The 222,312-nt window shown below is 64.5% G+C and carries 224 protein-coding genes, 6 tRNA genes and 1 other RNA gene (2 of these 231 only partly in view); 145 read left to right on the forward strand and 86 right to left on the reverse strand.

Features of this window, described 5'->3' with window-relative positions; all coding sequences use genetic code 11:
• The 3 genes from SPYCW_RS05600 to SPYCW_RS18790 form a co-directional block, all read right to left on the reverse strand.
• Positions 1-799: the 5' portion of an acetyl-CoA C-acyltransferase gene (locus tag SPYCW_RS05600; RefSeq protein WP_120215962.1), read on the reverse strand. Its footprint begins 389 nt before the window's first position; only the first 799 of its 1,188 coding nucleotides appear in the window; it begins with the start codon at positions 797-799; the stop codon falls past the left edge of the window.
• A gap of 298 nt (positions 800-1,097) precedes the next feature.
• Positions 1,098-1,928, reverse strand: a complete 831-nt coding sequence (locus SPYCW_RS05605; protein ID WP_120215963.1) for a 23S rRNA (adenine(2030)-N(6))-methyltransferase RlmJ — start codon at positions 1,926-1,928, stop codon at positions 1,098-1,100.
• Positions 1,929-1,956: 28 nt separating this feature from the next.
• Positions 1,957-2,181, reverse strand: a complete 225-nt coding sequence (locus tag SPYCW_RS18790) for a hypothetical protein (RefSeq protein ID WP_145985946.1) — start codon at positions 2,179-2,181, stop codon at positions 1,957-1,959.
• Between SPYCW_RS18790 and SPYCW_RS05610 the strand changes: the two genes are divergently transcribed.
• Positions 2,180-3,634: a coniferyl aldehyde dehydrogenase gene (locus SPYCW_RS05610; protein ID WP_120215964.1), complete on the forward strand. Its 1,455-nt coding sequence runs from the start codon at positions 2,180-2,182 to the stop codon at positions 3,632-3,634. The genes SPYCW_RS18790 and SPYCW_RS05610 overlap by 2 nt on opposite strands.
• 109 nt (positions 3,635-3,743) lie before the next feature.
• On the opposite strand, the gene SPYCW_RS05615 is transcribed toward SPYCW_RS05610, so the two are convergent.
• The gene (locus tag SPYCW_RS05615) at positions 3,744-4,862 is read right to left on the reverse strand and encodes an AI-2E family transporter (protein ID WP_120215965.1); all 1,119 of its coding nucleotides are present in this window, start codon (positions 4,860-4,862) and stop codon (positions 3,744-3,746) included.
• A gap of 119 nt (positions 4,863-4,981) precedes the next feature.
• On the opposite strand from SPYCW_RS05615, the gene SPYCW_RS05620 reads away from it, so the two are divergent.
• Positions 4,982-5,066 (forward strand) — tRNA-Leu (locus SPYCW_RS05620).
• A 110-nt stretch (positions 5,067-5,176) separates the two neighbouring features.
• Here the strand turns inward: SPYCW_RS05620 and SPYCW_RS05625 are convergent.
• Together SPYCW_RS05625 and SPYCW_RS05630 are read right to left on the reverse strand one after the other, a co-directional pair.
• A complete protein-coding gene (locus SPYCW_RS05625) occupies positions 5,177-6,025 on the reverse strand; it encodes a hypothetical protein (protein ID WP_120215966.1) in 849 nt (282 codons plus the stop codon).
• 93 nt (positions 6,026-6,118) lie between these two features.
• Positions 6,119-7,384 carry a S8 family serine peptidase gene (locus tag SPYCW_RS05630; protein ID WP_232014843.1) on the reverse strand — a complete coding sequence of 422 codons (1,266 nt, stop codon included), beginning with the start codon at positions 7,382-7,384 and terminating at the stop codon, positions 6,119-6,121.
• Positions 7,385-7,507: 123 nt separating this feature from the next.
• Between SPYCW_RS05630 and SPYCW_RS05635 the strand changes: the two genes are divergently transcribed.
• The 3 genes from SPYCW_RS05635 (at position 7,508) to SPYCW_RS05645 (ending at position 9,595) form a co-directional block, all read left to right on the forward strand.
• Positions 7,508-7,996 carry an RNA polymerase sigma factor gene (locus SPYCW_RS05635; RefSeq protein WP_120215968.1) on the forward strand — a complete coding sequence of 163 codons (489 nt, stop codon included), beginning with the start codon at positions 7,508-7,510 and terminating at the stop codon, positions 7,994-7,996.
• Complete coding sequence (locus SPYCW_RS05640; protein WP_120215969.1) at positions 7,993-8,703, forward strand: anti-sigma factor; 711 nt, start codon at positions 7,993-7,995, stop codon at positions 8,701-8,703. Before SPYCW_RS05635 ends, SPYCW_RS05640 begins: the two co-directional genes overlap by 4 nt.
• A 271-nt stretch (positions 8,704-8,974) precedes the next feature.
• On the forward strand, positions 8,975-9,595 hold the full coding sequence (locus tag SPYCW_RS05645; RefSeq protein WP_120215970.1) for a PilZ domain-containing protein: 621 nt from the start codon (positions 8,975-8,977) through the stop codon (positions 9,593-9,595).
• 15 nt (positions 9,596-9,610) lie between these two features.
• Here SPYCW_RS05645 and aguB read toward each other — a convergent pair whose 3' ends face one another.
• From aguB to SPYCW_RS05660, 3 genes are all read right to left on the reverse strand, one after another.
• Complete coding sequence (gene aguB, locus SPYCW_RS05650) at positions 9,611-10,462, reverse strand: N-carbamoylputrescine amidase (protein ID WP_120215971.1); 852 nt, start codon at positions 10,460-10,462, stop codon at positions 9,611-9,613.
• Between the two features lie 7 nt (positions 10,463-10,469).
• Complete coding sequence (locus SPYCW_RS05655; RefSeq protein ID WP_120215972.1) at positions 10,470-11,453, reverse strand: agmatine deiminase family protein; 984 nt, start codon at positions 11,451-11,453, stop codon at positions 10,470-10,472.
• A 132-nt stretch (positions 11,454-11,585) separates the two neighbouring features.
• Positions 11,586-13,271 carry a M28 family metallopeptidase gene (locus SPYCW_RS05660; protein ID WP_120215973.1) on the reverse strand — a complete coding sequence of 562 codons (1,686 nt, stop codon included), beginning with the start codon at positions 13,269-13,271 and terminating at the stop codon, positions 11,586-11,588.
• 137 nt (positions 13,272-13,408) lie between these two features.
• Between SPYCW_RS05660 and SPYCW_RS05665 the strand changes: the two genes are divergently transcribed.
• Positions 13,409-15,355: an alpha/beta hydrolase family protein gene (locus tag SPYCW_RS05665; RefSeq protein ID WP_120215974.1), complete on the forward strand. Its 1,947-nt coding sequence runs from the start codon at positions 13,409-13,411 to the stop codon at positions 15,353-15,355.
• A 64-nt stretch (positions 15,356-15,419) separates the two neighbouring features.
• On the opposite strand, the gene rpsD is transcribed toward SPYCW_RS05665, so the two are convergent.
• Positions 15,420-16,031 (reverse strand): 30S ribosomal protein S4, encoded by a 612-nt coding sequence (gene rpsD, locus SPYCW_RS05670; protein ID WP_120215975.1) that lies wholly within the window; start codon positions 16,029-16,031, stop codon positions 15,420-15,422.
• Between the two features lie 213 nt (positions 16,032-16,244).
• Between rpsD and SPYCW_RS05675 the strand changes: the two genes are divergently transcribed.
• Positions 16,245-16,559, forward strand: coding sequence for a chorismate mutase (locus SPYCW_RS05675; protein ID WP_120215976.1), 315 nt, complete (start codon positions 16,245-16,247; stop codon positions 16,557-16,559).
• Between the two features lie 6 nt (positions 16,560-16,565).
• Here SPYCW_RS05675 and SPYCW_RS05680 read toward each other — a convergent pair whose 3' ends face one another.
• The 7 genes from SPYCW_RS05680 to SPYCW_RS05710 form a co-directional block, all read right to left on the reverse strand.
• Positions 16,566-16,814 carry a hypothetical protein gene (locus tag SPYCW_RS05680; protein ID WP_120215977.1) on the reverse strand — a complete coding sequence of 83 codons (249 nt, stop codon included), beginning with the start codon at positions 16,812-16,814 and terminating at the stop codon, positions 16,566-16,568.
• A 133-nt stretch (positions 16,815-16,947) separates the two neighbouring features.
• Complete coding sequence (locus SPYCW_RS05685) at positions 16,948-17,175, reverse strand: hypothetical protein (RefSeq protein WP_120215978.1); 228 nt, start codon at positions 17,173-17,175, stop codon at positions 16,948-16,950.
• 33 nt (positions 17,176-17,208) lie between these two features.
• Positions 17,209-17,958 carry an RNA methyltransferase gene (locus SPYCW_RS05690; RefSeq protein WP_120215979.1) on the reverse strand — a complete coding sequence of 250 codons (750 nt, stop codon included), beginning with the start codon at positions 17,956-17,958 and terminating at the stop codon, positions 17,209-17,211.
• Positions 17,959-17,960: 2 nt separating this feature from the next.
• A complete protein-coding gene (gene nrdR, locus SPYCW_RS05695) occupies positions 17,961-18,425 on the reverse strand; it encodes a transcriptional regulator NrdR (protein ID WP_120215980.1) in 465 nt (154 codons plus the stop codon).
• A gap of 3 nt (positions 18,426-18,428) precedes the next feature.
• Positions 18,429-18,647: a hypothetical protein gene (locus SPYCW_RS05700; RefSeq protein ID WP_120215981.1), complete on the reverse strand. Its 219-nt coding sequence runs from the start codon at positions 18,645-18,647 to the stop codon at positions 18,429-18,431.
• Between the two features lie 5 nt (positions 18,648-18,652).
• On the reverse strand, positions 18,653-19,960 hold the full coding sequence (gene glyA / locus SPYCW_RS05705; RefSeq protein ID WP_120215982.1) for a serine hydroxymethyltransferase: 1,308 nt from the start codon (positions 19,958-19,960) through the stop codon (positions 18,653-18,655).
• A complete protein-coding gene (locus tag SPYCW_RS05710) occupies positions 19,957-20,409 on the reverse strand; it encodes an RpiB/LacA/LacB family sugar-phosphate isomerase (RefSeq protein ID WP_120215983.1) in 453 nt (150 codons plus the stop codon). The genes glyA and SPYCW_RS05710 overlap by 4 nt, the downstream gene beginning before the upstream one ends.
• Before the next feature lie 113 nt (positions 20,410-20,522).
• Here SPYCW_RS05710 and SPYCW_RS18940 point away from each other — a divergent pair, with 113 nt between their 5' ends.
• A complete protein-coding gene (locus tag SPYCW_RS18940) occupies positions 20,523-20,687 on the forward strand; it encodes a hypothetical protein (RefSeq protein ID WP_172595431.1) in 165 nt (54 codons plus the stop codon).
• 89 nt (positions 20,688-20,776) lie between these two features.
• Here the strand turns inward: SPYCW_RS18940 and SPYCW_RS05715 are convergent, their stop codons facing one another.
• Positions 20,777-21,433 carry an alpha/beta hydrolase gene (locus SPYCW_RS05715; RefSeq protein ID WP_088441609.1) on the reverse strand — a complete coding sequence of 219 codons (657 nt, stop codon included), beginning with the start codon at positions 21,431-21,433 and terminating at the stop codon, positions 20,777-20,779.
• 251 nt (positions 21,434-21,684) lie between these two features.
• On the opposite strand from SPYCW_RS05715, the gene SPYCW_RS05720 reads away from it, so the two are divergent.
• From SPYCW_RS05720 to SPYCW_RS05775, 12 genes are all read left to right on the forward strand, one after another.
• A complete protein-coding gene (locus SPYCW_RS05720) occupies positions 21,685-22,788 on the forward strand; it encodes a cysteine desulfurase family protein (RefSeq protein WP_120218132.1) in 1,104 nt (367 codons plus the stop codon).
• Positions 22,785-23,123 carry a 2Fe-2S iron-sulfur cluster-binding protein gene (locus SPYCW_RS05725; RefSeq protein WP_120215984.1) on the forward strand — a complete coding sequence of 113 codons (339 nt, stop codon included), beginning with the start codon at positions 22,785-22,787 and terminating at the stop codon, positions 23,121-23,123. The genes SPYCW_RS05720 and SPYCW_RS05725 overlap by 4 nt, the downstream gene beginning before the upstream one ends.
• Before the next feature lie 302 nt (positions 23,124-23,425).
• Positions 23,426-23,523: signal recognition particle sRNA small type (gene ffs, locus SPYCW_RS05730), an RNA gene on the forward strand.
• Positions 23,524-23,567: 44 nt separating this feature from the next.
• Complete coding sequence (locus SPYCW_RS05735; RefSeq protein ID WP_120215985.1) at positions 23,568-25,277, forward strand: DNA polymerase III subunit gamma/tau; 1,710 nt, start codon at positions 23,568-23,570, stop codon at positions 25,275-25,277.
• Positions 25,274-25,609 (forward strand): YbaB/EbfC family nucleoid-associated protein, encoded by a 336-nt coding sequence (locus SPYCW_RS05740; protein WP_120215986.1) that lies wholly within the window; start codon positions 25,274-25,276, stop codon positions 25,607-25,609. The genes SPYCW_RS05735 and SPYCW_RS05740 overlap by 4 nt, the downstream gene beginning before the upstream one ends.
• A gap of 260 nt (positions 25,610-25,869) precedes the next feature.
• Positions 25,870-28,266 (forward strand): endopeptidase La, encoded by a 2,397-nt coding sequence (lon, locus tag SPYCW_RS05745; RefSeq protein WP_120215987.1) that lies wholly within the window; start codon positions 25,870-25,872, stop codon positions 28,264-28,266.
• 167 nt (positions 28,267-28,433) lie between these two features.
• Positions 28,434-28,706 carry an HU family DNA-binding protein gene (locus tag SPYCW_RS05750; protein WP_088441614.1) on the forward strand — a complete coding sequence of 91 codons (273 nt, stop codon included), beginning with the start codon at positions 28,434-28,436 and terminating at the stop codon, positions 28,704-28,706.
• 160 nt (positions 28,707-28,866) lie between these two features.
• Positions 28,867-28,941: transfer RNA gene (locus SPYCW_RS05755), tRNA-Val, on the forward strand.
• Between the two features lie 88 nt (positions 28,942-29,029).
• A complete protein-coding gene (locus SPYCW_RS05760; RefSeq protein ID WP_120215988.1) occupies positions 29,030-29,338 on the forward strand; it encodes a hypothetical protein in 309 nt (102 codons plus the stop codon).
• 115 nt (positions 29,339-29,453) lie between these two features.
• Positions 29,454-30,119 carry a response regulator transcription factor gene (locus SPYCW_RS05765; protein WP_120215989.1) on the forward strand — a complete coding sequence of 222 codons (666 nt, stop codon included), beginning with the start codon at positions 29,454-29,456 and terminating at the stop codon, positions 30,117-30,119.
• 113 nt (positions 30,120-30,232) lie between these two features.
• Positions 30,233-31,537: a sensor histidine kinase gene (locus tag SPYCW_RS05770; RefSeq protein WP_120218133.1), complete on the forward strand. Its 1,305-nt coding sequence runs from the start codon at positions 30,233-30,235 to the stop codon at positions 31,535-31,537.
• A 161-nt stretch (positions 31,538-31,698) separates the two neighbouring features.
• On the forward strand, positions 31,699-32,580 hold the full coding sequence (locus tag SPYCW_RS05775; RefSeq protein WP_120215990.1) for an OmpA family protein: 882 nt from the start codon (positions 31,699-31,701) through the stop codon (positions 32,578-32,580).
• Between the two features lie 52 nt (positions 32,581-32,632).
• Here the strand turns inward: SPYCW_RS05775 and SPYCW_RS05780 are convergent, their stop codons facing one another.
• Together SPYCW_RS05780 and SPYCW_RS05785 are read right to left on the reverse strand one after the other, a co-directional pair.
• Positions 32,633-33,322 (reverse strand): glutathione S-transferase N-terminal domain-containing protein, encoded by a 690-nt coding sequence (locus SPYCW_RS05780; protein WP_197715659.1) that lies wholly within the window; start codon positions 33,320-33,322, stop codon positions 32,633-32,635.
• Positions 33,323-33,324: 2 nt separating this feature from the next.
• Positions 33,325-33,612: a chorismate mutase gene (locus SPYCW_RS05785; protein ID WP_120215991.1), complete on the reverse strand. Its 288-nt coding sequence runs from the start codon at positions 33,610-33,612 to the stop codon at positions 33,325-33,327.
• Positions 33,613-33,716: 104 nt separating this feature from the next.
• Between SPYCW_RS05785 and SPYCW_RS05790 the strand changes: the two genes are divergently transcribed.
• From SPYCW_RS05790 to SPYCW_RS05805, 4 genes are all read left to right on the forward strand, one after another.
• Positions 33,717-34,730: a polyprenyl synthetase family protein gene (locus SPYCW_RS05790; protein ID WP_120218135.1), complete on the forward strand. Its 1,014-nt coding sequence runs from the start codon at positions 33,717-33,719 to the stop codon at positions 34,728-34,730.
• A gap of 162 nt (positions 34,731-34,892) precedes the next feature.
• Entirely contained in the window at positions 34,893-35,273 is a 381-nt protein-coding gene (locus SPYCW_RS05795) for a DUF1801 domain-containing protein (protein WP_232014844.1), read from the forward strand.
• Positions 35,273-37,735, forward strand: coding sequence for an ATP-dependent helicase HrpB (gene hrpB, locus SPYCW_RS05800; protein WP_120215992.1), 2,463 nt, complete (start codon positions 35,273-35,275; stop codon positions 37,733-37,735). The genes SPYCW_RS05795 and hrpB overlap by 1 nt, the downstream gene beginning before the upstream one ends.
• A gap of 70 nt (positions 37,736-37,805) precedes the next feature.
• Positions 37,806-38,084: an ETC complex I subunit gene (locus SPYCW_RS05805; protein ID WP_120215993.1), complete on the forward strand. Its 279-nt coding sequence runs from the start codon at positions 37,806-37,808 to the stop codon at positions 38,082-38,084.
• A gap of 128 nt (positions 38,085-38,212) precedes the next feature.
• On the opposite strand, the gene SPYCW_RS05810 is transcribed toward SPYCW_RS05805, so the two are convergent.
• The 5 genes from SPYCW_RS05810 to SPYCW_RS05830 all read right to left on the reverse strand — a co-directional run bounded on the left by SPYCW_RS05810 (position 38,213) and on the right by SPYCW_RS05830 (position 40,270).
• Positions 38,213-38,428 (reverse strand): DUF4170 domain-containing protein, encoded by a 216-nt coding sequence (locus SPYCW_RS05810; protein WP_120215994.1) that lies wholly within the window; start codon positions 38,426-38,428, stop codon positions 38,213-38,215.
• An 81-nt stretch (positions 38,429-38,509) separates the two neighbouring features.
• On the reverse strand, positions 38,510-38,875 hold the full coding sequence (locus SPYCW_RS05815; protein WP_120215995.1) for a hypothetical protein: 366 nt from the start codon (positions 38,873-38,875) through the stop codon (positions 38,510-38,512).
• A complete protein-coding gene (locus SPYCW_RS05820; RefSeq protein WP_232014845.1) occupies positions 38,859-39,269 on the reverse strand; it encodes a hypothetical protein in 411 nt (136 codons plus the stop codon). The genes SPYCW_RS05815 and SPYCW_RS05820 overlap by 17 nt, the downstream gene beginning before the upstream one ends.
• Positions 39,253-39,717, reverse strand: a complete 465-nt coding sequence (locus SPYCW_RS05825; RefSeq protein WP_120215996.1) for a phage holin family protein — start codon at positions 39,715-39,717, stop codon at positions 39,253-39,255. The genes SPYCW_RS05820 and SPYCW_RS05825 overlap by 17 nt, the downstream gene beginning before the upstream one ends.
• Before the next feature lie 7 nt (positions 39,718-39,724).
• Entirely contained in the window at positions 39,725-40,270 is a 546-nt protein-coding gene (locus tag SPYCW_RS05830; protein WP_120215997.1) for a hypothetical protein, read from the reverse strand.
• A gap of 206 nt (positions 40,271-40,476) precedes the next feature.
• Between SPYCW_RS05830 and eno the strand changes: the two genes are divergently transcribed.
• The 7 genes from eno to SPYCW_RS05865 all read left to right on the forward strand — a co-directional run bounded on the left by eno (position 40,477) and on the right by SPYCW_RS05865 (position 46,662).
• On the forward strand, positions 40,477-41,751 hold the full coding sequence (gene eno, locus SPYCW_RS05835) for a phosphopyruvate hydratase (protein ID WP_120215998.1): 1,275 nt from the start codon (positions 40,477-40,479) through the stop codon (positions 41,749-41,751).
• 70 nt (positions 41,752-41,821) lie between these two features.
• On the forward strand, positions 41,822-42,145 hold the full coding sequence (locus SPYCW_RS05840; protein WP_120215999.1) for an FtsB family cell division protein: 324 nt from the start codon (positions 41,822-41,824) through the stop codon (positions 42,143-42,145).
• A gap of 155 nt (positions 42,146-42,300) precedes the next feature.
• Positions 42,301-43,371 carry a pyruvate dehydrogenase (acetyl-transferring) E1 component subunit alpha gene (gene pdhA, locus SPYCW_RS05845; protein WP_120216000.1) on the forward strand — a complete coding sequence of 357 codons (1,071 nt, stop codon included), beginning with the start codon at positions 42,301-42,303 and terminating at the stop codon, positions 43,369-43,371.
• Between the two features lies 1 nt (position 43,372).
• A complete protein-coding gene (locus tag SPYCW_RS05850) occupies positions 43,373-44,767 on the forward strand; it encodes a pyruvate dehydrogenase complex E1 component subunit beta (protein WP_120216001.1) in 1,395 nt (464 codons plus the stop codon).
• Between the two features lie 115 nt (positions 44,768-44,882).
• On the forward strand, positions 44,883-45,521 hold the full coding sequence (locus SPYCW_RS05855; protein ID WP_120216002.1) for a hypothetical protein: 639 nt from the start codon (positions 44,883-44,885) through the stop codon (positions 45,519-45,521).
• Positions 45,522-45,604: 83 nt separating this feature from the next.
• Entirely contained in the window at positions 45,605-46,315 is a 711-nt protein-coding gene (epsC, locus tag SPYCW_RS05860; protein ID WP_120216003.1) for a serine O-acetyltransferase EpsC, read from the forward strand.
• Positions 46,315-46,662 (forward strand): DUF2794 domain-containing protein, encoded by a 348-nt coding sequence (locus tag SPYCW_RS05865; protein WP_120216004.1) that lies wholly within the window; start codon positions 46,315-46,317, stop codon positions 46,660-46,662. The genes epsC and SPYCW_RS05865 overlap by 1 nt, the downstream gene beginning before the upstream one ends.
• Here SPYCW_RS05865 and SPYCW_RS05870 read toward each other — a convergent pair.
• Together SPYCW_RS05870 and SPYCW_RS05875 are read right to left on the reverse strand one after the other, a co-directional pair.
• The gene (locus SPYCW_RS05870; protein ID WP_120216005.1) at positions 46,640-47,713 is read right to left on the reverse strand and encodes a hypothetical protein; all 1,074 of its coding nucleotides are present in this window, start codon (positions 47,711-47,713) and stop codon (positions 46,640-46,642) included. The genes SPYCW_RS05865 and SPYCW_RS05870 overlap by 23 nt on opposite strands.
• Before the next feature lie 238 nt (positions 47,714-47,951).
• Positions 47,952-48,854, reverse strand: coding sequence for an SDR family NAD(P)-dependent oxidoreductase (locus tag SPYCW_RS05875; RefSeq protein WP_120216006.1), 903 nt, complete (start codon positions 48,852-48,854; stop codon positions 47,952-47,954).
• A 199-nt stretch (positions 48,855-49,053) separates the two neighbouring features.
• On the opposite strand from SPYCW_RS05875, the gene SPYCW_RS05880 reads away from it, so the two are divergent.
• Together SPYCW_RS05880 and SPYCW_RS05885 are read left to right on the forward strand one after the other, a co-directional pair.
• Positions 49,054-50,409, forward strand: a complete 1,356-nt coding sequence (locus tag SPYCW_RS05880) for an OprO/OprP family phosphate-selective porin (protein WP_120216007.1) — start codon at positions 49,054-49,056, stop codon at positions 50,407-50,409.
• A gap of 561 nt (positions 50,410-50,970) precedes the next feature.
• Complete coding sequence (locus SPYCW_RS05885) at positions 50,971-51,909, forward strand: alpha/beta hydrolase (RefSeq protein ID WP_197715660.1); 939 nt, start codon at positions 50,971-50,973, stop codon at positions 51,907-51,909.
• Between the two features lie 12 nt (positions 51,910-51,921).
• Here SPYCW_RS05885 and phoB read toward each other — a convergent pair whose 3' ends face one another.
• From phoB to SPYCW_RS05915, 6 genes are all read right to left on the reverse strand, one after another.
• The gene (gene phoB / locus SPYCW_RS05890) at positions 51,922-52,620 is read right to left on the reverse strand and encodes a phosphate regulon transcriptional regulator PhoB (protein ID WP_120216009.1); all 699 of its coding nucleotides are present in this window, start codon (positions 52,618-52,620) and stop codon (positions 51,922-51,924) included.
• The gene (gene phoU, locus SPYCW_RS05895) at positions 52,620-53,339 is read right to left on the reverse strand and encodes a phosphate signaling complex protein PhoU (protein WP_120216010.1); all 720 of its coding nucleotides are present in this window, start codon (positions 53,337-53,339) and stop codon (positions 52,620-52,622) included. Before phoU ends, phoB begins: the two co-directional genes overlap by 1 nt.
• Before the next feature lie 25 nt (positions 53,340-53,364).
• Positions 53,365-54,147 (reverse strand): phosphate ABC transporter ATP-binding protein PstB, encoded by a 783-nt coding sequence (pstB, locus tag SPYCW_RS05900; RefSeq protein ID WP_120216011.1) that lies wholly within the window; start codon positions 54,145-54,147, stop codon positions 53,365-53,367.
• Positions 54,148-54,152: 5 nt separating this feature from the next.
• Entirely contained in the window at positions 54,153-55,409 is a 1,257-nt protein-coding gene (pstA, locus tag SPYCW_RS05905; RefSeq protein WP_120216012.1) for a phosphate ABC transporter permease PstA, read from the reverse strand.
• Complete coding sequence (pstC, locus tag SPYCW_RS05910) at positions 55,402-56,778, reverse strand: phosphate ABC transporter permease subunit PstC (protein ID WP_120216013.1); 1,377 nt, start codon at positions 56,776-56,778, stop codon at positions 55,402-55,404. The genes pstA and pstC overlap by 8 nt, the downstream gene beginning before the upstream one ends.
• Positions 56,779-57,006: 228 nt before the next feature.
• Positions 57,007-58,068 (reverse strand): substrate-binding domain-containing protein, encoded by a 1,062-nt coding sequence (locus tag SPYCW_RS05915; RefSeq protein WP_120216014.1) that lies wholly within the window; start codon positions 58,066-58,068, stop codon positions 57,007-57,009.
• A 320-nt stretch (positions 58,069-58,388) separates the two neighbouring features.
• Here SPYCW_RS05915 and SPYCW_RS05920 point away from each other — a divergent pair, with 320 nt between their 5' ends.
• The 3 genes from SPYCW_RS05920 (at position 58,389) to SPYCW_RS05930 (ending at position 61,170) form a co-directional block, all read left to right on the forward strand.
• On the forward strand, positions 58,389-59,966 hold the full coding sequence (locus SPYCW_RS05920; protein WP_120216015.1) for a reverse transcriptase domain-containing protein: 1,578 nt from the start codon (positions 58,389-58,391) through the stop codon (positions 59,964-59,966).
• A 17-nt stretch (positions 59,967-59,983) separates the two neighbouring features.
• Entirely contained in the window at positions 59,984-60,292 is a 309-nt protein-coding gene (locus tag SPYCW_RS05925; protein ID WP_120216016.1) for a putative quinol monooxygenase, read from the forward strand.
• A gap of 329 nt (positions 60,293-60,621) precedes the next feature.
• On the forward strand, positions 60,622-61,170 hold the full coding sequence (locus SPYCW_RS05930) for a hypothetical protein (protein WP_120218137.1): 549 nt from the start codon (positions 60,622-60,624) through the stop codon (positions 61,168-61,170).
• Positions 61,171-61,452: 282 nt separating this feature from the next.
• On the opposite strand, the gene uvrA is transcribed toward SPYCW_RS05930, so the two are convergent.
• Positions 61,453-64,353: an excinuclease ABC subunit UvrA gene (gene uvrA / locus SPYCW_RS05935; protein ID WP_120216017.1), complete on the reverse strand. Its 2,901-nt coding sequence runs from the start codon at positions 64,351-64,353 to the stop codon at positions 61,453-61,455.
• Positions 64,354-64,587: 234 nt separating this feature from the next.
• Here uvrA and SPYCW_RS05940 point away from each other — a divergent pair, with 234 nt between their 5' ends.
• Positions 64,588-66,663: a M13 family metallopeptidase gene (locus SPYCW_RS05940; RefSeq protein WP_120216018.1), complete on the forward strand. Its 2,076-nt coding sequence runs from the start codon at positions 64,588-64,590 to the stop codon at positions 66,661-66,663.
• Positions 66,664-66,679: 16 nt separating this feature from the next.
• Here SPYCW_RS05940 and SPYCW_RS05945 read toward each other — a convergent pair whose 3' ends face one another.
• A complete protein-coding gene (locus SPYCW_RS05945) occupies positions 66,680-68,212 on the reverse strand; it encodes a BCCT family transporter (protein ID WP_232014846.1) in 1,533 nt (510 codons plus the stop codon).
• A gap of 145 nt (positions 68,213-68,357) precedes the next feature.
• On the opposite strand from SPYCW_RS05945, the gene SPYCW_RS05950 reads away from it, so the two are divergent.
• Entirely contained in the window at positions 68,358-68,771 is a 414-nt protein-coding gene (locus tag SPYCW_RS05950; RefSeq protein ID WP_120216020.1) for a hypothetical protein, read from the forward strand.
• A gap of 4 nt (positions 68,772-68,775) precedes the next feature.
• Here the strand turns inward: SPYCW_RS05950 and SPYCW_RS05955 are convergent, their stop codons facing one another.
• Positions 68,776-69,267: a hypothetical protein gene (locus SPYCW_RS05955; protein ID WP_120216021.1), complete on the reverse strand. Its 492-nt coding sequence runs from the start codon at positions 69,265-69,267 to the stop codon at positions 68,776-68,778.
• Positions 69,268-69,513: 246 nt separating this feature from the next.
• On the opposite strand from SPYCW_RS05955, the gene SPYCW_RS05960 reads away from it, so the two are divergent.
• Positions 69,514-69,870 carry a UrcA family protein gene (locus SPYCW_RS05960; RefSeq protein WP_120216022.1) on the forward strand — a complete coding sequence of 119 codons (357 nt, stop codon included), beginning with the start codon at positions 69,514-69,516 and terminating at the stop codon, positions 69,868-69,870.
• Positions 69,871-69,933: 63 nt separating this feature from the next.
• On the opposite strand, the gene SPYCW_RS05965 is transcribed toward SPYCW_RS05960, so the two are convergent.
• From SPYCW_RS05965 to ypfJ, 6 genes are all read right to left on the reverse strand, one after another.
• Positions 69,934-70,665: a LytR/AlgR family response regulator transcription factor gene (locus tag SPYCW_RS05965; protein ID WP_120216023.1), complete on the reverse strand. Its 732-nt coding sequence runs from the start codon at positions 70,663-70,665 to the stop codon at positions 69,934-69,936.
• Positions 70,665-71,831 (reverse strand): sensor histidine kinase, encoded by a 1,167-nt coding sequence (locus SPYCW_RS05970; protein WP_232014847.1) that lies wholly within the window; start codon positions 71,829-71,831, stop codon positions 70,665-70,667. Before SPYCW_RS05970 ends, SPYCW_RS05965 begins: the two co-directional genes overlap by 1 nt.
• 105 nt (positions 71,832-71,936) lie before the next feature.
• Entirely contained in the window at positions 71,937-74,642 is a 2,706-nt protein-coding gene (locus tag SPYCW_RS05975) for a valine--tRNA ligase (protein WP_172595432.1), read from the reverse strand.
• Positions 74,643-74,816: 174 nt separating this feature from the next.
• Positions 74,817-76,883 carry a S9 family peptidase gene (locus SPYCW_RS05980; protein ID WP_120216025.1) on the reverse strand — a complete coding sequence of 689 codons (2,067 nt, stop codon included), beginning with the start codon at positions 76,881-76,883 and terminating at the stop codon, positions 74,817-74,819.
• A 305-nt stretch (positions 76,884-77,188) separates the two neighbouring features.
• Positions 77,189-78,472 (reverse strand): metal-dependent hydrolase family protein, encoded by a 1,284-nt coding sequence (locus SPYCW_RS05985; RefSeq protein ID WP_120216026.1) that lies wholly within the window; start codon positions 78,470-78,472, stop codon positions 77,189-77,191.
• Complete coding sequence (ypfJ, locus tag SPYCW_RS05990; protein WP_120216027.1) at positions 78,445-79,350, reverse strand: KPN_02809 family neutral zinc metallopeptidase; 906 nt, start codon at positions 79,348-79,350, stop codon at positions 78,445-78,447. The genes SPYCW_RS05985 and ypfJ overlap by 28 nt, the downstream gene beginning before the upstream one ends.
• Positions 79,351-79,503: 153 nt before the next feature.
• Between ypfJ and SPYCW_RS05995 the strand changes: the two genes are divergently transcribed.
• The 5 genes from SPYCW_RS05995 to SPYCW_RS06015 all read left to right on the forward strand — a co-directional run bounded on the left by SPYCW_RS05995 (position 79,504) and on the right by SPYCW_RS06015 (position 84,599).
• Positions 79,504-80,661, forward strand: a complete 1,158-nt coding sequence (locus tag SPYCW_RS05995; protein WP_120216028.1) for a patatin-like phospholipase family protein — start codon at positions 79,504-79,506, stop codon at positions 80,659-80,661.
• A gap of 28 nt (positions 80,662-80,689) precedes the next feature.
• Positions 80,690-81,475 carry a 3-hydroxybutyrate dehydrogenase gene (locus tag SPYCW_RS06000; protein ID WP_120216029.1) on the forward strand — a complete coding sequence of 262 codons (786 nt, stop codon included), beginning with the start codon at positions 80,690-80,692 and terminating at the stop codon, positions 81,473-81,475.
• Between the two features lie 63 nt (positions 81,476-81,538).
• A complete protein-coding gene (locus tag SPYCW_RS06005) occupies positions 81,539-82,183 on the forward strand; it encodes a DUF4893 domain-containing protein (RefSeq protein ID WP_120216030.1) in 645 nt (214 codons plus the stop codon).
• A 149-nt stretch (positions 82,184-82,332) separates the two neighbouring features.
• The gene (locus SPYCW_RS06010; RefSeq protein ID WP_120218139.1) at positions 82,333-83,658 is read left to right on the forward strand and encodes an amidohydrolase; all 1,326 of its coding nucleotides are present in this window, start codon (positions 82,333-82,335) and stop codon (positions 83,656-83,658) included.
• Between the two features lie 116 nt (positions 83,659-83,774).
• Positions 83,775-84,599, forward strand: coding sequence for a helix-turn-helix domain-containing protein (locus tag SPYCW_RS06015; RefSeq protein WP_120216031.1), 825 nt, complete (start codon positions 83,775-83,777; stop codon positions 84,597-84,599).
• Positions 84,600-84,756: 157 nt separating this feature from the next.
• Here SPYCW_RS06015 and SPYCW_RS06020 read toward each other — a convergent pair whose 3' ends face one another.
• Positions 84,757-85,524 (reverse strand): crotonase/enoyl-CoA hydratase family protein, encoded by a 768-nt coding sequence (locus SPYCW_RS06020; protein ID WP_120216032.1) that lies wholly within the window; start codon positions 85,522-85,524, stop codon positions 84,757-84,759.
• Positions 85,525-85,786: 262 nt separating this feature from the next.
• Here SPYCW_RS06020 and SPYCW_RS06025 point away from each other — a divergent pair, with 262 nt between their 5' ends.
• Both SPYCW_RS06025 and SPYCW_RS06030 read left to right on the forward strand, forming a co-directional pair.
• Positions 85,787-85,969: a hypothetical protein gene (locus SPYCW_RS06025; protein WP_120216033.1), complete on the forward strand. Its 183-nt coding sequence runs from the start codon at positions 85,787-85,789 to the stop codon at positions 85,967-85,969.
• A 73-nt stretch (positions 85,970-86,042) separates the two neighbouring features.
• A complete protein-coding gene (locus SPYCW_RS06030) occupies positions 86,043-87,029 on the forward strand; it encodes a TerC family protein (RefSeq protein ID WP_120216034.1) in 987 nt (328 codons plus the stop codon).
• A gap of 146 nt (positions 87,030-87,175) precedes the next feature.
• Here SPYCW_RS06030 and SPYCW_RS06035 read toward each other — a convergent pair whose 3' ends face one another.
• Positions 87,176-88,768, reverse strand: a complete 1,593-nt coding sequence (locus SPYCW_RS06035; protein WP_120218140.1) for an isocitrate lyase — start codon at positions 88,766-88,768, stop codon at positions 87,176-87,178.
• Between the two features lie 139 nt (positions 88,769-88,907).
• On the opposite strand from SPYCW_RS06035, the gene SPYCW_RS06040 reads away from it, so the two are divergent.
• Positions 88,908-90,296, forward strand: a complete 1,389-nt coding sequence (locus SPYCW_RS06040) for a helix-turn-helix domain-containing protein (protein WP_120216035.1) — start codon at positions 88,908-88,910, stop codon at positions 90,294-90,296.
• 68 nt (positions 90,297-90,364) lie between these two features.
• On the opposite strand, the gene SPYCW_RS06045 is transcribed toward SPYCW_RS06040, so the two are convergent.
• Positions 90,365-91,618, reverse strand: a complete 1,254-nt coding sequence (locus tag SPYCW_RS06045) for a lipase family protein (RefSeq protein WP_145985947.1) — start codon at positions 91,616-91,618, stop codon at positions 90,365-90,367.
• 207 nt (positions 91,619-91,825) lie between these two features.
• Here SPYCW_RS06045 and SPYCW_RS06050 point away from each other — a divergent pair, with 207 nt between their 5' ends.
• Complete coding sequence (locus SPYCW_RS06050; protein WP_172595433.1) at positions 91,826-93,115, forward strand: HD-GYP domain-containing protein; 1,290 nt, start codon at positions 91,826-91,828, stop codon at positions 93,113-93,115.
• A gap of 15 nt (positions 93,116-93,130) precedes the next feature.
• Here SPYCW_RS06050 and SPYCW_RS06055 read toward each other — a convergent pair whose 3' ends face one another.
• Positions 93,131-94,165 carry a mannose-1-phosphate guanylyltransferase gene (locus SPYCW_RS06055; RefSeq protein ID WP_120216038.1) on the reverse strand — a complete coding sequence of 345 codons (1,035 nt, stop codon included), beginning with the start codon at positions 94,163-94,165 and terminating at the stop codon, positions 93,131-93,133.
• 127 nt (positions 94,166-94,292) lie between these two features.
• On the opposite strand from SPYCW_RS06055, the gene SPYCW_RS06060 reads away from it, so the two are divergent.
• From SPYCW_RS06060 to SPYCW_RS06075, 4 genes are all read left to right on the forward strand, one after another.
• Positions 94,293-95,681, forward strand: a complete 1,389-nt coding sequence (locus tag SPYCW_RS06060) for a TIGR03013 family XrtA/PEP-CTERM system glycosyltransferase (protein ID WP_120216039.1) — start codon at positions 94,293-94,295, stop codon at positions 95,679-95,681.
• 2 nt (positions 95,682-95,683) lie between these two features.
• Positions 95,684-97,816 carry an XrtA/PEP-CTERM system histidine kinase PrsK gene (gene prsK, locus SPYCW_RS06065; RefSeq protein WP_232014849.1) on the forward strand — a complete coding sequence of 711 codons (2,133 nt, stop codon included), beginning with the start codon at positions 95,684-95,686 and terminating at the stop codon, positions 97,814-97,816.
• Positions 97,813-99,192, forward strand: a complete 1,380-nt coding sequence (gene prsR / locus SPYCW_RS06070) for a PEP-CTERM-box response regulator transcription factor (RefSeq protein WP_120216040.1) — start codon at positions 97,813-97,815, stop codon at positions 99,190-99,192. Before prsK ends, prsR begins: the two co-directional genes overlap by 4 nt.
• A gap of 134 nt (positions 99,193-99,326) precedes the next feature.
• Positions 99,327-101,162: a tetratricopeptide repeat protein gene (locus tag SPYCW_RS06075; protein WP_120216041.1), complete on the forward strand. Its 1,836-nt coding sequence runs from the start codon at positions 99,327-99,329 to the stop codon at positions 101,160-101,162.
• Positions 101,163-101,342: 180 nt separating this feature from the next.
• Here the strand turns inward: SPYCW_RS06075 and SPYCW_RS06080 are convergent, their stop codons facing one another.
• Complete coding sequence (locus tag SPYCW_RS06080; RefSeq protein WP_120216042.1) at positions 101,343-101,690, reverse strand: GntR family transcriptional regulator; 348 nt, start codon at positions 101,688-101,690, stop codon at positions 101,343-101,345.
• A gap of 71 nt (positions 101,691-101,761) precedes the next feature.
• Positions 101,762-102,343, reverse strand: a complete 582-nt coding sequence (locus tag SPYCW_RS06085) for a nitroreductase family protein (RefSeq protein WP_120216043.1) — start codon at positions 102,341-102,343, stop codon at positions 101,762-101,764.
• 201 nt (positions 102,344-102,544) lie between these two features.
• On the opposite strand from SPYCW_RS06085, the gene SPYCW_RS06090 reads away from it, so the two are divergent.
• From SPYCW_RS06090 to SPYCW_RS06110, 5 genes are all read left to right on the forward strand, one after another.
• Entirely contained in the window at positions 102,545-104,128 is a 1,584-nt protein-coding gene (locus tag SPYCW_RS06090; protein ID WP_120216044.1) for a peptide MFS transporter, read from the forward strand.
• Positions 104,129-104,131: 3 nt separating this feature from the next.
• Positions 104,132-105,541, forward strand: coding sequence for an amidohydrolase (locus SPYCW_RS06095; protein ID WP_120216045.1), 1,410 nt, complete (start codon positions 104,132-104,134; stop codon positions 105,539-105,541).
• Positions 105,542-105,645: 104 nt separating this feature from the next.
• Positions 105,646-106,941: an amidohydrolase family protein gene (locus SPYCW_RS06100; protein ID WP_232014850.1), complete on the forward strand. Its 1,296-nt coding sequence runs from the start codon at positions 105,646-105,648 to the stop codon at positions 106,939-106,941.
• Positions 106,942-107,079: 138 nt separating this feature from the next.
• Complete coding sequence (locus SPYCW_RS06105; RefSeq protein ID WP_120216047.1) at positions 107,080-107,781, forward strand: NnrU family protein; 702 nt, start codon at positions 107,080-107,082, stop codon at positions 107,779-107,781.
• A gap of 7 nt (positions 107,782-107,788) precedes the next feature.
• Positions 107,789-108,304, forward strand: coding sequence for a DUF1003 domain-containing protein (locus tag SPYCW_RS06110; protein WP_120216048.1), 516 nt, complete (start codon positions 107,789-107,791; stop codon positions 108,302-108,304).
• A 503-nt stretch (positions 108,305-108,807) separates the two neighbouring features.
• On the opposite strand, the gene SPYCW_RS06115 is transcribed toward SPYCW_RS06110, so the two are convergent.
• Together SPYCW_RS06115 and SPYCW_RS06120 are read right to left on the reverse strand one after the other, a co-directional pair.
• The gene (locus SPYCW_RS06115; RefSeq protein ID WP_120216049.1) at positions 108,808-109,803 is read right to left on the reverse strand and encodes an aldo/keto reductase; all 996 of its coding nucleotides are present in this window, start codon (positions 109,801-109,803) and stop codon (positions 108,808-108,810) included.
• A complete protein-coding gene (locus tag SPYCW_RS06120) occupies positions 109,800-111,050 on the reverse strand; it encodes a dicarboxylate/amino acid:cation symporter (protein WP_120216050.1) in 1,251 nt (416 codons plus the stop codon). The genes SPYCW_RS06115 and SPYCW_RS06120 overlap by 4 nt, the downstream gene beginning before the upstream one ends.
• Positions 111,051-111,170: 120 nt before the next feature.
• On the opposite strand from SPYCW_RS06120, the gene glmM reads away from it, so the two are divergent.
• The 8 genes from glmM (at position 111,171) to SPYCW_RS06160 (ending at position 118,716) form a co-directional block, all read left to right on the forward strand.
• Complete coding sequence (gene glmM, locus SPYCW_RS06125; RefSeq protein ID WP_120216051.1) at positions 111,171-112,508, forward strand: phosphoglucosamine mutase; 1,338 nt, start codon at positions 111,171-111,173, stop codon at positions 112,506-112,508.
• 33 nt (positions 112,509-112,541) lie between these two features.
• Positions 112,542-112,766, forward strand: a complete 225-nt coding sequence (locus SPYCW_RS06130; protein ID WP_037510600.1) for a DUF1272 domain-containing protein — start codon at positions 112,542-112,544, stop codon at positions 112,764-112,766.
• Positions 112,763-113,917, forward strand: coding sequence for a bifunctional hydroxymethylpyrimidine kinase/phosphomethylpyrimidine kinase (gene thiD / locus SPYCW_RS06135; RefSeq protein ID WP_120216052.1), 1,155 nt, complete (start codon positions 112,763-112,765; stop codon positions 113,915-113,917). The genes SPYCW_RS06130 and thiD overlap by 4 nt, the downstream gene beginning before the upstream one ends.
• A 130-nt stretch (positions 113,918-114,047) precedes the next feature.
• Positions 114,048-114,602 carry a ribonuclease HII gene (locus tag SPYCW_RS06140; RefSeq protein ID WP_120216053.1) on the forward strand — a complete coding sequence of 185 codons (555 nt, stop codon included), beginning with the start codon at positions 114,048-114,050 and terminating at the stop codon, positions 114,600-114,602.
• Positions 114,603-114,638: 36 nt separating this feature from the next.
• Positions 114,639-115,535 carry an oxidoreductase gene (locus SPYCW_RS06145; RefSeq protein ID WP_120216054.1) on the forward strand — a complete coding sequence of 299 codons (897 nt, stop codon included), beginning with the start codon at positions 114,639-114,641 and terminating at the stop codon, positions 115,533-115,535.
• Positions 115,536-115,879: 344 nt separating this feature from the next.
• Positions 115,880-117,019, forward strand: coding sequence for a site-specific DNA-methyltransferase (locus tag SPYCW_RS06150; RefSeq protein WP_120216055.1), 1,140 nt, complete (start codon positions 115,880-115,882; stop codon positions 117,017-117,019).
• A 99-nt stretch (positions 117,020-117,118) separates the two neighbouring features.
• Positions 117,119-118,249, forward strand: coding sequence for a dihydropteroate synthase (gene folP / locus SPYCW_RS06155; protein WP_120216056.1), 1,131 nt, complete (start codon positions 117,119-117,121; stop codon positions 118,247-118,249).
• Positions 118,250-118,335: 86 nt separating this feature from the next.
• Positions 118,336-118,716, forward strand: a complete 381-nt coding sequence (locus tag SPYCW_RS06160; protein ID WP_120216057.1) for a baeRF12 domain-containing protein — start codon at positions 118,336-118,338, stop codon at positions 118,714-118,716.
• Positions 118,717-118,772: 56 nt separating this feature from the next.
• Here the strand turns inward: SPYCW_RS06160 and SPYCW_RS06165 are convergent, their stop codons facing one another.
• Together SPYCW_RS06165 and SPYCW_RS06170 are read right to left on the reverse strand one after the other, a co-directional pair.
• Positions 118,773-119,489, reverse strand: a complete 717-nt coding sequence (locus SPYCW_RS06165; RefSeq protein ID WP_120216058.1) for an SDR family NAD(P)-dependent oxidoreductase — start codon at positions 119,487-119,489, stop codon at positions 118,773-118,775.
• Positions 119,490-119,507: 18 nt separating this feature from the next.
• Positions 119,508-120,941 (reverse strand): sigma-54-dependent transcriptional regulator, encoded by a 1,434-nt coding sequence (locus SPYCW_RS06170; RefSeq protein WP_120216059.1) that lies wholly within the window; start codon positions 120,939-120,941, stop codon positions 119,508-119,510.
• 237 nt (positions 120,942-121,178) lie between these two features.
• Between SPYCW_RS06170 and SPYCW_RS06175 the strand changes: the two genes are divergently transcribed.
• From SPYCW_RS06175 to SPYCW_RS06205, 7 genes are all read left to right on the forward strand, one after another.
• A complete protein-coding gene (locus SPYCW_RS06175; RefSeq protein ID WP_120216060.1) occupies positions 121,179-121,298 on the forward strand; it encodes an aa3-type cytochrome c oxidase subunit IV in 120 nt (39 codons plus the stop codon).
• Positions 121,299-121,308: 10 nt separating this feature from the next.
• The gene (locus SPYCW_RS06180) at positions 121,309-122,430 is read left to right on the forward strand and encodes an NAD(P) transhydrogenase subunit alpha (protein ID WP_120216061.1); all 1,122 of its coding nucleotides are present in this window, start codon (positions 121,309-121,311) and stop codon (positions 122,428-122,430) included.
• A gap of 106 nt (positions 122,431-122,536) precedes the next feature.
• Positions 122,537-123,205: a fasciclin domain-containing protein gene (locus tag SPYCW_RS06185; protein WP_120216062.1), complete on the forward strand. Its 669-nt coding sequence runs from the start codon at positions 122,537-122,539 to the stop codon at positions 123,203-123,205.
• A 23-nt stretch (positions 123,206-123,228) separates the two neighbouring features.
• A complete protein-coding gene (locus SPYCW_RS06190) occupies positions 123,229-123,849 on the forward strand; it encodes a fasciclin domain-containing protein (RefSeq protein WP_120216063.1) in 621 nt (206 codons plus the stop codon).
• A 338-nt stretch (positions 123,850-124,187) separates the two neighbouring features.
• Positions 124,188-124,469 (forward strand): proton-translocating transhydrogenase family protein, encoded by a 282-nt coding sequence (locus SPYCW_RS06195; protein WP_088441687.1) that lies wholly within the window; start codon positions 124,188-124,190, stop codon positions 124,467-124,469.
• Position 124,470: 1 nt separating this feature from the next.
• Positions 124,471-125,970, forward strand: coding sequence for an NAD(P)(+) transhydrogenase (Re/Si-specific) subunit beta (locus SPYCW_RS06200; RefSeq protein ID WP_120216064.1), 1,500 nt, complete (start codon positions 124,471-124,473; stop codon positions 125,968-125,970).
• 109 nt (positions 125,971-126,079) lie between these two features.
• Positions 126,080-126,778, forward strand: coding sequence for an aspartate/glutamate racemase family protein (locus SPYCW_RS06205; protein ID WP_120216065.1), 699 nt, complete (start codon positions 126,080-126,082; stop codon positions 126,776-126,778).
• Between the two features lie 149 nt (positions 126,779-126,927).
• On the opposite strand, the gene SPYCW_RS06210 is transcribed toward SPYCW_RS06205, so the two are convergent.
• On the reverse strand, positions 126,928-127,323 hold the full coding sequence (locus SPYCW_RS06210; protein WP_120216066.1) for a DUF2147 domain-containing protein: 396 nt from the start codon (positions 127,321-127,323) through the stop codon (positions 126,928-126,930).
• A 118-nt stretch (positions 127,324-127,441) separates the two neighbouring features.
• On the opposite strand from SPYCW_RS06210, the gene SPYCW_RS06215 reads away from it, so the two are divergent.
• The 8 genes from SPYCW_RS06215 (at position 127,442) to SPYCW_RS06250 (ending at position 135,364) form a co-directional block, all read left to right on the forward strand.
• Positions 127,442-128,653 (forward strand): parallel beta-helix domain-containing protein, encoded by a 1,212-nt coding sequence (locus SPYCW_RS06215; protein ID WP_120216067.1) that lies wholly within the window; start codon positions 127,442-127,444, stop codon positions 128,651-128,653.
• The gene (locus tag SPYCW_RS06220; RefSeq protein WP_120216068.1) at positions 128,650-129,687 is read left to right on the forward strand and encodes an SO2930 family diheme c-type cytochrome; all 1,038 of its coding nucleotides are present in this window, start codon (positions 128,650-128,652) and stop codon (positions 129,685-129,687) included. Before SPYCW_RS06215 ends, SPYCW_RS06220 begins: the two co-directional genes overlap by 4 nt.
• A gap of 140 nt (positions 129,688-129,827) precedes the next feature.
• Entirely contained in the window at positions 129,828-130,460 is a 633-nt protein-coding gene (gene maiA, locus SPYCW_RS06225; protein WP_120216069.1) for a maleylacetoacetate isomerase, read from the forward strand.
• Entirely contained in the window at positions 130,457-132,523 is a 2,067-nt protein-coding gene (locus SPYCW_RS06230) for a TonB-dependent receptor (protein ID WP_120216070.1), read from the forward strand. Before maiA ends, SPYCW_RS06230 begins: the two co-directional genes overlap by 4 nt.
• A gap of 247 nt (positions 132,524-132,770) precedes the next feature.
• Positions 132,771-133,217, forward strand: a complete 447-nt coding sequence (locus SPYCW_RS06235; protein ID WP_120216071.1) for a MarR family winged helix-turn-helix transcriptional regulator — start codon at positions 132,771-132,773, stop codon at positions 133,215-133,217.
• Positions 133,210-133,491, forward strand: a complete 282-nt coding sequence (locus SPYCW_RS06240; RefSeq protein WP_120216072.1) for an HPr-rel-A system PqqD family peptide chaperone — start codon at positions 133,210-133,212, stop codon at positions 133,489-133,491. Before SPYCW_RS06235 ends, SPYCW_RS06240 begins: the two co-directional genes overlap by 8 nt.
• Complete coding sequence (locus SPYCW_RS06245; RefSeq protein ID WP_120216073.1) at positions 133,488-134,354, forward strand: HprK-related kinase A; 867 nt, start codon at positions 133,488-133,490, stop codon at positions 134,352-134,354. The genes SPYCW_RS06240 and SPYCW_RS06245 overlap by 4 nt, the downstream gene beginning before the upstream one ends.
• The gene (locus SPYCW_RS06250) at positions 134,333-135,364 is read left to right on the forward strand and encodes a nucleotidyltransferase domain-containing protein (protein WP_232014851.1); all 1,032 of its coding nucleotides are present in this window, start codon (positions 134,333-134,335) and stop codon (positions 135,362-135,364) included. The genes SPYCW_RS06245 and SPYCW_RS06250 overlap by 22 nt, the downstream gene beginning before the upstream one ends.
• Here SPYCW_RS06250 and SPYCW_RS06255 read toward each other — a convergent pair.
• Positions 135,361-136,029, reverse strand: coding sequence for an HAD-IA family hydrolase (locus SPYCW_RS06255; protein WP_120216074.1), 669 nt, complete (start codon positions 136,027-136,029; stop codon positions 135,361-135,363). The genes SPYCW_RS06250 and SPYCW_RS06255 overlap by 4 nt on opposite strands.
• 59 nt (positions 136,030-136,088) lie before the next feature.
• Between SPYCW_RS06255 and glmU the strand changes: the two genes are divergently transcribed.
• Genes glmU through SPYCW_RS06290 form a run of 7 tightly spaced genes read left to right on the forward strand, consistent with a single transcriptional unit; the run spans position 136,089 to position 141,334 of the window.
• Positions 136,089-137,441, forward strand: a complete 1,353-nt coding sequence (glmU, locus tag SPYCW_RS06260; RefSeq protein ID WP_232014852.1) for a bifunctional UDP-N-acetylglucosamine diphosphorylase/glucosamine-1-phosphate N-acetyltransferase GlmU — start codon at positions 136,089-136,091, stop codon at positions 137,439-137,441.
• 4 nt (positions 137,442-137,445) lie between these two features.
• A complete protein-coding gene (locus SPYCW_RS06265; protein WP_120216076.1) occupies positions 137,446-137,988 on the forward strand; it encodes a GNAT family N-acetyltransferase in 543 nt (180 codons plus the stop codon).
• Positions 137,985-138,299, forward strand: coding sequence for a hypothetical protein (locus SPYCW_RS06270; RefSeq protein ID WP_120218143.1), 315 nt, complete (start codon positions 137,985-137,987; stop codon positions 138,297-138,299). Before SPYCW_RS06265 ends, SPYCW_RS06270 begins: the two co-directional genes overlap by 4 nt.
• A 31-nt stretch (positions 138,300-138,330) precedes the next feature.
• Entirely contained in the window at positions 138,331-138,705 is a 375-nt protein-coding gene (locus SPYCW_RS06275; RefSeq protein WP_120216077.1) for a CopG family transcriptional regulator, read from the forward strand.
• Positions 138,702-139,082: a type II toxin-antitoxin system VapC family toxin gene (locus SPYCW_RS06280; protein WP_120216078.1), complete on the forward strand. Its 381-nt coding sequence runs from the start codon at positions 138,702-138,704 to the stop codon at positions 139,080-139,082. The genes SPYCW_RS06275 and SPYCW_RS06280 overlap by 4 nt, the downstream gene beginning before the upstream one ends.
• Positions 139,083-139,100: 18 nt before the next feature.
• Complete coding sequence (gene glmS, locus SPYCW_RS06285; protein WP_120216079.1) at positions 139,101-140,924, forward strand: glutamine--fructose-6-phosphate transaminase (isomerizing); 1,824 nt, start codon at positions 139,101-139,103, stop codon at positions 140,922-140,924.
• Entirely contained in the window at positions 140,921-141,334 is a 414-nt protein-coding gene (locus SPYCW_RS06290; RefSeq protein ID WP_197715661.1) for a GFA family protein, read from the forward strand. The genes glmS and SPYCW_RS06290 overlap by 4 nt, the downstream gene beginning before the upstream one ends.
• A gap of 8 nt (positions 141,335-141,342) precedes the next feature.
• On the opposite strand, the gene SPYCW_RS06295 is transcribed toward SPYCW_RS06290, so the two are convergent.
• Positions 141,343-141,531: a hypothetical protein gene (locus tag SPYCW_RS06295; protein WP_120216080.1), complete on the reverse strand. Its 189-nt coding sequence runs from the start codon at positions 141,529-141,531 to the stop codon at positions 141,343-141,345.
• Positions 141,532-141,590: 59 nt separating this feature from the next.
• Between SPYCW_RS06295 and SPYCW_RS06300 the strand changes: the two genes are divergently transcribed.
• A complete protein-coding gene (locus SPYCW_RS06300) occupies positions 141,591-142,256 on the forward strand; it encodes an HAD family hydrolase (protein WP_120216081.1) in 666 nt (221 codons plus the stop codon).
• Positions 142,257-142,402: 146 nt separating this feature from the next.
• Positions 142,403-143,275, forward strand: coding sequence for a dienelactone hydrolase family protein (locus SPYCW_RS06305; RefSeq protein WP_120216082.1), 873 nt, complete (start codon positions 142,403-142,405; stop codon positions 143,273-143,275).
• Positions 143,276-143,317: 42 nt separating this feature from the next.
• On the opposite strand, the gene SPYCW_RS06310 is transcribed toward SPYCW_RS06305, so the two are convergent.
• The 3 genes from SPYCW_RS06310 to SPYCW_RS06320 all read right to left on the reverse strand — a co-directional run bounded on the left by SPYCW_RS06310 (position 143,318) and on the right by SPYCW_RS06320 (position 145,520).
• Complete coding sequence (locus SPYCW_RS06310) at positions 143,318-143,785, reverse strand: DUF411 domain-containing protein (protein WP_120218144.1); 468 nt, start codon at positions 143,783-143,785, stop codon at positions 143,318-143,320.
• Between the two features lie 60 nt (positions 143,786-143,845).
• Positions 143,846-144,862 carry an aldo/keto reductase gene (locus tag SPYCW_RS06315; RefSeq protein ID WP_120216083.1) on the reverse strand — a complete coding sequence of 339 codons (1,017 nt, stop codon included), beginning with the start codon at positions 144,860-144,862 and terminating at the stop codon, positions 143,846-143,848.
• A 67-nt stretch (positions 144,863-144,929) separates the two neighbouring features.
• On the reverse strand, positions 144,930-145,520 hold the full coding sequence (locus SPYCW_RS06320; RefSeq protein ID WP_120216084.1) for a LysE family translocator: 591 nt from the start codon (positions 145,518-145,520) through the stop codon (positions 144,930-144,932).
• Between the two features lie 73 nt (positions 145,521-145,593).
• On the opposite strand from SPYCW_RS06320, the gene SPYCW_RS06325 reads away from it, so the two are divergent.
• Both SPYCW_RS06325 and SPYCW_RS06330 read left to right on the forward strand, forming a co-directional pair.
• Complete coding sequence (locus SPYCW_RS06325; protein ID WP_120216085.1) at positions 145,594-146,046, forward strand: Lrp/AsnC family transcriptional regulator; 453 nt, start codon at positions 145,594-145,596, stop codon at positions 146,044-146,046.
• A 162-nt stretch (positions 146,047-146,208) separates the two neighbouring features.
• Entirely contained in the window at positions 146,209-147,195 is a 987-nt protein-coding gene (locus SPYCW_RS06330) for an LLM class flavin-dependent oxidoreductase (RefSeq protein ID WP_172595434.1), read from the forward strand.
• A 112-nt stretch (positions 147,196-147,307) separates the two neighbouring features.
• Here SPYCW_RS06330 and SPYCW_RS06335 read toward each other — a convergent pair whose 3' ends face one another.
• Positions 147,308-148,234: a cation diffusion facilitator family transporter gene (locus tag SPYCW_RS06335; RefSeq protein WP_120216087.1), complete on the reverse strand. Its 927-nt coding sequence runs from the start codon at positions 148,232-148,234 to the stop codon at positions 147,308-147,310.
• Positions 148,231-148,671 (reverse strand): hypothetical protein, encoded by a 441-nt coding sequence (locus tag SPYCW_RS06340; RefSeq protein WP_120216088.1) that lies wholly within the window; start codon positions 148,669-148,671, stop codon positions 148,231-148,233. Before SPYCW_RS06340 ends, SPYCW_RS06335 begins: the two co-directional genes overlap by 4 nt.
• A gap of 144 nt (positions 148,672-148,815) precedes the next feature.
• Between SPYCW_RS06340 and SPYCW_RS06345 the strand changes: the two genes are divergently transcribed.
• From SPYCW_RS06345 to queE, 6 genes are all read left to right on the forward strand, one after another.
• On the forward strand, positions 148,816-150,003 hold the full coding sequence (locus tag SPYCW_RS06345) for an aspartate aminotransferase family protein (protein ID WP_120216089.1): 1,188 nt from the start codon (positions 148,816-148,818) through the stop codon (positions 150,001-150,003).
• Positions 150,003-150,926 carry an ornithine carbamoyltransferase gene (argF, locus tag SPYCW_RS06350; RefSeq protein ID WP_120216090.1) on the forward strand — a complete coding sequence of 308 codons (924 nt, stop codon included), beginning with the start codon at positions 150,003-150,005 and terminating at the stop codon, positions 150,924-150,926. The genes SPYCW_RS06345 and argF overlap by 1 nt, the downstream gene beginning before the upstream one ends.
• A gap of 10 nt (positions 150,927-150,936) precedes the next feature.
• Positions 150,937-151,851 (forward strand): Hsp33 family molecular chaperone HslO, encoded by a 915-nt coding sequence (hslO, locus tag SPYCW_RS06355; protein ID WP_232014853.1) that lies wholly within the window; start codon positions 150,937-150,939, stop codon positions 151,849-151,851.
• Between the two features lie 116 nt (positions 151,852-151,967).
• The gene (locus tag SPYCW_RS06360) at positions 151,968-152,372 is read left to right on the forward strand and encodes a DUF3617 domain-containing protein (protein ID WP_120216092.1); all 405 of its coding nucleotides are present in this window, start codon (positions 151,968-151,970) and stop codon (positions 152,370-152,372) included.
• Between the two features lie 196 nt (positions 152,373-152,568).
• Positions 152,569-153,252, forward strand: a complete 684-nt coding sequence (queC, locus tag SPYCW_RS06365; RefSeq protein WP_120216093.1) for a 7-cyano-7-deazaguanine synthase QueC — start codon at positions 152,569-152,571, stop codon at positions 153,250-153,252.
• A gap of 4 nt (positions 153,253-153,256) precedes the next feature.
• On the forward strand, positions 153,257-153,889 hold the full coding sequence (queE, locus tag SPYCW_RS06370) for a 7-carboxy-7-deazaguanine synthase (protein WP_120216094.1): 633 nt from the start codon (positions 153,257-153,259) through the stop codon (positions 153,887-153,889).
• Between the two features lie 3 nt (positions 153,890-153,892).
• Here queE and SPYCW_RS06375 read toward each other — a convergent pair whose 3' ends face one another.
• Together SPYCW_RS06375 and lipB are read right to left on the reverse strand one after the other, a co-directional pair.
• Positions 153,893-154,234, reverse strand: coding sequence for a hypothetical protein (locus SPYCW_RS06375; protein WP_120216095.1), 342 nt, complete (start codon positions 154,232-154,234; stop codon positions 153,893-153,895).
• Between the two features lie 9 nt (positions 154,235-154,243).
• Positions 154,244-154,897: a lipoyl(octanoyl) transferase LipB gene (lipB, locus tag SPYCW_RS06380; protein WP_120216096.1), complete on the reverse strand. Its 654-nt coding sequence runs from the start codon at positions 154,895-154,897 to the stop codon at positions 154,244-154,246.
• Between the two features lie 132 nt (positions 154,898-155,029).
• Here lipB and SPYCW_RS06385 point away from each other — a divergent pair, with 132 nt between their 5' ends.
• Complete coding sequence (locus SPYCW_RS06385; protein WP_120216097.1) at positions 155,030-155,776, forward strand: glycerophosphoryl diester phosphodiesterase membrane domain-containing protein; 747 nt, start codon at positions 155,030-155,032, stop codon at positions 155,774-155,776.
• An 80-nt stretch (positions 155,777-155,856) separates the two neighbouring features.
• A complete protein-coding gene (locus SPYCW_RS06390; RefSeq protein WP_145985949.1) occupies positions 155,857-156,720 on the forward strand; it encodes a hypothetical protein in 864 nt (287 codons plus the stop codon).
• A gap of 58 nt (positions 156,721-156,778) precedes the next feature.
• Here the strand turns inward: SPYCW_RS06390 and hemF are convergent, their stop codons facing one another.
• Both hemF and SPYCW_RS06400 read right to left on the reverse strand, forming a co-directional pair.
• Positions 156,779-157,639 (reverse strand): oxygen-dependent coproporphyrinogen oxidase, encoded by an 861-nt coding sequence (hemF, locus tag SPYCW_RS06395; RefSeq protein WP_120216099.1) that lies wholly within the window; start codon positions 157,637-157,639, stop codon positions 156,779-156,781.
• On the reverse strand, positions 157,636-158,094 hold the full coding sequence (locus tag SPYCW_RS06400) for a tRNA (cytidine(34)-2'-O)-methyltransferase (protein WP_120216100.1): 459 nt from the start codon (positions 158,092-158,094) through the stop codon (positions 157,636-157,638). The genes hemF and SPYCW_RS06400 overlap by 4 nt, the downstream gene beginning before the upstream one ends.
• A gap of 222 nt (positions 158,095-158,316) precedes the next feature.
• Between SPYCW_RS06400 and petA the strand changes: the two genes are divergently transcribed.
• Genes petA through SPYCW_RS06420 form a run of 4 tightly spaced genes read left to right on the forward strand, consistent with a single transcriptional unit; the run spans position 158,317 to position 161,598 of the window.
• Positions 158,317-158,874: a ubiquinol-cytochrome c reductase iron-sulfur subunit gene (gene petA, locus SPYCW_RS06405; RefSeq protein ID WP_120216101.1), complete on the forward strand. Its 558-nt coding sequence runs from the start codon at positions 158,317-158,319 to the stop codon at positions 158,872-158,874.
• A gap of 13 nt (positions 158,875-158,887) precedes the next feature.
• Positions 158,888-160,174: a cytochrome b gene (locus SPYCW_RS06410; RefSeq protein WP_120216102.1), complete on the forward strand. Its 1,287-nt coding sequence runs from the start codon at positions 158,888-158,890 to the stop codon at positions 160,172-160,174.
• Between the two features lie 31 nt (positions 160,175-160,205).
• Positions 160,206-161,015: a cytochrome c1 gene (locus tag SPYCW_RS06415; RefSeq protein ID WP_120216103.1), complete on the forward strand. Its 810-nt coding sequence runs from the start codon at positions 160,206-160,208 to the stop codon at positions 161,013-161,015.
• 28 nt (positions 161,016-161,043) lie between these two features.
• Positions 161,044-161,598, forward strand: a complete 555-nt coding sequence (locus tag SPYCW_RS06420; RefSeq protein WP_120216104.1) for an adenine phosphoribosyltransferase — start codon at positions 161,044-161,046, stop codon at positions 161,596-161,598.
• A 448-nt stretch (positions 161,599-162,046) separates the two neighbouring features.
• On the opposite strand, the gene SPYCW_RS06425 is transcribed toward SPYCW_RS06420, so the two are convergent.
• Positions 162,047-162,820 (reverse strand): DUF1134 domain-containing protein, encoded by a 774-nt coding sequence (locus SPYCW_RS06425; RefSeq protein WP_120218145.1) that lies wholly within the window; start codon positions 162,818-162,820, stop codon positions 162,047-162,049.
• A 244-nt stretch (positions 162,821-163,064) separates the two neighbouring features.
• Between SPYCW_RS06425 and SPYCW_RS06430 the strand changes: the two genes are divergently transcribed.
• From SPYCW_RS06430 to SPYCW_RS06450, 5 genes are all read left to right on the forward strand, one after another.
• A tRNA-Ser gene (locus SPYCW_RS06430) sits at positions 163,065-163,157 on the forward strand.
• A 162-nt stretch (positions 163,158-163,319) separates the two neighbouring features.
• Positions 163,320-163,964, forward strand: coding sequence for a PepSY-associated TM helix domain-containing protein (locus SPYCW_RS06435; RefSeq protein WP_120216105.1), 645 nt, complete (start codon positions 163,320-163,322; stop codon positions 163,962-163,964).
• Positions 163,965-163,975: 11 nt separating this feature from the next.
• Positions 163,976-164,506, forward strand: coding sequence for a DUF2271 domain-containing protein (locus SPYCW_RS06440; protein WP_120216106.1), 531 nt, complete (start codon positions 163,976-163,978; stop codon positions 164,504-164,506).
• Between the two features lie 14 nt (positions 164,507-164,520).
• Entirely contained in the window at positions 164,521-165,360 is an 840-nt protein-coding gene (locus tag SPYCW_RS06445) for a DUF4198 domain-containing protein (protein ID WP_172595435.1), read from the forward strand.
• 92 nt (positions 165,361-165,452) lie between these two features.
• Entirely contained in the window at positions 165,453-166,316 is an 864-nt protein-coding gene (locus tag SPYCW_RS06450; protein ID WP_197715662.1) for an FAD:protein FMN transferase, read from the forward strand.
• Here the strand turns inward: SPYCW_RS06450 and SPYCW_RS06455 are convergent.
• The 4 genes from SPYCW_RS06455 to SPYCW_RS06470 form a co-directional block, all read right to left on the reverse strand.
• Positions 166,313-166,996: a Fe2+-dependent dioxygenase gene (locus SPYCW_RS06455; RefSeq protein WP_120216107.1), complete on the reverse strand. Its 684-nt coding sequence runs from the start codon at positions 166,994-166,996 to the stop codon at positions 166,313-166,315. The genes SPYCW_RS06450 and SPYCW_RS06455 overlap by 4 nt on opposite strands.
• Before the next feature lie 97 nt (positions 166,997-167,093).
• A complete protein-coding gene (locus SPYCW_RS06460; RefSeq protein WP_120218148.1) occupies positions 167,094-169,367 on the reverse strand; it encodes a TonB-dependent siderophore receptor in 2,274 nt (757 codons plus the stop codon).
• Between the two features lie 164 nt (positions 169,368-169,531).
• Positions 169,532-170,278: an energy transducer TonB gene (locus SPYCW_RS06465; protein WP_232014854.1), complete on the reverse strand. Its 747-nt coding sequence runs from the start codon at positions 170,276-170,278 to the stop codon at positions 169,532-169,534.
• Between the two features lie 20 nt (positions 170,279-170,298).
• The gene (locus tag SPYCW_RS06470) at positions 170,299-171,168 is read right to left on the reverse strand and encodes an alpha/beta fold hydrolase (RefSeq protein WP_120218150.1); all 870 of its coding nucleotides are present in this window, start codon (positions 171,166-171,168) and stop codon (positions 170,299-170,301) included.
• A gap of 95 nt (positions 171,169-171,263) precedes the next feature.
• Here SPYCW_RS06470 and SPYCW_RS06475 point away from each other — a divergent pair, with 95 nt between their 5' ends.
• Positions 171,264-172,055, forward strand: coding sequence for an SDR family oxidoreductase (locus SPYCW_RS06475; RefSeq protein ID WP_120216108.1), 792 nt, complete (start codon positions 171,264-171,266; stop codon positions 172,053-172,055).
• 150 nt (positions 172,056-172,205) lie between these two features.
• On the opposite strand, the gene SPYCW_RS06480 is transcribed toward SPYCW_RS06475, so the two are convergent.
• A tRNA-Val gene (locus SPYCW_RS06480) sits at positions 172,206-172,280 on the reverse strand.
• A gap of 70 nt (positions 172,281-172,350) precedes the next feature.
• Positions 172,351-172,728, reverse strand: coding sequence for a cell cycle two-component system response regulator CpdR (gene cpdR / locus SPYCW_RS06485; protein ID WP_088442230.1), 378 nt, complete (start codon positions 172,726-172,728; stop codon positions 172,351-172,353).
• Between the two features lie 143 nt (positions 172,729-172,871).
• On the opposite strand from cpdR, the gene SPYCW_RS06490 reads away from it, so the two are divergent.
• Complete coding sequence (locus SPYCW_RS06490; RefSeq protein WP_232014855.1) at positions 172,872-173,747, forward strand: N-formylglutamate amidohydrolase; 876 nt, start codon at positions 172,872-172,874, stop codon at positions 173,745-173,747.
• Positions 173,748-173,929: 182 nt separating this feature from the next.
• Here the strand turns inward: SPYCW_RS06490 and SPYCW_RS06495 are convergent.
• A tRNA-Pro gene (locus SPYCW_RS06495) sits at positions 173,930-174,006 on the reverse strand.
• A gap of 107 nt (positions 174,007-174,113) precedes the next feature.
• Positions 174,114-174,542 carry a JAB domain-containing protein gene (locus SPYCW_RS06500; protein WP_172595436.1) on the reverse strand — a complete coding sequence of 143 codons (429 nt, stop codon included), beginning with the start codon at positions 174,540-174,542 and terminating at the stop codon, positions 174,114-174,116.
• A 141-nt stretch (positions 174,543-174,683) separates the two neighbouring features.
• Between SPYCW_RS06500 and thyA the strand changes: the two genes are divergently transcribed.
• From thyA to SPYCW_RS06520, 4 genes are all read left to right on the forward strand, one after another.
• Positions 174,684-175,619: a thymidylate synthase gene (gene thyA / locus SPYCW_RS06505; RefSeq protein ID WP_269461341.1), complete on the forward strand. Its 936-nt coding sequence runs from the start codon at positions 174,684-174,686 to the stop codon at positions 175,617-175,619.
• A gap of 93 nt (positions 175,620-175,712) precedes the next feature.
• The gene (locus tag SPYCW_RS06510) at positions 175,713-177,008 is read left to right on the forward strand and encodes a thiamine pyrophosphate-dependent enzyme (protein ID WP_120216111.1); all 1,296 of its coding nucleotides are present in this window, start codon (positions 175,713-175,715) and stop codon (positions 177,006-177,008) included.
• A 32-nt stretch (positions 177,009-177,040) separates the two neighbouring features.
• Positions 177,041-178,045 carry an alpha-ketoacid dehydrogenase subunit beta gene (locus SPYCW_RS06515; protein ID WP_120218152.1) on the forward strand — a complete coding sequence of 335 codons (1,005 nt, stop codon included), beginning with the start codon at positions 177,041-177,043 and terminating at the stop codon, positions 178,043-178,045.
• A gap of 5 nt (positions 178,046-178,050) precedes the next feature.
• On the forward strand, positions 178,051-179,349 hold the full coding sequence (locus tag SPYCW_RS06520) for a dihydrolipoamide acetyltransferase family protein (RefSeq protein ID WP_120216112.1): 1,299 nt from the start codon (positions 178,051-178,053) through the stop codon (positions 179,347-179,349).
• Between the two features lie 108 nt (positions 179,350-179,457).
• On the opposite strand, the gene SPYCW_RS06525 is transcribed toward SPYCW_RS06520, so the two are convergent.
• The 6 genes from SPYCW_RS06525 to SPYCW_RS06550 all read right to left on the reverse strand — a co-directional run bounded on the left by SPYCW_RS06525 (position 179,458) and on the right by SPYCW_RS06550 (position 188,613).
• On the reverse strand, positions 179,458-181,947 hold the full coding sequence (locus SPYCW_RS06525) for a hypothetical protein (RefSeq protein WP_232014856.1): 2,490 nt from the start codon (positions 181,945-181,947) through the stop codon (positions 179,458-179,460).
• 249 nt (positions 181,948-182,196) lie between these two features.
• Positions 182,197-183,255 carry an IS5 family transposase gene (locus SPYCW_RS06530; RefSeq protein ID WP_120216113.1) on the reverse strand — a complete coding sequence of 353 codons (1,059 nt, stop codon included), beginning with the start codon at positions 183,253-183,255 and terminating at the stop codon, positions 182,197-182,199.
• Between the two features lie 53 nt (positions 183,256-183,308).
• Positions 183,309-185,918 carry a DUF11 domain-containing protein gene (locus SPYCW_RS06535; protein ID WP_232014857.1) on the reverse strand — a complete coding sequence of 870 codons (2,610 nt, stop codon included), beginning with the start codon at positions 185,916-185,918 and terminating at the stop codon, positions 183,309-183,311.
• Between the two features lie 67 nt (positions 185,919-185,985).
• Positions 185,986-187,062, reverse strand: a complete 1,077-nt coding sequence (locus SPYCW_RS06540) for a DUF11 domain-containing protein (RefSeq protein WP_120216114.1) — start codon at positions 187,060-187,062, stop codon at positions 185,986-185,988.
• 73 nt (positions 187,063-187,135) lie between these two features.
• Entirely contained in the window at positions 187,136-187,600 is a 465-nt protein-coding gene (locus tag SPYCW_RS06545; RefSeq protein WP_232014858.1) for a hypothetical protein, read from the reverse strand.
• An 11-nt stretch (positions 187,601-187,611) separates the two neighbouring features.
• Entirely contained in the window at positions 187,612-188,613 is a 1,002-nt protein-coding gene (locus tag SPYCW_RS06550) for a DUF11 domain-containing protein (RefSeq protein ID WP_120216116.1), read from the reverse strand.
• Between the two features lie 198 nt (positions 188,614-188,811).
• Between SPYCW_RS06550 and SPYCW_RS06555 the strand changes: the two genes are divergently transcribed.
• Both SPYCW_RS06555 and SPYCW_RS06560 read left to right on the forward strand, forming a co-directional pair.
• On the forward strand, positions 188,812-190,008 hold the full coding sequence (locus tag SPYCW_RS06555; protein WP_120216117.1) for an AI-2E family transporter: 1,197 nt from the start codon (positions 188,812-188,814) through the stop codon (positions 190,006-190,008).
• A 43-nt stretch (positions 190,009-190,051) separates the two neighbouring features.
• Positions 190,052-190,128, forward strand: a tRNA-Asp gene (locus tag SPYCW_RS06560).
• 77 nt (positions 190,129-190,205) lie between these two features.
• On the opposite strand, the gene SPYCW_RS06565 is transcribed toward SPYCW_RS06560, so the two are convergent.
• The 4 genes from SPYCW_RS06565 to SPYCW_RS06580 all read right to left on the reverse strand — a co-directional run bounded on the left by SPYCW_RS06565 (position 190,206) and on the right by SPYCW_RS06580 (position 191,885).
• Positions 190,206-190,436 (reverse strand): DUF2842 domain-containing protein, encoded by a 231-nt coding sequence (locus SPYCW_RS06565; RefSeq protein ID WP_120216118.1) that lies wholly within the window; start codon positions 190,434-190,436, stop codon positions 190,206-190,208.
• Positions 190,433-191,026, reverse strand: a complete 594-nt coding sequence (locus SPYCW_RS06570) for a 5-formyltetrahydrofolate cyclo-ligase (RefSeq protein ID WP_120216119.1) — start codon at positions 191,024-191,026, stop codon at positions 190,433-190,435. Before SPYCW_RS06570 ends, SPYCW_RS06565 begins: the two co-directional genes overlap by 4 nt.
• A gap of 219 nt (positions 191,027-191,245) precedes the next feature.
• A complete protein-coding gene (locus SPYCW_RS06575) occupies positions 191,246-191,686 on the reverse strand; it encodes a cell division protein ZapA (protein ID WP_120216120.1) in 441 nt (146 codons plus the stop codon).
• Entirely contained in the window at positions 191,679-191,885 is a 207-nt protein-coding gene (locus tag SPYCW_RS06580; protein WP_120216121.1) for a hypothetical protein, read from the reverse strand. The genes SPYCW_RS06575 and SPYCW_RS06580 overlap by 8 nt, the downstream gene beginning before the upstream one ends.
• 168 nt (positions 191,886-192,053) lie before the next feature.
• Here SPYCW_RS06580 and tkt point away from each other — a divergent pair, with 168 nt between their 5' ends.
• The 5 genes from tkt to SPYCW_RS06605 all read left to right on the forward strand — a co-directional run bounded on the left by tkt (position 192,054) and on the right by SPYCW_RS06605 (position 197,910).
• Positions 192,054-194,021 (forward strand): transketolase, encoded by a 1,968-nt coding sequence (gene tkt, locus SPYCW_RS06585; protein ID WP_120216122.1) that lies wholly within the window; start codon positions 192,054-192,056, stop codon positions 194,019-194,021.
• 37 nt (positions 194,022-194,058) lie between these two features.
• Entirely contained in the window at positions 194,059-195,066 is a 1,008-nt protein-coding gene (gene gap / locus SPYCW_RS06590; protein WP_120216123.1) for a type I glyceraldehyde-3-phosphate dehydrogenase, read from the forward strand.
• A 17-nt stretch (positions 195,067-195,083) separates the two neighbouring features.
• Entirely contained in the window at positions 195,084-196,280 is a 1,197-nt protein-coding gene (locus tag SPYCW_RS06595) for a phosphoglycerate kinase (RefSeq protein WP_120216124.1), read from the forward strand.
• Between the two features lie 78 nt (positions 196,281-196,358).
• The gene (locus SPYCW_RS06600) at positions 196,359-197,249 is read left to right on the forward strand and encodes a fructose bisphosphate aldolase (RefSeq protein ID WP_120216125.1); all 891 of its coding nucleotides are present in this window, start codon (positions 196,359-196,361) and stop codon (positions 197,247-197,249) included.
• Positions 197,218-197,910, forward strand: a complete 693-nt coding sequence (locus SPYCW_RS06605) for an O-methyltransferase (protein WP_232014859.1) — start codon at positions 197,218-197,220, stop codon at positions 197,908-197,910. Before SPYCW_RS06600 ends, SPYCW_RS06605 begins: the two co-directional genes overlap by 32 nt.
• On the opposite strand, the gene SPYCW_RS06610 is transcribed toward SPYCW_RS06605, so the two are convergent.
• Positions 197,907-198,308 carry a hypothetical protein gene (locus SPYCW_RS06610; RefSeq protein ID WP_232014860.1) on the reverse strand — a complete coding sequence of 134 codons (402 nt, stop codon included), beginning with the start codon at positions 198,306-198,308 and terminating at the stop codon, positions 197,907-197,909. The genes SPYCW_RS06605 and SPYCW_RS06610 overlap by 4 nt on opposite strands.
• A 35-nt stretch (positions 198,309-198,343) precedes the next feature.
• On the opposite strand from SPYCW_RS06610, the gene thiE reads away from it, so the two are divergent.
• The 4 genes from thiE (at position 198,344) to SPYCW_RS06630 (ending at position 202,836) form a co-directional block, all read left to right on the forward strand.
• The gene (gene thiE, locus SPYCW_RS06615) at positions 198,344-198,991 is read left to right on the forward strand and encodes a thiamine phosphate synthase (RefSeq protein WP_120216127.1); all 648 of its coding nucleotides are present in this window, start codon (positions 198,344-198,346) and stop codon (positions 198,989-198,991) included.
• Between the two features lie 298 nt (positions 198,992-199,289).
• On the forward strand, positions 199,290-201,248 hold the full coding sequence (locus SPYCW_RS06620; protein ID WP_120216128.1) for an OPT family oligopeptide transporter: 1,959 nt from the start codon (positions 199,290-199,292) through the stop codon (positions 201,246-201,248).
• 107 nt (positions 201,249-201,355) lie between these two features.
• A complete protein-coding gene (gene efp, locus SPYCW_RS06625) occupies positions 201,356-201,919 on the forward strand; it encodes an elongation factor P (RefSeq protein ID WP_120216129.1) in 564 nt (187 codons plus the stop codon).
• A 98-nt stretch (positions 201,920-202,017) separates the two neighbouring features.
• Positions 202,018-202,836, forward strand: coding sequence for an inositol monophosphatase family protein (locus SPYCW_RS06630; protein WP_120216130.1), 819 nt, complete (start codon positions 202,018-202,020; stop codon positions 202,834-202,836).
• Positions 202,837-202,860: 24 nt separating this feature from the next.
• Here SPYCW_RS06630 and SPYCW_RS06635 read toward each other — a convergent pair whose 3' ends face one another.
• Positions 202,861-203,172, reverse strand: coding sequence for a hypothetical protein (locus SPYCW_RS06635; RefSeq protein WP_120216131.1), 312 nt, complete (start codon positions 203,170-203,172; stop codon positions 202,861-202,863).
• The gene (locus SPYCW_RS06640) at positions 203,169-203,651 is read right to left on the reverse strand and encodes a YbjN domain-containing protein (RefSeq protein WP_120216132.1); all 483 of its coding nucleotides are present in this window, start codon (positions 203,649-203,651) and stop codon (positions 203,169-203,171) included. Before SPYCW_RS06640 ends, SPYCW_RS06635 begins: the two co-directional genes overlap by 4 nt.
• A gap of 228 nt (positions 203,652-203,879) precedes the next feature.
• On the opposite strand from SPYCW_RS06640, the gene SPYCW_RS06645 reads away from it, so the two are divergent.
• The 20 genes in view from SPYCW_RS06645 to SPYCW_RS06735 are tightly spaced (at most 35 nt apart) and all read left to right on the forward strand, a layout consistent with a single transcriptional unit that may run on beyond the window.
• On the forward strand, positions 203,880-204,254 hold the full coding sequence (locus tag SPYCW_RS06645; protein WP_120216133.1) for an NADH-quinone oxidoreductase subunit A: 375 nt from the start codon (positions 203,880-203,882) through the stop codon (positions 204,252-204,254).
• Positions 204,251-204,805 (forward strand): NuoB/complex I 20 kDa subunit family protein, encoded by a 555-nt coding sequence (locus SPYCW_RS06650; protein WP_120216134.1) that lies wholly within the window; start codon positions 204,251-204,253, stop codon positions 204,803-204,805. The genes SPYCW_RS06645 and SPYCW_RS06650 overlap by 4 nt, the downstream gene beginning before the upstream one ends.
• Positions 204,805-205,719, forward strand: a complete 915-nt coding sequence (locus SPYCW_RS06655) for an NADH-quinone oxidoreductase subunit C (protein WP_120216135.1) — start codon at positions 204,805-204,807, stop codon at positions 205,717-205,719. Before SPYCW_RS06650 ends, SPYCW_RS06655 begins: the two co-directional genes overlap by 1 nt.
• A gap of 35 nt (positions 205,720-205,754) precedes the next feature.
• Positions 205,755-206,972, forward strand: coding sequence for an NADH-quinone oxidoreductase subunit D (locus SPYCW_RS06660; protein WP_172595569.1), 1,218 nt, complete (start codon positions 205,755-205,757; stop codon positions 206,970-206,972).
• Entirely contained in the window at positions 206,972-207,151 is a 180-nt protein-coding gene (locus tag SPYCW_RS06665; RefSeq protein WP_120216137.1) for a hypothetical protein, read from the forward strand. The genes SPYCW_RS06660 and SPYCW_RS06665 overlap by 1 nt, the downstream gene beginning before the upstream one ends.
• The gene (locus SPYCW_RS06670; RefSeq protein ID WP_120218154.1) at positions 207,144-207,812 is read left to right on the forward strand and encodes a complex I 24 kDa subunit family protein; all 669 of its coding nucleotides are present in this window, start codon (positions 207,144-207,146) and stop codon (positions 207,810-207,812) included. The genes SPYCW_RS06665 and SPYCW_RS06670 overlap by 8 nt, the downstream gene beginning before the upstream one ends.
• 3 nt (positions 207,813-207,815) lie before the next feature.
• Positions 207,816-209,105: an NADH-quinone oxidoreductase subunit NuoF gene (gene nuoF / locus SPYCW_RS06675; RefSeq protein ID WP_120216138.1), complete on the forward strand. Its 1,290-nt coding sequence runs from the start codon at positions 207,816-207,818 to the stop codon at positions 209,103-209,105.
• Positions 209,015-209,833, forward strand: a complete 819-nt coding sequence (locus SPYCW_RS06680) for a hypothetical protein (RefSeq protein ID WP_145985950.1) — start codon at positions 209,015-209,017, stop codon at positions 209,831-209,833. The genes nuoF and SPYCW_RS06680 overlap by 91 nt, the downstream gene beginning before the upstream one ends.
• Positions 209,826-211,838 (forward strand): NADH-quinone oxidoreductase subunit NuoG, encoded by a 2,013-nt coding sequence (gene nuoG, locus SPYCW_RS06685; protein WP_120216140.1) that lies wholly within the window; start codon positions 209,826-209,828, stop codon positions 211,836-211,838. Before SPYCW_RS06680 ends, nuoG begins: the two co-directional genes overlap by 8 nt.
• The gene (locus SPYCW_RS18945) at positions 211,835-211,975 is read left to right on the forward strand and encodes a hypothetical protein (RefSeq protein WP_172595437.1); all 141 of its coding nucleotides are present in this window, start codon (positions 211,835-211,837) and stop codon (positions 211,973-211,975) included. The genes nuoG and SPYCW_RS18945 overlap by 4 nt, the downstream gene beginning before the upstream one ends.
• Positions 211,972-213,015: an NADH-quinone oxidoreductase subunit NuoH gene (nuoH, locus tag SPYCW_RS06690; RefSeq protein WP_120216141.1), complete on the forward strand. Its 1,044-nt coding sequence runs from the start codon at positions 211,972-211,974 to the stop codon at positions 213,013-213,015. The genes SPYCW_RS18945 and nuoH overlap by 4 nt, the downstream gene beginning before the upstream one ends.
• Positions 213,012-213,500 (forward strand): NADH-quinone oxidoreductase subunit NuoI, encoded by a 489-nt coding sequence (gene nuoI / locus SPYCW_RS06695; RefSeq protein WP_120216142.1) that lies wholly within the window; start codon positions 213,012-213,014, stop codon positions 213,498-213,500. Before nuoH ends, nuoI begins: the two co-directional genes overlap by 4 nt.
• 12 nt (positions 213,501-213,512) lie before the next feature.
• On the forward strand, positions 213,513-214,124 hold the full coding sequence (locus SPYCW_RS06700; protein WP_120216143.1) for an NADH-quinone oxidoreductase subunit J: 612 nt from the start codon (positions 213,513-213,515) through the stop codon (positions 214,122-214,124).
• Positions 214,121-214,426: an NADH-quinone oxidoreductase subunit NuoK gene (gene nuoK / locus SPYCW_RS06705; protein ID WP_058456728.1), complete on the forward strand. Its 306-nt coding sequence runs from the start codon at positions 214,121-214,123 to the stop codon at positions 214,424-214,426. The genes SPYCW_RS06700 and nuoK overlap by 4 nt, the downstream gene beginning before the upstream one ends.
• 4 nt (positions 214,427-214,430) lie before the next feature.
• Positions 214,431-216,494, forward strand: coding sequence for an NADH-quinone oxidoreductase subunit L (gene nuoL / locus SPYCW_RS06710; RefSeq protein ID WP_120216144.1), 2,064 nt, complete (start codon positions 214,431-214,433; stop codon positions 216,492-216,494).
• Complete coding sequence (locus tag SPYCW_RS06715) at positions 216,491-218,044, forward strand: NADH-quinone oxidoreductase subunit M (protein WP_120216145.1); 1,554 nt, start codon at positions 216,491-216,493, stop codon at positions 218,042-218,044. The genes nuoL and SPYCW_RS06715 overlap by 4 nt, the downstream gene beginning before the upstream one ends.
• On the forward strand, positions 218,041-219,474 hold the full coding sequence (nuoN, locus tag SPYCW_RS06720; RefSeq protein ID WP_120216146.1) for an NADH-quinone oxidoreductase subunit NuoN: 1,434 nt from the start codon (positions 218,041-218,043) through the stop codon (positions 219,472-219,474). Before SPYCW_RS06715 ends, nuoN begins: the two co-directional genes overlap by 4 nt.
• A complete protein-coding gene (locus tag SPYCW_RS06725) occupies positions 219,396-220,199 on the forward strand; it encodes a biotin--[acetyl-CoA-carboxylase] ligase (RefSeq protein WP_120216147.1) in 804 nt (267 codons plus the stop codon). The genes nuoN and SPYCW_RS06725 overlap by 79 nt, the downstream gene beginning before the upstream one ends.
• Positions 220,200-220,985 carry a type III pantothenate kinase gene (locus tag SPYCW_RS06730; RefSeq protein WP_120216148.1) on the forward strand — a complete coding sequence of 262 codons (786 nt, stop codon included), beginning with the start codon at positions 220,200-220,202 and terminating at the stop codon, positions 220,983-220,985.
• On the forward strand, positions 220,982-222,312 hold the 5' portion of the coding sequence (locus tag SPYCW_RS06735; RefSeq protein WP_120216149.1) for a ribonuclease J. Its footprint extends 304 nt past the window's final position; 1,331 of the gene's 1,635 nt are visible here — the first part of the coding sequence; its start codon is at positions 220,982-220,984; its stop codon lies off the right edge, out of view. The genes SPYCW_RS06730 and SPYCW_RS06735 overlap by 4 nt, the downstream gene beginning before the upstream one ends.

Below are 222,312 nucleotides of genomic sequence, written 5' to 3' on the forward strand. Positions count from 1 at the left end.
CGACCGACTGGCGCGTCAGCACCACCGCAGCGGCGCCATCCGAAATCGAGCTGCTGGTCGCCGCGGTGATCGTGCCATCCTTGGCAAAGGCGGGCTTCAGGGTCGGGATCTTGTCGGGCATCGCCTTGCCGGGGGCTTCGTCGGTATCGACGATGGTGTCGCCCTTGCGGCCCGCGATCGTCACCGGCGCGATTTCGGCGGCGAAAGCGCCGTCGGTGATCGCGGCCTTGGCGCGGCTCAGCGATGCGAGCGTATAGTCATCCTGCGCCTGGCGGCTCAGCTGGTAGGCGTCGGCGGTGTCCTGCGCGAAAGTCCCCATCGCGCGGCCCGCTTCATAGGCATCTTCCAGCCCGTCGAGGAACATATGGTCATAGGCGGTGTCATGACCGATGCGCGCGCCGCCGCGGTGCTTCTTGAGCAGATAGGGCGCGTTGGTCATCGATTCCATGCCGCCCGCAACAATCAAATCGACGCTGCCCGCGGCAAGCGCTTCGGCGCCCATGATCACCGTCTGCATGCCCGACCCGCAGACCTTGTTGACGGTCGTCGCCTGCACCGATTTGGGCAGGCCCGCCTTGATCGCGGCCTGGCGCGCGGGTGCCTGCCCAAGGCCAGCGGGCAGGACACAGCCCATATAGATGCGCTCGATGTCGTCACCCGCGACGCCCGCGCGCTCGACCGCCGCCTTGACCGCGGTCGCGCCCAGGTCGGTTGCGCTTGCGTCCGACAGGCTGCCCTGCATGCTCCCCATCGGAGTGCGGGCATAGGACAGGAAGACGACGGGATCGGTGGCGGCCATGGGACAAGACTCCGTAAGGGAAAACAGGATCGGCGGCCCGATTAGCGGAAATGCTGCAACTGCGAAAGGGGGTGATATAGCGCACGGCTTTTGTCGGGAGGGGGCGACCCACCCGCGCGGCGCGGGTTCAAAGTTCCGTAAAGTTCAGCCCAACGACGAGCCCTGCGGCCTTGCTGTCCGCGGCGGGATCGCGTGCCTGAGCCGGCGTGACGTCATTCCTCTGCCCTGTTGAAGCATGGCGAAATATAATAGGAAAGCGGTTTCTGTGCCGCCGGGCGTCAAAGGCAAGGACGGTATCTCAACCGTCCAGCCACTCGCAAATAATCTCTCCCCTATGCCCCTCCGGCGCGAGCGCGCCCCGCATGGCTTCCAGCAGCGGCGGCAACGCCTGCGTGAAGGCATAGGGCGGGTTGACGATGAAAAGGCCCGCGCCGTTATAGATGTCGGGCTGATCGCGATCGTACAGCCAATGCTCGACCACCAGAAACTTCGGGATCCCGAGATTTCGCAACTGTTGCTTCCACCGCCAATGCGTTTCGCGGTGCTTCAGCGGAAACCAGATCACCGTGACGCCATGCGCCCATTTGCGATGCGCGGCGGCAAGGGTCGATGTGATGCGCCCGCGTTCGTCGGTCTGCTCGTAGGGCGGATCGACCACCACCACGCCGCGCGGGGTGCGTGTCGGCAGCAGCGCCAGCCAAAGCTCGTAGGCGTCGCGCTGATGCACGGCGGCGGATGTGCCGCGCATCGCACCGCGCAGGGTGTAAGCATCATTGGGATGCTTTTCGTTGAGGATCAGAAAATCCTGCGGCCGCAGAAGCTGCGCCAGAACCTGCGGCGAGCCGGGGTAGAGACGCGGCTCCGCCCCGGCATTCACCGCCCGCACGGCGGCGCGATAGTCGTCCAATAAGGGATTGTCGTCGGCAAAGGCGCGCAGCACGCCCTGGGTGGCTTCGCCGGTGCGCTGGGCCTCCTCGCCGCCCAGGTCATACAGGCCGCAACCGGCATGGGTGTCGATCAGGGTCAACGGCCCTTCTTTGAGTTGCAAGGCCCGCACGAGCGCGATCAGCAGGCCGTGCTTTACGACATCGGCGCTATTGCCAGCATGAAAGGAATGACGATAATTCATGGCGATTCAAAATCCCGGCGATTTGCCTTCATGCCGACGGCCGGGCGCAGCAGCCGAGCGCGAGGCGGTGAAAGCAATCAATCCGGTGCCCGTATAGCGTCGGGCGGAAAGCTTCAAAGCTTTCTGCGCAACGCTTGGCCCCACGATGACAATCGTCGCCAGAGGCGGAGATGTCGCGAACGCGGGTTTCAACTTGCAACGCACCGCGCGTCATGGTGAAGTCGTGCAAATCGAAACAGGGGAGACGGGTCATGGCCACCGCCATCAAGCAGGATATCACCGGCGAAACCGCACGGATGCACAAGATACTCGAGGCGCAGAAGGCGAGCTTTACCGCAGCGATGCCCGAAAGCCTGAGCGTCCGCACCGATCGTATCGACCGCGCGATCGCCTTGCTCGTCGACAATGCCGAGGATTTCGCCAAGGCGGTCAGCGAGGATTTCGGGCATCGCAGCCGCGAACAGACGCTGATGACCGACATCATGCCCTCGGTCAGCGCGCTCAAGCATGCGAAGAAGCATATTGCCGCCTGGTCGAAGGGCGAGAAACGGAAGCCCACCTTCCCGCTCGGCCTGCTCGGCGCGAAGGCGGAGGTCGTTTATCAGCCCAAGGGCGTCGTCGGCGTTGTCGCGCCATGGAATTTCCCGGTCGGGATGGTCTTCGTCCCGATGGCGGGCATCCTGGCCGCGGGCAACCGCGCGATGATCAAGCCGAGCGAGTTCACCGAGAATGTCTCGGCGCTGATCGCGCGGCTGGTGCCCGAATATTTCGATGAGACCGAAATGACCGTGTTTACGGGCGATGCCGATGTCGGGGTCGCTTTTTCGAAGCTCGCGTTCGACCATCTGATCTTTACCGGCGCGACGAGCGTCGGGCGCCACATCATGCGCGCCGCGGCGGACAATCTGGTGCCGGTGACGCTCGAACTCGGCGGCAAGTCGCCGACCTTTATCGGGCGCAGCGCCAACAAGGATCTGGTCGGGCAGCGCGTGGCGCTTGGCAAGATGATGAACGCAGGGCAAATCTGTCTCGCTCCCGATTATCTGTTGGTGGCGGAGGATCAGGAGGGCGAAGTCATCGACAGCGTCACCAAGGGCGCGACCGCGCTTTATCCGACGCTCCTCGCCAATGACGACTATACGTCGGTGGTGAACGGCCGCAATTACGACCGGCTGCAATCCTATCTGGCCGATGCGCGCGAAAAGGGCGCCGAGGTGATCGAGGTCAATCCGGCGGGCGAGGATTTCGCGAGTGCCAATGGCCACAAGATGCCGCTCCACATCGTCCGCAATCCGACCGACGACATGAAGGTGATGCAGGAGGAAATCTTTGGCCCGATCCTGCCGGTCAAGACGTACAAGAATATCGACGAGGCGATCGACTATGTGAACGCGAACGATCGCCCGCTCGGCCTCTATTATTTCGGGCAGGACAAGAGCGAGGAGGATCGCGTGCTGACGCGGACGATCTCGGGCGGGGTGACGGTCAACGACGTGCTGTTCCACAATGCGATGGAGGATCTGCCGTTCGGCGGGGTCGGTCCGTCGGGGATGGGCAATTATCACGGCGTCGACGGCTTCCGCACCTTCAGCCATGCGCGCGCCGTGTATCGTCAGCCGAAGCTGGATGTAGCGGGCTTAGCGGGCTTCAAGCCGCCCTATGGCAAGGCGACGGCGAAGACGTTGGCCAAGGAATTGAAGAAATAGGTAAACCACAGCGACAAAATCACCGTAGCCCTGAGCCTGTCGAAGGGTGCCTCTCGGATAGGCGCCCTTCGACAGGCTCAGGGCTACGGTCTTTGTCTCAGCGGCGGCCTCAATCCGCCCCGGCGATCTTGATATCCTTGCCCAGCAACGTCTTCACATAAACCCGCTGCACCAGCACATAGACCACGACCGTCAGCGGCGCCGCGAGCAGCACGCCGAGGAAGCCGAACAAGACCCCCGCCGCGACCACCGCGAACAGCAGCACCGCGGGCGGCACGTCGACCGCCTGTTTCTGGATCATCGGTTGCAGGAAATTGCCCTGCAATTGCTGAATGACGAGGAACAGGACGAGCGTCCACAGCGCGGTCGCGGGCGATACGGTGAAGGCGAGCAGCACCGCGGGGATCCCCGCGATGATCGGCCCGATCATCGGGATGACGTCGAGCAGGCCGGCGATCAGGCCGAGCCCGCCTGCGGCCGGAACGCCAAGCAGCGCCAGCCCTGCCCAGGTCAGCGCCGCGACGACCAGCGACGACACCGCTTGTCCGACCATCCAGCCCTTCAGCCCGCGCCCTGCATCGTCGAGCGCCAGCGCGGCGGTTGCTTCGGCCTTGGCGGGCATCAGCAGCAAGAGGCCGCGGCGGTAGGTGGCGGGATCGCTGGCGAGGAAGATCGCCGCGACCAGCACCAGCACGAAATCGGCGATGCCGCTGCCTGCGGCCAGCGCATAGCCGCCCGCTTGCGACACGAGCTGCGAGATGTCGTTGCCGCCGACTTCGGCGAGTTCGCGCACCCGCTCGCCCAGGCCATAGCGATCCAGGAACGCTTCGACCCCCTGCAGCGCGCGCGGAACCTGTTGGCGGATCGTGTCGACTTCATTCGCGAGCTGCGATCCGAACAGCACGAAGGCGCCGGCAAAGACGGCGATGATCCCGGCCACCGATCCGGCCAGCGCGAAACCGCGCTTCATGCCGGTCCGGCGCACCAGCCAGCTGGCGATGGCGTCGAAGATCGCGCCCAGCACGATCGCGGCGAACACCAGCATGAAAAAGCGGGTGAGGGTAATCGCCAGCCACGCGACCCCGATGATCGCAATGACGATCAGCGCCGTCATCGCGATCTTGCCGGGGCCGAAAGGCGCGACCGTGGCTGGCTGCGCGCGGGCGGGCTTGGCGGGGGCGGGGCGCGAAGGCGATGCAGCGGGGGCTGGCTTGCTCTTGTCGGTCATGCCAACGTCTTATGCACGATGCCGCTTATCCACTAGACTAAAACCACCTTTCTGTGGCAACGGCACCTCCGCATCGGTCGCCCGGCGGGAATCAGTCCCGGCGCGGGCGCCGTCCACGGGCCCCTGTGGTGAAATTGGTAGACGCGCCGCACTCAAAATGCGGTTCCGCAAGGAGTGCTGGTTCGAGTCCGGCCAGGGGCACCATCATCTTTTCAGCCGCCTTTGCGAACAGAAAAAATGGCGGACCGCATGGCGGCCCGCCAAGGTTTCGACCGGCGTGCTTGGGGTCATCGCCGGTCGCCCCGTTCGATGGGTTATTCGGCCGGTTGCTGCTGTTCCGCGGTCTTTTTCAGCTGGCCCTTGGTCATTCCCGTGACCAGCACGTCGCCCGATCCGGCAAAGCTTGCGGCGGGCAGCGTCGCAACGCGGTTGCCGACTTCGACAGTCACCGCTTCGACCACGCCGCGACTCGTCTGGCGCAGCTCCTGGACATGGCCGATCACCTTGCCGCGCGCGTCGGTCACGGGCATTCCCGGTTCCACCGCGAACATGCCGTTGCCGCTCGCCGCGCCGCTGCCCGCGGCGGCAAGCTGCCCCAGACTGCCCTGGAAGCTGCCCGCAGCCGATCCGGCGCCGCTGGCGCTGCCTGAGACGTTCGACAGCGCGCCGCCGGTTCGATCGCGGACAGTCCCGACCGCACCCTGCGCGGTGCCGGTTACGGTCGAAGCCGTGCCCCGGGCGGTGCCGACGGCGCCGCGCGCGGTCTGCCCCACAAAATCGGTTCCCACGGCCTGCGCATCGACGCTGCCGCTACCCGCGGCGCTGCCCGACCCATTGGCATTGCCGCCGATGCTGTTGCCCAGCAGGTCGCCATTGCCGCCCGCCGAACCCCGGCCGTTCGCGTCCGCGCTGCCCTTGCCCTGTACGCGGCCCGAACGGCGATCGACCTGCGCATCGCCGCGGCCCGAACCGGAGAGCTCGCCCGCCGAGCCCAGCGTGCCGCCGATCGGGCCCGTCGGATTGCCAAGCGTTCCGCCCAGCGTGCCGCCCAAGCCGCCGGTCAGCCCGCCGCCGCCGCCAAGCAGCTGCGCCGACGCCGGTACCGAAAGGGTCATGGCCGACGCAGCGATTGCGAGGGCCGAGACGAAGATCTGTTTTGCCATTGCTCTTCTCCTGAATTTGCGGCCCGAAGGGGATGGGCCTGACAAGAGAACGATGGCGCTTGCGAATTTCTTCCGAAAAATTTCGGGTCGGGGTCAGCGGCCGCCGCAGCTGCCGCAGATCAGGCCGTGGCCATAGATTTTGTCGCGGCCCTTCTTGCCCAGATCGCGCGCTTCCAGCACCAGCGCGGTGACCGCGGCGGCGATCCGGTCCGTCGCGGGCGCGGCATAATGCTGCGCCAGTCGCCCGGCGACCAGCGGTGCGGCGAAGGATGTTCCGCGCAGCCGATCGCTGGTGGCGGCACCGGTGGCGGCGTGGACATCGACGCCGGGGGCGGCGAAATCGACGTGCAGCGCGCGGCCTGCCTCGGGCAGCGCGCGGTAGCGGGCGTCGACGCCGGTCACCGCGAAGACGCCCTTGTACGAGGCCGGATAGGCGGGCGGCGCGGCGGGGCCGTCGTTGCCCACCGCCGCCACGATCAGCATCCCGCGCTGCTGCGCGCGCGATACCGCGATCGCGAGCAGCTTGTTGTCCGGACCGACAAGGCTGATCGTCGTGACACCGACACCGCGCTCGGCAAGCCAGCCCAGCGCGCGGGCGATGGCGCTGGCATTGCCGCCTGCCGCGTCGCCGCCATAGACATCGGCCGCCGCGAGGCGCCGCCCCGGCGCGGCGCCGCGCACCGTGCCGGTCCCGATGAGCAGCGAGGCGACCGCGGTGCCGTGGCGGCTTGGTACGGGCGCGCCGCGCGCGAACCCGCGCTGCTCGACGCGGCCGGCGACCGACGGGTGCGCGGCGACGCCGCCGTCGATCAGCCCGAGCGGGGCGCCCGATGACGAAGCGCTGGCGGTCGCCAGCGCGGCGACGGGCAGCGCGCCGCCCGGGCCGCTCGTGAAATAGAGATGGTCGACGTCGATCGCCGCACCAGGAAGGTGCTTGGCAAGCCGCTTTTGTGCGCGCGCCAGGCTTTGGCCTTCGGGGACCGCAAAGCGCGCGATGTCGAGATCGAGCCCGGCAATCTGCTCGCGGTCGATGAGAGCAAAGCCGCCGTGGCGGGCGCGGGCGACCATGGCGTCGTCGATGCCCGTGGCGATCAGCACCCCGCGCACTGCGGGTTGGCCATTGCGATCGGGCTCGATCCGGTCGCGGCGATCACGCAGCAGGTCGGCAATCCGTTCGATGCGCGCCTGCGCCAGCGTATCCCTGACCGCAATCAGTGGCTCGGTGCCAATTCCCGGCAGCGACGGCAATGTCCGCGCCGCGTCGGGGATTTGTACCGACGGCACCGCGATCTGCGCGCGGGCGTGCGGACCGCTCATCGCCAACATCAGGCTCAGGATCAGGGCTGTCGAATGTCGCACGGTGCTTCCTTGTTCATCCCGCGCGCGAAGACGGGCGCGGGGTGGCTTCGAAAAATTTAGCATGTCGCGGAAGAAACGATAGGGTGGCGTCGTTTCTTCCCCAGTAATCACGAAAAGGCGATTATGCGCTTCGAAGAGGAACTGGTGGCATTATTACCCCGCTTGCGCCGATTTGCGCGCGGTCTCGCGCGTCATCCGGCCGATGCCGATGATCTGTGCCAAGCCGCCATCGAACGCGCGCTGAAATCGCGCGATCAGTGGCACGAGGGAACGAGACTGGATAGCTGGATGTACCGCATCACCCGAAATCTGTGGATCGACGAGCGCCGCGCTGCCGGTCGCCGGGGCGTTCATGGCGCGATCGACGATGCCGCGACCCAGGTGGCTGGCGATGGCGCGGCCGAGGTCGAGGCGGGCGCGCTGCGCGGCGACGTTGACGGCGCAATGGCGCGGCTACCCGACGAGCAGCGCGAGGTCGTGATGCTCGTTCTCGTCGAAGGCTATGCCTATCGCGAGGCGGCCGACATTTTGGACGTGCCGATCGGCACCGTCACGTCGCGGCTGGCGCGCGGGCGCGAGACGCTGATGCACTATCTGGGAGAGGCGGCATGAGCGTGGATCGGGACATTGTTGCGGCCTTTGTCGACGGCGAACTCGACGATCTGACCGCGCGGCGCATCGAACGCGAAGCGGCGGGGGATCCCGCGCTGGCGGCGGAAATCGCGCGCCACCGCGCGCTGAAGGCGCAGCTGACCGCGCATTATGCGCCGATCGTCGAGGAAGCCGTACCCGAACGGCTGCGCGCTTTGCTCGTCGGGGCGGGCAACGCGGATGGGGTCGATACCAGTTTGGCGGATCGCCGCGCGGCGAATCGGGCGCGCTTTGAACCCTTGCATTGGGGGGCGCTCGCCGCGTCGCTGGTGCTCGGGCTGACAATCGGATTGCGGCCCTGGCTGCCTGCCGCCGATGTCGCGAGCGACAAGGGCGTGCTCGTGGCATCGGGTTCGCTGGCCGACGCGCTCGATACCCGGCTGGCGTCGAACCAGCCCGCCGACGCTGCGGTCCGGATCGGGCTCAGCTTTCGCGACGGTGAGGGGCGTTACTGCCGCAGTTTCGAAAGCGCCACGGTCGACGGGATCGGTTGCCGCGAGGGTGGCCGCTGGCAACTGGAACGGACACAGCGCGGACGGGCGCCCACCGACTATCGTCAGGCGGGCTCGGGCGAACTCGCCGCGATGGTGGCGACGATGATGGCAGGCGATCCGCTCGACGCGGACGCCGAGCGTGTCGCGCGCGATGCCGGGTGGCGAGCGCGATAACATCGTTGCCGCGCCAATGCTGCCATTTTGGCGCTTAATGCCGCCGCTATGGCACCGTTAAAGCATGAAAATAACGAAATTTATTCATCGTTAGCAATCAAACATGGCTAAGGATTTTGTGGCGTTAACCTAATTCATGTCAACTTCGTCTGCATGGACATTGAAAAATAATGAAAAATACGATATTCGAGCTGGATCATATTTGCGAATTTTGCAGCTTTTATCGCCGTTTGCCGACCCGATCTGACTTTGTGCCGACAAGGTGGACGCCATGAACCAACCTCGCCCCAACGCCGAGCAGGAATTTGCCGCCGCCGCTGCCGCCAGCGATCGCCGAGGGGCGGATCGTTACCGCACCGTGTGGCGCATCGCGAAAATCATTCGCAACGGCGACGCGGGACTATGGCGCGTACGCAATATATCCGACCGGGGCATGATGCTTGCCGCCGATGTGCCGATCAGCGTCGGCGAACAGCTTGAAATCGCCCTGTCCGATACGGTGCAGCTGCGCGGCAAGGTGGTGTGGTCCGAGGGTGGGCGCTGCGGCGTTGCGTTCGACCAGGAGGTCGACGTCGCCGATGTGCTCAAACAATTGGCCGCCGAACAGCGCGCCACCGGCTACCGCCAGCCGCGCCTGCCGGTGCATAGCCGTGCGCAGGCGGTCACCGATGAAGGGACGGGCAATATCGAACTCGTCGATCTGTCGCAGCATGGCGCGGGGTTTCTGCACGACGGGCATTTCGAGGTGGGCAAGGAGCTTGACCTGATCCTCCCTGGCGGGGTCAAGCGCCGCGCGATCGTGCGTTGGTCGCGCGCCGGGCGCGGCGGGTTGTGGCTGACCCAACCGCTCGATCGGGCTGACCTCGAAAGCATCCGCCGATTTGAAAGCTGACGGCGCTTTGCGGTGTCAGATATCCTCGACCAGCCGCCCGTAAAGCTGCGGGCGGCGGTCACGAAAAAAGCCCATCCCTGCGCGGTGCTTCGCGGCGCGGTCCAAGTCGATCGTTTCGATCAGCACGCCGGTCTCGCTGGCACCGAATTCCTGCGTCAAATCGCCCCATTCGTCGCTGATGAAGCTGTGACCATAGAAATTGGCGTCGCCCTCGGTCCCGATACGGTTGGCGGCGATGACCGGCATGCAGTTCGACACCGCATGCCCCTGCATCGCGCGGCGCCACATGCGGCTGGTGTCGAGATCGGCATCATAAGGCTCGCTGCCGATCGCGGTGGGATAGAACAGCAGTTCGGCGCCCATCAGCGCCATCGCGCGCGCGCATTCGGGATACCATTGGTCCCAGCACACCCCGATGCCGATCCGCGCCCCGAACACATCCCAGATCTTGAAGCCGGTATTGCCGGGGCGGAAATAATATTTCTCTTCATATCCGGGCCCGTCGGGAATGTGGCTTTTGCGGTACGTGCCCATGATCGCGCCATCGGGGCCGATCATCGCCAGCGTATTATAATAATGATGCCGGTCGCGCTCGAAAAAGCTGGTCGGGATCGAGACCTTCAGCTTGGCAGCGAGCGCCTGCATCGCGACGACGCTGGGATGCTCGGCGGTCGGACGCGCCGACGCGAACAGCGCTTCATCCTCGACCTGACAGAAATATGGTCCCTCGAACAATTCGGGCGGCAGGATGACCTGCGCGCCCTTCGCCGCCGCTTCCTCGACCAGCGCGGTCACGGCATCGATATTGGGCTGAACAGGGCCGGGCAGGGGAAGCTGCAATGCAGCGACGGTGATGGTGCGGGTCATGGGTGCGCTATGCCGGAAGCTGCTGGCTCGAGCAATGGAAGCTGCCGCCGCCAGCGATGATGCCGCGCGCGGGGACGCCTACCGCGCGGCGGTCGGGAAACAGCACCGCGAGGGCATCGACCGCTGCCTGATCGTTTCGGGCGCCATAGGTCGGCACGACGATGGTGCTGTTGCCGATATAGAAGTTCATATAGCTCGCCGCCGCGATCTCGCCGTCGATTTCCACGCGGCCGGGCGAAGGGAGGTCGACGATCTCGATGCCGCCAAACGCCGCGATGCGTGCGCGGGCGTCGGCGTAGATGTGGACGTTGGGATCGTCATTTCCATCCGCAACGGGTAGCGCCAGCCGTCCTTCGCCGACGAACCGCGCCAGATTGTCGACATGGCCGTCGGTGTGGTCGCCAACGAGACCGTTACCCAGCCACAGCAATCGGTCGATGCCGAGCGACTGGTGCAGCCGTACCGCTATATCCTCGCGCGTCAGCGTCGGGTTGCGGTTGGGGTTGAGCAGGCACTCCTCGGTGGTGACGCACAGGCCGGTGCCGTCGACGTCGATGCCGCCGCCTTCGAGTACCCAATCAAGGTGCTGCGTCTCCAGGTCCGCGTGCGCGGCGAGGATCGCGCCGATCTCCCGGTCGCCGGGCATCACGAACTTGTTGCCCCACCAGTTGAAGTCGAAATTGCGCGCCTCGCGCCGAGCGCCGGTGCCGACGATGATCGGCCCTGTATCGCGCAGCCAGATATCGCCGAAGGGAGCGACGAAAAGCTGCACGCCCTCATCGACGAGCGTCTCGGCAATGTCGGCATTGTCATGATCGCGAACGAGAAGATGGACCGTCTCGCCGCGCCCGCCGTCGTGGACGGCGTTGGCAAAGGCGGCGACATCGCGCCGCGCGGCGTCGATCTGGCCCGACCATTCCTCGGCCATATGCGGAAAGCCGATCCAGACGGCTTCGTGCGGCGCCCATTCGGCGGGCATGCGTAGGGTCATGCGTCTTCTCGTTCTGAAACTAGCTCCCTGGTCCGTTCGCCCTGAGCCTGCCGAAGGGCCGTTCTTATCTTCAGCGTCGAAAGGAAGAGCGGTGCTTCGACAAGCTCAGCACGAACGGAAAAGGGCGGCGTGCTACTTTGCTCCGGCGCGCGACTTGTCGCGGGCGGCGCGGAATTCGTCGCCCTCGACCCAGTTCGGCCACGCCTCGGTCATCGCCAGCATGCGGCCCGCGGCATAGTAGAGGCGCAGGTCGGCCATCATGCCGCCCCAATTGGTGATCGCCTCATATTCGTCGCCAGGCGCGTGATAGCGGTTCTTTTCATAATCTTCGGACGCCTTCTGGCCCGCTTCGACGCCGCCCTCGACCAGATCGTCGCCGCTGCCGAAGTTGAACATCGGCACGCCGAGCTTGGCAAAGCTGAAGTGATCCGACCGGTAGTAGAAACCCTTTTCGGGGGTCGGTTCGGCCTTGACCGTGCGGCCCTCCATCTGGGCGAGCTTTTCGACATAGGCGTCGAGTTCGGACTTACCGCCGCCAACGACCACGATGTCCTTGGCCGGGCCGACCGAGTTGAGCGCGTCCATATTGACCCCGCCGACGGTCTGCGACAGCGGAAACACCGGGTTTTCGGCATAATATTTCGATCCGAGCAGCCCCGATTCCTCGGCGGTCACCGCCAGGAATACGATGCTGCGGTCGGGCGCGCCAGCCTTGTTGAACGCCTCCGCCAGCGTCACCAGGCCCGCGATGCCGGTGGCATTGTCGACCGCGCCGTTGCAGATGTCGTCGCCCGCGACCGGCGTGCAGCGGCCCAGATGGTCCCAGTGGCCGGTGTAGAGCACATATTCTTGCGGACGCTTGGCGCCCGGCAAGATGCCGATGACGTTGCGCGACATTTTCTTGGCGATGTCATTGTCAAAGCTGAAGTTGGCCTTCACGCCGGTCAGCGCGACGGGCTTGAAGCCCTTCTTCTTCGCCGCGTCGCGCAGCGCGTCGAAATCCTGTCCGGCGCTGGCGAACAATTCCTTCGCCTTGGGCAGCTGGATCCAGCCGTTGGCGACGGTCTGGCTGGCGCCACCGTCCTTGCTTTCGGCCAGATATTGCGTGCCGGTGTTGCTCGATTCGACGACATTCCAGCCATAGGCGGCGGGTTCGGTGTCGTGGACGATCAGCACCGCGGCGGCGCCCTGCCGCGCCGCTTCCTCATATTTATACGACCAGCGGCCATAATAGGTCATCGCGCGGCCGTTGAATTCGCCCTTGGTTTCGGCGGTCTGCCAGTCGGGATCGTTGACGAGGACGACGACGGTCTTCCCCTTCACGTCGAGCCCGGCATAATCGTTCCAGCCCTTTTCGGGGGCGACAATGCCATAGCCGACAAACACGACGTCGCTGTCCTTGACCGCGGTCGTCGGCTGGACGCGATAGCTGAACGCGACATAGTCCTTCGCATATTGTGCGGTGACCGGCGTCTTGCCGCCGGTAAACGTCAGCGGGGTCGCATTTTTCGCAGTGATTTCGACCAGCGGCACATCCTGCGTCCAGCTGCCGTTGTTGCCTGGCTTCAGCCCCGCTTCCTGATATTTCTTGATCAGATAGGCGACGGTCTTTTCCTCGCCGGGCGTGCCGGGGGCGCGGCCTTCATAGGCGTCGAGCGACAATTCCTTCGTCACTTCCTGCAACGTCGCCAGCGACAGCTCGGGGATTTCGACATCGGGAATAGCGGTGGCGGTGGTCGCCGCCTTGTCGGACGCGTTGCACGCGGCGACGGTCAAGAGAACCGCGAAAGCCGCGGCAGATCGGGGGAAACGAAGCATGGGAATGTCCTTGGAAGGTTTCGTTTGCGGTCGGACGGGCTTGTGCCAGCCCGTCGGCGCGGGTGCAAGCGGTTGGGCTTGCGCATAAGGTCAAATCGCGGAAAGAACGTGGAAATGATCGCGCGGGGCGTGACAGTATGAGTGGAGGGGAGCAGATTTTAATGGCTCGATTTGAGGGTTTGCGTTCGACATCTTCGGCTTTTGCGGCGGCCTTACTCCTATTTTCAGCCGGATTGGGGCAAGCGCAAACGACCGTCTCTGATTCGGCGGCCCTGTTCGGCTCGGTAGGCTCGGTCGATGATATCAGTCTCTCGCCTGATGGTACTGCGATCGCCTTTATCTCGCCGTCGCCGACTGGCGGAAATGATCTGTTTGTTGTTGGTACCGCCGAAGGCGCCGTCCCCCAACGGATCATGCGCGCGAGCGGTGATCCCGAGTTTTTCTCGTGGTGCGGGTGGGAAAATGCAAAGCGCTTGCTTTGCGAAATCGCTGGTCGCGAAAAAGGAAAGGGACGCGACGTCAATTCTTTCCGGCGATTGATGGCGCTCGACCCCGACGGTAAGAACCTGAACGTCGTCGGCCCTGAAGGAAAATATGCGTTTGCAGGCAGCCATTTGATCGACTGGCTGCCCGCCGAAGACGATCGGATCATGCTTTGGCATCCCAGCAACCGCGTTGTTACGATTTCGACGCGCAACGAGGATGAAAAGACCGTCGAAGCGCCGCGCACATATGCAGTCAATTATTTGTCCGACGAAACCGGAAAACTGCGCGTTTTGGTCAGCAATGCATCCAGCGAGAGCGGGATGATCGATGGGAAGAACCGCTATTTTTCGAGGCCTGCTTCTGGCGGAAGCTGGCGAAATCTATCAGTATATGACATCTCAGCGCGCGACGGTTTTCGCCCGGTGGCGATCGAACACGGCGCCGACCGCGTGTTCGGTTTTGGCCGAGTGAATGGTCGCGTCGCATTGCAGCGGATGGAACTGCAAGGGGCAGTTGATGCCGAGACGATCTTTTCGCATCCTGAGGTCGACGTGTCGGGCACTCTGCGGATCGGGCAATCGGGGCGGGTAGTTGGGGTCGCCTATTCGACCGATCGACCACATGCCCATTATTTCGACCCGCGTATCAAAGCGCTGGCCGCACAACTTGAAAAAGCCTTGGGTGCCCGCACGGTGCGGCTTATCGACGCAACGCGCGACGAGAAGACATTTCTTGTTTGGGCGGGTTCGGACACCGATCCCGGGCATTATTACCTGTTCGACACCGCACTCAAAAGCTTGCGGCCGTTGCTGGCGGACCGGCCGATGCTTGAAGGCGCGAAGCTGTCCGAGGTACGCCCGATTAAATATCCCGCGGCGGACGGCACTGAAATTCCTGCATATCTCACGCTTCCGCCCGGCAAAGTCAGTGCCGCCGGCCTGCCAGCAGTGGTTATGCCGCACGGCGGGCCATCTGCTCGCGATGAATGGGGCTTCGATTGGCTGGCGCAATTCATCGCTCAGCGCGGTTTCGCGGTACTCCAGCCGAATTTCAGAGGTTCGACCGGCTACGGGGACGAATGGTACCAGCGCAACGGTTTTCAATCGTGGCGGACATCGGTTGGAGACGTGAGCGATGCTGGGCGTTGGCTGCTCAGCCAAGGTGTGCCAGCGGCCAAGCTCTCGATCGTCGGCTGGTCGTACGGTGGTTATGCGGCCTTGCAGTCCGGCGTAATTGCTCCTGACCTGTTCAGGTCGATTGTGGCGATCGCGCCAGTCACTGACCTTGCCCAGCTGCGACAAGAGGAAAGTCGGTACACGACGGCGCGGATCCAGCGCGACTTTATCGGGACCGGTCCGCATCTGCGCGAAGGTTCGCCTGCGCAAAACGCCGCGCAATTCAAGGCGCCCGTATTGCTATTCCACGGGACGATTGATCAGAATGTCGAGCCGACGCAGTCAAAGACCATGGTCCGCGAACTGCAAAAAGCAGGACGCGCCGTAGAACTGGTCGAATATCCCGGTTTGGCCCATGACCTCGGATCGTCGTCGGCGCGCATCGACATGCTCAAACGGATCGAGGCTTTTTTACCGAAGTGAAAAGGCAACAAAAAAAGGGCGGTCCTTGCGGGCCGCCCTTTTGAATTCTTCCGGTGGTAACCGATCAGCGCGAATAGAATTCGACGACCAGATTGGGTTCCATCTTCACCGGATAGGGCACTTCGTCGAGCGTCGGCACTCGGACATAGGTCGTCTTGGTGCCGTCGACCGCCAGATATTCGGGCAGGTCGCGCTCGGGCAGGCTCTGCGCTTCGGCGACCAGCGCCATTTCCTGCGCCTTCTTGCCGAGGGTGATTTCGTCACCCGGCTTCACCAGGCGGCTGGCGACGTTGCACTTCACGCCGTTCACATAGACGTGGCCGTGGCTGACGAGCTGGCGCGCCGAGAAGATCGTCGGGGTGAATTTCGACCGATAGACGACGGCGTCGAGGCGGCGTTCGAGCAGGCCGATCAGGTTCTGGCCGGTGTCGCCCTTCATACGGCTGGCTTCGAAATAGTTCTTCTTGAACTGCTTTTCGGTGATGTCGCCGTAATAGCCCTTCAGCTTCTGCTTCGCGCGGAGCTGGATGCCGAAGTCCGACACCTTGCCCTTGCGGCGCTGGCCGTGCTGGCCGGGGCCATATTCGCGGCGGTTGACCGGGCTCTTCGGGCGACCCCAGATGTTCTCGCCCATGCGGCGGTCGAGTTTATACTTGGCGCTCTGGCGCTTCGACATTGTCGTCTCCAATATGCTGTGTGCCGAAGGATTTCGGCGGGTTCCCGGGTCGCACCATAGGAGCTGGGTCCTATGCGACCGCCGCTTCACCGGGGTGCGGGGTCCATTGCGAAGGCGCGCGGTTAGCCGGGGGGCGGGGCAAAGTCAAGCGTGCGGCGCTGTGTCCGTACTGGTGCCTCGACAGCCGGATAAATTCCGCTAAACGCTCGGCACATGACTGACATCAAACTTCCCGAACAGTGCGAGACGATGATCGACGTGCGCGCCGGCGTCGATCAGATGGACCGCGAACTTGTCGCGCTGCTGGCGCGGCGCTTTGGCTATATGGACGCCGCGGCGCGGATCAAGACCGATCATGGCGCCGTGCGCAACGAAGCACGCAAGGCGCAGGTGCTGGACAATGTGGCGCGCGAGGCCGAGCTGGCCGGGCTGCCACCCGAGCATTTCCGCGCGATATGGGACGTGCTCGTCGAGCAATCGATCGCCTATGAAGCCACCGAGTGGCGCCGCATTCGCGCCGATCACTGATCCTGGTTAGCGGCGCCCCCCGGTAGGCGCCGCTGTTTCGGCGCGCGTCGCGTCGGGGGCAGGCTGCGCCGGTTCGGCGATGATGCGGCAGACGCGCTTTGGTACCGTTCTGCCGGTCGTTTCGACCTTTTGGCAAATCTTCTTGGGCTTAGCGGGCTTTGTCGAACCTGCTGCGTCGGGGGTCGCAGGCGGGGCTGCCGTTGCCGCATCGGGCGCGGCGGACGACAGGGCGAGGGAGAGGAAAAGCGTCAGCATCGAATCAAACTCCTTGATCGGATCAAGGCCTAAATTCGCTTCGCTAAACGGCCAAGGTACCGGTGCACCGTGGCTTGATAGTGATGGGCAAGGGATGATGGGGGGCGGGCGCCGGGTCAGGCACCCGCCGCCATCACTTGGCGCCCTTCAGCTGCTGGCTGGTCGTGTCGGCCTGACGATCCCAGCTTTCCTGCGTACGGCATTCGCGCTCGGGCAGGCGGCTGCCGGTGTTGGCGATCCGGCGGCAGATCAGCTTCGGCTTGACCTTCTCGGGCTTGGCCGCCGTCTCGGTCGTCGGCGATGCGGGCGGGGTTTCGGTGGTCGCAGCTGCAAGCGCCAGCGACATCATCAAGGTCAACATGAACGATCGAACTCCAGAGAGGGGAGGCGTCTGTTATCGCGCGCGGGGCGTCCTGCCAAGACTGGTTATGACCCCGTGCATCATCCTGATATCATTGTGCGACCAGCCGGTCTTGGTCAGCGCGGTACGCAGCGTGCGCAGCGTCGCCTCGGTTCGTTCGGGCGGATTGAAATAGCCGCTGGCGTCGAGGTCGCGGACCAGGTGCTGGATCAATTCCTCCAGCTCGCCATGCGGCGCGACGGGATCGAGCGCCACGGTCGGCGGGCTGGCGAGCGCGACGCCGCCTTCGGCTTCGCTCGGCGCATGCTTCGACCATTCATAGGCGAGCAGGATCACCGCCTGCGCCAGGTTCAGCGATGCGAAGGCGGGGTTGATCGGAACGGTCACGATCGCGTGGGCGAGGGCGACGTCGTCGGTTTCGAGCCCCGAACGCTCGGCGCCGAAAACATAGGCCGAACGTCCAGCCTCGGCATGCACGGCGCGCGCCGCGGCTTCCGGGGTCAGCACCGGCTTCATCACCCCCCGCTTGCGCACGGTCGTGGCATAGATGGTGGTGCAATCGGCGACGGCGTCGGCCAGGCTATCAAACACCCGCGCCTCGGCCAGTACGACGTCGGCCCCCGCCGCCGCCGGACCTGCGTCGGGGTTGGGCCAACCGTCGCGCGGCGCGACGAGTCGCAACTCGGTCAGCCCGAAATTGAGCATCGCCCGCGCCGCCTTGCCGATATTTTCGCCAAGCTGCGGACGGACAAGGATGATGACGGGCGGTGGTGCTACGGCCAAGGTCAATTTTTATGCGCCGCCTCGGTCACCGACGAGGCGAATTCCTCGAAATCCTTGGCCTCGGTGAACTCGCGATAGACGCTGGCGAAGCGGATATAGGCGACGCTGTCGAAACCTTTCAGCGCTTCCATCACCATCGCGCCGATTTGCGCGGCCTGCACTTCATTCTCACCCGATGTTTCGAGCTGGCGCTGGATACCCGACACTAGCCGTTCGATGCGCGCGCCGTCGATCGGGCGTTTGCGGCACGCGATCTGGATGCTGCGCATCAGCTTTTCGCGGTCGAAGGGCTCGCGACCGCCGCCGGCCTTGAGCACCGATACTTCGCGCAGCTGGATGCGCTCGAATGTCGTAAAGCGCGCGCCGCAATCCTCGCACTGGCGGCGCCGACGAATGGCCGCGCCGTCCTCGGTCGGACGGCTGTCCTTCACCTGGCTGTCTTCATGGCCGCAATAGGGACAGCGCATGGTCTAGCGTTTCACCCGCGAATAAAGCGCGATCGCGGCGCCCGCGAACAGCCCGACGGGCCAGCTCACCACCGGCAGGACCGCGCCTGCGACCGCTCCAATTACGCCGCCGGTGAGGACTGGCTTGGTTGACGGATGCGCCAGCCCCTGCTTGCCCATCGCCTTGACCTCTTCGATCGTCAGCTCGGCCAGTGTCGGCTCTTCAGGATGTTGGCGCGCCAACGGTTTCAGCCCTGATAGATGGGAAAGCGTTCGCACAGGGCGCGAACGCGGCCGCGCACATTGGCTTCGACATCGGCATCGCCATGCTCGCCCTTGTCGCGCAGTGCTTCGAGCACGTCGGCGACCATGTCGCCGATTTCCTCGAACTCGGCGATGCCGAAGCCGCGCGTCGTGCCCGCGGGCGATCCGACGCGGATGCCGCTGGTCTTGATCGGCGGCAGCGGGTCAAAGGGAATGCCGTTCTTGTTGCAGGTGATCGCGCTGCGTTCGAGCGCCTCGTCGGCGTCGCGGCCGGTGACGCCGAGCGGACGCAGGTCGATCAGCGCGAGATGCGTGTCGGTGCCGCCCGCTACGATATCGGCGCCGCGCGCCTTGAGTCGACCGGCGAGTGCCTGCGCATTGGCGACGGTGGCCTTCGCATAATCCTTGAAATCGGGGCGCAGCGCTTCGCCGAACGCCACCGCCTTGGCAGCGATGACATGCATCAGCGGGCCGCCCTGCAGGCCGGGGAACACCGCCGAATTGATCCGCTTGGCGATCGCTTCGTCATTGGTCAGGATCATACCACCGCGCGGGCCGCGCAGCGTCTTGTGTGTCGTCGTGGTGACGACATGCGCGTGCGGCAGCGGTGAAGGATGAACGCCGCCCGCTACGAGTCCGGCGAAATGCGCCATATCGACCATCAGCAACGCGCCGACGTCATCGGCGATCTTGCGGAAGCGGGCAAAGTCGAGAGTGCGGGGATAGGCCGAGCCACCTGCGATGATCAGCGCCGGACGATGTTCTTTCGCCAGCGCTTCGACCTGATCGAAATCAACGAGATGGTCGTCGGCGCGCACGCCATATTGCACGGCGTTGAACCATTTTCCCGACATCGCGGGCGGTGCGCCGTGGGTCAGGTGACCGCCGGCGTCGAGGCTCATGCCGAGGATCGTCGCGCCGGGCTTGGTCAGCGCCAGCATCACCGCGCCGTTCGCCTGCGCCCCCGAATGCGGCTGGACATTGACATAACCGCAATCGAACAGCTGCTTGGCGCGGTCGATGGCGAGCGTTTCGACCTCGTCCGACGGCGCGCAGCCCTGATAATAGCGACGGCCGGGATAACCCTCGGCATATTTGTTGGTGAAGACCGATCCCTGCGCCTCGAGCACCGCTTTCGACACGATGTTTTCGCTAGCGATCAGTTCGATCTGATATTGTTCGCGTTCCAGTTCATGCTTCATCGCCGCGGCGACGGCGGGATCGACGGTGCCGACGCCGTCGGTGAAATAGCCGGCCGATTTGATGGGCTTGTCGAGCGTGTTGGTCGTCATCGGCTGGTCTCCAGTTGCGGCGGGTTTGAAAGTTTGTCGACGCGGCGCGCATGGCGATCGCCGGCAAAGTCGGTGGTGAGGAAGGCGGTGAGGCAAGCCTTGGCCATGTCAATGCCGGTCAGCCGCGCGCCCATCGCGATGACATTGGCGTCATTATGTTCGCGCGACAGTTTCGCCGACAGCGGTTCGGACACCAAAGCACAGCGCGCGGCGGGGTTGCGATTGACCGAGATCGAAATGCCGATCCCCGATCCGCACAGCGCGACACCGCGGTCGGCGCGGCCCGCTGCCATAGCATCGCCCAGCGCATATCCAAAATCGGGGTAATCGACGCTATCGGGGCCGTTTGTGCCCAAATCCTCGACATCATGGCCTTCGGTGCACAGCCAGTCGGCGAGCAGCGCTTTCAGCTCGTAGGCGGCATGGTCAGAGGCAATGGCGATGCGCATCGGCGCGGCTCCCGCTGGGGTCAAGGGAATCGATGTCGGCCCTTTAGGCGACGCCGTCCGATTTGGCCATAAGTGAGGTGGCAAATTTGTGACGCGGCCGATAAAGCTCCGCCATGTCCGATACCGTCATATCCGTGCTGATGCTCACCGGGGTCGTGCTGACCGGCGGGGCGGCCTATGTTTTCCGCCAGGGCGACAAGCGCCGCGCACTGCTGATGCTGGTCGCGGCGCTGGTGATGTTCGCCAATGTCGCGGTGTGGCTGGTGCCGGTGAAATAGTGCGCGTCGCCCCCGCGCAGGCGGGGGCCGCTGGAAAGATAGCGCGAGGCCGATAGCGGCCCCCGCCTGCGCGGGGGCGACGGCGATTATCAGCGAATCGGCGAATCCGGCGCGAGCCGCATATCCAGATAATTATCGAGCGACTTCATCAGCTGGTCGAGCTCATGTTCGAAGAAATGGTTCGCACGCGGGATCTCGTCGTGATGGATCGTGATGCCCTTCTGCGTGCGCAACTTGTCGACCAGCTTCTGCACCGCGGACGGCGGCACGATCTCGTCCTGCCCGCCCGCGACGATGATGCCCGAAGAGGGGCAGGGCGCGAGGAAGCTGAAGTCATACATGTTCGCCGGCGGTGCGACCGACAGGAAGCCGCGGATTTCGGGACGGCGCATGAGCAGCTGCATGCCGATCCAAGCGCCGAAGCTGAAGCCCGCGATCCACGTCGTCTGCGCTTCGGGATGGATCGATTGGACCCAATCGAGCGCCGACGCCGCATCGCTGAGTTCGCCGATGCCGTTGTCGAACGTGCCCTGGCTGCGGCCGACGCCGCGGAAGTTGAAGCGCAAGACTGCGAAACCGCGCGCGACGAAGCTCTTGTACATCGCCTGCGTGATGCGGTCGTTCATCGTCCCGCCACCCTGCGGATGCGGGTGCAGGATCATCGCAACCGGCGCACGCGGGCGCGGCGGGGGCGAAAAACGGCCTTCGATACGGCCCTCGGGGCCGGGGAAAATCACGTCGGGCATGGGAGCACCTCTTATCTTTTGCGGCTGACCGCCGAATCGCCGGAGTGGCAGGGTGGCGGAGCGAAGATGGCGCCTATATAGAAACAGCGTTGCAACTTGCAACTTTTGCGAATCGCTCGCAATAAGACGCGTTCAAACGACCGCCTTTTTTCCGTTCGTGTCGAGCAAAGTCGAGACACGTTGCGTAGCGCACGCGTTCGCGTGTCTCGACTTCGCTCGACACGAACGGGATTTAGAGGCAGATGCCGCGCATGATTTACCTCGATTATCAAGCCACGACGCCGCTCGCCCCCGAGGCGCGCGCGGCGATGCTGCGCTGGCTGGAAGGGCCGGGCGAGGGCGCCAATGACCTTGGGGGCTTCGCCAACCCGTCGAGCACCCATAAGGCTGGCCGCGCCGCGGCGGCCGCGGTCGAAGTGGCGCGCGATCAGGTCGCAGCGTTGCTCCCCAAGGGCGGCCGCGTCTTCTTTACCTCGGGCGCGACCGAGGCGCTCAACTGGGCGCTGCTGCGCGGCGCCGAGATCATGCCCGGCGGCGTCGCGGGGTTCAGCATCGAGCATGCCGCATCGCTGCAATGTCTCGAGCGTTTGAATGCGACGATCCTGCCGGTCGATGGCGACGGGGTGGCGTTGCCTCCCGACCCCGCGCTGATCCCCGAAAATGGCATCGTAGCGGCGATGCTGGTGAACAATGAGGTCGGCACGATCCAGCCGGTCGCCGAATATGCCGCCGCCGCGCATGCGACGAACAGCCTGCTGCTGTGCGACGCGGTGCAGGGCTATGGCCGCGTCGCGATTCCCGAGGGCGCCGACCTGATCGCCATCTCGGCGCACAAAATTCACGGGCCGAAGGGTATCGGCGCGCTGTGGATCCGCGATGGCATCGACCTGCCGCCGCTGATGTTCGGCGGCGCGCAGGAACAGGGGATGCGATCGGGCACGGTCTCGCCCGCGCTGTGCGCCGGGTTCGGCGCCGCCGCGGCACTCGCCGCCGAACGGGCGGACGCGGATGCCGCGCATGTCGAACGGCTGTGGTCGCTGGCGCGCGAAATGTTGCCCGAATGGAGCGTCAATGGCGCGGTCGATGCGCGCTACCACGGCAATCTCAACATCCGGCGCGAGGGCGTCAACGGCCTGCGCCTGATGTCCGACGCGCGCAATGTCGCCTTCTCGCTCGGTAGTGCGTGCGGCAGCGGTTCGGGCAAGGTCAGCCATGTGCTGCGTGCGATGGGGGTCAGCGAAGCCGACGCCCGCGCATCGATCCGCCTCGGCTGGGGGCGCTATACCAGCGAGCAGGAATTGCGCGACGGGCTGACCGCGATCAAGGACGCCGCGCGATTGCAGAGGGTCAATTGATGCGCGTCACCTTCATCCACGCCGATGGCAAGGAGCGCACCGAGGCCGAAGCAGAACCGGGCAGCATCCTGCTCGACGTCGCGCAGGCGCATATGATGCCGCTGGAGGGGACGTGCGAGGGGCAGATGGCCTGTTCGACCTGCCATGTCATCGTGGCGAAAGAGGATTTCGAGCGCCTGCCTCCAGCGAGCGAAATGGAAGAGGATATGCTCGACCTCGCCGCCGGGGTGCGGCGAACGAGCCGTCTTGCGTGCCAGATCGTGCTGACCGAGACGATGGACGGGCTGACGGTGCATATTCCAAGCGAAAGCCGGAATATGCAGGGACCGCGCTGAGTGGTGAAGACCGGAAGCGGCCATTTATAAATATCGTCGTCCCGGACTTGATCCGGGATCCATAGCTGCGCCGTCGTCATGGATCCCGGATCAAGTCCGGGATGACGAAGGTCGGGAAACGACCGAAACTAGCCGTCGCCCCCGCGAAGGCGCGGGCCGCAACCGGTTTGCGCGGCCCCGCAGGAATAGGCGGCTAGCGGCCCCCGCCTTCGCGGGGGCGACGGTTTAGGTCCGTCCGACCCCACCCCAAAGCCGACCTAATGGCCGACCTTGCATTTCCCCTCGACCCCCGCCATATGCGCCGCGGGAGTCGGGCGGACGCAGTCTTCGCCAACCCGGTCAGGTCCGGAAGGAAGCAGCCGCAACGAATTCGCTGCGGGTCGTTCCGGCTCCCACCCCATTTCCCCCTTCGACAAGATCGCGCGTCGTCCCTAAGACGATGCCATGAGCGATTCCGCCGACGACGAACCCGCGATGCTGGGAATGGACCTGCCCGAGGTGAAGCCGCAGGCCTCATCCGGCCCGTACCGCGTCCTTGCCCGTAAATACCGCCCGCAAACCTTTGCCGAGCTGATCGGGCAGGATGCGATGGTGCGCACGCTGGGCAATGCGATCGCGCGCGACCGGCTCGCGCATGCGTTTCTGATGACCGGCGTGCGCGGGGTCGGCAAGACGTCGACCGCGCGCCTGATCGCCAAGGCGCTGAACTGTATCGGCGTCGACGGCCAGGGCGGGCCGACGATCGATCCGTGCGGCGTGTGCGAACCGTGCCGTGCGATCACCGAGGGCCGCCATATCGACGTGATCGAAATGGACGCCGCGTCGAACACCGGCGTCGATGATGTGCGCGAGATCATCGAGGCGGTGCGCTATGCTGCGGTGTCGGCGCGCTACAAGATTTATATCATCGACGAAGTGCACATGTTGTCGCGTAACGCGTTCAACGCATTGCTGAAAACGCTCGAAGAGCCGCCGCCGCACGTCAAATTCCTGTTCGCGACGACCGAAGTGAACAAGGTGCCGGTGACGGTGCTGTCGCGCTGTCAGCGCTTCGACCTCCGCCGCATCACCCCCGATATGCTGTTCGCGCATTTCAGCGCGATCTTGCAGAAGGAAGGCGTCGAGGCCGAGGCGCCGGCGATCTGGCTGATCGCCAATGCCGCCGAGGGATCGGTGCGCGACGGTCTGTCGATTCTGGATCAGGCGATTGCCCATGCCGACCTCGATGGCGGCGGGATGATCGGCGCGGCGCAGGTGCGCGTGATGCTCGGGCTGTCGGATCGTTCGTCGATTGCCAATCTGATGGCGTCGATCCTGGACGGCGACAGCGGCGGTGCGATCGATCTGGCGCGCGCGCAATATGCGCTGGGGATCGAGCCGGTGGCGATGGTGCGCGGGTTGATGGACCTGACCCATGCGGTGACGCTGGCCAAGGTGTCGCGCCATGACGATCCCGCGCTGGCCGAGGCCGACCGCGAACGCATCGGCGACTGGGCGCAAAAACTGGGGTTCGCGCCGCTCAACCGGTTGTGGCAGTTGCTGCTCAAGGGCCATGACGAGGTGCTGCGCGCGAACAACCCACTCGAGCATCTGGAAATGCTCTTGTTGCGGGTGATTTATGCGGCGTCGATGCCCGATCCGGGCGAACTGGCGAAGTTGCTGGAATCGGGGCGGCTACCGACGATGCCGCTCGCGGCGCCCGCCGCTGCGCCCGGGGGCGAGACGGCTACCCTCGCAGCGCCGGTCGCCGAGGCGGCTCCCGTCACCGAAAGTCCGGCCACGTCGCTGACGATCGCGCAGATTCATCAATTGCTTGAAAGCAGCGGCAATCATCGGCTGGCGGTGCAGGTGCATGATCATGTGCGGGTCATCGACCTTGCGCCGGGCGAGCTGGTCTTTGCCGCCGACCCGGCGCTGTCCGCCGCTTTTCCGCGCGATCTGGGCGACGCGCTGTTCGCGGCGACGGGCAGCCGCTGGCATGTCAGGGCGGGGGAGGGTGATGCGCGGCCCAGCCTGGGCGAAGTGCGCGCCGCGACCGCCGCCGACAATGATGCGCGGATCCGCGAACTGCCGGTGGTGAAGGCCGCATTGGCGGCTTTTCCCGACGCCAGCCTTGAAGACCCCGCCGACAATCGCCATAAGTCCAACCCATGAAATCGATCGAAGAAATGATGAAGGCGGCGCAGGAAGCTGCCGCCACCGTGCAGGCGCAGATGCAGGAGGCGCAGGCGAAGCTCGACAGCGTCGAGGTCGAAGGCGTCTCGGGCGGCGGGCTGGTGCGGATTTTGGCGAGCGCCAAGGGCCGGATCAAGTCGATCAGCATCGACGACAGCCTGATCGTTCCTTCGGACAAACAGATGCTCGAGGATCTGCTCGCCGCCGCATTCAACGACGCGCGCGAAAAGGCCGACCGGGCGAGCAACGAAGAAATGGGCAAGATGACGAGCGGCCTGCCGCTGCCGCCGGGTTTCAAGCTGCCGTTTTGAGCGAAAATGGTCCTCCCTGTCGCGAAGCGATGGGGAGGGGGACCGCCGCCGCAGGCGGTGGTGGAGGGGCTGCAACGTCACGTCATCGCCCCTCCGTCAGCGCTCCGCGCTGCCACCTCCCCATCGCTATGCGACAGGGAGGATTGATCAACCCATTCAGCACTCCGACATTGAATGCGTGCGAAGTTACGCCATATTAGCGATGAACACCCTATAAGAGGGGCGGTGCGTCCGGTCGTGGCGCCCGTCCGGGAGCCGTAATGACGCAATCTTTTCCCCTGCTGCCGCTGCGTGACATCGTCGTTTTCCCGCACATGATCGTGCCGCTGTTCGTCGGGCGCGACCGTTCGGTCGCCGCGCTCGAGACCGCGATGGAAAGCGACAAGGAAATCTTCCTCGTCGCCCAGCTCGATCCGGGCGAGGACGATCCGCAGCGCGAAGACCTGTACGACGTCGGCGTCATCGCCACCGTGCTGCAGCTGCTCAAGCTGCCCGACGGCACCGTTCGCGTGCTGGTCGAAGGCAAGGAGCGCGCCAAGCTGGTCGCGCTGACGAATGACGACAAGACAGTGATGGCGAGCGTGAAGCCGATCGCCGACACCGTCGACGACAGCGTCGATACCGCCGCACTGATGCGTTCGGTGGTCGACCAGTTCGAAAATTACGCCAAGCTCAACAAGAAGATGCCCGCCGAAACCGCGGTTCAGCTGTCGCAGATCGACGACGCTTCGCGCCTCGCGGACTCGGTGGCCGGCAACCTCAATATCAAGGTGTCCGACAAGCAGGCGTTGCTGGTCGAAGATACGCCGTCGAAGCGGCTCGAAATGGTGTTTGCCTTCATGGAAGGCGAACTCGGCGTGCTGCAGGTCGAAAAGAAGATCCGCGGCCGCGTGAAGCGCCAGATGGAAAAGAGCCAGCGCGAATATTACCTCAACGAGCAGCTGAAGGCGATCCAGCGCGAGCTGGGCAACGACAATGGCGAGGGCGGCGACGACCTCGCTGAATTGCAGCAGAAAATCGACGGCATGAAAATGTCGAAGGAGGCGAAGGCCAAGGCGAACGCCGAGCTGAAAAAGCTGCGCGCGATGGCGCCGATGTCGGCCGAGGCGACGGTGGTGCGCAACTATCTCGACACGCTGATCGGCTTGCCGTGGGGCAAGAAGTCGAAGCTGAAAAAGGACATCGCCGCGGCGCAGGCCGTGCTCGACGACGACCATTATGCGCTGGAAAAGGTCAAGGACCGGATCGTCGAATATCTGGCCGTGCAGGCGCGCACCAACAAGCTGAAGGGGCCGATCCTGTGCCTCGTCGGCCCGCCGGGCGTCGGCAAGACCAGCCTTGGCAAGAGCATCGCCAAGGCGACCGGGCGCGAATTCATCCGCCAGTCGCTGGGCGGCGTGCGCGACGAGGCCGAAATCCGCGGCCATCGCCGGACGTACATCGGTTCGCTGCCGGGCAAGATCGTCACCAACCTGAAAAAGGCGGGGACGATGAACCCGCTGTTCCTGCTCGACGAAATCGACAAGCTGGGTCAGGATTTTCGCGGCGATCCGGCATCGGCGCTGCTCGAAGTGCTCGACCCCGAACAGAATACGAAGTTCCAGGACCATTATCTGGAAATCGACGTCGACCTCAGCGACGTGATGTTCGTGACCACCGCGAACTCGCTGAACCTGCCGCAGCCGCTCCTCGACCGCATGGAGATCATCCGGCTCGAAGGTTATACCGAGGACGAGAAGGTCGAGATCGCCAAGCGTCACCTGATCGCCAAGCAGATCGAGGCGCACGGGCTGAAGAACGGCGAATTCGAGCTGACCGAGGAAGGCCTGCGCGACCTGATCCGCTATTACACGCGCGAAGCGGGGGTTCGCACCTTGGAGCGCGAGATCGCCAAGCTTGCGCGCAAGGCGCTCCGCCGCATTCTCGAAGGCAAGGCGGAAAGCGTCACGATTACGCCTGACAATCTTTCGGACTTCTCGGGCGTGCGCAAATATCGCCACGGCATGGGCGATCTGGAGGATCAGATCGGTGCCGTCACCGGCCTGGCCTGGACCGAGGTCGGCGGCGAATTGCTGACGATCGAGGCGGTGACCGCGTCGGGCAAGGGCCAGGTGCGGACCACCGGCAAGCTCGGCGAAGTGATGACCGAATCCGTCCAGGCGGCGCTGTCGTTCGTCAAGGCGCGCGCGCCGAGTTACGGGATCAAGCCGAGCCTGTTCGCGCGCAAGGACATCCATATCCACTTGCCCGAAGGCGCCGTGCCAAAAGATGGGCCGTCGGCGGGCGTCGGCATGGTCACCGCGATGATTTCGACGCTGACCGGCATTGCGGTGCGCCGCGATGTCGCGATGACCGGCGAAGTCACGCTGCGTGGCCGCGTGCTGGCGATTGGCGGCCTCAAGGAAAAGCTGCTCGCGGCGCTCCGCGGCGGGATCAAGACCGTGTTGATCCCCGAAGAAAATGAAAAGGATCTGGTCGAAATCCCGGCGAATATCACCAGCGGGTTGAAGATCATTCCGGTCAGCCATGTCGATCAGGTGCTGGCGGAAGCGCTGGTCAGTCCGGTCGTGCCGATCGAATGGACCGAGGCGGATGAACTCGCCGCTTCGCCGCCGCTGGCGCCGGGAACGGACCCCGAGACGACGATTCGCCACTGACGGCGGTGGATCGAACTCTCGCAGCCCTGCTTTTCGTCGCAAAATCGTCGTTTAACCGCCGTTTTCGCCCTTTTTTGCTTTGACAAGGCGGGGCGAAACGGCGTTAGTGGCGCCCCATGGCATGACCATGACTCATTCAATCAACCATAAGCAGGGGTTCCTTAGGCATGAACAAACAAGACCTGATCGCCGCCGTCGCTGACTCGAGCGGCCTGACCAAGGGTGACGCGAGCAAGGCGGTCGAAGCCGTTTTCGAAGCGATCACGGGTTCGCTGAAAAAGGGTGGCGAAGTTCGTCTCGTTGGTTTCGGCACGTTCGCAGTCAGCAAGCGCAAGGCATCGACCGGTCGCAATCCGCGCACCGGCGAAACGATGACCATTGCGGCATCGAACCAGCCCAAGTTCAAGGCCGGCAAGGCGCTCAAGGACGCGGTCAACTGATTGGCCAGCCCTTTCGGTGAGAATATTTCAGGCCGCGGCGCAAGCTGCGGCCTGATTTGCATCGGGACGGCCGTTTCGGCGAAATCGCCGTTGCAATCATCGGCGCAGCGGCTATGGACGTCCGGCTTTCGGGCGTCGAACATTCGGTCGATCCCCGGACGGGCGCGTAGCTCAGTGGTAGAGCACACCCTTCACACGGGTGGGGTCGCAGGTTCAATCCCTGCCGCGCCCACCATGGCCCGGTCGACCCGACGCGCAAGCGAAACGCCAGCTGACCGGACCATTCATCGCCTATTCAATGCCTTTGCATTAGAGAGACGGCCATGACCCGTACCCTGATCTTCTCGCTCATCTCGGCCCTGCTGCTGTCCGCAGGCGCACCCGCGGCCGCGCGCGGCAATCGCGATCAGGACCATCTGCGCGATGCGGCGGCGCAGGGGCAGGTCATTCCGCTCAACCGGCTGATCGCCGAAGTCCGTTCGCGCGCGCCCTATAGCGAGATGACCTATCTCGGCGGGCCGCAGTTCGATGCTGGCCGGATGATCTATGCGCTGAAGTTCATGGACGGCAGCCAGGTCGTCGTCGTCTATGTCGATGCCCGCACCGGCCGGATCGTCGGCCGCAAACCCTGAAGCTTCCGAAATCGCCGACGCGCTTCGCAACGACATTTTGCGATGATCGTTCGGACTTGATACACAGTCGAAACATGCGGCCGGGGTCACCGGTCCGCCAAGGAAAGGCGTCCGAATGCGGATCTTGATTGTCGAAGACGAACCCACCCTCGGCCCGCAGTTAAAGGCGACGCTGGAAGCGACCGGTTATGCCGTCGATCTGGCGACCGATGGCGAGGATGGCCATTTCCTCGGCTCGACCGAAAATTACGATGCCGCGATCCTCGATCTGGGGCTGCCCGAAATCGACGGGCTGACGGTGCTCGACCGCTGGCGCCGCGAAAAGCGCAATTTCCCGGTGCTGGTGCTGACCGCGCGCGACAGCTGGTCGGACAAGGTCGCGGGGCTGGATGCCGGCGCCGACGATTATCTGGCCAAGCCGTTCCAGACCGAAGAACTGATCGCCCGTCTGCGCGCGCTCATTCGCCGCGCCGCCGGCAACGCGTCGAGCGAACTGACCGCGGGCGACGTGCGGCTCGACACCCGTTCGGGCCGCGTCACGCTGGCGGGCGAAGCGGTCAAGCTCACCGCGCAGGAATATAAGCTGCTGTCCTATCTGCTCCACCACAAGGGCAAGGTGGTGTCGCGCACCGAGCTGATCGAGCATATTTACGATCAGGACTTCGACCGCGATTCGAACACGATTGAAGTGTTCGTGACGCGTATCCGCAAAAAGCTGGGCGCCGACATCATCACGACGATCCGCGGTCTGGGTTACCAGCTCGACGATCCGCAGGGCTGAACCGTTCGGCCATGGCCGATATGGACTCCAGTGCGACAGGCGTCACGGCGCGCGAACCGGTGGAAAAACCTGTCGCGCTGACCAGCCGCATGACCGGATCGCTGGCGCGGCGCATGATCGCGATCGCGGCGCTGTGGATTTCGGTGCTGCTGATCGGCGGTGGTTTCGCGCTCGATCGCGTGCTGACCGGCGCGATCACGCGCAATTTCGATTCCAGCCTCGAATATGTGCTGATCGCGATGATCCGTTCGTCCGAAATCGGCCCCGATGGCGAGGTGCGGCTGGTCGAGCCGCTCGGCGACCAGCGATTCCTGGAACCGTACAGCGGCCTTTACTGGCAGATCAGCGGGGGCAATCAGGAACCCTATCGCTCGCGATCCTTGTGGGAACGGTCGCTGAAGGCGTCGACACCGCATATCGACGACCAGATCCACACCTATGACAGTACCCAGTTCCCTGACGAGGAGCTGCGCGTGCTCGAACGCAACGTCATCCTGCCGGGCAGCAAGGTCAGCTGGCGATACCAGATCGCGCAGTCGCGCGAGGCGCTGGACGCCCAGGTCGGCGCGGTGCGCCAGACGCTGATCCCCAGCCTGGCGCTGCTCGGGCTCGGGCTCATCATCCTTGCCGCGCTTCAGACCTTTTACGGCCTCTGGCCGCTGCGGCATATCCGGCGCGCGATCGCCGCGATGCGCGGCGGGCAGAATCGCCGCGTCGATGCGCCGCTGCCGCTGGAAGTGCAGCCGATGGTCGACGAGCTCAACGCACTGCTCGCGCATAACGAGAAACAGGCCGAGGAGGCGCGTCTCCACGCGGGCAATCTGGCGCACGCGCTCAAGACCCCGCTCACCGTCCTGCTCAACAGCGCGACCAGCCAGACCTCGCCGCTCGCCGACACGGTGCGGCGCGAGGCCGCGACGATGCAGCGACAGGTCGAACATCATCTGGCGCGGGCGCGCGCGGTCGGGCGTCGGGGTGCGGCGCAGGCGCGCGCCAATGTCCGCGAAAGCGTCGACAGCGTGACGCGCGCGGTGGCGCTGCTCTATCCCAAGGTCCGGCTCGACGCGGCGGGCGACAAGCAGCTGGTGGCGCGCGTCGAACGCCAGGACCTTGATGAACTGGTCGGCAACCTGCTCGAAAATGCCGCGAAATATGGCGGCGGCAGCGTGTTCGTCACCATCCAGCGCGACGGGTCGATGGCGGAGATACTGGTCGAGGACGACGGCCCGGGGATCTCGCCCGCCGACCGCACGCGCATTTTCGATCGCGGCGTCCGCCTCGACAGCGGCAAGCCCGGTACCGGGCTCGGCCTCGCGATCGTGCGCGACGTCGCCGAAATCTATGGCGGCAGCATTGCGCTCGAAGAGAGCGACGATCTGGGCGGGCTGCTGGTGCGGCTGCGGCTGCCGGCGGGCTAAACGCCCCCAAAATTCCCGCGATGCGGGGCGCTTTGCATCGGTTCACCGCACAATCCGCCCATATTGTCTGCGCAATCGAACGTCCCGTCTTGCCGGGCGAACCGAGTTGCAAGAAGGGGCGACGGGAATTCGCGGGGGCGGCTCACTGAAGGAGTAGGGTCATGCTTACCGTTTCCAAAAGACCAAAGACTTTGTTGTTCATCACCGCGCTGGCCGCTGCGACGCCGGTCGGCCTTGCCGCGCAATCGCAAGAAGCGCCCGCCGACGGCGACGTCATGGCGACCGTTTATGGCACCCTGCCGACCCCCGACCAGATGACCAAGGGGCCGCAGGTCGAAGGCATCATCTCGGCGCGCAGCGATGGCCGGATGCGTATTCGCACCGCCGATGGCAATGACACGACGATCGCGATCGCCGACTATACCAAGATCAAGGCCAAGGGCGGCTTCCTGGGGCTCAGCACCAACAAGCTGGCGGCGGACTCGCTGCTCAACGGTCTTCCGGTGACCGTCGATACCCTGCAATGGGACGGCGGCCTGGTCGCGAGCGAGGTCGATCTCAAGAGCAAGGATCTGCGCACCGCGTCGATGATCCGTACCGGCACCGACCAGCGCTTTGCCGAGCAGACCGCCGCAACCGAAGCGCTGCGCAGCCGCGTCGGCGACATCGATCAATATAATGTCAAAAGCACGATCAACGTGAATTTCGACACCGGCAAGGCGATCCTGTCGCCGCAGGCCAAGGCCGACCTCTGCTCGACCGCCACCCAGGCCGAAGCGATGGACAATGCACTGCTGCTCGTCGTCGGTTACACCGATTCCACCGGCAGCGAGGAATTGAACCAGGCGCTGAGCGAAAAGCGCGCGGGCCGCGTCGTCAACCACCTGCAACAGGCGTGCGGCTGGAAGCCCTATCGCATGCTGACCCCGACCGGCATGTCCGAAGCCGATCCCGCGGCGGACAACAGCACCCCCGAAGGCAAGGCGATGAATCGCCGCGTCGCGGTGAATGTTCTCGTCAGCAAGGGTCTGGACGGGATGTAAGCGAACGCGCCGGGGGCGGGTAGAACCCGTCCCCGGCCGTGCTTCGAAAAGTTCACGCTGCGGTGACGACCAGTCCGCGCTGCACCGCCGGCCGCGCAAGGCCCGCATCCAGCCAGCGCTGAACCTGCACGAAACGGTCGAAACCGACGATCTCGGCGGCTTCGTAAAAGCCGATCAGGTTGCGCACCCAGCCGAGCAGCGAAATGTCGGCGATGCTGTAATCATCGCCCATCACCCACGACCGATCGGCCAGCCGCGCGTCGAGGACGCCGAGCAATCGCGCCGATTCCGCCGCATAACGGTCGCGCGGGCGCTTGTCCTCATATTCGCGCCCCGCGAATTTATGGAAAAAGCCGAGCTGGCCGAACATCGGCCCGACCCCGCCCATCTGCCACATCAACCACTGGATCGTTTCGTAGCGCGCGGCGGGATCGGCGGGCAGCAATTGCCCGCTCTTGTCGGCCAGGTAGATCAGGATCGCGCCCGATTCCCACAATGCCAGCGGCTTGCCGTCGGGGCCGTCCGGGTCATAGATCGCCGGGATCTTGCCATTCGGGTTGAGCGCCAGAAAGGCCGGGTCATGGCTTTCGTTCGCCATGATATCGATGCGGTGCGGCTCGTAAGGGAGGCCGGTTTCTTCGAGCATGATGCCGACCTTGACCCCGTTCGGCGTCGGCGCCGAGAAAAGCTGGAGCCGGTCCGGATATTGCGCGGGCCATTTGGCAAAGATCGGATGGTCCATCGTCAGACGTCCTGCTCGCGCTTCGCCTGCTGGTGATGGCGGATCACTTCTTCGATGATGAAGCGCAGGAATTTTTCGGTGAAATCGGGATCGAGGTCGGCGTCGCGCGCCAGGCTGCGGAGCCGCTCGATCTGCCGCTCTTCGCGGCCCGGATCGGCGGGCGGCATGCCCTCGCGCGCCTTCAGCTCGCCGACCGCCTTGGTGACCTTGAACCGTTCGGCCAGCATATAGACCAGCGCCGCGTCGATATTGTCGATGCTCTGGCGGTAACGGCTCAGTTGGTCGGTCATGCGCGGCTCCTCTCGTGCCCGGCCCGCTTGGCACCGGCGAGGGGGCGCTGGCAAGCCGAAAGTCGTTGCAAAATCGTGGCCGCGCCGCCAAGGCTCGCCGCATCATGACTGCCGAAATCCACCAGCTCCACGGCGACCGGCCCCCCTCGCTCGACCCTATGATGGCGCTTGTCGCCGCCGATATGAACGAGGTGAATTCGGTCATTCTCGACCGCATGCAGTCCGAAGTGCCGCTGATCCCCGAACTCGCGGGGCATCTGATCGCAGGCGGCGGCAAAAGGATGCGGCCGATGCTGACGCTCGCCTGCGGCAAGCTGCTCGATTATCCCGGACGGCGCCATTGCAAGCTCGCCGCCGCGGTCGAGTTCATCCACACCGCGACGCTGCTCCACGACGATGTCGTCGACAAATCGGACCTTCGCCGCGGCCGCAAAACCGCAAACATCATCTGGGGCAACAGCGCGTCGGTGCTGGTCGGCGATTTCCTGTTCAGCCGCGCTTTCGAGGTGATGGTCGAGGACGGGTCGCTGAAGGTGCTCAAGATCCTGTCGCGCGCGTCGGCGGTGATCGCCGAGGGCGAGGTCAACCAGCTCTCCGCCCAGCGCCGCATCGAAACCAGCGAGGACCAATATCTCGCGATCATCAACGCCAAGACCGCCGAACTGTTCGCCGCGGCGTGCAAGATCGCCGCGGTCGTCGCCGAACGCGACGAAGCGACCGAGGCCGCGCTCGACGCCTATGGCCGCAACCTCGGCATCGCGTTCCAGCTCGTCGATGACGCGATCGATTATGTCTCGGACGCCGAAACGATGGGCAAGGGGGTCGGCGACGACTTTCGCGACGGCAAGGTCACGCTGCCGGTCATCCTCGCCTATGCGCGCGGCAGCGCCGAGGAACGCGAATTCTGGAAACTGGCGATCACCGGCCACCGCACGTCGGACGAAGACCTTGCCCACGCGACCCGGCTGCTGCGCCAGCATGGTACGATCGACGATACGCTCGCGCGGGCGCGCCATTATGGCCAACGCGCGGTCGACGCGATCGGCGGCTTCCGCGCCAGCCACGCCAAGGCCGCGCTGACCGAGGCGGTCGCCTTTGCGGTCGCGCGGGCCTATTAGATTCTTGGTAATCCCTCCCCTTCAGGGGAGGGCAGCGAGACTTGCCAGCTTGCTGGCTTAGTCGCAGCGGGTGGGGTCCAGCGGCCTTGCGCAAGGCCGACGGCCCCCACCCCAACCCCTCCCCTGAAGGGGAGGGGCTTTGCGGGGGAACGGACGATGCCGATGATGGGCCCAGCAGCGGAAACCCCCGATGCCTATATCGCCGCCCTCTCGGGCTGGCAGCGCGAACGCTGCGAAATGATGCGCGCCGCGATCCTCTCCGCCGCGCCCTTTTCCGAAACGATCAAATGGACCAACCCGGTGTTCATGGCGAACGGCCCGTGCATCCTGATCCGCGCCGAGGAGCACCGCGTCCTGCTCGGTTTCTGGCGCGGCAAGCGGCTGCGCGACATCGAGCCGCGGATCAAGGCGAGCGGCAAATATGAGCTCGGCAATCTGGTGCTGACCGAAGCGACCGGGGTGACGGCGGACCAGGTGGCGACGCTCGCCGCCGCAGCCCATCGGCTCAATATCGAACTCGGCAACCCGGCGGCGCGGACCTGATGCAGCCGCTGCCGATCGACCAGGTGCTGCCCGACATTCTCGCGGCGCTGATCCTGAAACCCAATGCCGTCGTTGTGGCACCGCCGGGCGCGGGCAAGACGACCCGCGTCGCTCCCGCGCTGCTCGATCAACCCTGGTGCAAGGGGGCGGTCTGGCTTTTGTCGCCGCGCCGCCTCGCCGCGCGCGCCGCCGCCGAACGGATCGCCGAGGAGATGGGCGAAGCGGTTGGCGGCAAGGTCGGCTATGCCACACGGCTCGACAGCAAGCAGTCGGCGGCGACGCGGCTGCTGGTGATGACCCCGGGCCTGTTCCGCAACCGCATCCTCGCCGACCCCGAATTGGCGGGCGTATCGGCGGTGCTGTTCGACGAAGTCCACGAACGCAGCCTCGACGGCGATTTTGCGCTCGCGCTCGCGATCGACGCGCAGCAGGGGCTGCGCGACGATTTGCGGCTGGTCGCGATGTCGGCGACGCTCGACGGCGCGCGGTTCGGCGCGCTGCTCGGCAATGCGCCGGTGGTGAAGAGCGAGGGCAAGATTTTCCCGCTCGAGCTGCGCCACATCGGCCGCCGCGCCGAGGACCGATTGGAGGCGAGCGTGCTGGTCGCGGTGCGGCAGGCGATGACCGACGAAGCGCAGGGCGATATGCTCGCCTTCCTGCCTGGCGCCGCCGACATCGAACGCGCCGCGGTGGCGGTCGAGGCGGCGGGTCTGCCGCTGGTCGTTCACCGCCTGCACGGCCAGATCGACCCGGCGCTCCAACGGAAAGCGCTCGTCCGCGATCCCGATGGCGGGCGCAAACTGATCCTCGCGACGAGCATCGCCGAAACCAGCCTGACCATCGACGGTGTGCGGATCGTCATCGACGCGGGCCTGTCGCGGCGCCCGCGCTTCGACAAGGCTGCCGGAATCGCGCGGCTGGTCACCGAACGCGCCAGCCAGGCGTCGGCAACCCAGCGCGCCGGGCGCGCGGCACGGCAGGGGCCGGGGGTCGCCTACCGCCTGTGGGAAGCCGCGGCGACGGCCGGCATGCCGCCGTTCGATCCGCCCGAAATCCATGAAAATGACCTGATGCCGGTGGTACTCGATTGTGCCAGTTGGGGCATCATCGATCCGCGCCAACTCGGCTGGCTCGACCCGCCGTCACCCGCAGCGATTGCCGAGGCCAAGACGCGGCTGCAGGCGATCGGGGCGCTGGGCGACGACGACCGCATCACCGCGCATGGCAAGGCGTTGGCGGCGATCCCGCTGCCGGTGCCGCTGGCCCATATGTTGCTCGACGCGGCGCGCGCGGGCGAGGGCGAGCTGGCGGGCCGCTTGGCGGTGCTGCTCACCGAGCCGGGGCTGGGCGGGCGCGGCGTGGATGTCGAGGCGCGGCTCGGGCGCTGGCGCGGCCAGCGCGGCGACCGCAGCGAGGGCGCGGTGCGGCTGGCGCGGCGGCTGGCAGGTATCGGCGAGAAGTTGGCGGCGGGGACCGACCCGGTGCCATCGCGCTCGATCGGCGGCTGGATCGCGACGGCTTGGCCTGACCGCGTCGCGCGGCAACGCGCCGGGCAGCGCGGCGAATATCTCAGCGTCGGCGGCCGCGCCTATCGCATCGATCCGGTCGAACCGCTGGCGGGCAGCGAGTGGCTCGCGATCGCCGATGCGCAGGGTCATGCCGCCGGGGTCCGCATCCTCGCCGCAGCGCCGATCGACCAGGCGGAGGTTGAGGCGATCTTTTCCGATCGCGTCGTTGCGCATGCGGCGAGCAGCTACGACGCCGCCAGCGACCGCGTCGATCATCGCCGCGAACGGCGGCTCGGTGCGATCGCGCTGACCAGCGGGCAGGCGGGGCGCAGCGACAATGTCGATCATGACATTGCGCTGCGGCTGTCGGCGGTGCGCGACAAGGGACTCGGGCTGATCGGCTGGGGACCGCTGGCGCAGGCGCTGCGCCAGCGTGCCTCGTTCGCGGGCATCGATACGCTATCGACCGGCGCGCTCGCCGACAGCCTCGACATCTGGTTGCCGCCGCTGCTTGCCGAGTGCCGCGGGCTGCGCGACATCGGCGACCGCAAGCTGGCCGACGCGCTGATGGGACTGCTCGACTGGTCGGCGCGGCAGCTGCTCGAAAAACATGCGCCCGCCGATTACGTTACCCCGGTCGGCAGTCGTCATTCGATTGATTATGGCGCCGACGGTGGGCCAACGGTCGCGGTGCGGGTGCAGGAATTGTTCGGGCTGGCGCGGCACCCGACGATCGGCGATCCGCCGGTGCCGCTCGTCCTCGCCCTGACCTCGCCCGCGCACCGCCCGATCCAGACGACGCGTGATCTGGTCAGTTTCTGGGACGGCAGCTGGCACGATGTCGCGCGCGAGATGCGTGGGCGCTATCCCAAGCACAGCTGGCCCGAAGATCCCGCGAACGCGCGTCCGACCCTGCTGACCAAGGCGGCGCAGGCGCGGCGCGGCGGCGCATAAGGTTGGCTCTTTTCGTCGGCCCGCCAAGCCGCTAAGGCACGGGCAACCCAACCAACGCAGGACTGTCCCGATGAAAGCGCGCATCTTCCAGAAACCGAAAAATGCGATGCAGTCGGGGCGTGCCGGGACGGAGCGCTGGATGCTGGAATTTGCGCCCGCCGAAGCGCGCAAGCCCGATCCGCTGATGGGCTGGGCCGGGAGCGGCGATACGCAGCGCCAGATCCGGCTGACCTTTGCGAGCCGCGAAGAGGCGGTCGCCTATGCGGACCGCAATGGCATCGACGCGGAGGTTGTTGCGCCGCCGGTGCGGACGCTCAAGATCCAGGCTTACGCGGATAATTTTCGGTAAGCCGACGTGGGAAACAAACCCCGTTCGTGCTGAGCTTGTCGAAGCACCGTTCTTATTTTGACGTTGCAACGAAAGAACGGCCCTTCGACAAGCTCAGGGCGAACGGGGTTTAATTGGTGCCTTAACGCTTACTCGCTGTCCGGCTGCAGCAACTTGTGCAGATGCACCACCACATATTTCATTTCGGCATCGTCGACCGTGCGCTGCGCCGCGGCGCGCCACGCCTTTTCAGCGGTCTTGTAGTCGGGGAACAGCCCCACGACGTCGAGATTGTGGAGGTCGACAAAGTCGGTGCCCTGCGGATCGCTGACGCGTCCACCGAACACGAGGTGCAATTTGCTCATGGCTGCTTTCCTTGCGGGCTGGCGCTGGGGAAGGGGAGAAGGCGCGGCCCCTAACAGCGCGGCGCCGCTACGGCAAGCCGGTCAATCGTCCTTGCGATCCGCCGAACCTGACTTGGGGAGCAGCGAGCCGAGCAGCGCGCCGATCGCCACCGCGCCCGCGACCAGTGCCAGCGGCTGCTTTTCGGCGACGTCTTTGAGCTTGCTGTTCGCGCGCTTGGCCTGCGCCTTGCCGCGTTCATAGGCTTCGCCCGCAGCCTCGCGCGCGACGCCAGCCTGCTCGCTCGCCTTGGCGGCGAAATCGCCGGTCGCGGCGCGCGCGCGGCCATAGCCGTCCTGGATCCGCGCCTTTGCCGCTTCGGCGGTCAGCCGGGCATTTTCGGCGGTTTTCTCAGCAAGTTCACTCGCTTTTGCGCGGGCGTCGCTGGCGGTTTCACTGAACGGCTTCATCGTCATTCTCCACTGGTGCGTCATGGTCGCCGTCGTCGGCGCTGGCCTGATCGGCGGGGGTTTCATCGGCGGGGCGCAGTCGATCGGCGACCGCATTCGCCATATCCTGAATCTTCTGGGTCAGCCGCGGCGCATGTTCCTTGATCGGTTCGCGCAGCAGCCACGCCATGCCTGCCACCGCGGCGAGCGCGATCGGCAGGCGGTTGTTGCGAAACTCCTGCCGCACCGCGTGCGCGGCGTCGTCGATCTTCGCATTCACCCGATATTTGCCGCGATCGACCAAGGCGCCCGGCTTGAACGCCGCCTTGGCGACGTCGAGCCGGCGATATAGTTCGGCGCGTTGCAGCATCGAGCGGCGCGCGGCAGAGATCAGGCGGTTACGCGTCCGCGGCATCGTCTAATCCTTCGCCGGTCAGGTCGCGCCGCAGCGCGGTGCGGATGTCGCCATAGCCGATGTGCGCGCGCCACGCCGCGCCGCCCGCGATGATCAGTAGTACGCTCACCACGATCAGCGTTGCCAGCAGCGGGCCGACGCGCGGCGCCAACACCAATATCGCGCCGAACGCGAGCGCCAGCAGCGCCACGCCCGCCGCGGTTGCGGCCACACCGCCCCAGATCGCCGCGCGGCTGGCGCCGTAAAGCGCCAGCTCGCTCCGCGCCTCGATCAGCGCCAGTTCGGCTTTCGCCGTCGCCGACAGGTTATCGACGACGTCGCCGACGATCTGTTCGAGCGGCACCGGAGGCGGCGCAACCGGCGCGCCGTTGGGCGCGTAGCCGTGGCTTATGCCGTCAAAGCTGGGCGCGTCGGGCGTCGATGGGGTGTGCGGGTCAGGGGATGGCAACGGCCGATCAATCGTTCGAGCCGCCCTTGAGCATCCGGGCCAGCACGAAGCCGATCACGGTGGCCGCACCGACTGCAATCGCCGGGTTCTTCTTGACCATGTCGCGGGTGGACGCGGCCAGCTCGTCAAGATCCTTCTTGTCGAGCGAGGTGGCAAGACCGGCAACGGTCGAAGCCGCCGAGCGCGCATAATCGCCATATTGCTTGCCGAACTTGCTGTCGACCGTGCCGGCGCTGTCTTCGAGCAGCTTGGCGAGGCTGCCAACGGCTTCGGCGGCCTTGTCCTTGCCCTTGGTCGCGGCGTCGCGCGCCTTGGCCGACGCCTGATTCTTCAGCGTCGTCGCTTCGTCCTTCAACGAGGCGGCCTTTTTCGAGGCTTCGGATTTGATCGTGTCGCGCGTCGCGGCGAGCTGGTCGCGGATCGGGTGGTCTTTTGCGGCCTTCGCGGCAGCGGGCTTGCGCGCCGGCGCAGCCTTGGTCGCGGCAGCCTTGGCAGGCGCTTTGGGACGCGGAGCGGCAACTTTCTTGGTCGCGGGAGTAGCGGCTTTGGCCATGGCGTTGTCCTCTTCTTCTTCTTATGTCGGGCGCCGCAACGGCGAACATCCCTTTGGTCCTGTCTGAATATATAGCAAGGCACGCCGAATGGTTCCATAGGCGCGCAAAATTCCTATGCATTATTGCGATTTCCGCGCCGCGCCGATAACAGGCGGGCGCCTTTCCCTACCGCCCTGCCGCCAGGGCTTTCAGCAGGACAATATCCATGACCGCCATCATCGACATCCACGGCCGCGAAATCCTCGACAGCCGCGGCAATCCCACCGTCGAAGTTGATGTGCTGCTGGAGGATGGCAGCTTCGGCCGCGCCGCGGTCCCCTCGGGCGCTTCCACGGGCGCACACGAAGCCGTCGAGCTGCGCGATGGCGACAAGGCGCGCTACCTTGGCAAGGGCGTGATCAAGGCGGTCGCGGCTGTGAACGGCGACATCGCCGACGCCCTGATCGGCCTCGATGCCGAGGATCAGCGCGAACTCGACCAGGCGATGATCGACCTCGACGGCACCGCGAACAAGAGCCGCCTCGGCGCCAACGCGATCCTCGGCGTCAGCCTTGCCGCCGCCAAGGCTGCGGCCGATGCCCGCGGGCTGCCGCTTTATCGCTATGTTGGCGGCGTGTCGGCGCGCACGCTTCCCGTTCCGATGATGAACATCATCAACGGCGGCGAACATGCCGACAACCCGATCGACGTGCAGGAATTCATGATCATGCCCGTCGGCGCCGGCAGCATCGCCGAAGCGGTGCGCTGGGGAGCTGAGATTTTCCATACGCTGAAGAAGGGCCTGTCGGCAAAGGGTCTCGCGACCGCGGTCGGCGACGAGGGCGGCTTCGCCCCGAACCTCGCCTCGACCCGCGCCGCGCTCGACTTCATCGCCGCGTCGGTCGATCAGGCGGGCTTCAAGCTCGGCAGCGATGTCGTGCTCGCACTCGATTGCGCCGCAACCGAATTCTTCAAGAACGGCAAATATGAAATCAGCGGCGAAGGGCTTTCGCTGAGCCCCGAGCAGATGGCCGAATATCTCGCCGCGCTCGTGAACGACTATCCGATCAAGTCGATTGAGGATGGCATGAGCGAAGATGATTTTACGGGCTGGAAAGCGCTCACCGACCTCGTCGGCGACAAGTGCCAGCTCGTCGGCGACGACCTGTTCGTCACCAACCCGCTGCGCCTCGAACAAGGGATCAAGGACGGCCTCGCCAACTCGCTGCTTGTCAAGGTCAACCAGATCGGCACGCTGTCGGAGACGCTCGACGCGGTCGATATGGCGCACCGTGCGCGCTACACCGCGGTGATGTCGCACCGTTCGGGCGAGACCGAGGATTCGACGATCGCCGACCTCGCGGTCGCGACCAACTGCGGCCAGATCAAGACGGGCAGCCTCGCGCGTTCGGACCGGCTGGCGAAATACAACCAGCTGATCCGCATCGAGGAAGAACTGGGCGACATGGCGCGCTATCCGGGGGCGGCGATTTTCGGGTGATCGCATAATCGCGGAAAAGCTGCGCACGACGCCTTGACGCCATGAATCAACTCTGATTCAAGGGACGGCGATGACGCAGCGCCACAAACTCCGCAAATCGATGAACCGGGCCGTCGGTCCCGCGGTCGCGGTGATCGCGGTGCTGGCGATGATCGGCTACATCATTTTCGGGCCGACCGGGCTTTACGCCTGGGGCGACTACAGCCAGTCGGTCGAAAAGAAGCGCGTCGTGCTGAGCGAGCTCGCGAAGAAGGAAAGCGAGCTTCAGAACCGGGTCAATCTTCTCGACCGGCGCAGCGTCGATCCTGATCTGGCCGAGGAATATGTGCGCGAAAAGCTGGGCGCCTATCATCAGGATGAATATATCATTCCGATGGAGCCTGCAGCCAAGTAAGCCGCCTCCCGTCATTGCTTCGCTGCGCGCGCAATGACGGGATAATGCTGCATTCGTAATCGCACCGTCTTTGCCGCCAACCGGGCGTTGCCAAACCCACTTTGCCGCTCCTATAGGGAGCCTTGCCGTAACGGCTAACTGCAAAGGAACCCGCCTTGGCCAAAGCTCCCGCGCGCGCATCCGCCGCGTCGAAAAAGACTGCCTCGACCCCGTCGCCCGCGACCAATCGCGAAGGGCCGCGTGATCCCGTTCCCTATGACGCCACCCCGGCGGAACTGGAGAAATTCTATCGCGAGATGCTGCTGATCCGGCGCTTCGAGGAAAAGGCGGGGCAGCTGTACGGGCTCGGGCTGATCGGCGGTTTCTGTCATCTGTATATCGGTCAGGAAGCCGTTGCCGTGGGCCTGCAGTCGGCGCTCGACGGCGACAAGGACAGCGTGATCACCGGGTACCGCGACCATGGCCATATGCTCGCCTACGGCATCGATCCGAAGGTCATCATGGCCGAACTGACCGGCCGCGCCGCGGGCATTTCGCGCGGCAAGGGCGGGTCGATGCATATGTTCAGCGTCGAGCATAAATTTTATGGCGGCCACGGCATCGTCGGCGCGCAGGTGTCGCTCGGCACCGGCCTTGCCTTTGCGCACAAGTACCGCGACGACGGCGGGGTCGCGATGTCCTATTTCGGCGACGGCGCGTCGAACCAGGGGCAGGTGTACGAAAGCTTCAACATGGCCGAGCTGTGGAAGCTGCCGATCATCTTCGTGATCGAGAATAACCAATATGCGATGGGTACATCGGTCAATCGCTCGTCGGCCGAGGACCAGCTCTATCGCCGCGGCGAAAGCTTCCGCATCCCCGGCATGCAGGTCGACGGCATGGACGTGCTCGCGGTGCGCGGCGCCGCCGAAGCCGCGCTCGAATGGGTGCGCGCGGGCAAGGGGCCGGTGCTGATGGAGCTCAAAACCTATCGCTACCGTGGCCATTCGATGTCCGACCCCGCCAAATATCGCAGCCGCGAGGAAGTACAGGCGGTGCGCGACAAGTCCGACGCGCTCGAACATCTGAAGAAAGTCATGCTCGACGCGGGCATCACCGAAGAGAAGTTCAAGGATATCGACAAGGAAATCCGGGCGATCGTGGCGGAATCGGCCGACTTTGCCGAAAGCGCGCCCGAACCCGAACTTCCCGACCTGTATACCGACGTGCTGGTGGAGCAATATTGAGATGGCCATCGAATTGAAGATGCCGGCGCTGTCGCCGACGATGGAAGAAGGCACGCTCGCCAAATGGCTCGTCAAGGAAGGCGACACGGTCAAATCGGGCGACATCCTGGCCGAGATCGAAACCGACAAGGCGACGATGGAATTTGAAGCGATCGACGAAGGCACGATCGGTCAGATCCTGGTCGCCGAGGGCACCGACAATGTGAAGGTCGGCACTGTGATCGCGACGATTACGGGTGAGGGTGAGGAAGCGGCGACACCGGCGCCCGCGCCTGCGCCCGCTGCCGAAGCGCCGAAGGCCGATGCGCCCGAAGAAAAGGAGGCGCCCAAGAAAGCCGAAAGCGGCACCGAACAACTCGCCGTGAAGGCGAAAGCCGCGGTCGCTGACCCCGCCATTCCCGAAGGCACCGCGATGGTCCGCCTGACCGTCCGCGAAGCGTTGCGCGATGCGATGGCCGAGGAAATGCGCGCCGACGACCGCGTGTTCGTGATGGGCGAGGAAGTCGCCGAATATCAGGGTGCGTACAAAGTCACCCAGGGGCTGCTCGATGAGTTCGGCGCGCGCCGCGTCATCGACACCCCGATCACCGAATATGGCTTTGCCGGGCTCGGCGCCGGTGCCGCGATGGGCGGGCTGAAGCCGGTCATCGAATTCATGACCTTCAACTTCGCGATGCAGGCGATCGACCACATCATCAATTCGGCGGCGAAGACCAACTATATGTCGGGCGGCCAGATGCGCTGTCCGATCGTATTCCGCGGCCCCAACGGCGCCGCGTCGCGTGTCGGCGCGCAGCACAGCCAGAATTTCGCGCCCTGGTACGCCAGCGTCCCCGGGCTGATCGTGATCTCGCCCTATGACGCCGCCGACGCCAAGGGGTTGATGAAGGCGGCGATCCGCAGCGAAGACCCTGTCGTGTTCCTCGAAAACGAGCTGCTCTACGGCCGCAGCTTTGACGTTCCCGATCTTCCCGACCACGTCCTGCGGATCGGCAAGGCGCGGATCATGCGCGAAGGCAGCGATGTCACCATCGTCAGCTATTCGATCGGCGTCGGGCTCGCGCTCGAGGCGGCTGACCAGCTGGTGGGCGAGGGCATCGACGCCGAGGTCATCGACCTGCGCACCTTGCGCCCGCTCGACACCGCGACCGTGCTCGCCAGCCTGAAAAAGACCAACCATCTGGTGGTCGTCGAAGAAGGCTGGCCGATTTGCTCGATCGCCAGCGAACTGGCGATGGTCGCGATGGAGCAGGGCTTTGACGATCTCGACGCGCCGGTCGTGCGCGTGTGTAACGAGGACGTACCGCTGCCCTATGCCGCGAACTTGGAGAAGGCGGCGCTGGTTGATGTGCCGCGGGTGGTGAAAGCCGTGAAGGCGGTTCGCAATCGCGCTTGATCTCCCCCGTCATTGCGAGGAGCGAAGTGACGAAGCGATCCAGAGTAGCGTAAACCCGCTCTGGATTGCGTCGCTTCGCTCGCAATGACGACGCTCCGGTGATAGCGCGCCGACGATGGATGACGCCGAACCAGAAATGCCATTGTACCCCGACATCCGCGACCCGCGCGTCATGGTCGCGGTGCCGCGCGAAAGGCGTGCGGCGATGGCGGCGCTTTGGGACTTCGCGGAGCGCCTGACCAATCTGCTTATCGGCGCGCGCGAACCACTGATCGGCCAGATCAAGCTCGCTTGGTGGCGCGACATGGCGGCGATGCTGGCGCGCGATCCCGACAGCTTGCCCAAGGGCGAACCGTTGCTCGCGGCGCTCACCGCGACATGGGCCAGGCAGGGCGGGCTCGATACGCTCGTCGATGCGGCCGAGGCGATGCTGCTCGCCGAGGATGTCGCCGACCGTCACACCGCCGCCACCGAATTCGGCGCACGTCTTTTTGCGCTGTCGGGCGGCGATGCCGATGGCGGTCGGCGGTGGGGACTGCTGTGGGGCGCCAGCGTTCAGGCGGGGGCGGAGGAAGCACGCGAGTTGCTCGCCGCCGCGCGCGATTGTGCGCCGCCGCCGCGTAGCATTTTTGCAGCAAACCGCGCGCTGCTGATGCTCGACCGCTGGGCCGGCGCCATCGCCGGAAACGACGGCGAACGGCGCTGGCGAAGCGAGGGATTGCTGCTGCTGCGGCTTGGCCTGATCGGCCGCTGACGATAAAAATGCGCCGGGGGTGGAAATGCGCCGCCCGAACATCTATCTTGCCCGGTACAAAATAGGGTCGCAGGGGACAGTTTATGTTCAACGGGCTGATCGCCTATCTCGATTCGATCAAGGCGCGCGACCCTGCGCCGCGGTCGCGTTGGGAAATTCTACTCTACCCTGGGCTCGTCGCGGTGGGCATGCACCGCATCGCGCACTGGCTGTTCGAGGCGCGGCTGTTTTTCCTCGCGCGCTTCGTCAATCACCTGTCGCGCTGGATGACCGCGATCGACATTCATCCGGGCGCCAAGATTGGCCGCCACCTGTTCATCGACCATGGCTTTACCGTCATCGGGGAAACCGCTGAGATCGGCGACAATGTCACTATCTATCAGTGCGTGACGCTGGGCGGCACCGATCCCGCCAATGGCATCGCGGGCAAGCGGCATCCGACCTTGGCTGACGATGTCATCGTCGGATCGGGGGCGCAGATTTTGGGGCCGATCACCGTCAATCCGCGCGCGCGTATCGGCGCCAATGCGGTGGTGACCAAGGACGTACCCGAGGGTGCGGTGATGGTCGGCATACCGGCACGCTCGACCCTGGTCGACGCCGCCGAATATGCCCGCGAGTTCGTGCCTTACGGCACCTGCAACGAGACGTTCGATCCCGCGACGCAAAAGGTCGAGTTGCTGCAATGCCAGCTGGAGCAGATGCAGAAACAGCTCGCGGCGCTGATCGCCGAACGCGACGCGGTGGCCGAAGAAGAGGCGCCGCGGCGCAAGGGGAGCCGGAATAGCGCCTGATGGGAACCGTCACGCCGCTGCCGTTCGCGAACAGGGCAACGCCGCTCCAGACGGGTTTCGACCGCGCTGAACTCACCCGGATCCTGGACCTTTACGGCCGCATGGTCGCGGCGGGGCATTGGCGCGACTATGCGATGGATTTCCACCGCGACGCCGCGATCTTCTCGGCCTTTCGCCGCGCCGCCGAGCGTCCCGAATATCGTATCGAAAAACGCCCCGCCTTGCGGAGCAGGCAAGGCATGTGGGCCTTGGTCTCCGAAGCCGGGGCGATCTTGAAGCGCGGGGACGAGCTCGCCAATGTGCTCGCCCCCGTCGAACGCAAGCTTATGAAGCTGGTAGGGGACTGACCACCCGCGTCGTCGCCGGCAGCTGGTTCGCCAGATTGTCGGGCAACATCCCGACCACGACCGCCCGGGCATTTTGCCAGAAGGCCGAGAGCAGCAGCAGTGCCGAACCAATCACGAAGGCGGTGAGCGCCACGTTCAGCTCGACCGCGCCAAATTCGCGGAACAGCTGGGTCAGCGCGAACAGCACATAGGCGAGGGCAGACACCAGCAAGGCGCGGCGGTCGATCGCCAGCGCGATCAGCCCGAACAGCACATAGATGGCGACGACCATCACCGCGGCGCCGCTGCCGATATTATTACCCTCGGTCACGCCGAGCAGGTGGAAGATCGGATGCGCGATCATCGGTGCGGCGAGCAGGTGGAGCCAGAAGGCGACGTCGCTGCGCCGCGTCTGGCGCACCCGGTCGCTGCGGTCCCACCACATGGCGAGCGCGAACACGCCGATCCCGGCGGTCAGCACCAGCGACATCACCAGCGCGTCAGGCCGTTCGGGCATGCCGGTGATCGACAGCACCAGCGCCACCGCGGTACCCGCCAGCGCGGCAGTGCCGGCCGCAACCGTGATCGGCACCATGAAGCGCTTCCAATGCGCCCAGGTCGCCGCCGCGGTCACCAGCGCCATCGATCCGAACAGGATCGCGCCCATGGTGTCGCCCAGATGGTTGCCGAAAATCGCTTCGCCATGTTCGATCAGAAAGCCGACCATGGTCGCGAACACGCCGCCGGAGAATGCGAGCACCAGCACGATGCTGGGCAGCGCCATGCGGCGTTTGCGGGTGAAATATTCGGCGAGGAACCATGCCGACAGCGCGACAAAGGCGCCGCCGAGCGCGGTGTGGATCGACTGGCCGATCCACGCGACCGCGACGAGCAGGATCACCGCCGCGATGCTGACGAAAATATCGTTGAAACCGGTGATGAGGCGGAAGGATTCTTCATCCGCCGCGGGGGCCGAACGCGCCGACGCGATATGCGCCCGGAACGCCGCAGCGGCCTCCGGCGTCAAAACTTTCGCATCGACCGCAGCTTGCAGGTCGCTTTCACTATACATCGGGGTCGTCCTTGTTAGACCGATCCCCTTGCCCCGCTGGTTTTATGGCAGCGGCGTGTTGCTGTGTCAATACAGTGTGGCGCTGCGATAATCCTCCCTGTGGCGAAGCCATGGGGAAGGGGACCGTTCGCGAAGCGAATGGTGGGGGGGCCGCGACGGTCGTGTCATTGCCCCTTCGTCAGCGCTTCGCGCTGCCACCTCCCGATGGCCTTCGGCCAAAGGGAGGATCGATCGAGCCTCACCCCAGCGCCATCAACGCCTTCATCACATTCATCGACTGTTCGCTACCCGACTGCGGCACGATCTCGCCGCTGCGGTCGATGATCTTCTCCCACGCCGCGGCGACACCTTCGGGGGTGCGCTCGCCTTCGGGGAGCGCGACGCCGGGGGTCATGGTGACATAGGCGGCGTGGAACGCGCCCGCGCCTGCGCCGACGATCATGTTGGTCGGCGCGTCCTCGCTGACCAGGTAGAGCGCGGCAGGCACAACATTCTCCGGCGTGAACTTCTCGAACAGTTCGGCGGGGAAGATGTCTTCGGTCATGCGCGTCCCCGCGACCGGCGCGATCGTGTTGCAGCGGATATTATATTTCGCGCCTTCGAGATGGAGCGTCTTGGTGAGCCCCGCGAGCCCCAATTTCGCCGCGCCGTAGTTGGCTTGGCCGAAATTGCCATAGAGTCCGGTCGACGACGCGGTCATCAGGATGCGGCCATAGGCCTGCTCGCGCATCAGGTCCCAGCACGCCTTGGTGACATTGGCGCTGCCCGACACATGCACCTTCAGCACCAGGTCGAAATCGGCGGGCTCCATCTTGGCGAAGCTCTTGTCGCGCAGGATGCCGGCGTTGTTGATCAGGACGTGGACGCCGCCCCATTCTTCCTTCGCCTTGGCGACCATTTCGACCATCTGCTCATATTCGGTGACGCTGCCGCCATTCGACATGGCGGTGCCGCCGAACGCTTTGATTTCCTCGACCACCTGCAGCGCGGCGTCCGAATGGCCGGTGCCGTCGCGCGCACCGCCCAGATCGTTGACCACGACCTTGGCGCCGCGCCGTGCGAGTTCGAGCGCATAAGCGCGGCCCAGGCCGCCGCCTGCGCCGGTAACAATGGCAACGCGTCCGTCAAATTTGATCGTCATGATGGTCTCCCGGATGGGGCCGCCGCAAAAGGTTGCCCGAAAAAACTGACACGTCCTTAGCCGTTCGCGTGTCGCTGGCAAGAGGTGAGCGAAAAGCGTCCGATGAAACAAAAATGTCACGATATTGACGTGCAGCTGTCATCTACTCGTCATAACAGCGCCACCAGATTGTCACCTTGTCCAACGGAGCAACTCCCTCATGCGCCACGCCCTGACCGCCGCCCTCCTGGCGACGTCGATGTTCTGCCTGCCGACGGCCGCGCGCGCGCAGGCGATGACCGCTGAGGAAGCGGCGCAGCTGCGCGCCGAGCTGGCGGCGCTCAAGGCGCAGGTGCAGACGCTCGAAACGCGGCTCGATGCCGCCACAGCGCAGTCGGCGCCTGCTCCAACGCCAACGCCGGTGCCGCCCTCGGTGGCCGCAAAACCCGCGACGGAAATCAGCTGGAAGGGCGCTCCCGAAATCAAGACTGCCGACGGCTGGAGCTTCAAGCCCCGCGGGCGCGTCCAGCTCGACCTCGCCGGCGTCGATACCCCCGCCGGGGTCACCGGGGTGCGCGGCGGCACCGCGACCGAATTTCGCCGCGTCTATCTGGGCGTCGACGGCAAGATCCCGGGCGGTTTTGCCTATCGCGTCGAAGCCGACATCGCGAATGGCGAGGTCGAACTCACCGACGTCTATCTAAGCTATGGCAAGGGGCCGCTGACGGTCACCGCAGGGCAGGTCAAACCGTTCAACGGGCTCGACGACATGACGAGCGACCTGTTCACCAGCTTCATGGAACGCGCCGCGTTTGTTCAGGCGTTCGGCTTCGAACGCCGCGTCGGGCTGTCCGCACAATATAAGGGCAAGGCGCTGCTGCTGCAGGGCGGGGTGTTCGGTGACAATGCCGCCGACCTCACCGACAGCAACCACAGCTTCGGCGTCGACGGGCGCGCGGTGTTCATGCCGAAACTCGGCGACACCCAGCTGCATCTCGCCGCGTCGGGCCACTGGCGCGACCCGAACGACCCCGCCGCGACCGTCCGCTATCGCGCGCGGCCGTTCGTCCACACCACCGACGTCCGCCTGGTCGACACCGGCCTGCTCGACGTCGCCAGCGAGCGCGGGCTCGGGCTGGAGGGCGCGGTGATTGCGGGGCCGTTCCACGCCGCGGGCGAGGCCTTTTGGCAGACGCTGAAGCGCCGCGGCGCCGCCGACCCGACCTTCTTTGGCGGCTATGCCGAAGTCGGCATGGTGCTGACCCCCGGCGACGCGCGCGGATACAAGGACGGCGCATTCGACCGGTTGAAACCGTCGAAGCCGATCACCGCGGGCGGCATCGGTGCAATCGAAATCAACGCGCGCTACGACCATCTCGATCTCAATGACGGCGCGATTGTCGGCGGGCGGCAACAGGCGGCGCTGATCGGGCTGGTGTGGGCGCCGATCGAATATATCCGCATCACCGCCAACTACGGCAAGCTGTGGATCGACAATGCGCGCGTCGCTACCGCGGCTGGTGAGCGCAGCTATACGGCCGATACGTTTGGCCTCAGGACGCAGGTCGATTTTTGATCGGGAAGGCGGCTTTGCGGTGGGGCGGGGACGGTAAATTTTTATCGTCACCCCGGCGAAGGCCGGGGTCTCACCCTCTCGGTTTACCGCCCCGGCGAGATCGTGTTTCAGAGTCACGTGCCTCTGAACACCCTTCGCCGGGATGACGATGCTATAGATACTCCTTGTGGCGAAGCCATGGGGGAGTCGCAGACGGCGCGCAGCGCCAGCGGGACCGCTTGCGAAGCAAGGGGTGGAGGGGCCGCAACGGTAGCGCCAAAGCCCCTCCGTCAGCGCTCCGCGCTGCCACCTCCGCATCGCTGCGCGACAGGGAGGATCGCCGCCCACAACCGGTCGTTGCCACACCTTCGTCATCCGGGATCAAGCCTGTCCTGAGCCTGTCGAAGGGTCCAGTGATGGACGACCACATCCAGCCAGCTTCCGCTCTCCGCCTCCGTCGCACCCGAACCGGTACAGAAATTTCCTTCCGCCGCGCTTTCGGCAGCTTATGAGCATGACGATAAGCGCGTTCGTTGGCCTGCCCTGTCAACGCGCGTCCGACCATTCCGATGGAGCCTGAGATTGATCAGAGGTCTTTTGTGCGTCGCCCTTGCGGGCACGGTTCTGGCAAGCTGTTCCGACGTTGCGGGTGGGCAAGCTTCGGCTTCCGCGGCGCCCTCGGTCGCCGCCCAGCGCGGCGACGGACTGCCTTATGAAATTCCGGATACCGAGGTCTGGGATGTCCCCGACCCGGTTTCGGGCCGCGACTATCAGTTGTTTGTCGCGCTGCCTCAATCCTATGGCACGCAGCCCCAGCGGCGCTACCCCGTCCTTTACGTAACCGACGCCGACTATGCCTTTCCCGTAATCAGGCAGATCGCACGGCGCCTGAATATCGAACGCGCCACGCTCGACGAGTTCATCCTTGTCGGCCTGTCCTATGCGAAGGGGGAGGGCGGTGCGCAAAGTCGGCGGCGCGATTACACTCCGACGCCGAACGGACCCAGCACCGCGCCGAGGGACGCGGTGCATGGCAAGTCGGTCGCCTACACCGCCTATGTCCGCGATCAGGTGCTGCCTTTTGTGGCGGCACGCTACCGGACCGATGAAAGCCGCCGCCTGTTCCTTGGCCACTCATATGGCGCGCTGTTGGGGTCGGAAATATTGTTCAGCGAGCCGCGTCTGTTTAGCGGCTATATCCTGGGCAGCCCGTCCTTCTGGTACGATCGCCACCATATGGCGGGGCGCGAAAAGGCCTATGCCGCGACGCACGACGACCTTCCGGCCCGCGTCTATATGTATATCGGCGAATATGAAGAGATGCGACCGGGCGATCCGCGCTATGCCAAGGACGTCAATATGGTGACCGACACCCGCAACATGGATCAGGCGCTACGGTCGCGCAAATATCCGTCGCTCCGCATGGAGGTCGAGGTCCTGAACGACGAAGATCATTTCACCATCGCGCCGCGCGGATTCACCCGCGGGTTGAAATATCTGCTCCCCGCCAAGGCAAAGTGAAGCTCGACCGGATCAGCTGATTTTCCCCGCATCCAGCGCATAACCCGCTGATCGCACCGTCCGGATGATGTCGCTGGTACCCGGCAGGTTGATCGCCTTGCGCAGCCGCCGGATGTGGACGTCGACGGTGCGCAGTTCGATGTCGCTGTCCTGGCCCCACACGCTGTCGAGCAATTGCCCGCGCGAAAAGACGCGGCCCGGATGCTCCATGAAATGGCGGAGCAGGCGGAATTCGGTCGGCCCCATATTCACCGTCTGACCATTGCGGATCACCTTGTGCGCGACCGAATCGAGCTCGATGTCGGCATAGGTCAGCAATTCGCCGGCGAGCGCCGGGCGCAGGCGGCGGAGCACCGCCGACACGCGCGCGACCAGTTCGCGCGGGCTGAACGGCTTGGTCACATAATCGTCGGCGCCGGTTTCGAGGCCGCGGATGCGATCCTCTTCCTCGCCGCGCGCGGTCAGCATGATGATCGGCACATTCGCCGATTTCGGGTTGCGGCGGAGGCGGCGGCACACTTCGATACCGGGCAGGCTTTCGATCATCCAGTCGAGCAGGACGATGTCGGGGACGCGCTCCTCGACCAGCACCAGCGCCTGTTCGCCGTCGGGCGTCTGCCGGACCGAAAAGCCCTCGCGCGCGAAATGCCAGACGATGAGCTCGGCGATTGCCTCGTCATCCTCGATCAGCAGCAGGTCGGGCTGCGGCATCAGCCTTGCTCCTGCTCCGCGGCGCCATCTTCGGGTTGCTCACCGCGCTCGCGCTCCTCCATATGTTCGCCGGTCACGACATAATAGACCATCTCGGCGATGTTGGTCGCATGGTCGCCCATCCGCTCCAGGTTCTTGGCGACGAACAGCAGGTGCGCGCTTTCTGAAATATATTTCGGATTTTCCATCATGAAGGTGACGAGGGTGCGAAAGATGCTGTTGTAGAAATCGTCGACATTCTTGTCGCGCACCGTCACTCGCACCGCCAGTTCGGCGTCGCGCGCGGCGAAACTGTCGAGCGCGTCGTGCACCAGGTCGGCGACGTTGGACGACATCGACATCAGCAGCGGGATCGCCTCGATCGAGCGCGTCTGATCCATCAGCGCGACGCGCTTGGCGATATTCTTCGCATAATCGCCGATGCGTTCGACGACCGACACGATCTTCAGCGCCGCGATCATTTCGCGCAAATCGTCGGCCATCGGTGCCCTGAGAGCAATCGTCTGGACCGCCAGCTGTTCGACTTCAGCCTCCAGCGCGTCGATCTTCTTGTCGTCGCGCACCACTTGTGCGGCGAGGTCGAGGTCGCCCTGTTTCAGCGCGGTCATCGCCTGGAGCAGCGCCTGTTCGGCGCGGCCGCCCATCTCGCTGATCAGCCCACGCAGGCGGTTGAGGTCTTCATCGAAGGCCTTGACCGTATGATCGTTCGTTAATGCCATCACTGTCGTCCTGTTGCGCTACGGATCAGCCGTAGCGGCCGGTGATATAGTCCTTGGTGCGTTCCTGCTTCGGGTTGGTGAAGATGTCGGTGGTCTTGCCATATTCGACCAGCGTCCCGAGGTGGAAAAAGGCGGTGCGCTGCGACACGCGGGCCGCCTGCTGCATATTGTGCGTGACGATCACGATAGCATATTTGCCGCGCAGTTCGTGGATCAGCTCCTCGATCTTGGCGGTCGCGATCGGGTCGAGCGCCGAGCAGGGCTCGTCCATCAAAATGACTTCGGGGTCGACCGCGATGGCGCGCGCGATGCACAGGCGCTGCTGCTGGCCGCCCGACAGCGCTGTGCCGCTTTCCAGCAGGCGGTCCTTGACCTCGTCCCACAGCCCGGCGCGGACCAGCGCGCGCTCGACGATCACGTCGAGGTCGGCCTTCGACGGCGCCAGCCCGTGGATCCGCGGGCCGTAGCCGACATTGTCGTAAATCGATTTGGGGAAGGGGTTCGGTTTCTGGAACACCATGCCGACGCGCGCGCGCAGCTGCACGACGTCCATCGACGGCGCGTAGATGTCTTCACCGTCCAGCTCGATCCGGCCCGTCACCTTCGCGCTGGCGACGGTGTCGTTCATCCGGTTGAGCGAGCGCAGGAAGGTCGACTTGCCGCAGCCCGACGGGCCGATGAAGGCGGTGACCAGGTCGGTGCCGACGTCGATCGACACGTCGTTGATCGCCTGCTTGTCGCCATAAAAGACGTTGACGCCCTGCGCCCGCATCTTGGGGTCGGCGATGATGAGATCGTCTTGGGTCATTCAGGTCACCAGCGTTTTTCGAATTTGTTGCGAAGATAGATCGCAAAGGCGTTCATCGACAGCAGGACAATCAGCAGCACGATGATCGCGGCGGAGGTTTTCTCGACAAAGCCCCGGTCGACTTCGTCCGACCAGAGGAAAATCTGCATCGGCAGCACCGTCGACGGCGAGCAGATGCCGCCCGGCACGTCGCCGATAAAGGCGCGCATGCCGACGAGGAGCAGCGGCGCGGTTTCGCCCAGCGCGCGCGCCATGCCGATGATCGTGCCGGTCAAAATGCCGGGGAGGGCGAGCGGCAGGACGTGGTGGAACACCACCTGCACCGGGCTTGCGCCCACGCCCAGCGCCGCATCGCGGATCGACGGCGGCACCGATTTGATCGCGTTGCGGCTGGCGATCACGATCACCGGCATCGTCATCAACGCCAGCGTCAGCCCGCCAACGAGCGGGCTCGCCTGACACAGCCCGAACCAGTTGATGAACACCGCGAGCGCGAGCAGGCCAAAGATGATCGACGGCACCGCGGCGAGGTTGTTGATCGACACTTCGATCAGGTCGGTCCAGCGGTTCTTCGCCGCATATTCTTCCAGATACAGCGCCGCGAGCACCCCGGTCGGGAAAGCGATCAGAAAGGCGATGAAGATTGTCAGCACCGATCCCTTGAGCGCGCCCCAGATGCCCGCGACCGCGGGATCGGTGGCGTCGGCGTTGCGGAAGAAGGGCCAGTGGATGCCCGTCGACAGCTTCCCCTCGCGTTCCAGCGCATCGACCTTGGCGCCGAGCTCGCCGCGCGCGCCTTCCTTCGCCATGATATCGACCGCACTCGCCGCGGGCAGTTCGAACACCGTCTCGCCGTCCAGCAGCGCCGGGTCGTCCTTGATCGCGGTGCGCACCTCTTTCCAGGCGTTCTCCGAAATCAGCTCAGACCCACCGTCGCCCAGCGCCTCGTCGGCGGCAAAGGCGACGATGTCGGCCAGTCCGGCATTCGCGATCACCTGATCGGCGTCGGCATCGTCAAGCCGCGCCTTGTCGACGGTCAGCGGCATCGCCTTGAAATCGATCGGCACCGCGACATTGGTATAGGTAAAGCCGCGCGCGCCGTTGCCGACCATCACGAACAGCAGGAACGCCAGGAATGCGCCCGACAGCAGCACCGCGCCCAGGCCGATCAGCTTGAACCGGCGTTCGGCTGCATAGCGCCCCGCGATGCGCTTCTGCATCGCCGCGGCCTTCCAGTCGGTCGGTGTGGTGTCCCTATTCATAAGCTTCGCGATACTTCTTCACGATCCGCAGCGCGGCAATGTTGAGCAGCAGGGTGACGATGAACAGCACCAGCCCCAGCGCAAAGGCGGCCAGCGTCTTGGCGCTGTCGAATTCCTGGTCGCCGGTCAGCAATTTCACGATCTGCGCGGTCACCGTGGTGACGCTGGCAAAGGGGTTGGCGGTCAGGTTCGCCGAAAGGCCGGCGGCCATCACCACGATCATCGTCTCGCCGATCGCGCGGCTGACCGCCAGCAAGATGCCACCCATCACGCCGGGCAGCGCGGCGGGGATCAGCACCTGGCGGATCGTCTCGTTCGGGGTCGCGCCCAGCGCCAGCGACCCGTCGCGCATCGCCTGCGGCACCGCATTGATGCTGTCGTCGGCCATCGAGGAGACGAACGGGATGATCATCACCCCCATCACGATGCCCGCGGCCAGCGCGCTTTCGGTCGAGGCGTTGGGAATGCCCAGCATCACCGCAAATTCGCGCAAGGCAGGCGCGACGGTCAGCGCGGCGAAATAGCCGTAGACGACGGTCGGCACCCCGGCCAAAATCTCCAGGATCGGCTTGACCCAGCGGCGCACGACCGGCGCGGCATATTGGGTGAGGTACACCGCGGTCATCATCCCGATCGGGATCGCGACGATCATCGCGATGATCGCACCGATCAGGACGGTGCCCCAGAACAAGGGAATGCCGCCGAACGTATCGTCGACCGGCGCCCCGCTCTGCGGCGCCCAGTTGGTCCCGAACAACAGCTCCATCGGTGATACCAGCTGGAAAAAGCGGATCGATTCGAACAGCAGCGACAGCACGATGCCGAAGGTGGTCAAAATCGCGACGAGCGACGCGAGCAGCAGCACCGCCATCACGATCCGCTCAACCCGCGTCCGCGCCCGGAAATCGGGTTTGATGCGCGTGAATGCATACAGCCCGCCCGCCAGCGCCAGCGCCAGCATCGCCGCGATGCCGATCCACGCATATTTATGCGCCGCATCGGCATAGGGCTGGACCAGCGGCGCCGCGGCGGGCAGCCGTACCGCGTCCTGCTTGCCCTGCGCGACGCTGCGCGCATCTGACAGGATCGCCCCGCGCTCGAAACCAAAGGCGGGCAGGCTCTCGGCCGCCTCGCTCGCCAGCACCTCGTTGGTGATCAGTCCCGGCGACACCGACGACCACACCGCCAGGAACAGCGCCGCGGGCGCGAACAGCCACAGCGCGACATACCAGCCATGATATTGCGGCCGCGAATGCAGCTTCGCCCCCGCACGCCCCGCAAGCAGGTTCGACCGCTGCCGACCGGCAATCCAGCCGATCAGGGCGAGGCTCGCGATCAGGAGTAACAGGGCGGCGGCGTTAAAGGTCACTTGGTCCTCATCTTGCGGTGCGCCGCGGGTGCGCCAAAAAACCGTAGCCCTGAGCCTGTCGAAGGGCGCCTGCCGATCAGGCGCTTTCCTGCGAGGCGCCCTTCGACAAGCTCAGGGCTACGGTGAATTTGCAACAGCCTTTGCTCAGCGAGCATGGCAATTTGGTGACGTCCAAAAAAAAGCGGTGGCCGGACCGGGCAAGCCCCATCCGGCCACCGGGGGGGAAACCTACTTCAGCTCGGCACCGTTGAGCGCGGTCATGTTCGTGCCGTTCGCCGCCGCGGCGTCCGCGATCGGCTTCGGCGACACGATCAGCCCCTTGGCGTTCAGATAGCCGCCGTCGCTCGCGCCCTTCAGGAACTCGGCGACAAATTCGGCCAGCCCCGGGACGACGCCGACATGCGCCTTCTTGATGTAGATGAACAGCGGGCGCGAACCCGGATAGCTGCCGTCGGCGATCGCCGCGTAGGTCGGCGCGACGCCCTGCACCGGCACCGCCTTGATCTTGTCCTTGTTCGCATCGAGATACGAAAAGCCGAAAATGCCCAGGCTGGTCGGGTTCTTGTCGAGCTTCGAGATGATGAGGTTATCGTTCTCGCCCTGCTCGACATAATAGGGCGCGCCGCGCAGCGCGGTGCACACCGCCTCATGCTTGTCCTTGTCGCTGTCCTTCAGCGCCTTCATCTCGGGGTTCGCATCGCAACCGCGGCCCAGGATCAGCTCCTTGAACGCGTCATAGGTACCGCTGGTCGACGGCGGGCCGAACACCGAAATGGCGACCGCGGGCAGCGCCGGGTTGACGTCTTTCCACGTCTTGGCGGCGTTGGGCTTGCCATAGGGGTTGGCGGCCAGCGCCTTGTACACATCTTCTTCGGTCAGCTTGAAGCCGGGGCCGCGCGTCGCTTCGCCCAGCGCGATGCCGTCGATGCCGATCTGGACTTCGACGATGTCCTTGACGCCATTGGCGACGCAGGTGTCGAACTCCTTCTTCTTGATCCGGCGCGAAGCGTTGGCGATGTCGGGGGTGTCGCCGCCGACGCCCGAACAGAAGCGTTCAAAACCGCCGCCGGTGCCGGTGCTGTCGATCTTCGGCGTCTTGTTGCCCGTTGCTTCGGCGAACTTCTCACCGACCGCGGTGGCAAAGGGATAGACCGTCGACGATCCGACCGCACTGATATAATCGCGCGCGCCGCCACCCGACGAAGCCTGATCCTGACAGGCGGAAAGCGCCAGCGCGCACACGGCGGCGCCCACGACGCCAAGGGTGCGGGGCGCGAATTTCTGAGCCATGGAAAATCCTGTTGATGGGGGTCGTTACCGAACCAAGCCACCACCCCCGCGGCGACTCGCTGAGCGCCATTTGGGGGTTTTGTGTGACGTGTTTGTGACAGGGAGTGTCATGGAAGTGTAATGGGACAGGGGGGTGGTTCCGCCTAATGTGGCCAGAATGAATGGAGTGCCGCTTGACGAACCCCAAATAGTTATTCATCAGAATAAAATGCACGTGTGTGCTAGCCGGGGTTCGGAAATTACAATGCAGTTATGACGCGGATTTGTAACGCCCTTCGCAACAGACCCCCTGACTATCGGGCCTCGGCGACCCTTCTAAAATGGAAGAGGTAATCCGGAAGGAAATTGAGCGTAAAGCTCGGAGGATTCTCGACAAGCAGCGCCATACGGAGCACGCGTCGATAAAGCATGCGAAGCGGTTTACGAAAAGAACGGGCAAACCTTCAACCGCCGCAACTCTGAAAGATCCTTCCTACTGGGAATATGACACCCAGTTTGATCCAGCCTATTGCATTAGGCACTCCAAATTTCTGGCCAGAGTGATCTGGCGTAAAATTCAGAATGGCTCATATGCGCCGAAGCCAGCGATTTTATTCAAAATCCCGAAACCTGACGGCGGCGTGCGAGAGATAATGCAATTTGCCATTCCGGATTCGGCAATAGCAAATATTTTCCATAGGAAACTAACGTCAAGAAATAAGGGGCTGTTTTCATCTTACTCCTTTGCATACCGTCCGGATAAATCGATATTTGAGGCGATAATTCATCTTCAGAGAATGATGCAGCCGTCTAAGACGTTTATACTTCAATACGATTACAGAAAGTATTTTGACACTATAAATCATAAATACTTAGAAAAGCTAGTATATGATGGGCCGTTTGTAGTTTCGTCGGCAGAACGAAATGCAATTAGTGCGTTTTTGAAGCATGACTATGACGAGTATGCGTCTTGGCAGACTATGAAGTACCAAAAGCGGTCGGTTGGAGTGCCGCAAGGTAGCTCCTTGTCTTTGTTTCTATCGAACATTGCCGCTCACGAACTTGACATGGAATTAGAGAAACTTAATGGTTCGTTCGTTAGATTCGCAGACGATGTGATCGCTGTCGCCCATTCGTATTCTGATGCTCGGCAAATTGAGCTCAAATTCCGGGAGCACTGCGAAAAGACCGGTGTCTCGATCAATTTCGAAAAATCCCACGGTATTCAACTGTTATCGGGGCGAGATTCTGACGATAAACGATGGTTTTTCGTTTACGGAGATGACGGGGGCCAACTCAACAAAGCGGAGTTCGTCGATTTCTTAGGCCATCGTGTCTCCTCCGAATCTATAAATCTGACCGCTAAAGCAGTGAAGAGAATTAAGAAGAGAATTAGCCGAATAATAAATATTCATCTTATTCTATACGCCAGAAAATCGCCGCCTTCGCCCATTAACCCAGATAGGCTAGGAAGCGAGGCGAAGGATTGGGACCTCGTGACGTGTCTAAATGAAATAAGAAGATATATCTACGGAGGGCTTCGAGAATCCGATTTGATGAATTTTATCGAAAAGGATAAAAAACTCCGATTTGTTCGAGGATTATTGGCTTTTTATCCTCTAGTGACTGATCCCAAAACATTGATAGAACTAGATGGTTGGCTGAAAAGTGTTATAAAGCGTGCAATTCGAGAGAGAAATCGACTTATCGCTGGACAAGGGCTTGATCCTTCAAAGCTTTATGCTGTGACGGAAAATGAACTCTTAGATGGCTCTTGGTACAAAGCGGACGTACCGAATGAATCAATTTTACCAAGTTTTGTTCGCGGATGGCGCGCCGCAAGGAAATTCTATAAACGCTATGGCTTGAGCGAAATTCAGAGCCCGAGCTACTACACAGCGATTTCTCGATATACATGAGCCGAGATCGGCGACCAATGATCCTCATCACCGGCCACGTCATCCTGACCCCCGAGCATCGCGAGCGCATGATCGCGCTCGGCGCCGAGCATAGCGCGCGGTCGCGCTCCGAACCGGGGTGCCTGGCGCATAACTGCCATGTCGATGTCGAAAACCCCGACCGCCTTGTCTTTGTCGAGGAGTGGGCGGATCTGGCCGCGGTGCGCGCCCATTTCGCGGTCCCCGCGTCGGGCGCCTTCGTCGCCGAAATGCGCGCCCTCTCGCCGCAGCCGTCGGTGATCCGCATCTATGCCGCCGAGGATGTCACCGCGAAGCTGATGGGGTGACCTGATCCGCCGCTCCCTTCGGGGTTGGGTTGGGGGAGGGCATGGGGCCAGGGGCTGTGGGTTGGTTTACCGGCCCTCCCCAAATCCCTTCCGCAAGCGGCGGGGCGAAAAACCGCTGTCCTACAATATTTTGCCGTGGCACCATCGCTTTGGCCTTTCCTTTGGGCGATCCGCGCGCCACCGCGATCCGTGTTGGCGGGCGGCGCCGGCGAAGCGGCTTAGGGTCAGGACCCTAAAGCCACAAAGGACACATTCCGGCGCCGCGCATGCGGGGCTTTTGTGGCTTTAAGCGGGGCAGGGCGTCGTTTCGGGGAATGGCCGGGGGGCATATGAGCGGGTTTGAATTCATCTTTTCGCTGTTCGGGCTGATCCTCGGCCTCGCGCTGGCCGAAGGGTTGGGCGGGCTGGCGCGCGCGCTGAAGGCGTCGCACCGCGTCCGCATCGGCTGGCCGACCGCGCTGCTCGGGCTGTTCGTGTCGTGCGACGTCGTCACCTTCTGGATGTACGGCTGGGCGGTGCGCGACCTGCTGCCCCTCAGCTGGCCGGTGCTGTTCGGCGGCTTTGTCGTCACCGCGCTCTATTTCGTCGCCGCCTCGCTGGTGTTCCCCGACGATCCCGAAGGCTGGGACGACCTCAACGCCCATTTCGACAAACACCGGCGCCAGGTGATCGGCGGGGTGTTCCTGTGCAACGTCGCATTGCTGGGCACCGTCGCCTGGCTCGATGGCGCACCGCCCTTCGACCTGCGTCGGATCATCCTCACCTGGTCTTTCTTCCCCGCCGCGCTGCTCGCGATCGCGACCAAGGACCGCCGCGTCGTGCTCGCCTGCCTGATCTGGCTGATCGCGCTCTACCCGCTGTCAGCGGTGTGGCGTTGAACCGACGGGCCACCCCAAACCCGTTCGTGGCGAGCGAAGTCGAGACACGTGAAGTCGAGCGCGAACGCGACGTGTCTCGACTTCCGGCATAGACGGAAGTTTATCCTGAGCGCCTGCCAAGGCCGTCGAAGGGCTCAACACGAACGGGAACTACAGGTCGTCATGCTGAACTTGTTTCAGCATCCATGGCCGGGCGCCGCCGGAGACGCAGCGTCGATTGCGAGTGCCGACCATGAACCCTGAAACAAGTTCAGGGTGACGAGATGAAAAAGCGAAGGCCGCCTATTTCCCCGCCGCCAGCAACGGCTTCAGATACTGCCCGGTAAAGCTCCGCGGCTCCTTCACCACCTGCTCCGGCGTCCCCGCCGCGACGATCTCGCCGCCCTTCACCCCGCCTTCCGGACCAAGATCGAGGATGTAGTCGGCGGTCTTGATGACGTCCAGATTATGCTCGATCACGATCACGCTGTTGCCCTGGTCGACCAGCTGCTGGAGCACTTCGAGCAGCTTGCGGACATCCTCGAAATGCAGCCCGGTGGTCGGTTCGTCGAGGATGTAGAGCGTCTGCCCGGTCGATCGTCGCGACAATTCCTTGGCCAGCTTCACCCGCTGCGCCTCGCCGCCCGACAGCGTCGTCGCCTGCTGCCCGACCTTGATATAGCCGAGCCCGACGCGCACCAGCATCGCCATCTTGTCGCGGATCGCGGGCACCGCCTTGAAAAACTCCGCCGCATCCTCGACCGTCATGTCGAGCACGTCGGCGATGCTCATGCCCTTGAACTTCACCTCCAGCGTTTCGCGGTTGTAGCGTTTGCCGTGGCACGTCTCGCACGTGACATAGACGTCGGGCAGGAAGTGCATCTCGATCTTGATCAGCCCGTCGCCGGTGCACGTCTCGCACCGTCCGCCCTTGACGTTGAAGCTGAAGCGTCCCGGTTTGTACCCGCGCGCCTGCGCCTCGGGCAGCCCGGCGAACCAGTCGCGGATCACCGTGAAAGCGCCCGTATAAGTCGCGGGGTTCGAGCGCGGGGTGCGGCCGATCGGCGACTGGTCGATGTCGATCACCTTGTCGCAATGTTCAAGCCCTTTCAGGCTGTCGTGCGGCCCCGCGACCATGCGCGCGCCGTTCAGCACGCGCGCCGCGCTGGCATAGAGCGTGTCGATGATCAGGCTCGACTTGCCGCTGCCACTGAGGCCGGTGACGCAGGTGAAGGTGCCGAGCGGGATTTTCGCGGTGACATTGTTGAGGTTGTTGGCGCGCGCGCCCTTCAGCACGAGGTCGAAGCCGTTGCCGGGGCGGCGGTGCTTCGGCACCTCGATCTTCTTCGCGCCCGTCAGATACGCCGCGGTCAGGCTCTTCTTGTTCGCCAGCACCTGCTTCAGCGTCCCCTCGGCGACGATCTCGCCGCCGTGGACGCCCGCGCCCGGACCCATGTCGACGACATAGTCGGCGTGGCGGATCGCATCCTCGTCATGCTCGACGACGATCACGGTGTTGCCGAGGTCGCGGAGTCGTTTGAGTGTTGCGAGCAGCCGGTCGTTGTCGCGCTGGTGCAGGCCGATGCTCGGCTCGTCGAGGACGTAGAGTACGCCCGACAGCCCGCTGCCGATCTGCGAGGCGAGGCGGATGCGCTGGCTTTCACCGCCCGAGAGCGTCCCCGACGTGCGGTTGAGGTTGAGGTAATCGAGCCCGACATTGTTGAGGAAGCCGAGCCGCTCGTTGATCTCTTTCAGGATCGCCTTGGCGATCTGCTTCTGCGTGTCGTTCAGCTTCTCGTCGAGCGCGCTGAACCAATGGAGCGCGTCCGCGACCGACCGCTGCGCCGACATGCTGATGTCCTCGCCCGCAATCTTCACCGCCAGCGGTTCGGGGCGCAGCCGCGCGCCATGGCACGTCTCGCACGGCTGCGGGGTCTGATATTTGCTCAGCTCCTTGCGCATCCACGCGCTCTCGGTCTGGAGCAGGCGGCGGTTGAGATTTCCGATGACGCCCTCGAACGCCTTATGCGTCGTATAGCTGCGGCGTCCGTCCTTGAAGGTCAGCTCGACCGGCTTGCCGCCGCTGCCATAGAGGATGATCAGCTGCACCTCGCCGGGCAGGTCCTGCCACGGCGTCGTCAGGTCGAAGCCATAGGCTTTGCCCAGGCTTTCGAGCACCTGCATATAATAAGGCGAGGGCGGGTTCGATTTCGCCCACGGCACGATCGCACCCTTTTTCAGGCTCAGCGCATGGTTGGGGACGACGAGATCGGGGTCGAACTCCTGCCGCTCGCCGAGGCCATCGCACGCGGGGCAGGCGCCTTGCGGCGCGTTGAAGCTGAACAGCCGCGGTTCGATCTCGGCGATCGTGAAGCCGCTGACCGGGCAGGCGAATTTCTCACTGAAGATCAGCCGGTTCGCCGGAATGCCCGCGCCCTTCATCGCGCCGCCGGTGTCTTCCTCCTCGCGCCCCGGCACCGGCCCGTCGGCGAGGTCGACATAGGCGAGCCCCTCGGCGAGCTTCAGCGCGGTCTCGAAACTGTCGGCAAGGCGTGTGCCCAGCCCTTCGCGCACCGCGATGCGATCGACGACGACCTCGATGTCATGCTTGTACTTCTTGTCGAGCGCGGGGGCGTCGCCGATCTCGTAAAATTCGCCGTCGATGCGGACGCGCGTGAAGCCGTCCTTCTGCCACTGCGCGAGCTCCTTCTTATACTCGCCCTTGCGGCCGCGGACGACGGGGGCGAGCAGATAGGCGCGCGTGCCCTCGGGCAATTCCATCACGCGGTCGACCATCTGGCTGACCGTCTGCGCGCTGATCGGCTCGCCGGTTTCGGGCGAATAGGGGATGCCGACGCGCGCCCAGAGCAGGCGCATATAGTCGTAGATTTCGGTGACCGTTGCGACGGTCGAGCGCGGGTTGCGGCTCGTCGTCTTCTGTTCGATGCTGATCGCGGGCGACAAGCCGTCGATATGCTCGACATCGGGCTTCTGCATCATCTCCAGAAACTGGCGCGCATAGGCCGACAGGCTCTCGACATAGCGCCGCTGCCCCTCGGCATAGATGGTGTCGAACGCCAGCGACGATTTGCCGCTGCCCGACAGGCCGGTGATGACGATCAACGCATCACGCGGCAGGTCGACGTCGACGCCCTTCAGATTATGCTCGCGCGCACCGCGCACTTTGATGTGGGTGAGACTCATGGGAGGAGTATGTTCCAGATTTGTTCTTATGGCGCAAGGGCGCGTTTCGACCCGGCTCTCCCCGGTAGATAGGATGCGTGGACACCGCCCGCAATGCGGGGAATTTCCACCAACATCACAAAGGCTTCGACCAGCGTCATGCCGCTCGCTTGACCCTGTGGCGGCGCAGGCGGACAGTCGGACCATGGCCGTCGTCCGGTTTCGGGCGGCGCGGGGACACAGGGAGACTGGGGAATGATCAAATTTTTGGGCGGGGCAGCGGGCCTTGCGATCGCAATCGCGCTATCGACGGCACCGGCAACCGCGAGGGAAGCGGGGCCGGGCGCATCATTGCATGCGGGTGGCGCGGACGAAGGTGCGGGTGACGCGGAATCGCTGAAGGCACTGACCTTTGGCACCTGGGGGGTCGATCTCGGCGCGCGCGACCCGAATGTGAAGCCCGGCGACGATTTCGACAAATATGCCAACGGCGGCTGGTTCGCGCGGACCGAGATTCCGTCGGATCAGGCGTCGGCGGGCGTCGATTACGACGTTTACAACCTGACCCAGCGCCAGCTGCGCGCGGTGGTCGCCGGGGCGCCGGCAACGAGCCAGGTCGGCGGGCTTTATCAGAGCTTCATGGACGAAACGCGGGTCGAGGCGCTGGGCGCCAAGCCCCTGCTGGCCGACATCGGCGCGGTCAGCGCGATCAACGATAAATCGGCCATGGCGCGCTTCATGGGCGGGACGCAGGGCGGCTTCGGTGCGACGATCGTCAGCGGCGGTCCCTATGCCGACACCGCAGACCCGACGGTCAATGTGCTATGGCTGGGGCAGGCGGGGCTTGGCCTGCCCGAGCGCGATTATTATCTGAGCGACGGTTTCAAGCCGCAGCGCGACGCCTATCGCGCCTATATCGCGCGGACGATGAAGATGGTGGGGAACGCCGATCCCGAAAAGGCCGCCGATGCGGTGATGGCGTTCGAGACCGAGATCGCGAACGTCAGCTGGGCGATCGCCGATCGCCGCGACATCGGCAAGATCAACAATCCGATGTCGTCCGACGAACTCGCCGCCTATGCGCCGGGGCTCGACTGGACTGCGTGGTTTGCGGGGGCGGGTATCGCACCGCAAAAGCGCATCATCGTCAACGAAAAGACCGCGGTGCGCGATATTGCGGCGCTCTACGCCCGCACGCCGCTCGACACGATCAAGCTGTGGCAGCAGTTCCATGTCGCGAACAGCGCCGCGCCCTATCTGTCGAAGGCGTTCGTCGACAGCCGGTTCGAATTTACCAAGGCGCTGAGCGGGGTTGGCGAACTGCGCCCGCGCTGGAAACGCGGGCTGACGCTGGTCGATGGCAGCCTGGGTGAGCTGGTCGGCGAAACCTATTCGACGCAATATTTCCCCGCGAGCGCGAAAGCGAAGATGGAGGTGCTGGTCGCCAATCTGAAGCTGGCGATGGGCGACCGCATCCGCGCCAACAGCTGGATGGCACCCGCGACGAAGGACGCGGCGCTGGCCAAGCTTGCCAAGATGGACGTCATGGTCGGCTATCCCGACAAATGGCGCGACTATGCGGCGCTCCGGATCGATCCCACCGACCTGTATGGCAATGTGAAGCGCAGTTCGGCATTCGAATATGCCTATGCGCTGGGCGACCTCAACAAGCCGGTCGACCGCAAGAAGTGGGCGATGAACCCGCAGGAAGTGAACGCCTATAATGGCGGGCTGGAGAACAAGATCGTTTTCCCGGCGGGCATCTTGCAGGCGCCCTATTTCAGCGAGAGCGTCGATGATGCGGTCAATTATGGCGCGATCGGCGCGGTGATCGGGCACGAAATCATCCATGGCTTCGATGATCAGGGCCGCAAGATCGACGCCGACGGCGCGGTGCGCGACTGGTGGACCGCCGAGGACGCGGCGAAGTTCGACGCCGCGGCCAAGGCGTTCGGGGCGCAATATGCGACCTATGAAGCCGCGCCGGGATCGTTCATCAACCCTGACTTGACGATGGGCGAGAATATCGCCGATCTCGCGGGACTCGAGGTCGCGTATGACGCCTATCAACGCTCGCTCGGCGGCAAACCCGCGCCGGTGATTGACGGCCTGACCGGCGACCAGCGCTTTTTCCTGGCCTTTGCGCAGGCGTGGCGCACCAAGCAGCGCGAGGATGCGATCAAGCAGCAGGTGGCGAGCGATCCGCACAGCCCCGCGCGGTGGCGTATCATCGGGCCGGTGCGCAATGTCGATGCCTGGTACAAGGCGTTCGGCGTCCAGGCGGGCGCCAAATATTATCTGAAGCCAGAAGAACGCACCCGGATCTGGTAGTCCTGAGACCCCTTTCTCAGGATTGGGCGGGGGCGGCGTCATGCCGTCCCCGTACCGCCATCGCGATCAGCGACAGCGCCGCTCCGATAATCACGAACAGCGCAGGAAAGCCGCCCAGTACCGACATCATGCGGATGCCGTCGATGCCGCCGCTCGCGACGAGCACCAGCGCGACCAGCCCGACGGTGATGCCCCAGACGGCTTGCACCCACAGCGGCGCTTCCGGCGTTTCGGGCGAGATACCTTGCGTCGACAGCGCGCTCATCGCAGAGACATTGGCGTCGGCCCCTGCGACATAGGACAGGAAGATCGCGAACAGCACGACCGCCGCGACGCCGGGGCCGCCGCCGAGCGCGCTGAACAGGCGGAACAGCACCGGGTCGGGACCCTGCGCGGTCAGGATCGCGTAGAGGCTGGCGCCGCTTTGCTGGTCAAGCGCGATCGTTGCGCCTGCGATCGCGGTCATCCACACCGCGCCGAACAACGACGGCAGGAGCAGATTGTAGAGGATGAAGGCGCGGACGCTATAGCCGACGGCGAGACGGCCGAGAAGCAGCGCGGTCACCGGCGCCCAGGCGAACCAGTTGGCCCAATTGAAGATCGTCCATTGCCGGTGCCAGCCCGTATCGACGTCGAGGCCAAGGTTGCGGGGGATGAAGGTCTGGAAATAGTCGAAGGTACCGCGTAGCGCGAGGTCGAACATCCGCGCGGTCGGGCCCGCGAGCAGCACAAAGGCGATGATGGCGAAGAATATCCACGTGTTGAGTACCGAGAGCCCGGCTATCCCCTTTTGCAGGCCCGTCGCGGCGGAGATCAGGAAGCTGCCGACGATCGCCGCGGCGATCGCCCAGCGGAGCGCGTTGCCGCCTGAAAATCCGCCAATCCCCTCGATCCCGCCTGCCAGCGCGAGCAGTCCGGCGCCGAGCGAAGCGGCCATGCCCGCGACGAGGGCGTAGAGGCAGAGAATGTCGATCCCGGTGCCGACGGGGCCGTGCGCGCGCGGCCCGAGGAGGGGGACGAACAGCGACGACAGGCTGAACGGTTCGCGGTGATTGTAATAGACGAGCGCGAAGGCGAGCCCGGCGACGGTGTAGATGGCATAGGGCGTCAGCGTCCAGTGGAGGAACATCGTCGACATCGCAAAGGTTGCGGCGGCGTCGCTGCCGGGGGTCAGCCCGAGCATCGCGGGCGGATCGTTGAGGTGGAACAGCGGCTCGGCGGCACCCCAGAACAGGATGCCGGTCGCGATCGTGGTACAGAGCGTCACCGCGAACCAGCGCCAACGGCCAAGGATCGGCTTCGCATGCGGACCGCCGATGATGCGCCCGCCAAGTGGAGAAAGTGCGATACCGGCGAGCAGCGCGAGAAAGGCGAGGCCGGACCAGGCGAACAGCGGCGAAAAATGGCGCAAGATCCAGTCATTGATCGCGACCTCGGCGGCGAGCACGGCGGCGCCCTGCCACAGGCTGAGGCCCACCGCCGCCAGCAGCACCGCGAGCGGGGCGAAAAAGACGGCGCGGTTGAGCGGGTGCTTTGGCAATGCTGGCAAATCGGCGTCCGATCGGACAAAGTGCGGCGGGGCAGCATGGCCCCTGGCCTTGCGAAGGTCAATCAACGGGCAGTGATCCGGGCTGGAACGCCCGATGCAGCCATGCGTTGGACCGCCAAAGCGATGGATTGAAGGAGAGACTTCGATGAAAAAGATCATTCTGGCGGCAGCTACCGCGATGGCACTGGTCGGCACCGGACAGGTTGCAGCGTTTCAGGCGCCGGTCGCGACGCCCACCGAAGCGCCCGCAGCGCAAACCAAGCTGCCCGACGGCACGACGGCCGAGGAACGGTCGAACACCGCACGGCTCAATGCCGAACAGGCGGCGCGCGCCAAGGCCGAAATCACTACTTATGAGCAGGAAGTTTCGGCAGTGGCGCAGCAGGTCGCGCATGACCAGGCCGAGTTCGCCGAAGAAACCGCTGCTTACGAAGCCGAAAAGGCGCGTGTCGCGGCCATGTCGGCCGAAGAACGGATGAAATGGGAGGCCGATGTCGCCGCGTGTAAAGCGGGCGACACGACGCGCTGCGCCAAACCGGTCGCGCCGCAGCCGCGCTGATCAGTCAATATTGCGGCGGCAGCGCCGACGTTTCCGCGGCGACCGGTTCGTCGTCCGCCACGCTGGCGGGCACAATCGCGGGAGCCGTCACGACGCGACGTGCCTCGCGCGGCGGCGGGTCCGGAAAGCGGCCGCCATAGCGATAGCCGTCATCGGGTTCGTCCGGTGGCGGCGGATCGAGGTCGACCGCGCCCAGCTCGCGAAACTCATGACTCATCCGGTCTTCGCGATCGGCGCGGAGGCGCGCGGCGACGCCGTAGCTGTCGCGGCAATCGGGACAGGGCGCCGCACCGCCGACGGGCGCCGCCGCGGCTTCGGGGTTGGCGCTGAGGTGCGAATAGGTCGCGGGTTCGCCCATTCCGCCGATCGATCGCGTTCCAACCGCCATCTCGCCGAGCAGCATCCCGGCAACGACCCCGGCCAGCGCCGCCGCGGACCAGCGGAACAGCCGGACACCGCGATGACGACTCGCGACGAAAGATAATTTCTTTGGCACGGTGCGATTTGGTCATGTGCGGGCGCCGGATGCAAGCGTGACGCCATCAAATTGCCCGCCTCTCGTCCGTTCGTCGACGGATGAACGGCTTTCGTCCGGTAATCGACCGGCCTTTCGCTCCGATCGATCCAAACGCGATTCTGATGACGTCTAGGGAGTATCACGGTTGTGCGGGATGCGGAGGTGCTGGTCTCCCCGGTCCAGAAACTCCGTGTCCCGCATCATCCCCCAAGAGAGGACTCCCCCATGGCGAAACTTTCCCTGATCCTGCTGACCGCGCCGATCGCGTGCGTTGGCCTGAGCGTCCCGGCCTTCGCGGCTGACGACGAAGACACACAGCGTAGCGTCGTCGTGCGCTATGACGACCTGAACCTGACGAGCGTGGAAGGGCGCGACCGGCTGAACGCGCGGGTCAAGTCGGCCGTTCGCAAGGTTTGCGACAGCCGCCCCAACTACCGCCAGACCTTGCACGAGCGGGCATTGTCGCTGGAATGCGAAACCGCCACGCTGGCCGACGCCGACGTGAAGCTCGCCAGCCTGCTGAATGGCGACGGCACTCGGTTGGCCGATCGCGGCAAGACGATCACGGTCGCCGCGCCCTGACGGTGCGGAACGCGCCAACCAAAAAGGCGGTCATGCTGGAACAGCATGGCCGCCTTTTTCGGTTCAGGCGTGCATGATGGACTTGACGTCGTGGAGATAGGTGCGGCCGACGCGGTGGATGCCGCCATCGCCCAGATCGACGCTCCAAGCCCCGTCGCCATGATGTTTCAGCCCGACGATCCCGTCGCGGCGAACCATTTTCGAGCGGTGAATGCGCATGAACTGATCGGGGTTCATCCGCGCTTCCAGTGATTTGATGGTCTGATGAATGAGCCAGCTGCGCGCGCCGACATGCAGCCGCATATAATCGCGCTCGGCCTCGATCAGATCGACCTGGCCCGCGTCGATACGCAGCATTTCGCCGCGGTTCTGAACCCAGAATTCGTTGATCCATTTGCTCTTTTGTGTCGGCGCGCGCTCCGCCGCGCGCCATTCGCGCACCCGCGCAAGCGCGCGGGCTAGGCGGTCGGGCGACACGGGTTTGAGCAGATAGTCGACCGCCGCGACGTCGAAGGCGGCGACCGCATATTGGTCGAACGCGGTGACAAAAATCACCGCCGGCGGATTGTCGAGCCGGTCGATCGCGGCGGCGACCTCCAGCCCGTTGAGATCGGGCATCGCGATGTCGCAGAGGACGAGGTCGGGGGCGAGCGCGTCGACCATGCGGAGCGCCGAGGCGCCGTCGCTGGCGGTGCCGACCAGCGATACGCCGTCCTGCTGGCCGGTCAGGATCTGCAGGCGTTCGATCGCCAGCGGTTCGTCATCGACGATCAGGGTACGCAGCGTCTGGATCATCAGCGAGCCTCTCGTGATAATGGCAGCCAGAGCGACACGACGAAGCCGCCATCGTCTGACGGTCCCCACTCGCACCCTGCGGTCGGACCATAGCGCGTGAGCAGTCGTTCGCGAACATTGCCGAGTCCGAGCCCGGTTCCCGACGCCGGGGTCGGCGCCTTGGGATCGATGTCGTTGTCGATGCGCAGCACCAGCAGCCCATATTCGGCGCTGGCGTGCAACCGGATCGCGATTTTGCCCTTGGTCGGCGCGACGCCATATTTGATCGCATTTTCGATGATCGGTTGCAGGATCAGCACCGGGACACAGGCGTTTTTCAGCTCGTCGGGCATCGTCACCTCGACCTGCAAACGATCGGGAAAACGCGTTTGCTCGATTTCGAGATACAGGCGTTGCAGCGCGATTTCTTCGTCAAGGCTGACAAGCTGTTCGGGGTCGATCGCCAGGCTGGAACGCAGGAAGGACGACAGGTTCATGATCATCGTCTCCGCCTCGCTCTTCGATCCTTTCAGGACGAGCGTCGACAGTGAGTTGAGCGTGTTGAACAGGAAATGCGGGTTCACCTGATAATGTAGCGCGCGCAGCTGGGCATTTTTGGCTTCCAGCCGGAAATGATTGGCGCGCCGTTCGACCGCGCGCATTTCGTTCGCATAGCCGAAAGCGACATAGAGCGCCGCCCAAACGGCAAAGAAGAAATACCAGCGGATCGAGCTGTCGAGAATCAGGATCGTTTCCCACGCGCCGGGGAACTTCGCCTGCATTTCCTCGATGATCCGCGTCGCTTCGGGAACCGGGAACCAGTAATAGAAGACGAGCAGGTTGACCGATGCATAGACGATCACCAGCGGCACCGCCGCGCCGAGCGCGGCGGCCAGGCGGGCGCCGAAACTCTGCGGCTGCGCGCGTTGCAGCAACTGGTAGAGGACAAAGGTGCATAAAATGCCCGCCACGACCACGATCGCGCGGCGCCAGATCGACGACAGCGGCTCCGCCACGCCGGTCAGCATCGCGAGACCCGTGGTGATGAGGAAATAAATCACCCACATCGCGACGATCGAACCGATCGCGACCCGCGGGTTGACGCGTGCGTCGGAGGCGCGCCAGTCGGGCGCCGCCGCCAACATTTTTGCGCGCTGATCGCGCAGCGCGTCCTTACGTAGAGCCATGTTCATTGCGCCTGCTTTAGCGCCAAAACCTGCGCCGACGCTAGCAGACGGCGGGCCGCCAGTCGAACCCCCGGGCGCTTTGGTCGAAAGCCGGTGCGTCGATCGTCACCCCAGCCGGGCCAGCGCGGCGGTCAGCCGGTCCGCTTCTGCTTCCTTCGCGGCATGATCGGCGCGCGCCTTTTCGACCGCTTCGGGCTTGGCGCGTTCGACGAACGACGGGTTATTGAGGCGCCCGGCGAGGCCGTCGCGTTCCTTGACCGCGGCGGCGAGCGCCTTGGTCAGGCGGTCGCGTTCGGCGGCGATGTCGATGACGCCTTCGAGCGGGACGGTGATCGTCTCACCCTCGACGACGAGCTGCGCCGATGCGCCCGCGGGTGCGGGGTCGAAGCTGATGGCTTCGAGGCGCGCAAGGCGGTCGAGCTGCGCCGCGAGCTTGTCGGTGCGGCCCTTGAGCGACGCCGGGAAATGCGCGGTCAGGCGCGCGCCGGGGGGCAGGCCCAGCTCGGCCTTCGCACCGCGCAATTCGCTGACCAGCTTGATCAGCCAGTCGATATCGGCGCTGGCCTCGGCATCGCGCGCGGCGTTCGGCGCGGGCCATTTGGCGGTGATCAGCGGATAGTCGGCACGGTCGCCCAGTCCGGTCCACAACTCTTCGGTGATGAAGGGCATGAAGGGGTGGAGCATGACGAGGATCTGGTCGAGCACCCACCCCGCGACCGCCTTGGTCTCGTCGTCGATCGCGCCCTTGATCAGCTCGAGATACCAGTCGCAGAAACGATCCCAAGCGAAGCTGTAGATGGCATTCGCGGCCTCGTCGAAACGGTACGCGGCAAAGGCGGTTTCCATCGCGGCGACGGTCGCGGCGACCTCGCCGATGATCCAGCGGTTGACCGGCAGGCTCGCGGCGGGCGCCTCGAAGCTGGTCGAGGCCGAAATGCCATTGGCTTCGCAGAAGCGCGCGGCGTTCCAGAGCTTAGTCGCAAAGTTGCGATAGCCCGCAAGGCGCGCGTCATCCATCTTGATGTCGCGGCCCTGGCTTTCCATCGCCGCCATGAAGAAACGCAGCGCATCGGCGCCATATTGATCGATCAGCCCGAGCGGGTCGACGACATTGCCCTTCGACTTCGACATCTTCGCGCCGTCGGGCGCGCGGACTAGGCCGTGGAGGTACAGCGTCTTCCACGGCACATCGCCCATGAACTCCATCCCCTGCATGGCCATGCGCGCATCCCAGAAGAAGAGGATGTCGAAGCCCGAGATGAGGACGTCGTTGGGGTAGTGGCGTTTGACGAGATCGGTGTCTTCGGGCCAGCCGAGGGTGGCGAAGGGCCAGAGGGCGGAGGAGAACCAGGTGTCGAGCACGTCTTCGTCACGCGTCAGCGCGACACCCGCGCCCGCCTGCGCCTGGGCTTCTTCTTCGGTCTCGGCGACGAAGATGCTGCCATCCTCGGCATACCAAGCCGGAATCCGGTGCCCCCACCACAACTGGCGCGACACGCACCAAGGCTGGATATTCTCCATCCAGTTAAAGAAGGTCTTCTCCCACGTCTTGGGCACGATGTTGATCCGCCCGTCGCGCACCGCCGCCATCGGCGGCTGCGCCAGCGTTTCGGCGTCGACATACCATTGGTCGGTCAGCCAGGGCTCGATCACCACGCCGCCGCGATCGCCGAATGGCGTCTGGATCGTGCGCGGCTCGGCATCCCAGTGCTCGCCAACGTCTTCGCCGTCCGGAACTTCTTTGGTCACCGTGTACGGAATCAGGAAGCCGCCTTCCTTCATCCGCGCCACGACGAGCTCGCGCGCGCCGTCCTTGCCATCGCGCTTGAAGCGGTGGAGTCCGAGATATTCTTCCGGAATCAGCCCGTCGGCGGTCTGGATGACGTTCGCGTCGCCGTCGAGCATGTTGAGCATCTCGCCGGGCTTGAAACCCGCGCGCTTGCCGACGTCGAAGTCGTTGAAATCATGTCCCGGCGTGATCTTCACCGCGCCGCTCCCCAGTTCGGGATCGGCATGTTCGTCAGCGACGACCTTGAAGCGCCGCCCGGTGATCGGCTGCAAAATGTCCTTGCCGATCACGCTCTGGTAGCGCGCATCGTCGGGGTGCACCGCGACCGCCATGTCGGCGAGCATCGTTTCGGGGCGCGTCGTCGCGACCTCGATATAGTCGCGCCCGTCGTCGAGCGTCACGCCATCGGCGAGCGGATATTTGAAGTGCCAGAAGCCGCCCTGCACCTCGTGCGTCTCGACCTCGAGGTCCGAGATCGCGGTTTTCAGCTTCGGATCCCAGTTCACGAGGCGCTTGTCGCGGTAGATCAGCCCCTTTTTGTGGAGGTCGACGAACACCTTGACCACCGCGCGGGTGAAATGCGGATCCATCGTGAACTGCTCGCGGCTCCAGTCCATCGAACAGCCGAGGCGGCGGAGCTGGCCGGTGATCTGGCCGCCGCTTTCGCCTTTCCACTGCCACACCTTCTCGACGAATTCGTCGCGGCTGTAGTTGGTGCGCTTGTCCTGCCGCGCCTCGAGCTGGCGTTCGACGACCATCTGCGTCGCGATGCCCGCATGGTCCATCCCGACGACCCACAGCGCATCCTTGCCGCGCAAGCGTTCGTAACGGACCAGCACGTCCTGCAGCGTGTTGTCGAGCGCATGACCGATGTGCAGTGCCCCGGTGACGTTCGGCGGCGGGTTGACGATCGTGAAGGGGGTGGCATCCGGGCGGTGTGGGCGAAACAGCCCGCGGCTTTCCCACTCAGTGGCCCATTTCGCCTCGATTGCGGCGGGATCGAATGTTTTGTCCATCGGCATAATGCGCCGCGCTTTGCCAGCCATGGTGCGGCGCGGCAAGGGGCAATGGTGCGCTTCGTCATCCGGCCACGATTGTCGTCGCCCCCGCGCAGGCGGGGACCGTTATCGGGCGTATCCATCCTAGCCGCGTAAACCTCCAGCGGCCCCCGCCTGCGCGGGGGCGACGAAGGCGGGCTATTTCTTCAAATGCCTGCCCAGCCAGCCGAACACCGTCTGATACCATTGGACGCTGTTCTGGCCCTTCAGGATCCAGTGGTTCTCGTCGGGGAACACCAGCAATTCGCCCGCGACGCCCTGCCGTTGCAAGGCGTGGAATGCCGCGAGGCTCTGGCTGTACGGAATGCGAAAATCCTTTTCGCCGTGGATCACCAGCATCGGGGTCTTCCACTTGGTGACGTGATTGACCGGGTTCCATTTCTCGGCATCGCGGCGCTGCCACCATGGGCCGCCATGATCAAATTCGTCGAACCAGGTTTCCTCGGTCTCGAACGCCATGGCGCGCAGGTCGAATACCCCGGCATGGTTGACCAGGCATTTGAAGCCGTCGGGCCAATTGCCCGCGATCCAGTTCATCATGTAACCGCCATAGGAACCGCCGAGCGCGCAGGCGTTGGCGGTGTCGACATTGGCGTCCTGCGCTCCCGCTGCGGCGAGGCCGAGCTTGAGGTCTTCGAGCGGCTTGCCGCCCCAATCCTGGTTGATGCTGTCGGTGAACGCCTGTCCGTAACCGGTCGAGCCGTGGAAATCGACGGTCACCGCGGCATAGCCTGGCGCCGAAAACAGCCGCGGGTTCCACCGCGTCGACCAGCTGTTGCCAAAGCTCGACTGCGGCCCGCCATGGACGAGGTAGGCAACCGGGATCTTGCCCTTGGTGTCGGCGGTCTTGACGATCTGACCCCACACGGTGTCGCCGTTCGCGCCCTTGAAACTGAAGCGTTTGGCATCGACGGGGTCGAGTTCGGCCAACTGGGCGCGGTTGACGTCGGTCAGACGGGTAATCTTGCCCTTGGCGTCGCGCGTCCAGAGGTCGGTCGGCACCGCGACGCTGTTACGCGAGTAGAGCAGCGCGCCGCCGGGCAGCGGGGTGACGTCGCCGATATTGCCCTCATAGGCTTCGGTGGTGGCCTTGAGCTTGGCTACCTTGCCGGTTTTTACATCGACCTGAAAGACGGGATGGTCGAGCACATCCTGCGCGGTGACAAAGAGCGATTTGCCGTCCGCTGCCCACGCGATCGAGCCGACCGAACGATCCCACCCATCGGTCAGCTTGCGCGTTTCGCCGCTGGCAAGGTCGCGGAGCATCAGCACCTGCCGGTCGGCCTCGTACCCCGGGCGTGCCATCGCGGCATAGGCGAGCCACTTGCCGTCGGGCGAGGGGGTGGGCAGGGTATCGGTCGCCTCGTTCTCCGCGGTCAGGTTCCGCGGCATCATCCGGCTGTCGACCAGCCAGCTATAGATATCGAGGTTGGTCGAGGTCGGCTCGTCCTTGTCGGCCTTGCGCAGGGTGAAATACACGGTGCGGCTGTCGGCGCCCCACGCCAGTTCCTCGCCACCGCCAAAGGGTTTCGACGGGCTGTCACCGGTCAGACCGGCATCGACGGCGCGCGCGTTCGTCGCCTTGCCCCCGTCGAGGTTGAAGACAAAGGGGCGGCTGTAGGTGCCGGGGGTTTCCCAGCTGTCCCAATGGCGAACGAAGCCCGTGCCGTCCTTGTACAGGCGGCCGGTGCCGGGGCCAGGCTGGGCGCCCTTGTCCTTCGCGTCGCAGCCGAAATCGGTGCATTCGCGCGGCACGTCGCCCCAAGCGAGCAGGCGCTGGCCGTCGGACGAAATCTTGAACCCCGACACGTCAGCCACGGTATCGGTAACCTGCGCGGCGCCAGCGCCAGTCTTGGGATCGACCCGCCACACCTGGCTTTTGCCGCTGGCGTTCGAGAGGAAATAGAGGCTGCCGTCGGGGTGGAAGGCGGGGGCCGATTCATTCTTGTCGGCGGTATCGGCGAAGCGCACCGGCGCGGCGTCCTTCGCATCGCGGTCCACCAGCCACAGCCCGGTCGCGCGCTTGTAGGTCGCGGCGTCGGTCTCGGTCATCTGGAATACGACCCAGCGTCCGTCGGGCGACGCGGTCGGCGCCGCGACGCGCTTCAGCGTCGCCAGATCGACCTCGGTCATCGGGCGCGCAAAAGCGGGGGTGGACAGGGCAGCGGCGAGCGCCAGGGCGCTGGTCAGGATATGGTTTCGCATGAAAGCGGTTTAGCGGGGTAGGGCGCGCGTTCAAGCGTGTTCGTCGATTGCGGGTTCAGGGCGTCCGGTTTGGGGTGGGGGAGCGGGCGGTGACGATCCTCCCCGGAACGGGGAGGGGGACCAGCGAAGCTGGTGGAGGGGCACCATCGGTTTTCCTTGCCGGTGCGATAGTGCACCGCCGAACGGTCGCCGTTGAAGGCGTGCTTTTTGTCGGGCGCCACGTAATCCGCCTGTGCCCCTCCACCACCCTTCGGGTGGTCCCCCTCCCCCGGTGGGGGAGGATCGGCAATGCCCGCAATCGGTCGCTACCGGACGATCACGCCGCCCTTCATCACATGGTCGATCTTTTCGAGTACTGCGATGTCGGCAAGCGGGTCGGCCTTTATCGCGACCATATCGGCATAGCGGTCGGGCACGATCGCGCCGATGTCGCCCCGGCCCATCTCGATCGCGGCGCGGCCGGTGGCGGACTGGATCGCCTGCATCGGCGTCATGCCATATTTGACCATATTGCGGAATTGCCGCGCGTTCAGCCCGTGCGGATAGACGCCGGCGTCGGTGGCGTAACCGATATTCACCCCCAGCTCGACCGCACGGCGAAAGGCGGCGCGCTGGGCGTCGGTGGTTTCGCGGTTCTTGCGCAGATATTCCTCGGGCCAGCCCTCTTTGGTGCCGACATCGTCAATGTAGGTACCGTTATAGATGTCCATCGCCAGCCAGGTGCCGCGCGCCCTTGCAAGCTGGAGCGCTTCCTCGTCAGCGAGGCTCGCGTGCTCGATGCTGTCGACCCCGGCGTTGATCGCGACCTTGATCCCCTCGGCACCATGGGCATGGGCGGTGACCTTTTTGCCGCGCGCATGGGCCACCGTCACCACCGCACGCAGATATTCCTCTGACATCTCGACCGCGCCGGGTTCGGTGCCGATCGCCAGCACCGCGCCGGTGGCGATCGTCTTGATGAAATCGGCGCCGCTATCGAGCAGGAAGATGGTCTTGGCCGCCGCTTCTTCAGGCGTTGCTGCAACGCCCAGCCGCATATCGGGGGGCAATTGGTCGTTGGGCACGACGCCGTTCAATTCGCCGCCGCCCTTGGGGATCGTGATATAGGCGCCTGCGACCCACATCCGCGGTCCCGGCACATCGCCCCGTTCGATCGCGTTGCGCAGTGTCACGTCGGTCAGGCCGCGATAGGTGCCGACGTCGCGTACGCTGGTGAACCCCGCGTCCAGCGTGACGCGGGCGTTGCGCGCGCCGACAAGGACGGTTTCGGCGGGCGAGGCCTTGATCGGCGCGGCAAGATCGGCGCTCTGGCCAAGATCGGCTAGGTGCGTGTGAAGGTCGATCAGCCCGGGCAGGACGGTGAAGCCCGACCAGTCGAGCCGCGTCGCGCCTGCGGGCGTTTCGCCGCAGGGGGCGACCGCCTTGATCCGTTCGGACTCGATCGTGATGCATTGGCCGGTGCGAACGTCATTGGTTACGCCGTCGATCAGCCGTCCGGCCTCGACATACAGAGTCTGCGCAGCGACGGGCGTCGCGGCGACCGCAGCCGCGAGCGCTGCGATCAGATGGCGGTGTCGAACGCGTTGCACTGGCGCGGATCCCCCGATTGCAGGCCGCGGCGCAGCCAGCTCATGCGCTGCTCACTGGTGCCATGGGTAAAGCTTTCGGGGACCGGACGTTGCCCCGCTGAACGCATCAGCGTGTCGTCGCCGATCGCATTCGCCGCGCGCATCGCCTCTTCCATGTCACCTGGCTCCATCACCGGCTGACCCGCCGAAGTGCGCGCGCGCGCTGCCCATACACCGGCGTAGCAATCGGCCTGCAATTCCATGCGGACCTGCAGCGCGTTGCCTTCCGCCTGCGAGCTGCGCGCCTGCGCCTGACGGACCTGGTTCGAAATCCCGCTGATCGTCTGGATATGATGGCCGACCTCGTGCGCGATCACATAAGCCTGCGCCGCGTCGCCCGCGGCGCCAAATTTCTGCTCGAGTTCGTTGAAAAAGCTGGTGTCGAGATAGACGCCCTGGTCGGCGGGGCAATAGAAGGGGCCCATTGCCGCCTGCGCAGCGCCGCAGCCCGAACTGTTGCGTTCGGTAAAGAAATTGAGCGTCGGCCTTTGGTAGCCGCTAACCAAGCCCTCCCAAACCGTGTGCGTCGATCCGAACACATTGCAGGCGAACCGTTCCGAAGCGGTGTCGCAGGCGACGTTGGCGCCGCCGCGGCTGTCCGCCATCGGATCAGCGGTTCCGCCGCCGCTGCTCAGCATATTGGCACCGGGGCCAAGCAGGAAAAAGGCGACCGCCCCGATCAGCAGGATCGTCCCGCACCCCATCTTGCGCCCGAGCAGCATCGGCAGGAACCCGATCAGCAACCCGCCAAGGCCGCCGCCACCCCCGCCAAAGCCGCCGCCCCCGCCGCGGCCCAGGTCGCGAATATCGTCGCCGGGATCATAATCGTCGAGGCGCATGGGGGTTCTCCGCCGCTAAAGTGTCAGTCGGTCCCGATAGTTACAGCAGCGCCGGGCAATTGAAAGAGACTTCGCGCGCGACGCGGCGCTTGCATTCATCTATGCTGCGGCGCACCAATCGCGCTTTCGCGGACCAAAGGAACCCCCGAGTCCATGCCACGCCATGCCGCCACCGCCGCGCTCCCGCTTCCCGACCTCGTCGTGCTTGTGCTGCAAGGCGGCGGGGCGCTCGGTGCCTTTCAGGCAGGCGTGTATGAGGCGCTGATCGAGCTCGGGATCGAGCTCGACTGGGTTGCGGGGATTTCTATTGGCGCGGTCAATGCCTCGATCATTGCGGGCAATCCGCGCGATACCGCGGTGGGCAAGCTGCGCGAATTCTGGAACGGCGTATCGTCGGCGCTGCCGTCGCTGCCGACTGCCGATAATGATTGGGCGCGCGAATGGGCGCATATGGTCGCGGCGGGGCAGGTCGCGGCGTTTGGCGTGCCCGGCTTTTTCACCCCGCGCTTTCCGCCGCCGATGTTCGCCGCGCGTCAGACCCCCGAAGCGGTCAGCCTTTACGATACCAGCCCGCTGATCCAGACGCTCGACCGGCTGGTCGATTGGGACCGCGTGAACAAAGGCAATGTTCGCCTGTCGGTCGGCGCGGTTGCGGTCGAGACCGGCAATTTCCGCTATTTCGATACCAAGGTCGAAACGATCGACGCGCGCCATGTTCTGGCGTCGGGTGCGTTGCCGCCCGGGTTGCCGCCGGTCGAGATCGACGACACCTGGTATTGGGATGGTGGGCTGGTGTCGAACACCCCGCTCGAGCATGTCGTCGATGCCGCCAAGGAGGATATGCTGGTGTTTCAGGTCGATCTGTTCCCTGCGCGCGGCGAGCGGCCGCACGACATGGAAGAAGCCTGGTCGCGCGAAAAGGATATTCGCTATTCCAGCCGCACCCGGCGGATTTCGGACGGGCTGGTGCGGCGGCGCAAGGAGCATCAGCTGATCGACCGGATGCTGGCGAAGCTCCCGGCGGAGGCGCTGGACCTGCCCGAGGTCAAGGCGGTGCGGCGGATGGTCGATTGCAAGGCGCTGAATGTCGTCCAGTTGATTCACCAGCCGCCGAAATGGCAAACCGGCGCGCGCGATTTCGAATTTTCGCGCTCGACGATGGAGGCCAATTGGGCACTGGGGCGCGCCGCGGTCGAGGCCGCGATGAAAGACGGGCACCTGCTCGCCGACAGCATCGCTGAAGGGCGATCGGGCAGTTTTGCGGTGCAATCCGACGCGCTGCGTTCCAAGGCCGATCCCGACATCAACTGAATATTCTTCCATCGAAAGGACTTGCACCATGCGTCTCAAAGGAAAAACCGCGCTCGTCACCGGATCGACGTCGGGCATCGGGCTGGGCATCGCCAAGGCGCTGGCGAGCGAGGGCGCGAATGTCATCCTCAACGGCTTTGGCGATGCCGCCGCGATCGAGGCCGAGCGCGCCGCGCTGGAAGGTTTCAGCGGCGGCAAGGCGAGCTATGACGATGCCGACCTGACCAAGGTCGAGGCGATCGCCGCAATGTTCGCGCGCGCCGATGCCGACTTTGGCGGCGTCGACATCCTGGTGAACAATGCCGGGACGCAGTTCGTTTCGCCGATCGAGGATTTCCCGGTCGAGAAATGGGATCTGATCCTCGCGCTCAACCTGACGTCGGCGTTTCACACCATCCGTCACGCCGTCCCCGGCATGCGCAAAAAGGGATGGGGCCGGATCATCGGCACCGCATCGGCGCACTCGCTCGTCGCCTCGCCGTTCAAATCGGCCTATGTCGCGGCGAAGCACGGGCTGGTCGGAATGACCAAGGCGGTCGCGCTGGAAGTCGCGGACGCCGGGATCACCGCCAATTGCATCAGCCCCGGCTACGTCTGGACCCCGCTAGTCGAGGGACAAATTCCCGACACGATGAAGGCGCGCGGGATGACGCGCGAGCAGGTGATCAACGGCGTGCTGCTGGCGGGCCAGCCGACCAAGCAGTTCGTAACCGTCGAACAGGTCGCTGCGCTGGCATCGTTCCTGACCCGCGACGAGGCCGCCAACATCACCGGCGCCAACCTGAGCGTCGATGGCGGGTGGACCGCTGCCTAAGCCTTGAGCATTCTCCTTTCCCCTCCTAAGGTTAACGCAGCCGGACCAGGGGAGAGACGGAGAATGAGGGGTCGCACCAAATATCTATTCGCCCTTTTGCTGGGGGCGAGCGTCGGCGCATGCCAGACGGTGCCTAAAATACCGCCGTCGGCGGCCGACGAGCCGCCCGCGGCGGGAAGCTGGCGCGCCACCGCTACCGATGCCGACAAGGAACGAATTCGCGGCTGGTATTCCAGCTGGGAAGCGGCGCTCGCCGACGCGCGGGCCAAAGGGCATGGCGCCGAGATCGACCGCGAGGGCGTGCTGCTGCAACCGATGGCGGCGCTGCCCAACGCGCACCTGCCGGCGGGCGACTATCGCTGCCGAACGATCAAGGTCGGCGCCAAGGGACGCGGCGGGCTCAGCTATATCGCCTATGGCTGGTTCCGCTGCCGCGTCGCGCCCGAACAGGGGCTGTCGAGCCTGACCAAGCTGACCGGGTCGCAGCGGCCCGTGGGGCTGATCTTTCCCGATCATCTGAAACGCCAGATTTTCCTCGGCACGCTCGAGCTCGGCGACGAGAAAATGGCGGTCAATTACGGCAGCGACCGGATGCGCGACATGGCGGGGCTGGTCGAACGGATCGGCGACAATCGCTGGCGTCTGGTGCTGCCCGCCCCGGCGTATGAATCACTGGTCGACGTGATCGAACTGGTGCCGGGGGGCTGAGAGAATCTAGGGGGGATTCTCCGTTTTCCCGTTCGTGTCGAGCGAAGTCGAGACACGCTTGGGGCGTGCTACGCTGCGGGGTGTCTCGACTTCGCTCGACACGAACGGAACAGAGTCGGCTCATCAGAGATTGGTACAGGGGAATGACGATGCAGAACTTATGGACGGGCGCCGCGGCGCTGGCGCTGATAACAGTGGGGGCCACCCCCGTGGCGGCGCAGCAGCTCGGCAGCGAAGTGCAGAAGCAGATGCCGTCGCTGATGAAAATTTACGACGATTTGCACGCCAACCCCGAGCTCAGCTTCATGGAGGTCCGCTCGGCAGGCATCCTCGCGGCCGAGGCGCGGAAGCTGGGGTTTGAAGTCACCGAAAAGGTCGGCGGCACCGGCATCGTTGCGGTGATGAAGAACGGCCCCGGGCCGGTCGTCATGGTTCGCGCCGACATGGACGGGCTGCCGGTGACCGAACAGACGGGGCTGCCGGGCGCGTCCAAGATACGCGTGACCACCGCGGAGGGCGTCGAGACCGGCGTGATGCATGCGTGCGGCCACGACACGCATATGACCGCGTGGGTCGGCGTCGCGCGGCTGATGACGGCCAACAAGGCGAACTGGTCGGGGACGCTGGTGATGATCGGCCAGCCCGCCGAGGAACGCGGCGCCGGGGCGCGGATGATGCTGGCGGACGGGCTCTATACCCGCTTTCCCAAGCCGCAATATGCGCTGGCATTCCACGACGCGGCGCAGTTTCCTGCCGGGGTCATCGGCTACACGCCGGGCTACGCACTCGCCAATGTCGACAGCGTCGATATCTTGGTCAAGGGCGTCGGCGGCCACGGCGCCTATCCGCAAACGACCAAGGACCCGATCGTGCTGGCCAGCCGCATCGTGACGACGCTGCAAACCCTTGTATCGCGCGAGATCAGCCCGCTCGATAGCGCGGTGGTGACCGTCGGCAGCTTTCACGCCGGGGCGAAGCACAACATCATTTCAGACGAAGCAAAGCTGCAACTGACGGTGCGCAGCTACACCGATGCGGTGCGCGAACATCTGCTCGACGGCATTGCGCGCGTCGCCAAGGGCGAGGCGATTGCGGCAGGAATTCCCGAGGACAAGATGCCGGTCGTGACCGTGCAAAAGGACGAATATACCCCATCGACCTTCAACACCCCCGATTTCACCGAGGAGATGGCGGCGTATCTGAAAACCAGTTTCGGCGACAAGCGCGTGGTGCAGGTGCCGCCAGTGATGGGCGGCGAAGATTTCGGCCGCTTCGCGCGCGACGACAAGGGCATCAAAAGCCTGATCATCTGGGTCGGCGGCGTGCCGCAGGCCGAATATGACGCGGCGAAAAAGGAAGGCCGGACGCTGCCCAGCCTGCACTCGCCCTTCTGGGCGCCCGATGCCCCGGCGGTGATTTCGACGGCGACCGAAGCGCTGACGGCGATGGCGATGAAGCTTTTGACCAAGGCCTAACAGGAGAAGCCGACCTTTTCCGACACCATGTTCCCCATATGGTCAATCCGGCGTTGGCGTCGTTTTCCAAATTTATTGGGATGGACCTGTTCCTGAGGCTGTGGTGAGCAAATGACATGTCTATCCATGAACCTGCTCCAGGCTTGTCCGCGTGTCTCACCGATCGGGAAATGGAAATTCTGCGTCTGTTGGTTGCGGGCCACACGGTCAAGACGATAGCAGCGCGACTGGGACGTTCAGAAACCTCGATCAACGAGCGATTGCGATCGGCGCGCCGCAAGACAGGTGTCGGCAGCAGCCGTGAGTTGGCGCGGCTTTTGGATATCCAAAAAACTTGTGACGAAAATATCGATCTTTCGACGTCGCGTTTCGCAGTGAAGAACTTGGCGCACACCGCAACCGTCCGGGTTCGCGGCTCGAAAGGAATGATCGTCATGCTTATCACAATTGTCTTGGCCGCCGCGGGATTGATGGTTGCCACTGCGCCTTCGGCCGATCAGTTCGTACAAGCGCGCGCCGCTTACGGTACGGCATCCCAGCCCATGCCGCTCGTCGGCAGCTGGGCGCTGGATGCGTCGCTCATGCCGGGACGCGAACGCCCGCAGCGGGTCGTCATCACGTTCCGCGCCGCGCAGGACGGAAAATGGACGACGCTGGTCGAAATCGTCGCGCCTGACGGCAGCACCAAGCGCGCCGAATCCATCGCTGCACTTGATGGCATCCCGGTGCCGGTCAACGGCAATATGGATATCATCGACAGCGTTGCCCTGCGGCAGCCGGCGCCCGATACATTGGTCATGACTTTGGGAAAGGCCGGCGAGCGCGTGTCGACGCGCGTCTACACCGTTGCCAAGGATATGAAGTCGATGACCGAAACAATCGTGTGGTCCGTCGACACTCGGCAAAATCTGGAAACGACCCATTTCAATCGAATCGATTGATGGACCCTGATTTTGGTCTCATCCGTCGATCGCGCGGGCTAGCAACGCCCGCCTAACTTCGGCACCCGACTTGCCCATCGGGTCGCCCTGTGACTTTCCGCTACGTTGCAACACGCCGTGGGCGGCAAATCAGGTGCGGCATCCTAAGTTTCGGTCGTCATTCGCACTTGGCATCCGTGAAACTACCACCGCGACCCGCCCCCTCGGTAAAGCGTTTCGCTCCCGCCGCGGCGCCTTCGCGCAAGGGTGCGACCCCGGCATGGGCTTCCTGAGCCAGCGCGCCTTCAAGGTCGAAATCCCATTGGCCGTAAACGCTCAGCCGGTCGCTGGTCATGCACAATTGCGGAAAGGCAGCGATCTGTTTGGCGAGGGTGATCGCCGCCGACAGCGCTTCGCCGTCGGCGACGACGCGGTCGGCGAGGCCTATGTGCTTGGCTTCGGCAGCGTCGACCGGGCGCCCGGTCAGGATCATGTCGAGCGCGCGGCCTTGGCCGACGATGCGCGGCAGGCGGACGGTGCCGCCGTCGATCAGCGGTACGCCCCAGCGGCGGCAATAGACGCCGAACACCGCGCTGGCCGCGGCGACGCGCAGGTCACACCACAGCGCGAGTTCGAGCCCGCCCGCGACTGCGTGGCCCTCGACCGCGGCGATTACCGGCTTACCCAGCAGCATCCGCGTCGGTCCCATCGGACCAGGGCCGTCGGGATCGTAGCGCGAGGTGCCGACGGCGTTGAGGTCGAAACCGGCGCAGAAATGCCCCGCGCTGCCGGTCAGGATCGCGACGAGGGCGTCGCTATCGGCGGCAAAGGCGGCGAACGCATCGCGGAGGGCGGTGGCGGTGTCGGGATCGACCGCGTTGCGGCGCGCGGGGCGGTCGATGGTGACGATGGTGACGGGGCCATCGCGGGTGATGATGACGGACATAAACGCTCCCCTGTTGCCGGGCTGTCGCCGGGACTGGCATTTTTTTGGGCTAGCATGGTCGGGCAGGGTCTTGAAACGGTCATATACCCAACCTAAATCTGACTTATGCGGGCCGGGCCCCTCTGGCGTCGGCGGGATTTTTCCCGCCACGTGATGTCGGACCGCATCGGGTGACACCGATGCTCTGGGCCTACCTCCCCCCTTACACCCGGGTCCGGCATCGGCGTCACCTGCTTGATTTTCAATCAGGAGGCCCATTTTCATGACGCTTAATCCCAATCTTTATCGGCTGACCCTGCTGCACCGCCAGCTGGACGAGGCGGCGCGGCGCGAGGCGCGGCGGCGCGGGGCCGATCCGTTCCGCCTGTTGCGACTGAAAACGCTGAAGCTTGCGGTCAAACGGCGCCTGGCGGCGCTTTCGCTGCGTCCGGCGCTCGCGCGCTAATCCAACCTAACCAAGACCGGAAGCGTCGTCCCGCCGGGGCGGCGCCTTCTGGCGTTTACCAGGGACAATAATAATGGAATTTCTGTTTGCCGACTGGCTGGGGACCCCGGCCTGGTTCTGGCTGGCGTTTATCGCGCTGGTCATCGCGCTTACCGCCTTCGACCTTGGCATCTTGAACAAGGAAAACAAGGAGATGGGGATCAGTGAGAGCCTGAAGCTCTCGGCGCTCTACATCGGCATCGCGATGGCGTTCGGCGCCTGGGTCTGGGCTGCGAAAGGCGGCGAGGCGGGGCTGCAATATTATACCGGCTTCTTTATCGAGAAGGCGCTGTCGATCGACAATATCTTCGTCATCTCGCTGATCTTCGCCACCTTCGCGATCCCGCCGCGCTACCAGTATCGCGCGCTGTTGTGGGGCATTGTCGCGGTGATCGTACTGCGCGGGATCATGATCGCGGGCGGCGCGGCGCTGGTCACCGAATATGAATGGCTGCTCTATGTGTTCGCCGCGTTCCTGGTGTTCACGGGGATCAAGATGCTGTTCGCCGGCGACAAGCCGATGGACGTCGCGGGCAACCCGGTCGTCAAATGGCTGTCGCGCCACATTCCGATCACCAACGAGCTGCACGGCGAGAAATTCTTCGTCCGGGTGCCAGACACGAGGACCGGCAAGCTGGTGCTGGCGGCCACGCCGTTGTTCCTTGCGCTCGTCGTGATCAACCTCGCCGATCTGGTGTTCGCGGTCGACAGCGTCCCGGCGATCTTTGCGATCACCACCGATACGTTCATCGTCTATACGTCGAACATCATGGCGATCCTGGGCTTGCGCGCCTTGTACTTCGCGCTGTCGGCGATGGTGCACCGCTTCCATTATCTCAAATATGCGCTCGCGCTGGTGCTGGTGTTTATCGGGTCGAAGATTTTCGTCGCCGATTTCATCTTCGGCGGCGACAAATTCCCGCCGCTGGTCAGCCTCGGTGTGACCGTCGGGTTGATCGCGGGCGGTATCATCTGGTCGCTGGTCAAGACGCGCGACGAGGAGGCGGTGTTGCCGCAATAAAAATGTCCGCCGGAGGCCTTTCGGCTTCCGACGGACAGGCTTTCCTCCCCAGGAAAGCTCGGGAGGCGCGGGGGCTGGGTCGCTAGCCCCCGCACCAAGCGGGGTGGCGCGAGCGGGTGCAACGGGCCGCTCGCGCCGAACTCGTGTCAGGCGGCGAACTGGTTCATCGTATTGTCCTTGCCCGCGGCCTTGAGCGCCGCTTCGCCGGCGAAATATTCCTTGTGATCGTCGCCGATGTCGCTGCCTGACATATTCTGGTGCTTCACGCAGGCGATACCCTGGCGGATCTCGGCACGCTGAACGCCCTTGACGTAACCCAGCATCGCTTCGTCGCCGAAATATTCCTTGGCGAGGTTGTCGGTGCTGAGCGCCGCGGTGTGATAGGTCGGCAGCGTGATCAGGTGGTGGAAGATGCCCGCCCGCTTCGCCGCGTCGCGCTGGAAGGTGCGGATGCGGTTGTCGGCCTCTTCGCCGAGCTCGGTCGCGTCATAATCGGCGCTCATCAGCTTGGCGCGGTCATAGGCGCTGACATCCTTGCCCTCCGCCTGCCAGCTGTCGAACACCTGCTGGCGGAAGTTGAGCGTCCAGTTGAAGCTCGGCGAATTGTTATAGGCGAGCTTCGCATTGGGGACGACTTCGCGGATGCGATCGACCATGCCGGCGATCTGTTCGATATGCGGCTTTTCGGTCTCGATCCAAAGCAGGTCGGCGCCGTTCTGCAGGCTCGCGATACAGTCCATGACGCAGCGATCTTCACCGGTTCCCGCACGGAACTGGTAAAGGTTCGAGGGCAGGCGCTTCGGGCGCATCAGCTTGCCGTCGCGGTTGATCAGCACGTCGCCCGGGTTACCCGCGCCTTCGACCTCTTCGCAATCGAGATAGCTGTTATACTGGTCGCCAAGGTCGCCGGGCTCCTTTGAGAAGGCGATCTGCTTGGTCAGGCCCGCGCCGAGGCTGTCGGTACGCGTCACGATGATGCCGTCCTCGACGCCGAGTTCCATGAAGGCGTAGCGGCAGGCACGGATCTTCGCGATGAAATCCTCGTGCGGCACGGTGACCTTGCCGTCTTGGTGGCCGCACTGCTTTTCGTCCGAAACCTGATTTTCGATCTGGAGCGCGCAGGCTCCGGCCTCGATCATCTTCTTGGCGAGCAGATACGTCGCCTCGGCGTTGCCGAAGCCCGCGTCGATGTCGGCGATGATCGGCACGACGTGCGTTTCATGATTGTCGATCGCGGCCTGGACCTGCTTGGCCTTGAGCTCGTCGCCTTCGGCGCGCGCGGCGTCGAGGTCGCGGAACAGCATGCCGAGCTCGCGGGCGTCGGCCTGGCGCAGGAAAGTGTAGATTTCCTCGATCAGCGCGGGAACGCTGGTCTTTTCGTGCATCGACTGGTCGGGCAGCGGCCCGAATTCGCTGCGCAGCGCGGCAATCATCCAGCCTGACAGATAGATGTAGCGGCCCTTGACGGTGCCGAAATGCTTCTTGATCGAGATCATCTTCTGCTGCGCAATGAAACCGTGCCAGCAGCCGAGCGACTGGGTGTAGTTTGCGGGGTCGGCGTCATAGGCGGCCATGTCGGCGCGCATGATGCGCGCGGTGTAGCGGGCGATGTCGAGGCCGGTGCGGAACTTGTTCTGGGCGCGCATGCGGGCGACGCTTTCGCCGCTGATGCCGTCCCAGGTGCCGTCATAATCGCGGATGAGGCGGCCTGCCTGCGCCATGTCTTCTTGGTAGCCCATCGTCTTGTCCTTGTTCGAAGCTGATGGGTGGAAGTTGGCGAAGTTGCCGCGGAAAGTGAAAAGCTTTGTCAATAATATTTGTGAAATATGATGCTTAGGTGTAAACTGGCGTGTAAAACAGTAAAGAAAGTTACAATCCATGGCGGAGCGGCGGGTGTTTGCGGGGCCGGCGGTGCGCAAGGTACGGCGCGAGGCGGGGTTGACGCAGGCGGCAATGGCCGAAGCGCTGGATATTTCGCCAAGCTACCTCAACCTGATCGAGCATGGCCAGCGGCCACTGAGCGCCACGGTGATCGTCAAGCTGGCCGAGCGGTTCGGGTTCGATGCGGCGACGCTGGGCGTCGACGCGGTGCCGGGCGGGGCGGCGGGGCTGCGGCGGCGATTGTCCGATGCGCGCTTCGCCGACCTCGGGATCGGCGCGCAGGAGGTGGAGGAATGGTTGCAAACCGCACCAACGACCGCGGCGGCCTTTGCGCGGCTGTTCGATGCGGCGCCCGAAGCTGGCGCGGCTTTACAGGAAGAAGCGCCCGAAGTTGCCGCGGTGCGCCGGGCGATCGAGAAATGGCGTAATCATTTCCCCGACCTCGACGCGCGCGCCGAAGAGCTGGCGGACGAACTGCGGCTGGCGGGCGGCGATCTTTACGGCACGATTTCCGAGCGTTTGCGCACCCGGCACCAGCTGGGGATCCGGATCTTGCCGAGCGATGTGATGCCCGATCGCCTGCGCTGGCTCGACTGGCACGCGCGGCAACTTATGCTGAGCGAGCTGTTGCGCCCCGCGTCGCGGACGTTTCAGGCGGCGGCGACGCTGGCGCAGATCGAGGCGAAGGGCGAGATCGACGCGCTGGTTGCGGGGGCAGAGTTCGCGGAAGGCGCGGCGGCACGCCTGTTCGAGCGGCATCTGGTCCATTATTTCGCGGCGGCGCTGATGATGCCGTACAGCCGCTTCCTGCGCGCGTGCGACGCGACGGGCTATGACCTGCTGCTGCTCCAGCGGCGCTTTGGCGCTGGTTACGAGCAGGTGGCGCACCGGCTGACAACGCTCCAGCGCGTCGGCGCGCGCGGACTGCCCTTTTTCATGCTGCGCATCGATCGCGCGGGGCAAGGGAGCAAGCGTTATGCCGGAGCGAGCCAGTCGCCGCTGGTTGACGGCGATGCGCGTTGTCCGCTGTGGGGCGTCCACGAAGCGTTCGCGCGGCCCGGCGAAGTGATCGCCGACCTGATCGAGCTGGAGGACGGCACACGCTGGTTCACCCAAAGCCGTTCGGTCGCGGCGCCCGGAGCAACGGGCAGCGGGACGCCCGCGCGCTTTGCGGTGTGCGTCGGCGTCGATGCAAAGGTCGCGGCACCGCTCGTTGCCGCGCGCGGGATCGACCTGATGCGATCCCCCGCGACGCCGATCGGACTCGGCTGCCGCCGCTGTACGCGCACCGGATGCGTGCAAAGATCGATGCCGCCGCTGGGACGGCCTTTGCGGTTCCGCGAGGGCGAGCGAGGCGTTAGTGCCTTCGATTTTGCCGGGGATTGAGCAGCGTCCAGCTCGATACCGAGGAGATTTGGCGCAAACCGCCGGGACGGCCGTGAGCCGAGAGCAAATCACGGCGCCTTTTTCAGCTCGTCGCTCTTCGCCTGCATTTGTTTGATCGCGGCTGCAATCTGGGTGGTGTAGCAATCGGCACCGAACTCGCGATCGGCGATTTCGGACGCCAGGGTCACGCGCATCTGTTCAATAGAATGTGCCCGCAATTTCTTGCGGAACCACAATTGCTCCTGCCATCCACTGCCGGGCGGAGCCTTATTCGGAAAGATCGTCATATCCGCCCCCTCGTCCGAATATCCCATCCATTTTGGCGGCAAGCCGGGAACCAGGTCGCCCTGTTTCATATACGCATAGCGCGGCAGGCGCTTTGCGACCGATTTTGTTCCGAACCGCGGTGACGAAAACACGTACGGCGTCATTGGCTTCACAGGGCCGGTCCAGATACTGCACAGGATCGACGCCATCGCCGCGCCCAGTGAATGTCCGGTGATATGAAGCGGCGTTGCGTTACCCACCGCTTTGACCAGGTCGGCTAGCTTGTCGTGCGCCTCATCGTAAAAGCCGCGGTGATAGAAACCGTTTGGGGCGGCGACTTTCAGGGCGTCGAGATCGGCAAACCAGTCACGCCGATCGGTCATCACCGTTCCGCGCACCGCGATCACCGCCATGTTGCCGATCGGCAGCACGAAAAAGGCAAAGCGGTCAGACTGGATGACCGAAATCTCCCCCAGTTCGCCTGCTCGCTGCAACGCCTGAATCGTGAAACGGGCATGATTGCGATGGAGTAAGCGCCCGGCCCGGCTGGGTATGTAGAGCCGCAACCGGCTGTCCTGTTCCAGCTCGCGATCGGTCAGGTAAAGATAGGCAATCTCGCTGAGGCACGCCAGCATATAGGCTTTGCGTTCATCGCGCTGGTTACTGGCCCAATCCACCCCGGCGTTCCCGAAATAGTGCCATATTCTGGAAAGTGGCGATGCGGCGGGCAGCGAATGCAACTCGGAAATTGGCTGTACTCGCTCCCTCAGTCCCAACGAGACCAGCCGCTTCGTCAGGCGAGCGTGACGAATTTGCTCCTCCATTCCGGTGGCGGTGCTGCGGAGCGCGCCTGTTTGTAGCACGATTGCCACCAGCGCGCGCTTGTCTGCCGCCGACAGGACAGAGATTCGAGTGCTTACTTCGCGCGCCAACTCACGACGGAGATCATCGTCCGACGATACGCCGGGGTGGTTCGGGTTGGGGGGTCGCGGACTGTCGAGATACAATATGGCCTTTGCCAGCCAGTCGAAATCGGGGCCGTCCACTTCCGACACTATCGATGCTCCCTTTGGCTTTGCGGGGCGAGGCTAATTGCCGCACCGGGCTATGGCTAGGGGCTTTCAGGACGGAAATGGCGCATTCTGTATTTCGCGGCGCGGGAGCCTGGGCCACCGATCACACGGGTGATGGGTACCATCGCTAAATCGCGTCCCGTTCCGGTCGTTAAGCGACTGTGGCATATGCCATTTGGGACCAGATCAATGCTGCTTCACCTCAAACCCGAGCAAGTCGAGATCGGCATGTTTGTCGATGGGTTCGACGGACGATGGATCGATCATCCGTTCTGGCGCAGCCGGTTCCTGATCGAAACCCCGGAGCAGCTGGCGCGCATTCGCGAGTCCGAGGTGACAGCGGTGATCGTCGACCGCAGCCGTAGTCGATGGGCGGAAACCGACGCGGCGCCCGCGTTTGCCGCCGATTACCGGCGAAAATCGGCGACCGGCCTCGCGCCGCCCTATCGCGGGATCGAGCGACGGCGCGCACACATCTTTGCGCCCCCGCGCGAGCGGGTGGTGCGTCCCGCGAGCTATGCCCAGGAGCGCCGCCGCGCCGAGCGGCTGATTGCGAAGTCGAAACAGGCGGTAGTCGACCTGTTCGGCGCGGCGCGGATGGGGCGTGCGGTCGAAGCGCGGCGGATGGCGTCACTGGCCGAAGCGGTCGGCAAATCGATCACGCGCCAATCGCGCGCAATGATCGACCTGGTGCGGCTGAAGCAGAAGGATGAATATACCTATCTTCATTCGGTCGCCGTTTGCGCGCTGATGATCAATTTTGCCCGCCACCTGAAACTGGATGAGGCCGAGGTGCAGGCATTGGGCGTGGCGGGATTGCTGCACGATGTCGGGAAGGTCGCGATTGCCGACGACGTCCTGTTCAAGCCCGGCAAGCTGACGATGTGCGAACGCAATGCGGTCGAGGTGCATCCCGAGGCCGGCCACGCTTTTTTGATGAAGTCGCAGGAGATCCCGGCAGCGGCGCTTGAAGTGTGCCTGCGCCATCATGAAAAGATGGATGGCACCGGCTATCCGGGCGGGCTGGCGGGCGATGAGCTGTCGCTCTACGCCCGGATGGGGGCGATCTGCGACGTGTATGACGCAGTGACATCGGATCGTCCATACAAGGCGGCGTGGTCGCCATGCGAGGCGCTCACCGCGATGCAGGGGTGGGTCGGCCATTTCGACCCGCACCTGCTCGACCAGTTCGCCGACAGCTTGGGGATATATCCCGTTGGAACGCTGGTCAGCCTGTCGAACGGAATGCTGGCGGTGGTCGCCGGTAGCGCCGGCGATACGGGCGCGGCGGTCTCGGTTCGGCTATTCTTTGACTGCAATTTGCTCGCCGAGGTGACGCCGGTCGACCTCGAGATTGCGCCAACCGATCGGGAACCGCGGATCGTCGGCCGTTCGAGCCCGGGGTTCTGGCGGTTCGACGATTGGCCCGCTGTGATGGCGCGGGTGCTCGCTGCCGGAGTGGACACACCCGCCGCGTAAAGCCTCGAACCCGCGCTATTCGCGCGCTTTGGCGGCGACGCGCACGTCTTGCGAACGCGCGAGCGGCATGACGAGGATGTCGTCGCCGTCGACGATCACCGCAACCTGCTCCATCCCGACGAGCGAGACGCGCTTGCCACCCGCGCGGACGAGGTTGCCGCGGCTGTCGTGCATGAAAACGTCGCCGGTGACGGCGTTGTCAGCCTCATCCCTTGGCGCGAGCGCGTGGACCGCCTGCCAGCTGCCGAGGTCGGACCAGCCCATTGCGGCGGGGACGACGGCGACGCGGTCGTCCTTTTCCATCACCGCATAGTCGATCGAGTCCGACGGGGCGGCGGCGAAATGCTTGGCGTCGGCGTAAAGCGCGTCGCCGTCGAACATCCCCGCAGCGACGGCGCGATCGGCGGCCTCGAAGATCGCGCGGCAATGGGTGAGCATCGCGTCGCGCATCCGCCCGGCGCGGAACAGGAAGATGCCGGCATTCCAGCTATAGCCGCCCGCGGCGAGCATCGCTTCGGCATCGGCAAGCGGCGGCTTTTCGATGAAGCGATCGACCGCAAAGCCGTCGTCGCCCAGCGCCTTGCCACTGGCGATATAGCCAAATCCGGTTTCGGGGGCATCGGGGGTGATGCCGAAGGTGACGATCCAATCCTGCTGCGCCAGCCGCGCGCCGCTGCCGATTGCGGCGTGGAACGCCGCGACGTCGGCGATCACATGGTCGCTGGGCATCACCAGCAGCAGCGCGTCGGCGTCGGCGCGCGCCACCGCGAGCGCAATCGCGGCAGCGGTGTTCCGCGGCATGGGCTCGACCAGAAGCGATGCCGGATGCGCGCCCATCTGGTCGCGCACCGCGGCGACATGACCAGCGCCGCACAGGATGATCGGCGGCGCGAACCCGGCGTCGGGGCGAGTGCGCTGCACCGTTTGCAGAAACAGGCTTTCAGGGCCGGTCAGCGGCAGGAACTGCTTGGCACGCTGGCCGCGCGATTCGGGCCATAGCCGCGTTCCGGCGCCGCCGCACAGGATGACGGGTTGGATCATGCTGGTCATCGCGCCCGTCTATCGCCTTGGGCGCAGCAGGTCATCCCCGATTGCGCGCATCGTGAGTGTAAAATTAACCGACAGTTGACGCCTCGGCTGTAGTATTGGGCGACGCGAAAGGGTTGCCCGTTTTACCATGTTCCGGCTGTTCAAACATTATGTGCCGCACGCTGTCGTCTGGCTGGCGCTGATCGAATTTCTCGCGCTGCTCGGTTCGGCCGAGGCGGCGTGGCATCTTTATGCCAATCAGGCCGCGTTCGACGCCGGGCCGCTGGGCGAGCGCTGGTTGCCGCTGACGACCTTTGCCGTCGCCAATTCGCTCGCGATGATGGCGACCGGAATGTACGGCAACGAGGGGCTGCGCTCGATGCGGTTCGCGACCGCGCGCCTGCTCGCGGCGATTTCGCTGGGGGTGATTTTCCTGTCGGTGGTGGGGTTCCTGCTACCGACCGCGACCCTGTGGCGCGCCAACAGCCTGTACGCGATGATGATGGCGATCGCGGCGCTGTTCGTCATCCGGCTGGTACTCACGCAATCGGCCGGCGCCGAGGCGTTTCGGCGCCGGATTTTGGTGCTGGGCGCGGGCGCGCGCGCGGCGCGGCTGGCGGCGCTGGCGGACGAACCGGGCAGCGGGCTGGAGATCGTCGGCTTTGTCGCGATGAGCGGCGCCGAAAAGACCGTGGCCAATGCAGTACCGCGCGATGCTATCCCCAATCTGTCTGATCATGTCGTGGCGCTGCGCGCGGGCGAGGTGGTGTTGGCGCTCGAGGAGCGGCGCAATGCGCTGCCGCTGAACGACCTGCTGCGCGTCAAGACGACGGGAGTGCATGTCAACGACATCGCGAGCTTTATCGAGCGCGAGACGGGGCGCGTCGACCTGGCGACGACAAATCCGAGCGGGCTGATCTTCTCCGATGGCTTTTCCGCGGGGCAGCGGATTTCGAAGGTCGGCAAGCGATTGTTCGACATCCTCGCCAGCCTGGTCGTGCTGGTCGTCGGGCTGCCGCTGATCCTGGTCGCGGGGATCGCGGTCGTGCTCGACAGCCGCGGGCCGGTATTTTACCGCCAGCCGCGCGTCGGGCTGTTCGGCGAAACCTATGACATCTACAAGATCCGGTCGATGCGCACCGATGCCGAGGCGGCGGGACAGGCGGTGTGGGCCAGCGAGAATGATCCGCGCGTGACGCGGGTCGGGCGGATCATCCGCAAGCTACGGATCGACGAGCTGCCGCAGCTGTGGTGCGTGCTGAAGGGCGAGATGAGCTTTGTCGGGCCGCGCCCCGAACGGCCGAGCTTCGTCGCCGAGCTCGAGCAGAAGATGCCCTTTTATGCCGAGCGGCATATGGTGAAGCCGGGGCTGACCGGCTGGGCGCAGATCAACTATCCCTATGGGGCGTCGGTCGAGGACGCGCGGGTCAAGCTGGAATATGACCTTTATTATGCAAAGAATTATTCGCCCTTCCTTGACCTGTTGATCCTGCTGCAGACGGTGCGCGTGGTGCTTTGGCCCGAGGGTGCGCGCTGACCATGCTCGCCGGGCTTTCCGAGATTTTGTCGGTGCTGGCGTTGGTCGGCTTTTCGGTTGTTGCGCTGTGGTTGCTGGCGCGGCCGACGGCGCGGATGGCGGTGCTGATGCCCGCGCCGCGGCGGCTCACGCTGGCCGCGGCGGCGACGGCGCTGTGGTGCGCGGCGCTGGCGATGTTCGGAGCGGGGTCTTCGCAGGCCTTTGTCGTACAGACGCTGCGCGATCTGGCGATGCTGGGGTGGCTGAGCGCGACCTTCTGGACCGCCGTGGCGCCCATGTCGCGCCCGCTGCGCCTGATCCTGCGGATGCTGATGACGATCGCCGTCCTGGCGCTGGTGCTGGGGGCCGCGGCGCATTGGCGCGCCGGGGCGGAGGCGGAGGCGTGGATGGCGCCGACGCTGATCTTTGCGGCGATGGTCGTGGCGACCGGCGGACTGGTGATCGTCGACAGCGGGGTCCGGCACGCGAGCGCGGGACTGCGGATGCCGGTGATGGCGGTCGCGGGCGGTTTCGCGATGCTGTGGGCCTATGAGCTCAATGCCCAGCTGATCGGGGCGCTGACCGGCAAGCGGGCGCAGGCGCTGATCGAGCTTTTGCCCGCGGTCGTGTTGTTGACGCTGCCCACCTATGTCGTCGCGGCGATGGACATCGGGCGCGAGCGGATGCGCCTATCACGCACCGCAGCGGTGCGGACGCTGATCCTGGTCGGCGGTGCCGCCTATCTGATCGTCATCGGGCTAACCGGTGCGATCGCACGGTGGGTGGGCGGCGATTATGCCGTGCTGGCGCAGGCGGCGTCGCTGGTCGTCGCGCTGGGCGCCGGCGGGCTGCTGATCGTGTCGGCGCGGCTGCGCGCCTGGTTGTCGGTGATGATCTCGAAGCATTTTTTCGAGCATCGCTATGACTATCGGACCGAATGGATGCGTTTCACCGCGACGCTGGGGCAGGGCGCCAAGGGGGATGGCGACGCGGATGATCGCAACCTGCACGGCCGCGTCGCCAAGGCGATGGCCGAACTGACCGGCAGCCCTGCCGCGCTGTTGATGCTGCCCGGTGCGGGGGGCAGCTTTCGCGTCGCCGAACAATGGCAATGGCCGGTCGACGTCGAGGGTGAGGATATGGCGCTGTCGGTGCGATCGGCGTTCATGTTGCAGGAAACGCGGCATATCGTCGACCTCGATGCGCGTCGGCGCGGTCTGAGCGGGGACGTGCCGGACGGCGACGATATGGCGCTTCCCGCATGGCTGCTGTCCGATCCGCGCGCGTGGGTGGTCGTGCCGATCCTGCATTTCCAGCGGATGATCGCCGTCGTCGTCCTGCACCGCCCGCCGGTGTCGCGCGCGCTGGACTGGGAAGATCTGGACGTGCTGCGTATCGCGGGGCAGCAGGCGGCGAGTTATCTGGCGGAATCGCAGAGCCAGGAGGCTTTGTCGGAGGCGCGGCGCTTCGACGAGTTCAACCGCCGCTTTGCCTTCATCATGCACGACATCAAGAATCTGGCGAGCCAGATCGGCCTGCTCGCGCGTAACGCGGAGAGGCACGCGGATAATCCCGCGTTTCGCGCCGACATGGTCGAAACGCTTAAGATTTCGGCGGGGCGGCTCAGCGACTTGCTGGTGCGGCTGGCCCCGCGCGCGCGCGGGACTGCGGCAGAGGCCGCACGGGTGTTGATCGAGCCGATATTGAACGATGTCGCGGCGGAGGCGCGGGCGCGGCGCGCGCTGTTCGTCGGCTGTCAGGCGGGGCTCGCAGCGTGGGGCGACGCCGCGTCGGTGCGGCAGATCGTGCAGCATCTGGTCGCCAATGCGATCGATGCTTCGGCATCCGATACGCCGGTTCAGGTGGTGGCGGTGTCCGAACATGGCCGCGTGCGCATCGACGTGATCGATCAGGGCAGCGGCATGACGCGCGCCTTCATTCGCGACGAATTGTTCAAACCCTTCGTATCGACGAAGGATGGCGGTTTTGGCCTCGGTGCGTTCGAAGCGCTGAACATCGCGCAGGCCATGGGCGGCGCGATCGATGTCGAAAGCGAGCCCGGCAAGGGCAGCAGCTTTACCCTGTGGCTACCGCTCGCCGATGCGCGGGACGATGGCGGCAACGCAAACCTGATGATGAAAGTAGCATCGCAATGAGCGACAGCGGCGCCGATATCCGCAAATTGCTGGTGGTCGAGGACGATCCCGGGCTGCAGGCGCAGCTCAAGTGGGCGTATGAGGATTATCAGGTGCTCATCGCGGGCGACCATGACGCCGCGATCGAATTGCTGCGCGCCGAGGAGCCCGAAGTGGTGACGCTCGACCTGGGGCTGCCACCCGATCCCGACGGGACGCGCGAGGGGTTCCGGACGCTGAGCGCGATCCTGGAGGCGAAGCCCGATACCAAGGTCATCGTCGTGTCGGGGCATGGCGAACGCGGGAGCGCGCTGGCCGCGATCGCCAACGGCGCGTGGGATTTTTACCAGAAGCCGATCGATATCGACGAACTGGGGCTGATCGTGCGCCGCGCCTTTCACGTCCGCGAGCTGGAAGTCGAAAATGCGCGGCTGGCACAGCAGGGGAGCAGCGACAACCGCGTCCTTGGTGGCATGATCACCGGCGCGCCCGAGATGCAGAAGGTCGCGCGGACGATCGAGCGAGTCGCCGATCTGGATGTCAGCGTGATGCTGCTCGGCGCCAGCGGCACCGGCAAGGAACTGCTGGCGCGCGGCCTGCATCAGGCGAGCAGTCGGCGCGACGGCGCGTTCGTCGCAATCAACTGCGCCGCGATCCCCGAAAACCTGCTCGAAAGCGAATTGTTCGGGCATGAAAAGGGTGCGTTTACAGGTGCGGTCAAGACGACCGAAGGCAAGATCGAACTGGCGCACGGCGGGACATTGTTCCTCGACGAAGTTGGCGACATTCCGCTGCCGCTGCAGGTCAAATTGCTGCGGTTCTTGCAGGAACGGACGATCGAGCGGATCGGCGGGCGCAAGCCGATCGCGGTCGACACGCGGATCGTGTGCGCGACGCACCGCGACCTTGACGCGATGATCGCCGAACAGAGCTTTCGCGATGACCTTTATTACCGGCTTGCCGAGATGGTGGTGAAGATCCCCTCGCTGGCCGAACGGCCCGGCGATGCGGTGCTGTTGGCGCGTCATTTCCTGCATCAATATGCGCCCGCGATGAACCCGGCGGTGCGCGGCTTTGCCCCCGATGCGTTGCAGGCGATCGACGAAGCGCGCTGGCCGGGCAACGTCCGCGAGCTGGAAAACCGGATCAAGCGCGCGGTGATCATGGCCGACGGCAAGCTGGTCGCCAAGGACGACCTTGACCTGATGAACGGCGGGGCGGGGGACGGCGACGAAGCCTGGCTCAACCTGCGCAGCGCGCGCGAGGCGGCCGACCGCGTCGCGATCCGCCGTGCGATGACCCAGAGCGAGGGGAATATTTCCGCCGCGGCCAAGCTGCTCGGGATCAGCCGCCCGACGCTCTACGACCTGCTGAAGCAATATCGGATGCAGGCCTGAATGCGAGACCGCAGCGCTACCTTGCTACGTCATGCTGAACTTGTTTCAGCATCCATGGCCTGCGCTCTCGTCACGCACGGCGTCTCCGGAGACGTCAGGCCATGGACCCTGAAACAAGTTCAGGGTGACGAAAAATGAAGTCTTTTGCGTTTACTGCGATACTCATGATGGCGCTCGCCGGATGCGGCGAAGCCGGTTCGGATGCGCCGCGCGCCGCACTCGCTGAACGCCGCGCCGAATTGCAGGATGCAATTGCCGATAATCCGCAGGCGATTGCGGAGCGTGTCGAGCTGGCGCGCGTTGCGATCCGGATGGGGGATGGCGTCGGCGCGGAAGCCGCGGTGAACGGCGCAATGGCGGCGGGAGGCAATGCTGCGGCGCTGCGACCGTTGCTGGCGCGCGCTTTTGCGATGCAAGGCGAGGGCCAGCGCGCGCTGGAAACGATCGACGGCGGCGCGATCATTCCCGAGATGATCGGCGAGGCTGCATGGGTCGCGGGCGACGTCCACCTGTCGAACGGCGATCTGGTCGCAGCGCGCGACGCTTATGACCGGGCCGTGCGCGAAATGCCCCGCAATTCGGCGCTCTGGGTCGATGTGGCGCGCTTTCGCGATGCCAGCGCCGACACTGCGGGCGCGCGCGATGCGGTCGATTACGCGATCGAACTCGACAAGGGGAACAGCGCCGCACTGGCGTATAAGGCCAATCTGATCCGAACCGAAGACGGGTTGAAGGCGGCGCTGCCGTGGTACGACCGGGCGCTGGCCGCCGATCCGGACAATGCCGACGCGCTGATCGATCAGGCGGCGACGTTGGGCGATCTGGGGCGGTACCGTGACATGCTGGTCGCGCTGCGCCGCGCCGCGACGGTGGTGCCCGGAAACCCGCGCATCTATTATCTGCAAGCGGTGCTGGCCGCGCGGGCCGACAATTACCGGCTGGCGCGCAGCTTGCTCCAGCGCACCCGCGGGGCGATCGACGATCTGCCGGGGTTCATGCTGCTGAGCGCGGTCGTCGAACTGGAGCTCGGCGGCGAGGCGGTTGCGGCGACCTGGGCCGACCGGCTGCTCGTCGAACAACCGAATAATTTTACCGCGCGCCGCGTGCTGGCGGCGGCGAACTGGGCCGACGGCGATGCCGACGGGGCGATCGAGGCGCTGCTGCCGATCGTCGATCGGCCCGACGCCGACAGCTGGTCGCTGTTGGTGGCGGCGCGGGCGGCTAGCGAATTCGATCGGCGTAGCGAGGCCGCAGATTATCTGGCGCGCGCTGCCACATTGGCGCGCGGCGAAGCGGCGCCTTTCGCCGCCGATTATGATTATGGCGTGTTGAGCCAGGCGGCGGACGCCCAGCCGCTGAACCCGGGAATCGCGATTCCCGCGATCGGTGCCGACATCCTGCGCGGCAATGCCGAACGGGGCGTAGCGCGCGCGGCGCGGCTGCGCGACGCCAACCGCGGGGTGGCGGATGCGCACATCCTGCTCGGCGATGCCGCGCTGGCGAGCGGGCGCTTCGACCTCGCCGTGCAGGCCTATCGCACCGCGCGCGACCTCGATGCCAGCGAGCGCACGACGTTGCGGCTGGCCAACGCCTTGTTCCGCGCGGGCGATGCGGCGGGGTCGGGTGCCGCGATCCTGGCGCTCCGCGATACCCAGCCGTCGAGCATCGCCGCCGACCGGCTCGCGGGGCATCTGGCGATGGACCTGGCGCATTGGGACGAAGCGATCGGACATTTCGAGCGCGTACGCCGGCGGATTGGGGATCGGGACGTCGTGGTCCTGCGCGAACTGGCGCGCGCGTGGGCTGCCAAGGGCGACGATGTCCGGGCGCTGGCGCTGATCGATCGGGCCTATCGATTACAGCCGCTGAACGCGGCGATCATGCGGATCTATGCTGATCTGTTGGCGAAGCGCGGCAATGCGCAAGCGGCGGCGGATCTGCGCGACAAGGCAGCGCAGATCGGGCGGTAGGGGGATTGGTGCGTGACGCCAACTCAGGACAAGCTTGGCCGCGAAAAACCCACAATCCCGTTCGTGTCGAGCGAAGTCGAGACACGCGAAGGCTGGTGCTTCCCAAGCGTGTCTCGACTTCGCTCGACACGAACGGAAACCGAGTATGGATTCGAAGCCGCCCCTAAGCGCTGAGCGGTATCAAGCCTCGGTCAGTTCCAGCAACGTCCGCGCGTCGAGCCCGATGCGGCGCATCTGGTCGGCGACGGGGGGCCACACGTTGGTCAGGAAATCCTCGCGCATCATCGCGCGCAGCCGTTCGGTCGCCCCGGCGGCGACGAACATCCCGACGCCGCGCTTCACCGTCACCAGCCCTTCGTCCTGAAACGTCTGATACGCCTTGGCGACGGTCAGCGGGTTGGCGCCTTCATCGGCGGCGAGCGAGCGGACCGACGGCAGCATGTCGCCGTCGCGAAAGCTGCCATCGAGGATCGCGTTGGCGATCACGTCGCGCAGCCGCTGATATACGGGTTTGGATTGATCGAGCATGCCGCCTTAATGCCATAAGACAGCAGCACAGTCAAATGCGGGTTGTTTCAATCGGTCGACCTGCCGTGTAACTAAATTTCCCAAGGCCGAACAACGACGTTATATTCGGGGCGTGGCCGCTCATCAAGCTCGCGTGCGGGGGAACCCAGGAAGAAATAGCCGACGATGCTGTCACCGTCCTCAGCGCGGAACGCCGCGGCGACGTCGCGATTGTAAGCCGCCCAACCGGTGAGCCAGCTGCCGACAAAACCATGCGCATGTGCGGCGTGGAGCAGGTTCATGCCGACGGCGCCCGCCGACATCTGCTGTTCCCACACAGGGATCTTGCTGCCCACGACCGGGGTCGAGAGCAACACGAGCAGGCTGGGCGCCTGATGCGCGAACTGGTCGAGTGCCGACAGATCGAGCCCGGCAGCCCCGGGATTCTCTGCCACCCAAGCCGCTTTGAGCAGCGATGCCAAGGCGTCACGCTGGTCGGCGGCGATGGTGACGATGCGCCAGGGGGCAAGCTTGCCATGGTCGGGCGTGCGCAGTGCGAGGGCGATGATGTCGCGCAATTGCGCCGCGTCGGGGCCGGGCGCGACCATGTCGCGCGCCTTGCCCGAACGGCGGCTGGCCAGGTAGGCGCGGAGCGAGGAAGTGTCGTTGAACATGCGTTGTCCTGTGGCCCTTTATGCGGCCTTGCGCAAGTGTTGCGAGCCGTTCGCAATAGAAATGGATGCGGTAGCGCTGGTCCGCCAGAAAGTTTCCGGCGCAATTAGATTCTTCCCTTACGCAATTTTCGCGTTAGGTTGCCGCCCAACCGGGCCGCATCGACGGCACCCAAACCAACAATCTCCAGGGAAAAGTCGCACATGACCAAAGCCTATGCTCAGCCGGGGGATGCCGCAGGAACCTTCCTCGGCCATCCCAAAGGCCTGTTCGTCCTGTTTTTCGCCGAGATGTGGGAGCGTTTTTCCTACTACGGGATGCGCGCGCTGCTCATTTTCTATCTCACCAAGCACTGGCTGTTTTCGGACGGGGAATCGGGCGTCATCTATGGTGCCTATACCGCGCTCGTTTACATCACGCCGGTGCTCGGCGGTTATCTGGCGGACAAATGGCTGGGGCAGCGAAAGGCGGTGCTCTATGGCGCGGTGCTGCTCACCTTTGGTCATTTCATCATGGGATTCGAGGGCGATGGCGGGCAGGATCCCGCCAGCCTGAACATCTTCTGGCTGGCGCTGGCGTTCATCATCGTCGGGTCGGGCTTCCTGAAAGCCAATATCTCGGTGATCGTCGGCCAGCTCTATCCGCGCACCGACGTGCGCCGCGACGGCGCCTATACGATCTTCTACATGGGGATTAACCTCGGCGCCTTCCTCGGTTCGCTGCTCTGCGGTTATCTCGGCGAAACCTATGGCTGGGCCTATGGCTTTGGCGCCGCCGGTTTCGGGATGCTGCTCGGCCTGATCGTGTTCATCTGGGGCAAGCCGCTGCTGCTCGGACGCGGCGAGGCGCCCGATCCGGCCAAGCTGGCCGCGCCCGTGATGGGCATCAAGCTCGAATGGCTGCTCTATCTCGTCGGTCTGGTCGCGGTTGCCGTCTGCTGGTGGATGGTACAGAATCAGGCGATCGTCGGCACGTTGCTCGGCATCGCTGGCGCGGTACTGGTCGCTTATGTGATTTTCACGGCGGTGGTGAAGCTGCCCCGCGAAGATCGCGACCGCATCTTTGCCGCCATGTTCTTGATCTTGGGATCGATCCTGTTCTGGGCGCTGTTCGAACAGGCGGGCTCGTCGCTGAACCTGTTCACCGACCGTTATGTAGATCGCGCCGGGGTTCCGGCATCGGTGTTCCAGTCGCTCAACGCCGGTTATATCGTGCTGCTCGCGCCGCTGTTCGCGGCGCTGTGGACATGGCTTGGTCGCCGCAACATGGAACCGTCGGCGCCGGCAAAATTTGGCCTGGCGATGCTCCAGCTCGGGCTCGGCTTCCTTGTTCTGAAATGGGGTGCCGAAGCGGTTGGCATGGGCGTCGCGACGCCGGTGCTGTTCATCTTCCTGATCTATCTGCTGCACACGACTGGCGAGCTTTGCCTGTCGCCGGTCGGCCTCAGCGCGATGAACCGGCTGTCGCCCGCCCATATGGCGTCGCTGATCATGGGTACCTGGTTCTTTGCGTCGGCCACCGGCAATTTCGCCGCGGGCCTGATCGCCGCCGCGACGGGTTCGGAAAAGGCGAGCGGCGAAGGCGCGGGCAAGGCGCTGGTGCTCGACGTTTACCAGACGATCGGCCTGTGGGCGATCGGCTTTGGCGTGCTGGTCATCCTGGTGTCGCCGCTGATCAAGAAGCTGATGCACCTCGACACGCTGCGCGATGCCGATGAGCTGGCGGGCCAGGGCGAACTTGGCGAGCCGCAGGCCGCGGGTGTCCATCCCGAACCCAAGGGGGCGTAAGTCATGATCCGTGGTGTGAAGGGCAGCCTGCTGGCTGCGGTGTCGCTGGCGCTCGTCGGTTGTGCGGCGACGGGCAAGGAAACGGCTTCGGCGGGCGACAAGCCCGCCACCGCCGAAAAGCCGGTCAAGTTCAGCAAGGATCCCTATCCGTCGACCTATCGCCCCTATGGCGGGCGGCCGACCGCGGTGCGCGGGGTCACCATCTTTGATGGCGAAGGCGGGCGGATCGACAATGGTGTCGTGCTGTTCGCAGGCGGCAAGGTCGAGGCGGTCGGTGGCGCCGACACTGCGATCCCGACGGGCTATGACGTGATCGACGGTACCGGCAAGTTCGTCACCCCCGGCGTGATCGACATCCACAGCCACCTCGGCGACTATCCGTCGCCCAGCGTCGATGCGCATTCGGACGGCAATGAGGCGACCAGCCCGACAACCCCCGAAGTATGGTCCGAACATAGCGTCTGGCCCCAGGATCCGGGCTTCAGCCGCGCGCTGGCCAATGGCGGCGTGACATCGCTCCAAATCCTCCCCGGCAGTGCGAACCTGATGGGCGGCCGCTCGATCACGCTCAAGAATGTGCCTTCGCGCACCGTGCAGGGGATGAAATTCCCCGGCGCGCCCTATGGGCTCAAAATGGCGTGTGGCGAGAATCCGAAGCGCGTCTATGGCGGCAAGGGCCGGATGCCCTCGACCCGCATGGGCAATTTTGCGGTCAACCGCGCGACGTGGCAGAAGGCGGCGGCGTACAAGAAGAAGATGGACGACGGCAAAGCCGTCGATCGCGATCTGGCGATGGAAACGCTCGCCGGGGTGCTGTCGGGCGAAATCCTGCTCCACAATCACTGCTACCGCGCCGACGAAATGGCGCTGGTGATCGATATGTCGAAGGAGTTCGGTTACAAGGTTTCGACCTTTCACCACGCGGTCGAAAGCTACAAGATCGCCGACATATTGGCGAAGGAAGGCATTTGTTCGGCGATGTGGGCCGACTGGTGGGGCTTCAAGATGGAAGCCTATGACAGCGTCAACGAAAATATCCCAATGGTCTATAAGGCGGGGGCGTGCACGATCGTCCATTCGGACGACGCGAACCAGATCCAGCGCCTGAACCAGGAAGCCGCGAAAGCGCGCGCCGCGGGGCGCCGCATGGGGATCGACGTCAGCGACGAGGTGGCCTGGACCTGGCTGTCGCTCAATCCGGCCAAGGCGCTGGGGATCGGCGACCGGACCGGCAGCCTGAAACCCGGCAAGATGGCCGACGTCGTGCTGTGGAACGGCAATCCGTTCAGCGCCTATACGCGGCCCGAAAAGGTATGGATCGACGGCGCGCTGATGTTCGACGCCAATGATCCGAAACGGCGACCGGTCAGCGATTTCGAGCTGGGCCAGCCGGGCGAAGGAGATGTGAAATGAAGAATCTCCTGAACGCTATCTCTCACCTCCGTTCGTCCCGAGCGAAGTCGAGGGGCGCGAAGGCTGGCGCAGACGTATCCCGACTTCGCTCGACACGAACGGGGTTGGGTGGCGCACTGGTTGCAGCCTTGGCGCTTGCTGTACCCGCTGCCGGGCAAGACATTGCGATCACCAACGCAAAGCTTGTCATCGGCGACGGCAGCGCGCCGATCGACGGCGGCACCGTCGTCGTGCGCGGCGGCAAGGTCGTGGCCGCAGGCGCGGGCGTTGCGGTGCCCGCCGGGATCGAGCGGGTCGACGCGGGCGGCCGCTGGGTCACGCCGGGGATCGTCGCAGCGTTCAGCCGCGTCGGGCTGGTCGAGGTCGATGCGGTCGGCGGCACCAACGATCGTAATGCGCCGCGTACGCGCTTTTCGGCGGGGCTCGACATCGCACCGGCACTCAATCCGATGGGATCGCCCGTCGCGGTCAATCGCGCGGCGGGGGTCACCCGGGCGATTGTCGCGCCGGGGGGCAGCAGCAATTTGTTCGCCGGACAGGGCGCGGTCGTCGATCTGGCCGACGACATGGACATGGTGACCAAGCCGCGCGCGTTGCAGTTCGTCGCATTCGGCGAGGATGGATCGGCCAAGGCGGGCGGCAGCCGCGCCGCGACCTTCCTGCTTTTCCGCGAACAATTGCTGGCGGCGCGCAGCTATGCCCGCAACCCCGCGTCGCTGGCCGAATGGGGCAACGACGCGATGATCCAGCGCGCCGATGCCGATGCGCTGGTGCAGGTGATTAACGGCGTAACGCCGCTGTTCGTTCGCGTCGATCGCGCCGCCGACATCGTCAACGTGCTGAAGCTGCGGCAGGAGTTTCCGGCGCTGAAGCTGGTGCTGGTCGGGGTGACCGAGGGCTGGATGGTCGCGCGCGAGCTCGCGGCGGCAAAAGTGCCGGTGCTGGTGTCGCCGCTGACCGATCTGCCGTCGAGCTTTGAACAGCTCGGCGCGACCCAATCGAATGCCGGACGGCTGAAAGCCGCGGGCGTCGACGTGTCGGTCGGGGTGTTCGACGACGATGATGCGCACAAGATGGGCTATGTCACGCAATATGCGGGCAATCTGGTCGGGCTGACGCGCGTGCCGGGTGCCAGCGGGATGACCTGGGATCAGGCGTTCGCGTCGATCAGCAGCGCACCCGCGCGCGCGGTCGGCATGGATGCCAGCATCGGATCGCTGCGCCCGGGGCGCGTCGGCGACGTTGTTGTCTGGGACAATGATCCGCTGGAACTGGGCAGCCGCCCGACAGCGATCTGGATCGACGGCAAGGCGCAGTCGCTGACGACGCGGCAGGATCGCCTGCGCGATCGTTATGCGACGCCGAGCGAGGGTGCTTTGCCCAAGGCTTTTGATCGGTAGGTTGGACGCCAGTTTTTGTTCGTCATCCCGACGAAGGCCGGAATCTCACCGTCGCTCCCTAACGCAGCGACGAGATCCCGGCCTTCGCCGGGATGACGAATATGGTATAGGCGTCCTTTGTTAGAGGGGGCCGTTTCCATGCAACCGACATCGCTTTTGATCACCACCTGCGCGCTGTTTGTCGGCTCGCACCTCGCGCTGTCGCATCCGCTTCGCGACGGGCTAGCGAGCCGCCTTGGTGAGCGGGGGTTCCAGATCGTCTATTCGATCGTCGCGATCGCCACGCTGATCATGGTCGTTCAGGCCTGGCGCGGGATGCCGCCCGAGCCGCCGCTGTGGGCGGTCGGCGACGGATTGTGGATCGTCGCATCGCTGATCGTGCTGTTTGCCAGCATACTTTTCATGGGTTCGCTGATCGGCAATCCGGCCCTGGCCGCTCCTGGCGCGGTGGAGGCCGCCCAAGCCCCGCCGCGCGGGGTTTTCGCAATCACGCGGCACCCGATGATGTGGGGGTTTGCGTTGTGGGCGATCGCGCATGTGATGGTGATGCCGACGCCGGGGCAGATCGTGCTTTCGGCCACCATCGCCTTCCTCGCGCTCGTCGGGTCGGCGGGACAGGACGTCAAAAAGGCGCGGCTGATGGGCGAGGCGTGGCGCGGCTGGGCCGCACGGACGAGCTTTGTGCCCTATGCGGGGCAGCTTTCGGGCAAGGCATCATGGGCCGAAGCGATCCCGCGGCCGCACGCCCTCCTTGGCGGAATAGTGCTTTGGATTGCCGCGACCTGGGCGCATGGTGCGCTTGGCTATATGGTCGCTGGAATATGGCGCTGGACCGGATAGGGGACGAATGAACGCGGAGATGCATCTCAACGACTTGTCGCTGCGATTGCTGGGCCGCGCATTCGATGATCTCGATCCGGAAGAAGGCCGTGTCGTAGAGGCGATCGCCAAGCGCGGGCCGAGCAGCCGCGACGCCGCCGACATGGGCGATGCGCAGGCCAGCACCGGCGATCGGCTCGCCGACAAGGTCGCGGCGGTCGGCGGGTCGTGGGGCTTCATCATCGTCTTTGCACTGGTGCTGTTCGGCTGGATGCTGCTCAATTCGGAAGTGCTCGAGCGCTGGGGCATGGCGTTCGATCCTTATCCGTTCATCTTTTTGAACCTGATGCTCTCGACCCTCGCCGCGGTGCAGGCGCCGATCATCATGATGAGCCAGAATCGCCAAGCGGCGAAAGACCGGCTGACCGCGAGCGTCGATTATGAGATCAATTTGCGCGCCGAGCTGGAGATCATGCGGCTGCACCACAAAATCGATGCGTTGGTCGAGAAGGTTGAGGGGTTGGGGAGCGGATCGAAGGGCTAAGGTTGGCTGTTTTGGGGTGGGAAGCTGCCATGCCGCCACACCTGAGTTATCGAAATCTTCGAACATTAAGTTCAGGTTCGTGGTCGCGGTCGAGCAATCAGCGGATAACAGCACGCAGAGGCAGCGGTATGATTAAGTTAGAAGATCCCAGAAATCATAATCTCGATCAGATTAAACCCCTTTTTGTCGACTTCGTTAGACGGAATCCCGAGGTAGTGAGCGAGTGGATCTCCTTGGAAACGCAGAAGGGCGCGTTTGAAGAGCGAGCTGATTTGGATGAAATTAGTCAGAAAGTGCAAAAATATCTGATCGATAATTGCGAGGTCGTATCTAGGGCCGCCCTAAATCTTGCTTGGGGTGACTTTCGGAAATTGTTGTGGGAGCAGATAAACCGTCGTTGATGATTGCTTGGCCGCATTGTTGCAACTGAACATATCCCTACAGGGTCGTCAATGTCCGCAACTGGTCGCTAGCCGCGGTTCCCGGCGTCGGCGCTAGTCCCGTTACAATCGCACCATCCGCATCCCCATCTCGCCATAGCGCGGGCCGCTGGTGCCGCCCTTCGGCGCTGCGGCCTCGATCGCGGCGAGGTCGTCGGCGGTCAGCGTGACGTCGGCCGCAGCGACGCTGTCCTCCATCGTCGCGCGGCGCTTGGTGCCGGGGATCGGGACGATGTCGTCGCCCTGCGCGAGCAGCCAGGCGAGCGCGACTTGCGCTTTCGAGACGCCATGCTTGTCCGCCACCGCGCCGATCGCGTCGACGATCGCGAGATTGGCGGGGAGGTTTTCGTCCGAATAGCGCGGGTCGTTACGGCGCCAGTCGGTTTCGGGAAGCTCGTCGCGGCTGCGCACCGCACCCGCGAGGAAACCGCGGCCGAGCGGCGAATAGGGGACAAAGCCGATGCCATTCTCGCGGCAGACGCCGAGGATTTCGTCCTCGATGTCGCGTTCCCAGATCGAATATTCGCTTTGCAGCGCGGTGATCGGCGCGGCCTTGGCGGCGCGGCGCAGCGTTTCGGGGCCGGCTTCGGACAGCGCGATGTGGCGGACCTTGCCTTCGTTCACCAACTCCATCATCCCGCCGACGACTTCCTCGATCGGGATCGAAGGATCGACACGGTGCTGATAGAAAAGGTCGATCGTGTCGATGCCGAGCCGCTGGAGCGAGCCTTCGCACGCGGCGCGCGCGTTGGCGGGCGAGCCGTCGACCCCGACGATCGCCTTGCCGTCGAATTTGAAGCCGAATTTGGTCGCGATGATCAGGCCGTCGCGCTTGCCCCTGATCGCCTGCCCAAGCAGCTCCTCGTTCGAGAACGGGCCATAGATTTGCGCGGTGTCGAAGAAGGTGACGCCAAGGTCGATCGCGCGGTGAATGGTCGCGGTCGATTCGTCCAAGTCGGCGGCCTCGCCATACATTATATTGCCGCCCTTGATCATCGGCATGCAGCCGATGCCGATCGCCGACACTTCAAGGCCGTGGCCGAGCTTGCGATATTTCATGGCGTTTCTCCTGTCGGTTCGGGTTCCTCGACGCCGTCGGCGGCAAATTTGGTCGCGGCGACGTCGCCGACGACATTGCCGAGGGTGCGGAAAATATCAGGAAAGGTCTCGACCGCCACCAGCAATCCGAGCGGGGCGACGGGGACGCCCATCGACACCGCGATCGGCGCGATCGAGGTGACGAAGCTGATCGACCCCGGCAGGCTGACCGACGAGAGCGCCGCCGCCATCGCGACCGCCAGCCCGACCGCCATTTCCCAAGGGGTGAGCTCGACCCCGAACAGCCACGCGACATAGACGACGACCGCAAGGTTCATCGCCGGGCTGGTAAAGCGGAACAGCGCGACCGCGAGCGGCAGGACGACGTCGGCTTTCTTGGGATCGACGCCCAGCGCTTCCGACGATTTGAGCATCGCGGGCAAGCTGGCGAGCGAGCTTTGCGTGCTGATCGCAACCGCCAGCGTCGGGACCATCGCGCGGATGAAGCGCGGCAACGATATGCCGACGACCAGCCAGGCGAGCAGCAGCCCGAGAATGAGGCAGCTGACCCCGATCCCCATCAGGATGAGCACATAATGGATCAGCCCGCCGAACGCAGCGAGCCCCGCCTTGACCGCGAGCGCATAGCCGAGCGCAAACACCCCGATCGGAGCGAGCGCGAGCACCCAGCCGATGACGATCAGCATCGCGTCGCCGAGCGCCTTGAAAAAGCCCGACAAGGTTGCGCGCTGCGCTGGCTCGAGCTTGGTGATCGCAAAGGCGAATATGGTCGTGAAGACGATCAGCGGCAGGATAGCGGTATCGGCGGCGGCGGCGATTGGATTGGTCGGGACGAGCGAGAGGAGGAAGTCGCCAAAGGTGGGCGACGGCCCTGTCTCGGTCGTGCCGCCAAGCCCGCTCCGCAGTGCCTCGGCGGCGCTGGCGGAAAGCGGGAACAGGCGAAGCAGCAGCGGCGTCATCAGGAGCGACATCGTTCCTGACAGCGCGATCGCGCCAAGGAAGATCATCACCGCGCGCGCCGCCAGCTTTCCGGCGCGCGCGGCGTCGGCGGTGGCGGTAATCCCGGTGATCAGCAGCGCGACGACGAGCGGCACGATCGTCATCTTGAGCGCATTGAGCCAGAGCAGCCCGATCGGTTCCACATAAGGAAGTGACGCAGTTCCCGCGGCGGGCTCGATCACTTCAATCGCGATCCCCAGCAGCATCCCGGCGACCAGCGCCGAGAGGATGATCCATGCCGATTTCAAGCCATATTCTCCCGGTGATAATCCTGGCCAGCTTGCCAAGCAAATGGCGGTGACTTAGGGCCATCCGGAACAAACCGGGCAGGCATTGGTCTGACCCTCGGCTTAAGTAGCAGAGGTGGCATGCGCAAGTTTTTCGGAACCGACGGGATTCGCGGACTGACCAATCAGGTTCCGATGACCGCGGAAGTCGCGATGCGCGTCGGCATGGCGGCGGGCGCGCACTTCCTGCGCGGCGACCACAAGCACCGCGTCGTGATCGGCAAGGACACGCGCTTGTCGGGCTATATGCTCGAAAACGCGCTGGTCGCGGGGTTCACCAGCGTCGGCATGGACGTCGTGCAGGTCGGCCCGATGCCGACTCCGGCGATCGCGATGCTGACGCGCTCGATGCGCGCCGACCTTAGCGTGATGATATCGGCGAGCCACAATCCCTATCAGGACAACGGCATCAAGCTGTTCGGTCCCGACGGCTACAAGCTGTCGGACGAGGACGAAGCGCAGATCGAGCATCTGCTGGCCGTACAGCCGACGCTGGCCGACGCCGGCCATATCGGCCGCGCCAAGCGGATCGACGACGCGCGGGGCCGCTATATCCACGCGGTAAAGCAGAGCCTGCCCGAATCGGTGCGCCTCGACGGGCTGCGCATCGTGCTCGATTGCGCCAATGGCGCGGCGTATAACAGCGCGCCGACGGTGTTCTGGGAATTGGGCGCCGACGTCGTCGCGATCGGGGTCGAGCCCAACGGCACCAACATCAACAACAAATGCGGATCGACGGCGCCCGCGCTGCTCCAGGAAACGGTCGTCGCGAGCGGCGCCGACATCGGCATCGCGCTTGACGGCGACGCCGACCGGCTGATCGTGGTCGACGAAAAGGGGACGATCGTCGACGGCGACCAGATCATGGGGCTGATCGGCGCGAGCTGGGCGCGACAGGGACGGTTGAAAGGCGGCGGGGTCGTCGCGACGGTGATGTCGAACCTTGGCCTCGAACGCTTTCTCGAGGGCGAGGGGCTTCGGCTCGAGCGCACCAAGGTCGGCGACCGCTATGTGCTCGAACGGATGAAAGAGGGCGGCTTCAACGTCGGCGGCGAACAGTCTGGGCATATGATCCTGTCCGACCATGCGACCACCGGCGACGGCACGCTGGCGGGGCTGCAGGTGCTCGCCGAGCTGGTCGCGTCGGGCAAGCCGGCGAGCGAATTGCTGCACCAGTTCGACCCGGTCCCGCAGCTTTTGAAGAATGTTCGCTTCGCGGGTGGCAAGCCGCTCGACGACAAGCATGTCATCGCGGCTATTGCCGAAGGCGAAGCGGCGCTCAACGGCCGCGGACGCCTAGTCATCCGACCGTCGGGTACCGAGCCGCTGATCCGCGTGATGGCCGAGGGTGACGACGCGGGGCAGGTCGAGCAGGTCGTCGACATGATCTGCGATGCGGTGCGCGCCGCGGCAGCGTAAATATTTGATTTTTAGAACTGAAAGAGACTGATCATGCTTGAAATGCGACCCGATTGCGAAAAATGCGGCCGCGATTTGCCCGCCAATCTCCACGGCGCCTTCATCTGCTCGTTCGAGTGCACCTTTTGCGCGAATTGCGCCGACAAGCTCGATGAAATCTGCCCCAACTGCGGCGGTGACCTGCTCGACCGCCCGCTGCGCGAAGGCGCGGCGCTGGCAAAATTCCCCGCTTCGACGGAGCGAAAGCATAAGGGGTGACCGCGCGCGTTCTGATCATCGCAGGATCCGATAGCGGCGGCGGTGCTGGCATCCAGGCCGACATCAAGGCGGTGACGATGCTCGGCGGTCATGCGATGACCGCAATCACCGCGATCACCGCGCAGAACACGCTGGGGGTGCAGGGCGTCCACCCGGTTCCCACCGATATGGTGCTGGCGCAGATCGATAGCGTCGCGTCGGACATCGGTGTCGACGCGATCAAGATCGGGATGATCGGCAGCGCCGCAACTGCCGCAGCGGTGGCGGAGCGACTGTCGCAGTCCGACCTCGCGCAAGCCGCGCTGGTGTTCGACCCGGTGATGATCGCGACGAGCGGTTCGGTGCTCGCCGACGACGCGACGATCGCGGCGTTCAAGGCGCTGCTCGACCGCGCGATGGTCGCGACGCCGAATTTGCCCGAACTCGAAGCACTCGGCGGCGAGGATGCGGTGCTCGCGCACGGCTGCTCGCTGCTGGTCAAGGGCGGCCATGCCGAGGGCGACACGGTGACCGACCGCCTGCTCGAAACGGGCGAGGGCGAGGTTGCGCGCTGGGAAGCACCGCGGATCGATACGCCGCACAGCCACGGCACGGGATGCACGCTGGCAAGCGCGATCGCGACCGGACTGGCGCAGGGCATGCCGCTCGAACCCGCGATCGCGCGCGCGCGCGACTTCGTGCGCCTGTCGCTGATGGGCGCGCCGGGGCTGGGGCAGGGGCATGGCCCGATGGGACAGCAATATGTCCGCAACGACGGGCTGTTCACCGGCCCGGCGCTCAACCAGATCACCTTGCCTGCGCGCGATTATGCGGTGTCGGTGGCTTTCTACAAGCAGCTGGGCCTGAAGCAGATCGTCGATAGCCCGGGCAATGGCTATGCCCGCTTCGAGGCCGCGAACGGCGTGACGCTGTCGATCCACGTTGACGAAAGCGTCGGGGATGGCGCGGCGGTCGACGCGACGACCTATCTCGAAAGCGGGGCGCTCGACGCGTGGGTCGCCTATCTGGCGCGGCGCGGGGTGCGGTTCGATCAGATGCCCAAGGATGAGGAATGGGGCTGGCGAGAGGCGCGGCTGACCGACCCCGCGGGCAACCGGCTGTGCCTGTATCAGGCGGGCGAATATCGCAGGTATCCGCCGTGGCGGGTGTAGCTATTCCTGCTCCCCTCCCTCTTAGGGAGGGGCTGGGGGTGGGTGCGAGCAGAGCGAGCCGCTCGACGCTGCTCAGGCTCGCTCCGCTCGCACCCACCCCTAACCCCTCCCTTGAAAGGGAGGGGAACCAATGATCGTTGGCGTCGATGAGGCCGGGCGCGGGCCGCTCGCGGGACCGGTGGTCGCCGCGGCGGTGTTGCTGTGCGACGGCGGCATCGAGGGTCTGGACGACAGCAAGAAACTGAGCGCCAAACGTCGCGGCGCGCTGGAGGCCGAGATCAAGGCGCGCTGCCGCTGGGCGATCGGCGAGGCGAGTGTCGAGGAGATCGACCGGATCAATATCCTGCAGGCGACTTTCCTCGCGATGACGCGCGCGGTCGAGGCGCTGGGGTTCGAGCCCGCAGAGGTACTGGTGGACGGCAACCGCCTGCCGCGCTGGCGCTACGCGGCGCGCGCGGTCGTCGGCGGCGACGCGCTGCATCCGTGCATTTCGGCGGCGAGCATTTTGGCGAAGGAGCATCGCGACCGCTTCATGGTTGCGGCCGCGCGCGATTTCCCGGCTTTTGGTTGGGAGACGAACATGGGTTATGGTACGGCTCAGCATCTCGCGGCGCTGCGCCAACATGGCCCGACGCCGCACCATCGGACCAGCTTTGCTCCGGTCGCACAATTGCAACTGGTCTGACCGCCCGAAGCCTAAAGCCTAAGAGGGGAACAGGCGATGAGCAGAGGATTTTCGGCCGACGATGTCGGCATGCAAACGGGACGCCGCGTGCTTGTCACCGGTGCCAATGCCGGAATCGGGTTCGAGGTCACGAAAGTCCTCGCTGCCCGCGGCGCGCATGTCGTGCTTGCCTGCCGCGATGAAGCCAAGGCCGAGGTGGCGATGAACCGCATCTGGGCCGACGTCCCGCAAGCCGAGCTGTCGTTCCAGCCGCTCGATCTTGCCGACATCGATCAGGTCAGGGAGGCGGCGAGGGCGGTGCTGGCGGGGCCGCGCATCGACGTGCTGGTGAACAACGCCGGGGTGATGATCCCGCCGCGGACGCTGACGAAACAGGGTTATGAGCTGCAATTCGGGGTCAATCACCTGGGCACCTTCGCCTTCACCGGGCTGGTCCACCCCCATGTCGACGACCGGATCGTGATCACCGGGAGCATCGCGCACAAGAGCGGCACGATGGATTACAGCGACCTGTCGGCGTCGCGCAGCTATCATAATTGGGCCCGCTACCAGATGAGCAAGCTCGCAAACCTGCTCCATATGTTCGAACTCGACCGTCGGCTGAGCGCGGCGGGCCGCGCGACGCAGGCGATCGGATGCCACCCCGGGGTCGCACTGACCGAGCTCACGCGGCACCTGCCGCTGCCGCTGCGCACACTGACCCCGCTCGCCGGCCCCTTTTTCAACAGCGCCGCGCAGGGGGCTTGGCCCACCTTGCAGGCAGCGACGGGCGCGCATGTGCAGGGCGGCGATTATCTGGGGCCGCAGGGGCTGGGCGAGGTGACGGGGCGATCGGGTCCGGCGCGCGCGACGCGCGACGCGCGCGACCCGAAGCTGGCGCGCGAATTGTGGCAGCGGTCGATCGAATTGACCGGGGTCGATCCGGGGATTTGATAATCCTCCCTGCCGCGAAGCGGTGGGGAGGGGCACCGTTCGCGAAGCGAATGGTGGAGGGCAACGACGCCGCGCCAATGCCCCTCCGTCAGCCCTGCGGGCTGCCACCTCTCCATGGCTGCGCCACAGGGCGGATTGAAATTATTTTCGCGGGTGAGTCTTGATCGCCACACCACCACCCGTTGAGTCCCCGAGTCGCGGCCGACTCCATATGCTGTGTCAGACTCGTTTCGTTCTCATCCCGTTAACCACTTAGTCACGCGGAATCCCTAGGATTCTGCGCTTGACGGCGGACTCCGCCGGACTCATCAGGGGCTTCTTTCGGATCTTCGCGGGGGCAGAACATGGGTGTAATGGAACGGGTGAAGACCCCGGCGGTGAAGCAGCGGGCGGCGAAGATTGCGCCCGCCCAGCTGCCGCTCGACAGCATCCTGCAGGGCGATTGCATCGAAATGATGCGCTCGCTGCCCGCGGCGTCGATCGACATGATCTTTGCCGATCCGCCGTACAACCTCCAGCTTGGCGGTGACCTTCATCGTCCCGACGGCAGTCAGGTCGATGCGGTAAATGACGAATGGGACAAGTTCGACAGCCTCGCGACCTATGACCGCTTTACCCATGCCTGGCTGAAGGAAGCGAAGCGCATCCTGAAACCCAACGGCAGCATCTGGGTGATCGGCAGCTACCACAATATTTTCCGCGTCGGCGCGGCGCTGCAGGACCGCGGTTACTGGATCCTCAACGATGTCGTGTGGCGCAAGGCGAACCCGATGCCCAATTTCAAGGGTACGCGCTTCACCAACGCGCACGAGACCTTGATCTGGGCGTCGATGGGCGAGAAGGCGAAATATACCTTCAACTATCGCGCGATGAAGACGCTGAACGATGAATTGCAGATGCGCAGCGACTGGCTGATCCCGATCTGTGCGGGGCAGGAGCGGCTGAAAAAGGGCGGGCACAAGGTCCACCCGACGCAGAAACCCGAAGCCTTGCTGTATCGTGTGCTTCTCGCCTGTTCGAACCCCGGTGACGTGATCCTCGATCCGTTTTTCGGGACCGGGACCACCGGGGCGGTCGCCAAGCGGCTTGGCCGTCATTTCATCGGCATCGAGCGCGAGGATGACTATATCGCCGCGGCGAAGGAGCGCATCGAAATGGCGCTGCCGCTCGACGAAAGCGCGGTGAAGACGATGATGGCGCCGCAAGCGGCGACGCGCGTCGCGTTCGGCACGCTCGTCGAATGCGGCATGATCGCGCCGGGTACGCTGCTCACCGATACGAAACGCCGCTGGAAAGCAAAGGTGCGCGTCGACGGCAGCCTCGACTGCGAGGGCCAGCCCGCAGGATCGATCCACAAGGTCGGCGCGGGCGTGCAGGGCGCACCGAGCTGCAACGGCTGGACCTTCTGGCATGTCGACAATGGCAAGGAACTGCGCGTGATCGACGCGGTGCGGCAGGACTGGTTGCTGGCGAACGAGGCTTAATATTGCGTCGCCCCCCGCGAAGGCGGGGGCCGCTGGCAGGGTCGCGCACGGCCGACGACGGCCCCCGCCTTCGCGGGGGCGACGAAGTAGGGAATAGGCATGTTCCAACCGCTAACCAAACCCGACCTCGGTACCGCCTCCGCCAGCGCAAAACTCTATTGCCGCCCGACCTGCTTCGTCGACCGCCCGCACGAGCTCGACGACAATTGCCTCCGCATCGCCGACACGATGGTCTGGTTCGCGGCGTGGAACATCAGCCTGCGCGACGGCGCGCTTGTGAAATCGGCAATCGTGACCGTGGCCGAATGGGCTGACTGGTTTGCGGCGATGCCCGATACACTGGCCCAGGCAGCGGCCGCACAGCGCGCGGGCGTTGCTCGCCCGCGCGGCGCGCTCCAGCTCGGTGAACGGATGGTGCGGCTGAACGAGCCGCAGTTGATGGGCATCCTGAACGTCACCCCCGACAGTTTTTCGGACGGCGGGAAGCATGTCGATGAGGTCGCGGCGACCGATGCCGGCTTTGCGATGGCGTCGGCGGGGGCGGCGATTATCGACGTCGGCGGGGAATCGACGCGGCCCGGCGCGCCGCTGATCTGGGATGGCGACGAGATCAAGCGGATCGAAGATGTCGTGGCGGGGCTCGCGCGCGGCGGCGTCGCGGTGTCGATCGATACGCGCAAGGCTGCGGTGATGGAGGCGGCGCTGGCCGCCGGGGCGCGGATCGTCAACGATGTGTCGGCGCTGCGTTATGACGACCGCGCGATGGAGGTTGTGCTGGCCGCGGGCTGCCCGGTCGTGCTGATGCACGCGCCTTCGGCGAAAAGCGATCCGCATGCGGGCGGCGATTATGGGCACGTCCTGTTCGACGTGTACGACATGCTTGCCGAGCGCGTCGCCGCATGTGTCGCCGCCGGGGTCGATCCGGCGAAGATTATCGTCGATCCGGGGCTGGGTTTCGGCAAAGGCGTTGCCGACAATCTGGCGCTGATCAATGGGCTCGCGCTGTTCCACACGCTGGGCTGCCCGATCCTATTCGGGGCGAGCCGCAAACGCATGATCGGGGCATTGGATAATGAGGCACCCGCCGACCAGCGGCTCGGCGGCACCGTCGCGCTGCATTACCAGGCGGCGGCGCACGGCGCCCAGCTGCTGCGCGTCCATGACATTGCCGAGAACCGCCAGGCGCTGCGCATATGGCGCGGCCTGCGCGACGCTGCGCTCACGGGCTAAGGCGAGCCGAGGCAACCACGGCAAGTGCGCCGCGTATCCCTTGGGAAGGGCCGTCGTCCCGGCGCGCCCCCTCCAAGGAGAATCTCATGCAGCTTCCTCACGGTACCCACGTCGCTGTCGCCGATGGCAATCGCTTCGTCATGTTCCGCAACGATGGCGATGAGGCGGTCATCAATCTGGTCGATGCCGCCAGCCCAGAAGTCGAAACGACAAACCGCAGCGGCGCCAATCCGGAAGTACGCGATCTCGATGAGCGCGGCCATGCGGCGGGTGTGGCAGCATTGCTGAACAAGCAGGTGCTCGACAACGATATCGAAAAGCTGCTGATCATCGCCGACCCCAACACATTGGGGGTCATGCGCAGCCATTATCATAGCGAACTGGCAAAGCGGCTGGTGGGCGAACTGCCCAAGACGCTGACCAATGCCGATACCGCGGCAATCGAGAAAGCCATTACCGCGGCCTGAACATCGGTGGCGCGGTTGTGCCGATTGCCCGCCGTGAAGGTGGGATAGCCGCTTACCTACAGACTATAGCCGCCGTCGCTGGTCAGCACGCTGCCGGTGACGGTGGCGGCGGCATTCGACAACAGGAACAATATCTGCGCGGCGGTCTCGTCCGGAGTCGCATACCGACCGAGCGGCGTCGCCATTCTGGCCATCGCTGTCATGGCGGCCTCGCGCGATCCTTCGCTGGCGATCAGGTCGGTGAAAAACGGCATATCGTCCCAGATCGGTGTATCGACCCCGCCCGGTGCAATCGCGTTGACACGGATGCCGTGCGGCGCGCCTTCCTTGGCGGCCACTTTGGTTAGCTGGATCAACGCGGCCTTGGACGCGCCATAGGCGCCGGTGCCAGGTTCGGCCTTGATGCCCGAGATTGATGCGGTGGTGACGATCGCGCCGCCGCGCCCATGCGCAGTCATCGCGCGCATCGCGGCCTGCAAGCTCAGCATCGCGCCGTCTAGGTTGACAGCCAGCAACCGCCGCCACGCCTGAAAATCGATATCGATGATCGGGGCGGCATCGCTGATCCCGGCATTGATCACTGCGAGATCGACTGCCGCAAGGCTGTCGGCGCTTTTGAGCCACAAATCGGCGTCGGCGACATCGTCGCCGCGGCTGCGATCGATGCCGATCACGGTGGCGCCTGCGGCGCGCAAGGCGTTGGCGACTGCAAGACCAATACCCGAGGCGTCGCCGGTCACGAGCGCGGTTCTACCGGAAAAATCGAAAGTCATGGCCGCGACGTAATGCCGTCAGGCGGCGGTGTCGATCCCGAGATCGCTGAGCTTGCGATACAATGTCGAGCGGCCAATCCCCAGTCGCCGCGCGACTTCGCTCATCCGGCCGCGGTAGTGACCGATCGCCAGACGGATGACATCGGCCTCGATTTCCTCGAGCGGGCGCAAATTGCCGTCGGGCAGGTAGAGGGTGACGCCGATCGCTTCGCCATTGATCGCAATCTCGCCTTCGCCGGTCGGGCTGCCGCCGCCCAGCGTCGCCTCGATGGCGCGGAAGTCGGCGCTGGTCAGCACGTCGGTCTTGCTGCCGACCGCGGCGCGGAACAGCACGTCCTGCAACTGGCGGACATTGCCCGGCCAGGCATAGGCGGCGAGCAGGCGGAGTGCGTCGTCGGTCACCCCGATCGGCCCCATGCCCGGCAACCCGCCGATGCGGGCGAGCAGATGGCGCGCGAGCGGGCCGACGTCGCCGCGGCGTTCGGAAAGCGAGGGCAGGGTGAATTGCGCACTCGACAGCGCGTAATACAGGTCTTCGCGGAAATGCCCCGCCTCGATCAGCTTTTCCAGCGGGCTGGTGCTGGTCGCGATGATGCGGACATCGACGCTCTGGCGGATCGTGCCGCCGATCATCTGCACTTCGCCGCTGCTCAGAAACTCGACGAGCTTGGCCTGCGTTTCGAGCGGGATACATTCGACATGATCGATGATGAGGCTGCCGCCGTCGGCTTGGACGAGCCGCCCGACCTGACGGTCGAAGGCACCGGCAAAGGCGCCGCGTTCATGCCCGAACAAGCCCGATCCGATCAGCCCCGGCGAGACCGCCGAACAATCGACCATCACCAGCGCACCGCGGGCGCGTGGGGACGCGTTGTGGATCGCGCGGGCAAAGACTTCCTTGCCGGTACCCGGGCGGCCGTTGATCATCACCGGGACGCGCGCGCGCGCGGCTTTCGCGGCGATGGCGAGCGCGCTGCGGAAGTTCGGGCTCGACCCGATGATCTCGTCAAAAGCGAGCGGGGCGCGAAGCTTTTCGGTCAGCGGGCGCAGCTCGCCCTGCGGGCCGCTGGTCGACACCACGCGATCGAGCGCTTCGAGCAGGCGGTCGGGCGCGATCGGTTTCTGAACAAAGTCGCTGGCCCCGGCGCGCATCGCGCCGACCGCAACCTCGACCCCGTTACGCATGGTGATGACAATCAGGGGAAGGGCGGGCCGCCACCGGCGCAGTTCGGCGACGAATTCGGCGATTTCCATGCCGGGCGCACCCTGATCGACGAGCACTGCGTCGAGCGCCATGCCTTCCTGGGTGCCAAGCTTGGCGAGCGCGGTGTCGGTGTCCGCCGCAACAACGCTGCGCCAGCCGCCGCGCGATACCAGCGCCGCCAGAAAGCGTTGCTGCGCCGGCTCGCTGTCGACGATCATCACTGTTCGCGTATCGCGCGTGGTTGCCATCGTTTTCGAATCCGCCCTTGTTCGGCGCTGTCGTGCCGATTTCTCCGCTTGAACGCTGTGATGTACGCCACACGGGTAAAGGGGCGATTAAGGCCGTTCGGCTTTTGCGGCGCGGCGCGCGGGCCAAAGCGCGCTTGAGCATCTGCGGCAGCGTGGCTAAGACCGGCGCGAAGGCCGATTCTGGGCCGGGCGCCTGGCGCCTGTGCGCGGAAACTGGCGACTGAAGGGGAAAGAGCCATGGCGGAACAGGAAATGAAGGCGGCAACCGAAACCTATTCGGGTTTCCTCAGCCTGCTGAAAGTCGGATCGATCATCACCGCGATCGTGACGGTTTTTGTCGTCCTGATCATTTCCTGATCGGGTTGGCATGCGCATCGCCGTCCTGAAGGAGCTCGCCCCCGGCGAGACCCGCGTCGCCGCGACCCCTGAAACCGTGAAGAAATTCATTGGCTTGGGCGCCGAAGTTGCCGTTGAATCGGGGGCGGGTGAGGCCGCGTCGGTCGCCGACGCCGACTATAGCGCCGCGGGCGCCAGCGTCGCCTGCCGCGCCGACGTGCTGAAGGGCGCCAACATCATTCTGGCGATCCAGGGGCCGGATCCGAAGGGGTTGAGCGGCTTTGCCGACGGTGCCTGGCTTGCCGCCGGCCTGAACCCGTTCGGCGAGCGCGCGCGCGTTGATGAGTATGCGAAGCTCGGTCTCGAAGCGCTGGCGATGGAATTCATGCCGCGCATCACGCGCGCGCAGTCGATGGACATATTGTCGAGCCAGGCCAATCTTGCCGGTTACAAGGCGGTGCTGATGGCAGCAAATGCCTATGGCCGCGCCTTTCCGATGATGATGACCGCCGCGGGCACGGTGAGCGCTGCCAAGGCGTTCGTGATGGGCGTCGGCGTCGCGGGCTTGCAGGCGATCGCTACCGCCCGCCGTCTGGGTGCGCAGGTCAGCGCCACCGACGTGCGCGCCGCGACCAAGGAACAGATCCTCAGCCTCGGCGCCAAGCCGATCTTCGTCGAAAGCGTCGCGGGGATCGAGGGCGAGGGCGCGGGCGGCTATGCCACCGAAATGTCCGACGAATATAAGGCGGCACAGGCGGAACTGGTGTCGTCGCATATCGCCAAGCAGGATATCGTCATTACCACCGCGCTGATCCCGGGGCGCCCCGCGCCGCGGCTGATTTCGGACGCGCAGCTCGCGACGATGCGCACCGGCAGCGTAATCGTCGACATGGCGGCCGAAAGCGGCGGCAATGTCGAAGGGTCGGTGCCCGGCGAAGCCAAGCGCATCCACGGCGTAACCGTGATCGGCGCGAGCAATATCGCCGCACTGATGCCCGCCGACACCAGCGCGCTATTCAGCCGCAACCTGTTCAACTTCCTGTCGGCCTTTTGGGACAAGGAAGCGGGCAAGCCCGTGCTCGACGAAGAGATCGGCAATGCGATCCGCCTGACGCAGGGCGGCAAGGTCGTGAACGAGCGGCTTTTGGCGTAGCACTAGCGCAAAAAAAGCCCGATTTCGGCCTTTTCCTGCAACTTTCGCCGGTTAGGATGCGTTCAGGGTGTGAAACCCTGTCCTTTCAACAACCGGAGATTGATCGATGTTGCGTGCGAAGTTTTTTGCCGTTCCCCTGTTTGCGCTGACTGCGGCGATGCTGGTCGCCCCGGCGCACGCCCGCGCCGCCGACGAGGCGGCAGAGGCGACGACCGCCGAGGCCGAAGCCGCGGCGGGCGCGATGGTCGATAGCTGGAACATCGTCCAGAACGCAACGAAGTCGCCCGAACATACGACGCTGGTCAAGGCGCTCACCGCCGCTGGATTGACCGACACGCTGTCGGGTACCGGCCCGTTCACCGTGTTTGCGCCGACCGATCAGGCCTTTGCCGCGGTGCCGCAGTCGATGACGGCTTATCTGATGGATCCGGGCAACAAGGCGGCGCTGGCCCAAGTGCTGACCTATCATGTCGTGCCGGGCGCGATCAGCTCGACCGATCTTTATGCCAAGATCAAGGCGGGCGGTGGCAAGGCGACGCTGACCACCGTCGAAGGGCAGCCGCTGACCTTCACCGAGGTTTCGGGCAACATCAAGGTCGACGGCACCCAGGGCAGCAGCGGCTATGTGACGCAGGCCGACGTGGCGCAGTCGAACGGGATGATCCACATCCTGAACGGCGTGCTGATCCCTGAAATCAAGCCCGCCGCCGCAGCCGAACCCGCTGCCGTGCCAGCCGATACGGCCCCTGCCGCGGAAGCCACGCCGGCAAGCTGATTGCTGAACCCAGAGGAGAGTTTATGAAACGCGCGACATTGTTGGCGGCGGTTGCCGCCGTCGGACTTGGCCTTGCCGGTTGCGGTGGCAAGAGCGAAACACCGACCGAAACGACCACCGTCGATGCCGGTGAAACGACCCCGGTCGAGACCGCGGGCGCCAACCCGACCGTCGGCGGCGCGGAGATGCTGCCGACCAAAAACATCGTTGAAAACGCATCGGCATCGCCGATTCACAAGACGCTGGTCGCCGCGGTAACGCAGGCTGGTTTGGTCGAGACGCTGTCAGGCGCAGGCCCGTTCACCGTCTTTGCGCCGACCGATGCCGCCTTCTCGCAAGTCGCCCCGGTGACGCGGGACGGCTGGATGCGTCCGGCGCAGAAGGAAGTGCTGGCGGGCGTGCTGAAATATCATGTCGTACCGGGCAAGCTGACTGCGGCCGATCTGGCGGCGCAAATTACCGCCGGTGGCGGAAAGGCGGTCCTCAAGACCGCTGACGGCCAGGATCTGACGGCGACCAAGTCGGGCGACGCCATCATCCTGACCAGCGCCAGCGGGAACAAGGCGGCGGTTACGCAGGCCGACGTCGGCCAGTCGAACGGCGTGATCCATGTTGTCGACGCGGTGCTCGTGCCCAAGATGTAATCAAAGCTGATCCTCCCCCTTCATGGGGGAGGCAGCGAGACTTGGCGGCTTGCCGCCTAGTCGCAGGGGAGGGGGTGTGTTCTCGGCCTCAGATGATGGTCTAAGGACGCACCCTCACCCGCATCCAACTCCGCCTAATCGCTTCGCGATAAGGCGCCGTATCCTCCCCCCATCAAGGGGGAAGGTATTTTTGCGCCCGCGACATTTAATTTCGCAATTGGCCCGCATTTCTCATCATTGAGAGATGGGGGCCTTTCTTTTTGGCCGCTTTGGAGTCGACACGCTCCGCAGGGCGCGGCAAGAGGTGCGCGAAACGGAATCAGCAGGGGAGCGAGCCCGTGGATTTTATCGCGATTTTTTCGATTTTCATCCTGGCGTGCTTCGTCGGCTATTTCGTCGTGTGGTCGGTGACGCCGGCGCTGCACACGCCGCTGATGAGCGTGACCAACGCGATTTCGTCGGTGATCATCGTCGGGGCGCTGATCGCCAGCGCTGCCGCGGGTTCGGCCTCGTCGAAATGGCTCGGGCTGGCGGCGGTCGTCATGGCGAGCATCAACATTTTCGGCGGCTTTGCCGTCACCGCGCGTATGTTGGCGATGTACAAGAAGAAGGAGCGCTGAGATGGAAATCCAGTCGATCCTTGCGGCCGCGGCGGACGGCCATGGCGCGGTAAACCCCTGGGCCGCCATCGCCTATCTCGTTGCGGGCGTGCTTTTTATCCTCTCGCTGCGCGGGCTGTCGAGCCCGGCGACGGCGCAAAGCGGCAACCGCTTTGGCATGATCGGCATGACCATCGCGGTGGTCACGACGCTGCTGACGCATATGCCGATGAAATTTGGCGACGCGACCAACAGCTATACCGGGGTCGACCCGGTCGGGCTGATCGAGATTCTGGCGGCGATCGGCATCGGCGCCGTCATTGGTATCGTTATGGCACGCCGGATCGCGATGACCGCGATGCCGCAGCTGGTTGCGGCCTTCCACAGTCTCGTCGGCCTCGCCGCGGTCGCGGTGGCAGCGGCGGCCTATCTCAATCCGCAAGCTTTCGGGATCGCCGACGCGGCGGGTCAGATTTTCACCGTCAGCCGCATCGAAATGGGGCTGGGTATCGCGATCGGCGCGATCACCTTTTCGGGATCGGTCATCGCCTTCCTCAAGCTTAACGGCAATATGTCGGGTTCGCCGATCATGCTGCCGGGGCGGCACATCATCAACCTCGGCACGCTGGCCGCGATTATCGGGCTCGTTGCCTATTTCACCTTTGACCAGTCGCCTTGGGTATTCTGGACCGTCACCGGGCTCAGCTTTGCGATCGGCTTCCTCTTGATCATCCCGATTGGCGGCGCCGACATGCCCGTCGTCGTGTCGATGCTCAACAGCTACTCGGGCTGGGCCGCGGCGGCGATGGGCTTCACCCTCGGCAACACCGCGATGATCATCACCGGCGCGCTGGTCGGATCGTCGGGTGCCATCCTGTCGTACATCATGTGCCGCGCGATGAACCGCAGCTTCATCAGCGTGATCGCGGGCGGTTTCGGTGCCGAGGCCGCGGCGAGCGGCGGCGGATCGAAGGAACAGCGTCCGTGGAAACCGGGCAGCGCTGACGACGCCGCGTTCCTGATGAGCCAGGCCGACACCGTCATCATCGTCCCCGGTTACGGCATGGCGGTCGCGCAGGCGCAGCATGCGCTGCGCGAAATGGGCGACCTGCTCAAGAAAGAGGGCGTGACGGTCAAATATGCGATCCATCCGGTCGCGGGGCGCATGCCCGGCCATATGAATGTGCTGCTGGCGGAAGCGAACGTCCCCTATGACGAGGTGTTCGAGCTGGAGGACATCAACGGCGAGTTCGCGCAGGCCGATGTCGCCTTCGTCATCGGCGCCAACGACGTCACCAACCCGTCGGCAAAGACCGACAAGACGTCGCCGATCTATGGCATGCCGGTGCTCGACGTCGAAAAGGCCAAGACCGTGCTGTTCGTGAAGCGATCGATGGGCGGGGTCGGCTATGCCGGGGTCGACAATGATGTCTTCTATATGGACCAGACGATGATGCTGCTCGGCGATGCCAAGAAGATGACGGATGACATCGTCAAGGCGCTGAACGGCGGCGGGCATTGAGTTATACGTCGCCCCCGCGAAGGCGGGGGCCGCTATCGGCCTTGCATAAGGTTGCCAGCGGCCCCTGCTTTCGCGGGGGCGACGATTTTAAAGAGGACTGAATATCCAAATGCGTAAAATCGGCCTGATCGGCGGCATGAGTTGGGCATCGACCGAGCTCTATTACCGCCATCTCAACAAGGGAGTGCAAAAGCGCCTCGGTACCGCCTGTTCCGCGCCGATTCTGCTCGAAAGCCTGAATTATTGCGACCTGTCGCGGCTGACGACGCCCGAGCAATGGGCGCATGCGAAAGAGGTGCTCATCGCGTCGGCGCAGCGGCTGGAAACCGCGGGCGCGACCGCGCTGATGATCGCGGCCAATTCGATGCACAAGGTGGCCGATGAGGTTGCCGCGGCAATTTCGATCCCGCTCATCCATATCGTCGACGAAACCGGCGAGAAGATGAAGGCCGACGGGATCAAGGCCGCGGCAGTGATCGGCACGCGCAATGTGATGACCGAAGCCTGGTTCCGCCAGCGCCTTGTCCGCCACGGCCTGACGCTCGCGCCCTATGACGCGAGCCGCGCCGACGAGATCGACCGGATCATTTACGAAGAGCTGATGCAGGGCAAGGCGAACGAAGCTTCGCGGCGCACGATGAAAACCTTCATCACCGACATCGCCAAGCAGGACATCCAGGCGATCGTGCTGGCGTGCACCGAGTTGGTGATGCTGGTCGACCCCGACGCCAATGTGCTGCCGATCTACGACACGACGCGCATTCACGTCGCGGCGGGGGTCGACTGGATACTGGGGGATGAAGGCTAGTTAAGTCCTCCCTGTGGCGAAGCCATGGGGAGGGGGACCGTCCCCGCGAAAGCGGGGAAGGTGGAGGGGCGGCGACGTTGCGCTAAAGCCCCTCCGTCAGCGCTTCGCGTTGCCACCTCCCCATCGCTGCGCGACAGGGAGGATTTGGGTCAGCTCATCTTCGTCCACGTCACCGTGCGGCAAAACAGGCTGACGCAGCCTTTCATCGTCAGCTTGCTGCCCTTCACGCGCAGATGCGCCTTGTAATATCGCCCGTCCTCGGGGCTGTAGCCTTCGCCTTTCCAGCCATCGCCGTGCGGGACCAGATCCCAATAGATTTGCAGCCCGGTGATCTGACGACCGCGCTTGGCCTTGTCGGGATTACGTTCGTCAAGCTGGCCGCCCGCGGGCTGTTTGACGAGGATGCGTTCGATGCGTCCGCACATCTTGTTGCCGCACGCCGCCAGCACGACGACGCCTTTGCCATCGTCGGTTTTCCAGCGTCCCGCGATCGGCGCGGGCGCGGCGGCCATCGAGGGCACGGCAATGAGCGCGACCAGCGCCAATGAAATTCTCTTAAGCAAAGCGACCTCTCCCCGGTTTTTTAGCTACACGCATGTCAGCAACCCGCTTGGCATCCGTCAAGTCTTGCCGCATGTTCTCCCAAAATCAGGGGAGAGAGCGATGCGATTCAACGGCTTTCACGCGGCGGCGCTGGGCGTATTGGCGGTGCTTGGCGCCAGTCCGGCGACCGCCAAGACGATCAGCGTCAGCGCGACAACGCCCGACGCCAATGAAAAGCTGCAAGAGGCGCTGATTCTGGCCGAGCCCGGCGATATCGTCCAGCTGGGCGCGGGGGTGTGGACGCTGACCGATGGCCTGTCGCTCGACGTCGCCGGGGTCACCGTGCGCGGCGCCGGAGCGGGCGAGGGCGGATCGATCCTCGACTTTACCGGCCAGCAGGGCGCGGGCGAGGGGTTGCTCGTCACGAGCGACGATGTGCTGCTGACCAATTTCGCGGTGCTCAACACCAAGGGTGATGGAATCAAATCGAAGGGCGCCGACCGTATCGTCTATCACCAGCTGCGCGTCGAATGGACCGCGGGGCCGAAGGAAACCAACGGCGCCTATGGCATTTACCCCGTCGAAAGCACCGACGTGCTGGTCGACAGCGTCTATGTGCGCGGGGCATCGGACGCGGGCATCTATGTCGGCCAATCGAAAAATATCATCGTCCGCGATTCGATCGCGACCGAGAATGTCGCGGGGATCGAGATCGAGAACAGCTATAACGCCGACGTCCACGACAATATCGCGACCAAGAACACCGGCGGTATCCTGGTGTTCGACCTGCCCAGCCTGCCGATGCAGGGCGGCCATAATGTCCGCGTGTTCGAAAATATCGTCAACGACAACAGCACGCCGAACTTCGCGCCGAAGGGCAATATCGTCGCCAGCGTGCCGACCGGCACCGGGGTGTTGGTGATGGCCAATCGCAATGTCGAGATTTTCGACAATGTGTTCGCCGACAACGGCACCGCCAATGTGATGATCGTCGGCTATCGCTACGAGCATAAGGATCCGAACTACCAGCCGCTGCCGCGCGACATCGTCGTGCGCGGCAATCAGCATGGCAAGGCTGGTTATGCGCCGAAGTTTCCTGGTGGTGACATGATCGCGGCGGCGATGGGCGGCGCGATCCCGCCCGTGCTGTGGGACGGGGCGGGCGATGCGGTCGTGCTGGACAAGGTCGGCGTGCTGTCGCTGAACTTGCCCGACGTGAAGACGCCGCAGAGCGAAGCCAAACCTGCGCCCGCCGACCTGTCGAAGGGGACGCCCCCCGCCGCGCTGCCAGCGATCACCCTGCCGGAAAGCATGGAGGCCAAGGTCAAGTGAAGCGCATATTGGCCGCGCTTGCTGCGACGCTGCTATGCGCAAGCGGCGGCGCGGCCTTTGCGCCACCCGGGGTCGACCAGGCGGTGGTCGAGAGCGATGCGATGCCGCCAAAGCTGTCGGCCTTCGGGTTGTTCCGCGGCAATGATCCAGGGCGGCCATCGGCCGGCATCGCCTACACACTCCGCGCGCCGCTGTTCAGCGATTATACCGAGAAGCACCGCTTCATCGCGATCCCGGCAGGCAAGAAGGCCAGGGTCGGGAGCGATGGAGTCATCGACTTTCCGGTCGGCACGGTGCTCGTCAAAAGCTTCGGCTGGAACGACGTGGGCGGCGGACGCCCAATAGAGACGCGCCTGTTGATCCACCGTGCTTCGGGCTGGGTCGCGCTGCCCTATATTTGGGATGCCGATGGCAAGGATGCGACGCTCGCGCTGGGTGGGCGGAGGGTGCCGGTGACGTTCAGCTCGCCCGACGGCGAGACGCACAGCATCCGCTATGCGGTGCCGAACAAGAACCAGTGCAAGGAATGCCACAGCCTGAATGGCGAGATCGTGCCGATTGGGCCAAATGCGCGCAATTTCATCCTCGATCCCGCCGCCTCCGATGCCGTGCGCAGTCGCTATTTCGAAAACCCGGCGGCGCTCAAGCCGACCATGCCGATATGGGACGACCCCGAGGCGGGCAGCGTCGCGGACCGTGCGCGCGCCTATCTCGACGTCAATTGCGCGCATTGCCACAATCCGGCGGGCAGCGCGTCGAACAGCGGGCTGTTCCTGCGCTGGACCGACGATCCGACCGGCGTGAACTATGGCATCGGCAAGCGCCCGACCGCGGCGGGGCGCGGCAGCGGCGGGATGGACTTCGCGATCGCGCCGGGCGACCCCGCGCATAGTTTCATGATCTATCGCCTCGAAAGCACCGACCCCGGCATCGCGATGCCCGAGGTCGGGCGATCGACCGTGCATAAGGAGGGCGCCGCATTGCTGCGGCAGTGGATTGCGGAAATGCCGAAAGGTGGGCAGAAGGCGCTCTAAAGGTCGCGTCCCATTTCCGTTTGCCCCGAGCTTGTCGAAGGGCCGTTCTTTCTTTGCGGCGTCAAAAGGCAGAACGGTGCTTCGACAAGCTCAGCACGAACGGCGTTGGATCGGCTCAAAATCCAGATGGTGAATTTCGAATGCGCTCCCTCGTCCTCCACGACTATTTTCGCTCCTCGGCCAGCTTTCGCGTTCGCATTGCGCTGAACCTGAAAGGGCTCGACTATGAGCGGGTCGAGGTCAGCCTGATCGCGGGCGAGCAACGCAGCGACGCCTATCTTGAACAGAACGCGCAGGGCTTTGTCCCGATGCTCGTCGTCGATGGCGAGCCGATCATCCAGAGCATGGCGATCATCGACTGGCTCGACCGTGCCTATCCCGAACCACGGCTGATCCCCGACGAAGCGATGCCGCGCGCGGTCGCACTGGCACAGGCACAGGTAATCGCCAGCGACATCCACCCGCTGAACAATCTGCGCGTGCTCAAATATCTGACCAAGGATCTGGGTCTGAACGAGCAGACCAAGGACCGCTGGATCGCACGGTGGATCGCCGACGGGTTCGAGGCGCTCGAGGCGATGGCGGGCGACGCGCGCTATCTCGGCGGCGACACGCCGGGGATCGCCGACTGCTGCCTGGTGCCGCAGATGTACAATGCGCGGCGCTTCGAGGTGCCGCTCGACGCCTATCCGCGGCTCGTCGCGATCGACGCGGCGTGCATGGAATTGGACGCCTTCCAGAAGGCGCATCCCGACGCGGTCAAGCCCGCGTGATCCGGGCGCTGACGGGAGCCGCGCTGCTGGTCATGCCGGCGGCGGCGCTGGCGCAGCAAGTGCCGGCCGATCCGCCCACGGCCGAAGACGACGGCGGTTGTTGCAGCTTGACCTTCCCGCGCCTTTCGACCGAGGAGATCGTCGTGCGCGGCAGCGGCGTGCTCCGCCCCGCGGACAGCGACACGGTCCAGACCTCCAGCCTGATCGCCTATCCCGAACAGGGGCTCGGCGCGCGGATCGAGAACCGCCTCCGCGACGAAGCCGGCATCGTCCAGTTCCGCCGCTCCGACGGGCGCAGCGCGCATCCGACGAGCCAAGGCGTGACGCTCCGCGGACTCGGCGGCAATGCATCGAGCCGTGCGCTGGTGACGCTCGACGGCGTGCCGCAGGCCGATCCCTTCGGCGGGTGGGTCGCGTGGAGCGCCTATGACGCGATCAACCTCGGCGGCATTCTCGTCACGCGCGGCGGCGGCAGCGGGACCGACGGGCCCGGCGCGCTCGCAGGGACGATCGGGCTGCATTCGAGCATGACGCAGGGCGTCGAAGCGAGCGCAGCCCTTGGCAGCCGCGACGGCTGGGACGCGTCGCTTTCGGCAGGAACGAAGCTCGGCAATGGCCAGGTCGCGCTCGACGGCCGCTACAGCCGCGGCGACGGTTTTATTCCGGTGGCGGAGGGCCAGCGCGGTCTCGTCGACCGCGCCGCGCCTTATGAGCAGGGCGGCCTCGGCGTCCGGCTGCGCTTCGACGCGGGCGCCGACAGCCGCATCGAGGCAAGCCTGCGCGGCTTCGCCGACCGGCGCGACCGCGGTACCGATTTCACGACGAGCAAGACCGACGGCGTCGATGCCAGCCTGCGCTTCGTCCACGATCCCTTGGGCGCGACCCAATGGCTTGTGCTCGCCTATGTCCAGGTCCGCGATTTCGAGAGCGGCTTCGCCAGCGTCGCGGCGGGGCGGAACAGCGTCGCCCCCGCGCTCTTCCAGCGCGTCCCCGCCACCGGCCTCGGCGCGCGCTTCGAGCTGCGCCCCGCGATCGGCGATGCGAACCCGCTGCGTGTCGGCGCCGACTGGCGCCGCACGACCGGGCGCACCGAGGAGGATTTTTTCTTCAGCGGGACGACCCCCGGCCGCCACCGCATCGCGGGCGGCAGCAGCGACACCGTCGGCGCTTTCGCCGAATGGACATCGGGCGATGCCGAAGACGGCCTGCTCTGGACGCTGAGCGGGCGGATCGACCATTGGTGGCTGGGCGAAGGATACCGCCTCGAACGCAATATCGGCGGAACGACGATCGCCAACCTGAACTTCAACGCGCGCCAGGGCTGGGAAGGTAGCGGCCGCGCCGGCCTGCGCTGGACCTCGGACGCCTTGTCGCTCCGCGCCGCCGCCTATCGCGGCTGGCGCCTGCCGACGCTCAACGAACTCTACCGCCCCTTCCGCGTCGGCGCCGAGGTCACGACCGCGAACGAGATGCTCGAGCCCGAAAGGCTATGTGGCGGCGAGATCGGGATCGACTGGACGCGCGACGGCACCAAGCTGTCGGCAACGCTCTTCGCCAACCATCTGTCGAACGCCATCGCCAATGTGACGCTCGCGCCCAACCTCAACCAGCGGCAGAATCTCAATGCGATCGACAGCAAGGGGATCGAGTTCGCCGCCGAGCAGCGGATCGGGCTTGCCACGCTCCGCGCCACTTACGCCTTCACCGACGCCGAGGTCGATGCAGCGCGCGCCGCCTCAGCGCTCGACGGGCGCCGTCCGGCACAGATCGCCAAACATGGCGGCAGCGTCTCGCTGCGCAGCAATGCCAGCGGCCCGCTCGGCGGTTTCGCGATGCTGCGCTATATCGGCAAGCAGAATGAGGATGATCTGGGGCTGCTGGTCCTTGGCGACGCCTTGACGTTCGACGCGGGATTGTCGTGGCGGCTGGCGGATGCGATCAGCATCGAGGCGCGCGGCGAGAATCTGTTCGACGAACTCGTGCCCGCCGCGATCTCGTCTGCGGGGATCATCGAGCGCGCGACGCCACGAACCTTGTGGATCGGCGCGCGCGTGAACTTCTAGCGGGCCGCGCAAAAGTCTTCCCCCTTGATGGGGGAAGGATACGCAGCCTTATCGCGCAGCGATTAGGCGGAGTTGTATGGGGGTGAGGGTGCGTGCTTTCGCCGCCATATCAGGCCGAGAGCGCACCCCCACCGCTGCGACTAGGCCAGCAAGCTGGCAAGTCTCGCCGCCTCCCCCATAAAGGGGGAGGGGCAATGCGGCGTCATTCTGCGCTTGATGGACGGCTGTGGGTCGATAAGAACGGGGCATGGCCGCCAAGAAACTGAACCTCGACAATTTCCTGCCCTATCGCCTGTCGATCGCGTCGAATGCGCTCTCCGAACGGATCGCCGCCGAATATCAGAACCGCTTCGGGCTCAAGATTCCCGAATGGCGGTTGATGGCGGTGCTCGGCGAGGGAAAGCCCAAGACGCAGCGCGAACTGGTCGAAGCGACGCGGATGGACAAGGTGACGGTCAACCGTGCCGCAAAAGCGCTCGCCGACCGGCAGCTGATCGCGCGGCAGGCGCATGAGGTTGACGGGCGGTCGCATCATCTGGAACTCACCGCGACGGGGTGGTCGTTGTACGACGCGATCGTCCCTGCGGCGCTGGCGAGCGAGGCGCAGCTGGAATCGCGGATCAGCGCTGCCGAGCGCGAAACAATGATGGCGATCCTTGCCAAGCTGACCGCCGCCGCCGAAGATTATGCCTGATCCCGCTTATCGCGCGGCGCCGCCTGGCGCGCTGCGCGTTGAACCGCTGGGCGAGGTCACCGCAATCTTTGACCGGCGGTCGGTGCAGACGCATCTGGTCGTGTCGCCGATGCCCGAAATATTGGAAGCAATGGGTACCGGCGATTGCGATGCGGCGACGCTTGCGGCGCGCCTCGCCGCACGCTTTGACCTTGACGGCGCCGCGGACGTGGGGGCGATCCTGAACGAACGGCTGGGCGAGCTTGCCGCCATGGGGCTGGTGGAGCGCGCGTGAGGCACAGCACGCGCATCGCGGTCGGCCCCGTGCAGTTCCGGATCGGCAGCGACTGGGCGGCGCCCATTGCCGCGCTCGACCGGCTCTACGCGGACTATCCGCGTGACGAAGCACGGCCTACCGACGCCACCGTTCGGCTGTTCGCGGCGCGGCCATGGCGGCGCTGGCTGCGGCCGTCGGTGCATATCGGCGGCGACTTTGTCGTCCCCGACGCGCTGCCTTTGCCGCTGTCGATGGGGCTCCTCGCCGCCGAAATGGGGATGAACTTGCAGGTCGCGCTGGGGTGGCGGCGCCACATGCTGCTTCACGCCAGCGCGGTGGCGCACGGTGGCCGCGCGCTCATCATGTCGGGCGAATCGGGATCGGGAAAATCGACGCTCGCGGCGCTGTTGGGCGAGGGCGACTGGCTGTTGATGGGCGACGAATTTACGCTGATCGACCCGGCGAGCGGCGATGCACTGGCGTTCCCGCGCGCGGTCAGCCTGAAGAATGAAGCGATTGCGGAGGTTGCGGCGCGGGTCGATGCGGCGCGGCTCGGTCCGTTGCTGGCGGGGACGCCAAAGGGCGACATTCGCCACCTGATCCCGCGCGCGGACGCGATCGCGGCGATGCATGAGCCCGCGCGTCCGGCGTTGCTGCTGTTCCCGCGCTTTGGCGGCGCGGCGAGCATCGAGCCGATGGGAGAGGGCGAGGCGTTCGTGCGGCTGACCGAGGCGTCGACCAACTATGTCGCGCTCGGCGAGGCGGGCTTTGCCGCGCTGACGCGGCTGGTGCGCGAGACGCCGGCGTTCGGCATCTCCTATCCCGACAGCGCCGCGGGGATCGCGCTGGTCGAACAATTATGGGCGGACGCGGCCCGGTGAGCGCGGTGCGGGCCTTCGTCGACCTGCTCGCCGGTCGCCGCGATGCCGCCATGCTGGCGTCGCGCGACTGGGACGGGGTGATCGGCGTCGCGCGCAGCGAGGCGATGCTTGCGACCCTCGCGCACCGGCTGAAAGATTCCGCGCTGCCGCCGACCGTTGCGGCCCTGTTTGCTGATCAACGCGCCGCGGCGGCCGTCGCGCAGCAACAGGCGCTGTGGGAGGCGGAGATGGCGCGCCGGGCGCTGGTCCCGCTGGGGATCGAGTTCGTGCTGCTGAAGGGCGCCGCCTATGCCGCCGCCGATATGGCCTGCGCCGCCGGACGGCAGATCGGCGACCTCGACATTTTGGTGTCGGAGCCCGACATTCGCCGCGCCGAAAATGCGCTGCTCAAGGCTGGGTGGGAGTGGGTCAAGGCCGACCCCTATGACGATTTCTACTACCGCGAGCATATGCACGAGCTGCCGCCGCTGATCCACAAGGCGCGTGATCGGATGATCGATGTCCACCACACGATCCTGCCGCGCACGCACCGGATTACACCCGATGCGCTGGCGCTGATGAGCGACGCGGTGAAGCGCGCCGGTGGCTTTGCGGTGCTGAACCCCGCCGACATGGCGTGCCACTGCGCCGCGCATCTGCTCGCTGACGGCGATTTGCAGGGCGGGCTGCGCAATTTGTGGGATTTCCATCTCATGACGCGTGATTTCGCCGCCGCGGACGCGGGCTTCTGGAACAAGCTTGACGCGCGCGCGGAACTGCACGGGCTGCGCGCCGCGGTGCGGCGGGCGGCGCGGCTGGCGCGCGATTTGTACGGCAGTGTGTTGCCATCGGGCTGGGACGGGCAGGATGGGAGCGACGTCTGGTATCGCCGACGCCTGCTCGCGCGCGACGATTGGGGCCGGGTGACCCGACCGCTGCTGGAGCAAACTTTCTACATCCGCTCGCACTGGCTGCGCATGCCGCCCGCGATGCTCGCGAAGCATCTGTGGACGAAGTGGCGAAAGCGCTAGAGTCTTTCGAGCAGCGGGACCAGTTCGTCAAAATGGTCGATGACATGATCGGCGCCAAGCTCCTGTGCGGGGCGATCGAGAAAGCCGAAACTGACCGCCACACTGGTCACACCGGCGCCGTTGGCTGCCATCACGTCATAAATGCTGTCACCGACAAAGGCCGCGCGCCCGCCGCCGCAATTCTCGATCATCGCAAGGATCGGGGCGGGCGAGGGTTTGGCCTTGTCCGGCCCCAGCGTATCGCCGCCAATGATCGTCGCCATCCGCTCCGCCAGCCCAAGTGCGCCGAGCAGTTTGCGCGCCATATCCTCGCGCTTGTTCGTGACCACGGCGGTGCGGACTCCCAGCACATCGAGCCCGTCGAGCGCCGCAATCACTCCCGGGTAGGGGCGGCTGTGTAACGCGATATGTGCTTCGTAGAAGCGCAGCAATTCGCGATACAGCCGCTCGAAATCGCCGCCCGGAACACCGCCGGTCGCGGCAAAGCCCTGCTCCAGCATATGCCGCGCGCCCAGCCCGATCATCGGTCGCACCGCGGCCTCGGCCAAAGGCGCGCGCGCGGCGAGGTCCAGGGCGTGGTTGACCGCGGCGGTCAGGTCGCCCGCGGTATCGACCAGCGTTCCGTCGAGGTCGAAGCCCACGATCGCGAAAGGAAATCCGTTCATCGGTTGCGCATGGCGCGATGCTCTGGAAACCGCAATGATTTGCTGGCATGGCAGCGCGCATGAGCAATCCGATCGCCGCTATCGTCCTTGCCGCGGGCAAGGGAACCCGCATGAAATCCGACCTGCACAAGGTGCTGCACCCGATCGGGGGGCGGCCGATGCTGCTGCATCTGATGGCGAGCGTCGATGCGCTGAGCCCCGCGAAAAAAGTGGTGGTCGTCGGCGACAAGGCCGATCAGCTCGAAGCTGCGCTCGGCGGCACTGCTGATCTGACGGTACAGGATCCGCAGCTCGGCACCGGCCATGCGGTGCAGCAGGCCGAAACCGCGCTCGCAGGCTTCGACGGCGATGTCCTGATCCTCTATGGCGACGTGCCGTTCGTTCCCGCCGCGACGATGCAGACGATGATCGACCGGCTCGGTGCCGCCGATGCGCCCGCGGTCGTCGTGCTTGCCTTCGAACCTGCCGATCCGCTCCAATATGGCCGGGTCATTACCGACGGCGATCGCGTCGTCAAAATGGTCGAGCACAAGGATGCGACCGACGCAGAACGCGCCGTCAGGCTCTGCAATTCGGGGTTGATGGCGGCGAAAGCGCGCGACCTGTTCGCGCTGCTCGCGCGCGTGACCGACGACAATGCGGCAAAGGAATTTTATCTCGTCGATATCGTCAATATCGCGAACGCCGACGGGCGCTCGTGCGCGGTGGTCAAAACCGACGCCGACGATGTCGCGGGGATCAACAGCCGCGCCGAACTCGCCGCGGCAGAGGCGCAGTGGCAGGCGTTCAAGCGCGACGAGGCGATGGCGGGCGGTGCGTCGCTGCGGGCGCCCGACACGGTCTGGTTCTCGTGGGATACCGAGCTTGGCCGCGACGTGACGATCGAGCCCAACGTCTTTTTCGGCCCCGGCGTAAAGGTCGCCGACAATGTCACGATCCGCGCCAACAGCCATATCGAGGGCGCGACGATCGCCAGCGGGTGCGAAGTTGGCCCCTTTGCGCGCCTCCGCCTCGGCACCATCCTCGGCGAAAAGGCCAAGATCGGCAATTTCGTCGAAACCAAGAAGGCCGTGCTGGGCAAGGGCGCCAAGGCGAACCACCTCACTTATCTGGGCGATGTGACCGTCGGCGCGGGCGCCAATATCGGCGCCGGGACGATCACCTGCAATTATGACGGCTATTTCAAATATCAGACCGTCATCGGCGAAAATGCGTTTATCGGGTCGAACAGCGCGCTGATCGCCCCCGTTACCATCGGGCGCGACGCGATCGTCGCCGCGGGCAGCGCGGTATCTCGCGACGTTGCCGCCGGTGACCTGCGCATGGTCCGCGCCGAACAGCTGGTCAAGCCCGGCTGGGCCGACCGCTTCCACGATACGATGCGCAAGAAAAAGGCGGCGGAGAAGAAATAGACCAATGCCCGCGCCGACGCTGACAACCGCGCGCCTGGTGCTGCGCCAACTGCGCGCGGACGATGCCGCCGCGCTGTTCCCGGTGTTGTCCGATCCCGAGGTGATGACCTGGTGGTCGAGCGGTCCGCACCAGTCGCTCGCCGAGACCGCAAATTATGTGAAAGGCAATGCGGCCGAGGATGAGGGCTATCTCTGCTGGGCGATCACCGACGCGGGCGACGACACCGCGCTCGGCTGGGTAATCCTCATCGACGGCAAGCTCGACGTCAAGGAGATCGGCTATATCCTGCGCCGCGATTGCTGGGGCAGCGGCCTAGCGCGCGAAGCCGTCGCGCGGGTAATCGATTACGGGTTCGGCGACCTCAGATTGCGGCGGATCTTTGCCGATACCGATCCGGAAAACAGCGGATCGATCGCGCTGCTCGAGCGGCTGGGCTTTCAATATGAGGGACGCCTGCGCGGTGAATGGGAAACGCATATCGGGGTGCGCGATTCGCTGATCTATGGTCTGCTCCGCGACGAATGGACAATGGAGACGATGCCGTGAGCGACCGTTACACCGACAAGCCCTTCCTGCGCTTCGTCGACGCGTGGGTGCTAAAGGCGATCGGCCATCTCGACGCGGCCACCGAAACCTATTGCAAGGCGATGGTGCCGCAGCTCGAGCAAAGCTTCGGCATCACCGGCAGCTGGGAGCAGATCGTCGAGCAGCAGATGAAATTCGGTCCCGATCTGCCCGCGCAGATCCGCAAGATCTGGTCCGATGGCCAGGCGCGATTCCAAGCAGGCAACGGAATGGCGCCCGATCCGGTGCAATTTGCCATGATTTTCGTCGATCGCAACTTCAACCGCGCTTGACATGATATCATGATATGATATCAGTATATCAATGACTCGAATCCTTGCCGACCTGCCCGATGAAGAGATCAAGCGTCTCGATCGCATTGCCTATGAGCAGGGCAAAAGCCGGGCCGCGGTGCTGCGCGATGCCGTCGCGGCGTATCAGGCGCAACCGGCCTCGCATGACGGCGACTGGATCGAACGCGGTTTCGGACTCTGGTCCCGCCACGGCATTTCCATTGATCCGCGGGATTATGATCGGAAGCGCCGGGCCGAATGGACGCGGCCCTGGGATGACGATTATGAGGAAGTGCGCGCCGAATCGCCGGACATGTTCGATGCCGAGGATGATCGCCAGCGGCAAATCTATCTCGACATGATCGCCGGGAAATATCCCGACCCCAAAAGTCCGCACCCCAAGTGAGCGGCTACACCTTCGACGCGAATATCGTCATCGATGCACTCGCCGGTTATCCGCCGGCGCGGCTCGAAATTCAACGCGCGACCCGCAATGGCGTCCGGCCTTGGATCAGCCGCATGGCGTGGATCGAGGTGCTGTCCAAGGGCGACGAGCGCATGGTCAGCGAGGTGATGGCGTTTCTGGCGCATTTCGGCCTCGATGAAATCGACGACGAAATCTCGTCGCGGGCGGCGGCGCTGCGCCGCGACAGGCCGCGATTGAAGTCACCGGACGCTATCATCCTCGCCACCGCCCAGACCCGCGGGCGCGTTCTCATCACCCGCAATACAAAGGATTTCCCGGCCAACATGCCGGGCATACGTGTTCCCTATACGCTCTAAGACGAAAGCAAGACCCACATGTGCGGAATTATCGGAATCATCGGCAAGGATCAGGTCGCCGATCGGCTCGTCGACGGGCTGAAGCGGATGGAGTATCGCGGCTATGACTCGGCGGGTGTCTGCACCATCGAGGGCGGCCAGCTGATCCGCCGCCGCGCCGAGGGCAAGCTTGGCAATCTGGTGAAGGAACTGGCGGGAAACCCTGCGCCCGGTACCGTTGGCATCGCGCACACGCGCTGGGCGACGCACGGCGCGCCGACGACGAGCAACGCGCACCCCCACGCGACGGGCGAGGTCGCGCTGGTTCACAACGGCATCATCGAGAATTTCAAGCCGCTGCGCGAAGCGCTGCAGGCGCGCGGGCGGAGTTTCGAGAGCGAGACCGATACCGAGGTCGTCGCCCACCTCGTCAGCGAACAGGTCGAAGCGGGCAAGTCGCCGCAGGAAGCCGTGCAGGCGGTGCTGCCGCAGCTGCGCGGCGCCTTTGCACTCGCCATCGCCTTTCGCCAGCATCCCGACCTGCTCATCGGCGCGCGGCTCGGCTCGCCACTCGTCGTCGGCTATGGCGAGGGCGAGACTTTCCTCGGCTCCGACGCGCTCGCGCTCGCCCCGTTGACGCAGAGGATCGCTTATCTCGAGGAAGGCGACTGGGTCGTCATCACCCGCGACGGCGCGCAGATCTACGATGCTGACAATAATCCGGTGGAGCGCGAAATCACCACCAGCGGCGTCACCGCGGCGGCGGTCGAAAAGGGCAATTACCGCCACTTCATGCAGAAAGAGATTTTCGAGCAGCCGACGGTGGTCGCGCAGACGCTCTCGTCCTACATCCGCCCGCTCGAACAGACCGTCGCGCTGCCGCAGATGGACTTCGACCTCAGCGCGATCGACCGCATCACCATCGTCGCCTGCGGCACCAGCTTTTACGCCGGCATGGTCGCCAAATATTGGTTCGAAACCTTCGCCCGCGTCCCCGTCGACATCGATGTCGCGAGCGAGTTCCGCTACCGCGACCCGGTGCTGCAACCCGGCGGGCTGGCGCTGTTCATCTCGCAATCGGGCGAGACCGCCGACACGCTCGCGGCGCTGCGCCATTGCAAGGCGAACGGGCAGACGATTGCGGTTGTCGTCAACGTGCCGACCAGCAGCATGGCGCGCGAGGCCGACTTGCTGCTGCCGACCCACGCGGGGCCGGAGATCGGCGTCGCCTCGACCAAGGCCTTCACCTGCCAGCTCGCCGTCCTCGCCGCGCTCGCCGCGCACCTCGCGCTCAAGAAGGGCAAGCTCAGCGAGGCCGATGAGCGCGAGATCGTCAAACATCTGATCGAGGCGCCCGCCGCGCTCAATGCCGCACTCGCGCACGACGAGGAAATCTCGAAAATGGCGCACCTCGTCGCCCCGGCGCGCGACGTGCTCTACCTCGGCCGCGGCCCCGACTATCCGCTCGCCCTCGAAGGCGCGCTGAAGCTCAAGGAAATCAGCTATATTCACGCCGAAGGCTATGCCTCGGGCGAAATGAAGCACGGCCCGATCGCGCTGATCGACGAAGCGGTGCCGGTCATCGTCCTAGCGCCCAGCGGGCCGCTGTTCGAAAAGACCGTCAGCAACATGCAGGAAGTCATGGCGCGCGGCGGCAAGGTCGTGCTGATCAGCGACGCCGAAGGTCTCGCCGAAGCTGGCGACGGCTGCATGGCGACGATCGAAATGCCCAAGGTGCATCCGTTGATCGCGCCTTTGGTCTATGCGGTGCCGGTGCAGTTGCTGGCCTACCACGTGGCGGTGGCGAAGGGGACGGACGTTGACCAGCCGAGGAACTTGGCGAAGTCGGTGACGGTGGAGTGAGCTGGAATACCGCCTGCCACTGCGGTGCCGTCTCGGTGCGCCTCGCCAAGGCGCCCGAGGAAATCGCCGAGTGCAATTGCTCGCTGTGCTTTTCGCACGGCATCCTGTGGGCCTATTATTCGCCGCGCGATGTGGTGATTGAGGGCGCGACACGGACCTATAATCGCGCTGATCGCGCTAACCCCAATTCGGACCTGCATTTTTGCGCGACCTGCGGCTGCGTGACGCATTGGTCGGCGACCGCGGGGCTGATCGAACGCATGGGCGGCACGGTCGATATGATGGGCGTCAACATGCGGCTGTTCGATCCGGCGCAGCTCAGCGGGTTGAAGCTCAGCTTCCCCGACGGGCGCGGCTGGTCGGGCGAAGGGGCATGGGGCTTTGTTCGCGACGCGGGCGTCATGCCCTGATCGAGGGATCAGGTGGTCGCATTGGCCTGCGCGAGAATCGAGGCTGCGATTTCGTCGATGGTCCCCGCGACCAGCAGCGGCGCGCCGCCGACCATGCCGATCTGGGTCTGGCCATTTTCATAGTCGCGGAGCCAAGCGACATTTTCGGCGACGAGCAGATAATTGCCGCCGCGCGAGTTTAGGGTAATGAACTTCATCTCTGTGTCTCCTGACCCGACGGCGTCTAAGCCTCAAATGTGAAGATTGTCGCTTCCCCATGAATGTTGCCGCCATCATTTTCGATTTCGACGGTGTGATCGCCGACAGCGAGGTGCGCGCGAATATGTCGCTGTCCGAAAGCCTGACCGCGATCGGGATGCCCGCGACCTATGATGAGTGCCTCCGCGACTATTATGGCCATAACTGGCAGGAGACGCAGCGGCGGATCGAGGCGCGCTTTGGCCGTCCGCTTCCCGCCGATTTCCGCGAGACGCACCGGACCCGCGCCCGCGCGCGCTTCATGGAAGGTTTCGAAGCGGTTCCGGGCGCCGCCGAGTTTCTTGGCCGACTGGGGCCGCTGCCCGGCGCGATCGCCTCGTCGAGCCGCGCCGAATATATCGGCTGGGCGCTCGGTCTGTTCGGGCTCGATCATCATTTCGGCGGGCATGTCTACAGCGCCGACGGCTGGGATCGCGGCAAACCGCATCCCGACATCTATCTTGCCGCTGCCACAGGGCTGGGCGTCGATCCAGCGCGGTGTCTTGCGGTCGAGGATTCGCCGACCGGCGCACAGGCGGCGCTTGCGGCGGGAATGACCGTCGTCGGTTTCTGCGGCGCGGGGCATATCGTCGACCGCGCCGCGCATGGCGATATGCTGCGCGAGGTTGGCGTGCATCATGTGGCGCTGAGCTTCGACGAGATCGATTTCCTCCCTGTCGCATAGCGCCAGCAAAAAAGCGCTGTCCTACAATTGCGCGCTGGATTAGCTTTGCCTTTGGCTCGATCCCGAAAGCGGGACGAAATATGCAATCGCGAGTAAAGTTGCGCAGTTTTCCGCGACTTCTCTGCAAGCCCCCAAGGAGAGACAGCATGTGTACCGACAAGACCGAAGCCGATCTCGATCGTGCCGGGATGCCCGTCGGGCGCCGCAGCTTTGCCGCGCTGGCGGGCGTCGGCGCGCTGATCGCGGCGCTGCCCGCCCGCGCGATCGCGGGGAAGCCGGTGAAAGGGCGCGATGTCACGATCAAGACCGCCGACGGCGTGTGCGACGCCTATTTCGTCGCGCCCGCGCAGGGCAGGCACCCGGCGGTGCTGGTGTGGCCCGACATCCGCGGGCTGCGCCCGGCCTTTCGCCAGATGGCCGACCGGCTGGCGGGCGAGGGCTATGCGGTGCTGACGATCAATCCCTTTTACCGCTGGCAGAAATCGCCGGTCGTCGATGCGGCGAATGATTGGGGCAACCCTGAAGTGCGCGAAAAGCTGATGGGTTATCGCAAGCAGTTGACCCGCGCGACCGGGGAGACCGACGCGGCGGCGCTGCTGGCCTTCCTCGATGCCCAGAAGGAGGTCGATACGAGGCTGCGGATCGGCACCACCGGCTATTGCATGGGCGGCGAGATGACGATCTACACCGCCGCGCTGCGCCCCGATCGCGTCGGTGCCGCGGCGAGCTTCCACGGCGGCGGGGTCGGCACCGACAAGCCCGACAGCCCGCACCTGCTGATTCCCGGGACCAGTGCCGGCTACCTGTTCGCGATCGCCGACAATGACGACAAGGAAACCCCGAACGAGAAAGTGCTGCTGAAGGCGGTGCTCGAACCGCGCAAGCAATGGCACGAGGTCGAGGTGTATGAAGGCGCGATGCACGGCTGGTGCCCGCCCGATGGCCGCGCCTACAACGAGGCCGCAGCCGAAAAAGCGTGGGCGCGTATGCTGGAATTGTTCAAAGCAGAGCTGGCTTAGCGCGTTTGGTCCCCCGGCCTGCGCCGGGATGACGAAACCCTGTCAGTGCGCGTGGGCGCCGCCGCTCGCCGCATAGCTTGCATAGACGCGCTGTCCGGCGGGGCCGAAGGTCATCACCTTATAGGCTTCGCGCACATTGCCATGTTCCATGCCCGGCGAACCGGTCGGCATTCCGGCGACGGCAAGGCCTTTGACGCCCCTGGGCTTTTCGCGGAGCAGGCGGGCGATGTCCTTCGCGGGGACATGGCCTTCGATCACATAACCGCCGACCACGACGGTGTGGCAGCTGCGCAGCGCCTGCGGCACGCCCTGCTTGTCCTTGACCGCGTCCATGGCCTTCGAGTTGACGACCACCGCCTTCTGTCCGAACGACGCCTTCACCTGTTCGAGCCATTTGAGGCAGCAGCCGCACCCGGCGTCGCGGAACATCACCGGGTTGGCGGCATGCGCGGTGCCAACCGCAGCGGCAAATGCGGCGAGGGCGAAGAGCGGGCGGCGGGCGGGGAGCATCGGCGGATCCTTTTTCAACGGTTGGCGAGATTAGCAGTCGCGGCGCGGCGCACAAGCCGCTCAGCCCATCGGATAGAGGATGTCCTTGCTCACCTGATGCAGCGCGGTCATCACCTCGTCGTTCAGCACCAGATCCATCGCGTCGAGGATCGGCTGGACCTGCTCATAGGTGCTGACCCCGACGATCGTCGAGGCGACGAAATCATGCTGTTTCGACCAGGCGGTCGCCATCGTCACCGGATGCAGCCCCGCTTCGGCGGCGATCGCCAGATAACGCTCGGTCGCCGCGAGGCTCTTTTCGTTCACGAAGCGCTTGCCCATCGCAGCCTGCCGCCCCTCCATCGCGAGGTAGCGCGAGAAGCGCGCGCCCTCGGGCGTCGCGCCGCCCTGATATTTGCCCGACAGCACCCCGCCGGCGAGCGGCGAATAGGGGATCAGGCTGACGCCTTCCTGCCGACAAACCTGTTTCAGCTCGTCTTCGAAGCGCCGGTTGTTGAGGCTGAAATTGTTCTGGATCGTCTGATAGCGCGCGGCACCGAGCCGTTCCGATGCGGCAAGCGATTTCATCAGCCCCCAACTCGTCTCGTTCGAGCAGCCGAGGATGCGGACCTTGCCGACGCGGACGAGTTCGTCGAGCGCATCCATGATTTCGTCATAGGGCGCGTCATGGTCGGGCCAGTGCGTCTGGTAAAGGTCGACATAGTCGGTCTGGAGCCGCGTCAGGCTGTCGTCGATGGCTTGGCAGATGTTCTTGCGGTCGAGCGCGGTCATGCCGCTGCGGCACGGCGACTTGAACCAGACATGGCTGGGCCCCGACACCTTGGTCGCCATGATGATCGCGTCGCGCGGCTTGGTCTTCATCCAGCGCCCGACGATTTCCTCGGTGCGGCCGACCCATTTGACATCAGGCGGCACCGGATAGCCTTCGGCGGTGTCGAAGAAGTTGATCCCCGCATCGAAGCAGCGATCGAGCACCCGGAAAGCCGTCGCCTCGTCGGTCTGGCTACCGAAGGTCATCGTCCCCATGCAGATGTCGGAGACGTGGATGGCGCTTTTTCCAAGGCGGCGGCTTTGCATGGCTCTTTCTCCGGTCAGGGGAGGGGAGTGCGATGCATAGGTTGCGGATCGCAACCTGGCAATTGCATCAAATGAGCAGCGCGAGCGATCCGACGAGCAACGCCGCCATCGTCCAGTTGAAGGCCTTCAATCGCGCCGGGCTCGACAGCCAGCCGCGCAGCGATACGCCCATCACCGCCCACAGGCTGGTCGACGGCAGGTTGATGAGGCCAAAGATCACGGCGACGAGCAGGACCGCGACGAAATTGCGATCGGGCGCGTAGAGCGCGATCGCGGTGAGCGCCATCGACCATGCCTTGGGGTTCACCCACTGGAACAGCATCGCCTGCACGAACGTCATGGGTTTACCGCGTGCAGTCCCGCCGGTGTCGGGCGCGCCGGCGTTGGCGATCTTCCAGGCGAGCCACAAGAGATAGGCAACGCTCACCACCTTGAGCACGATGTTGAGCACCGGGAGCAGGTCGAACAGCCCCATCAAGCCGACGCCGACGAGGATGATCATTACCGTGAAGCCGATTCCGACCCCCAGCGCGTGCGGTATTGTGCGGCGCAGGCCGAAATTGGCGCCCGACGCCATCAGCATCATATTGTTCGGCCCCGGCGTGATCGACGAGACGAGAGCGAAGGCGGAGAGCGCTGCGAGGGTGGCCTGGGTCATCCGCGCAATATATTCTGCAATTCGATGCTTCGGGTTGCAAACTTTGGCGGCTTTGCGATAGGAATCACAATCTATGACCAAGATTGATGATATTGGCCGCAAGATATTGTACGAACTGTCGCGCGACGGGCGAATCTCGAACCTCGACCTCGCGGATCGCGTCGGGCTGTCACCCTCGGCCTGCCTGCGACGGGTGCAGGAACTGGAACGCAGCGGGTTGATCACCGGCTATCGCGCCACGATCGACCCGGCGAAGCTGGGGCTGAACTTCCTCGCCTATGTCACCGTCGGGCTTTCGACCCACACCAAAAAGGCGCAGTCCGACTTTGAATCGGCGATGTCGCTCGCGCCCGAGGTGCGCGAGTGCCACAATGTCACCGGCGCGATCGAATATCTGTTGCGGATCGAGACCGCCGATCTGGCGTCGTACAAGCATTTTCATACCGAAGTGCTGGGGGTGCTGCCGCAGGTGCATTCGATCAGCACCTATGTCGTGATGGACTCCACCAAGGACGAGCGGGCGTAGCATACCGTCGCCCCCGCGAAGGGTGCCGGGAGTCACGTGCCTTCCGACACGGCCGCAGGCGGTTTACTCGGACACGTCAGGAAAGACCGCCAGCGGCCCCCGCCTGCGCGGGGGCGACGATGATGCCTTGAACCCGGCCCCCCAGCACCGCATATCCGTTTCATGACGAAACTTTCCTTCCTCGATCTCGTGCCCGTCACCGACACCGGCACGATCGCTCAATCGCTCGCCAACGCCGCCGATCTCGCCCGCCACGCCGAAGCACTCGGCTATGAACGCTATTGGGTCGCCGAACATCATGGCATGGCGGGCATTGCGAGCGCCGCGACCTCGGTCGTGCTGGCGCATATCGGGCAGGCGACGTCGACGATCCGCATCGGGGCGGGCGGGATCATGCTGCCCAACCACGCGCCGATGGTGATCGCCGAGCAGTTCGGCACGCTCGAGGCGCTGTTCCCCGGCCGCGTGGACCTGGGGCTTGGCCGCGCGCCGGGTTCGGACGGCATTGTCGCGCGCGCGCTGCGCCGCAACCTGGCGGGCGACGAGCGGCAATTCCCGCAAGATGTCGTCGAGTTGCAGGCGTTCCTCGCGGGCGACGACCGGCTCGGCATCCGTGCGGTGCCGGGCGAGGGGACGAATGTGCCGCTCTGGATATTGGGCTCCAGTCTGTTCGGCGCGCAGCTCGCCGCGATGCTCGGCCTGCCCTATGCTTTTGCCAGCCACTTCGCGCCCGACGCGCTCGACGAGGCACTCGACATCTATCGTCGCCAGTTCAAGCCGTCGGCGCAGCTTGCCGAACCCTATGCGGCCGCGGCGTTCAACGCCTTTGCCGCAGATACGCGCGAAGAGGCCGAACTGCTCGCCTCGTCGCAACAGCAGGCCTTTGTCGCGCTGCGCACCGGCAATCCCGGAAAGATGAAGCCCCCGCTGCCCGGATACAAGGACAGCCTGCCGCCCAATGCGCGCGCGATCCTGGACCATGTGTTGCAATGCTCCGCAGTGGGGACGATCGACGATATTGCCGCAGGGCTGCGGGCATTCGTCGCCCGAACGCGTGTCGACGAGGTGGTCATCGCATCGTCGATGTACGACCATGACGCGCGCAAGCACTCAATGGCGCTGACGATGGCGGCGGCGAAGCAGCTTTAGCGTTTAGCGGCGAAGCAGCTTTAGCGCTTATTCGTTATCCCGGCGAAGGCCGGGATCTCGCCCTAGAGTTATCTTGCGGCGATGAGATCCCGGCCTTCGCCGGGATGACCGATTAATTGACCGGTGAATCAGTGGCGACGGGGCGAAACGTGAGGCTCGCCAGCCGCCAAGCCAGTTCGTCGCCCAGCAGGTCTTTGGCGGTCGGAACAACGGTCGGCGGCGCGCAATCGACTTCGGCGGCGATATAGCGGCCCGTTTCGCGGAGCCGCACCTCGATGTCGCCGAACTGCTTTTTCAGCGCCTCGGTCAGCTGTTCGGCATCTTCTGACATATCATTCGAATCCAACGCACGCGGTGTCCCGTCGAGCAGTTCGGCGACCGCCTTTTCCAAGGCGCCGATCGCGTCCTTGATAATCGACAACGAAATGAACAGCGCTGCGGCGGCGTCGGCCCACCACCAGCCCAGACCGATGCCGATGATCCCGGCGATCCCGGCCAGCCCGGTCTGCCAGTCGGCCTTTTGCATCAGCGCGTCGGTGTGCAGAACCTTGTCGCGGATACGCGTCGCGATTGGGTGCTTCAGATGGCCGACGATCATCGGCGGCACGACCGAATAGGCGAGCGCGGCAATCATCAGCCACCCCAGCCAGATTGTATGGCCGAACAGCGTGATACCGCCGACGGTCGGATGCTCCTGGTGCACCAGCGTCGTAACGCTTTCATAGGCGAGGAAGGCGCCGACCGAGAGCAACGCGGTGGCCGCGACCAGAAAGGCAAGGCTGTTGGCGCGGCGATAGCCGAAGGGGAAGCGCCGATTGGGCTGCTTGCGCTCCCAGTGGGTGGACAGCAGGAAGACAATCGCGGGGACCAGGCTGAGCAGGTCTTCGATCACCGCCGCCTTCATCGCCTGACTGCTGCCCATTACCAGCCCCATGACGATGACGACGCTCGTCATCCAGGCCAGCGTCCACCATTCGAGCCGTTCGCCGCGGCGAACGTCGTCGACAATTGCGGCGGGGATGCCACCGTGAAGGCTCATTTCATCGTCTCGGCAATGGCACGGTCGGTGGCCAGGATAAGGGCGTTTTCGCCGTTGCGGCGGGCAAGGCGCAGAACCGGTTGCTTGCTGTTGTCGGGTTCGCTGCGCCCAACGGGTTTCGACAAAGCGACTTCGGCTTGCCATGGCGAGGCCTTGGCGAAATGGCCGATGACCAAGTCGACCTTGCCTTCTTCCAGCCAGTGCAGGGCATGGTCGCCGTGCGCGGATACGCGCGTCAGCCGCGCCTTGTGGCGCTGGGCATAGCCGCCGACCAAGGCAAGCGCGGGCGCCGCGTCGGGGGTTCCGGGAATTACGACAACCCGCATTTCGCCGCTGCGCGCGATACGGTCGGTGCTGCCCGACACATCGCGCGGCAGCCTGTCGCAGGCGGCGAGCATGAATAGGGCAAAGGGCAGGGGCCAAAGCTGCGATTTCATCCCTCGCGAACGCGGGCATTCGGCCATGGTTGCAACATAGCGCCCCGTGTTGACGCGCCTCGGGCGGCGGCAGTATAGGGACGGCCCGACCAAGGGCGGCCCGAACGGGGTCGCCTTTTTACTTTTGACTGAAAGGTGCCTGCCATGACGATCACGCCGCTGATGCCCGTATACCCCCGGTGCGGTGTGCGTCCGGTTCGCGGCGAGGGTGCGTATCTGATCGGCGAGCGCGGCGAGCGCTATCTCGATTTCGCGAGCGGCATTGCGGTGAACCTGCTCGGTCATGGCCATCCCCATCTGACCAAGGCGATTCAGGATCAGGCCGCGACGCTGATGCATGTGTCGAACCTGTACGGCAGCCCGCAGGGCGAAGCCTATGCCGCGCGCCTTGTCGAAAACACCTTCGCCGACACGGTGTTCCTGACCAATTCGGGCGCCGAAGCGGTCGAATGTTCGATCAAGACCGCGCGCGCCTATCATTCGAGCGCGGGCAATGCCGAAAAGCACACGCTGATCACCTTCAACAATGCTTTCCACGGCCGCACGCTCGGCACGATCTCGGCGACCAATCAGGAAAAGCTGCGCAAGGGTTTCGACCCGCTGCTGCCCGGCTTCGCCTATGCGCCGTTCGACGACATCAATGCCGCGCTCGATCTGGTCGACGACAACACCGCGGGCTTCCTTGTCGAGCCGATCCAGGGCGAGGGCGGTATCCGCCCCGCATCGCAACCGTTCCTGCAGGCGCTGCGCGACATCTGCGACAAGCGCGACCTGATGCTGGTGTTCGACGAAGTGCAGTGCGGCGTCGCGCGCACCGGTCATCTCTATGCCTATGAGCATTTCGGCGTGGTCCCTGACATCATGGCGAGCGCCAAGGGCATCGGCGGCGGCTTCCCGATGGGGGCGTGCCTCGCGACCGAAAAGGCTGCGCGCGGCATGGTCATCGGCACGCATGGTTCGACCTATGGCGGCAACCCGCTCGCCTGCGCGGCGGGGCAGGCGGTGCTCGACGTGGTGCTCGAAGAGGGCTTCCTCGAGCAGGTCAAGGCTACCGGCGAGCGGCTGCGCGGCGCGCTCGAACAGCTCATTCCCAACCACGACCAGCTTTTTGAAAGCGTGCGCGGCGTCGGGTTGATGCTCGGGCTCAAGCTCCGGTCGGACAGCCGTGCGTTCGTCGCGCACCTGCGCGACAATCACGGATTGCTGACCGTCGCGGCGGGCGAAAATGTCGTTCGCGTGCTGCCGCCGCTCAACATCGACGACAATCACATCGCCGAATTCATCGAGAAACTTTCGGCAGGCGCGGCGAGCTATACGCCGCCCGAAGCCTAATGCGGAACTTTCTCAACCTGTCCGACGCGGGCGGGGATGCGGTCGCGGCGATGCTGTCCGACGCGATCGACCGCAAGGCGGCGCGTGCGGGCTGGCCGAAGGCAAAGCCCGATAGCGACAAGCCGCTCGCCGACCATGTGCTGGCGATGGTGTTCGAGAAGAACTCGACGCGCACACGCTGTTCGTTCGACATCGCGATCCGCCAGCTCGGCGGCGTGCCGATGATCCTTGATGCCGGGACCAGCCAGCTCGGCCGCGGCGAGACGATCGCCGACACGGCGCGCGTGCTGTCGCGCTACGCCGATGCGATCATGATCCGCACCGACGATCATGCCAAGATTGAGGAGCTCGCCGAATATGCGAGCGTCCCCGTGATCAACGGCCTGACCGACCTGTCGCATCCGTGCCAGATCGTCGCCGACCTGCTGACGATCGTCGAGCAGGGCAAGGCACTGCCGGGGCTGGAGCTCGCGTGGCTCGGCGACGGCAATAATGTGCTGTCCTCGCTGATCGAGGCGGCGGGCCTGTTCGGCTTCCACGTTCGCGCGGGCGTTCCGCAGGGCTATGAACCTGATCCAGCTTTTGTCGAAGCCGCGCGCGCCAGCGGCTCGCGGATCGACATCGTGCGCGATGCGCGCGAGGCCGTGGCGGGCGCCGATCTGGTCGTGACCGACACCTGGGTGTCGATGGGGCAGGATCATGCGCACAACAAGGTCGCGGCGATGGCCCCCTTTCAGGTCGACGAACGGCTGATGGCGGGCGCCAAGGGCGACGCGATCTTCCTGCACTGCCTGCCCGCCCACCGCGGCGACGAGGTTGTCGATGCGGTGATCGATGGTCCGCAATCGCGCGTCTGGGACGAGGCCGAAAATCGTGTCCACGCGCAAAAGTCGATCCTGCTGTGGGCGCTGGGCAAGCTGTGAGTTTGGAATTGTGAGCGAGACCATCGAAACCTGGTTTGACCAGCCGCTGCTGTTCACCATCGCTGCGCGCCATGTGCGCGGGCGTCTCGTTCGGCTGGGGCCGACGTTGCGGACGATCATCGCGGCGCATAATTACCCGCCGGTCGCCGAAAAATTGCTCGCCGAAGCGCTGGTGCTGACCGTGCTGCTCGGTTCGACGCTGAAGGACGAGAATGGCCAGATGACGTTGCAGGCGCAGACCGGCGGCGGACCGGTCGAGCTGCTCGTGTGCGACTATCGCGCCGGCGAGCTGCGCGGTTATCTGAAGTTTGACGCCGAGCGGCTCGCCGAGGTCGGCCCCGAACCGACGCTGTTTGCGCTGTTCGGTGAGGGCTTCCTCGCGATCACCTTCGATCAGGCGACGACCGCCGAGCGTTATCAGGGCATTGTCCCGCTCGAAGGCACCTCGATCGGCGAGGCGGCGGAGCATTATTTCGAGCAGTCGGAGCAGATTTCGAGCCTGATCCGCCTCGCCGCACGCCACGACGCCGAGGCGGGATGCCTCGCCGGCGGCCTGCTGCTCCAGCATTTGCCCGAGGGAGAGGTCGGTCGCGACCGGCTCCATGTCCGTCACGACAATCCCGAATGGGAGCATGCGCGCACGATCGCCGCGACGCTGAAGGACGATGAACTCACCGATCCGGCAACGTCGCTCGAAACGCTGGCGTGGCGCTTGTTCCACGAGGATGAGGTGCGGGTCGAGCCCGGCGTGGCCGTATCGCGCGGCTGCCGGTGCAGCACCGGCTATTTCGCGGGCGTCCTGGCGCAGTTTCCTGAAGCCGAGCGCCGGGACATGGCCGACGAGAGCGACAACATCGTCGTCGATTGCGCCTTCTGCTCGCGCATTTTCCCGATCCCGCTAGCGGACATCGCTGCCCCAAACTGACGACGAAACGTCCTAATCCATCGGCAAACGGTTGAAAATCCGGGTCGGCATTGTTATCTCGGTCGAAACGGGGTCGCATTTCTGCCCGGATCCGGGCGTCCGATGGATAGGTGACAATGGCGATCTTCTCTCCCATTTTGCGATATTCCTTTGCCGTCGCCGCGCTGGCGGGAGCAACCGCGGTTCCCGCCCAGGCGCCGTCGCTCGCGATGCTTGACGGGCTTGAAAAAGGCAGCTGGCAGCTGCGCGAGCGCGGCAACGATGCGGTGCTGCAAACAATTTGCGTCGGCGACGCGCGGCGGATGATCCAGATCCAGCACCCGCGGGCGAACTGTTCGCGCTACATCATCGAGGATACGCCCAAGTCGGTGACGGTGCACTACACCTGCCCCGGGGCAGGCCATGGCCGCACCAGCATCCGCAACGAAACGAACCGGCTGGTCCAGATCGACACCCAGGGCATCGCCGACGGCAAGCCCTTTTCACATGCGATCGAAGCGCGTCGGGCGGGGCCATGCTGAACCGTCGGGCGGTGCTAACCGGTTGTTAACCATCCGGCGTTAGTCGGGACATGCGGCACACCGATGTGTGTCCTTCTCCCTAACGGCTTTCATGCCGCACTGGGCCGTGTGACGATCGTCGCGCGGCCCGTTTCTTTGGAAGCGCCGCGGCAAGCGGCCCCTTGCGCCATTATCGGCGCAGGCGTATCGGGCGCCGATGCACGATGTCGCTGGAAAAACCCTGATCGTCCTGTTGTCGGGCGGGCTCGACTCGATGGTGTGCGCCGGGCTCGCGCGCGAGGCTGGTGCGCGCATCGTCGCGCTGACGATCGACTATAACCAGCGGCACCGCGTCGAACTCGCATCGGCCGCGCGGATCGCGGCCGAAGTGGGCGCGGCCGAACATATTGTGTTGCCGCTGGATCTCCGCCGCTTCGGCGGATCGGCGCTGACCGCCGACATCGATGTGCCCAAGGACGGGGTCGGGGGCGACGTCCCGATCACCTATGTCCCGGCGCGCAACCTGATCTTCCTGTCCCTCACGCTGGGGCTCGCCGAAGCGCGGCAGGCGCAGGACATTGTCATCGGGGTCAACGCGCTCGACTATTCGGGCTATCCCGACTGCCGCCCCGAATTTATTCAGGGCTTCGAGAAGCTCGCAGCGCTTGCGACGCGCGACGGCGACAAGGGCGTCGAATTCCGTATTCACGCGCCGCTTCAGCATATGACCAAGGCGGACATTGCGGCCGAGGCCGCGCGGCTCGGCATGGACGCGGCGATGAGCTGGTCGTGCTACGATCCGACGCCGGAAGGCCTGCATTGCGGATCGTGCGACAGCTGCCGCCTCCGGTCCAAGGGCTTCGCCGACGCCGGTCTCGCCGACCCGACGGTTTACGCCTGATCCGATGACTTACGCCGTCAAAGAGGTTTTCCTGACCCTGCAGGGCGAAGGGGCGCAGGCGGGGCGGCGCGCGGTCTTCTGCCGCTTTGCCGGATGCAACTTATGGACGGGACGCGAGCAGGATCGCGTCAAGGCGGTCTGCCAGTTCTGCGACACCGATTTTGTCGGCACCGACGGGACATTGGGCGGCAAATATGCCGACGCCGGTGCACTCGCTGCGGTGATCGCCGAAAGCTGGGGGGCGGGGGACGAGGACCGCTATGTCGTGCTGACCGGCGGCGAACCGATGTTGCAGGTCGATGCGGCATTGATCGATGCGCTCCATGCGCACGGCTTCACGATAGCGATTGAAACCAACGGCACATTTGCGGTCCCGCGCAGCATCGACTGGATCTGCGTCAGCCCCAAGGCAGGCAGCGAATTGGTGCAGACGAGCGGCGATGAGTTGAAGCTGGTTTGGCCGCAGCCCGGCAGCGATGTCGCGCGGCTCGCGACGCTCGATTTCACCCATCGGCTCCTGCAGCCGCTCGACGATCCGGACGCGGCCAAAAATGTGCAGCGGTGCATCGAACTGGTGATGGCCGATCCGCGCTGGCGGCTTTCGCTCCAGACGCACAAGAGCCTGGGGCTGCGCTAGGTCTTATTCGGCCTTCTTCGCCGCGCTGTCAGCGGTGATTGCTTTTTTCGCCGCAGGAGCCGGAACCGCGTCGGGATTCTCGCTCGTTTCGGGGTCGGCGGTTGTTTCGTCGGCGTTGTCGGCGTCCGATTTTGTCGCTTCCTTGGCGGTGCCGTCATCGGGGACGCTGTTGTCGACCGCGGTACCGTCGGTGCTGGCATCGTCGAGGATGATCATCGAATCGCTGACCGATCCCGGCTGCACCTCCACCGCGTCGAGTTTGGTCGTCGATTTGCCTGCGGGGTCGCTGCTGCCACAGGCGGCGAGGGGCAGGAGCAGGAGCGAGGCGATAAGGGTACGAGTCATGCGCCGTTCCTAATCGCTCGGCCGAAGCTTGTCGAGAAAGGCGGGCAGGGCGCTGGCCAGCGCAGCATCGACGTCGGCGAAGGATGCCGCTTTGCCAAGATCGGCAAGGCTGGTGACGGGAAATTCGGCGATGCCGCACGGCACGATGCCGCCGAAATGGGTCATGTCGGGCGACACATTGAGCGAAAAGCCGTGGAGCGTGACCCAGCGTTTCACGCGGACGCCGATCGCGCCGATCTTGGCCTCGCGGCCATCGGGCGCGTCGGTCCAGATGCCGATGCGGCCGTCGGCGCGGCGGGCCTCGACGCCAAGCAACGCCAGCGCGTCGATCACCCAGCCTTCGAGCGCCGATACATAGGCGCGCACGTCGCGGCCGCGCCGCGTCAGGTCGAGCTGGACATAACCGACGCGCTGGCCGGGGCCGTGATAGGTGTAACGTCCGCCGCGGCCCGCGTCATAAACGGGAAAGCGGGGGTCGAGCAATTCGGCGGGATCGGCGCTGGTTCCCGCGGTGTAAAGCGGCGGATGTTCGAGCAGCCAGATCCGTTCGCCCGCTTCACCTGCGTGAATAGCGGCGGCGCGCGCTTCCATGTCGGCAAGCGCCGCGGCATAGTCGGTCAGCCCAGTTGACAGGGTCCATTCGGGGGATGGCAGACGGGTCATTGCGGCGCTTCCTGCCCCGCCGCGCCCCGCCGCGCAAGGCTCTGCGCGCAGATCGCCGACAGGGCTGGACAGACGCGGCGAACGGCGTCACCTTCGCAGGCAATCGGGGATCCAGAAAATGACGGGGTATCAATGGTAAAATTCGACATGGGTGCGGCGTGGGAAGACAGCATCCAATTGCTGAAATCGCATCCTGCCTTGATTGGTGCAATCGCAGGGGTGTTCTTCTTCCTGCCCGCGCTGGCGATCGCCTGGTTCGGCCCGGTACCCATCGAGCCGCCCGCGGGGGCGAGCGTCGAGCAGTCGATGGCGGCGCTGCAGGAGACGTTTCGGCAGCTGATCCCCGGCCAGATCATCGTCGCGCTCACTACGATCATCGGATCGGCGGCGATTCTCCGGCTGTGGCTCGCGCGCGGTGGGATCAGCGTCGGCGAGGCGCTGACTTTCGGGCTGATGTTCTTTCCGACCTTGCTCGCGGTGCAAATATTGTCGGGCCTCGCGATCGGTTTCGGGCTGATCCTGCTGATCATTCCGGGCCTGTATCTGGTCGGGCGCTTGACGCTGGCGGCGCCCAGCGTCGCCGACCGCAGCCTGTACAACCCGTTCGAAGCGCTGAAGACCAGTTGGGAACTCACGCGGAACAACGGCTGGGCGATCTTCTTTTTCCTGTTTCTGGTCACCATCGTGATTTTCATCGCCGCGATGATCGTCGGGCTGGTTGTCGGCGCCATTGCTGGGACGGGCGATGGAATCGGCCGCATGTTGGGCGGAGTGATCGAAGCGGGTTTCGGAGCGCTCGGTAGCCTCGTGTCGGTGGCGATTTCGGCGGCGGCGTATCGCCAGCTTGCCGTGCGATCGTCGAGCGACGTGTTCCAGTAAAGGGCTTCGGCACAGCAACGCTTCAGGATGAACGCTTTGGGGAATGGGGTTTAACAACGGGGGGAAGTGATATGATAAAGATGAGCATAGGGGCGGCCTTTTCGGAAACCTTTGCGTTTCTGAAGGCCAATTGGATGCAGATGCTGATGTGGGTTGGCGGCGCGCTGGTCGTCGTCGGGTTGCTCGGGTTCCTGTTCCTGGGTTCGACCTTTACCGCGATGGCGATGTCGCCTGCCGATCCGTCGGTGGCGTTCGGTGCGATCGGCAAGATTTTCCTCTTTGCCCTCATCGCTTCGGTCATTCTTTACGGCGTCTGCATGTTGATCTGGCGCGGCGGGATGCATCCCGGTGAAGCACCCAATTTTGCGTGGGCGTTTCAGGCCGGGCCGGCGTTTGCCTTTGGCATGTTTGTCGTGATGATCGCTGCCTATATCGTGATCTTCGTCGTCATGCTGATCTTCGCGTTGGTTTTTGGCGCGGCGCTGGGCGGCATGGGTGCGATGTCACCCGACGCCCTGGCATCGGGCGCGGTCGGCGGCGGCGCAATTTTCGTCATGCTGCTGCTCTACGTCGGCGTTCTGGTGTTCATGTTGTGGATCCAGTCGCGGGTTTCGGTGGCCGGACCCGTCATGGCAGATCGGCTGACGCGCAATCCCGTCACCGGCTTTGCCGAATCGTGGCGGATCACCGGCGCGTCGCAGTGGAAGATCGTCGGTTTTTACCTGCTATTTGCGCTTGGCATGCTCGCCTATCTGTTCGTCGCAAGCCTGATTTTCGGCGGCATTCTGGGGGCAATCCTGGGGGGCTCGGCATTCGGTGCGATGCTGACGATGATCGTGATGGCGGCGCTGGTCTATCTGCCGATCATGATGTTTTCATTTTCGATGCCGGTGGGGATTTACCGCGCGATCACGCCGCGCGCGGCGGGTGACGTTTTCGCCTGACCGGGAAAATTGAAGCAAGCGAGGGGCGCACCGGCGACGGAGCGCCCTTTTTGCTATTTCAGCTCCATTTGGCGAGCGGGGGTAGGCTCATCAGGATCGCGTCGATATTGCCGCCGGTCTTTAGCCCGAACAGGGTGCCGCGATCATAGACCAGGTTGAATTCGGCGTAGCGCCCGCGCCAGATCAGCTGCGCGTCGCGCTCGGCCTCAGAAAAGGGCAGGCCCATACGGCGCCGAACGATTTGAGGGAAAATATCGAGAAACGCCTCGCCGACCGCTTGGGTCAGCTGAAAGTTGCGATCGAATTCGGCGTCGTCGCCGCATTCGAGATGATCGTAGAAAATGCCGCCAACGCCGCGGTGGACGCCGCGGTGCGGGATATAGAAATAATCCTCGGCCCATTTTGCATAGCGTTCATAGACGTCGGGGCCGAAGGGCGTGCACGCCGCGCGCAGCCGCGCATGAAAGGCGTCGGTGTCCTCCTGATACGGAATCGGGGGGTTGAGGTCGGCGCCACCGCCGAACCAGCGCTTCGTCGTGACCAGGAAACGCGTGTTCATATGGACGGCGGGAGCGTGCGGGTTCGCCATATGCGCGACGAGACTGATTCCCGTGGCAAAGAAGCTGGGGTCTTCGCCCGCGCCGTGGATCGACGCGGCGAAATCGGGGGCGAACTGGCCGCCGACGGTCGAGACATTGACCCCGACCTTTTCGAACACCTTGCCTGTCATTACCCCGCGCACGCCGCCACCGCCTTCGCCGGGGGCGATCCCCACGGCTTCGCGGTCCCACGGGGTGTAGGCAAAACGCGCATCGCTGCCTGCCTCGGCCTCGATGCTCTCGAACTCGGCGCAGATTCGGTCGCGCAGCGATTCGAACCAGTCGCGCGCTGTTTGCTGCTGCGGATCGAGCGTGATCATGCCGGAAAGCCTTTCGTTTGCCTGAGCGCTTCGGCGAGCGCGATGCCAGCCGCGACCGCGACATTCAAGGAGCGAAAGCCCGCCTGCATCGGAATCGCGACCCGCGCCGCCGCGGCATCATGGACATGGGGGGGGACACCCGAAGATTCGGCACCGAGCAGCAGCACGTCTGCGGACGAAAAATCGAAGTCGGGCAGGGGCGTCGCGCCCGCGGTGGTCAGCAGGACCAGCCGGTGTCCGGCGGCCACCGCCCAGCTTTGAAAATCGCTCCAGTCGGCGTGACGACGGACGTTGGCGCGTACCGCATAATCCATCCCGGCGCGTTTCAATGCACTGTCGGAGAAGGGAAATCCGCAAGGCTCGATGATATGCGCGGGAACGCCGAAGCAGGCGGCGGTGCGCAGAGTGGTGCCGACATTGCCCGCAATATCCGGCTGAAACAGGGCGATTTCCATGGCTAGCCCTTAGCCGCGCGCCGGTGCGGAATCGAGGGCTTTCGCGGCGGCGTCATACATCGGTCAAAGAAGGGGAAATTGCCTGTTGGCAAGCCCGGACTGTGCGGCTATCAGGCCCGCAATTCCCGGAGGGGCCGCCGGGGCGTGCCATTTTGTGCGCGCGTCGCGGGGCGGCCCGACTTTCCGAGAACTTTGTCAGTTCACCCATGCAAGGGCAGTCGAATGGCCAGTGAATCCGAACTCAATGCCGGCATCGAAGATGGCGTGCGTCGCCGGGACTTCATCAATATTGCGGCAGTGAGTTTCGCCGGGGTTGGCGCGGTGGCGGTGGTGCTGCCGCTGGTCAACCAGATGAATCCGTCGGCCGACGTTCTTGCGCTGTCGACCACCGAGATCGATGTTTCCGCCATCCAGCCCGGTCAGGCGATCAAGACCAGCTGGCGCAAGCAGCCGGTCTTTGTCCGCAACCTGGTCGAAAAGGAAATCGCCGAAGCCAAGGCGGTACCGCTCAGCGATCTGCGCGATCCGCAGACGATCGACGAGCGTACCAAGCCGGGCAAGGAAAACTGGCTGATCACCCTTGGCGTTTGTACCCACCTCGGCTGTGTGCCGCTTGGTGCGGCGGAAGGCGAGAACAAGGGCGATTTCGGCGGCTATTTTTGCCCGTGCCACGGTTCGCACTACGACACCGCGGCGCGCATCCGCAAAGGTCCGGCGCCGACCAATCTGGTGGTGCCGCCTTATGAATTTACCAGCGACACTGTCGTGACGATCGGCTGAGGAGCGAGATAAGATGAGCTTTCCCTGGGCCAAACCCTATGAACCGAAGCATCCGCTGATGAAGTGGATGGACGAGAAGCTGCCGATTCCGCGTCTGGTCTATAACGCCACCGGTCCCGGCTATCCCGTCCCGCGCAACCTCAACTATTTCTGGAACTTCGGCGTCCTCGCGGGCGCCGCGCTGATGATCCAGATCATCACCGGCATCGTGCTGGCGATGCATTATGCTGCCAACGTCGGGGTCGCGTTCAATTCGGTCGAGCATATCATGCGCGACGTCAACGCCGGCTGGTTCATCCGCTATGCGCATATGAACGGCGCGAGCATGTTCTTCATTGTCGTCTATCTGCACATCTTCCGCGGCCTCTATTACGGTTCGTACAAGGCGCCGCGCGAAATGGTGTGGCTGCTCGGCGTCGTGATCTTCCTTCTCATGATGGCGACCGCCTTCATGGGCTATGTGCTGCCGTGGGGCCAGATGAGCTTCTGGGGCGCGCAGGTAATCACCGGCTTCTTCTCGGCCATTCCGCTGGTCGGCGAGCCGGTGCGCCAGTGGCTGCTCGGCGGCTTCGTCCCCGACAATGCGACGCTCAACCGCTTCTTCTCGCTCCACTATCTGCTGCCGTTCGTGATCCTGGGTGTCATCATCCTGCACATCTGGGCGCTGCACATCCCCGGGTCGAACAACCCGACGGGCATCGAGGTGAAGGATGAACAGGACACGGTCCCGTTCCACCCCTATTACACCGCGAAGGACGGTTTCGGGCTCGGCGTATTCCTGCTGGTGTTCGTCGCGCTGACCTTCTTCAGCCCGAACATGTTGGGTCATGCCGACAATTATATCCCGGCCAACTCGCTCTCGACCCCGGCGCATATCGTTCCCGAATGGTATTTCCTGCCTTTCTATGCGATCCTGAAGGCCTTCACCTTCAACTTCCTGTGGATCGATGCAAAGCTGTGGGGCGTCATCGCGATGTTCGCATCGATCGCGCTCTTGTTCTTCCTGCCCTGGCTGGACAGCTCGCCGGTGAAGTCGTCGACCTATCGCCCGCTGTACCGCATCTTCTTCTGGGTGCTCGTCGCCGACGTGCTGCTGCTCGGCTGGTGCGGCATGCAGCCCGCCGAACAGCCGTGGGTGATCCTCAGCCAGCTGGGCGCCATCTACTATTTCGCCCACTTCCTGGTCATTCTGCCCATCGTTTCGCGGATCGAACGTCCGTTGCCGATGCCGAATTCGATCACCGAAGCGGTTCTTGCCAAACATGCCCCCGACGCCGCGTCGGGTCCGGCAGCGGCCTGAGCGCCAGACTTTAACAGGAGCTGATACAGCCATGGTTCGCCCGCTCGGATTTCTCGTCGGCCTCGGTTTCATTACCGCGCTGGTGCTCGCGATCTTCACGACGCCGCTCAAGAATGAGCCCAATGTGGCTTATTCGTTCGTCAAGCATCCTCGCCATGTGAAACTGGCGAGCGACGGCCTGGTACCCCATTGGGACAAGGCGCAGTTGCAGCGCGGGATGCAGGTGTACAAGGAGGTCTGCTCGGCCTGCCACAGCCTGAACCTCGTTGCTTTCCGCAACATTCAGGATCTGGGTTATACCGAAGGCCAGGTGAAGACCTTTGCCAAGGGCTTCCAGGTTCCGTCGGTCAATCCCGATACCGGCGAAGTCGCGACGCGCGACGGCCTGCCGTCGGATCATTTCCCGGCACCCTATGCCAATGATGTGGCGGCACGCGCGGCGAACAACAATGCGATCCCGCCTGACCTGTCGCTGATCACCAAGGCGCGCGAAGGCGGCAAGGACTATGTCTATTCGCTGCTGACCGGTTATCAGAACCCGCCGGCGAACCTGCCTGCCGAACTGAAGCCCGGCACCGGGCTCCATTACAACCCCTATTTCCCGAACCTGAACCTCGCGATGGCCAAGCCTCTCGCCGACAATCAGGTGACCTACGCCGACGGCACCAAGGCCAGCGTCGACCAGATGGCGAAGGACGTGACCGCGTTCCTCGTCTGGACCGCTGAGCCGAAGCTGGTGAAGCGCGTGCAGGTGGGTTGGGCGGTGTTCTTCTTCCTGCTGATCTTCACGGTTCTGGCCTATCTGTCGTACCGCAACATCTGGGCTGACAAGAAGCATTGAGGACAAGAGGCAGGGCGATTGTGACCGCATGATCGCCCTCCCGCCCCAACCCGACCTCGACCTGGCGTCGCTGGTCCGCACCATCCCCGACTTTCCGAAACCGGGCATCCAGTTTCGCGACATCACGACGCTGATCGGCGACGCGGCAGGCTTTGCCGAAAGCGTGCGCCGCCTGTCTGCGCGCGCCGCGGTGCATCGTCCCAACCTGATCGTGGCTGTCGAGGCGCGCGGCTTTCTGTTCGGCGCCGCGATGGCAACCGCGATGGGGCTCGGCCTTGTTCCTGTCCGCAAGGCGGGCAAGCTGCCCGGTGTGACGATCGGGGTCGATTACGCGCTGGAATATGGCACCGACCGGCTGGAACTGCACGAAGGCGCGGTGATGCCTGGGCATCGCGTGGTGCTTGTCGATGATTTGCTCGCCACCGGCGGCACGATCCTGGCGGCGGCGGATTTGATGCGCAGCGTCGGGGCCGAGGTGGTCGCCGCGCTGTTCGTCATCGACCTTCCCGATCTGGGCGGTTCGGAGCGGTTGGCGGCGGCTGGGCTACGGTGTGAGACGTTGATCGCGTTTGACGGCGATTAGGCTGTGATGCGCGGGGCGCTGACCTTCGTCACCCGGCCCAAAGTTCAGGAAAGTTCAGCCTTGTGCGCGCCGCGATGCAGACCCGTTGCTCTGCTGGAGTCGCCCCGAGGTAAACCGTTCCTGCCGACTGCGAGCGACGACTTGATCAATCAGAAGCGGAAGGCTGGCACAGTCGAATAATGTAGGAAAGGCCTTTTTTGGAGGTGATGTCTGTTTTGGGGTGGATTACCGACCGTCTCCTACCTCCGTTCGTGTCGAGCGAAGTCGAGACACGCCGAAGGCTCACGCCAAGCCACGCGTATCTCGACTTCGCTCGATACGAACGGGGACTGGATTGAACGTCCGCTACCGGTCGTTGGCCGTCATTTCGCCGCTAACCTCTGTCCCCTAAAGAAAAGCCCGCGCCGTCAGGCGCGGGCTGTCTTTTCGTTGGTACACGGGCCGATACTTAGAACGGGACCCAATTCTGTTTCTTGCGGAACTTCATATAGCCGACGTTCGCGCCCAGTCGTGCGCCGACGCCGACGCGGATCGGGATCAGGACGACGTCGCCGCGGCGCAGGTAGCTCGCGTTGAAGCCGCCGAGCAGATAGGCGGCGCCTTCGCCGGCAGGGAAGCGCTTGTAGAGATCGTTGCTGTCGAACAAATTATAAACGAGGACAAAGGTATTGCCCGCATTGGCGCCCGCATCGAAGCCGACCGAGGGGCCGGTCCAGTAAGCGGGGAGCTCGCCTTCGATCTTGTGGTGCAACGTGCCCGAACCATAGCGCACGCCGAGCACTAGCGCACCGCCGGCTTCGCGGCCGACGATGTAGGCGTTGGGTTCGCCCTGTTTCTTGAGGATGTCTTCGATCAGTCCGGCCAGCCCCTGCGCGCCTTTGCCGAACACGCCCTCGGCGGCGCCGATCAGATCGTCCTGCTTATAGGTCGCCGTATCTTCGGTGATCACGGTGGTGGTCGTCATATCGCCGGGGGTGGCGGTGCCGCTGGTCGGCGCTTCGCTGGTCTGCTGGTCCGCGGTCGCAAGGTCGCTGTCGTAATTGATGACCTCGTCGGTGGCATCGCTCGATACGGGTGGGGGCGGTGTGGGGTTGTCGAGATCGGAATCGATCGCGGTGTTCGGATCGAATTCGCGCATCTGGGTCGCCGCGGGAACCGGCGATAGCGCCAAGCCGAAAGCGGCGGCCGCCGCCAAAGCAAAGCTGGTGAATGTGTGTCGCATGTCTGACCCCCAAAATTCGAACGGTACGAGCGCACCGAAAGCGGCGTTAATCATGACTCGGTTTGCGCGGCGGGCAATGAACCGGCGATGACCCGAGTCGATTTTGCGCCAGACCGAATCGATAGTGCGCCGAAATGCTCGGGCTCGGGGTGAAATTGGGCAATCTTTGGCGTTGCGGGGCGCGAAGTGCATGGCTATAGCGACCCGCCTAGGCCAAACCTGTCGTTAGCGCGGCGGACCATGCGGAGACGTGGGTGAGTGGCTGAAACCAACGGTTTGCTAAACCGTCGTACTGGTAAATCCGGTACCGAGGGTTCGAATCCCTCCGTCTCCGCCACCCTTTCCTTCATCGTCGGATCGATCGGTCGGTAAGGCGTCAGCCAGCGCCTTCGCTCGCTGTGCGTGGTGGATCAAATTTCGTTCTGACAGCGAAATGTTTATTGTAATTGCGAAGCGTTCGCGATAACTGCCGCACATCATTCCCATCCAGAATTCTTTCATGCACGCACCCAACCCCTCGCGCCCGGCGATCAAAAAGAGCCGGAAAGCCTTTTGGCTGAAGCAGTTGCACATGTGGCACTGGATGAGCTCGGCTGTCTGCCTGATCGGATTGCTGCTGTTTGCGATCACCGGCTTTACGCTGAACCATGCCGCTGACATCGAAGGATCGCCGGTCGTCACCGAAAAATCCGCCGACCTTCCCGCGCCGCTGCTTGCCCAATTGACCGCGGCGGTCCCGGCGGATGCCAAGGCGCCGCTGCCCGCGCCGGTCGCTGCATGGGTCGAGCAGACGTTCCCGGTCAAGGCGTCGAACGAGGCCGAATGGTCGGCGGATGAAGTCTATCTGCCCGCGCCGCGTCCGGGCGGCGACGCGTGGGTCGCGATCGACCTGACGACGGGCGCGGCGACCAGCGAAGTCACCAGCCGCGGCTGGATCTCCTATCTCAACGATCTTCACAAGGGCCGCAATTCGGGCGGCGAGTGGAGCCTGTTCATCGACGTTTTTTCGTTCGCCTGTCTGGTGTTTGCGATCACCGGGCTGTTCCTGCTCCAGCTTCATTCGGCGAAGCGCAAGAGCACCTGGCCGCTTGTCGGGTTGGGGCTGGCGATCCCCGCCGCGATCGCGGTCGTCTTCATTCATTAGGGAGTTTCGTGATGCAGCTTTCCACCCGCGCGCTCGTGCTCGGTTCGACCGTCGGCCTGGGGGCTGCTTTCCAGGCGCCTGCGCTGGCCGCCGACCCGGGCACGATGGACGTGACGATCAATATCCCGCGGCTGAAGGTCGCCGAATATCACAAGCCCTACGTCGCGATCTGGGTCGAAAAGGCGGGCGCCAAGGCGAAGACGGTCGCGGTCTGGTACGATCATGACATGAAAGCGAATGAGGGGACCAAGTGGCTCCGCGACGTACGCCAATGGTGGCGCGTGTCGGGGCGCTCGCTGGCCTTTCCCGCCAACGGCATCACCGGCGCTACCCGTGCACCGGGCGCGCATAAGGTGTCGTTCTCGCGCGCACAGTTGGGCGCAGCGGCGCCGGGGCAATATACATTGGTGATCGAGGCGGCGCGCGAGGTCGGCGGCCGCGAATTGCTGCGCATTCCGTTCAGCTGGCCGGCGAAGGCCGGGGCTGGCGGGCGCGCTGCGGGTACGGCCGAGCTGGGGGCCGTCGCGGTCTCCTTCCGTTAAGACGAGAGGGCAGGATGATGAACAAGCGGTTTTGGGGTTTGGCGGCGGTCGCCGCGCTTGCGGCTTTGGCAGCGGTGCCGGCCAGCGCGCATCGCCAGTGGATGATGCCGTCGTCGACGGTGGTATCGGGTGACGATGTGTGGGTGACCGTCGATGCCGCGGTATCGAACGACCTTTTCTATTTCGAGCATCAGCCGATGCGGCTCGACGCGATGAAGGCGTGGGCGCCCGACGGCACCGAGGCGGCGATCGAGAATAAATCCACCGGGCGGTATCGCAGCACCTTCGACGTGCGTCTGACGCAGCGGGGAACCTGGCGGATCGGTTCGGCGACCGACATGCTGTTGGGCAGCTATGAGCTCAATGGAAAGACCGAGCGCCTGCCGCGCGGGACGACCGCGGCCAATCTGGCCGAGCGTCTGCCCGCGGGCGCGACCAATGTGAAGACCGCCGAAGCGAACAATCGCAACGAAATTTTCGTGACGGTCGGCGAGCCGACGACAGGCCTGTTCAAATCGACCGGCAAGGGCATCGAGCTGGCGCCGGTGACGCACCCCAATGACCTGTTTTCCGGCGAGGCGGCGACGTTCCAGTTCCTGCTTGACGGCAAACCGGCGGCGGGCCTGCCCGTCACGGTCATTCCGGGCGGTATCCGCTATCGCGATCAACTGGGCCAGATGGACCTGACCACCGACGCCGAGGGCAAGGTTGCCGTGACATGGCCCGAACCCGGCATGTATTGGCTGAACGTCACGACGCCGCAAGTCGAGCGCGAGGAAGGCGAGGGTGGTGCGCCGCCGCCGCCCGCGCGCCGCGCCAGCTATGTCACCACGCTCGAGGTGCTGGCGCCCTGAACGATCGTATCCTGATCCCCCGGGCGCTGACGCCCGCTGCCTTTGCGTCGCGCGATTCCGGGGCAGCGATCGCAAGCTTCAGAGGCGAAACGATGGGGACGACGTGGTCGCTGCACGCGATCGGGTCGTCCCCTTCGCTCGCCGCGGGGGTGCAGGCGGCGCTGGACCTTGTGGTCGCTCAGATGAGCCAGTGGGAAAGCGAATCCCACCTGTCGCGGTTCAATCGCTCGGCGGTCGGCGAATGGTTCAGCCTGCCCGCCGAATTTGCCGATGTCGTCGATGCCGCGCTGACGATCCAGCGCGCGAGCGACGGCGCGTTCGACCCGGCCCTGGGCGCGCTGACCGATCGTTGGGGCTTTGGCGCGAGCGGATCGGTCGATCGCGTGCCTGCCGCCGCCGAGGATGGCGAGCGCCGGATCGATTTCGATGCGAACGCGCGCCGCGTTCGGCGCAGCGAGGGTGCCGTGCTGGACCTCTCGGGCATCGCCAAGGGCTATGGCGTTGATCTCGCCGCCGAATGGCTGCTGGCGAACGGCGTGCGCCACTTCCTGCTCGAGGTAGGCGGCGAGTTGCGCGGGGAGGGGATTCGCCCCGACGGCCAGCCGTGGTGGGTCGATGTCGAAATGCCGCCGAGCACTTCGGTGGCGCCCTACCGGATTGCGCTGCACGATCTGTCGGCGGCGACGTCGGGCAATTACCGCCGCGGCTTGACGATCGACGGGCGGCATTATTCGCACAGTTTCGACCCGCAAACCGGGCGGCCGATCGTCAACTCGGTGTCGTCGGTGACGGTGCTGCATCGGAGCTGCATGATGGCCGACGGCTGGGCCACGGCGCTGACCGTGCTCGGGCCAGCGGCGGCGATCGCGCTCGCCGATGCGCAGGGGCTAGCGGCCTGTGTGATTGCGGGTGAGCGCGAATTTCTGTCGCGCGAATGGTGCGCAATGTTGGGCTAGCTGTCCGCCCATCGGCGCAGCAGATTGTGATAGACGCCGGTGAGCTCGATCACCGATCGATCCTTGCCGCCAAGGTCGCCGGTCAGCCGCTGGACCGCGCGGTCGAGGTCGAACAGCAGTCGCCGCGCCTCGGTATCGCGCACCATTGACTGGATCCAGAAGAAGGAAGCAACGCGCCGCCCACGCGTGACCGGGGTGACGCGGTGCAGGCTGGACGAGGGATAGACCACCGCATGTCCGGCAGGCAGCTTGACGCGCTGGACCCCATAATGATCCTCGACCAGTAACTCGCCGCCGTCATAATAGTCGGGGGCTTCGAGGAAGACAGTGATCGACAGGTCGCTGCGCATGCGAAACTCACTGCCGCGCTTCAGGCGCACGGCATTGTCGACATGGGTGTCGAATTCCTGCCCCTCGCCATAGCGGTTGAACAGCGGCGGAAAGATTTTGAGCGGCAGTGCGGAGGCAAAGAACAAAGGCGACCGACCGAGCGCGTCGAGGATCAGCCGCCCGGCGTGCCGCGCGGCATCGCTGTCTTCGGGCAATTGCTCATTGTTCTTGGCGAGTGCGGCCTGATGGCCGGACGTGACATTGCCGTCGACCCAATCGGCACCGTCGATGATCCGGCGGATTTCTGCCAGATCGTCGGCGGTCAACAGATCGGGAACGGCAATCAGCATGGCAGGGTCTCTTCGGCGATACCGCGACGGGCTGCCATAGGTTCGGGCGCGAAGCAATGGCGGGGCGGCAGCGACGCCGCCGTCCCCGCCATGCAGGTCAATGCGTGTATGTCAGCGAGAAGATCGCCGCGCGCGCATCGCCCGGGGTGGCCCAGCCATTGTTGCGGACGCGGGTGAAGTAGAGCTCGTCGGTGAAATTCTTCACATTGAGCTGGGCCTTTAGCTTGTCGGTGACATTGTAGGCGACGTAGGCGCTGTGGACGAGATAATCGTCCGAGCGGAAAATTGTCGGGCTGGCCGCGGTGGGCAGGTTCAATGCGAAGCTGCCCTGATAGGTCATGCTGTATCCAAGCGTCAGGCCAAATGGCAGCTCGTACGTCGTGAACAGGCTGCCCGAATGCTTCGGCGTGTTCTGAAGCTCTGCGCCCGCTGCCGGGTCGGGCAGGCCATCGGCGACCGACTGGATCAGCGTGCTGTCCAGATAGGTGTAGTTCGCCGTCACCGACCATTGCGGGGTGATCTTGCCGACGACGCTGAGCGCGACGCCATCGACACGCGATTTGCCGTCGAGCACCTGGTCGGGGATCGTCGGATCGTTCGACGGCACCTTGTACTGGTTGCGTTCGTTGCGGAATGCCGACGCGGCAAGGAGCAGTTTGCCACCTGCGACTTCGGCCTTGGCGCCGATTTCGTAGTTACGCGCGCTTTCGGGATCGACGTTGCAGGTCAACGCCGTGCAGGCGCCGTTGACCGCGCTGATCGAAGGCGTTCTCGAATTGCCATATGCCGCATAGAGCGTCACGGCTTCAACCGGCTTGTAAACCAGCCCGAAGCGATAGGAAAACAGGTCGGCATCGTTGCGGAATATCGTCCCGGGCGTCACCACGCCTGCCGTCGTTACCGTGTCGGTACGGTAATTTCCGCTGTTCTTTTCCCAGCGCACGCCGCTGTTGATCTCGAACTTCCCGATCTTCATCGCGTCGAACAGATAGACCGCATAATTGTCGATCTCGCCGCGCTGGCGACCGCTTTCAAAATAATTCACCGGGCCGGTATAGACGTTGCTGCCATAGACAAAGCCGGGCGGTCCCTGAACGATTTCGTTCGGGTTGGCGATGTTGATGAGCGGGAAAGTGGCAAAGGCCGGGGTGCCATTGGCGTTGCGGTACACATTGGCCGTCGACAGCAGATATTTTTCCCAGCTTGCCGACGCGCCAGCGACCAGCGTGTGTTCAACCGAACCGGTGTTGAACACGGCGCGCAGATCAAGCTGATTATACATGATTTCATTGTTCGAATCGCGGGTGTTACCGCGCGGGCCGCCGATCAGGTAATAGCCTGCGGGGACCGTCGCCGGGCACGCCGCCCCCGTGGGAAGTAGGCTGTTGGCCAGACAATAGGTGCCCTGCGGCGGGCCGACGATCGTCAGCTGCGATACCTGTTGCCAACGCGACAGATTGCGGAGCGATACCTGGTCGCTCAGCTGATGTTCAAAGGTCAGCGTGGCCTGATCGACCGTAATGTCTTGCGTATCGACGTTGCGGTACCCGAAATAGTCGCTGCGATCGACACCGGGAAGGACGCCCCCGGCGACCGCGTAATAGGGCACGCCATATTGCGGGATATTCTCGTCCTCCTGATGCAGATATTGCAGCGTCAGGCTGGTCGCGCCGCCGACCCCAAGGGTGATCGAGGGTGCCACACCCCAGCGCTCATAATATTCGACGTCGCGGCCCGGAACGTCGTTTTGATGGATCATCGCGTTCAGGCGGAAGGCGATCAGGTCATTGGCGCGGATGTTGGCGTCGATCAAACCGCGATAATAATCGTCGGTGCCGATACCCGCCGTCGCGATGACCCGGGTTTCCGCGAGCGGACGCTTGGTGACGAGGTTGATCGAGCCGCCAACCGACCCCGATCCGCCATAGACCGAATTGGCGCCGTTGACGATTTCCAGCTGTTCGAGGTTGAAATTGTCCGACCGGTTGTACGCACCGCTGTCGCGCACTCCGTCCTGCGTGATGTCCGACCCCGCCGAATAGCCGCGCAGCGTGATCGAATCCGCCGGGGGCGAGCCGCCTTCGGCTGCGCCGAAGGTAATGCCGGGAACCGTCGACAGCATGTCGCGCAGCGTCAGGAGGTTCTGCTGTTCGATCGTTTCGCCGGTGATCACCGTTACCGTTTGCGGCGTGTCGCGGACCGATCGCGTCGATTTCGGCGATTCCTGCTGGGTCTGATATTGCTGACCGGTAACGATGATCTGCTCGCGTTCTTCGCGGCGGTCGCGCTCCGCTTGCTGTTCCGCAGCGGCATCGGCTCCAGCTTCGGCGGCCATGGCTGGCGCGCTGATCAGACTTCCCACGCACGACATGGCGAGGAAGGTGGCGGACGTCGATTTTTTCACAATATTACCCCTGCTGGTGTTCGGAGGGGCCGCTATTGCGAATCGATCGCAGAGTCAATTTATATTGCGAATTATTCGCATCTTTTTCGCAAATTGTCGCGAGGATGAGGGTGGGGCTGCGATCAGCTCGCCTAACGACGCGGTTCGAGCCACCAGCTTTGCCGCCAGCCATAGGTGCTGGCAACGGCGTCGCCCGCCGCGTTGGTGGCGGGTTTGAAGCGAAAACGGTCTTCGATCAGACGGCAGGTGGTCTGGTCGAGCGCGGCGTCGCCGCTCGATCGCGTCACGAGGCAGCCGGTGACGCGGCCCGACGGCTGGATCGTGAAGCGAACCTCGACGTTGCCGCCGACGCGCGCGCGGCTCGCGCTACGCGGATAGTCGCGGTCGCGGATCGTGCCGCTCTGCCATACCGCCTTGGTGCCGCGACCGGTGCCGTTGCCCGACCCGCCCGCGCCCGTTCCATCACCGCGCCCACCCGCGCCTGATCCGGTGCCGGGGTTCGGTGTCGCGCCCGCAGATGCATCGCTCCCCGTGCCGGGGTGCGGCGCGGCGGCGACCGGGGGCGTGATCGGCGGCAGTTTGGGTTTGGACGCGATGATGGGGGCCGCTTTGGCGTATTGATTGGCTGCCGACGCCTTGCCGCTGGCGATGTCGCTGGGCGAATTTTGGGGGACGACCGACTCGGTCGGCGGCGGCGCCGGGATGGCAAGCGCGGCGATCGCCTGGCTGGCCTTGCGAACGACGTCGAGGTCGAGCCCGCTGGCGAGACCGAGTCCGACCGCAACTGCCGCCAGCAAGGCGCCGCCGCCCGCCACCATCCGCTGCCGTCTCGAAACCTGCCCGCTATAGGCCATCTTCTGCCCCAAAATGCGCGCCATTGCGCGCCCATGGGCCGGGTTTACAGGAAATCGTCTAGCGTGGACATGAACCGGTCGAACTGGTCGTGGTGCAGCCAGTGGCCGGCGTTCTCGAACTCGATCACCTTTGCGGTGTTGAACGCGGCCAGGCGCCCATCGCGCTCGGGGTTTGATGCCCAGCTGTTGGCGCCATAGAGGAGCAGGGTGGGACAGGTGATCGCGCCCCATAGCGCGGCAATGTCGTCCTGCGGCATGTCGAACGCGGGCCAGACATTCAGGTAATTGTCGAACTTCCAGCTCCAGCTGCCATCCTCGTTGCGGCTGATGCCATGGATGGTCAGGTGGCGCGCCTGCGCTTCGGTCAGATAGGCGTTCTCGCTCATCATCCGCGCCAGCGCGTCGTCGAGCGTTGCATAGCGGCGCGGGGTGCGCCCGGCGGCCTGCCGCTTGTCGTCGATCCATTTGCGAAAGCGCTCGGCATAGGGTTTTGCGGCGCGCTCGGCGATGATCTTGGGGGAGGGGCCAAGCCCCTCGATCGCCACCAGCTTGCTCACATTTTCGGGATAAAGGCCGGTGTAGCGGAGCGCGATATTGCCTCCCATCGAATGCGCGACGATGCCGACCGGTCCCAGATCGAGCTGATGGATCAGCTGCGCGAGGTCGTAAACAAAGCCGTCCATCGCGTAATTGCCGTCGGGCGACCAAGCGCTATCGCCATGCCCCCGCAGGTCCGGCGCGATGATGTGATAACGGTCACGCAGCTTGTCGGCGACCCAGTCCCAGTTGCGGCAATGGTCGCGGCCGCCGTGGACGAGCAGCAACGGCGGCGCACCGCGATTGCCCCAATCGACATAGTGGAGCTTCAGCCGCTGCGAAATGAAGCTGTTCGAGGTGGGGCCGGCACTTGCCATCGGTTCGTCCTTGCTGTCTGATCCAGTTTCAAAAGGCGACTGGTTCCGATCCGTCAACCCCGGATCGTTATCGCGACGGATCAAGGGAGAGCAGCATGACGACATTCCGCGAAAATTTGCTGGCGGGCAAAACGGCCTTCGTTGCCGGTGGGACGAGCGGTATCAATCTGGGGATTGCCAAGCGTTTCGCTGAGCTGGGCGCCAAGGTTGCGGTCGCGGGGCGCGACCCCGACAAGGCAGCGCGCGCAGCGGCGGAGATTGGCGCGGGTGCGATCGGACTGTCGGCGGATGTTCGCGATTACGCGGCGATTCGCGGCGCGATGGAGCAAGTGGCCGACCAGTTGGGGCCAATGGACATCGTGATTTCGGGGGCGGCAGGCAATTTCCTGGCGCCCGCGCTCGGCATGTCGGCGAATGCCTTTCGTACCGTCGTGGATATCGACCTCAACGGCACTTTCAACGTATTTCGCGGCTGCCATGATCTGCTCAACCGGCCCGGCGCGTCGCTGATCGCGATCACTGCGGGGCAGGCGGTCAACGCCTCGGCGCTGCAAGCCCACGCCTGCGCGGCCAAGGCCGGCATTAACCAGCTGATTCGCGTCCTCGCGCTTGAATGGGGGCCGGAGGTGCGGGTGAATGGCATTTCGCCGGGGCCGATTGCCGATACCGAAGGTATGAAGCGGCTCGCGCCCGATGCCGCGACGCGCCAGTTGCATTTCGACCGCATCGCGATGAAGCGCTGGGGCAAGATCGAGGAGGTCGCCGAATCGGCTGTGTTCCTCTGTTCGCCTGCCGCGGGCTATATCACCGGCACGATCCTCGACTGCGACGGCGGCAGTCAGGTCGGTGACGCGTCGCGCGGCGATCTGGCGAAGGGGATGGCGTAAGGCTAGGCGGGCCAGCACCGTAGCCCTGAGCCTGTCGAAGGGCGCTTCCCGGATAAGCGCCCTTCGACAGGCTCAGGGCTACGGTTATTGATACCGCTGACGCCGAAAGCAAAAACGCCGCCAACCCGGCTGGGTGGCGGCGTTTTTTAATGGTGGGCGTGGCAAGGATTGAACTTGCGACCCCTGCGATGTCAACACAGTGCTCTACCACTGAGCTACACGCCCATCCCTTGGGGTGACGGCCCCCTAATATCCCCGGCCACGCTTGGCAACCCCTTCGCGGCGGATGATGTCGTTATTGTTGGCTCGACCGGTCAGCGCGGCCGAACAGATTGTCGACCTCGCGCACGAGATCCTTGAGGTGAAACGGCTTTGACAAGAGTTTCGCCTGCGGCACATTTTCTTCGGCGCGCAGCGACACGGCGGCAAAGCCGGTGATGAACATCACCTGCGTTTGCGGCGCGACCTTGGCGGTGTGCTGCGCAAGCTCGATTCCATCCATTTCGGGCATGACGATGTCGGACAGCAGCAGGTCGAAGGTTCCCGAATCGATGTAGGGAACCGCGGCGGTGCCGCGATCGACGGCGGTGACGTGATACCCGGCGCTGGTCAGCGCCCGCGCAAGATATTCGCGCATCACGTCATCATCCTCGGCCAGAAGAATACGAATCATATGAAAATCTGTCCCCTGGTCGCTCGATACGGCCGGTTCCGGTCGACCCTATCCTTAATTCCACGTCTGCCATAGCGGCAGAGATTTAACAAATTGACTTGGCGGTGCTGGATTCGTCGCGCTTTTTTTGCCACCCATGGTCCATGCTCTCCCGCGTTCCCCCGTCGACCGCAATTGCCGTCGACCGCCCTCCGGCCATTGGTCCGGTGGTCGTGTCGGTGCCGCACGCGGGACGGATCTATCCCCTCGAGATCCTGGCAGCGGCGCGGGTCGGGAAGGGCGATCTGGAGCGGCTGGAAGATAGTTGGTGCGACTTGATCGCGCGCGGCGCCGTCGATGCCGGCGCGACGATCGTCCAGGGTCTGTGGGCGCGCGCCGTCGCCGACTGCAATCGCGGCGAGGGACAGATGGCGCCGGGCGAAGTCGCGATGCCGCTGCGCGCGCAATTTTCGGCCCCGGGGCGCAAGGAGCGCGCCGGCCTTGGCGTCGTCCCGACGCGGCTGGCCGATTGCGGGCCGCTCTGGAAACTGCCGATCGATCAGGCGGCGCTGAAATGGCGGCTCGATTCCTTTCACCGACCCTATCATGCAGCACTCGCGGCGGCTTTGGCGGCGGCGCGTGAGCGGTTTGGCTACGCCATCCTGCTCGATCTGCACTCGATGCCGTCAATTCCGATTGGCCAACCGGGTCATGGCGCGCGGATCGTCGTCGGCGATCATTTCGGGGTGACGTCGGCGGGGTGGCTGGTCGACCTGGTGCTGGAGGCAGCCGAACGCCTGGACGAGCCGGTGTCGCGGAACCAGCCCTATGCGGGCGGGCATATCATCCGCACGCATGGCAATCCGGGACAAGCGATTCACGCGGTGCAGATCGAGATCGACCGGCGCCTTTATCTGACGCCCGACCGCGCGCCCGATGCCCCGCGAATTGCGACAATGGCGCAATGGTTTGCTGACTTGGTGCGCGCGGCAGCGCGCGCACGTACGATGCCCGACGCCAATATTCAGGCCGCCGAATAAAAAACCACCCCGTACCGAAGTACGAGGTGGCCAGGGTCCAGGGAGGACGCGCCACGCCAAAGCTGGCGGGACGCTGGCCGCGGTGGAAAGGGGGAAAACCACGGCGGCGTAGAACAAATCTAGGGTGTTGTGCGCCGACTTACAAGAAGCGACGATGCAGAATCTGCAATATGCGAAGAAATTGGTCGGGGAGAGAGGATTCGAACCTCCGGCCCCTGCCTCCCGAAGACAGTGCTCTACCAGGCTGAGCTACTCCCCGACCGATCTGCGCGCCGACCGGGGTCGCCGCGAAGGCAGGGCGGTCCTCTAGACGCGCAATCGGCGAACTTCAAGCGCCAATCGGCACATTGATCTGGATTGCCGCAACTAGAGCATTTCGGCATTTCGAAAACTGAAATGCCCGTCTGCGACGAATATCAGATGATCGACCAGCTCGATGTCCATCGTGCGCAGAAAATGCGCCGTTTCCTGTGTCGTCCGCGTGTCGGCGGCGCTCGGGCGGGGATCGCCCGAAGGGTGGTTGTGCGCCATGATGACCGCGACGACCCCGCTGCCGATCAGGCCGCGCCAGCAGCGCGGGGGGATGATGCAGCGGCTGGCGTCGTCGCCACCGGTGCGTTCGACGCGGACGAGCCGGTCAAACGCGTCAAACCCCGCCAACAGCAGCGTTTCGCGATCAGCAACGAAATGCGGACGCAAAAGATGCCGCGCGATGTCGTCTTCGGCATCGCAATCGACATAGCCCCCCATTTCCGGGGGACCGGCGGGCGGGTCGATGGGGGCGAGCAGGGTCATGGAATATGCCATGCGCGTCGCGTGCGGGCTCGCCAATCGACGACTGCGCCGCATTGGACCCTTTCTGCGCGCGTCCCCGTTGTGCCCTTGTCCGCATGGCGCGCGCGGCCTAGCAAAGAGCGACCAAAACGGGAGCGAGTCTTGTCTGAGTCCGTCCACTATGAACTGCAATATCTCGATCTGATGCGCCGGATCTGGGTCGAGGGCGACGAGCGGGTCGATCGCACCGGGGTCGGCACGCGGTCGCTGTTCGGCGAAACGATGCGATTCTCGCTGAAGGACGACGCAATTCCCTTGCTGACGACCAAGCGTGTTTATTGGAAAACGGCGCTGCGCGAGCTGTTGTGGTTCCTGACCGGCGATACCAATATCCGCTCGCTCGTGTCACAAGGGGTGAAGATCTGGACCGACTGGCCGCTCGAAAAATATCGCCAAGCGAAGGACGAGGCGATCAGTGCCGAGGATTTCGAGGCGCGGATTATCGCCGATGACGACTTTGCCGCGCGGTGGGGCGAGCTTGGCCCAGTCTATGGACATCAGTGGGTCAACTGGCCACGCTATGAACCGGCGGGCGACGGGCTATTTCACCGTGCGGAGCAGGGACACAACCAGATTGCGGCGCTGATTGAGGGATTGAAGACCAATCCGGGGTCGCGTCGGCATATCTTCACCGGCTGGAACGTCGCCGATCTCGACCGCATGGCGCTGCCGCCGTGCCATATGACCTATCAGTTCCACGTGCGCAGCGACGGCGGGCTGTCGTGCCTGTTGTTCCAGCGTTCATGCGATCTGGGGCTGGGTTTCGCATTCAATATATTCGAGGCGGCGCTGCTGACCCGCATGGTCGCCGACCAGTGCGACCTGCACGCGCATGAGCTGGTGTGGACCGGGGGCGACGTGCATCTCTATCTGAACCATGCCGAACTGGTGGAACAGCAAATGGGGCGCATACCGGCGGGCGCGCCAAAGCTTCGGATCTTGCGCCGTGCTGACAGCATTTTTGACTATAATTTCGATGACTTCGCGGTCGAAGCTTATGCGCCGCAGGCGCATATTTCGGCACCGGTAGCGGTGTGATCGCTAGCGTTGCATTCGCATGGCGATCGAAATAATATGTCGCCACGCTGAAATATAACTAGGCGCTGATTCGCGCCGCAATGGGAAGACGATATGCCCGAAACGGACCGGCGCCCGGCGAGCAATCTGCCGCCGCTGTCGCTTCATATCCCCGAACCGCGCTATCGCCCGGGCGACACGCCCGATTTTGGCGATATTGTCGTGCCCGCGGTCGATGCGACGCCGCGGCCGTCCGAGGCGACCAAACCCGATGCGATGCGCGAGCTCTGCTACGGCTTGGTTCGCGTGCTCGATTTCGACGGACGGGCCAAAGGCCAGTGGGATCCGAAGCTGAGCCCCGAGCGGCTGCGCACGATGCTGCGCTACATGATGCTCGTGCGCGCCTTCGACGACCGCATGTTCCGCGCCCAGCGGCAGGGCAAGACCAGCTTCTACATGAAATGCACCGGCGAAGAGGCGACATCGGTCGCCTCGACCATGGCGCTCGACCGCGGTGACATGTGTTTCCCGAGCTATCGCCAGCAAGGCATTTTGATCGCGCGCGACTATCCGCTGATCCAGATGATGAACCAGATCTACTCGAATCGCGGCGATCATCTGCTCGGACGCCAGCTGCCGATCATGTATTCGGCGCCCGAACACGGGTTCTTCAGCGTGTCGGGCAATCTCGCGACCCAATATCCGCAGGCGGTGGGCTGGGCGATGGCGTCGGCTTCCAAGGGCGACAGCCGCATCGCGACGGTGTGGTGCGGCGAGGGGTCGTCGGCCGAGGGCGACTTCCACTCGGCATTGACCTTTGCGACGGTCTATAACGCGCCGGTCATTTTTAATGTCGTCAACAACCAGTGGGCGATCTCCAGCTTTTCGGGCTTTGCCGGCGGCGAGCGCACGACCTTCGCAGCGCGCGCCGTGGGTTACGGGATTGCCGGGCTGCGGGTCGATGGCAATGACCCGCTTGCGGTCTATGCCGCGACGCAATGGGCCGCGGATCGCGCCCGGACCAACAACGGGCCGACGCTGATCGAACATTTCACCTATCGCAGCGAAGGGCATAGCACGTCGGACGACCCGAGCGCCTATCGCCCCGCCGACGAAGCCTCGGCCTGGCCGTTTGGTGATCCGATCGCGCGGTTGCGCCACCATCTCGAAACGCTCGGCGAATGGGATGGCGAACGGCACGAAGCGCAGCGCGCCGAGCTGGAAAATTTGGTAAAGACGACGCAGAAGCAATCGGAAAAGCTCGGTATTTTGGGGCATGGCATGCACCAACCGTTCGAAACGATGTTCCAGGACGTGTTCGAAGACATGCCATGGCACCTCAAGGAACAATGCGCGCAGATGCTCGCCGAACAGGAAGCGAAGTTCGGCCCCGACTGGAAGCCCGAATGATGAGCGCCGACACGATGACTGCGACCAAGACCATGAATATGATCGAGGCGATCAACAGCGCGATGGACGTGATGCTCGAACGCGACAGCAATGTCGTGGTGATGGGCGAGGACGTCGGCTTTTTCGGCGGTGTGTTCCGCGCGACTGCGGGATTGCAGAAAAAACACGGGAAAACGCGCGTTTTCGATACGCCGATCAACGAATGCGGGATAATCGGGGTCGCGGTCGGCATGGGCGCCTATGGCCTGCGTCCGGTCCCCGAAATCCAGTTCGCCGACTACATCTACCCCGGGCTCGACCAGCTGGTCAGCGAAGCGGCGCGGCTGCGCTATCGCTCCGCGGCTGATTTCATCTGTCCGATGACGGTTCGGACGCCGTTCGGCGGCGGCATTTTCGGCGGCCAGACGCACAGCCAGTCGCCCGAATCGATCATGACGCATATTTGCGGCGTGAAAACTGTGATCCCCTCCAATCCCTACGACGCAAAAGGCCTGTTGATCGCGGCGATCGAGGACAATGACCCGGTCGTCTTCCTCGAACCCAAGCGCATCTATAACGGTCCGTTCAGCGGCTATTATGACCGCCCGGTCGAGCCATGGTCCAAACACGCGGCGAGCGCGGTGCCCGAGGGGCATTATCGCATCGAGCTTGGCAAGGCCGCGACGGTACGCGAGGGCGAGGCGCTGACCGTGCTCGCCTATGGCACCATGGTCCACGTCGTGAAAACAATTGTAGAAGAATTGCAGGTCGATGCAGAAATCATTGATCTTAGGACGCTTCTTCCGCTTGATATCGACGCGATCGAGGCATCGGTGAAGAAGACCGGGCGCTGTCTGGTGATCCACGAAGCGACGCGCACCTCGGGTTTTGGCGCCGAACTGGCCGCGCTGGTACAGGAACGCTGCTTTTACCACCTCGAAGCGCCGGTCGAGCGCGTCACCGGCTTTGACACGCCCTATCCGCACAGCCTGGAATGGGCGTATTTCCCCGGTCCGGTCCGCATCGCGACCGCACTGACCAAGATTTTGAAGGACTGACGCCAATGGCCCGCTATTCATTCCGTCTGCCCGACATTGGCGAAGGTATCGCCGAGGCCGAAATCGTCGCCTGGCACGTGCGTGTAGGCGAACGCGTTGAGGAAGACGCGCAGCTGGCCGACATGATGACCGACAAGGCGACCGTCGAGATGGAATCGCCGGTCTCGGGGATCGTCGTCGAGCTGGCCGGCGAGGTCGGCGACCTGATTGCGATCGGATCGACGCTGGCGGTGATCGAAACTGATGGCGAAGGTGAGATTGATGCGCCGCCGGTGGACACCGCGGTCGAAGTGCAGATCGAAGCCGAAACTCCGGGGTCGGATTCCGAGCCTGAACCCAAGGTAACAGAGTTAACATCGGCCGCTGAGGCGCCGAAACCAGCCGAAAAGCCTTCCGAAACGTCAGCCGCTCCGGCGGCCCCGGCTGTCGCTGTCCACCACGACGCCAAAGTCCTTGCATCCCCCGCCGTTCGCGCTCGCGCGAAGGATTTGGGGATCGATCTGGGGCAGGTGCAGTGCGACGGCGACCGCATCCGCCATGCCGATCTCGACGCATTTCTGCGCTATAGCGGCGGACAAGGCTATCACAGTCCCGGTGCCAGCCGCGCGCGCGCCGACGAGCCGATCAAGGTGATCGGCATGCGGCGCAAGATTGCCGAGAACATGGCAGCGTCGAAACGCGCGATCCCGCATTTCACCTATGTCGAGGAAATGGACGTCACCGCGCTGGAAGAAATGCGCGCCGATTTGAACGCCAATCGTGGTCAGCGGCCAAAGTTGACGATGTTACCTTTCCTGATCGTCGCGATTTGCCGCACGATTCCGCAGTTTCCGATGATCAACGCGCGCTATGACGATGAAGCGGGCGTCGTGACGCGCTACGGCGCGGTGCATCTGGGCATGGCGACGCAGACCGATGCGGGACTGATGGTCCCCGTGATCCGCGACGCGCAGGACAAGAATGTCTGGCAACTGGCGAGCGAAATCAGCCGATTGGCTGAGGCTGCGCGGACCGGCAAGGCGAAGGTTGACGAACTGTCGGGATCGACGCTGACGATCACTTCGCTCGGCCCGCTCGGCGGTATTGCGACGACGCCAGTGATCAACCGGCCCGAGGTCGCGATTATCGGCCCGAACAAGATTGTCGAACGCCCGGTTTTCGACGGCGACGACATTCGCCGCGCCAAGCTGATGAACCTGTCGATCAGCTGCGACCACCGGGTCGTCGATGGCTGGGATGCCGCGAGCTATGTCCAGGCGCTGAAAAAGCTGGTTGAGACGCCGGTTCTGCTGTTCGCGGACTGATAAGCCTCACCAACATCCGTTTGTGTCCAGCGTAGTCGAGACACGTCGAGGTCGTATATGCCTTCACGTGTCTCGACTTCGCTCGACACGAACGGGGTGGGTGTAGGTTTAGAGCCCCAGCCCGGCAAAGCTTGTCTGGTCAAACTTCAGCTTGAACGTCACATAGGCGCCCGAGCGCGAATAGCGCGCGTCTTCGAAATCGCGGTCGTGGAAACCCGCGAAATTATAGCCGAAGGTGATGTTCGCATTCTTCATCGGCGCCAGCGTCACGGTCGGCCCGCCCGCCCAGTTAACAGTGTCAGCATCGGTGCCGACGCGCACGGTTCCCGACGCGCCGACGTCGACATGCTCGCCGAGGTTGAAGCGGAAATCGGCGCCGATCAGGTTCGACCAACCCTTGACGTCATCAGCGCCGAACTTGTCGAAATTATAGCGCGTCCCCCAGAAGAAACCGAATTCGCCGCGTTCATACCACATACGACCCGCGTCACCGCGGCTTTCGCGGTCGCCTAGCGGCGTCCAGTTGACCGACAGGCTGTTGAGCAGGCGGCGGCTGGTCGCATCGCCGTCGATCGTCAGCGCGCCGCCGCCGATCGGGCCGGGCTGGCCTGCGATGGCGTCGCGCACCTTGTCCGAACGGAACTCGCTCTTGTTGAGCCACGAAATGGCGGAATTCGCCGGGCGGTGCGCCCAGCTCATCTCGAAATTGATGACCTCGGTCGTCGGGGTCGTGCCGCTGCCGCTGGCTTTGGCGTAGGTGAACAGCGCGCCGAGCGCGCGGCCTTCGCCGAGCTGGCGCAGGCCGCCCAGCGTCAGCCCGTAGCGATTGGCGATTTCACCGTCGCGATATTCGGCGCGCCCGGTCAAGGTCCAGCGATCGGCGCGATAGGTCGCGCCGGTGCTGATCGCGAGGAAATCCTCGGTCAGCGTCGCGTTGTCACCAAGGAATCCGCCCGAAGCCACCGGCTGGTTAACATTGATAACATCGCTCGCTCGGATCCCGCCAAGGGTGCGATTGCCGTCGACCGACACATCGACCGACCAGCGCTCGCCGAGCTTCAGCGACTGCGACAGGCCATAGGCGGCAAAGCTGCGCGGACCATATTCGCCGATCTCTTGCTGGTTCGCGGTGGCGAGCAGGCGCGCGCCCGACCAGGGGGCCAGGTCGAACCCGAGCCGCGCGGTGCGCGCCTTGATGGTATCGCCGTCGGCGATTTCATAGCTGCCGACCAGATTGACGTCGCGATGGATCGCAAAGCGCGCACCGAGACGGTGGCGGGTCGGGAAATCGATGCTCGCATCCTTGCCGCCCAGCGCGAATTCGGTCTGCGCGTCGAGTTCGAGGCGTTTTTCGAACAGCCGCTCCGTCGCGCCGAACTGGACGATGTTCGAACGGTTGCGCGTACCGTCCGACAGCCGGTCGTCGGCGTGGGTCAATCCGGCACGCGCCACCGTCGTGCCATTGTCATATTCGGCCAGCGCCCGCGCGGCGCGGCGACGGGCGCCGGTATCCAGATAGTCTTCCTGCCAGGCGCTGGCGGTCAGCGACAGGGTGCGAGCGGCGCGCAGCCGGGCATCGACCCCGAATTTGCGCGTGCCGTTCTCGCCGCGGTTGAGCTGGCCCGCGCCAAAGCCGCTCTCGCGCTCGCGGACGTAGGCGAGGAAGTCTGCGTTGCTGCTGTGATGTTCGGCTTCGATCAGCCATGCCTTGGCGGTGCCGACCGCGGCATTGCCGCCATTAGCCGACTTGGCATCGCTGACCGCCAGTTCGGCGCGAACTTCGGTGTCGATATTCGGCCGATAGCGCGCGTCCACGCCGCCGAGGTTGGTCTTGGCGTTGCCGTCTTCGTCATGGATGAAGGTCGCGCCGACCCGCAGTTTTTCGTCATTCGACTGGTAGCTGACGCGCCCTCCGGCGTTGAGCACGCGCTGTCCGACGCCATCGACCTCATATTCGGCGACGATGAACTGCGGATCGAGATCCGACGAGCGGCTGAGCACCGGGCTGCGGAAGCGGATCGTGCCGGACAGATAGTCGATGTCATAATCGACGTGGCGCGTCATGCTGACACTGTCAACAATGCGCTCGCTGCGCAGGCGATCGCGCGTTTCAATGACGATGCGTTCGCTGTTGGGCAGGATATCGCGCGCGCCGAGCTGATACGGCCCGGTCAGGCCGTTGCCCTGGATTTCGTCGCGGCGGAACCGATAGGGGGTATCGGCGACGAACGCGGTCGCGGCGAAATTGCGGCCCCGATATTCGGCTTTGCCGCCGTTGAGCGCGCGCTGGTACCGTGCGAGCTCGGGCTCCGAAATGCCGGTCTCGATATCGCCGAACATCGCATAGAATTGCGGGCGCTCCAGGCGGAGGTAGAGCTTGCGCACCGACGCCGCATCGTAACGCGTCTCGTTGCGATCGGCATAGATGGTGTAATAGGCGCGCGGATCGATCACGCCGCCGAAGCGGGCGTCATCCTGCTCCTTGTCGCTGTCGTAGGCCAGCGTCATCAGCCATTTGCCGCGTACCCGGCCCTTGGCATAGAGCGCGAGGCGCGCATCGGCGTTCAGATCGTCGAGCGTTTCCGCAACGGGTTCCATGCGATCGTCGAGCGTGTTGTAGCCGAGCGTCCCGGCGGCAAAACCGACGACGGTCCACGGGCGATCGCCCGGATCGAGCCAGGTTTCGATCGTCTGGGCACCTCGAAGAATGCGGCTTTAGACCGGCGCTGACCGCATAGCAGGTATCCGGCGGTAGATGGTGCCAATTTTATCTCGTTCGCTGCCCTGATTGGGCGTCATTTCCTCTTAGATCCGACTGATTTCGGCTCGGATCTTGGATTTCAGGCACTATGCGGCCCTGAGCGTGCCTCTCTCGAGAACGACCAGACGGCGCATATTATAAGCCAGGTTCTGCATGCCGATCTTCGCCGTTGCGCGGACGATGCCGATGGTCCGCACCAGCTTGCCGCCCATGCTGGTATGCTGGTTGCCGAACACATGCTCGACCCGTGCCCGTACCGATGAACGGGTTTTATTCGCCGCTTCCTGCCGCGCGGTGAGCGGCTTGCCGCGGTGCCCCCGGTGATGGATCCGGCTCTTAAACCCGCGCGCGGCAAGCTTCTCCTCGGTTTCCTTGCTGCGATAGGCGCTGTCGGCCCATACGGTGCTGGCGGTGTTGGCGGGATCGAGCAGGTCATCGAGCTTCTGGCTGTCGTGAACCGAAGCGCTCGTCACGCCATAGCGGCGCACCAGCTTGTGCCGCCGATCGATGCAAACATGGTTCTTGTAGCCGAAGTGCGAGCGCCCGTGTTTCTTCGTCCAGCGCGCATCCTTGTCCTTCTGCCGGTTCTTCGCGGGCTGCTTTTCCCAATCCTCGGGAGTTTCGCCCGCCTTCACCTTCGCGTTGTCATCGCGCGAGTTGCGCTGGCGTGGTGCCGCAACGATGGTCGCGTCGATGATCTGCCCGCCCATTGCCAGGTAGCCTTTGGCCTTGAGGTAGCCGTCGAACAGGTCGAACAGCTCCTCCACCGCGCCCGCCTTCGCCAACGCCTCACGATAAAGCCATAGCGTCTTGGCATCGGGCACCGCGTCCGCCAGGCCCAGCCCAACAAAGCGCATGAACGACAGCCGGTCGCGCAACTGGTACTCCATCGCCTCGTCCGACAGGTTGTACAGCGCCTGGAGCACCAGCACCTTGAAGATCAGCACCTCGTCCCACGGCTTGCGGCCCGCCGCACTCTTGCGCTCCGCATCCGTGCGCCGCAGCCCGCCCTTGATCAGCGCGGCCTTCAGCTTCAGGCGGAACAGCTCGAACGGCACCGCCGCCCCCAACGCCACCAGCGGATCACCATGGGCGTCCAGGCCCGCATACCGGTTCTCAAGGTCGAAAAATCCAGGCTGACCCATCTCAAAATCCCCTCGTCACCGCGCTCCCCGCGCGACAAACTCTGAATCCGATTTCAGGCCACGAGGGAAGCCCCATTTTTCGAGGTGCCCGTCTGCTTGCGCACCACCTTGTCGTCGCGGAAGATGAAATCCACCGCCAGCGTTCCCGACGCGGTCGTCGGTTCGAGTTCGATATAGGCGATACCGTCATCGCCATCGATTTTCCACAGCGGCTGGGCGCGCTCGAGCCCGGCGAGCTGGCGCGCCTGCTGCGCATCGGCCTCGACCGCCGGATAATAGGGGGCAGGGACGCTGAAATCGCCCGTCAGCCCCGCGCGCACGGGCTTGCCGTCGCGATCGGTCAGCCGCACCGCGATCACCGGGCGCGTCACGCCGTCGGCGACCAGCACCGAGCGTTCGCGTACCAGACTGGCGCGCATCGGTGTGATCGAATAGTGAACATCGCGCTCCAGCGTCGCGATGATAACGCCGTTTACATCGTTGACCTCGGCGATCAGGCGGTTTTCGCCCTCGCGAATTTCGAGCCCGCGCCACAGGCTGACCGCGACGCTGCCGTCGGCGGACTTGCTGGTGCCTTCAAAGGTCAAAGGATCGGCGGCCTTGCCATTGACGCGCAGCGTCACCGTCTGACCCGGCGCGTGCTTGATCGCGGCGCGGATCGCCTTCGAGCGCGGATTGTGATCGGTCGCGGGAAATAGCCATTCGATGCCGGGGGTTTGTCCAGCCAGCCAGTCGCGACCCGCCCCGGCAGCCTCGGGGTCGCTGAGGACCACAGGCGCCGCAACAGCCGAGGTTTTAGCCGCTGCGCGCGGCGCGCTGGCGACGGCGCGGAAATCGGCGCGCTTGAGCGCTCCGCCGCGGCCTTCGACAAAGCGCGAGATGGCACTGCCCGCGCTTTGCGTCGATCGGGCGCAATCGATTGCGCTGCGATCGAGCGGCAGCGTCGACGGATCGATCTGGACGACGTGGAGGCCGGGGCGTACGCCTTCGAAGTGATAGCGGCCATCTTCGTCGGTGACGGTGTAGCTGCCGTCCTGGAGCATCACGCGGACGCCTGCGATGCCGTCGGCCTTGCGCGGATCGACCGTGCAACCGCCGTCGGTGATGCGCCCGATGATCGTCATCCGGTCGCCAAGCTGGTCGCGTTTGATCGAGATCGTCGCCTCAGCAATGTTGCTCGCTGCACCGCGGTTATCGATGGCCGAGGCGCGGTTGAGCGCGTTGCCAGGCTGCGCCGAAACGATGACTTCGGCCAGATAGGTCAGCAAAACGGTCCGCGATGCGCCGATGCTGGGCACCACCACGCTGAATTCGCGGCCGTTGGCGGCGACATTGGCGGTCGCCCGCACGCCGTCGATGCGCACGGTATCGGCGCGCAGGCGCATGCCGGGTGGCAGGACGTCGCTCACCGTCACGGCGCCGGTGTTCCGCCGCGCGTCGCGGTTCGCGACTTCGATGCGGTACTGGATCACGTCGCCGGGCACCGCGACCTGCGTCGAGGTCGTCTTGCGCAGCACCAGCGGCAGGCCGGGCTGATCGACCGGAATATCGACGCGCACCGGGGCAGGGCTATTCAGCGTGAGGGGATTGCCATAGCTGGCGCCGCTGATTTCGAATGGCAGGCCGTCGTCGGGACGGCGAAATCCCGCCAGATCGGCAGGATTCGAGGTCGACGGCGCGGTGAACGGCGACGGCGGCTGGACGATCAGGCGATAGCTTCCCGGCGCTACGAACGGGAAACGATAGTCGCCCGGCGGGAAATTATAGGTCGTGCCGCCCGAATCGGTGACACTCTGTCCCGTGATCACGCTGGACGGGTAGGCGGAAATGCCGTCGTCGCCGAAAACCTGCGCAGGCTGGCCCGTCGCGGCGTCGACGATCGTAACGCGGCTGCCCGGAACCGGCGCGCCGTCGCCGCTATCGAACACGATTCCGAAGGGATCGACGAGGAAGTTGATCGTCGCCAGCGCGACCAGACTGGCGTTCGCCTGGTCGGTGACGCGCAGCGACAGCGCTGCGCCCGGATTGACCGACAGGCGGCAGTCGCCCGGCGCGACGGCGGGCGGGACGCCGATAGTGTTAATAAACCCGACGAATTCACCGCTGTTGTTGGCCGTTTCCGTCAGCGTAATCTGCTCACGGTCGCCATTTTCAAGCTCGAGCACGACGTCGAGCGTGTCACGCGCCTGCGGATCGGCATTGGCCGATGCGAGCGTGACCCCGACGACGAGCATTTCGCCGGCGCGGAAATTGTCGGTGCTTTGCAGCGACGCAGGGGCGGTCGAAATGCCCTCATAAACCCCGCTGAGCGGGATCGTGCTACTCGTGCTGCCGAGGCTGGTGCTGCTGTTCGCGATGCCGCTGCCCAAGGCGTTGGCGATGGGGCCGCCTGCACGGCTGCACTGGGTCGGCGCGAGCGGCACCGATTTGTTGCCGCCGCCATTGGTCAGGCGGTATGTGGTAATCGTCGGCCGTTCGGGGGGACGCGGCGCCACGGTGACATCGACGCGGTTCGACAGCGCCTGACCGGGATTCCCGTCATGCGTCCACTGCGCTGAAGCGGTGTTCGTGATCACCTGCGCTTCTGCCCGGGGAACCGCAGGCAGCAAGGCTGCCGCGACCAGGGCGGTCACAAGGCCGAAATATTTGGTTCCGAGTGCCATGATAACCCCGAATGGAGCAGCGGGAGGCGGTTCTTGGGCCGCACCCGCTGCTCTATCGGTTCTCCGATCAGTTGACCGTCGCGCGGAAGACGAGCGTGCTCGTGGCGCCCGCTGCGATCGATGCAATCGTGCCCGACACGTTGGGTGCGGTGTAACTGCCGCCCGCGGTGCCGTTGAAATCGCACGTGCCGCTGGGTACGGTGCCCGTGTAGGTACCGCCGAGCAGGATCGAACTCGGAATGTAGGTCAGCTGGCCTGGCACGGCATCGTTGATGACCACCGAGCTCGCAGCCGCAGCGCCTGTATTGGCGACGGCGATGCAATATTCGACAACTGCACCCGGGATTAGCTTCGGATTTGTCGTGCCGTTGAACGGATCCGAAATCACGCGGCTGCTCTTGGCGACGGCAAGCGTCGCCGTTTGCACCGTATAGTCGTCATTGTCGCTGTGCGAACCATCGCGCGCGGCGTCGCCGGTCACGCCCGCGATGTCGGCGAAGACCGTGTCCTTGCCCGCCGTGTTCGCTCCGGTCGTTTCGGTAATCGCAGCGCCCTGGGTGCCAGCCGTCCCGCCTTCGCGAGCGGTGGCGCGCAAGGTAACGCCGGCGACGGCATTATTGGCGAGCCCCGCCGGAATGTCGGCGACGACGAACAGGCGGATCGCGGTATCGACGACCAGTTCATCGACGAAACCGGTGAGCAGGGTATCGCCCACGTCCCAGCTGCCAACCGTACCGGTTACCGTATTATCACGGTAAATCCGTACGTTGGTGGCGTTGAAGGTGTCGGTCCCACCGTGCGCGGCGGTGCCGCCGACGATCTGCGACGCGACGAGCGCGAAATCGAGCGTTTCGTTCGAGCTGTTGGTCAGCTGGAACGTCGTGACGGCGTTCGTCTGCCCCGGCACGACGTTGGTCGTGACCGTGCCGACTTCTTCGACGAGCAGGTTGATCTTGCGGTCGACGGTGAAATTGTTCGACGCCGACTGCTGGCCCTGCGCAACGCCACCGACCTGATAGTCGACGGTGGCGGTATTCGTGATCGTGGTACCCGCGGTCGTCCCGGCAGCAAGTGCCGGGGTGGCGGCGAGACTTGTGATCGCCGCCAGACCGATGATGCCCACGGTGTTCAGCTTGCTGGTCATAGCTGAGCTCCTTGGCTTTGGTCGATTGCCGTTTCCCCACCGCTGGCAATCATTAAGCGGTTATTTTAATTCACTATTTTACGACTCCTCGAAACATCAGCTTGCCGCTGGCACCCGCCGGGATCGGCTTTTGAAAGGCCCAGCGGATGTGCGTGACATCGTCCGGCTGCGCGGCGCGGCGGGTGCCGTCGGCCATCGTCACCGTGAGCTGATCGAGCTGTCCCCAGCCACGACCGCCATCGATCGAGACGAGCGGCTTGGTATCGCCCGCATCGGCAAAGCGAACGGCCGCGGGCAGGGGGTTGGTGATGACAAATTTGTCGGCGGGCTGAGCGCCCGCGTTGCGATAGTTCAGCACGAAGACGAGCCGGTCGCCCGGAACGACAACCTTTGGTTCTTCGAGCAAAATCCGCTGCTTACCTTGCGCGTCGGTGCTGACGCGCTCGACAAACACGTCGTTGGCGAGCGCCACCTGGTTGGCGGCGAGCGCCTGACCCGGCAAAAGCGCCGCAAAAAGCAGGAAAAGGGCGGTGCGCATGCGCATCTCCATCAATCGATCGTTGTACGGAAGGTGACGGTGCGGGTCTGGCCCCCGGCAACCGTGCCGAGCGCGACGTTGATCCGCGTGCCATTATAGTCGCCCGCGTCGGCATCGACCGCGTCGGACTGCGCGACGCCGCCAAGCGTGATCGAGCCCGCGACATAGCTGGTGTCAGCGGGGATATTGTCGGTGATCGCCAGCCCGCTGACCGAGCCGCTGCCCGCGACGGTCGCAACAATCGTGTAGGTGATGGTTGCACCGGGAATCGGGTCTGCGGTGCCGAGCGTGTTGGTCACGACGGCTGATTTCACCAGCGTGACGGTCGCGGCCGACACGATGAAAGCGCCTGCATCGGTGCCATCGGCGCCGGTCGAGCCGACAACGGCGTCGCCGCCGCCTTCGCCCATGCCGGCAAAGCTGTCGCCCGGATCGCCGGTGCCGGTTACCGCGGCCGCAACCAGGCTGACGATCCCGCGGTTGCCGTCGACGACGGTTCCCGGCGTCGTCGCGACGACAAACACCGTCACGCTTTCGTCGGGATCGAGCTCAGGATCGTTGGCACCCGGCGTGTAAAGCGTGTCGGTGCCTGCGTCGAACACGCCGTCGCCATTGTCGATGTAGATTTGGGTGACGACCGGGTCGTAATTGTCCCCGCCAGCGTTGGCGATCGTGCTCAGCACGAAGTTTTCGACGCCATTGCCGTTATTGGTGACCGAAAAGGTCAGGACCTGTCCGGTCGCGCCCGGGGTGGTCGGTACATCCGCCGGGTTGCTCGAATCGACGGTGACGTCGAGCAATTCGTCGACGAGCAGGTCGACCTGGTTCGAATTGATCGTCGTCGAACCGCCGCCTGTGTCAAAGCTGGCCGAGGCGGTGTTGCTGATCGTCGAGCCGGCACGCGTTCCGGCGGCTTGCGCCTGCATCGGCAGCGCGAGCGCGGCCAGCAGGGCGATGGCTGAACAAGAGGGTAGAAGCTGATGCTTCGCGCCCCCCACAGGCGCTTTCATCATCACTTTGACTCCGAAGTGGTCGGTCCTTGGAGCCCTCAGTCGACGAAAAAGGGTAATTTACGGTTAAAAAGCAGCGAGAAAGACGCGTTCTGCCCCAGAAGGAGACAGGTGCCCGGCGCGATTCGTCGCAAAACGGGGCGGCTGGCGCAAAATGCAAAGCACGCGTAAGAAGAGGCGGTTAACGCAAGGAGGCATGGGGTGGCGGACGATCGGGGGAGCAGAGACGCGCGCCCGCGTTCGAACCCTCTCCATCAAATCGAGGTCGATGATTTTCGCCGCGATAGGCTGCTCGCGGCGCTTACGCTGATCTTTGGCGCGAGCTTCTGTCTGGGGTTGCCCTTTGCCCTGCAGCACGGCGCAGAGTTTTTTCTGCCACTGACCGCTGCGATCGTGATCGCGATCGCGTTGGTGCCGTTGCTCGAATGGCTCGAGCGGCGCGGCGTTCCGTCGGCGCTGGCGGCGTTTCTTTCGCTTACCGGGTTTCTGATGCTGATCAATGCCGCGCTCGCGATCATCGTCGTCCCCGCGACGGGCTGGTTTGCGCGGCTGCCCGATTCGATCCCGCGGATCCAGAGCAATCTGGCGCCGCTGATCGATTTTTATTCGACGCTGCAAAGGTTTGTCGACCGCACATTGTTGTCGATGGCGAGCGGGAGCGAGGCTACGGCGCAGGCGGTGGCGGCGACGGCGCCAACATCGGTGGTTGACTATTTCATCTCGGCGGCGCCGTCGGCCGCGATCCAATTGTTCTTTGCCGTGCTGGTCATCTTTTTCTTTCTGTCGGGATGGACGCGCCTGCGCAAAGGCACGATCCGGCGCCGTGGCAGCTTCGATGGCGCGATGCAGACGGCGCGGGTGATCCAGAATGTCGTCGACGCGACCGCCGATTATCTCGCCACGATCACCTTGATCAATGCAATCCTGGGACTGTCGGTCGCGCTGCTGCTGTGGGCGCTTGGCATGCCTTCGCCCTTCATGTGGGGCGGCATCGTCTCGCTATGCAATTTCGTGCCCTATGTCGGCCCGATTGTGGCGGCGATCCTTCTGGGCCTTGGCGGGTTGATGACCTTTGATGCAGTCGGACTGGCGTTGCTACCCGCGCTGTTGTTTATCGGTGTCCACACTGTGGAGGCGAATCTGATCACGCCGTTGGTCCTCGGCAAGCGGCTGACAATCAACCCCTTGCTGATTCTGGTGTCGCTCAGCTTCTGGGGCTGGGTATGGGGCGCGCCGGGAGCGCTGCTCGCGGTGCCGCTGCTGCTGATTTTGCAAACGGTGTTGCAATCGACCGGGACGCCCGATCTCGCGGGATTCCTGTTCGAACGCGGCACGTTGACGACGGTCGACGAGATGCGCGATCGATTAAATCGAAGCCAATCCGAAAGGGACGGTTGACAGGTCGGGGCGAGCGCCATATTGGCGCGGCTCCCAAGCGCACGCGGGTGTAGCTCAGTTGGTTAGAGTGCCGGCCTGTCACGCCGGAGGTCGCGGGTTCGAGCCCCGTCACTCGCGCCATTCCTTGTCTTTCGGGACGGAATGGTACCGCGGCTTGGAACTATTCCATCACCGGAAATCTGGAAATGGCGCGGCTGTCAGTCGCGCCATCTCCCCAATTCCATCCATCGCAGCAGCGGCTTGAGCGGCAGGATCCACACGATCCCCGCGACCAGATAGAAAATCGCCTGAACCAGCACCGGCCAGGCGCCGATCCATGGCGACAGGCTGACGACGATCGCGGTCCACCCGCCGATCAGCGCGAGGATGAGGAACATGCCCGCGGGCTTGCGCCAGCTTGGTTGGGGGTTGGCCGGATCCTCACTCACAAACGATCTCCACAAAGGATAAATTCCTGTTCGGTCAATATCGCGTCGAGCGCGACGTCGGTCGATTCGCGCGGCGTAGCGTCGATTTCCTGCACCGACCAGCCGATACCGACCCGCAGCACGTCGGGATGCGCGGCGAAATAGCGATCATAATGACCGCCGCCCTGGCCGATGCGGCCGCCTTGGCGGTCGAAACCGACCAGCGGGCAAAAAATGAGGTCGGGTTCCACCCCCGGCGCATCATCGGCGGGCTGCCGAGTTCCCCACGGCCCCTTTTCCAGCGCTTCATCGGGCTGCCAGCGCCGAAAATCCATCGTATCGACGCGCGCGGCGTGGTGCGGCAGCGCGAGCGCGCCTGCCGTCGCGAGCTCGCCGAACATCGGCAGGATGTCGGGTTCGTCGCCCCACGCGGCATAGGCGCCAACAATGGCATGGCGGGCGAGCAGGTCCGAAAGCGATGCGGGTAGCGCGCGAAACGCCGCAAACTGCGCCATCCCGTCGAGATTCGCGGCGAAATGCTTGCGGCGAAACCGCAGCTTTTCTCGCAATTTCTGCTTTTGAAGGACCAGATCGGCGGACAAGTCGGTCATCGCCTCCTGTGAAACCTGGTCGATCGGTTGGCGGGACCGCCGAGGTCGTTTGCTGGAAGATCCTCTGACGCCAGTAACGTCAGGTGGGGACCATGTACGTCGGACCAGGGTCCGGGCAGGGACAGCCCCCTAGGATGATGTATCGCCTCAGGGATTTTCGCAAAAGCTCGTGCCGGGCAGTACCCGCCGTCCCTTATGTAGGGGTGCGGGCGCCTGCGCTCAAGAGATTTGCTCGACTTTCGTCGCCAAGGCCTCGATCCGATCGGCGATCTGCAGCAGGGCGCGATCATGGGCCGGCTTCGCGGACGCGGCCGCCGGGGCCGAGCGCAACGCTTCGAGTTCTTTCAGCGCCGCCTGTTCGCGCGTCACCGCAGCGCGCAGTTCATCGCGCGCCGCAGCTTCGCGGCTTTCGGCCAGCGCGACCGCCGCGCGCAGCGAATCGGACTGCGGCTCGGCCTTGTCGGCCTTGCCCCTGGCTTCCTGGGCATCGTCGGCGAGCATCAGCGCGGCGAACAGCAGCTGACGAACTTCGGTACCGCCCTGAATTCCGCGAGCCTTTTCGTCGACGACCGCGGCGAGCTGGAGCAGCTGCGCTTCCTCTCCGTCGGCACAATGAACGTCGTAGGGACGTCCGGCGATCATCAGCTTGACATCAGCCACGGTCGGCCTCCGCTATCAATCGGTCGAGTTCGCCGATCACCGCGGCGACTTCGGCCCGGAGCGCCGACTGGTCGGCTGCCGGGGCCGCTGAAGCGGATGGCGGCTGCTTTGGCGGATTGGCCAACGCCTTTTCAATGCGACTGAGCGCGCGTTCGATGCGGCCGATGGCCAGGCTGGATTCGTCGAGGTCGAGTTCCATGCGCGATGGGTAGCAGCGCGGGCAGGGGGGTGCAATTGCCCTGTCGGTCCAAAATGCGCCGATTTTCCGTTCGCAGCGGTTGACTCCTGACCCCGCCGCCGCAAAGGGCTGTGCGCATCCAGTCGGGCCGTAGCGTCCGGCGCCTGCCCAGCCATTTCCGGGGGACAAATGACACTGCCCGAACGTCAGCTCGCCAATGCCATCCGCGCGCTTGCGATGGACGCCGTTCAGGCCGCAAACAGCGGCCATCCGGGGATGCCGATGGGCATGGCCGACGTCGCGACGGTGCTCTATTCGGACTATCTGAAATTCGATCCAAGCGACCCCAAATGGGCCGATCGCGACCGATTCGTGCTGTCGGCGGGGCATGGTTCGATGCTCGCCTATGCGACGCTGCACCTCGCGGGCTATGCGCGGCCGACGATCGACGACATCCGCAATTTCCGCCAGCTGCACAGCCCCTGCGCGGGGCATCCGGAGAATTTTGAGCTCGAGGGCGTTGAGACCACGACCGGGCCGCTGGGGCAGGGGCTGGCAACGGCGGTCGGCATGGCGATCGCCGAGCGGCACCTCAACAGCCTCTATGGTGACGATCTGGTCGACCACCGTACCTGGGTGATCGCGGGTGACGGCTGTCTGATGGAAGGCATTAATCACGAAGCCATTGGTTTGGCGGGTCATTTGCAGCTCGGGCGCCTGGCCGTGCTGTGGGATGACAACAAGATCACTATCGACGGGGCGACCGATCTGTCGACGAGCGAGGATATTGCGGCGCGCTATGCCGCGACCGGCTGGCATGTTGAAAGCTGCGACGGGCATGAGCCCGCCGACATTCGCCGCGCGATCGATGCGGCGCTTGCCGATCCGCGGCCGTCGCTGATCGCGTGCCGGACGATCATCGGCTTCGGTGCGCCGAACAAGCAAGGCACGTCGGCAACGCACGGTGCGCCGCTGGGTGCCGACGAGATTGCCGCGTCGCGCAGCGAACTCGGCTGGACCGCCGAACCTTTCGACGTTCCGGCCGACATAGCGGCGGCGTGGGCGGCCTTTGGCGAGAAGGGCAAGGTTCTTCATTCCGGATGGAATGATCGCCTTGCAAGAAGCGAAAAGAAAAAGGAATTTGAAGATCGCCTGAGCGGCAAGATCGTTCCGGGCGATGCCTTCAAGACCTATCTCGACGGGCTGGTGGCTGAGCCGCCGAAGGTCGCGACACGCAAGGCTTCGGAGAACACGTTGAGCGCGCTGACTGCCGATATTGCCGCTCTCATCGGCGGCAGCGCCGATCTGACGGGTTCGAACAATACCAAAACGTCGTCGACCAAGCCGCTGACGAAGAATGATTATTCGGGGCGCTACATCTATTACGGCATCCGCGAATTCGGCATGGCGGCAGCAATGAACGGCATGGCGCTGCATGGCGGCATCGTTCCTTATGGTGGCACCTTCCTCGTCTTCGCCGACTATTGCCGCGCCGCGATCCGGCTGTCGGCGCTGCAGCAGCAGCGCGTCGTCTATGTGATGACGCACGACAGCATCGGGCTCGGCGAGGACGGCCCGACGCACCAGCCGATCGAGCATTTGCAGTCTTTGCGCGCGATGCCCAACCTGCTCGTGATGCGCCCCGCCGATGCGGTCGAGACCGCCGAGTGCTGGGCGCTGGCGCTGGCGCAGGAAAGCCGCCCGTCGCTGCTCGCGCTGACGCGTCAGAACCTCCCGCCGCTGCGTCATGACGTCACGGAAAATCTTTGCGCGAAAGGTGGTTACCGCCTGCGCGAAGCCAGCGCCGACCGCAAGGTCGTCCTCGTCGCGACCGGCTCCGAAGTTTCGCTTGCGGTCGAGATTGCGGACAAGCTCGAGGCCGCGGGCCATGGCACCGACGTCGTCTCGATGGTCTCGACCGAATTGTTCGACGAACAGGACGGCGCCTATCAGGATGCGATCCTGCCGCGCGACGCGCTGATCGTCTCGATCGAGGCGGGCGCGACCTTTGGCTGGGAACGCTACACCGGCCGCGACGGCCTCCGCTTTGGTATCGACAGCTTCGGTGCCTCGGCACCGATCGACGATCTGTACAAGCATTTCGGCCTGACCGCCGATGCGATCACCCCCCAGATACTGGCAAAGCTCGGCGCGTAACGACCGGGCTTCCATTCGCAGAAAGGACTTCATCGACATGGCAGTGAAAGTTGCAATCAACGGTTTCGGGCGCATCGGCCGCAATGTGGCGCGCGCCATCCTCGAACGGACCGACCACGACCTCGAACTCGTGTCGATCAACGATCTGGCCGACGCCAAGGCGAACGCCCGCCTGTTCCAGCGCGATTCGGTCCATGGGCCGTTCAATGGCACGATCGAAGTCGACGGCAATGACCTGATCGTCAACGGCAAGCGCATCCAGGTCACCGCCGAACGCGATCCCGCCAAATTGCCGCATGCCGCCAACGGCATCGACATTGCGCTCGAATGCACGGGCTTCTTTACCGACCGCAAGGGCGGCCAGGCGCATCTCGACGCCGGTGCCAAGCGCGTCCTGATCTCGGCCCCCGCCAAGGAAGTCGACCTCACCGTCGTTTACGGCGTGAACCACGACAAGATCGGCGCCGAGCATGTGATCATCTCGAACGCGTCGTGCACCACCAACTGCCTCGCGCCGATGGCCAAGGTGCTGCATGAAAAGATCGGTATCGAGCGCGGCCTGATGACCACGATCCACGCTTATACCAACGACCAGAAGATCCTCGACCAGATCCACTCCGATCCGCGCCGCGCCCGCGCCGCCGCGATGTCGATGATCCCGACCAGCACCGGTGCGGCGGTCGCCGTTGGCCTCGTCCTGCCCGAGCTCAAGGGCAAGCTCGACGGCTCGTCGATCCGCGTTCCGACCCCGAATGTCTCGGTCGTCGACCTGACCTTCACCCCCAGCCGCGACACGACCGCCGACGAGGTCAACGAGCTGCTGAAGGAAGCCGCCGAGGGCGAGCTCAAGGGCGTGCTCGGCTTCACCGACGAGCCACTCGTTTCGATCGACTTCAACCACGACGCGCACAGCTCGACGATCGACAGCCTCGAAACCGCGGTGATCGACGGCAAGCTGGTGCGGGTGCTCAGCTGGTACGACAATGAATGGGGCTTCTCGAACCGCATGATCGACACCGCAGGTGTGATCGCCAAGTTCCTCTAAACCAAAGGAAAGCAGCGATGACCGCGTTCAAGACCCTCGACGACATCGGCGACGTCACCGGCAAGAAGATACTGGTGCGCGTCGACCTCAATGTCCCGATGATCGACGGTGCGGTCGGCGACAAGACGCGGATCGAAGCGGCGATGCCGACGATCCGCGAATTGTCCGACAAGGGCGCGATCGTCCTGCTGCTGGCGCATTTCGGGCGGCCGAAGGGCGCGAAGAACCCGACGCAATCGCTAAGCCTCGTCATGGGCGGGGTCGAGGATGTGCTCGGCCATTCGGTGATGTATATTCCCGAAGCGGTCGGCGAAGGCGCCAAGGCGGGCATCGCGGTGCTCGCCCCCGGCGACGTTGCGGTGCTCGAAAACACCCGCTTCTATCCCGGCGAGGAAAAGAATGATCCGGCCTTTGCCGACGCACTGGCCGAGATCGGCGACCTTTATGTCAACGATGCCTTTTCGGCGGCGCACCGCGCCCATGGTTCGACCGAAGGCATTGCACGCCGGCTACCTGCTTATGCGGGACGCGCGATGGAAGCCGAGTTGAAGGCGCTCGACGCCGCGCTCGGCAATCCGGTGCATCCGGTGGCCGCGGTTGTCGGCGGCGCCAAGGTGTCGTCGAAGATCGACGTGCTGCGCAATCTGGTCGGGCAGGTCGATCATCTGATCATCGGCGGCGGCATGGCGAACACTTTCCTCGCCGCGCGCGGGGTCGATGTCGGCAAGTCGCTTTGCGAGCATGACCTGGTCGAGACCGCCAATGCGATCTTCGATGCCGCGGATGCCGCGGGCTGCACCATTCACCTGCCTTACGACGTCGTGGTGGCGAAGGAGTTCGCGCCCAATCCGCCGACGCGGACGGTCAATGTGCATGAGGTGGCTGCCGACGAGATGATCCTCGACGTCGGCCCGGCCGCGACCGAAGCACTGGCCGATGTGCTCAAGAACTGCCGCACTTTGGTGTGGAACGGCCCGCTCGGCGCGTTCGAGACGCCGCCGTTCGACGCCGCCACCGTCGCGCTCGCGAAAACCGCCGCGGCGCTGACGCGCGAAGGCTCGCTAATCTCGGTTGCAGGCGGTGGCGATACCGTTGCCGCGCTCAACCACGCCGGGGCGGGCAAGGACTTCACCTTTGTTTCGACCGCTGGCGGCGCCTTCCTCGAGTGGATGGAAGGCAAGCCGTTGCCGGGCGTCGACGCGCTCAAAGCCTGATTTTTCGGCGCATTTGCATCCCGGTGTCGGGATCGCTATGCGCCCCGCACCATACGTATGCAAACCCACGGAGACGTTATGACCACCGCCAATGCCGCCATGCTGGAGCAGATCAAATCGGGACAGGGCTTTATCGCCGCGCTCGACCAGAGCGGCGGCTCGACGCCCAAGGCATTGAAGGGGTACGGCATCGAAGCCGACGCCTTCTCGAACGATGAGGAAATGTTCGCGCTGATCCACGACATGCGCAGCCGCATCGTTACGGCGCCCTGCTTCAACGGCGACAAGGTGATCGGTGCGATCCTGTTCGAGCGCACGATGGATGGTGACGCGGGCGGCAAGCCGGTTCCGGCGCTGCTGTGGGAACGCGGCGTGGTGCCGTTCCTGAAGGTCGACAAGGGGCTCGAGGACGAAGCCGATGGCGTCCAGCTGATGAAGGCGAACCCCGGGCTTGACGATCTGTGCAAGCGCGCGGTCGCCAAGGGGGTGTTCGGCACCAAGATGCGCAGTGTGATCAACCTCGCCAACGAGGCGGGCGTCAAGGCGATCGTCGAGCAGCAGTTCGCCGAAGCGGCGCGCATCGCCGCGCACGGCCTCGTCCCGATCATCGAACCCGAAGTGAACATCAAGAGCGCCGAGCGCGACGCCTCGGACCGTCTGCTGCTCAACGAAACGCTCGCCGCGCTCGACGCGTGGAACGGCGCGCCGGTGATGCTGAAACTGTCGTTGCCGACCGAAGCGGGGCTGTTCCAGCCGCTCGTCGATCATCCAAAGGTGCTGCGCGTCGTTGCGCTGTCGGGCGGCTTCGCGCGCCCCGAAGCTTGCGCCGAACTGGCCAAGAACCCGGGCATCATCGCGAGCTTTAGTCGCGCCTTGCTCGAAGACTTGCGCCACCAGATGAGCGACGACGAGTTCAACAGCTCGCTCGGCGGCGCAATTGACGAAATTCACGCGGCCTCCGTGGCCTGAAGTGATGGGAGAGGGGTGGCAAGCCGTCGATAACTATATCGTCGACAAATTGCTCGGCGCCGACGACGCGCTTGCCGCCACTCTCGCCAACAATGCGGCGAACGGGTTGCCGCCGATCGACGTGTCGGCCGCTCAGGGCAAGATGCTGTTCTTGCTGGCGCAGACCGCGGGTGCGAAAAACATCCTCGAGATCGGAACGCTTGGTGGTTATTCGACAATCTGGCTGGCGCGCGCGCTGCCTGAGGGCGGCCGCTTGGTGACGCTGGAGCTCGAGGCACATCATGCCGGTGTCGCCCGGGCCAATCTGGAACGCGCCGGCGTCGGCGGGCTGGTCGACATTCGAGTGGGGCCGGCAAGCGACACCCTCGCCGCGATGACCGGCGAAACGGCGTTCGACTTCGTGTTCATCGATGCCGACAAGCAAAACAATGTGCATTATGTGCGCGAGGCAATCCGGCTCGGGCGCCCCGGAACGACGATCGTCGTCGACAATGTCGTGCGCGAAGGCGGGGTGCTGGACGGTGACAGCGGCGACGAACGGATCGTCGGAACACGCGCGCTGTTCGACATGCTGAGCGCCGAACCGCGACTCGACGCGACGGCGGTGCAGACCGTCGGCGCGAAAAAGTGGGACGGGTTTGTGCTGGCGCGGGTGCGTTAAAGTCCGCCCGCGAAACGGAATGAGAAGCGATAATCCTCCGGCTTCAGCTCGACGTTCGTCATCCTGTCGGGCCGCACCGATTCCAGCGTGATGCTCCCGTCGGCAAGCGGCGTCGCTTCGCCCAGCGTTACTTCGAACGGCTGCTGTTCGCCGTTGCCGCGAATCCACAGCATCTGCACCCGCACGCGCCCGGCCCAGATGCAGCGGGCGTTCATCGGGCAGCGGCTGTCCTCCAGCACTGCGACGGGCTGAACGATCGGCCCATCAGCATAGGCGCGCTCGCCGAGCGCGACGTCGCTGGCATCGGCGAGCGGCGCCGGATCGCGCGTCGTGGCGCATGCCGACAGCGCGAAAGCGGCGGCCAGAAGGAGAGGGGTAAGGCGATGGCGGTTCTGCATTTGCGGGTTCTTGAGCGCATCGCTATGAACCCGCCATGACCCAAGTGACCCGCATTCCTTGCCAGCTCTACCTCATCTCGCCGCTTGATGTTGGCGGCGATTTTCCGGGCCAATTTGTGGCCGCGCTCGATGCCGGGCCGGTTGCCGCGTTCCAGTTTCGGGTGAAGGGGCTCGATCAGCACGAAGCGGCACGCCTGGCCGAGCCCTTGCAGGCGATCTGTGCGGCCCGCGACGTCGCGTTTATCGTCAACGACGATGTCGCCCTGGCCAAGCGATTGGGCGCCGATGGTGTGCATCTGGGGCAGGGCGACGGCGATCCCAAAGGGGCGCGGCGCGAACTGGGGCCGGGCGCCCAGATCGGGATCACCTGTCACGCCAGCCGCCATTTCGCAATGGAAGCGGGCGAGGCCGGGGCAGATTATGTTGCCTTTGGGGCGTTTTTCCCGACCACCACCAAGACCGTCGAACATCACGCGGATCCCGAGATCCTGGAATGGTGGCAAAGCATGTTCGAATTGCCCTGCGTCGCGATCGGCGGGATCACTGCCCAAAATGCGCGCGAGCTGGTCGATGCCGGCGCCGATTTCCTCGCGGTATCGGGCGGGGTATGGGCGCATCCCGATGGCCCGGCGGCAGCAGTGCGGGCGTTTACCGCGCTGCTGAAAGATCAGCCGGCAGGATAATCACGTCCCGGCTTCTTGGGCATTTCGGCGGGCGGACCGGGTGAAACGCCATCCTTGCGCCAGCCAAACAGGCCGGCGCAAGGCGCTGGGCGGTGCGGTGGTACGGCACCGCTGCCGCGTGGTCGGGGCGTGACGTGGGAAAGATCGCTACTCATCATGCCGCCGATATGCCGCGAACCAATGCCTCCATATTGGATCGATACGTCAAATCGGCTTCGGTTCATCGCTTTTCGGCTGGCCCAAATTTGGACTTGCGCAAGGCGGGGCGTGCCGCGAGACAGCGGGCGGGGAGAATGACATGACCGACAGCACCACGACGAGGACACGCGGGCGCGAACTGACGATCCGTGCGATTATTCTTGGCGGCGTGCTGACGCTGATGTTCACGGCCGCGAACGTCTATCTGGGGCTGAAGGTCGGGCTGACCTTTGCAACCTCGATCCCCGCCGCGGTAATTTCGATGGCGCTGCTGCGCTATATGGCGGGGTCGACAATCCTCGAGAACAACATCGTCCAGACGATCGCCAGCGCCGCGGGTACGCTGGCTGCGATCATCTTTGTGCTGCCGGGGCTGGTGATGGTCGGCTACTGGCAGGGCTTCCCCTTGCTCGAAACCACCGCGATCACGATGCTCGGCGGCATTTTGGGCGTGCTGTTCTCGGTTCCGCTGCGCCGCGCGCTCGTCGTCGATTCGGATCTGCCTTATCCCGAGGGCCGCGCTGCCGCCGAAGTGCTGCAGGTCGGCGCCGCCAGCGCCGAAGGCGCCGCGGAGAACAAGGCGGGCTTGTCGGCACTCCTGTGGAATTCGATTGTCGCTGCCGGTTTCACGCTGCTGACCCAGATGAAACTCGCCGGCGCAGAAGTTGCGCGCTGGTTCGCGGTCGGCAGCGGCGCGACCGGGATTGCGGGCGGGCTCGCCTTTGCGCTGTTCGGCGTTGGCCATCTTGTCGGCCTGTCGGTGGGTATGGCGCAGCTCGTTGGCCTGGTCACCGGCTGGTGGGTCTTGCTGCCGATCCTGACGCAGGGCGGGGTGGGCGACGCTGAAACGCTGGCGAACACCGTGTTTCGGGCCGATGTGCGCTTCTTTGGCGCAGGGGTAATCGCGGTTGCCGCGATCTGGACGCTGATCAAGATCGCCAAGCCGGTGATCGGCGGCATCCGATCGGCAATGGCGGCCAGCCGCGCGCGGCAGGGCGGGCACGCGCTGGCGATCGAGGAACAGGATATGTCGATCGGCTGGGTGTTCGGCGGATCGCTGTTCCTGATGCTCCCGATCAGCATCCTGCTCTCGGCCGAACTGTCGGGAGGACCGCTCGCCGGGGCGTCATTTGCGCTGATCGCCGGCGCGATCCTGTTCATCATCATCGTCGGGCTGATGATCGCGTCGGTCACGGGGTATATGGCGGGGCTGATCGGCGCGTCGAACTCGCCGGTGTCGGGGATCGGCATCCTTGCAATCATCGCTTCGTCGCTGCTGCTGCTCGGCCTCCTCGGTCGTGGCGGCGGCGAGGCCGAAGTCAACGCGATGGTCGCTTATGCGCTGATCGTCACCGGGCTGGTGTTCGGGATCGCGACGATCTCCAACGATAACCTTCAGGACCTGAAGACCGGCCAGCTCGTCGGCGCGACGCCGTGGAAGCAGCAGGTCGCGCTGATCATCGGCGTGATTTTTGGCTCGCTTATCGTGCCGCCGGTGCTCAATGTGCTCAACGAAACGGTCGGATTTGTTGGCGCCCCCGGCGCGGGCCCGAATGCGCTGGCCGCGCCGCAGGCGGGGCTGATCTCCTCGCTCGCGCAGGGCGTGCTCGGCGGGGACCTCAACTGGACGATGCTGGGTTACGGCGCCCTCGCCGGGGTGGGCTTCATCATCGTCGATGCGCTGCTCGGCCGCGCAGGCAAGCTCCGCCTGCCGCCGCTCGCGATCGGCATCGGTATCTATCTGCCGATGGCGGTGATCCTGCCCGTGGTGATCGGCGCCGTCGGCGGCTGGTTCTACGACCGCTGGGCGGCGAAGCGTCCGAACGCGGGTTTCGCGCACCGCATGGGCGTGCTGACTGCGACGGGCATGATCGTCGGCGAAAGCCTGTTTGGTGTCCTTTACGCTGGTATCGTCGCGGGCAGCGGCAGCGATGCACCGCTTGCCGTCGTCGGCGACGGCTACGCCCCCTATGCGCCGTGGGTCGGGCTGATCCTGTTCGTCGGGCTCGTCTGGCTCAGCTATCGGCGGACGCGGGCCATGGTTGTCGCCACGGCCTGACACGCGGCTTGCCCTTCGGCGCTGGCGCGGCTAAAGGCGCGCACCTGATAGCGGTGTCCGGCGGGCGCGGCTTTGCTCTTTCCATCCTTGTCTAGTGAGTGTGCGCGATGAAGATCACCGGCGTTGAAATCCGTCCCGGCAATATCCTCGAATATGAAGGTGGCATCTGGAAGGTTACCAAGATCCAGCATACCCAGCCGGGCAAGGGCGGCGCCTATATGCAGGTCGAAGCCAAGAATCTGATCGACGGGCGCAAGCTCAACAACCGTTTCCGCAGCGCCGACACGGTCGAAAAGGTCCGCCTCGACACCAAGGATTTCCAGTTCCTCTATGCCGAGGGCGACGATCTGGTGTTCATGGACAAGGATACGTTCGAACAGATCAACATTTCCAAGGACGTCGTCGGCGAGGCGCATGAGTTCCTGCAGGATGGCATGGACGTTGTGCTCGAACTTTGGGAAGAGCGCCCGATCTCGGTCGAACTGCCCGAAACGATCGAAGCAACGATCGTCGAGGCCGACGCGGTGGTAAAGGGGCAAACGGCTTCGTCGTCGTACAAGCCCGCGATCCTTGACAATGGCGTTCGCGTGATGGTGCCACCGCACATCACCAGCGGGACCAAGATCGTCGTACATGTGTACGACCGTGAATATGTTCGCCGCGCCGACTAAATAACGCCGCCCCCGCGAAGGCGGGGGCCGCTATCGGCGTAGCGCAAGGTTGCTTGCGGCCCCCGCCTTCGCGGGGGCGACGCGTTGGAGATCGAACAATGGCCGTATCCGGCATCATCACCGTCATGGAGCGCGCTGCGCGCAAGGCCGGCACGAAGCTGCGCCGCGACTTCGGCGAGATCGAGCATCTGCAGGTTTCGCAAAAGGGGCCGGCCGATTTCGTGTCGAAGGCCGATCAGGCCGCCGAGCGCACCCTCTACGACGAACTCGGCCGCGACCGTCCGGGCTGGGGCTTTGTGCTCGAAGAGGGCGGGGTGATCGAGGGCGAGCCGGGCAAACCGCGCTTTATCATCGACCCGCTCGACGGCACGTCGAACTTCCTCCACGCGATCCCGCAATTCGCGATTTCGATCGCGGTGCAGGAACCCAAGCCCGGCGGCGGCTGGGGCGACATCACCTCGTGCCTGATCTATCAGCCGGTGACCGACGAAAGCTATTGGGCCGAGCGCGGCCGCGGCGCGTGGCTGCACGACCGCCGTCTGCGTGTGGCGTCGCGCCGTCACCTCAACGAATGCCTGATCGCGACCGGCATTCCCTATATGGGTCATGGCGATTTCGCGCAGTGGAGCCGCATTTTCGGCGCCGTCGCTCCTGAAGTCGCGGGCATCCGCCGCTTTGGTGCCGCCAGCCTCGACCTCGCATGGGTCGCCGCAGGGCGTTACGACGGCTTCTGGGAAAGCGACCTCAAGGTCTGGGACGTCGCGGCGGGCATGCTGCTCGTCCGCGAAGCCGGCGGCTTCGTCAGCGATTTCCGCGGCGGCGACCGCGCGATCGAGCGCAGCGAATTCATCGCGGGCAGCGCTGCCGTGCATTCGAAGTTGCAGAAACTGGTCGCGGGCGCGCTGCGCAACGCGTGATCACCATCGGCGCATCCGGTCGCGTTAAAGAATCTCGAGAACGCGGCCGGATGCGATTTGCCGCGGTCCCGCGCAGAGCCGGAATTCTTGACCGACTGTGAGCGACAAATTTCCAGTAAATGTCATCACCGAAAGCCGCACTTTTCCGGATTTGCCAAAAAACATAGGCTGATCGCAGGCTTTGATGCGTCCGGGATAAAAGACATTATTCACCAATATGCTGGGTCCCCAGTCGGCCGTGATCGGCTTGCCTCGCATTTCGGCGCCAGGGTCGACGTCAAACGTCACAAACGCGATCAGGTCATACCCTGTATCCCGATCGGGATGCTCGCTCACTTCTCGAACACATATTCGCGGAAGCTGTCCATGAGCGTCGCCCAGGTGTTGAATGTCTCGCCGACGTTTTCGCGCGGGATGCCCGCAAAATCGAGATCGACGTCCATTTCGAGCACGGGATCGCCTTCATCATCCCGGTAGGCACGCGCAAAGCGTTTGTCCTTGTTCCACTTGTTCAGCTTTTCCAGCGACACGTCCTTGGCGTCGCTGAAGCCCATATAATATTGCAGCGTCTTGCATTTCTTGCCCTCGTCGCAGTTCATGAACAGGACGAGGAATTTGAGGCCGTTGCGGTTGCTTTCGATATAGGGGTCGTCACCCGGCTTGGCGACGATCGTCGCGGGCCAGCCCTGCGACTCGACGATCGCCTCGATCGTTGCCGGATCGGTCGCATTGACCAGTTCGGCGTGCGCGGGCGTCGCGGCAAGCAGGGCGGATGCGCCCAAGGCAAGCGCTGCGCGCGTGGCAAATGATCTCATGAAACTCCTCCCTGCATGAACCGCCGTCGAATTCGCCCCGAAAGCGCTCAATTAACCCCAATTCGTGCGGCGTATCACAGCGATAGGCGCTGCCGCCAGCGGCGTTTGTGCTTTTGGTCACTCGGGGCATGAAAATCATGCCCGCAGCGCTTGCGACGGGCGGCGGGCTGGCCTAAAGCGCCCGCATAACGGGTGGCAAACACCTCTAAAACAAGACTGCGAGCTCCCATGGTCGATCTGACGCAATATTTGCCGATCCTGATATTCCTGGTCATTGCGGTCGGGCTGTCGTCGGCGTTCGTGTTCCTGCCGATGGGCGTGGCGCGGCTGACCGGGGCGCACAAGCCCGAGCCGGCGAAGCTGACCGAATATGAATGCGGCTTTCCCGCGTTCGAGGATGCGCGCAGCCAGTTCGACGTCCGCTTCTATCTCGTCGCGATTCTGTTCATCATCTTCGACCTCGAAGCGGCCTTTCTCTTTCCCTGGGCGGTCAGCCTGGAGGAGATCGGCTGGGCCGGTTGGGCCACGATGATGATTTTCCTCGCCGAACTCACGCTCGGCCTTGTGTACGCGTGGAAAAAAGGCGCGTTGGATTGGGAATGAGCACGTCCAGCATCATCATGCCCGGCCAGATGCCGGTGGCTCCCGGCACGAATCCGGACCAGAGCTTTTTCGACGACCTCAACAGCGAGGTCGGCGACAAGGGCTTTCTCGTCACCTCGACCGAGGATCTGTTCAACTGGGCGCGCACCGGCTCGCTGTGGTGGATGACCTTTGGGCTCGCGTGCTGCGCGGTCGAGATGATCCACGTCAACATGCCGCGCTATGACATGGAGCGTTTCGGCGTCGCGCCGCGCGCGTCCCCGCGCCAATCGGACGTGATGATTGTCGCGGGAACGCTGTGCAACAAGATGGCACCCGCGCTTCGCCGCGTGTACGATCAGATGTCGAACCCGAAATATGTGATTTCGATGGGTAGCTGTGCCAATGGCGGCGGCTACTACCACTATAGCTACAGCGTCGTGCGCGGCTGCGACCGCATCGTGCCGGTGGACATCTATGTTCCCGGCTGCCCGCCGACCGCCGAAGCCCTGCTCTATGGCGTGATGCAATTGCAGCGGAAAATCCGCCGCACCGGGACGATCGAACGCTGATGGCCCATCCTGCTCCCCTCGTTGCGCCGCAGCCCACGCTTGCGGCAGCGCTCAAGGCGTTGCTCGGCGCCGACTTGCTTGCGCATGATTTCGCTGCCGACGAAGACAGCATCACCGTCGATCGGGCCGCGGTCGCCGGGGTGATGATCGCGCTGCGCGACAATCTCGAATATCAGCAGCTCATGGAGATTGCCGGGGTCGATTACCCCGACCGCGCCGAGCGGTTCGAGGTGGTCTATCACCTGCTCAGCGTGACGAAGAATCATCGCCTTCGCGTGCGCGTATCGACCGACGAGGCGACGCCGGTGCCGACGATCGTACCCGTGTGGCCGAACGCCGGCTGGCTCGAGCGCGAAGTGTTCGACATGTATGGCGTGCTGTTCGCGGGCAACCCGGACCTTCGTCGCATCCTGACCGACTATGGGTTCCAGGGGCATCCGCAGCGCAAGGACTTCCCGCTGACCGGCTATACCGAGCTGCGCTACAGCGAAGAGGACAAGCGCGTCGTTTATGAGCCGGTGAAGCTGGCGCAGGATTTCCGCAACTTCGACTTCCTCAGCCCATGGGAAGGCGCCGACTATGTGCTGCCCGGCGATGAAAAGGCTGGCGGGACCGGCGAAGCGCCCGGTAAGGGCGCGCCCACGCCGATGACGTCGAAAGAGGTCAAGGCCGCGGACGACAAGGCGAAGGCGCCGCCGCCACCGACCCCGAAGACCACCGAAAGCCCGGCGCAAACGGGCGCGGGTGCCAAGGTCAACAAGGCCGCGGCAAAGACGAGCCGTGAGGGCGCGAAGGCGACGACGCGCGCCAAGGCAAAGACTCCGGCAACGAAGAAGGCCGAGGCTCCCGCCAAGACCAAAGCTCCGGCCAAACCGCGCGCGCTGCGCAAGCCCAAAGCAGGAGGTGACGCATGACCGACGCTCCTCAGGTCAAGCACCACGGCAGCGACATGTTCGAAGGCTATCCTGTCGACACCGCGAACACCGCGGGCGATCAGGCGGTTACCAATTACACGATCAACTTCGGCCCGCAGCACCCCGCGGCGCACGGCGTGCTGCGCATGGTGATGGAGCTTGACGGCGAGATCATCGAGCGCGTCGATCCGCACGTCGGGCTGCTCCATCGCGGCACCGAGAAGCTGATCGAATATAAGACCTATCTGCAGGCTTTGCCCTATTTCGACCGGCTCGACTATTGTTCGCCGCTCGGCATGGAGCACAGCTATGTCCTCGCGATCGAGAAATTGCTCGACCTCGAAGTGCCCGAGCGCGCGCAATATCTGCGCGTGCTGTTCGCCGAGCTGACGCGCATCTGCAATCATATGCTCAATATCGGGTCGCACGTCATGGACGTCGGCGCGATGACCCCGAACCTGTGGGTGTTCGAGCTGCGCGAGGATTGCCTCAACTTCTTCGAGCGCGCCTCGGGCGCGCGGATGCACAGCGCCTATTTCCGTCCGGGCGGCGTTCATCAGGATGTCCCCGAACGCCTGCTCTACGACATCGGCGAATGGGTCGAAAAGCGGCTGCCGAAGCTGTTCGGCGACGCGATGAGCCTCGTCATCGACAACCGCATCTTCAAGCAGCGCAACGTCGATATCGCGACGGTGAGCAAGGAAGACGCGCTGGCTTGGGGTTTCTCGGGCCCGATGATCCGCGGCAGCGGCATTGCATGGGACCTGCGCAAGTCGCAGCCCTATGACGCCTATGCCAAGATGGAATTCGACATTCCCGTCGGCACGCGCGGCGACTGCTACGACCGCTTCATGGTCCGCGTGCAGGAAGTCTATCAGTCGGCGCGCATCATCCTGCAGTGCCTGCGCGACATGCCGACCGGCCCGATCGCCAGCCTCGACCGCAAGGTCGTCCCGCCGAAGCGCGGCGAGATGAAGCAGTCGATGGAATCGCTGATCCACCACTTCAAGCTCTACACCGAGGGTTTCCACGTCCCTGCGGGCGAAGTCTATGTGGCGACCGAAAGCCCGAAGGGCGAATTCGGCGTCTATCTGGTCAGCGACGGCACCAACAAGCCGTATCGCTGCAAGATCCGCCCGACGGCGTTTTCGCACCTTCAGGCGATGGATTTCATGTGCAAGGGCCACATGCTCGCGGACACCACCGCGATCATCGGCGCCATTGATGTGGTGTTCGGGGAGTGCGACCGGTAATGCTGCGCGAACTCGCCATTCTTGTCCTGGTGCTTGCAGGCTTTGCGTCTGCGGTCGCGGCCTATCTTGCCGCGTTCCATGGCGAGGTAACGATAAAGGAAGTCGTCTCGACCGCATTTGCCGCGACGCTCGGCATGTATGTCGGACGCTATATTGAACGAGGTCTGGCCCGTGGCTGACGCACCCCAAATCCCTGACGAAGCCGAAGTCCGTGCGCGCTGGGGCGCTTTTGCGTGGACGGCGGAAAATGCCGAGAAGGCGAAGGCCGTCATCGCGCGCTATCCCGCGGGGCGTCAGCGCTCGGCGGTGATGCCTTTGCTCGACCTCGCGCAGCGCCAGGTCGGTGCCGAAACGCAGACGCAGGGCTGGCTGCCCGTGCCGGTGATCGAATATGTCGCCGCCGAGCTCGATATGCCGTTCATGCGCGCCTATGAGGTCGCGACCTTCTATACCATGTACAACCTCGTGCCCGTCGGCCGCTATCATGTGCAGGTGTGCGGTACGACGCCGTGCCTGCTGCGCGGCTCGGACGATGTCATGGCCGCGTGCAAGAACCGCGGGATGGTGAAGGGCAAGACGACGCCCGACGGCCTGTTCACGCTGACCGAGGTCGAGTGCATGGGCACCTGCACCAACGCGCCGATGGTCCAGATCAACGACGATAATTACGAAGACCTCGATTTCGACAGCATGTCGCGCATCCTCGACGACCTGGCGGCGGGCAAGCAACCCAAGACCGGTACGCAGAACGCCAATCGCCATACGAGCGAGCCCGAGGGCGGACCGACGACGCTGAAGGAAATGGTGTCTTCAAACCACGACTATCGGAAGGAGTGGTAAGCCATGCTCGCCGATAAGGACCGCATTTTCACCAATCTCTACGGATTCCAGCCGTGGAACCTCAAATCTGCGCAGATGCGCGGCGATTGGGACAAGACCAAGGATCTGATGAAGCGCGGCCAGGACGCGATCATCGAGGAGATCAAGGCGTCGGGCCTGCGCGGCCGCGGCGGCGCGGGCTTCCCGACGGGGCTCAAATGGTCATTTATGCCGAAGGAACCGCGCGCGGACCGCCCGAGCTTCCTCGTCATCAATGCCGACGAATCCGAACCGGGTTCGTGCAAGGACCGCGAAATCATCCGCCACGATCCGCACAAGCTGATCGAAGGTGCGCTGATCGCCGGCTTCGCGATGCGTGCGCGTGCCGCCTACATCTATATCCGCGGCGAGTTCATCCGCGAGGCCGAGACGCTTTTTGCCGCGGTGCAGGAGGCGTATGACGCCGGGCTGCTCGGCAAGAATGCGGCGAAGTCGGGCTATGATTTCGACGTCTTCGTCCATCGCGGCGCCGGCGCGTATATCTGCGGCGAAGAGACCGCGATGATCGAAAGCCTGGAGGGCAAGAAGGGCCAGCCGCGCCTGAAACCGCCGTTTCCGGCGGGCGCGGGCCTTTATGGTTGCCCGACGACGGTCAACAACGTCGAGAGCATCGCGGTCGTCCCGACGATCCTGCGCCGCGGCGCGTCGTGGTTCTCGTCCTTCGGGCGCGAGAACAACAAGGGCACGAAACTCTTCCAGATCAGCGGCCATGTGAACACGCCGTGCGTCGTCGAGGAAGAGATGGGCATCACTTTCCGCGAACTGATCGACAAGCATTGCGGCGGCATTCGCGGCGGCTGGGACAATCTGCTCGCGGTCATCCCCGGCGGCTCGTCGGTGCCGCTGGTTCCGGCAGCTGAAATCATGGACTGCCCGATGGATTTTGACGGGCTGAAGGCTGTCGGATCGGGCCTCGGCACCGCCGCCGCGATCGTGATGGACAAGTCGACCGACGTCGTTCAGGCGATCAGCCGCATCAGCTATTTCTACAAGCATGAAAGCTGCGGCCAGTGCACCCCGTGCCGCGAAGGCACCGGCTGGATGTGGCGCGTCATGGAGCGGCTGCGCACCGGCGACGCCGACATCGGCGAAATCGATACGCTGTATGACGTGACCAAGCAGGTCGAAGGCCACACCATCTGCGCGCTCGGCGACGCGGCGGCTTGGCCGATCCAGGGCCTGATAAAGCATTTCCGCCCCGAAATCGAACGCCGCATCCGCGACAATGGCGGCGTGTTGGAGGCGGCCGAGTGAAGCTGACGTCGTTCCGATCGGCGGCCCTTGCCTGTGCCGCGATGGTTGCGTTGCAGCCGTCGGCGCCTGCCGTCGCCCAGCAGGGATCGCACCTGCACGCGCCGGATGCGCCCAACGTACCGCTGGTCGCCGATAACGCCGCCAAGCAGCGCGAAATCATCATGAAATCCTTTGCCGATTGCGTCGTCGACAGCGCGCGCGCGCGCCGTCTGGCGCTGGAATTCATTGCGATAGATCCGCAATCAGAAGACGCCGGAAAATTCGGCGACAAGGTCACCGAGCCCGGTTGCCTGCCGAAAGTCGGTCAGACGCAATTTGCGTCGAAGCTGGCGTTCACGCCGTTTCTCTTTCGCTACGAGCTGCTGGGTGCCCTTTATCGCAAGGCCTATCACGATGCGCCCACCCTGGCGCTCAAGGATTTGCCGGTGCGCGATTATGCGAAAGAATTCGCGTCAGGGACGGTCCCGAATACGATATTGTCTTTGCGGCAATTCGGCGATTGCGTTGCGCGGATCGCCCCCGCCGAAAGCCACAATCTGGTGATGTCCGATATCTATACCGCCGAAGAAAATGCAGCGCTGACGGCGGTTCTGCCGAATTTACAGGCCTGCATGCCTCCGGGGCAGAGCGTAAGCTTCGGACGGGGAATCCTCCGTGGCGCGCTCGCCGAGGGGCTATATCGCCTGCGCGAAGCCAGCAATTCATCTGAAAGCTCTGCCGATGCCTAAGGTCACCGTAGATGGCGTAGAACTCGACGTCCCGCAGGGCGCGACCGTTTTGCAGGCTTGCGAGCTGGCGGGGAAGGAAATTCCGCGCTTCTGCTACCATGAGCGTCTGTCGATCGCCGGCAATTGCCGCATGTGCCTCGTCGAAGTGTCGCCAGGTCCGCCGAAGCCGCAGGCCTCGTGCGCGTTGCCGACTGCTGAGGGGCAGGTCATCAAGACCGATAGCCCGATGGTCAAGAAGGCGCGCGAAGGGGTGATGGAGTTCCTGCTCATCAACCACCCGCTCGACTGCCCGATCTGCGACCAGGGCGGCGAATGCGATCTGCAGGACCAGTCGGTCGCCTACGGCCGCGGCGCGACGCGCTATGACGAGAATAAGCGCGCGGTTACTGAGAAATATATGGGTCCGATCGTCAAGACGGTGATGACCCGCTGCATCCAGTGCACGCGCTGCGTCCGCTTTGCGGAGGAAGTCGCGGGCGTGGAAGACATCGGCGCGATCTATCGCGGCGAGAATATGCAGATCACGTCGTATCTGGAACGCGCGGTCGCGAGCGAGCTGTCGGGCAATGTCGTCGACCTGTGTCCGGTCGGCGCGCTGACCTCGAAGCCCTATGCGTTCGAAGCGCGGCCGTGGGAGCTCACCAAGACGCTCGGCATCGACATGATGGACGCGGTCGGCACCAATGTGCGGATCGATGCGCGGGGCCGTCAGGTGCTGCGCGTGCTGCCGCGCGTCAACGACGATGTGAACGAGGAATGGGCGAGCGACAAGACGCGCCACCATGTCGACGGCCTGACGCGCCGCCGCCTCGACCGTCCCTATGTGCGCAAGGACGGCCAGCTGGTCGAAGCGAGCTGGGCCGAAGCCTTTGACGCGATCAAGGCGGTGAAGGCTGGCAAGTCGGTCGCGGCGATCGCGGGCGACCTCGTCGATTGCGAGACGATGTTTGCCGCAAAGGCGCTGGTGAACGCGCTCGGTTCCGACCTGCTCGAAGGCCGTCAGACCGGTCTCGACTATGATGTCACCAGCTTGTCGGCGGTCAATTTCAACACCGGAATCGCCAAGGCCGAGAATGCCGACGTGATCCTGCTCGTTGGCACCAACCTCCGCTGGGAAGCGCCGCTGATCAACACGCGTGTCCGCAAGGCGGTGTGGAAGAAGGGCGCGAAGGTCTTTGCGATCGGGCCCGAGAAGGACCAGACGTACAAGGTCAGCTGGCTGGGCGACGATGCCTCGCTGGTCGGCAAGCTGCCCGCGACGGCGCTCGATGCGCTGAAGGGTGCCGAGCGCCCGCTCATCATCCTTGGCGGCGGCGGCCTCGCGGTGCCCGGCGTGCATGGCGCGGCTCTCGCACTCGCCAAGTCGGTAAACGCGGTCAAAGACGGCTGGAACGGCTTCAGCGTCGTCCATATGGCGGCGAGCCGCATGGGCGGGCTGATGCTCGGCTATGCGCAGCCCGGCGGGATCAAGGATATCGTTGCCGCCAAGCCGAAGCTTGCCTTCTTCCTCGGCGCCGATGAGGTCGATTTCACCGGCTTTGCCAAGACGCTGAAGGTCTATGTCGGCCATCATGGCGACAAGGGTGCGCACGCGGCCGACGTCATCCTGCCTGCGGCGGCGTGGAGCGAAAAGGATTTCACCACGGTCAACACCGAGGGCCGCGTCCAGCGCAGCGACAAGGCGGTGTTCGCGCCGGGCGACGCGCGCGAGGATTGGAGCATTTTCCGCGCGCTCGCCGACGCGCTTGGCGTCAACGTCGGCTTCGACAGCTTCGACCAGTGCCGCGCGGCGATGATCGCGGCGGTTCCGGCGCTCGGGCATGAAGGCCTCGCCGATTATGGCTGGTCGGCTCCCAAGCTGCCCGCCAAGCCCGAGGCGCGCGCGATCCCGTCGCCGATCAAGGATTTCTACCTCACCAACGCCATCTGCCGCGCGTCGCCGACGATGCAGCGCTGCTCGGAAGAGCTGGTGCATGGCGTTGATTTTGCGGAGGCCGCGGAATGACCCCGGTGCATGCCATCGCGTCGATGCTGTTCGTCAGCATGGGCTATGCCGTCTGGCGCGGCTTCAATCCCAAGGGCAAGTCGGAGCGGCCCGGCCCGCATAACGGCTGGCGCAACCAGGACGGGGCCGGCAAATGACCGAGACCTTCATCTCCTGGGGCATGGACCCGAACTGGGCTTGGGGGCTCGCGACGATTTGCGGCATCCTGCTGATCGCGCTGCCGCTGATGCTCGCGGTTGCGATGATCATCTATGCCGACCGCAAGATCTGGGCGGCGATCGCGCTGCGCCGCGGTCCGAACGTCGTCGGTCCTTTTGGCCTGCTCCAGTCGTTCGCCGACGGTTTGAAAGTGTTCCTGCAGGAAACGATCATACCCACGTCCGCCAACCGCGGGCTATTCCTGATCGCGCCGATCATCACCTTCACGGTCGCGCTGCTCGCGTGGGCGGTGATCCCGTTCAATTCGGGCGCGGTGCTCGCCGACATCAACGTCGGATTGCTCTACATCCTCGCGATCTCGTCGCTCGGCGTCTATGGCGTGATCCTGTCGGGCTGGGCGTCGAACTCGAAATATCCGTTCTTCTCGGCGATGCGCGCCTCGGCGCAGATGATCAGCTACGAAGTCTCGATCGGCTTCATCCTGATCGGTGTCGTGCTCTTCGCCGACAGCTTCAACATGAACGAGATTGTGAAAGCGCAACAGGGCCACGGGCTCGGCATCGTCAACGCCTTCGGCTTCAACCTGCTGCTCTTCCCGCTCGCGGTGATGTTCCTGATCTCGGCGCTCGCCGAAACCGCGCGCGCGCCGTTCGACCTGACCGAAGCGGAAAGCGAGCTCGTCGCAGGTTACCAGACCGAATATTCGTCGATGAGCTTCGCGCTCTTCTGGCTCGGCGAATATGCCAACGTCCTCCTGATGTGCACGCTCAACGCCGTGCTGTTCTGGGGCGGCTGGCTGCCCCCGATCGACTGGGCGCCGCTCTATGCCGTCCCCGGCATCATCTGGCTGTTCGCGAAGATCCTGTTCTTCTTCTTCGTCTTCAGTTGGGTCAAGGCGACCGTGCCGCGCTACCGCTATGACCAGCTGATGCGGCTGGGCTGGAAAGTCTTCCTGCCGATTTCGCTTCTGTGGATCTTCCTGATCTCCGGCTATCTGATGCTGACGAGGTATTCATGAGCACCATCGCCCACCTCATCAAAAGCTTCACCTTGTGGGAGTTTGTGAAGGCGCACGCCCTCACGCTCAAATATTTCTTCAAGCCGAAGGCGACGATCAACTATCCGTTCGAGAAGAACCCGCTGTCGCCGCGCTTCCGCGGCGAACATGCGCTGCGCCGTTATCCGAACGGCGAGGAACGCTGCATCGCGTGCAAGCTGTGCGAAGCGGTGTGCCCGGCGCAGGCGATCACGATCGAGGCCGAACCGCGCGACGACGGATCGCGCCGCACGACGCGCTACGACATCGACATGACCAAGTGCATCTATTGCGGCTTCTGTCAGGAAGCGTGTCCGGTCGATGCGATCGTCGAGGGGCCGAACTTCGAATTCGCGACCGAAACGCGCGAGGAACTGCTTTATGACAAGGCCAAGCTGCTCGCCAACGGCGACAAATGGGAACGCGCGATTACGGCGAATCTTGCCGCTGACGCGCCCTATCGATAAGGGCGCGCGCACATGATCCAGCTTATCGCCTTTTACCTGTTCGCGACCATCGTCATCGCCTCTGCGGCGATGGTGATTTTCGCGCGCAACCCCGTCCACAGCGTCATGTGGCTGATCCTCGCTTTCTTCAACGCGGCGGGGCTGATGTTGCTCGCGGGTGCTGAATTCATCGCGATGCTGCTTGTCATCGTTTATGTCGGCGCGGTCGCGGTGCTGTTCCTGTTCGTCGTGATGATGCTCGACATCGATTTCGCCGAATTGCGTGCCGGTTTCGTGCGCTATCTGCCGCTCGGCGCGCTGGTGGCGATCATCCTGGCCGCCGAGCTCGTTTTTGCGGTCGGCGCATGGAGCGCGGGCGGGGTTGACCTCGCGGCGCGCGCTGCGCCGGTCGTAAGCGACAAGAGCAATATCCAGCAGATCGGCGAACTGCTCTACACGAAATATATCTTCCTGTTCGAAGCGGCGGGCATCGTCCTGCTGGTCGCGATGATCGGCGCGATCGTGCTGACGCATCGCCAGCGTGGCGGGGTGCGTACCCAGAATATTTCGGCGCAGAACCGGCGCCGCCCCGAGGACGCAACGCGCCTCGTCGATCCGGGCGTCGGGCAGGGGATGAAATTGTGATTTCGGTCGGCCATTATCTCGCCGTTTCGGCGGTGCTCTTCACGCTCGGCGTGCTCGGCATCTTCATCAACCGCAAGAATATCATCGTCATCCTGATGGCGATCGAGCTCATCCTGCTCGCGGTGAACATCAATCTCGTCGCGTTCAGCGCGGCGCTGAACGATCTTGTCGGGCAGGTTTTCTCGATGTTCGTGCTGACCGTCGCCGCGGGTGAAGCCGCGATCGGTCTTGCCATTCTCGTTATCTATTTCCGCGGCCGCGGCACCATTGCCGTCGACGATGCCAACCGGATGAAGGGGTGAACCGGTGATCCAGGCGATCGTATTCCTGCCGCTCTTGGCGGCGCTTATCGCAGGCCTCGGCCAGCGCGTCATCGGCACCACCGCGTCGAAAATCCTGACGACGGGCGCGCTGTTCACCAGCTGTGCGCTCAGCTGGCCGATCTTCCTGTCGTTCGTGATGGGCAGCGGCGAGGCCGAAGTTGTCACCGTGCTGCACTGGGTCAGCTCGGGCGCGCTCCAGTTCAACTGGGAGCTGCGCGTCGATACGCTGACCGCAGTGATGCTCGTCGTGATCACGACGGTATCGGCGCTCGTCCACCTCTATAGCTGGGGCTATATGGAGGAAGACCCGGACCAGCCGCGCTTCTTCGCCTATCTGTCGCTGTTCACCTTTGCGATGCTGATGCTCGTGACCGCGAACAACCTCGTCCAGATGTTCTTCGGCTGGGAAGGCGTCGGTCTCGCGTCGTATCTGCTCATCGGTTTCTGGTACAAGAAGCCGAGTGCCAATGCCGCGGCGATCAAGGCGTTCGTCGTCAACCGCGTCGGCGACCTTGGCTTTATGCTCGGCATCTTTGGCACCTTCCTCGTCTTCGGTACCGTCTCGATCCCCGAGATCCTTGCCGCGGCGCCGGGCATGGCGGGCTCGACGATCACCTTCATGGGGATGCGCCTCGACACGATGACGATCCTCTGCCTGCTCTTGTTCATCGGCGCGATGGGCAAGTCGGCGCAGCTTGGCCTCCACACCTGGCTGCCCGACGCGATGGAAGGCCCGACCCCGGTGTCGGCGCTGATCCACGCCGCGACGATGGTCACCGCGGGCGTGTTCATGGTGTGCCGCCTGTCGCCGATGTTCGAAACGAGCGAAGTCGCGCTTGGTGTCGTGACCTTTGTCGGCGCTGCGACCTGCCTGTTCGCCGCGACCGTCGGCACGACGCAGTGGGACATCAAGCGCGTCATCGCCTATTCGACCTGTTCGCAGCTTGGCTATATGTTCTTCGCCGCGGGCGTCGGCGCCTATGGCGCGGCGATGTTCCACCTGTTCACCCACGCCTTTTTCAAGGCGCTGCTGTTCCTCGGTGCGGGCTCGGTCATCCATGCGATGCACCACGAACAGGACATGCGCTATTATGGCGGGCTGCGGAAACACATCCCGATTACCTTCTGGGCGATGATGATGGGGACGCTGGCGATCACCGGCGTCGGCATCGCGGGTGTCGCGGGCTTCGCGGGCTTCCACTCGAAGGACGGCATTCTCGAAGCAGCCTTTGCCGCAGGCGGCGGCGGCGTAATCGCCTTCTGGGTCGGCATCTTCGCCGCGCTGCTGACGAGCTTCTATTCGTGGCGCCTCGTCTTCCTGACCTTCTATGGCAAGCCGCGCTGGGAACAGAGCGAGCATATCCAGCACGCGGTGCACGACGACCATGGTCACGGCCATGACGATCATGCGCACGCCGCGCAGGGCGATCATCACCACCATGATGCGCATCATGGCGCTTCGGGCGACGGCACCGCGGGTTACCACCCGCATGAAAGCCCGGTCTCGATGCTGATCCCGCTGGTGCTGCTGTCGATCGGCGCGGTGTTTGCGGGCTATGCGTTCAAATATCAGTTCATCTACCCCGAACAGGGGCTGGCCTTCTGGAACGGCAGCATGCTCGCCTATGATGCCGAGCTGATGCACCATTCGCATCAGGTGGACACTTGGGTGAAGTGGACGCCGTTCACGGTGATGGCGATCGGTCTGTTCCTCGCGTGGAACAGCTATATCCGCAACACCACGCTGCCCGCGCGCTTCGTGGCGCAGTTCAAGCTGCTCCACCAGTTCCTGTACAATAAATGGTATTTCGACGAGCTCTACAACGTCCTCTTCGTGAAGCCCGCCTTCTGGATCGGCCGCTTCTTCTGGAAGAAGGGTGACGAAGGCACCATCGACCGCTTCGGTCCCGATGGCGCCGCCGCGCTCGTCGCTGGGGGGACCCGTCTCGCGGTCCGGCTGCAATCGGGTTATGTTTATGGATATGCGTTTGTGATGCTGCTCGGTCTTGTCGGCCTCGCCAGCTGGGCCATGGTGAATTTCCTGTGAGCGGCTTTCCCATCCTTTCGCTGATGCTGGCGGTTCCGCTGGTCGGCGCCATCGCCTGCCTGTTCGTGGGCGACAAGATGTCGCGCTTCGTTGCACTCGGCGCGACGCTCGCGACCTTCGTCCTCGGCTGCATCCTCTGGGCGAACTTCGACATTGGCGGCGCGCAGTGGCAGTTCACCGAACGCGCCGACCTGTTCGGGCGTTTCCAGTGGGCGCTCGGCATCGACGGCATGGCGCTGATGCTGATCATGCTCAGTGTTTTCCTGATGCCGCTCTGCATCCTCGCCAGTTGGGACGCGATCAAGAGCCGTGTCGGGCTCTACATGGCGATGTTCCTGATCATGGAAGTCGTCATGATCGGCGTCTTCATGGCGCAGGATCTGCTGCTTTTTTACATCTTCTTCGAAGCCGGCCTGATCCCGATGTATTTCATCATCGGCATCTGGGGCGGCGCGAACCGCAAATATGCGGCGTTCAAATTCTTCCTCTACACGCTGCTCGGGTCGGTGCTGATGCTGATCGCGATGATCGTCATGATCGCCGAAGCGGGCACGACCGACATTCCGACGCTGCTGAATTACGACTTCCCGGCGGGGATGCAGACGTGGCTGTGGCTTGCCTTCTTCGCCAGCCTTGCGGTCAAGATGCCGATGTGGCCCGTCCACACCTGGCTTCCCGACGCGCATGTGCAGGCGCCGACCGCGGGTTCGATGATCCTCGCGGGCGTGCTGCTGAAACTCGGCGCCTACGGCTTCCTGCGCTTCATGATGCCGATGTTCCCCGACGCCTCGGCGCAACTGATGTGGCTCGTCTTTGGCCTGTCGATGGTGGCGGTGGTGTACACCAGCCTCGTCGCGCTGGTGCAAAGCGACATGAAGAAGCTGATCGCCTATTCGTCGGTCGCGCATATGGCGATCGTCACTGCGGGCCTGTTCGCGTTCAACCAGCAGGGTATCGAGGGCGCGCTGATCATCATGCTCAGCCACGGTGTCGTCTCGGCCGCGCTCTTCTTCTGCGTCGGCGTAATCTACGACCGGCTCCACACGCGCGAGATCGATCGTTACGGCGGGCTCGCGGTAAACATGCCGGCCTATGCGCTGTTCTTCATGCTGTTCACCATGGCGTCGATCGGCCTGCCGGGGACCAGTGGATTCGTCGGCGAATTCCTGAGCCTGCTCGGCATCTACGAAGCGTCGAGCGTCGTGGCGTTCGTATGCACCACCGGCATCATCCTCGGCGCCGCTTACATGCTTTATCTCTACCGCCGCGTCGTGTTCGGCGAACTTACCAAGGATGATGTGAAGGCGATGCCCGACCTAAACGCACGCGAATGGGCAATCATGGCCCCGCTTGCCGCCGTGGCGCTGTGGATGGGCGTCTATCCCGAGAGCTTCCTCGCGCCGATGCGCGGCGACGTGACGACCGTCGTTGCGCGCCTAGCGCCGGCGAAGCCCGCGGGCGACGCACATCTTGCCGCCGGGAAGCCCAAGCCCGCCGCGGCGCAGGGTGAAACCGCCCACGGCTCCGCGCATGCGGGAGGCGCAAAATGACCGCCGATCTCGCGCTCATCTGGCCCGAACTGATCCTGACGATCGGCGGGCTTATCACGCTGATGCTCGGGACCTTCCTCGGCGATCGCCAGGTTGGCATCTACCAGCTCAGCGCGCTGCTCACGCTCGCCGCCGCTGCGGCCGCCGTCGTCGCATTGTTCGGCGTCGAAACGACCGTCTTTTCGGGCACGCTTTCGGTCGATGGCTTCGGCGGTTTTGCCAAGCTGCTGATCTATGCTGCAAGCTTTGTCTGTATTCTGATCGCGCCGCGCTTTTTCAGCGGTGGCATGCGCGCCGAATATCCGACGCTGATCGTCTTTGCGGCGCTCGGCATGGGCATCATGGCGTCGGCACGCGACTTGATGACGCTCTATGTTGGGCTCGAGCTCAACAGCCTCGCGGCCTATGTGCTAGCGAGCTTCATGCGCACCGACGAGCGGTCGAGCGAGGCGGGTCTCAAATATTTCGTCCTCGGCGCGCTGGCATCGGGCATGCTGCTCTACGGCATTTCGCTGCTCTATGGCTTCACCGGCACCACCGACTTTGCGGGTATCGCAAAGGCGATGGGCGGCGAACTCAACATCGGACTGATCTTTGGGATCGTGTTCGTGCTCGCGGGCCTTGGTTTCAAGATTAGCGCGGTGCCGTTCCACATGTGGACCCCCGACGTCTATGAAGGCGCACCGACCCCGGTGACGACCTTCTTCGCGAGCGCTCCGAAAGTCGCGGCGATCGCGCTGATGACGCGCGTCGTGATCGACGCGATGGGCCCCGCGGTCGGCGCGTGGCAGCAGATCATCATCTTCCTCGCGCTCGCATCGATCATCCTCGGCGCGGTCGGCGCGATCGGGCAGAAGAATATCAAGCGCCTGCTTGCTTACTCGTCGATCAACAATGTCGGCTTCATGCTCATCGGCCTTGCCGCGGGAACGCAGCAGGGGGTCGAGGGTGTGCTGACCTATCTGCTCGTCTATGTCGTGACGACGCTCGGCGCCTTCCTCGTCGTGCTCCAGCTGCGCGACGCCGAGGGTAACCAGATCGAGAGCATCCCCGCGCTCGCCGGGCTGTCGCAGCGCCGCCCCGGCCTCGCCGCGGCGATGGCGGTGTTCATGTTCAGCCTCGCCGGCATCCCGCCGCTGTTCGGTTTCTGGCCGAAATATCTGGTGTTCGAGGCCGCGGTGAACGCGAACCTCGTCCCGCTCGCGGTCGCAGGCATCGTCGCTTCGGTGATCGGCGCCTTCTACTATATCGCGATCATCAAGATGATGTATTTCGACGACAAGTCGGACACCGAGATTCCGGCAGGCGGCGGCGCGATCGTCGAGGATGCGGTGATCACCGCGAGCGCGCTGTGGCTCTCGGTCATCGGTTACCTCTTCATCCCCGTGCTGGCGGTTCTTTCGGCCAGCGCTGCTGCGGTGCTGTTCTGATACCGCCCATCGAGCGGATAGCGCAGACAGGTTCGACCAACGCCGACCTGCTGGCGCGGCTGGCGAGCGGCGAGCATGTCGGCGAGGGGCATTGGCTCGTCGCTGACCGTCAGACCGCCGGGCGCGGTCGCCTCGGGCGGGACTGGAACGACGGGCAGGGCAATTTCATGGGCTCGACCGTCGTCCATCTGACGATCGGCGATCCGTCGGCGGCGACGCTGGCGCTCGTCGCCGGGGTGGCGCTTGCAAAGACCGTCGCCGCACTGGCGCCGGACATCGGTGCGCAGCTCAAATGGCCGAACGACCTGCTCGTCGATGGCGCCAAATGCGCGGGCATATTGATGGAACGCACCGGCAATTCGGTCGTCATCGGGATCGGCGTCAACCTCGTCGCCGCGCCCGATCTGGCCGATCGGGCGACCGCGACGCTGGCGGGGAAGGGCGTGTCGCTCGATCGCGACCATTTTGCCGGGGCGCTGGGCATCGCGATGATCGACGCGCTGTGGACCTGGCGGCAGGAGGGTGTGGCAAGCATCGTTCGGGCGTGGCTGCCGCTCGCGCATCCGCTCGGCACGCCGCTCCATGTGTCCGAACAGCGCATCGACGGGACCTTCGACGGGCTTGCCGAAGATGGCGCGCTGCGCTTGCGCGTGACGGGCGGCGAGACCATGCTGGTGCACGCTGGCGACGTCGAACTGCGTCGCCCGGTCGAGGAAGAAAGATAGATGCTGCTCGCGATCGATGTCGGCAACACCAATGCCAAATTCGCGCTGTTCGATGGCGCCGCGTTGCTCGCGCGTTGGCGCATCGCGACCGACGACCGCCGCACCGCCGACGAGTATATGGTGTGGCTCGATCAGCTGTTGCGCATCGAGGGGCATGATCGCAGCCAGGTCGATGCGGTCATCATTTCGACCGTCGTGCCGCGCGCGCTCCACAATTTACAGCTGCTCGCGGTCAAATATTTCGGCGTCGATGCCTTCGTCGCGGGCCGCGAGCCGGTTACCTGGGGTATCGCATTGAAGGTCGACGAGCCGCGCTCGGTCGGCGCCGACCGCGCGGTCAACGCGATCGCGGCGCAGGCGGTCGAACCGGGCAAGGACAAGCTCGTCATCAGCTTTGGCACCGCAACGACGCTCGACCATATCGGTCCCGACGGCGCCTATCTGGGCGGCATCATCGCGCCCGGGGTCAACCTGTCGCTGGAAGCGCTGGTCGCCGCCGCCGCGAAACTGCCGCGCATCGCGATCGAGGCGCCCGCGACGACGAGCGTCATCGGCCGCACGACCGAAAGCCAGATGCTCATCGGCGTCTATTGGGGCTATGTGTCCATGATGGAAGGCCTGATCGCACGGATGAAGGCCGAGATCGGCAAGCCACTAACGGTCATCGCCACCGGCGGCCTCGCGACATTGTTTCAGGAACAGGGGCATCTGTTCGACCGCATCGAACCCGACCTCACGCTCAACGGGTTGATGCACCTCTATAACCAACGGAACCAGACAATATGACGACTCCCGGAAAGGAGCTGCTTTTCCTCGCGCTCGGCGGATCAGGCGAGATTGGGATGAACGCCAATCTCTACGGCTGCGACGGCAAATGGATCATGCTCGACCTCGGCGTGACCTTTGGCACCCATGATTATCCCGGCATCGACATCATCATGCCCGACCTCGAGTTTATCGAAGACCGCAAGAAGGACCTGCTCGGCATCGTGCTGACGCACGGGCATGAGGATCATATCGGGGCGCTGCCCTATCTTGCCGCCGACCTCGGCGTACCGCTCTACGCCAACCGCTTCACCGCCGGGCTGATCGCGAACAAGCTGGCCGAAGAGGGGCTGGAGAAGGACGTCAATATCAGGACGGTCGACATCGACGCGCATTTCCAGCTTGGTCCCTTCGGTATCCGCCTGATGCCGCTCGCGCATTCGATCCTCGAGATGAGCGCGGCGGTGATCGACACCCCCTATGGCCGCGTGTTCCACACCGGCGACTGGAAACTCGACGATGATCCGGTGCTCGGCACCCCGTCGAGCGCCGCGGCATTGACCGCGATCGGCGACGAGGGGGTCGATTTTCTGATCGGCGATTCGACCAACGCCTTCAATCCCGAAGCTTCGGGCAGCGAGGGCGACCTGTACGACGGGTTGCTCACTGCGGTGGGCAATGCCAAGGGCCGGGTTATCGTTACGACCTTTGCCTCAAACGCGGCGCGCCTCAAAACGCTGGGGCGCGTCGCGAGCGCTACGGGGCGCACCCTGTGCGTCGCCGGGCGCTCACTCGACCGCATATTGGGTGTCGCACGCTCGGTCGGTTATCTGAAAGACTTCCCGCCGACGGTCGATTTCGACGAGGCGATGCGCCTGCCGCGCGAAAAGGTGATGGTGATTGCGACGGGCGGGCAGGGCGAACCGCGCGCCGCGCTCGCGCGCATGGCGTCGGACAGCCACCAGATCAAGCTCGCACCCGGTGACACGGTCGTCTTTTCGTCGAAGCAAATCCCGGGCAACGAGGTCGCGATCGGACGGATCATGAACCAGCTCGCGGCCAAGGACATCCTGACCGTTACCGAAAAGCAGGCACATATCCACGTCAGCGGCCACCCGGGACAGCCCGAACTGGCGGCGCTTTATGGCTGGCTGCGTCCGAAGCTGGTGGTCCCGGTGCATGGCGAGATTCGCCATATGCACGAACAGGCGCGCTTTGCGCTGGAAACGGGTGTCCCCGACGCGCTGATCCAGGAAAATGGCGATCTGGTGCGGCTGGCGCCCGGCCCGGCCAAAATCCTCGAGCGCGTCCGTGCTGGACGCCTTATCCTCGACGGCGACGTTATATT

It is taken from the genome of Sphingopyxis sp. EG6, from assembly GCF_003609815.1.
In the GTDB taxonomy this organism is placed as follows: Bacteria; Pseudomonadota; Alphaproteobacteria; order Sphingomonadales; family Sphingomonadaceae; genus Sphingopyxis.

Coding starts and splice junctions, on each gene's coding strand:
- SPYCW_RS05605 (WP_120215963.1), bottom strand. CDS start 1,928: ATGAATTATCGTCATTCCTTTCATGCTGGCAATAGCGCCGATGTCGTA.
- SPYCW_RS05610 (WP_120215964.1), top strand. CDS start 2,180: ATGGCCACCGCCATCAAGCAGGATATCACCGGCGAAACCGCACGGATG.
- SPYCW_RS18790 (WP_145985946.1), bottom strand. CDS start 2,181: ATGACCCGTCTCCCCTGTTTCGATTTGCACGACTTCACCATGACGCGC.
- SPYCW_RS05615 (WP_120215965.1), bottom strand. CDS start 4,862: ATGACCGACAAGAGCAAGCCAGCCCCCGCTGCATCGCCTTCGCGCCCC.
- SPYCW_RS05625 (WP_120215966.1), bottom strand. CDS start 6,025: ATGGCAAAACAGATCTTCGTCTCGGCCCTCGCAATCGCTGCGTCGGCC.
- SPYCW_RS05635 (WP_120215968.1), top strand. CDS start 7,508: ATGCGCTTCGAAGAGGAACTGGTGGCATTATTACCCCGCTTGCGCCGA.
- SPYCW_RS05640 (WP_120215969.1), top strand. CDS start 7,993: ATGAGCGTGGATCGGGACATTGTTGCGGCCTTTGTCGACGGCGAACTC.
- SPYCW_RS05645 (WP_120215970.1), top strand. CDS start 8,975: ATGAACCAACCTCGCCCCAACGCCGAGCAGGAATTTGCCGCCGCCGCT.
- aguB (WP_120215971.1), bottom strand. CDS start 10,462: ATGACCCGCACCATCACCGTCGCTGCATTGCAGCTTCCCCTGCCCGGC.
- SPYCW_RS05655 (WP_120215972.1), bottom strand. CDS start 11,453: ATGACCCTACGCATGCCCGCCGAATGGGCGCCGCACGAAGCCGTCTGG.
- SPYCW_RS05660 (WP_120215973.1), bottom strand. CDS start 13,271: ATGCTTCGTTTCCCCCGATCTGCCGCGGCTTTCGCGGTTCTCTTGACC.
- SPYCW_RS05665 (WP_120215974.1), top strand. CDS start 13,409: ATGAGTGGAGGGGAGCAGATTTTAATGGCTCGATTTGAGGGTTTGCGT.
- rpsD (WP_120215975.1), bottom strand. CDS start 16,031: ATGTCGAAGCGCCAGAGCGCCAAGTATAAACTCGACCGCCGCATGGGC.
- SPYCW_RS05675 (WP_120215976.1), top strand. CDS start 16,245: ATGACTGACATCAAACTTCCCGAACAGTGCGAGACGATGATCGACGTG.
- SPYCW_RS05680 (WP_120215977.1), bottom strand. CDS start 16,814: ATGCTGACGCTTTTCCTCTCCCTCGCCCTGTCGTCCGCCGCGCCCGAT.
- SPYCW_RS05685 (WP_120215978.1), bottom strand. CDS start 17,175: ATGTTGACCTTGATGATGTCGCTGGCGCTTGCAGCTGCGACCACCGAA.
- nrdR (WP_120215980.1), bottom strand. CDS start 18,425: ATGCGCTGTCCCTATTGCGGCCATGAAGACAGCCAGGTGAAGGACAGC.
- glyA (WP_120215982.1), bottom strand. CDS start 19,960: ATGACGACCAACACGCTCGACAAGCCCATCAAATCGGCCGGCTATTTC.
- SPYCW_RS05710 (WP_120215983.1), bottom strand. CDS start 20,409: ATGCGCATCGCCATTGCCTCTGACCATGCCGCCTACGAGCTGAAAGCG.
- SPYCW_RS18940 (WP_172595431.1), top strand. CDS start 20,523: ATGTCCGATACCGTCATATCCGTGCTGATGCTCACCGGGGTCGTGCTG.
- SPYCW_RS05715 (WP_088441609.1), bottom strand. CDS start 21,433: ATGCCCGACGTGATTTTCCCCGGCCCCGAGGGCCGTATCGAAGGCCGT.
- SPYCW_RS05720 (WP_120218132.1), top strand. CDS start 21,685: ATGATTTACCTCGATTATCAAGCCACGACGCCGCTCGCCCCCGAGGCG.
- SPYCW_RS05735 (WP_120215985.1), top strand. CDS start 23,568: ATGAGCGATTCCGCCGACGACGAACCCGCGATGCTGGGAATGGACCTG.
- SPYCW_RS05740 (WP_120215986.1), top strand. CDS start 25,274: ATGAAATCGATCGAAGAAATGATGAAGGCGGCGCAGGAAGCTGCCGCC.
- lon (WP_120215987.1), top strand. CDS start 25,870: ATGACGCAATCTTTTCCCCTGCTGCCGCTGCGTGACATCGTCGTTTTC.
- SPYCW_RS05750 (WP_088441614.1), top strand. CDS start 28,434: ATGAACAAACAAGACCTGATCGCCGCCGTCGCTGACTCGAGCGGCCTG.
- SPYCW_RS05760 (WP_120215988.1), top strand. CDS start 29,030: ATGACCCGTACCCTGATCTTCTCGCTCATCTCGGCCCTGCTGCTGTCC.
- SPYCW_RS05765 (WP_120215989.1), top strand. CDS start 29,454: ATGCGGATCTTGATTGTCGAAGACGAACCCACCCTCGGCCCGCAGTTA.
- SPYCW_RS05770 (WP_120218133.1), top strand. CDS start 30,233: ATGATCGCGATCGCGGCGCTGTGGATTTCGGTGCTGCTGATCGGCGGT.
- SPYCW_RS05775 (WP_120215990.1), top strand. CDS start 31,699: ATGCTTACCGTTTCCAAAAGACCAAAGACTTTGTTGTTCATCACCGCG.
- SPYCW_RS05780 (WP_197715659.1), bottom strand. CDS start 33,322: ATGGACCATCCGATCTTTGCCAAATGGCCCGCGCAATATCCGGACCGG.
- SPYCW_RS05785 (WP_120215991.1), bottom strand. CDS start 33,612: ATGACCGACCAACTGAGCCGTTACCGCCAGAGCATCGACAATATCGAC.
- SPYCW_RS05790 (WP_120218135.1), top strand. CDS start 33,717: ATGACTGCCGAAATCCACCAGCTCCACGGCGACCGGCCCCCCTCGCTC.
- SPYCW_RS05795 (WP_232014844.1), top strand. CDS start 34,893: ATGATGGGCCCAGCAGCGGAAACCCCCGATGCCTATATCGCCGCCCTC.
- hrpB (WP_120215992.1), top strand. CDS start 35,273: ATGCAGCCGCTGCCGATCGACCAGGTGCTGCCCGACATTCTCGCGGCG.
- SPYCW_RS05805 (WP_120215993.1), top strand. CDS start 37,806: ATGAAAGCGCGCATCTTCCAGAAACCGAAAAATGCGATGCAGTCGGGG.
- SPYCW_RS05810 (WP_120215994.1), bottom strand. CDS start 38,428: ATGAGCAAATTGCACCTCGTGTTCGGTGGACGCGTCAGCGATCCGCAG.
- SPYCW_RS05815 (WP_120215995.1), bottom strand. CDS start 38,875: ATGAAGCCGTTCAGTGAAACCGCCAGCGACGCCCGCGCAAAAGCGAGT.
- SPYCW_RS05820 (WP_232014845.1), bottom strand. CDS start 39,269: ATGCCGCGGACGCGTAACCGCCTGATCTCTGCCGCGCGCCGCTCGATG.
- SPYCW_RS05830 (WP_120215997.1), bottom strand. CDS start 40,270: ATGGCCAAAGCCGCTACTCCCGCGACCAAGAAAGTTGCCGCTCCGCGT.
- eno (WP_120215998.1), top strand. CDS start 40,477: ATGACCGCCATCATCGACATCCACGGCCGCGAAATCCTCGACAGCCGC.
- SPYCW_RS05840 (WP_120215999.1), top strand. CDS start 41,822: ATGACGCAGCGCCACAAACTCCGCAAATCGATGAACCGGGCCGTCGGT.
- SPYCW_RS05850 (WP_120216001.1), top strand. CDS start 43,373: ATGGCCATCGAATTGAAGATGCCGGCGCTGTCGCCGACGATGGAAGAA.
- SPYCW_RS05855 (WP_120216002.1), top strand. CDS start 44,883: ATGGATGACGCCGAACCAGAAATGCCATTGTACCCCGACATCCGCGAC.
- epsC (WP_120216003.1), top strand. CDS start 45,605: ATGTTCAACGGGCTGATCGCCTATCTCGATTCGATCAAGGCGCGCGAC.
- SPYCW_RS05865 (WP_120216004.1), top strand. CDS start 46,315: ATGGGAACCGTCACGCCGCTGCCGTTCGCGAACAGGGCAACGCCGCTC.
- SPYCW_RS05870 (WP_120216005.1), bottom strand. CDS start 47,713: ATGTATAGTGAAAGCGACCTGCAAGCTGCGGTCGATGCGAAAGTTTTG.
- SPYCW_RS05875 (WP_120216006.1), bottom strand. CDS start 48,854: ATGACGATCAAATTTGACGGACGCGTTGCCATTGTTACCGGCGCAGGC.
- SPYCW_RS05880 (WP_120216007.1), top strand. CDS start 49,054: ATGCGCCACGCCCTGACCGCCGCCCTCCTGGCGACGTCGATGTTCTGC.
- phoB (WP_120216009.1), bottom strand. CDS start 52,620: ATGCCGCAGCCCGACCTGCTGCTGATCGAGGATGACGAGGCAATCGCC.
- phoU (WP_120216010.1), bottom strand. CDS start 53,339: ATGGCATTAACGAACGATCATACGGTCAAGGCCTTCGATGAAGACCTC.
- pstB (WP_120216011.1), bottom strand. CDS start 54,147: ATGACCCAAGACGATCTCATCATCGCCGACCCCAAGATGCGGGCGCAG.
- pstA (WP_120216012.1), bottom strand. CDS start 55,409: ATGAATAGGGACACCACACCGACCGACTGGAAGGCCGCGGCGATGCAG.
- SPYCW_RS05915 (WP_120216014.1), bottom strand. CDS start 58,068: ATGGCTCAGAAATTCGCGCCCCGCACCCTTGGCGTCGTGGGCGCCGCC.
- SPYCW_RS05920 (WP_120216015.1), top strand. CDS start 58,389: ATGGAAGAGGTAATCCGGAAGGAAATTGAGCGTAAAGCTCGGAGGATT.
- SPYCW_RS05925 (WP_120216016.1), top strand. CDS start 59,984: ATGATCCTCATCACCGGCCACGTCATCCTGACCCCCGAGCATCGCGAG.
- SPYCW_RS05930 (WP_120218137.1), top strand. CDS start 60,622: ATGAGCGGGTTTGAATTCATCTTTTCGCTGTTCGGGCTGATCCTCGGC.
- uvrA (WP_120216017.1), bottom strand. CDS start 64,353: ATGAGTCTCACCCACATCAAAGTGCGCGGTGCGCGCGAGCATAATCTG.
- SPYCW_RS05940 (WP_120216018.1), top strand. CDS start 64,588: ATGATCAAATTTTTGGGCGGGGCAGCGGGCCTTGCGATCGCAATCGCG.
- SPYCW_RS05950 (WP_120216020.1), top strand. CDS start 68,358: ATGAAAAAGATCATTCTGGCGGCAGCTACCGCGATGGCACTGGTCGGC.
- SPYCW_RS05960 (WP_120216022.1), top strand. CDS start 69,514: ATGGCGAAACTTTCCCTGATCCTGCTGACCGCGCCGATCGCGTGCGTT.
- SPYCW_RS05965 (WP_120216023.1), bottom strand. CDS start 70,665: ATGATCCAGACGCTGCGTACCCTGATCGTCGATGACGAACCGCTGGCG.
- SPYCW_RS05970 (WP_232014847.1), bottom strand. CDS start 71,831: ATGGCTCTACGTAAGGACGCGCTGCGCGATCAGCGCGCAAAAATGTTG.
- SPYCW_RS05975 (WP_172595432.1), bottom strand. CDS start 74,642: ATGCCGATGGACAAAACATTCGATCCCGCCGCAATCGAGGCGAAATGG.
- SPYCW_RS05980 (WP_120216025.1), bottom strand. CDS start 76,883: ATGCGAAACCATATCCTGACCAGCGCCCTGGCGCTCGCCGCTGCCCTG.
- ypfJ (WP_120216027.1), bottom strand. CDS start 79,350: ATGCGCCTCGACGATTATGATCCCGGCGACGATATTCGCGACCTGGGC.
- SPYCW_RS05995 (WP_120216028.1), top strand. CDS start 79,504: ATGCCACGCCATGCCGCCACCGCCGCGCTCCCGCTTCCCGACCTCGTC.
- SPYCW_RS06000 (WP_120216029.1), top strand. CDS start 80,690: ATGCGTCTCAAAGGAAAAACCGCGCTCGTCACCGGATCGACGTCGGGC.
- SPYCW_RS06005 (WP_120216030.1), top strand. CDS start 81,539: ATGAGGGGTCGCACCAAATATCTATTCGCCCTTTTGCTGGGGGCGAGC.
- SPYCW_RS06010 (WP_120218139.1), top strand. CDS start 82,333: ATGCAGAACTTATGGACGGGCGCCGCGGCGCTGGCGCTGATAACAGTG.
- SPYCW_RS06015 (WP_120216031.1), top strand. CDS start 83,775: ATGTCTATCCATGAACCTGCTCCAGGCTTGTCCGCGTGTCTCACCGAT.
- SPYCW_RS06020 (WP_120216032.1), bottom strand. CDS start 85,524: ATGTCCGTCATCATCACCCGCGATGGCCCCGTCACCATCGTCACCATC.
- SPYCW_RS06025 (WP_120216033.1), top strand. CDS start 85,787: ATGACGCTTAATCCCAATCTTTATCGGCTGACCCTGCTGCACCGCCAG.
- SPYCW_RS06030 (WP_120216034.1), top strand. CDS start 86,043: ATGGAATTTCTGTTTGCCGACTGGCTGGGGACCCCGGCCTGGTTCTGG.
- SPYCW_RS06035 (WP_120218140.1), bottom strand. CDS start 88,768: ATGGGCTACCAAGAAGACATGGCGCAGGCAGGCCGCCTCATCCGCGAT.
- SPYCW_RS06040 (WP_120216035.1), top strand. CDS start 88,908: ATGGCGGAGCGGCGGGTGTTTGCGGGGCCGGCGGTGCGCAAGGTACGG.
- SPYCW_RS06050 (WP_172595433.1), top strand. CDS start 91,826: ATGCTGCTTCACCTCAAACCCGAGCAAGTCGAGATCGGCATGTTTGTC.
- SPYCW_RS06055 (WP_120216038.1), bottom strand. CDS start 94,165: ATGACCAGCATGATCCAACCCGTCATCCTGTGCGGCGGCGCCGGAACG.
- SPYCW_RS06060 (WP_120216039.1), top strand. CDS start 94,293: ATGTTCCGGCTGTTCAAACATTATGTGCCGCACGCTGTCGTCTGGCTG.
- prsK (WP_232014849.1), top strand. CDS start 95,684: ATGCTCGCCGGGCTTTCCGAGATTTTGTCGGTGCTGGCGTTGGTCGGC.
- prsR (WP_120216040.1), top strand. CDS start 97,813: ATGAGCGACAGCGGCGCCGATATCCGCAAATTGCTGGTGGTCGAGGAC.
- SPYCW_RS06075 (WP_120216041.1), top strand. CDS start 99,327: ATGAAGTCTTTTGCGTTTACTGCGATACTCATGATGGCGCTCGCCGGA.
- SPYCW_RS06080 (WP_120216042.1), bottom strand. CDS start 101,690: ATGCTCGATCAATCCAAACCCGTATATCAGCGGCTGCGCGACGTGATC.
- SPYCW_RS06085 (WP_120216043.1), bottom strand. CDS start 102,343: ATGTTCAACGACACTTCCTCGCTCCGCGCCTACCTGGCCAGCCGCCGT.
- SPYCW_RS06090 (WP_120216044.1), top strand. CDS start 102,545: ATGACCAAAGCCTATGCTCAGCCGGGGGATGCCGCAGGAACCTTCCTC.
- SPYCW_RS06095 (WP_120216045.1), top strand. CDS start 104,132: ATGATCCGTGGTGTGAAGGGCAGCCTGCTGGCTGCGGTGTCGCTGGCG.
- SPYCW_RS06105 (WP_120216047.1), top strand. CDS start 107,080: ATGCAACCGACATCGCTTTTGATCACCACCTGCGCGCTGTTTGTCGGC.
- SPYCW_RS06110 (WP_120216048.1), top strand. CDS start 107,789: ATGAACGCGGAGATGCATCTCAACGACTTGTCGCTGCGATTGCTGGGC.
- SPYCW_RS06115 (WP_120216049.1), bottom strand. CDS start 109,803: ATGAAATATCGCAAGCTCGGCCACGGCCTTGAAGTGTCGGCGATCGGC.
- glmM (WP_120216051.1), top strand. CDS start 111,171: ATGCGCAAGTTTTTCGGAACCGACGGGATTCGCGGACTGACCAATCAG.
- SPYCW_RS06130 (WP_037510600.1), top strand. CDS start 112,542: ATGCTTGAAATGCGACCCGATTGCGAAAAATGCGGCCGCGATTTGCCC.
- SPYCW_RS06140 (WP_120216053.1), top strand. CDS start 114,048: ATGATCGTTGGCGTCGATGAGGCCGGGCGCGGGCCGCTCGCGGGACCG.
- SPYCW_RS06145 (WP_120216054.1), top strand. CDS start 114,639: ATGAGCAGAGGATTTTCGGCCGACGATGTCGGCATGCAAACGGGACGC.
- SPYCW_RS06150 (WP_120216055.1), top strand. CDS start 115,880: ATGGGTGTAATGGAACGGGTGAAGACCCCGGCGGTGAAGCAGCGGGCG.
- folP (WP_120216056.1), top strand. CDS start 117,119: ATGTTCCAACCGCTAACCAAACCCGACCTCGGTACCGCCTCCGCCAGC.
- SPYCW_RS06160 (WP_120216057.1), top strand. CDS start 118,336: ATGCAGCTTCCTCACGGTACCCACGTCGCTGTCGCCGATGGCAATCGC.
- SPYCW_RS06165 (WP_120216058.1), bottom strand. CDS start 119,489: ATGACTTTCGATTTTTCCGGTAGAACCGCGCTCGTGACCGGCGACGCC.
- SPYCW_RS06170 (WP_120216059.1), bottom strand. CDS start 120,941: ATGGCAACCACGCGCGATACGCGAACAGTGATGATCGTCGACAGCGAG.
- SPYCW_RS06175 (WP_120216060.1), top strand. CDS start 121,179: ATGGCGGAACAGGAAATGAAGGCGGCAACCGAAACCTATTCGGGTTTC.
- SPYCW_RS06180 (WP_120216061.1), top strand. CDS start 121,309: ATGCGCATCGCCGTCCTGAAGGAGCTCGCCCCCGGCGAGACCCGCGTC.
- SPYCW_RS06185 (WP_120216062.1), top strand. CDS start 122,537: ATGTTGCGTGCGAAGTTTTTTGCCGTTCCCCTGTTTGCGCTGACTGCG.
- SPYCW_RS06190 (WP_120216063.1), top strand. CDS start 123,229: ATGAAACGCGCGACATTGTTGGCGGCGGTTGCCGCCGTCGGACTTGGC.
- SPYCW_RS06200 (WP_120216064.1), top strand. CDS start 124,471: ATGGAAATCCAGTCGATCCTTGCGGCCGCGGCGGACGGCCATGGCGCG.
- SPYCW_RS06205 (WP_120216065.1), top strand. CDS start 126,080: ATGCGTAAAATCGGCCTGATCGGCGGCATGAGTTGGGCATCGACCGAG.
- SPYCW_RS06215 (WP_120216067.1), top strand. CDS start 127,442: ATGCGATTCAACGGCTTTCACGCGGCGGCGCTGGGCGTATTGGCGGTG.
- maiA (WP_120216069.1), top strand. CDS start 129,828: ATGCGCTCCCTCGTCCTCCACGACTATTTTCGCTCCTCGGCCAGCTTT.
- SPYCW_RS06235 (WP_120216071.1), top strand. CDS start 132,771: ATGGCCGCCAAGAAACTGAACCTCGACAATTTCCTGCCCTATCGCCTG.
- SPYCW_RS06240 (WP_120216072.1), top strand. CDS start 133,210: ATGCCTGATCCCGCTTATCGCGCGGCGCCGCCTGGCGCGCTGCGCGTT.
- SPYCW_RS06250 (WP_232014851.1), top strand. CDS start 134,333: ATGGGCGGACGCGGCCCGGTGAGCGCGGTGCGGGCCTTCGTCGACCTG.
- SPYCW_RS06255 (WP_120216074.1), bottom strand. CDS start 136,029: ATGAACGGATTTCCTTTCGCGATCGTGGGCTTCGACCTCGACGGAACG.
- glmU (WP_232014852.1), top strand. CDS start 136,089: ATGAGCAATCCGATCGCCGCTATCGTCCTTGCCGCGGGCAAGGGAACC.
- SPYCW_RS06265 (WP_120216076.1), top strand. CDS start 137,446: ATGCCCGCGCCGACGCTGACAACCGCGCGCCTGGTGCTGCGCCAACTG.
- SPYCW_RS06275 (WP_120216077.1), top strand. CDS start 138,331: ATGACTCGAATCCTTGCCGACCTGCCCGATGAAGAGATCAAGCGTCTC.
- glmS (WP_120216079.1), top strand. CDS start 139,101: ATGTGCGGAATTATCGGAATCATCGGCAAGGATCAGGTCGCCGATCGG.
- SPYCW_RS06295 (WP_120216080.1), bottom strand. CDS start 141,531: ATGAAGTTCATTACCCTAAACTCGCGCGGCGGCAATTATCTGCTCGTC.
- SPYCW_RS06300 (WP_120216081.1), top strand. CDS start 141,591: ATGAATGTTGCCGCCATCATTTTCGATTTCGACGGTGTGATCGCCGAC.
- SPYCW_RS06305 (WP_120216082.1), top strand. CDS start 142,403: ATGTGTACCGACAAGACCGAAGCCGATCTCGATCGTGCCGGGATGCCC.
- SPYCW_RS06310 (WP_120218144.1), bottom strand. CDS start 143,785: ATGCTCCCCGCCCGCCGCCCGCTCTTCGCCCTCGCCGCATTTGCCGCT.
- SPYCW_RS06315 (WP_120216083.1), bottom strand. CDS start 144,862: ATGCAAAGCCGCCGCCTTGGAAAAAGCGCCATCCACGTCTCCGACATC.
- SPYCW_RS06320 (WP_120216084.1), bottom strand. CDS start 145,520: ATGACCCAGGCCACCCTCGCAGCGCTCTCCGCCTTCGCTCTCGTCTCG.
- SPYCW_RS06325 (WP_120216085.1), top strand. CDS start 145,594: ATGACCAAGATTGATGATATTGGCCGCAAGATATTGTACGAACTGTCG.
- SPYCW_RS06330 (WP_172595434.1), top strand. CDS start 146,209: ATGACGAAACTTTCCTTCCTCGATCTCGTGCCCGTCACCGACACCGGC.
- SPYCW_RS06335 (WP_120216087.1), bottom strand. CDS start 148,234: ATGAGCCTTCACGGTGGCATCCCCGCCGCAATTGTCGACGACGTTCGC.
- SPYCW_RS06340 (WP_120216088.1), bottom strand. CDS start 148,671: ATGAAATCGCAGCTTTGGCCCCTGCCCTTTGCCCTATTCATGCTCGCC.
- SPYCW_RS06345 (WP_120216089.1), top strand. CDS start 148,816: ATGACGATCACGCCGCTGATGCCCGTATACCCCCGGTGCGGTGTGCGT.
- argF (WP_120216090.1), top strand. CDS start 150,003: ATGCGGAACTTTCTCAACCTGTCCGACGCGGGCGGGGATGCGGTCGCG.
- SPYCW_RS06360 (WP_120216092.1), top strand. CDS start 151,968: ATGGCGATCTTCTCTCCCATTTTGCGATATTCCTTTGCCGTCGCCGCG.
- queC (WP_120216093.1), top strand. CDS start 152,569: ATGCACGATGTCGCTGGAAAAACCCTGATCGTCCTGTTGTCGGGCGGG.
- queE (WP_120216094.1), top strand. CDS start 153,257: ATGACTTACGCCGTCAAAGAGGTTTTCCTGACCCTGCAGGGCGAAGGG.
- SPYCW_RS06375 (WP_120216095.1), bottom strand. CDS start 154,234: ATGACTCGTACCCTTATCGCCTCGCTCCTGCTCCTGCCCCTCGCCGCC.
- lipB (WP_120216096.1), bottom strand. CDS start 154,897: ATGACCCGTCTGCCATCCCCCGAATGGACCCTGTCAACTGGGCTGACC.
- SPYCW_RS06385 (WP_120216097.1), top strand. CDS start 155,030: ATGGTAAAATTCGACATGGGTGCGGCGTGGGAAGACAGCATCCAATTG.
- SPYCW_RS06390 (WP_145985949.1), top strand. CDS start 155,857: ATGAGCATAGGGGCGGCCTTTTCGGAAACCTTTGCGTTTCTGAAGGCC.
- hemF (WP_120216099.1), bottom strand. CDS start 157,639: ATGATCACGCTCGATCCGCAGCAGCAAACAGCGCGCGACTGGTTCGAA.
- SPYCW_RS06400 (WP_120216100.1), bottom strand. CDS start 158,094: ATGGAAATCGCCCTGTTTCAGCCGGATATTGCGGGCAATGTCGGCACC.
- petA (WP_120216101.1), top strand. CDS start 158,317: ATGGCCAGTGAATCCGAACTCAATGCCGGCATCGAAGATGGCGTGCGT.
- SPYCW_RS06410 (WP_120216102.1), top strand. CDS start 158,888: ATGAGCTTTCCCTGGGCCAAACCCTATGAACCGAAGCATCCGCTGATG.
- SPYCW_RS06415 (WP_120216103.1), top strand. CDS start 160,206: ATGGTTCGCCCGCTCGGATTTCTCGTCGGCCTCGGTTTCATTACCGCG.
- SPYCW_RS06420 (WP_120216104.1), top strand. CDS start 161,044: ATGATCGCCCTCCCGCCCCAACCCGACCTCGACCTGGCGTCGCTGGTC.
- SPYCW_RS06425 (WP_120218145.1), bottom strand. CDS start 162,820: ATGCGACACACATTCACCAGCTTTGCTTTGGCGGCGGCCGCCGCTTTC.
- SPYCW_RS06435 (WP_120216105.1), top strand. CDS start 163,320: ATGCACGCACCCAACCCCTCGCGCCCGGCGATCAAAAAGAGCCGGAAA.
- SPYCW_RS06440 (WP_120216106.1), top strand. CDS start 163,976: ATGCAGCTTTCCACCCGCGCGCTCGTGCTCGGTTCGACCGTCGGCCTG.
- SPYCW_RS06445 (WP_172595435.1), top strand. CDS start 164,521: ATGATGAACAAGCGGTTTTGGGGTTTGGCGGCGGTCGCCGCGCTTGCG.
- SPYCW_RS06450 (WP_197715662.1), top strand. CDS start 165,453: ATGGGGACGACGTGGTCGCTGCACGCGATCGGGTCGTCCCCTTCGCTC.
- SPYCW_RS06455 (WP_120216107.1), bottom strand. CDS start 166,996: ATGCTGATTGCCGTTCCCGATCTGTTGACCGCCGACGATCTGGCAGAA.
- SPYCW_RS06460 (WP_120218148.1), bottom strand. CDS start 169,367: ATGTCGTGCGTGGGAAGTCTGATCAGCGCGCCAGCCATGGCCGCCGAA.
- SPYCW_RS06465 (WP_232014854.1), bottom strand. CDS start 170,278: ATGGCGCGCATTTTGGGGCAGAAGATGGCCTATAGCGGGCAGGTTTCG.
- SPYCW_RS06470 (WP_120218150.1), bottom strand. CDS start 171,168: ATGGCAAGTGCCGGCCCCACCTCGAACAGCTTCATTTCGCAGCGGCTG.
- SPYCW_RS06475 (WP_120216108.1), top strand. CDS start 171,264: ATGACGACATTCCGCGAAAATTTGCTGGCGGGCAAAACGGCCTTCGTT.
- cpdR (WP_088442230.1), bottom strand. CDS start 172,728: ATGATTCGTATTCTTCTGGCCGAGGATGATGACGTGATGCGCGAATAT.
- SPYCW_RS06490 (WP_232014855.1), top strand. CDS start 172,872: ATGCTCTCCCGCGTTCCCCCGTCGACCGCAATTGCCGTCGACCGCCCT.
- SPYCW_RS06500 (WP_172595436.1), bottom strand. CDS start 174,542: ATGACCCTGCTCGCCCCCATCGACCCGCCCGCCGGTCCCCCGGAAATG.
- SPYCW_RS06510 (WP_120216111.1), top strand. CDS start 175,713: ATGCCCGAAACGGACCGGCGCCCGGCGAGCAATCTGCCGCCGCTGTCG.
- SPYCW_RS06515 (WP_120218152.1), top strand. CDS start 177,041: ATGAATATGATCGAGGCGATCAACAGCGCGATGGACGTGATGCTCGAA.
- SPYCW_RS06520 (WP_120216112.1), top strand. CDS start 178,051: ATGGCCCGCTATTCATTCCGTCTGCCCGACATTGGCGAAGGTATCGCC.
- SPYCW_RS06525 (WP_232014856.1), bottom strand. CDS start 181,947: ATGGAACCCGTTGCGGAAACGCTCGACGATCTGAACGCCGATGCGCGC.
- SPYCW_RS06530 (WP_120216113.1), bottom strand. CDS start 183,255: ATGGGTCAGCCTGGATTTTTCGACCTTGAGAACCGGTATGCGGGCCTG.
- SPYCW_RS06535 (WP_232014857.1), bottom strand. CDS start 185,918: ATGGCACTCGGAACCAAATATTTCGGCCTTGTGACCGCCCTGGTCGCG.
- SPYCW_RS06540 (WP_120216114.1), bottom strand. CDS start 187,062: ATGACCAGCAAGCTGAACACCGTGGGCATCATCGGTCTGGCGGCGATC.
- SPYCW_RS06545 (WP_232014858.1), bottom strand. CDS start 187,600: ATGCGCACCGCCCTTTTCCTGCTTTTTGCGGCGCTTTTGCCGGGTCAG.
- SPYCW_RS06550 (WP_120216116.1), bottom strand. CDS start 188,613: ATGATGAAAGCGCCTGTGGGGGGCGCGAAGCATCAGCTTCTACCCTCT.
- SPYCW_RS06570 (WP_120216119.1), bottom strand. CDS start 191,026: ATGACCGACTTGTCCGCCGATCTGGTCCTTCAAAAGCAGAAATTGCGA.
- SPYCW_RS06580 (WP_120216121.1), bottom strand. CDS start 191,885: ATGGAACTCGACCTCGACGAATCCAGCCTGGCCATCGGCCGCATCGAA.
- tkt (WP_120216122.1), top strand. CDS start 192,054: ATGACACTGCCCGAACGTCAGCTCGCCAATGCCATCCGCGCGCTTGCG.
- gap (WP_120216123.1), top strand. CDS start 194,059: ATGGCAGTGAAAGTTGCAATCAACGGTTTCGGGCGCATCGGCCGCAAT.
- SPYCW_RS06595 (WP_120216124.1), top strand. CDS start 195,084: ATGACCGCGTTCAAGACCCTCGACGACATCGGCGACGTCACCGGCAAG.
- SPYCW_RS06600 (WP_120216125.1), top strand. CDS start 196,359: ATGACCACCGCCAATGCCGCCATGCTGGAGCAGATCAAATCGGGACAG.
- SPYCW_RS06610 (WP_232014860.1), bottom strand. CDS start 198,308: ATGCAGAACCGCCATCGCCTTACCCCTCTCCTTCTGGCCGCCGCTTTC.
- thiE (WP_120216127.1), top strand. CDS start 198,344: ATGACCCAAGTGACCCGCATTCCTTGCCAGCTCTACCTCATCTCGCCG.
- SPYCW_RS06620 (WP_120216128.1), top strand. CDS start 199,290: ATGACCGACAGCACCACGACGAGGACACGCGGGCGCGAACTGACGATC.
- efp (WP_120216129.1), top strand. CDS start 201,356: ATGAAGATCACCGGCGTTGAAATCCGTCCCGGCAATATCCTCGAATAT.
- SPYCW_RS06630 (WP_120216130.1), top strand. CDS start 202,018: ATGGCCGTATCCGGCATCATCACCGTCATGGAGCGCGCTGCGCGCAAG.
- SPYCW_RS06640 (WP_120216132.1), bottom strand. CDS start 203,651: ATGAGATCATTTGCCACGCGCGCAGCGCTTGCCTTGGGCGCATCCGCC.
- SPYCW_RS06645 (WP_120216133.1), top strand. CDS start 203,880: ATGGTCGATCTGACGCAATATTTGCCGATCCTGATATTCCTGGTCATT.
- SPYCW_RS06650 (WP_120216134.1), top strand. CDS start 204,251: ATGAGCACGTCCAGCATCATCATGCCCGGCCAGATGCCGGTGGCTCCC.
- SPYCW_RS06655 (WP_120216135.1), top strand. CDS start 204,805: ATGGCCCATCCTGCTCCCCTCGTTGCGCCGCAGCCCACGCTTGCGGCA.
- SPYCW_RS06660 (WP_172595569.1), top strand. CDS start 205,755: ATGTTCGAAGGCTATCCTGTCGACACCGCGAACACCGCGGGCGATCAG.
- SPYCW_RS06665 (WP_120216137.1), top strand. CDS start 206,972: ATGCTGCGCGAACTCGCCATTCTTGTCCTGGTGCTTGCAGGCTTTGCG.
- nuoF (WP_120216138.1), top strand. CDS start 207,816: ATGCTCGCCGATAAGGACCGCATTTTCACCAATCTCTACGGATTCCAG.
- nuoG (WP_120216140.1), top strand. CDS start 209,826: ATGCCTAAGGTCACCGTAGATGGCGTAGAACTCGACGTCCCGCAGGGC.
- SPYCW_RS18945 (WP_172595437.1), top strand. CDS start 211,835: ATGACCCCGGTGCATGCCATCGCGTCGATGCTGTTCGTCAGCATGGGC.
- nuoH (WP_120216141.1), top strand. CDS start 211,972: ATGACCGAGACCTTCATCTCCTGGGGCATGGACCCGAACTGGGCTTGG.
- nuoI (WP_120216142.1), top strand. CDS start 213,012: ATGAGCACCATCGCCCACCTCATCAAAAGCTTCACCTTGTGGGAGTTT.
- SPYCW_RS06700 (WP_120216143.1), top strand. CDS start 213,513: ATGATCCAGCTTATCGCCTTTTACCTGTTCGCGACCATCGTCATCGCC.
- nuoN (WP_120216146.1), top strand. CDS start 218,041: ATGACCGCCGATCTCGCGCTCATCTGGCCCGAACTGATCCTGACGATC.
- SPYCW_RS06730 (WP_120216148.1), top strand. CDS start 220,200: ATGCTGCTCGCGATCGATGTCGGCAACACCAATGCCAAATTCGCGCTG.